Origin of the sequence: Sediminibacterium sp. (assembly GCF_051860225.1) — a bacterium.
Lineage (GTDB): Bacteria > Bacteroidota > Bacteroidia > Chitinophagales > Chitinophagaceae > Sediminibacterium.
The window spans coordinates 1,289,367-1,520,052 of sequence record NZ_JBHYEI010000001.1; the positions used below are offsets into that span (position 1 = coordinate 1,289,367).

203 protein-coding genes and 1 tRNA gene (2 of these 204 only partly in view) are annotated in these 230,686 nt (G+C 36.1%); 108 read left to right on the forward strand and 96 right to left on the reverse strand.

The features are described from left to right. The 5 genes from mrdA to purD all read right to left on the reverse strand — a co-directional run. Positions 1 to 1,678: the 5' portion of a penicillin-binding protein 2 gene (gene mrdA / locus ACTIEI_RS05545; protein WP_439505291.1), read on the reverse strand. 431 nt of this gene lie to the left of the window's left edge; only the first 1,678 of its 2,109 coding nucleotides appear in the window; its start codon is at positions 1,676 to 1,678; its stop codon lies off the left edge, out of view. A 61-nt stretch (positions 1,679 to 1,739) separates the two neighbouring features. Next, positions 1,740 to 2,270 carry a rod shape-determining protein MreD gene (locus tag ACTIEI_RS05550; protein WP_439505292.1) on the reverse strand — a complete coding sequence of 177 codons (531 nt, stop codon included), beginning with the start codon at positions 2,268 to 2,270 and terminating at the stop codon, positions 1,740 to 1,742. Continuing rightward, the gene (mreC, locus tag ACTIEI_RS05555) at positions 2,267 to 3,115 is read right to left on the reverse strand and encodes a rod shape-determining protein MreC (RefSeq protein ID WP_439505293.1); all 849 of its coding nucleotides are present in this window, start codon (positions 3,113 to 3,115) and stop codon (positions 2,267 to 2,269) included. Before mreC ends, ACTIEI_RS05550 begins: the two co-directional genes overlap by 4 nt. Before the next feature lie 15 nt (positions 3,116 to 3,130). Further along, positions 3,131 to 4,156, reverse strand: a complete 1,026-nt coding sequence (locus ACTIEI_RS05560) for a rod shape-determining protein (RefSeq protein ID WP_295187827.1) — start codon at positions 4,154 to 4,156, stop codon at positions 3,131 to 3,133. A 62-nt stretch (positions 4,157 to 4,218) separates the two neighbouring features. After that, positions 4,219 to 5,505, reverse strand: a complete 1,287-nt coding sequence (gene purD / locus ACTIEI_RS05565; RefSeq protein WP_439505294.1) for a phosphoribosylamine--glycine ligase — start codon at positions 5,503 to 5,505, stop codon at positions 4,219 to 4,221. 79 nt (positions 5,506 to 5,584) lie between these two features. Here purD and ACTIEI_RS05570 point away from each other — a divergent pair, with 79 nt between their 5' ends. The 6 genes from ACTIEI_RS05570 (at position 5,585) to ACTIEI_RS05595 (ending at position 13,985) form a co-directional block, all read left to right on the forward strand. Then, entirely contained in the window at positions 5,585 to 7,084 is a 1,500-nt protein-coding gene (locus ACTIEI_RS05570) for a peptide MFS transporter (protein WP_439505295.1), read from the forward strand. A gap of 16 nt (positions 7,085 to 7,100) precedes the next feature. Next, on the forward strand, positions 7,101 to 9,146 hold the full coding sequence (locus tag ACTIEI_RS05575; protein ID WP_439505296.1) for an OPT family oligopeptide transporter: 2,046 nt from the start codon (positions 7,101 to 7,103) through the stop codon (positions 9,144 to 9,146). Between the two features lie 55 nt (positions 9,147 to 9,201). Next, positions 9,202 to 10,965 (forward strand): DUF1800 domain-containing protein, encoded by a 1,764-nt coding sequence (locus tag ACTIEI_RS05580; protein WP_439505297.1) that lies wholly within the window; start codon positions 9,202 to 9,204, stop codon positions 10,963 to 10,965. A 1-nt stretch (position 10,966) separates the two neighbouring features. Next, a complete protein-coding gene (locus ACTIEI_RS05585) occupies positions 10,967 to 12,226 on the forward strand; it encodes a DUF1501 domain-containing protein (protein ID WP_439505298.1) in 1,260 nt (419 codons plus the stop codon). A 200-nt stretch (positions 12,227 to 12,426) separates the two neighbouring features. Then, a complete protein-coding gene (locus ACTIEI_RS05590) occupies positions 12,427 to 13,185 on the forward strand; it encodes a type IV toxin-antitoxin system AbiEi family antitoxin domain-containing protein (RefSeq protein WP_439505299.1) in 759 nt (252 codons plus the stop codon). Next, the gene (locus ACTIEI_RS05595; protein WP_439505300.1) at positions 13,182 to 13,985 is read left to right on the forward strand and encodes a nucleotidyl transferase AbiEii/AbiGii toxin family protein; all 804 of its coding nucleotides are present in this window, start codon (positions 13,182 to 13,184) and stop codon (positions 13,983 to 13,985) included. The genes ACTIEI_RS05590 and ACTIEI_RS05595 overlap by 4 nt, the downstream gene beginning before the upstream one ends. A 560-nt stretch (positions 13,986 to 14,545) precedes the next feature. On the opposite strand, the gene ACTIEI_RS05600 is transcribed toward ACTIEI_RS05595, so the two are convergent. After that, positions 14,546 to 15,103 carry a hypothetical protein gene (locus ACTIEI_RS05600; RefSeq protein WP_439505301.1) on the reverse strand — a complete coding sequence of 186 codons (558 nt, stop codon included), beginning with the start codon at positions 15,101 to 15,103 and terminating at the stop codon, positions 14,546 to 14,548. Between the two features lie 939 nt (positions 15,104 to 16,042). Between ACTIEI_RS05600 and ACTIEI_RS05605 the strand changes: the two genes are divergently transcribed. Beyond that, complete coding sequence (locus ACTIEI_RS05605; RefSeq protein WP_439505302.1) at positions 16,043 to 16,735, forward strand: hypothetical protein; 693 nt, start codon at positions 16,043 to 16,045, stop codon at positions 16,733 to 16,735. Between the two features lie 35 nt (positions 16,736 to 16,770). Here ACTIEI_RS05605 and ACTIEI_RS05610 read toward each other — a convergent pair whose 3' ends face one another. From ACTIEI_RS05610 to ACTIEI_RS05620, 3 genes are all read right to left on the reverse strand, one after another. Continuing rightward, entirely contained in the window at positions 16,771 to 18,318 is a 1,548-nt protein-coding gene (locus tag ACTIEI_RS05610; RefSeq protein WP_439505303.1) for a serine hydrolase domain-containing protein, read from the reverse strand. A gap of 9 nt (positions 18,319 to 18,327) precedes the next feature. Beyond that, positions 18,328 to 20,331, reverse strand: coding sequence for an alpha-ketoacid dehydrogenase subunit alpha/beta (locus tag ACTIEI_RS05615; RefSeq protein WP_439505304.1), 2,004 nt, complete (start codon positions 20,329 to 20,331; stop codon positions 18,328 to 18,330). A gap of 132 nt (positions 20,332 to 20,463) precedes the next feature. After that, positions 20,464 to 21,231 carry a Bax inhibitor-1/YccA family protein gene (locus tag ACTIEI_RS05620; RefSeq protein ID WP_439505305.1) on the reverse strand — a complete coding sequence of 256 codons (768 nt, stop codon included), beginning with the start codon at positions 21,229 to 21,231 and terminating at the stop codon, positions 20,464 to 20,466. Between the two features lie 184 nt (positions 21,232 to 21,415). Between ACTIEI_RS05620 and ACTIEI_RS05625 the strand changes: the two genes are divergently transcribed. The 7 genes from ACTIEI_RS05625 to ACTIEI_RS05655 all read left to right on the forward strand — a co-directional run bounded on the left by ACTIEI_RS05625 (position 21,416) and on the right by ACTIEI_RS05655 (position 25,978). Beyond that, complete coding sequence (locus tag ACTIEI_RS05625; protein ID WP_439505306.1) at positions 21,416 to 23,263, forward strand: 2-oxoacid:acceptor oxidoreductase subunit alpha; 1,848 nt, start codon at positions 21,416 to 21,418, stop codon at positions 23,261 to 23,263. Between the two features lie 33 nt (positions 23,264 to 23,296). Next, entirely contained in the window at positions 23,297 to 23,551 is a 255-nt protein-coding gene (locus tag ACTIEI_RS05630; protein WP_305269293.1) for a type II toxin-antitoxin system Phd/YefM family antitoxin, read from the forward strand. After that, positions 23,548 to 23,805 (forward strand): Txe/YoeB family addiction module toxin, encoded by a 258-nt coding sequence (locus ACTIEI_RS05635; RefSeq protein WP_439505307.1) that lies wholly within the window; start codon positions 23,548 to 23,550, stop codon positions 23,803 to 23,805. The genes ACTIEI_RS05630 and ACTIEI_RS05635 overlap by 4 nt, the downstream gene beginning before the upstream one ends. A gap of 18 nt (positions 23,806 to 23,823) precedes the next feature. Further along, positions 23,824 to 24,411 carry a hypothetical protein gene (locus tag ACTIEI_RS05640; protein WP_439505308.1) on the forward strand — a complete coding sequence of 196 codons (588 nt, stop codon included), beginning with the start codon at positions 23,824 to 23,826 and terminating at the stop codon, positions 24,409 to 24,411. A gap of 150 nt (positions 24,412 to 24,561) precedes the next feature. Beyond that, positions 24,562 to 24,861 carry a M23 family metallopeptidase gene (locus ACTIEI_RS05645; protein WP_439505309.1) on the forward strand — a complete coding sequence of 100 codons (300 nt, stop codon included), beginning with the start codon at positions 24,562 to 24,564 and terminating at the stop codon, positions 24,859 to 24,861. 17 nt (positions 24,862 to 24,878) lie between these two features. Further along, positions 24,879 to 25,433 (forward strand): hypothetical protein, encoded by a 555-nt coding sequence (locus ACTIEI_RS05650; RefSeq protein WP_439505310.1) that lies wholly within the window; start codon positions 24,879 to 24,881, stop codon positions 25,431 to 25,433. A 68-nt stretch (positions 25,434 to 25,501) separates the two neighbouring features. Continuing rightward, positions 25,502 to 25,978: a hypothetical protein gene (locus tag ACTIEI_RS05655; RefSeq protein WP_439505311.1), complete on the forward strand. Its 477-nt coding sequence runs from the start codon at positions 25,502 to 25,504 to the stop codon at positions 25,976 to 25,978. 35 nt (positions 25,979 to 26,013) lie between these two features. On the opposite strand, the gene nth is transcribed toward ACTIEI_RS05655, so the two are convergent. The 5 genes from nth to ACTIEI_RS05680 form a co-directional block, all read right to left on the reverse strand. Beyond that, positions 26,014 to 26,667 (reverse strand): endonuclease III, encoded by a 654-nt coding sequence (gene nth / locus ACTIEI_RS05660; RefSeq protein ID WP_439505312.1) that lies wholly within the window; start codon positions 26,665 to 26,667, stop codon positions 26,014 to 26,016. A gap of 35 nt (positions 26,668 to 26,702) precedes the next feature. Next, complete coding sequence (locus ACTIEI_RS05665; RefSeq protein WP_439505313.1) at positions 26,703 to 26,927, reverse strand: hypothetical protein; 225 nt, start codon at positions 26,925 to 26,927, stop codon at positions 26,703 to 26,705. Positions 26,928 to 27,029: 102 nt separating this feature from the next. Next, entirely contained in the window at positions 27,030 to 27,326 is a 297-nt protein-coding gene (locus ACTIEI_RS05670; RefSeq protein WP_439505314.1) for an FtsB family cell division protein, read from the reverse strand. Positions 27,327 to 27,398: 72 nt separating this feature from the next. Then, positions 27,399 to 28,688, reverse strand: coding sequence for a phosphopyruvate hydratase (gene eno / locus ACTIEI_RS05675; protein ID WP_439505315.1), 1,290 nt, complete (start codon positions 28,686 to 28,688; stop codon positions 27,399 to 27,401). Between the two features lie 43 nt (positions 28,689 to 28,731). After that, entirely contained in the window at positions 28,732 to 29,442 is a 711-nt protein-coding gene (locus tag ACTIEI_RS05680; RefSeq protein ID WP_439505316.1) for an ATP-binding cassette domain-containing protein, read from the reverse strand. Between the two features lie 165 nt (positions 29,443 to 29,607). On the opposite strand from ACTIEI_RS05680, the gene prfA reads away from it, so the two are divergent. Beyond that, the gene (prfA, locus tag ACTIEI_RS05685) at positions 29,608 to 30,669 is read left to right on the forward strand and encodes a peptide chain release factor 1 (protein ID WP_439505317.1); all 1,062 of its coding nucleotides are present in this window, start codon (positions 29,608 to 29,610) and stop codon (positions 30,667 to 30,669) included. Between the two features lie 19 nt (positions 30,670 to 30,688). Continuing rightward, complete coding sequence (locus ACTIEI_RS05690) at positions 30,689 to 31,360, forward strand: hypothetical protein (protein WP_439505318.1); 672 nt, start codon at positions 30,689 to 30,691, stop codon at positions 31,358 to 31,360. On the opposite strand, the gene galE is transcribed toward ACTIEI_RS05690, so the two are convergent. From galE to ACTIEI_RS05715, 5 genes are all read right to left on the reverse strand, one after another. Beyond that, positions 31,361 to 32,401, reverse strand: coding sequence for a UDP-glucose 4-epimerase GalE (galE, locus tag ACTIEI_RS05695; RefSeq protein WP_439505319.1), 1,041 nt, complete (start codon positions 32,399 to 32,401; stop codon positions 31,361 to 31,363). Positions 32,402 to 32,459: 58 nt separating this feature from the next. After that, on the reverse strand, positions 32,460 to 33,503 hold the full coding sequence (locus ACTIEI_RS05700) for an inorganic phosphate transporter (RefSeq protein ID WP_439505320.1): 1,044 nt from the start codon (positions 33,501 to 33,503) through the stop codon (positions 32,460 to 32,462). Between the two features lie 18 nt (positions 33,504 to 33,521). Then, on the reverse strand, positions 33,522 to 34,169 hold the full coding sequence (locus tag ACTIEI_RS05705; RefSeq protein ID WP_439505321.1) for a DUF47 domain-containing protein: 648 nt from the start codon (positions 34,167 to 34,169) through the stop codon (positions 33,522 to 33,524). A 97-nt stretch (positions 34,170 to 34,266) separates the two neighbouring features. Beyond that, complete coding sequence (locus ACTIEI_RS05710) at positions 34,267 to 35,313, reverse strand: sensor histidine kinase (RefSeq protein WP_439505322.1); 1,047 nt, start codon at positions 35,311 to 35,313, stop codon at positions 34,267 to 34,269. 35 nt (positions 35,314 to 35,348) lie between these two features. Then, the gene (locus ACTIEI_RS05715) at positions 35,349 to 36,062 is read right to left on the reverse strand and encodes a response regulator transcription factor (RefSeq protein WP_439505323.1); all 714 of its coding nucleotides are present in this window, start codon (positions 36,060 to 36,062) and stop codon (positions 35,349 to 35,351) included. Positions 36,063 to 36,113: 51 nt separating this feature from the next. Here ACTIEI_RS05715 and ACTIEI_RS05720 point away from each other — a divergent pair, with 51 nt between their 5' ends. After that, positions 36,114 to 38,303 carry a hypothetical protein gene (locus ACTIEI_RS05720; protein WP_439505324.1) on the forward strand — a complete coding sequence of 730 codons (2,190 nt, stop codon included), beginning with the start codon at positions 36,114 to 36,116 and terminating at the stop codon, positions 38,301 to 38,303. A gap of 5 nt (positions 38,304 to 38,308) precedes the next feature. Here ACTIEI_RS05720 and ACTIEI_RS05725 read toward each other — a convergent pair whose 3' ends face one another. Beyond that, positions 38,309 to 38,947: an MBL fold metallo-hydrolase gene (locus ACTIEI_RS05725; RefSeq protein ID WP_439505325.1), complete on the reverse strand. Its 639-nt coding sequence runs from the start codon at positions 38,945 to 38,947 to the stop codon at positions 38,309 to 38,311. A gap of 59 nt (positions 38,948 to 39,006) precedes the next feature. Between ACTIEI_RS05725 and ACTIEI_RS05730 the strand changes: the two genes are divergently transcribed. Then, the gene (locus ACTIEI_RS05730; protein WP_439505326.1) at positions 39,007 to 42,381 is read left to right on the forward strand and encodes a hypothetical protein; all 3,375 of its coding nucleotides are present in this window, start codon (positions 39,007 to 39,009) and stop codon (positions 42,379 to 42,381) included. A 5-nt stretch (positions 42,382 to 42,386) separates the two neighbouring features. Here the strand turns inward: ACTIEI_RS05730 and ACTIEI_RS05735 are convergent, their stop codons facing one another. Beyond that, positions 42,387 to 43,439: a quinone-dependent dihydroorotate dehydrogenase gene (locus tag ACTIEI_RS05735; protein ID WP_439505327.1), complete on the reverse strand. Its 1,053-nt coding sequence runs from the start codon at positions 43,437 to 43,439 to the stop codon at positions 42,387 to 42,389. 104 nt (positions 43,440 to 43,543) lie between these two features. Between ACTIEI_RS05735 and ACTIEI_RS05740 the strand changes: the two genes are divergently transcribed. Together ACTIEI_RS05740 and ACTIEI_RS05745 are read left to right on the forward strand one after the other, a co-directional pair. Next, positions 43,544 to 44,719 (forward strand): acetyl-CoA C-acyltransferase, encoded by a 1,176-nt coding sequence (locus ACTIEI_RS05740; RefSeq protein ID WP_439505328.1) that lies wholly within the window; start codon positions 43,544 to 43,546, stop codon positions 44,717 to 44,719. Between the two features lie 10 nt (positions 44,720 to 44,729). Continuing rightward, positions 44,730 to 45,584: a universal stress protein gene (locus ACTIEI_RS05745; protein ID WP_439505329.1), complete on the forward strand. Its 855-nt coding sequence runs from the start codon at positions 44,730 to 44,732 to the stop codon at positions 45,582 to 45,584. On the opposite strand, the gene ACTIEI_RS05750 is transcribed toward ACTIEI_RS05745, so the two are convergent. Further along, positions 45,581 to 47,263 (reverse strand): NAD+ synthase, encoded by a 1,683-nt coding sequence (locus tag ACTIEI_RS05750; protein WP_439505330.1) that lies wholly within the window; start codon positions 47,261 to 47,263, stop codon positions 45,581 to 45,583. The genes ACTIEI_RS05745 and ACTIEI_RS05750 overlap by 4 nt on opposite strands. A 57-nt stretch (positions 47,264 to 47,320) precedes the next feature. Between ACTIEI_RS05750 and ACTIEI_RS05755 the strand changes: the two genes are divergently transcribed. Next, positions 47,321 to 48,325, forward strand: a complete 1,005-nt coding sequence (locus ACTIEI_RS05755; protein WP_439505331.1) for a hypothetical protein — start codon at positions 47,321 to 47,323, stop codon at positions 48,323 to 48,325. Here ACTIEI_RS05755 and apaG read toward each other — a convergent pair. Further along, a complete protein-coding gene (gene apaG, locus ACTIEI_RS05760) occupies positions 48,322 to 48,708 on the reverse strand; it encodes a Co2+/Mg2+ efflux protein ApaG (RefSeq protein ID WP_439505332.1) in 387 nt (128 codons plus the stop codon). The two genes, ACTIEI_RS05755 and apaG, sit on opposite strands and share 4 nt — an antisense overlap. Before the next feature lie 133 nt (positions 48,709 to 48,841). On the opposite strand from apaG, the gene ACTIEI_RS05765 reads away from it, so the two are divergent. After that, positions 48,842 to 50,296, forward strand: a complete 1,455-nt coding sequence (locus ACTIEI_RS05765; RefSeq protein ID WP_439505333.1) for an NADP-dependent isocitrate dehydrogenase — start codon at positions 48,842 to 48,844, stop codon at positions 50,294 to 50,296. A gap of 51 nt (positions 50,297 to 50,347) precedes the next feature. Further along, the gene (locus ACTIEI_RS05770) at positions 50,348 to 52,009 is read left to right on the forward strand and encodes a pyruvate dehydrogenase complex dihydrolipoamide acetyltransferase (RefSeq protein ID WP_439505334.1); all 1,662 of its coding nucleotides are present in this window, start codon (positions 50,348 to 50,350) and stop codon (positions 52,007 to 52,009) included. A gap of 107 nt (positions 52,010 to 52,116) precedes the next feature. On the opposite strand, the gene ACTIEI_RS05775 is transcribed toward ACTIEI_RS05770, so the two are convergent. The 6 genes from ACTIEI_RS05775 to ACTIEI_RS05800 form a co-directional block, all read right to left on the reverse strand. Beyond that, a complete protein-coding gene (locus ACTIEI_RS05775) occupies positions 52,117 to 54,525 on the reverse strand; it encodes a zinc-dependent metalloprotease (protein WP_439505335.1) in 2,409 nt (802 codons plus the stop codon). A 94-nt stretch (positions 54,526 to 54,619) separates the two neighbouring features. Next, positions 54,620 to 55,159 carry a hypothetical protein gene (locus ACTIEI_RS05780; protein WP_439505336.1) on the reverse strand — a complete coding sequence of 180 codons (540 nt, stop codon included), beginning with the start codon at positions 55,157 to 55,159 and terminating at the stop codon, positions 54,620 to 54,622. Positions 55,160 to 55,241: 82 nt separating this feature from the next. Continuing rightward, entirely contained in the window at positions 55,242 to 55,586 is a 345-nt protein-coding gene (locus ACTIEI_RS05785) for a translation initiation factor (protein WP_439505337.1), read from the reverse strand. After that, positions 55,583 to 57,490, reverse strand: a complete 1,908-nt coding sequence (locus tag ACTIEI_RS05790) for a tetratricopeptide repeat-containing sensor histidine kinase (protein WP_439505338.1) — start codon at positions 57,488 to 57,490, stop codon at positions 55,583 to 55,585. Before ACTIEI_RS05790 ends, ACTIEI_RS05785 begins: the two co-directional genes overlap by 4 nt. Before the next feature lie 69 nt (positions 57,491 to 57,559). Beyond that, positions 57,560 to 58,423 (reverse strand): carboxylating nicotinate-nucleotide diphosphorylase, encoded by an 864-nt coding sequence (gene nadC / locus ACTIEI_RS05795; protein ID WP_439505339.1) that lies wholly within the window; start codon positions 58,421 to 58,423, stop codon positions 57,560 to 57,562. Positions 58,424 to 58,432: 9 nt separating this feature from the next. Beyond that, entirely contained in the window at positions 58,433 to 58,816 is a 384-nt protein-coding gene (locus ACTIEI_RS05800) for a DUF4783 domain-containing protein (protein WP_439505340.1), read from the reverse strand. 110 nt (positions 58,817 to 58,926) lie between these two features. Between ACTIEI_RS05800 and gpmI the strand changes: the two genes are divergently transcribed. The 4 genes from gpmI (at position 58,927) to yihA (ending at position 63,891) form a co-directional block, all read left to right on the forward strand. Continuing rightward, positions 58,927 to 60,450: a 2,3-bisphosphoglycerate-independent phosphoglycerate mutase gene (gene gpmI, locus ACTIEI_RS05805; protein ID WP_439505341.1), complete on the forward strand. Its 1,524-nt coding sequence runs from the start codon at positions 58,927 to 58,929 to the stop codon at positions 60,448 to 60,450. A gap of 10 nt (positions 60,451 to 60,460) precedes the next feature. Beyond that, positions 60,461 to 60,949 (forward strand): heme-binding domain-containing protein, encoded by a 489-nt coding sequence (locus ACTIEI_RS05810; RefSeq protein WP_439505342.1) that lies wholly within the window; start codon positions 60,461 to 60,463, stop codon positions 60,947 to 60,949. A 36-nt stretch (positions 60,950 to 60,985) separates the two neighbouring features. Then, positions 60,986 to 63,193: a TonB-dependent receptor plug domain-containing protein gene (locus tag ACTIEI_RS05815; RefSeq protein WP_439505343.1), complete on the forward strand. Its 2,208-nt coding sequence runs from the start codon at positions 60,986 to 60,988 to the stop codon at positions 63,191 to 63,193. A gap of 71 nt (positions 63,194 to 63,264) precedes the next feature. Then, complete coding sequence (gene yihA / locus ACTIEI_RS05820) at positions 63,265 to 63,891, forward strand: ribosome biogenesis GTP-binding protein YihA/YsxC (protein WP_439505344.1); 627 nt, start codon at positions 63,265 to 63,267, stop codon at positions 63,889 to 63,891. Here yihA and ACTIEI_RS05825 read toward each other — a convergent pair. From ACTIEI_RS05825 to ACTIEI_RS05840, 4 genes are all read right to left on the reverse strand, one after another. After that, entirely contained in the window at positions 63,880 to 65,154 is a 1,275-nt protein-coding gene (locus ACTIEI_RS05825; protein ID WP_439505345.1) for an anthranilate synthase component I family protein, read from the reverse strand. The two genes, yihA and ACTIEI_RS05825, sit on opposite strands and share 12 nt — an antisense overlap. A 14-nt stretch (positions 65,155 to 65,168) precedes the next feature. Further along, complete coding sequence (locus ACTIEI_RS05830; protein ID WP_439505346.1) at positions 65,169 to 65,615, reverse strand: hypothetical protein; 447 nt, start codon at positions 65,613 to 65,615, stop codon at positions 65,169 to 65,171. Positions 65,616 to 65,701: 86 nt separating this feature from the next. Next, a complete protein-coding gene (locus ACTIEI_RS05835; protein ID WP_439505347.1) occupies positions 65,702 to 66,964 on the reverse strand; it encodes an adenylosuccinate synthase in 1,263 nt (420 codons plus the stop codon). 58 nt (positions 66,965 to 67,022) lie between these two features. After that, complete coding sequence (locus ACTIEI_RS05840; protein WP_439505348.1) at positions 67,023 to 69,284, reverse strand: RelA/SpoT family protein; 2,262 nt, start codon at positions 69,282 to 69,284, stop codon at positions 67,023 to 67,025. Positions 69,285 to 69,369: 85 nt separating this feature from the next. On the opposite strand from ACTIEI_RS05840, the gene ACTIEI_RS05845 reads away from it, so the two are divergent. The 7 genes from ACTIEI_RS05845 (at position 69,370) to atpA (ending at position 76,349) form a co-directional block, all read left to right on the forward strand. Further along, a complete protein-coding gene (locus tag ACTIEI_RS05845; RefSeq protein ID WP_439505349.1) occupies positions 69,370 to 70,341 on the forward strand; it encodes a hypothetical protein in 972 nt (323 codons plus the stop codon). Between the two features lie 23 nt (positions 70,342 to 70,364). Next, positions 70,365 to 72,182, forward strand: coding sequence for an ABC transporter ATP-binding protein (locus ACTIEI_RS05850; protein WP_439505350.1), 1,818 nt, complete (start codon positions 70,365 to 70,367; stop codon positions 72,180 to 72,182). A gap of 46 nt (positions 72,183 to 72,228) precedes the next feature. After that, positions 72,229 to 73,314 carry a F0F1 ATP synthase subunit A gene (gene atpB, locus ACTIEI_RS05855; protein WP_439505351.1) on the forward strand — a complete coding sequence of 362 codons (1,086 nt, stop codon included), beginning with the start codon at positions 72,229 to 72,231 and terminating at the stop codon, positions 73,312 to 73,314. 26 nt (positions 73,315 to 73,340) lie between these two features. Continuing rightward, positions 73,341 to 73,589 carry an ATP synthase F0 subunit C gene (atpE, locus tag ACTIEI_RS05860; protein ID WP_295188602.1) on the forward strand — a complete coding sequence of 83 codons (249 nt, stop codon included), beginning with the start codon at positions 73,341 to 73,343 and terminating at the stop codon, positions 73,587 to 73,589. Positions 73,590 to 73,674: 85 nt separating this feature from the next. Further along, positions 73,675 to 74,169: a F0F1 ATP synthase subunit B gene (gene atpF / locus ACTIEI_RS05865; RefSeq protein ID WP_295236412.1), complete on the forward strand. Its 495-nt coding sequence runs from the start codon at positions 73,675 to 73,677 to the stop codon at positions 74,167 to 74,169. 3 nt (positions 74,170 to 74,172) lie between these two features. Further along, on the forward strand, positions 74,173 to 74,736 hold the full coding sequence (atpH, locus tag ACTIEI_RS05870) for an ATP synthase F1 subunit delta (RefSeq protein ID WP_439505352.1): 564 nt from the start codon (positions 74,173 to 74,175) through the stop codon (positions 74,734 to 74,736). Positions 74,737 to 74,771: 35 nt separating this feature from the next. Then, positions 74,772 to 76,349, forward strand: a complete 1,578-nt coding sequence (atpA, locus tag ACTIEI_RS05875; RefSeq protein ID WP_439505353.1) for a F0F1 ATP synthase subunit alpha — start codon at positions 74,772 to 74,774, stop codon at positions 76,347 to 76,349. Positions 76,350 to 76,400: 51 nt separating this feature from the next. Here atpA and ACTIEI_RS05880 read toward each other — a convergent pair whose 3' ends face one another. Further along, positions 76,401 to 77,126, reverse strand: a complete 726-nt coding sequence (locus ACTIEI_RS05880) for a YqjF family protein (RefSeq protein WP_439505354.1) — start codon at positions 77,124 to 77,126, stop codon at positions 76,401 to 76,403. 126 nt (positions 77,127 to 77,252) lie between these two features. On the opposite strand from ACTIEI_RS05880, the gene ACTIEI_RS05885 reads away from it, so the two are divergent. The 9 genes from ACTIEI_RS05885 (at position 77,253) to ACTIEI_RS05925 (ending at position 84,599) form a co-directional block, all read left to right on the forward strand. Beyond that, positions 77,253 to 79,493 carry a TonB-dependent receptor gene (locus ACTIEI_RS05885; protein WP_439505355.1) on the forward strand — a complete coding sequence of 747 codons (2,241 nt, stop codon included), beginning with the start codon at positions 77,253 to 77,255 and terminating at the stop codon, positions 79,491 to 79,493. 21 nt (positions 79,494 to 79,514) lie between these two features. Further along, positions 79,515 to 79,793 carry a 2TM domain-containing protein gene (locus ACTIEI_RS05890; RefSeq protein WP_439505356.1) on the forward strand — a complete coding sequence of 93 codons (279 nt, stop codon included), beginning with the start codon at positions 79,515 to 79,517 and terminating at the stop codon, positions 79,791 to 79,793. Positions 79,794 to 79,820: 27 nt separating this feature from the next. Next, complete coding sequence (locus tag ACTIEI_RS05895; RefSeq protein WP_439505357.1) at positions 79,821 to 80,450, forward strand: hypothetical protein; 630 nt, start codon at positions 79,821 to 79,823, stop codon at positions 80,448 to 80,450. Positions 80,451 to 80,515: 65 nt separating this feature from the next. Next, on the forward strand, positions 80,516 to 81,112 hold the full coding sequence (locus ACTIEI_RS05900) for a hypothetical protein (protein WP_439505358.1): 597 nt from the start codon (positions 80,516 to 80,518) through the stop codon (positions 81,110 to 81,112). Beyond that, a complete protein-coding gene (locus ACTIEI_RS05905) occupies positions 81,105 to 81,770 on the forward strand; it encodes a hypothetical protein (RefSeq protein WP_439505359.1) in 666 nt (221 codons plus the stop codon). The genes ACTIEI_RS05900 and ACTIEI_RS05905 overlap by 8 nt, the downstream gene beginning before the upstream one ends. Before the next feature lie 10 nt (positions 81,771 to 81,780). Then, complete coding sequence (locus ACTIEI_RS05910) at positions 81,781 to 82,065, forward strand: winged helix-turn-helix domain-containing protein (protein ID WP_439505360.1); 285 nt, start codon at positions 81,781 to 81,783, stop codon at positions 82,063 to 82,065. A gap of 33 nt (positions 82,066 to 82,098) precedes the next feature. Then, complete coding sequence (locus ACTIEI_RS05915; RefSeq protein ID WP_439505361.1) at positions 82,099 to 83,034, forward strand: ABC transporter ATP-binding protein; 936 nt, start codon at positions 82,099 to 82,101, stop codon at positions 83,032 to 83,034. Further along, positions 83,012 to 83,887 (forward strand): ABC transporter permease, encoded by an 876-nt coding sequence (locus ACTIEI_RS05920; protein WP_295184725.1) that lies wholly within the window; start codon positions 83,012 to 83,014, stop codon positions 83,885 to 83,887. Before ACTIEI_RS05915 ends, ACTIEI_RS05920 begins: the two co-directional genes overlap by 23 nt. A gap of 10 nt (positions 83,888 to 83,897) precedes the next feature. Next, the gene (locus ACTIEI_RS05925) at positions 83,898 to 84,599 is read left to right on the forward strand and encodes a LolA family protein (protein ID WP_439505362.1); all 702 of its coding nucleotides are present in this window, start codon (positions 83,898 to 83,900) and stop codon (positions 84,597 to 84,599) included. On the opposite strand, the gene ACTIEI_RS05930 is transcribed toward ACTIEI_RS05925, so the two are convergent. Both ACTIEI_RS05930 and pdxA read right to left on the reverse strand, forming a co-directional pair. Continuing rightward, a complete protein-coding gene (locus ACTIEI_RS05930; protein ID WP_439505363.1) occupies positions 84,600 to 85,469 on the reverse strand; it encodes an aldose 1-epimerase family protein in 870 nt (289 codons plus the stop codon). It abuts the gene before it with no gap. A gap of 4 nt (positions 85,470 to 85,473) precedes the next feature. Continuing rightward, positions 85,474 to 86,568 (reverse strand): 4-hydroxythreonine-4-phosphate dehydrogenase PdxA, encoded by a 1,095-nt coding sequence (pdxA, locus tag ACTIEI_RS05935; RefSeq protein WP_439505364.1) that lies wholly within the window; start codon positions 86,566 to 86,568, stop codon positions 85,474 to 85,476. A gap of 40 nt (positions 86,569 to 86,608) precedes the next feature. Here pdxA and rsmA point away from each other — a divergent pair, with 40 nt between their 5' ends. Beyond that, on the forward strand, positions 86,609 to 87,364 hold the full coding sequence (gene rsmA / locus ACTIEI_RS05940; RefSeq protein ID WP_439505365.1) for a 16S rRNA (adenine(1518)-N(6)/adenine(1519)-N(6))-dimethyltransferase RsmA: 756 nt from the start codon (positions 86,609 to 86,611) through the stop codon (positions 87,362 to 87,364). A 10-nt stretch (positions 87,365 to 87,374) separates the two neighbouring features. Further along, the gene (locus ACTIEI_RS05945) at positions 87,375 to 88,304 is read left to right on the forward strand and encodes an NAD(P)-dependent oxidoreductase (RefSeq protein WP_439505366.1); all 930 of its coding nucleotides are present in this window, start codon (positions 87,375 to 87,377) and stop codon (positions 88,302 to 88,304) included. Here ACTIEI_RS05945 and ACTIEI_RS05950 read toward each other — a convergent pair. From ACTIEI_RS05950 to ACTIEI_RS05965, 4 genes are read right to left on the reverse strand one after another with little or no spacing between them, the layout of a single operon-like run. Then, the gene (locus ACTIEI_RS05950) at positions 88,301 to 88,978 is read right to left on the reverse strand and encodes a hypothetical protein (RefSeq protein ID WP_439505367.1); all 678 of its coding nucleotides are present in this window, start codon (positions 88,976 to 88,978) and stop codon (positions 88,301 to 88,303) included. The genes ACTIEI_RS05945 and ACTIEI_RS05950 overlap by 4 nt on opposite strands. After that, positions 88,965 to 89,354, reverse strand: coding sequence for a GntR family transcriptional regulator (locus ACTIEI_RS05955; RefSeq protein ID WP_439505368.1), 390 nt, complete (start codon positions 89,352 to 89,354; stop codon positions 88,965 to 88,967). The genes ACTIEI_RS05950 and ACTIEI_RS05955 overlap by 14 nt, the downstream gene beginning before the upstream one ends. Positions 89,355 to 89,368: 14 nt before the next feature. Next, positions 89,369 to 90,196: a hypothetical protein gene (locus ACTIEI_RS05960; protein WP_439505369.1), complete on the reverse strand. Its 828-nt coding sequence runs from the start codon at positions 90,194 to 90,196 to the stop codon at positions 89,369 to 89,371. Between the two features lie 5 nt (positions 90,197 to 90,201). After that, positions 90,202 to 91,035, reverse strand: a complete 834-nt coding sequence (locus ACTIEI_RS05965) for an ABC transporter ATP-binding protein (protein ID WP_439505370.1) — start codon at positions 91,033 to 91,035, stop codon at positions 90,202 to 90,204. Between the two features lie 178 nt (positions 91,036 to 91,213). On the opposite strand from ACTIEI_RS05965, the gene greA reads away from it, so the two are divergent. Together greA and ACTIEI_RS05975 are read left to right on the forward strand one after the other, a co-directional pair. Continuing rightward, positions 91,214 to 91,690, forward strand: a complete 477-nt coding sequence (greA, locus tag ACTIEI_RS05970) for a transcription elongation factor GreA (protein ID WP_439505371.1) — start codon at positions 91,214 to 91,216, stop codon at positions 91,688 to 91,690. Between the two features lie 9 nt (positions 91,691 to 91,699). Next, on the forward strand, positions 91,700 to 92,095 hold the full coding sequence (locus tag ACTIEI_RS05975) for an HIT family protein (RefSeq protein WP_439505372.1): 396 nt from the start codon (positions 91,700 to 91,702) through the stop codon (positions 92,093 to 92,095). A gap of 1 nt (position 92,096) precedes the next feature. Here ACTIEI_RS05975 and ruvC read toward each other — a convergent pair whose 3' ends face one another. Further along, positions 92,097 to 92,657, reverse strand: a complete 561-nt coding sequence (ruvC, locus tag ACTIEI_RS05980) for a crossover junction endodeoxyribonuclease RuvC (RefSeq protein WP_439505373.1) — start codon at positions 92,655 to 92,657, stop codon at positions 92,097 to 92,099. Between the two features lie 64 nt (positions 92,658 to 92,721). Between ruvC and ACTIEI_RS05985 the strand changes: the two genes are divergently transcribed. Continuing rightward, positions 92,722 to 93,711 carry a hypothetical protein gene (locus ACTIEI_RS05985; protein WP_439505374.1) on the forward strand — a complete coding sequence of 330 codons (990 nt, stop codon included), beginning with the start codon at positions 92,722 to 92,724 and terminating at the stop codon, positions 93,709 to 93,711. 1 nt (position 93,712) lies between these two features. Further along, on the forward strand, positions 93,713 to 94,510 hold the full coding sequence (locus ACTIEI_RS05990) for a DUF3108 domain-containing protein (RefSeq protein WP_439505375.1): 798 nt from the start codon (positions 93,713 to 93,715) through the stop codon (positions 94,508 to 94,510). Position 94,511: 1 nt separating this feature from the next. Here ACTIEI_RS05990 and ACTIEI_RS05995 read toward each other — a convergent pair whose 3' ends face one another. Genes ACTIEI_RS05995 through ACTIEI_RS06005 form a run of 3 tightly spaced genes read right to left on the reverse strand, consistent with a single transcriptional unit; the run spans position 94,512 to position 97,499 of the window. Beyond that, positions 94,512 to 95,381, reverse strand: coding sequence for an MBL fold metallo-hydrolase (locus ACTIEI_RS05995; RefSeq protein ID WP_439505376.1), 870 nt, complete (start codon positions 95,379 to 95,381; stop codon positions 94,512 to 94,514). Positions 95,382 to 95,385: 4 nt separating this feature from the next. Further along, positions 95,386 to 96,696 (reverse strand): MFS transporter, encoded by a 1,311-nt coding sequence (locus tag ACTIEI_RS06000; RefSeq protein WP_439505377.1) that lies wholly within the window; start codon positions 96,694 to 96,696, stop codon positions 95,386 to 95,388. A 5-nt stretch (positions 96,697 to 96,701) separates the two neighbouring features. After that, positions 96,702 to 97,499, reverse strand: coding sequence for an undecaprenyl-diphosphate phosphatase (locus tag ACTIEI_RS06005; RefSeq protein WP_439505378.1), 798 nt, complete (start codon positions 97,497 to 97,499; stop codon positions 96,702 to 96,704). A gap of 140 nt (positions 97,500 to 97,639) precedes the next feature. On the opposite strand from ACTIEI_RS06005, the gene ACTIEI_RS06010 reads away from it, so the two are divergent. Continuing rightward, on the forward strand, positions 97,640 to 98,551 hold the full coding sequence (locus tag ACTIEI_RS06010) for a hypothetical protein (RefSeq protein WP_439505379.1): 912 nt from the start codon (positions 97,640 to 97,642) through the stop codon (positions 98,549 to 98,551). An 11-nt stretch (positions 98,552 to 98,562) separates the two neighbouring features. On the opposite strand, the gene ACTIEI_RS06015 is transcribed toward ACTIEI_RS06010, so the two are convergent. Both ACTIEI_RS06015 and ACTIEI_RS06020 read right to left on the reverse strand, forming a co-directional pair. After that, a complete protein-coding gene (locus ACTIEI_RS06015) occupies positions 98,563 to 98,808 on the reverse strand; it encodes a DUF3098 domain-containing protein (protein WP_439505380.1) in 246 nt (81 codons plus the stop codon). Positions 98,809 to 98,844: 36 nt separating this feature from the next. Continuing rightward, the gene (locus ACTIEI_RS06020) at positions 98,845 to 99,720 is read right to left on the reverse strand and encodes a cell division protein FtsX (RefSeq protein ID WP_439505381.1); all 876 of its coding nucleotides are present in this window, start codon (positions 99,718 to 99,720) and stop codon (positions 98,845 to 98,847) included. 178 nt (positions 99,721 to 99,898) lie between these two features. On the opposite strand from ACTIEI_RS06020, the gene leuS reads away from it, so the two are divergent. From leuS to ACTIEI_RS06060, 8 genes are all read left to right on the forward strand, one after another. Beyond that, entirely contained in the window at positions 99,899 to 102,685 is a 2,787-nt protein-coding gene (leuS, locus tag ACTIEI_RS06025; protein ID WP_439505382.1) for a leucine--tRNA ligase, read from the forward strand. Beyond that, positions 102,672 to 103,808 (forward strand): hypothetical protein, encoded by a 1,137-nt coding sequence (locus ACTIEI_RS06030; RefSeq protein ID WP_439505383.1) that lies wholly within the window; start codon positions 102,672 to 102,674, stop codon positions 103,806 to 103,808. Before leuS ends, ACTIEI_RS06030 begins: the two co-directional genes overlap by 14 nt. 57 nt (positions 103,809 to 103,865) lie before the next feature. Then, entirely contained in the window at positions 103,866 to 106,028 is a 2,163-nt protein-coding gene (locus ACTIEI_RS06035) for a DPP IV N-terminal domain-containing protein (RefSeq protein WP_439505384.1), read from the forward strand. Positions 106,029 to 106,123: 95 nt separating this feature from the next. Then, positions 106,124 to 109,234 carry a S41 family peptidase gene (locus ACTIEI_RS06040; protein WP_439505385.1) on the forward strand — a complete coding sequence of 1,037 codons (3,111 nt, stop codon included), beginning with the start codon at positions 106,124 to 106,126 and terminating at the stop codon, positions 109,232 to 109,234. A 13-nt stretch (positions 109,235 to 109,247) separates the two neighbouring features. Next, positions 109,248 to 110,486: a helix-turn-helix domain-containing protein gene (locus ACTIEI_RS06045; protein WP_439505386.1), complete on the forward strand. Its 1,239-nt coding sequence runs from the start codon at positions 109,248 to 109,250 to the stop codon at positions 110,484 to 110,486. A 126-nt stretch (positions 110,487 to 110,612) separates the two neighbouring features. Continuing rightward, a complete protein-coding gene (locus ACTIEI_RS06050) occupies positions 110,613 to 112,790 on the forward strand; it encodes an outer membrane beta-barrel protein (protein WP_439505387.1) in 2,178 nt (725 codons plus the stop codon). 23 nt (positions 112,791 to 112,813) lie between these two features. Continuing rightward, positions 112,814 to 113,155: a hypothetical protein gene (locus ACTIEI_RS06055; RefSeq protein ID WP_439505388.1), complete on the forward strand. Its 342-nt coding sequence runs from the start codon at positions 112,814 to 112,816 to the stop codon at positions 113,153 to 113,155. Between the two features lie 33 nt (positions 113,156 to 113,188). After that, the gene (locus tag ACTIEI_RS06060) at positions 113,189 to 113,896 is read left to right on the forward strand and encodes a peptidoglycan DD-metalloendopeptidase family protein (RefSeq protein WP_439505389.1); all 708 of its coding nucleotides are present in this window, start codon (positions 113,189 to 113,191) and stop codon (positions 113,894 to 113,896) included. On the opposite strand, the gene ACTIEI_RS06065 is transcribed toward ACTIEI_RS06060, so the two are convergent. Beyond that, entirely contained in the window at positions 113,889 to 114,563 is a 675-nt protein-coding gene (locus ACTIEI_RS06065; RefSeq protein WP_439505390.1) for an NAD-dependent epimerase/dehydratase family protein, read from the reverse strand. The genes ACTIEI_RS06060 and ACTIEI_RS06065 overlap by 8 nt on opposite strands. 52 nt (positions 114,564 to 114,615) lie before the next feature. Here ACTIEI_RS06065 and ruvB point away from each other — a divergent pair, with 52 nt between their 5' ends. After that, the gene (gene ruvB / locus ACTIEI_RS06070; RefSeq protein ID WP_439505391.1) at positions 114,616 to 115,647 is read left to right on the forward strand and encodes a Holliday junction branch migration DNA helicase RuvB; all 1,032 of its coding nucleotides are present in this window, start codon (positions 114,616 to 114,618) and stop codon (positions 115,645 to 115,647) included. A 12-nt stretch (positions 115,648 to 115,659) separates the two neighbouring features. Here the strand turns inward: ruvB and ACTIEI_RS06075 are convergent, their stop codons facing one another. After that, positions 115,660 to 116,358: a response regulator transcription factor gene (locus ACTIEI_RS06075; RefSeq protein WP_439505392.1), complete on the reverse strand. Its 699-nt coding sequence runs from the start codon at positions 116,356 to 116,358 to the stop codon at positions 115,660 to 115,662. Positions 116,359 to 116,435: 77 nt separating this feature from the next. After that, a complete protein-coding gene (locus ACTIEI_RS06080) occupies positions 116,436 to 117,368 on the reverse strand; it encodes a cytochrome c peroxidase (protein ID WP_439505393.1) in 933 nt (310 codons plus the stop codon). 50 nt (positions 117,369 to 117,418) lie between these two features. Here ACTIEI_RS06080 and ACTIEI_RS06085 point away from each other — a divergent pair, with 50 nt between their 5' ends. After that, entirely contained in the window at positions 117,419 to 118,993 is a 1,575-nt protein-coding gene (locus ACTIEI_RS06085; RefSeq protein ID WP_439505394.1) for a helicase HerA-like domain-containing protein, read from the forward strand. On the opposite strand, the gene ACTIEI_RS06090 is transcribed toward ACTIEI_RS06085, so the two are convergent. Both ACTIEI_RS06090 and ACTIEI_RS06095 read right to left on the reverse strand, forming a co-directional pair. Beyond that, positions 118,990 to 120,900 (reverse strand): RecQ family ATP-dependent DNA helicase, encoded by a 1,911-nt coding sequence (locus tag ACTIEI_RS06090; RefSeq protein ID WP_439505395.1) that lies wholly within the window; start codon positions 120,898 to 120,900, stop codon positions 118,990 to 118,992. The genes ACTIEI_RS06085 and ACTIEI_RS06090 overlap by 4 nt on opposite strands. 5 nt (positions 120,901 to 120,905) lie before the next feature. Next, positions 120,906 to 123,032, reverse strand: a complete 2,127-nt coding sequence (locus ACTIEI_RS06095; protein ID WP_439505396.1) for a heavy metal translocating P-type ATPase — start codon at positions 123,030 to 123,032, stop codon at positions 120,906 to 120,908. Positions 123,033 to 123,111: 79 nt separating this feature from the next. Between ACTIEI_RS06095 and tsaE the strand changes: the two genes are divergently transcribed. Both tsaE and ACTIEI_RS06105 read left to right on the forward strand, forming a co-directional pair. Continuing rightward, the gene (gene tsaE, locus ACTIEI_RS06100) at positions 123,112 to 123,534 is read left to right on the forward strand and encodes a tRNA (adenosine(37)-N6)-threonylcarbamoyltransferase complex ATPase subunit type 1 TsaE (protein ID WP_439505397.1); all 423 of its coding nucleotides are present in this window, start codon (positions 123,112 to 123,114) and stop codon (positions 123,532 to 123,534) included. Between the two features lie 60 nt (positions 123,535 to 123,594). Continuing rightward, positions 123,595 to 124,809, forward strand: coding sequence for an alanine dehydrogenase (locus tag ACTIEI_RS06105; protein ID WP_439505398.1), 1,215 nt, complete (start codon positions 123,595 to 123,597; stop codon positions 124,807 to 124,809). Here the strand turns inward: ACTIEI_RS06105 and ACTIEI_RS06110 are convergent, their stop codons facing one another. From ACTIEI_RS06110 to ACTIEI_RS06130, 5 genes are read right to left on the reverse strand one after another with little or no spacing between them, the layout of a single operon-like run. Beyond that, the gene (locus ACTIEI_RS06110) at positions 124,810 to 125,424 is read right to left on the reverse strand and encodes an ABC transporter ATP-binding protein (protein ID WP_439505399.1); all 615 of its coding nucleotides are present in this window, start codon (positions 125,422 to 125,424) and stop codon (positions 124,810 to 124,812) included. After that, on the reverse strand, positions 125,414 to 126,211 hold the full coding sequence (lpxA, locus tag ACTIEI_RS06115; RefSeq protein WP_439505400.1) for an acyl-ACP--UDP-N-acetylglucosamine O-acyltransferase: 798 nt from the start codon (positions 126,209 to 126,211) through the stop codon (positions 125,414 to 125,416). The genes ACTIEI_RS06110 and lpxA overlap by 11 nt, the downstream gene beginning before the upstream one ends. Positions 126,212 to 126,249: 38 nt before the next feature. Then, positions 126,250 to 127,662 carry a bifunctional UDP-3-O-[3-hydroxymyristoyl] N-acetylglucosamine deacetylase/3-hydroxyacyl-ACP dehydratase gene (locus tag ACTIEI_RS06120; RefSeq protein WP_439505401.1) on the reverse strand — a complete coding sequence of 471 codons (1,413 nt, stop codon included), beginning with the start codon at positions 127,660 to 127,662 and terminating at the stop codon, positions 126,250 to 126,252. A 54-nt stretch (positions 127,663 to 127,716) separates the two neighbouring features. Continuing rightward, entirely contained in the window at positions 127,717 to 128,769 is a 1,053-nt protein-coding gene (gene lpxD, locus ACTIEI_RS06125; RefSeq protein ID WP_439505402.1) for a UDP-3-O-(3-hydroxymyristoyl)glucosamine N-acyltransferase, read from the reverse strand. Between the two features lie 9 nt (positions 128,770 to 128,778). Beyond that, positions 128,779 to 129,993 (reverse strand): HD domain-containing protein, encoded by a 1,215-nt coding sequence (locus tag ACTIEI_RS06130; protein WP_439505403.1) that lies wholly within the window; start codon positions 129,991 to 129,993, stop codon positions 128,779 to 128,781. Between the two features lie 68 nt (positions 129,994 to 130,061). On the opposite strand from ACTIEI_RS06130, the gene ACTIEI_RS06135 reads away from it, so the two are divergent. The 6 genes from ACTIEI_RS06135 to ACTIEI_RS06160 all read left to right on the forward strand — a co-directional run bounded on the left by ACTIEI_RS06135 (position 130,062) and on the right by ACTIEI_RS06160 (position 137,024). Further along, positions 130,062 to 131,621 carry a response regulator gene (locus ACTIEI_RS06135; protein ID WP_439505404.1) on the forward strand — a complete coding sequence of 520 codons (1,560 nt, stop codon included), beginning with the start codon at positions 130,062 to 130,064 and terminating at the stop codon, positions 131,619 to 131,621. A 78-nt stretch (positions 131,622 to 131,699) separates the two neighbouring features. Continuing rightward, positions 131,700 to 131,975 (forward strand): hypothetical protein, encoded by a 276-nt coding sequence (locus tag ACTIEI_RS06140; RefSeq protein WP_439505405.1) that lies wholly within the window; start codon positions 131,700 to 131,702, stop codon positions 131,973 to 131,975. 50 nt (positions 131,976 to 132,025) lie between these two features. Then, complete coding sequence (locus tag ACTIEI_RS06145; protein WP_439505406.1) at positions 132,026 to 132,802, forward strand: MBL fold metallo-hydrolase; 777 nt, start codon at positions 132,026 to 132,028, stop codon at positions 132,800 to 132,802. A gap of 20 nt (positions 132,803 to 132,822) precedes the next feature. After that, on the forward strand, positions 132,823 to 133,713 hold the full coding sequence (locus ACTIEI_RS06150; RefSeq protein ID WP_439505407.1) for a ComEA family DNA-binding protein: 891 nt from the start codon (positions 132,823 to 132,825) through the stop codon (positions 133,711 to 133,713). 146 nt (positions 133,714 to 133,859) lie between these two features. Further along, positions 133,860 to 134,999 (forward strand): acyl-CoA dehydrogenase family protein, encoded by a 1,140-nt coding sequence (locus ACTIEI_RS06155; protein WP_439505408.1) that lies wholly within the window; start codon positions 133,860 to 133,862, stop codon positions 134,997 to 134,999. A gap of 129 nt (positions 135,000 to 135,128) precedes the next feature. Further along, positions 135,129 to 137,024 (forward strand): ATP-binding protein, encoded by a 1,896-nt coding sequence (locus ACTIEI_RS06160; RefSeq protein ID WP_439505409.1) that lies wholly within the window; start codon positions 135,129 to 135,131, stop codon positions 137,022 to 137,024. Between the two features lies 1 nt (position 137,025). Here ACTIEI_RS06160 and ACTIEI_RS06165 read toward each other — a convergent pair whose 3' ends face one another. The 4 genes from ACTIEI_RS06165 to ACTIEI_RS06180 are packed head-to-tail and all read right to left on the reverse strand — an operon-like array spanning position 137,026 to position 139,810. Continuing rightward, positions 137,026 to 137,187 (reverse strand): hypothetical protein, encoded by a 162-nt coding sequence (locus ACTIEI_RS06165; protein WP_439505410.1) that lies wholly within the window; start codon positions 137,185 to 137,187, stop codon positions 137,026 to 137,028. 15 nt (positions 137,188 to 137,202) lie between these two features. Beyond that, positions 137,203 to 138,444, reverse strand: coding sequence for an ATP-dependent Clp protease ATP-binding subunit ClpX (gene clpX, locus ACTIEI_RS06170; protein ID WP_439505411.1), 1,242 nt, complete (start codon positions 138,442 to 138,444; stop codon positions 137,203 to 137,205). A gap of 3 nt (positions 138,445 to 138,447) precedes the next feature. Continuing rightward, positions 138,448 to 139,089 (reverse strand): ClpP family protease, encoded by a 642-nt coding sequence (locus tag ACTIEI_RS06175; RefSeq protein ID WP_439505412.1) that lies wholly within the window; start codon positions 139,087 to 139,089, stop codon positions 138,448 to 138,450. A gap of 25 nt (positions 139,090 to 139,114) precedes the next feature. Further along, the gene (locus tag ACTIEI_RS06180) at positions 139,115 to 139,810 is read right to left on the reverse strand and encodes a ClpP family protease (protein ID WP_439505413.1); all 696 of its coding nucleotides are present in this window, start codon (positions 139,808 to 139,810) and stop codon (positions 139,115 to 139,117) included. Between the two features lie 96 nt (positions 139,811 to 139,906). On the opposite strand from ACTIEI_RS06180, the gene ACTIEI_RS06185 reads away from it, so the two are divergent. Continuing rightward, positions 139,907 to 141,562, forward strand: coding sequence for a patatin-like phospholipase family protein (locus ACTIEI_RS06185; protein ID WP_439505414.1), 1,656 nt, complete (start codon positions 139,907 to 139,909; stop codon positions 141,560 to 141,562). 51 nt (positions 141,563 to 141,613) lie between these two features. On the opposite strand, the gene tig is transcribed toward ACTIEI_RS06185, so the two are convergent. The 9 genes from tig to ACTIEI_RS06230 form a co-directional block, all read right to left on the reverse strand. Next, positions 141,614 to 142,978 (reverse strand): trigger factor, encoded by a 1,365-nt coding sequence (gene tig, locus ACTIEI_RS06190; RefSeq protein ID WP_439505415.1) that lies wholly within the window; start codon positions 142,976 to 142,978, stop codon positions 141,614 to 141,616. A gap of 77 nt (positions 142,979 to 143,055) precedes the next feature. After that, a tRNA-Leu gene (locus ACTIEI_RS06195) sits at positions 143,056 to 143,140 on the reverse strand. A gap of 29 nt (positions 143,141 to 143,169) precedes the next feature. Next, complete coding sequence (locus tag ACTIEI_RS06200; protein WP_439505416.1) at positions 143,170 to 143,913, reverse strand: sensor histidine kinase; 744 nt, start codon at positions 143,911 to 143,913, stop codon at positions 143,170 to 143,172. Between the two features lie 92 nt (positions 143,914 to 144,005). Next, the gene (locus ACTIEI_RS06205) at positions 144,006 to 145,247 is read right to left on the reverse strand and encodes a serine hydrolase domain-containing protein (protein ID WP_439505417.1); all 1,242 of its coding nucleotides are present in this window, start codon (positions 145,245 to 145,247) and stop codon (positions 144,006 to 144,008) included. 37 nt (positions 145,248 to 145,284) lie between these two features. Then, the gene (locus tag ACTIEI_RS06210; RefSeq protein ID WP_439505418.1) at positions 145,285 to 146,529 is read right to left on the reverse strand and encodes a DEAD/DEAH box helicase; all 1,245 of its coding nucleotides are present in this window, start codon (positions 146,527 to 146,529) and stop codon (positions 145,285 to 145,287) included. Between the two features lie 121 nt (positions 146,530 to 146,650). After that, positions 146,651 to 147,130, reverse strand: a complete 480-nt coding sequence (locus tag ACTIEI_RS06215) for a GAF domain-containing protein (RefSeq protein ID WP_439505419.1) — start codon at positions 147,128 to 147,130, stop codon at positions 146,651 to 146,653. Between the two features lie 23 nt (positions 147,131 to 147,153). After that, on the reverse strand, positions 147,154 to 148,653 hold the full coding sequence (locus ACTIEI_RS06220; RefSeq protein WP_439505420.1) for an oligosaccharide flippase family protein: 1,500 nt from the start codon (positions 148,651 to 148,653) through the stop codon (positions 147,154 to 147,156). Positions 148,654 to 148,689: 36 nt separating this feature from the next. Continuing rightward, positions 148,690 to 149,763: a cytochrome-c peroxidase gene (locus ACTIEI_RS06225; protein WP_439505421.1), complete on the reverse strand. Its 1,074-nt coding sequence runs from the start codon at positions 149,761 to 149,763 to the stop codon at positions 148,690 to 148,692. 2 nt (positions 149,764 to 149,765) lie between these two features. Further along, on the reverse strand, positions 149,766 to 150,473 hold the full coding sequence (locus tag ACTIEI_RS06230) for an MbnP family protein (RefSeq protein ID WP_439505422.1): 708 nt from the start codon (positions 150,471 to 150,473) through the stop codon (positions 149,766 to 149,768). 62 nt (positions 150,474 to 150,535) lie between these two features. On the opposite strand from ACTIEI_RS06230, the gene dtd reads away from it, so the two are divergent. Then, complete coding sequence (gene dtd, locus ACTIEI_RS06235; RefSeq protein ID WP_439505423.1) at positions 150,536 to 150,988, forward strand: D-aminoacyl-tRNA deacylase; 453 nt, start codon at positions 150,536 to 150,538, stop codon at positions 150,986 to 150,988. After that, positions 150,988 to 151,311 (forward strand): nucleotide pyrophosphohydrolase, encoded by a 324-nt coding sequence (locus ACTIEI_RS06240; protein ID WP_439505424.1) that lies wholly within the window; start codon positions 150,988 to 150,990, stop codon positions 151,309 to 151,311. Before dtd ends, ACTIEI_RS06240 begins: the two co-directional genes overlap by 1 nt. 11 nt (positions 151,312 to 151,322) lie before the next feature. On the opposite strand, the gene ACTIEI_RS06245 is transcribed toward ACTIEI_RS06240, so the two are convergent. Continuing rightward, a complete protein-coding gene (locus ACTIEI_RS06245) occupies positions 151,323 to 152,729 on the reverse strand; it encodes an aminopeptidase P family protein (protein ID WP_439505425.1) in 1,407 nt (468 codons plus the stop codon). 97 nt (positions 152,730 to 152,826) lie between these two features. Between ACTIEI_RS06245 and ACTIEI_RS06250 the strand changes: the two genes are divergently transcribed. Continuing rightward, positions 152,827 to 154,293, forward strand: a complete 1,467-nt coding sequence (locus tag ACTIEI_RS06250) for a glycine--tRNA ligase (RefSeq protein WP_439505426.1) — start codon at positions 152,827 to 152,829, stop codon at positions 154,291 to 154,293. Positions 154,294 to 154,316: 23 nt separating this feature from the next. On the opposite strand, the gene ACTIEI_RS06255 is transcribed toward ACTIEI_RS06250, so the two are convergent. Both ACTIEI_RS06255 and ACTIEI_RS06260 read right to left on the reverse strand, forming a co-directional pair. Further along, positions 154,317 to 155,063, reverse strand: a complete 747-nt coding sequence (locus tag ACTIEI_RS06255; RefSeq protein ID WP_439505427.1) for a ferredoxin--NADP reductase — start codon at positions 155,061 to 155,063, stop codon at positions 154,317 to 154,319. Between the two features lie 86 nt (positions 155,064 to 155,149). After that, a complete protein-coding gene (locus ACTIEI_RS06260) occupies positions 155,150 to 158,971 on the reverse strand; it encodes a S8 family serine peptidase (RefSeq protein WP_439505428.1) in 3,822 nt (1,273 codons plus the stop codon). An 83-nt stretch (positions 158,972 to 159,054) separates the two neighbouring features. Between ACTIEI_RS06260 and ACTIEI_RS06265 the strand changes: the two genes are divergently transcribed. After that, the gene (locus ACTIEI_RS06265) at positions 159,055 to 159,519 is read left to right on the forward strand and encodes a hypothetical protein (protein ID WP_439505429.1); all 465 of its coding nucleotides are present in this window, start codon (positions 159,055 to 159,057) and stop codon (positions 159,517 to 159,519) included. A gap of 41 nt (positions 159,520 to 159,560) precedes the next feature. Then, entirely contained in the window at positions 159,561 to 162,980 is a 3,420-nt protein-coding gene (mfd, locus tag ACTIEI_RS06270; protein ID WP_439505430.1) for a transcription-repair coupling factor, read from the forward strand. A 48-nt stretch (positions 162,981 to 163,028) separates the two neighbouring features. Here mfd and ACTIEI_RS06275 read toward each other — a convergent pair whose 3' ends face one another. Both ACTIEI_RS06275 and gyrB read right to left on the reverse strand, forming a co-directional pair. Beyond that, a complete protein-coding gene (locus ACTIEI_RS06275) occupies positions 163,029 to 163,235 on the reverse strand; it encodes a hypothetical protein (RefSeq protein WP_295184856.1) in 207 nt (68 codons plus the stop codon). A gap of 68 nt (positions 163,236 to 163,303) precedes the next feature. After that, entirely contained in the window at positions 163,304 to 165,283 is a 1,980-nt protein-coding gene (gyrB, locus tag ACTIEI_RS06280; protein ID WP_439505431.1) for a DNA topoisomerase (ATP-hydrolyzing) subunit B, read from the reverse strand. A 309-nt stretch (positions 165,284 to 165,592) separates the two neighbouring features. On the opposite strand from gyrB, the gene ACTIEI_RS06285 reads away from it, so the two are divergent. Then, positions 165,593 to 169,204 carry a chemotaxis protein CheB gene (locus ACTIEI_RS06285; protein WP_439505432.1) on the forward strand — a complete coding sequence of 1,204 codons (3,612 nt, stop codon included), beginning with the start codon at positions 165,593 to 165,595 and terminating at the stop codon, positions 169,202 to 169,204. A gap of 59 nt (positions 169,205 to 169,263) precedes the next feature. Then, on the forward strand, positions 169,264 to 170,187 hold the full coding sequence (locus ACTIEI_RS06290) for a helix-turn-helix domain-containing protein (RefSeq protein WP_439505433.1): 924 nt from the start codon (positions 169,264 to 169,266) through the stop codon (positions 170,185 to 170,187). Positions 170,188 to 170,195: 8 nt separating this feature from the next. On the opposite strand, the gene ACTIEI_RS06295 is transcribed toward ACTIEI_RS06290, so the two are convergent. Both ACTIEI_RS06295 and ACTIEI_RS06300 read right to left on the reverse strand, forming a co-directional pair. Next, positions 170,196 to 171,278, reverse strand: coding sequence for a hypothetical protein (locus ACTIEI_RS06295; RefSeq protein ID WP_439505434.1), 1,083 nt, complete (start codon positions 171,276 to 171,278; stop codon positions 170,196 to 170,198). Between the two features lie 17 nt (positions 171,279 to 171,295). Further along, a complete protein-coding gene (locus ACTIEI_RS06300) occupies positions 171,296 to 172,327 on the reverse strand; it encodes a 2-hydroxyacid dehydrogenase (protein WP_439505435.1) in 1,032 nt (343 codons plus the stop codon). Positions 172,328 to 172,400: 73 nt separating this feature from the next. On the opposite strand from ACTIEI_RS06300, the gene ileS reads away from it, so the two are divergent. Both ileS and ACTIEI_RS06310 read left to right on the forward strand, forming a co-directional pair. Further along, complete coding sequence (gene ileS, locus ACTIEI_RS06305) at positions 172,401 to 175,772, forward strand: isoleucine--tRNA ligase (RefSeq protein WP_439505436.1); 3,372 nt, start codon at positions 172,401 to 172,403, stop codon at positions 175,770 to 175,772. A 5-nt stretch (positions 175,773 to 175,777) separates the two neighbouring features. After that, positions 175,778 to 176,749, forward strand: coding sequence for a TraR/DksA family transcriptional regulator (locus ACTIEI_RS06310; protein ID WP_439505437.1), 972 nt, complete (start codon positions 175,778 to 175,780; stop codon positions 176,747 to 176,749). Positions 176,750 to 176,798: 49 nt separating this feature from the next. On the opposite strand, the gene ACTIEI_RS06315 is transcribed toward ACTIEI_RS06310, so the two are convergent. Further along, positions 176,799 to 178,676 carry an ABC transporter ATP-binding protein gene (locus ACTIEI_RS06315; RefSeq protein WP_439505438.1) on the reverse strand — a complete coding sequence of 626 codons (1,878 nt, stop codon included), beginning with the start codon at positions 178,674 to 178,676 and terminating at the stop codon, positions 176,799 to 176,801. Positions 178,677 to 178,689: 13 nt separating this feature from the next. On the opposite strand from ACTIEI_RS06315, the gene rbfA reads away from it, so the two are divergent. Continuing rightward, positions 178,690 to 179,049 (forward strand): 30S ribosome-binding factor RbfA, encoded by a 360-nt coding sequence (rbfA, locus tag ACTIEI_RS06320; RefSeq protein WP_439505439.1) that lies wholly within the window; start codon positions 178,690 to 178,692, stop codon positions 179,047 to 179,049. Continuing rightward, a complete protein-coding gene (locus ACTIEI_RS06325) occupies positions 179,046 to 180,251 on the forward strand; it encodes an FtsX-like permease family protein (protein WP_439505440.1) in 1,206 nt (401 codons plus the stop codon). Before rbfA ends, ACTIEI_RS06325 begins: the two co-directional genes overlap by 4 nt. Before the next feature lie 28 nt (positions 180,252 to 180,279). Here the strand turns inward: ACTIEI_RS06325 and ACTIEI_RS06330 are convergent, their stop codons facing one another. Further along, positions 180,280 to 181,122, reverse strand: coding sequence for a transketolase (locus ACTIEI_RS06330; RefSeq protein ID WP_439505441.1), 843 nt, complete (start codon positions 181,120 to 181,122; stop codon positions 180,280 to 180,282). A gap of 122 nt (positions 181,123 to 181,244) precedes the next feature. Here ACTIEI_RS06330 and frr point away from each other — a divergent pair, with 122 nt between their 5' ends. Further along, positions 181,245 to 181,808, forward strand: a complete 564-nt coding sequence (gene frr / locus ACTIEI_RS06335; protein WP_439505442.1) for a ribosome recycling factor — start codon at positions 181,245 to 181,247, stop codon at positions 181,806 to 181,808. Here frr and ACTIEI_RS06340 read toward each other — a convergent pair whose 3' ends face one another. Next, positions 181,809 to 182,675, reverse strand: coding sequence for a DMT family transporter (locus ACTIEI_RS06340; RefSeq protein ID WP_439505443.1), 867 nt, complete (start codon positions 182,673 to 182,675; stop codon positions 181,809 to 181,811). Positions 182,676 to 182,742: 67 nt separating this feature from the next. Here ACTIEI_RS06340 and ACTIEI_RS06345 point away from each other — a divergent pair, with 67 nt between their 5' ends. The 3 genes from ACTIEI_RS06345 to ACTIEI_RS06355 all read left to right on the forward strand — a co-directional run bounded on the left by ACTIEI_RS06345 (position 182,743) and on the right by ACTIEI_RS06355 (position 184,852). Continuing rightward, entirely contained in the window at positions 182,743 to 183,489 is a 747-nt protein-coding gene (locus ACTIEI_RS06345; RefSeq protein ID WP_439505444.1) for a PPK2 family polyphosphate kinase, read from the forward strand. A gap of 27 nt (positions 183,490 to 183,516) precedes the next feature. After that, positions 183,517 to 183,960, forward strand: coding sequence for a large-conductance mechanosensitive channel protein MscL (mscL, locus tag ACTIEI_RS06350; RefSeq protein ID WP_439505445.1), 444 nt, complete (start codon positions 183,517 to 183,519; stop codon positions 183,958 to 183,960). Between the two features lie 76 nt (positions 183,961 to 184,036). Beyond that, positions 184,037 to 184,852, forward strand: coding sequence for a segregation and condensation protein A (locus tag ACTIEI_RS06355; RefSeq protein ID WP_439505446.1), 816 nt, complete (start codon positions 184,037 to 184,039; stop codon positions 184,850 to 184,852). Positions 184,853 to 184,910: 58 nt separating this feature from the next. Here ACTIEI_RS06355 and dxs read toward each other — a convergent pair whose 3' ends face one another. Then, on the reverse strand, positions 184,911 to 186,845 hold the full coding sequence (gene dxs, locus ACTIEI_RS06360; RefSeq protein ID WP_439505447.1) for a 1-deoxy-D-xylulose-5-phosphate synthase: 1,935 nt from the start codon (positions 186,843 to 186,845) through the stop codon (positions 184,911 to 184,913). A gap of 156 nt (positions 186,846 to 187,001) precedes the next feature. Between dxs and ACTIEI_RS06365 the strand changes: the two genes are divergently transcribed. The 3 genes from ACTIEI_RS06365 to ACTIEI_RS06375 are packed head-to-tail and all read left to right on the forward strand — an operon-like array spanning position 187,002 to position 190,120. Then, positions 187,002 to 188,060 carry a sensor histidine kinase gene (locus ACTIEI_RS06365; protein WP_439505448.1) on the forward strand — a complete coding sequence of 353 codons (1,059 nt, stop codon included), beginning with the start codon at positions 187,002 to 187,004 and terminating at the stop codon, positions 188,058 to 188,060. 23 nt (positions 188,061 to 188,083) lie between these two features. Continuing rightward, a complete protein-coding gene (locus ACTIEI_RS06370; protein ID WP_439505449.1) occupies positions 188,084 to 188,815 on the forward strand; it encodes a LytR/AlgR family response regulator transcription factor in 732 nt (243 codons plus the stop codon). Between the two features lie 12 nt (positions 188,816 to 188,827). Further along, positions 188,828 to 190,120 (forward strand): M28 family metallopeptidase, encoded by a 1,293-nt coding sequence (locus ACTIEI_RS06375; RefSeq protein WP_439505450.1) that lies wholly within the window; start codon positions 188,828 to 188,830, stop codon positions 190,118 to 190,120. A gap of 10 nt (positions 190,121 to 190,130) precedes the next feature. Here the strand turns inward: ACTIEI_RS06375 and ACTIEI_RS06380 are convergent, their stop codons facing one another. The 3 genes from ACTIEI_RS06380 to ACTIEI_RS06390 form a co-directional block, all read right to left on the reverse strand. Then, on the reverse strand, positions 190,131 to 190,619 hold the full coding sequence (locus ACTIEI_RS06380; RefSeq protein ID WP_439505451.1) for a hypothetical protein: 489 nt from the start codon (positions 190,617 to 190,619) through the stop codon (positions 190,131 to 190,133). Positions 190,620 to 190,740: 121 nt separating this feature from the next. Then, entirely contained in the window at positions 190,741 to 193,239 is a 2,499-nt protein-coding gene (locus tag ACTIEI_RS06385) for a cation-translocating P-type ATPase (protein WP_439505452.1), read from the reverse strand. A gap of 153 nt (positions 193,240 to 193,392) precedes the next feature. Beyond that, positions 193,393 to 193,932 (reverse strand): helix-turn-helix domain-containing protein, encoded by a 540-nt coding sequence (locus ACTIEI_RS06390; RefSeq protein ID WP_439505453.1) that lies wholly within the window; start codon positions 193,930 to 193,932, stop codon positions 193,393 to 193,395. Positions 193,933 to 194,173: 241 nt separating this feature from the next. On the opposite strand from ACTIEI_RS06390, the gene ACTIEI_RS06395 reads away from it, so the two are divergent. Genes ACTIEI_RS06395 through ACTIEI_RS06415 form a run of 5 tightly spaced genes read left to right on the forward strand, consistent with a single transcriptional unit; the run spans position 194,174 to position 197,650 of the window. After that, positions 194,174 to 194,719, forward strand: a complete 546-nt coding sequence (locus tag ACTIEI_RS06395; RefSeq protein WP_439505454.1) for a hypothetical protein — start codon at positions 194,174 to 194,176, stop codon at positions 194,717 to 194,719. Further along, positions 194,716 to 195,570, forward strand: a complete 855-nt coding sequence (locus ACTIEI_RS06400; RefSeq protein WP_439505455.1) for an ABC transporter ATP-binding protein — start codon at positions 194,716 to 194,718, stop codon at positions 195,568 to 195,570. Before ACTIEI_RS06395 ends, ACTIEI_RS06400 begins: the two co-directional genes overlap by 4 nt. Beyond that, positions 195,570 to 196,400: an ABC transporter permease gene (locus ACTIEI_RS06405; protein WP_439505456.1), complete on the forward strand. Its 831-nt coding sequence runs from the start codon at positions 195,570 to 195,572 to the stop codon at positions 196,398 to 196,400. Before ACTIEI_RS06400 ends, ACTIEI_RS06405 begins: the two co-directional genes overlap by 1 nt. Then, complete coding sequence (locus ACTIEI_RS06410; RefSeq protein ID WP_439505457.1) at positions 196,400 to 197,059, forward strand: hypothetical protein; 660 nt, start codon at positions 196,400 to 196,402, stop codon at positions 197,057 to 197,059. Before ACTIEI_RS06405 ends, ACTIEI_RS06410 begins: the two co-directional genes overlap by 1 nt. 15 nt (positions 197,060 to 197,074) lie before the next feature. After that, on the forward strand, positions 197,075 to 197,650 hold the full coding sequence (locus tag ACTIEI_RS06415; RefSeq protein ID WP_439505458.1) for a methyltransferase domain-containing protein: 576 nt from the start codon (positions 197,075 to 197,077) through the stop codon (positions 197,648 to 197,650). Between the two features lie 4 nt (positions 197,651 to 197,654). Here ACTIEI_RS06415 and ACTIEI_RS06420 read toward each other — a convergent pair whose 3' ends face one another. Genes ACTIEI_RS06420 through ACTIEI_RS06455 form a run of 8 tightly spaced genes read right to left on the reverse strand, consistent with a single transcriptional unit; the run spans position 197,655 to position 205,165 of the window. Then, positions 197,655 to 198,704 (reverse strand): proline iminopeptidase-family hydrolase, encoded by a 1,050-nt coding sequence (locus tag ACTIEI_RS06420; RefSeq protein ID WP_439505459.1) that lies wholly within the window; start codon positions 198,702 to 198,704, stop codon positions 197,655 to 197,657. A 30-nt stretch (positions 198,705 to 198,734) separates the two neighbouring features. Beyond that, positions 198,735 to 199,559, reverse strand: coding sequence for an aminotransferase class IV (locus ACTIEI_RS06425; protein WP_439505460.1), 825 nt, complete (start codon positions 199,557 to 199,559; stop codon positions 198,735 to 198,737). Continuing rightward, positions 199,556 to 200,701 (reverse strand): DmpA family aminopeptidase, encoded by a 1,146-nt coding sequence (locus ACTIEI_RS06430; RefSeq protein WP_439505461.1) that lies wholly within the window; start codon positions 200,699 to 200,701, stop codon positions 199,556 to 199,558. The genes ACTIEI_RS06425 and ACTIEI_RS06430 overlap by 4 nt, the downstream gene beginning before the upstream one ends. After that, entirely contained in the window at positions 200,701 to 201,534 is an 834-nt protein-coding gene (locus ACTIEI_RS06435) for a universal stress protein (protein ID WP_439505462.1), read from the reverse strand. The genes ACTIEI_RS06430 and ACTIEI_RS06435 overlap by 1 nt, the downstream gene beginning before the upstream one ends. Positions 201,535 to 201,542: 8 nt before the next feature. After that, positions 201,543 to 202,487 carry a proline iminopeptidase-family hydrolase gene (locus ACTIEI_RS06440; RefSeq protein ID WP_439505463.1) on the reverse strand — a complete coding sequence of 315 codons (945 nt, stop codon included), beginning with the start codon at positions 202,485 to 202,487 and terminating at the stop codon, positions 201,543 to 201,545. 46 nt (positions 202,488 to 202,533) lie between these two features. Next, positions 202,534 to 203,790: an NRAMP family divalent metal transporter gene (locus tag ACTIEI_RS06445; RefSeq protein WP_439505464.1), complete on the reverse strand. Its 1,257-nt coding sequence runs from the start codon at positions 203,788 to 203,790 to the stop codon at positions 202,534 to 202,536. Continuing rightward, positions 203,787 to 204,395, reverse strand: coding sequence for an alpha-ketoglutarate-dependent dioxygenase AlkB family protein (locus ACTIEI_RS06450; RefSeq protein WP_439505465.1), 609 nt, complete (start codon positions 204,393 to 204,395; stop codon positions 203,787 to 203,789). Before ACTIEI_RS06450 ends, ACTIEI_RS06445 begins: the two co-directional genes overlap by 4 nt. A gap of 8 nt (positions 204,396 to 204,403) precedes the next feature. Continuing rightward, positions 204,404 to 205,165, reverse strand: a complete 762-nt coding sequence (locus tag ACTIEI_RS06455) for a geranylgeranylglyceryl/heptaprenylglyceryl phosphate synthase (RefSeq protein ID WP_439505466.1) — start codon at positions 205,163 to 205,165, stop codon at positions 204,404 to 204,406. Positions 205,166 to 205,512: 347 nt separating this feature from the next. On the opposite strand from ACTIEI_RS06455, the gene ACTIEI_RS06460 reads away from it, so the two are divergent. The 4 genes from ACTIEI_RS06460 to ACTIEI_RS06475 all read left to right on the forward strand — a co-directional run bounded on the left by ACTIEI_RS06460 (position 205,513) and on the right by ACTIEI_RS06475 (position 212,216). Next, on the forward strand, positions 205,513 to 208,887 hold the full coding sequence (locus ACTIEI_RS06460; RefSeq protein ID WP_439505467.1) for a vitamin B12-dependent ribonucleotide reductase: 3,375 nt from the start codon (positions 205,513 to 205,515) through the stop codon (positions 208,885 to 208,887). 113 nt (positions 208,888 to 209,000) lie between these two features. Next, a complete protein-coding gene (locus tag ACTIEI_RS06465) occupies positions 209,001 to 209,723 on the forward strand; it encodes an FG-GAP repeat domain-containing protein (RefSeq protein WP_439505468.1) in 723 nt (240 codons plus the stop codon). A gap of 86 nt (positions 209,724 to 209,809) precedes the next feature. Further along, positions 209,810 to 211,552 carry a GMC oxidoreductase gene (locus ACTIEI_RS06470; RefSeq protein WP_439505469.1) on the forward strand — a complete coding sequence of 581 codons (1,743 nt, stop codon included), beginning with the start codon at positions 209,810 to 209,812 and terminating at the stop codon, positions 211,550 to 211,552. Between the two features lies 1 nt (position 211,553). Continuing rightward, positions 211,554 to 212,216, forward strand: a complete 663-nt coding sequence (locus tag ACTIEI_RS06475; RefSeq protein ID WP_439505470.1) for a gluconate 2-dehydrogenase subunit 3 family protein — start codon at positions 211,554 to 211,556, stop codon at positions 212,214 to 212,216. A gap of 8 nt (positions 212,217 to 212,224) precedes the next feature. Here the strand turns inward: ACTIEI_RS06475 and ACTIEI_RS06480 are convergent, their stop codons facing one another. Then, positions 212,225 to 213,469, reverse strand: a complete 1,245-nt coding sequence (locus tag ACTIEI_RS06480) for a hypothetical protein (protein WP_439505471.1) — start codon at positions 213,467 to 213,469, stop codon at positions 212,225 to 212,227. A 94-nt stretch (positions 213,470 to 213,563) separates the two neighbouring features. Here ACTIEI_RS06480 and ACTIEI_RS06485 point away from each other — a divergent pair, with 94 nt between their 5' ends. Both ACTIEI_RS06485 and ACTIEI_RS06490 read left to right on the forward strand, forming a co-directional pair. Then, positions 213,564 to 214,718, forward strand: coding sequence for a WG repeat-containing protein (locus ACTIEI_RS06485; RefSeq protein ID WP_439505472.1), 1,155 nt, complete (start codon positions 213,564 to 213,566; stop codon positions 214,716 to 214,718). A gap of 7 nt (positions 214,719 to 214,725) precedes the next feature. Next, the gene (locus tag ACTIEI_RS06490) at positions 214,726 to 215,583 is read left to right on the forward strand and encodes a DUF4349 domain-containing protein (RefSeq protein WP_439505473.1); all 858 of its coding nucleotides are present in this window, start codon (positions 214,726 to 214,728) and stop codon (positions 215,581 to 215,583) included. Positions 215,584 to 215,586: 3 nt separating this feature from the next. Here the strand turns inward: ACTIEI_RS06490 and metG are convergent, their stop codons facing one another. Beyond that, a complete protein-coding gene (gene metG, locus ACTIEI_RS06495) occupies positions 215,587 to 217,761 on the reverse strand; it encodes a methionine--tRNA ligase (RefSeq protein ID WP_439505474.1) in 2,175 nt (724 codons plus the stop codon). A 122-nt stretch (positions 217,762 to 217,883) separates the two neighbouring features. On the opposite strand from metG, the gene ACTIEI_RS06500 reads away from it, so the two are divergent. The 5 genes from ACTIEI_RS06500 to ACTIEI_RS06520 are packed head-to-tail and all read left to right on the forward strand — an operon-like array spanning position 217,884 to position 221,311. After that, on the forward strand, positions 217,884 to 218,762 hold the full coding sequence (locus ACTIEI_RS06500; RefSeq protein WP_439505475.1) for an SPFH domain-containing protein: 879 nt from the start codon (positions 217,884 to 217,886) through the stop codon (positions 218,760 to 218,762). A gap of 14 nt (positions 218,763 to 218,776) precedes the next feature. Next, complete coding sequence (locus ACTIEI_RS06505; RefSeq protein WP_439505476.1) at positions 218,777 to 218,962, forward strand: Arc family DNA binding domain-containing protein; 186 nt, start codon at positions 218,777 to 218,779, stop codon at positions 218,960 to 218,962. After that, positions 218,963 to 219,979 (forward strand): S66 peptidase family protein, encoded by a 1,017-nt coding sequence (locus tag ACTIEI_RS06510; protein WP_439505477.1) that lies wholly within the window; start codon positions 218,963 to 218,965, stop codon positions 219,977 to 219,979. Positions 219,980 to 220,022: 43 nt separating this feature from the next. Beyond that, positions 220,023 to 220,394 carry a hypothetical protein gene (locus ACTIEI_RS06515; RefSeq protein ID WP_439505478.1) on the forward strand — a complete coding sequence of 124 codons (372 nt, stop codon included), beginning with the start codon at positions 220,023 to 220,025 and terminating at the stop codon, positions 220,392 to 220,394. A 2-nt stretch (positions 220,395 to 220,396) separates the two neighbouring features. After that, complete coding sequence (locus ACTIEI_RS06520) at positions 220,397 to 221,311, forward strand: S66 peptidase family protein (RefSeq protein WP_439505479.1); 915 nt, start codon at positions 220,397 to 220,399, stop codon at positions 221,309 to 221,311. 7 nt (positions 221,312 to 221,318) lie between these two features. On the opposite strand, the gene ACTIEI_RS06525 is transcribed toward ACTIEI_RS06520, so the two are convergent. Genes ACTIEI_RS06525 through ACTIEI_RS06535 form a run of 3 tightly spaced genes read right to left on the reverse strand, consistent with a single transcriptional unit; the run spans position 221,319 to position 224,931 of the window. Further along, entirely contained in the window at positions 221,319 to 222,125 is an 807-nt protein-coding gene (locus tag ACTIEI_RS06525) for an alpha/beta hydrolase (RefSeq protein WP_439505480.1), read from the reverse strand. A gap of 26 nt (positions 222,126 to 222,151) precedes the next feature. Further along, on the reverse strand, positions 222,152 to 222,940 hold the full coding sequence (locus ACTIEI_RS06530) for an alpha/beta hydrolase (RefSeq protein ID WP_439505481.1): 789 nt from the start codon (positions 222,938 to 222,940) through the stop codon (positions 222,152 to 222,154). Between the two features lie 5 nt (positions 222,941 to 222,945). Beyond that, entirely contained in the window at positions 222,946 to 224,931 is a 1,986-nt protein-coding gene (locus tag ACTIEI_RS06535) for a KUP/HAK/KT family potassium transporter (protein WP_439505482.1), read from the reverse strand. Between the two features lie 112 nt (positions 224,932 to 225,043). On the opposite strand from ACTIEI_RS06535, the gene ACTIEI_RS06540 reads away from it, so the two are divergent. The 5 genes in view from ACTIEI_RS06540 to ACTIEI_RS06560 are tightly spaced (at most 50 nt apart) and all read left to right on the forward strand, a layout consistent with a single transcriptional unit that may run on beyond the window. Then, positions 225,044 to 226,615, forward strand: a complete 1,572-nt coding sequence (locus tag ACTIEI_RS06540; RefSeq protein WP_439505483.1) for a hypothetical protein — start codon at positions 225,044 to 225,046, stop codon at positions 226,613 to 226,615. A gap of 11 nt (positions 226,616 to 226,626) precedes the next feature. After that, positions 226,627 to 227,610: a hypothetical protein gene (locus ACTIEI_RS06545; RefSeq protein WP_439505484.1), complete on the forward strand. Its 984-nt coding sequence runs from the start codon at positions 226,627 to 226,629 to the stop codon at positions 227,608 to 227,610. Positions 227,611 to 227,660: 50 nt separating this feature from the next. Further along, positions 227,661 to 228,320 carry a phosphoribosylformylglycinamidine synthase subunit PurQ gene (purQ, locus tag ACTIEI_RS06550; protein WP_439505485.1) on the forward strand — a complete coding sequence of 220 codons (660 nt, stop codon included), beginning with the start codon at positions 227,661 to 227,663 and terminating at the stop codon, positions 228,318 to 228,320. A 15-nt stretch (positions 228,321 to 228,335) separates the two neighbouring features. Beyond that, positions 228,336 to 228,788: a protein-disulfide reductase DsbD domain-containing protein gene (locus ACTIEI_RS06555; RefSeq protein ID WP_439505486.1), complete on the forward strand. Its 453-nt coding sequence runs from the start codon at positions 228,336 to 228,338 to the stop codon at positions 228,786 to 228,788. A gap of 1 nt (position 228,789) precedes the next feature. After that, a protein-coding gene (locus ACTIEI_RS06560; RefSeq protein WP_439505487.1) for a protein-disulfide reductase DsbD family protein crosses the window boundary here: on the forward strand, positions 228,790 to 230,686 show its 5' portion. Its footprint extends 62 nt past the window's final position; only the first 1,897 of its 1,959 coding nucleotides appear in the window; it begins with the start codon at positions 228,790 to 228,792; its stop codon lies beyond the right edge, outside the window.

Consider the following 230,686-nt stretch of genomic DNA (forward strand, 5'->3'; position numbering starts at 1 on the left):
CAAACGCAACAAATAATGAGTGGTTTTTTCCATGAGGATTTTGTGCAGTACCCGTTTTAGCACAATATTCAATACCTGGTATTTTTATATGTGAAGCAGTACCATAAACAGTTACATCATGCATTCCATCGTTTACCGCTTGATAATCTTTATCGGCAATATTGGTTACTACATGTTTTGATCTGTACTTGTTCATTAAGACTGTATCTTCTACCTGCTCGTTTTCTATACTGTCTACAAAATGCGGAGGGAAATAATATCCTCTATTGGCGATGATGCACATTAAATTCGCCATTTGTAATGGGGTGGCAGTCATTTTATCTTGACCAATACCTAATGTTAGTACACTACAACTGTTCCATCTTCTGGCACCTCCAAAAAACTTATTGTAAACACTTGTATCTGGGATATTGGCTTTGTCTTCGCTAGGTAGATCTACTTCTAATCTTCTTCCCAATCCAAATGCATTCATGTATTCCTTCCATTTTAAATATCCTTGATTTGGATTTCCCCACTTTTTATTATCTAATGCTTTTCTGAATACATCAGAAAAATAGGAGTTGCAAGAGTTGGCTAAAGCCAATCTTAAATTGGCTGCGTGACCAGCATTACTATGTTCGCATCTAACATATACTCCACCGCAGGCACCGTATCCACCACTACATCCTATTCCATAATCTGAAGTAACTAATCCTTGGTCTAAGGCAACCAATGCACCCAGTGGCTTGAAGGTAGAGCCAGGAGGGTATTGGCCTTTAATGGCTCTATTGTACATGGGTTTGGCAGTATCCATGACCATTCTCCCCCAGTTTTTTCTACGAGCATTCCCTGTTAACACGTTGGGGTTATAGGTTGGGCTAGATACCATGGTAATGATGCCCCCTGTTTTAGGGTTGATGGCAACTGCACTGCCAATTTTATTTTGCAATAATTGTTCTGCCAACTGTTGTACTTCTACATCAATACTCGTAAATAGGTTTCTGCCAGCAACAGGTATTGTGTCAAATATGCCATTTTCATAGGGGCCTTGAATACGGCTTTTATTGTCTCTAATAAAACGCTTGATACCACGCTGTCCCATTAAAACTGATTCATACGTTTTTTCTAAGCCACTCATCCCTGCATAGTCTCCCATTTCATAGCCTAAATGCTTATATTTTCTTAAGTAACTGGTATCTACTTCTGCAATATATCCTAGCAATTGCGCAGCGGTATTAAATGGGTAGGTTCTTACAGAACGCTCGCTTAATACAAATCCTGGAAACTTATACATGTTCTCAGTTAGCTTTGCATATAATTCTGCACTTAATAAAGGCTCAAAAACACTAGGACGAACACGGGTATTTTTGAAAATCAAATCGAGCATTCTTTTTTTATACTCGACAGTATCGATTCCTAATATGGCACAAAGCGATGCTGTATCAGTACCCTTTGATTCTGAAGGCGTAACTACTAGGTCAAAACTGATGGTGTTTTCGAGTAAGGCTCTTTTTTTGCGATCAAAAATAATACCCCGATCTGGGTAAATGATTTTACGGTAAATGGCATTATTTTCTGCTGCCAATTTGTACTGCGTAGAGAAAATTTGGAGATTGATTAACTGTGCGGTGATTACGATAAATACCAATCCTATAATGATTTGGATAATCCTACCACGGCTTTGATTAAATACAGACATATAAACGGAGAAGTCAATTGATTTGACCCTGTGAAATTAAGCATAAACTAGAACTAGTAGCCTAACTATTCGTTCTATATTTTGCTTTTCTATTGAACAACATTTCGGCCAAAAAAATTAGTAATAAACTAATTCCAGTAGTACCACCTACTTTGCCTAGAAAATAGCTAAAGTTGCCAAATTGAAGCCACTCTAATAAGACTAAATAAAAATGATGAATAAAAGTAAGCAAGCTGATATATAAACTAAACGGAGCCCACCCCATACTCTTGATACTAGGCTCTACGTAGCTTTGTTCGGTAGTCTCTTGTGGAATTAATAAACTCAATAAAAAAGGCCTGATATAGCCAATTAAAGTACAGGCAGCAGCATGTAATCCCATTGTTCCTGTAAAGAAATCCATCGTTATTCCAAATATAAAGGACAACAATAAAACATTCCAACGACCTATTTTAAAGGGCAACCAAAGAATATATAAGAAGTAGATATAAGGGATTATAAACTGGTGTAACGCAGGAATTTTATTCAATACAAATTCTTGTAAAAGAATAAAAAACACAAACCGGAATATATTGGTTAAAAAACTGCTCATTGCTGTTGATTTCGGTTTTCCAGTTCTATTTGTTCGTTGTAACGAGTATTGTAAATAACATCAACCGATTGAATTGTAAAGAAATTAGTTGCTGTTTTAATTTTCAATGTGTAATAATTAGTTGCAGGGTCTACTGTAATAGAAGCCACCCTGCCAATCATTAAATGTGAGGGAAAGTTGGCAGAATAAGCACTGGTAAGTACCGTATCGCCTTTAACTACCTTAGCGCTCTTAGAAATATTTCTTAGAATAAGCAAGGAAGGATCTGCGCCGTCCCATTCTATACTGCCTGTGGTATTATCCTTTTTAAGCATGGCAGAAACCTTACTGTTTCTATGTAATAAGCTCATTACTTTGCTGATATTGGCTGATACATCTACCACTACACCCACAATACCGCTGGGGCCAACAACTGCCATACCCTTTTTAACTCCTTGGTCGGCACCTCTTTCGAGCATTAAGTAATTATTTTGTAAAGTATAGGAGTTCCCAATCACTTTAGCTGGTAGATAAATGAATTTTCTTTTTCTTCCAGTAGTATCTACAAAGCTAGAATCGGTAAAGCTTATTACACTAGTGTCAGGGGAAACAAAATTGGCACTTAATGCATTTCTTAATCTGGTATTTTCTTCAGCTAGTTTTTGATTAGCTTCTTTTAAATTAAAGTATTGCTGAAGATTCGAATAACGACTATTAAAATAACCAGTCACTTCAAATGCAGTACCTGCAAAATAAGTTTCATGGGTTTTACTTGCTTTACTAAGCATTATAATACATAAAATTTGCAACAGCAAAAAGCTGAGGAAATTAAAGTATTGCCGTATGAACAGGAAAATATTTTTCAAAGCCGATTAGCTGTTCTATCTCATGATAAATGGAAAACGCTGATAGTTTTTTAATGCAAGCCCAGTGCCGCGAACCACACTTTTCAGCGGGTCGTCTGCAACATGAACAGGCAATTTAATTTTGGCACTTAAACGCTTGTCTAATCCGCGTAAAAGAGCTCCGCCACCAGTCAGGTATAATCCCCTACGGTAAATATCTGCAGCCAATTCTGGAGGTGTTGTTTCTAATGCTTTTAAAATAGCTTCTTCTATTTTGAAAATGCTTTTATCTAGTGCTTCAGCAATTTCTTGATAGCTTACCATGATTTGTTTTGGAATACCCGTAACCAAGTCACGACCATTTACAGGCATGTCTTCTGGAGGATTATCCAAGTCTTTCATTGCAGCACCTACATTAATTTTAATTTGTTCTGCAGTACGCTCTCCAATTAATAAACTATGGTATCTTCTTAATGCTTCCATAATGTCTGCAGTAAATTCATCACCTGCAATACGAATACTTTGATCACAAACAATACCAGCTAATGCAATAACAGTGATACCGGTAGTTCCACCACCAATATCAATAATCATATTTCCTACAGGCTCTTCAACATCAATACCAATACCTAGTGCAGCTGCCATAGGTTCGTGAATCATGTATACTTCTTTCGCACCTGCTTGTTCGGCACTATCTCTTACCGCACGTTTTTCTACTTCTGTAATAGAAGAAGGAATACAAATCACCATTCTCCAACTTGGAGGAAACAGTGGCTTCTTGGGGTAAATCATTTTCATTAACTCACGAATCATTAATTCGGCAGCGTTAAAGTCGGCAATAACTCCGTCTTTTAAAGGTCTGATCGTTCTGATACTTTCATGTGTTTTCTCGTGCATCATCAGCGCCTTCTTGCCTACAGCCAACACTTCTTTCATATTGTTGCGATTTAATGCAACAATTGAAGGTTCGTTTACGACAACATCATCGTTATGAATAATCAGGGTATTGGCAGTACCCAAATCCATGGCTATTTCCTGAGTAAAAAAATTAAATAATCCCATTGTATGGTTAAGTTCTTGTGTTGTTAAAGCAATTGTTGCAAAGGTGCTTGAAATTAGTGGAATTAACAAGGGAATTCAAACCCAATATCCTTTCTAAAATACATGCCCTCAAAGGAAATTTGCTGCAAGGACGTTTTGGAACGATCAACGGCTTCTGCAATATTTGTCCCGTATGAAGTTACTGCCAAAACCCTGCCACCATTTGTTAAAACCCCATTTTCTGAAGAAATGGTTCCCGCATGAAAAATCAGGGTATCCTTTGATACTGCATCTTTTGCAGGTAATTCAATGATTTTACCTTTTTCATAATTGCCAGGATATCCACCGCTCACTGCCATAATGGTAGCTGCACTGCGTTCATCAAAACTGATATTGGCATCTTCTAAGGTTCCATTATCCATAGCTGCAAACAAAGCAACCAAGTCTGTTTTCAACCGCGGCAAAACAACTTCGGTTTCGGGATCGCCTAAGCGGCAGTTATACTCAATCACATAAGGCTCTCCGCCCATATTCATTAAACCAAAAAAGATGAATCCATGGTATTCTAGACCTTCTTTTGCGAGACCTTCTACTGTTGGGCGTATAATTTTTTCTTCCGTTTTTTGCATGAAATCCGCATCCATAAAGGGAACTGGGCTAACACAACCCATGCCGCCCGTATTTAAGCCGGTATCGCCTTCGCCAATGCGTTTATAATCTTTGGCATGGCCAATAATATGATAAGCCGACCCATTGGTCAGGGCAAAAACACTTACTTCAATGCCTTGTAAAAAAGCTTCAATGACTACTTTTTCACTAGCAGCACCAAATTGTTTGCCTAGAATCATTTCATCAAAACAGGTTAAGGCTTCTTCTGTAGTGGTAGCAATCACCACCCCTTTACCAGCCGCTAGTCCATCGGCTTTTAATACAATGGGTAAAGTATGTTCCTGAATATATTTTCTACCCGCTTCAATAGAATCAGCGGTGAATTCAGCATAAGCAGCAGTAGGAATACCATGCCTTTGCATGAATTTTTTACTAAATGCTTTGCTACCCTCTAATTGGGCGGCTGCTTTAGAAGGACCTACTACAATTACATGATTTAAGGAAGGGTCTTCCTGAAAAAAATCATAAATTCCTTTTACCAAAGGTTCTTCAGGACCAACTACCAACATATCTATCTGGTAATTCATGCAAGCATCACTAATGGCATCAAAATCGGTCACTGAAATAGCCAGATTGGTCCCAAATTCAGCAGTACCAGCATTTCCAGGGGCAATAAATAACTGATCACAATGATGACTTTGCGTCATTTTCCAAGCTAATGCGTGTTCACGGCCACCGCTGCCTAATAGTAGAATATTCATGAAAGCTAAATTGGTTGCGAAAATAACCCATCAGTTTCACTTTTATCACTATTTTGGGGCATTAACGAAAATGTTTGCTATGACAGATAAAACAAAATCGATTGCACATCCAAAAGGACTGTATGTATTGTTTGCAACCGAAATGTGGGAGCGCTTCAACTATTATGGCATGAGAGCCATCTTGGTCTTGTTCATGACCAAGGCATTGATGTTCGACAAAGTATTTGCCTCTAATTTATATGGAAGTTATACAGGCTTAATTTATTTGACCCCATTGGTGGGTGGATATGTGGCCGACAGATATTGGGGCAATAAGCGGTCTATTTTAGCAGGGGGTATATTAATGGCCATCGGAGAATTCATTTTGTTTTTTTGTGGAATGTTGTATGAATCTAACCCCGATGCATCATCTTGGTTGTTCTTTTCTGGCTTGGGTTTCATGATTGCAGGGAATGGATTTTTCAAACCAAATATCTCTTCATTAGTAGGACAATTATATAGAAAAGGAGATACCCGAACCGATTCAGCTTATACCATATTTTATATGGGAATTAATGTGGGAGGGGCTTTGGGGCCATTTGTTTGTGGCTTGGTAGGCGATACCGGCAATCCTGCCGATTTTAAATGGGCATTTTTGGCCGGGGGGATTGGAATGCTCTTGGGAGTAGCCACCCTAAAATTATTGCACAACAAATATGTGTTAGACCCAGAAGGAAAAACGCTGGGACTTACACCAGATAATGCCCCCAAGCAATTTTTGAAACCACTCTTTATGGTGGGATCATTGCTAGCGTTTTCAATTTTGACCATCGGATTAATTTATGCAGACGTTAAAATATTTAGCTATTTATTTTATCTGTTGATTGCAAGTATTTTATTGATAGCATTCATTGTGTTCTCCGATAAAAGTTTGAGCAGTTTAGAGAAGAAAAAAGTGGCAGTAATTTTTACCGTTTCTTTCTTTGTCATTTTCTTTTGGAGTGCATTTGAACAAGCAGGTGCATCCCTCACATTTTTTGCAGAAGAGCAAACCAATAGAGACTTAGGGTTCTATGTAGTACCCGCCAGTTTCTTTCAATCATTAAATTCCACATTCGTTGTAATACTTGCACCCATTTTTGCTTTTCTGTGGTTAAAAATGGGCAAGCGCGAACCATCATCCCCTACCAAAATGGCCATGGGTTTATTCTTATTGGCATTGGGTTATTTATGGATTGCATTTGGCGTAAAAGACGTGCAACCAGGTGTTAAAGTAAGTATGATCTGGTTAACCGGAATGTACTTTATGCATACCAGTGGAGAATTGTGTTTATCGCCCATTGGCCTTTCATTGGTGAATAAATTAGCGCCAGTAAAATTTGCCTCCTTATTAATGGCTGTATGGTTTACTGCCAATGCATTCGCGAATAAATTAGCAGGCGTTTTAAGTGCCTTGTATCCTGATGGAAAAACGACTTATGTAATGGGCTTTGCTATTACCAATTTGAATGAGTACTTCATGATGTTTGTGGTAATGGCAGGAACAGCATCCATTATCTTATTTATATTAGCGAGCAAGTTGAAGAAAATGATGGATTAATCTTTAAATAACTTTTATGTCTCAACCAACTAAGCAATTCAAACCCTTTGTGGCTCCGGAATCTACCATGGCTGAACTAACCGTCAAGTCTATATTAGTCGGAAGTTTATTTGGGGTAATATTTGGCGCAGCCACGGTATACCTTGCATTAAAAGCAGGCTTAACGGTTTCTGCATCCATACCTATTGCGGTGATTGCTATTACCTTGGGACGTAAGTTTTTAAAGACGACTATTCTGGAGAATAATATCATACAAACCACAGGATCTGCGGGCGAAAGTATTGCAGCAGGGGTGGCATTTACCTTGCCAGGATTTTTATTTTTATCTTCTCCAGACAGCGCAGAATATTTCAATTATTTAACCATATTAATATTGGCAATTGTAGGAGGTTTGTTGGGCACATTATTAATGGTGCCATTGCGCAAAGCCTTAATTGTAAACGAACACGATAATCTGCCTTATCCAGAAGGAACTGCATGTGGAGATGTATTAAAAGCAGGAGAGAAGGGAGGAGATTTTGCAAAGACAGCATTCTGGGGATTAGGAGTTGCATTCGTTTATGCACTCTTGCAAAAAGTATTGCACGTAATTGCAGAAACACCTTATTATGCCACACAACAAATCAATAAATTTTTTCCATCCGCAAAAGTGAGTGGAGAAATCACCCCAGAATATTTAGGGGTAGGATATATTATTGGACCTAAAATTGGTGGCGTATTGGTAGCAGGAGGGGTGTTAAGTTGGTTGGTTTTTATTCCTTTATTTTCTTCCTTGGTACCACCCGATATGATTGCAGCACAATTAGTGAAACTAGGGTATTTGGCCGATGTAGCAGTGGCTGGCGGAAAAGGCGGTTGGGATCCCGTAGCACATACTTTTAAAGATTTTTCTTCTGCAGTGTATTATGCTTATATCAGACAAATTGGAGCAGGAACAGTTGCCGCAGGAGGTATTATTACATTAATTAAAACAGTACCAACGATTGTTAAGTCTGTTAAAGGATCAGTTGCATCTTTAAAAGCTGAGAGCGGAGAAAATGCAGGCACTGTGTTAAGAACAGAAAAAGACTTGAGTTTAAAAGTAGTTGGCTTAGGAACATTAGGCCTTATTCTTTTGATTACTTTATTGCCTCAAGTGCCCGGAGACAGTGTGTTGCAGAAATTATTAATTGGAATTTTAGTCATCCTATTTGGTGCTTTATTCGTAACCGTTTCTTCTAGAATTGTAGGCTTAATTGGATCATCCAATAACCCCATCAGTGGTATGACCATTGCAACCGTAATGGGAACCAGCTTGATTTTTTTAAGCATGGGATGGACAGGTCAAAGTTATGAGCCATTGGTATTGGTAGTGGGTGGAATGATCTGTATAGCCGCAGCCAATGCGGGTGCTACTTCACAAGATTTAAAAAGTGGATACATTGTAGGAGCCACACCACGCAATCAACAGATTGCATTATTTGTGGGAGCCATTGTATCTTCTTTGGTAATTGGATTAACCGTGAAGTTCTTAGACAAACCTAGTTCAGAAATGTTGAGCCAAGGAATCAATCATGCCATTGGCACAGAAAAATATCCAGCACCACAAGCCACTTTAATGGCCACGCTGATCAAAGGAATTCTTTCACAGAACCTTGATTGGCAATATGTTTTTGCAGGGGTGTTCTTAGCGATTACAATGGAGCTCTGCGGTATTAAGTCATTAAGTTTTGCGGTGGGAGCATACCTGCCGTTGGCTACCACTTTGCCTATCTTTTTAGGCGGTGCAATTAGAGGGATTGTAGAAAGCAAACAGAAAAAAGCCAATCAACAACTCAGTGCCGAAGAAGAGGAATTGGGCAAGGGCAATTTATTTGCAACCGGATTGGTAGCAGGTGGTGCAGTAGCAGGGGTAATCATTGCATTTGTGTCTGGCTCCGAATCTGGCGAGAAATTCTTGGCTGCAATTAGCCAAGAAGAAGGCTTGGTTCATTTGCTATCTGAAAATGGTTATTTCTTATTGGGTACTTTGTTTTTTGCATTGATGGCTGGCATCCTTTATAAAGTGGCCACCAAAAAATAACTTTTCACTGGTTAAACCTTTGGTTCGTTTAGCTATCTTACTGCAAATTCAGTACATGAAATTTGTAAAGGGCATTCTATTTTGCTTAGCCATCATAGCCACTTTCGGATTTAGCTCATTGGTAGATGATTCAATTCCGTATAAAAAATATGGATATACACAGGCGCAGGCTGCTGCACGATTGTTAGACCGATTCAGTTTTGGTGCCAAACCAGGACAGGTAGAAGCAGTGGTGAGTATGGGGTTAGAAAATTGGTTGGAGCAACAATTCACAGCCAATCTACCCAATGAAGCATTAAACAAAAGACTAGCTGCATTTAAATCTTTATCGTTGACGAATGATACGATTGTAAATACTTATTTAAATGCTGGTCAGGTTATTCGATTGGCAACTAGAAAAGGCATCATTAATCGAGATTCAATTAAGGGTGATCAAAAAGAATACAGGGAACAGGTTCGTGTAATTATGGAGCAAGAAGGGTACAAGCCCATACAAGAATTGCACCGCGAATTAGTGAATCAAAAAGTATTAAGTGCTGCTTATAGTAATAATCAATTGCAAGAAGTACTCACCGATTTTTGGTTCAATCATTTTAATGTTTCCGTTACCAAGAATCAATGCCAGCAATATGTGTATACTTATGAGCGAGATGCCATCCGTCCGAATGTAATGGGACGATTCAAGGATTTGTTATTGGCTACTGCACAGCATCCAGCCATGTTAGAATATTTAGATAATGCCAGCAGTGTAAGCATCAAAAATCAGCCAAGGGCAAATATGGCAGCGCCAAGAAATGCAAGAGGCTTGAATGAAAACTATGCACGAGAGGTGATGGAATTGCATACACTGGGCGTAGATGGTGGATACACGCAGGCTGATGTAACAACAGTTGCCAAAGCTTTAACGGGATGGACAGTGATGCCCTTGGCAAAAGATGCACCGGCAAGAAATCTATTGGAGCGATTGAATCCAACGCAGTTAGAAAGAAGAGGGTTCGTAATGAAAGGCGATTTCTTATTCAGAGCAGATCAGCATGATAATGAAGCTAAAACAATTTTAAATAAAAATTTTCCTGCCAACGGTGGATACCAAGAAGGGATTGATGTTTTGACCATGTTAGCAGAACATCCTTCAACCGCTAAATTTATTTGCACCAAGTTGGCTACCAGATTTGTGAGTGATACGCCTTCTGCATCATTGATTAAAAATATGGTTAAAACATTCCAATCAACCGATGGAGATATCAAAGCAGTTTTGCGCACCATGGTGTATGATCCCGCATTTTGGAAAAAATCGGTTTCGCATGAAAAAATAAAATCGCCATTTGAAATGGTGATCAGCGCTGTTAGAGCAACCAATGCACAAGTGATACAACCCTTTCAATTATTTAATTGGTGCACCAAAATGGGGCAACGATTCTATTATTACCAAGCCCCAACGGGTTTCCCTGATAGAGCTTCAAATTGGATAAACACAGGCGCACTCTTGAATCGAATGAATTTTGGGTTGGCATTTGCTTCACAAAAAATTCCAGGAGTCAGAATGGATTTAGCTGCATTAAATAATTATCATGAACCTGAAAGTGCGATTGATGCGTTGACGGTTTACAGCAATATTTTATTACCCCAACGTGATCATGCCGCCAATATTAAACGATTGATTCCCTTGGTGAATGACGAAGCAGTAGAAGAAAAAATTAGTAAAGCTGCAACAGTAGATAAAACTGCTGAACAAATGACATTAGATAAGGGAACAAAAAATATGTTGTCGCAAGTAGTAGGTATCATTATTGGCTCACCCGAATTTCAAAGAAAATAATATGAGTAGTAGAAGAGCATTTATGCGATCAGGTGCTATGGCACTATTTGCAACTGGCATTGCTGGTGGTATACCTGCATTTATCACTCGAGCGGCTGCTGCAGGAATGCCCCCTGCTCCCTACAAAAAAAATAAAGTATTGGTATGCATATTCCAAAGAGGAGCCATGGATGGATTGATGGCTGTTACGCCATTTACCGATATGGAATTAAAAAAGGCACGCCCCACTTTGTTTATGGACCCTACCAATGGTGCGGGTAAATTAGTTGATTTAGATGGGCAGTTTGGATTGCATCCGAGCTTTGCTTCCTTGCAACCATTCTTTGCAGACAAAAGATTAGCCATTGCACATGGAGTAGGCAGTCCGAATAATACCCGTAGTCATTTTGATGCACAGGATTATATGGAATCGGGTACCCCTTTTAGCAAGAGCACTTCCAGTGGTTGGTTAAACAGGGCTGTAGGTTTAATGGGGCATGATGCCAGTCCATTTAGGGCAGTGAGCATTACAGGTGCATTGCCTAGAAGTTTATATGGAAGCCAAGAAGCATTGGCCATTAGTAACTTAGCAGACTTTGCCCTTCAAACCAAGGGAAACCCAATGGCCGCTAATTTAACAGCAGGTTCATTTGAAGAATTGTATGAGCAAACCAGTAATCGTTTATTGAATAGAGCAGGCAAAGAAAGTTTTGAAGCATTAAAAATGTTGAATGTAAATGATATCAAAAATTATCAACCCGTAGCGGGCGTAGTATACCCCAACAGTCCACTCGGTAATTCATTAAAACAAATTGCCGTACTCATCAAAATGAACATAGGATTGGAAGTGGCATTTGCAGAGAGTGGGGGATGGGACACGCATTTTAATCAAGGCACCCTCAACGGTGTATTCGCTCGCAACGTGCGAGACTTTAGTGATAGCATTGCAGCGTTTTGGAATGATATGGGCGCTTATCAAGACGATGTAACGGTTATGACCATGACCGAATTTGGAAGAACCGTTGCTCAAAACGGAACAGGGGGCACCGATCATGGAAGAGCCAGTTGTTCCTTTATTTTAGGCAATGATGTGCAAGGTGGAAAAGTCTATCAGCAAATAGGTTCATTGGCTAAAGATCAATTAGAAGACCAACGCGACCTACCCGTTACAACCGATTTTAGATCGGTATTTAGCGGAGTAGCCAATAAACATTTAAACATCAACAACAACGATATATTATTTCCGAAATGGGAGGGGAAGGTGTTGGAGATAATTCGTTAAGATTTAATGATGTTTTGTATTCAATTAGTCAGTTTTTAACTGACAGATTACCTATGAAAAATCATTTTTTGTAATTTTAATAAATAATTATTTATCTTTCATATTCTATTTATCAGCTTTAACCTGATAATATTACTATGAAAAATAAATATATTTCAACGAAATCAAACAAGCTGCTATCCTATTTTCATGAACAGCATATGAATTGTTTTGACTATTCTTTGGTAAGCAAAGCCTTGCCTGATTCTAAAGCAAGTGCAGTTAGAGAATTACTCAGTGATATGACAAAGAGAGGTTTATTGATGCGATTGAAAGAAGGTGTTTATTACATCATACCCTATGAACAAAATGCAGAAACCTTTATGCCCGACTGGCATTTGGTTGCAGAACATTTGGTGAATGATGCCAAACATTATATAAGCTATTATTCTGCTTTGCAAATACATAACCTCATTACGCAGCCATCAATGAAAGAACAAATCGTTGTTTCAAAACAAATCCGGCCTTCAGAAATAAAAATTAAGGAAGTCCCTTTTCAATTTATCTATCATAACGAGAAACATTTTTTTGGTTCAAAGAAAATATGGATTGACAGCTTTAATAAAGTCATGTGTTCCGACTTAGAAAAAACTTTTATTGATTGCTTATTCAAACCTGATTATGCTGGTGGCATAGTTGAAGTGGCGAGAGCGATATACACTTCTAAAGACAAAATAAAATACGATACACTGCTTGATTATACTAAGAAATTCGATTCTCAAGCAGTAATAAAACGTTTGGGCTTTATTTTAGAAATATTAGAAGTCAATACCAAAATTGTTGAGGAACTACAACAAATGAAAACCGCTTCGTATGTGGTGCTTGACACCGAATTGCCAAAAACAGGAAAGCGAATTAGCCGTTGGAGTATTCAACAGAATTTGGAAACGGAAACCATTAAATCTGCCATTTACACATGATTAAACCCGGAGAAATACAGCATAAAGCTAATGCAGTTGGAGTTCGTGACCAACAGATTGAAAAGGATTATATCCTTTCATGGATTCTGTTTGGTATTTCTAAACATGTGCAACTTTCAAAGACAATTATTTTTAAAGGGGGAACAGTTTTAAAGAAAGTTTATTTTGAAGACTATCGATTTTCGGAGGACTTAGATTTCACATTGCTGAATGCAGAAATACCTAACGAGCAAATTTTCACATGGTTCAGAGAAGTATTTGAATTCATAAAAGAAGAGGCCAATATTCCGCTTGAAATAATTGACAATAATGAACATGTAGATGGGGGCATTAATTTTTACATCAGCTACATTGGTCCGCTTGGCGGACAAGGAAACAACAAAAAAGTAAAAGTTGATATTTCACGCAGAGAACAACTAGTTTTTGAACCTGTGATGAATGATGTATTTATTGGCTATTCTGATTTGGACGAACACCAACTTTTATGTTATCCATTAGAAGAAATATTGGTTGAAAAAATGCGTTCAGTAATGCAGCGAATGCAGGCAAGAGATTTCTACGACATCTGGTATTTACTGGAAGAGCATAAAATGGATGTAGCTTTTTATGTTAGTGAATTTGAAGCCAAATGCAAAAGCAAAGATTTAATATATACCGATTTTCCTAAAAAGTTGGATGAACGATTGCCACAATACAAAGGAAGATGGAAAAGCTCCATGAGCGAACAAATAAAAGACTTGCCCGACTTTGACCAAGTGGAAAGAGAAGTGGTGCGACACCTTAAAAAATTGAAGTTTTAGAAATTGTAAACTTCCAATTTTATTAAGCTTTGAACAGATTATTTTTGAAGTGGGGAGGGAAAGGTGTTGGAGATTGTACGATAGTAATCTATCCATTCGGGAGGAATAAATTGTATTATTCTTTTGTTGGTTCTACGTTTACAGGAACATCTCTAATTGCAAAATCAAAGCCTCGACGTAAAAACTTACGGTATGCTATTGAATATTCTTTTTGAAATTGTTCTCTTGTAAGTAGTTGGTAGTTTCCTTAATTTTCTTTTTTGAAAGAGGGTTTAAACTGAAAAAATTTTAAGTTAAATAAAAAAAAATTCAAGCGTCCCGTGTCTTGAAGATTTATTTGATAAAAATATCTCGTTTTCCATGAAGGGTTTACTCGTAATTCTTTATAATCAGGTACTTTTAAGTAAGTACGCCTCTTTCGCTGCTTATTAAGCTAAAATTTAATTTAATTGTATTTGTAGTTTTAGAAAAAGTTAATCGTATTAAATCTTTATTATTTACTAATTCAACGCTATCATATTTTAATACACACAAAAAAAATGTTGGTATATTAATATCTTCTATTTAATGGTTCTATTTTTTCTTACATATTTTACTTCTTCTCGGGTTGGTTTTTCATCAACATTCAAAGGCACATTGTCAAACACTTTTCTAAATCCTCGTCTTTTAAAAACGGAATATGCTCGTTCATACTTACTGGCAAATTCTGCTTCTGTGAGTAATGGCACAGGCAAACTATTTTGTAGTTTATACATAGTACTATCGCTACTGGTTATGTCTAACCAAAGTGTTGTATTTCTTTTTATTGAAAATTGGGCTGGTTGTATTGTGCTATCGAAACGGGGTTTGCTTATTTCAAGCATATTTTTTCCGTAAAAAAAATATGTAAATAAAGTACCTGAATCTTTAGAACTTAGCAGATAAAAAGACCTGTTTCTACGTTTCTTACCTGACATAAACGAATATATATTATAGCCAGGAACTTTAACATGTAGGTTGGCATGAGCTGCTTCACCAGTTCTATGTTTATGATAATATAAAATTAATTTGATGTTTTGAGATTTACAAACGTTAATAGTAAAAAAAGTCATTACAGTTAACAATAATTTGTTTTTCATGTGTAATCTTTTTTAGTTGATATTCCAATAAGCATTACAAAAAATAGGCTACAAATAATTTTTATGCTTCTAGGGTATAAACTTTTGGACGTTTAACAAATTGTTGTTTTTTATTAGATTGCGTAAAAAAGATTTTCATGAATTAGGCCTTTAACAACTCAATTTAAATTGAGTTAAAATAGATGAGACTCTTAATTGGATTGGTTTTAATCACCACTGTGTTTTCACGGTATTTTTTGTAGTTGTAATTTTCTATTTAAATAAAGACTAGTATTGGTTACAATTAGGCATGAAATTTTATCTCTTTATCTTGAAGTTGGGGCTTCTCGTTCCGTTTAACGCTAGCAGTCAAAAAGACTCAGTGCCATTGACTAATTTTTTAAATTATTTCGTCAAAGATTATCTACCTATTCAAAACGTCATAAAAATTAATAATAAAGTTAAGAGTAATACCTTCAGTAAGAAATTGATTTTTCAAATTACTTTAATGATAGTTTATTAGTAGACATAGAACTGCTTTATCATTATGATTCTTTACAAGCGAATAGTTATAAATATTTTGGTGTAAAATATCCTAAATACAGTTTTTTATACAATGAGGGTAAAATTTCAGAAATTCCAGATTCTATCTTAGAAGTACGAAATATGTATAATAATTTATATCTTGACTACTTTAAAAAAAAGGTTCAAATTTCAACAAGAATGGTGGAAATTTCAAAGCCGTATTTCTTTGATAATTTCAAAAAATGTGTTGTTATTACATACAAGCATCTAAATGATTTTAGAGGGGCTGAATTGCTTTTTTTTAAGGTGAGTGGTTTAAGATGGGAACTAAAAGCTAAAGTTGATCCTAATGTAAATATTGAATATTGATTATGAAATTAAATATAATCTTCTCCCCTTGATTTGATATACAGTATATACTACAATTTAATATTTATGCGAAATGTGATTGTCTTGGTCTTTCTTTTAAAAACCTCTGTGTGTATTGCCCAAAGAGATTCTGTTGAAATGTCTAATTTTTTGAACTTCTTTGTGAAAGAATACTTAGCAACTCAAGGAGTATCCAAAATAAATAATAGAGTACGGCCACAAACTTTTAGCAAGACCAATCTTTCTTACACGAATTGGTATTCAATTGTATTAAAAAATGATAAATCAATTTTTAATCAAGAGCATTTTAAGAAAGATTTTTTTACACGACTATATGCAAATGCTATTGAATTAAATTTTGAAAAATATATTTCCGATACTTTTTTGGTTGATATTGATTGCTTTTATGCATATGATTCATTGCATGTTCAATATTTGAACGCGATAAAAAAAATATTTCCAAATTATCAATTACTAATAAATCAAAATAGACTGAATGAAATTCCAGATTCAGTTTTAAAAATTTCCAAGGAGTATGAAAAGCTGAGTAATGATTTTTTTAACAAAAGACGTGAATTAGCTAAAAGTATGATTGAAATAACTACCCCATATTTTTTTGAGGATTATAATAAATGTGTAATTGTGAGTTATATCCACAATTATAGCCGACAAAATTCTAAACTATTTTATTTTAAAAAAGAGCAGGGTAAGTGGAAGTTACAAAAACTCTTATTCCCAGATTTTAACATCGACTATTAATCCGCTTCTTACATAATATTGAATCAAACTTTTTCTCACTTCACCACACTCAAACGATACTCCTGAATCAATGCAGGATTCTCTGGTGTTAGCGTGAAGAAGATTTTCAGTTTTCCTTTTTCTCCATTGATGATGAATGATCCACGCAGTTGATTCTCTGGTATCAGTTCTTCAATCGTCATAACCTTTCCAATGGTTTGAAAAGCAGCAGTGGCTTGCTTCACCAAGGAGTCTGTATAGTAGTCGTCAAAAAAGTTTTCTGCAAATATGTCCGATTGTTTCGCGTCAGTAAAATTCGGTAACAACTTTATTAATTCATTTTTACGTTGATTCAAAATAGTGGAGACTGGTAATTGCATGGGCTTTAAACCTGCGAGCTTGATTACACTATCCAATACTTTTAAATTAATAGATGTAGTGGGCGCATAAGTTACGTTAGCCAACAACACTACGCCAATGCCATATTCAGGCATGATGCGCCAATTGCTTCCGAAGCCAGGTAATCCGCCACTATGTCCAACAAATATTTTGTTATTACAGTCTCTAAAAATATTCAGTCCATATCCATAGGCTGAAACTGCAGGGCATGCTATACCGTTGCCATAATTGAAATAAGGATTCATAGAAGCATAGCGCCAAGGCTGGTGCATTTCGCGGACACTGCTTCTATTAATGATAATGTTTTCTGCGTCATTTCTTGCGGGCCATGCTTGTTGGTGCAATGCCATGTACTTACTGAACGATTCAACGGAGGTGATTAATCCCCCCATTGCCCCATAAATACCGTCGGGTAATAGTGCTTCTTCTTTAAAAGAATCATTTATATAACGATAGCCTTTGGCCAATTGGTCAGTAGGAACTTTGCGATAGTCCCAGGCTGCTTGCATGCCTAGTCTTTTAAAAAAATGTTGGTTGATGTATTCACTATAAGGAATGCCAGTTACTTTTTTAATGATTAAACCCAATGTGGCAAATCCTACATTGCTGTATTCGTATTCGGTACCATTTGCATTCGAAAAACTCAATTGCTTTTTAAACAAGGCAATTAATTCTTCTTCTGTATCGGCCAATTGTCTGTCTCCCCATGGGTTGTCTTCGGGTAATCCACTAGAATGCGTGAGCAATTCTCTAATGGTAATAGGGGCAGCATCTTTGGTGAGTGCCTGGTTTTTTAATTCAGGAATATAGTTGGAAACAGGATCGTCTAATTTTAATTTTCCTTCGTCTCTTAATTTAATGATGGCCATGGCTGTAACGCTTTTGCTCATTGAAGCAATGCGATACATAGTTCTTGTATTGGCTTTGGTTTGATTAGCGATGTTGCTATATCCTTCACTCCCAGTCACAATCAATTCTCCGTCTAAAACTACGCCAAATGAAAAGCTGGGAAAATGATTCGCTTTTGCATAATTGCTGTACATGGACTGAATCACAGGGGCAATGGCTTTCACTTTTGCTGCTCTGTCCTTGTCTGCAAAAAAGGGTGTTTGGTATTGCTCATTCGGATTTTGTTGAGCGGTTGCAATTGTTACAATACAACAAGTGAATACGAATGCAGTAATTTTTTTTACCATTGATTGCATAAGAGGGAATTAATAATTGAGCAATTGTTGTACCTGTTGATCTAAGCGACTTTTGGCCATATAATTTTTTTCCAATTCAATATTAAATGGAATGGGCGTGTCTAATGAAGCACATCGTAACACAGGCGCATCCAATAATTCAAAACAATTTTCACTAATCCATGCACTGATTTCTCCACCGATGCCACCCATTAAATTGTCTTCGTGTAGTATCAATACTTTCCCAGTTTGTTCAACAGCTGCTTGAATGGCAGCATAGTCTAATGGAGCCAATGTTCTTAAATCAATAATATGTAGAGAGATTTCAGGATGCGCTTCTTGGTATTCTAATGCCCAATGTACACCAGCTCCATAAGTAATGATGCTGATATCGTCTCCTTTTTTTACTGTAATGGCTTTTCCTATGGCAACTTCATAATAAGCTTGTGGTAATTTTCCACTAATGCTTCTGTAGAGTGCTTTGTGTTCAAAAAACAACACAGGGTTGGGGTCGTTAATAGCAGCAATCATTAATCCCTTTGCATCATGTGGGTTAGATGGATACACTACTTTCAAACCAGGCACATGGGTAAACCAGGCTTCATTGCTTTGTGAATGAAATGGTCCTGCACCTACACCACCACCTGTTGGCATGCGTACAACCACATCGGCGTTTTGTCCCCAGCGATAATGAATCTTAGCTAAGTTATTGACGATTTGATTAAAGCCCACTGTAACGAAATCAGCAAACTGCATTTCCATCACGGTTTTAAATCCTTCCAAGCTCATACCCAAACAAGCACCTACTATTGCACTTTCGCAGAGAGGGGTATTGCGCACTCTATGCTTGCCAAATTTTTCTACAAAGCCTTCGGTGATTTTAAATGCGCCTCCGTATTCTGCAATGTCTTGCCCCATCAATACTAATTGCTCATGTTTTTCCATGCTCATATGTAGGCCTTCGGAAATCGCATCAATTAAACGGGCTTCTCTGGAAGGATTTGCGGCTGCTGCTTGATTACTGTCTATTTCAATAACGCCTGCTATTTGTTTTTTAGGTGCAAATACATCTGCTATTTCTTCTGCAGTATCTACTACCATTTCATCGGCATTAAATGCATCTGCTAATTCTGTTTCAATGTATAGTTTGAACTCATTTCTAATATCTGCAATTCCCATTTCGGTAATCACTTGTTCGTTAATCAGAAACTGCTCGTATTTTTTTACAGGATCTTTATGTCCCCATTCTTCAAATAATTCTTTGGGTACATATTTAGTGCCACTGGCTTCTTCATGTCCACGCATCCTAAATGTCATGCACTCAATAAAATAGGGCTTTTGGTTTTTAATGCAATATTCTCTTACACCTTTGATGGTATTGAAAACCGTTAAAATATTATTGCCATCAATGCGAATGCCTTCCATGCCATACCCCTTGGCTTTGTCTACCAATTGCTCGCATTTGTATTGTTCGTTTACGGGGGTACTTAAACCGTATCCATTGTTTTCAATAATAAAAATGACGGGTAAGTTCCAAACTGCAGCTACATTCAAGGCTTCATGAAAATCTCCTTCACTGGTTCCGCCATCACCCGAAAATGCTACAGAAGCTTTTGCTTCTTTTCTTAATGCATAAGCCAATGCAACGCCATCTGCAATGGCTAGTTGTGGGCCTAAATGAGAAATCATTCCGCAAATATGATAAGGTTTCGATCCAAAGTGAAAGCTACGCTCCCTCCCTTTACTATACCCATCTTTATTGCCCTGCCATTGTCTAAATAATTTATTTAAAGGCATTTGTCTGGAAGTGAACACACCTAAATTTCTGTGCAGCGGCATAATCCATTCATCGTTGGCCATCGCTAAAGTAGTACCCACTGCAATGGCTTCCTGCCCAATCCCACTAAACCATTTACTGATTTTTCCCTGACGCAAGAGCACCAACATCTTTTCTTCAATCATGCGGGGCAACAACAAATTGCGATAGAGATGAATTAATTCTTCGTTAGAAAATGGTTCGCGATTAAAATCCATGGCTTTAATACATTATTAGGCTATAAAGTTAACCCAAAATGAGGAGCTTCCCGAATCAAAAAAGACCGGAATTATTAAACAAAGAAAGCCCCGAATTACTTCGAGGCTTTCACTATAATTATCTTGTAAAGATTAATCTCTACTGCTCAATTTGCTTAATAATTTAAGCATTTCAATGTATAACCAAACAATGGTTACCATTAAACCAAAAGCGCCATACCATTCCATGAATTTGGGCGCACCTCTTTCAGCACCTTGCTCAATCATATCAAAGTCCATGATTAAGTTTAACGCTGCAATAGCTACTACAAATAAGCTAATGCCGATGCTTAATAAACTGCTGTCGTACATAAAGCTTACGTTCACGCCAAACATGCGCAATACCATTGTGATTAAGTAGAAAATACCAATACCTAATGTAGCCGTGAATACAATTGATTTAAAACGCTGAGTAGCATTGATAATTCTGAAATTATACAATAAGAACATGGCCAAAGCCACACCAAAAGTTAAGCCCACCGCTTGCATAACCAAACCAGGATAAGACTCAGCAAAAGCTGCGTTCATAATGGCAGAAATAGCACCAATGAATAAACCTTCTAACAATGCATATAACGGCGCCAAAACAGGAGCCCAGTTGGGTTTAAAGCTAATGGCTAAAGCAGAAATCAATCCCCCAATAATACCTACCCACATAAGGGTCATCATGGTATCTTGCTTTAGTTGTTCGTATAAATTCCAGTTGTATGCTGCACCTGCAATAAGCATCAGCATCATAAAACCAAATTTGTTGATAGCGCCTCTAACTGTCATAGTGCCCATATTGGCAGCAGCCATTTCGTGGCTCTTATCAAACATTTTCTCCGTAAGGGTAGGGTTACCCGATTTAAAAATTGCCATATTGAATTTTTTTCTGTTTCAAATCTAATATAAACAAATTTCATTCCAAGGGTTCTTAAAGCCCTTTAACAAGTTTTTGTTCAAGTTTTGGCTTAAAAAACAGCAATAAATGCATAAAAAGATGCCGAAAGGGCAGTGTTTATGCCCCCCAAAATTGGTAACTTTGCCCTCTCAATTAGCATAGATGAACAATAACGAATCGGTTTTACAGAGCGTCGTAATCAAGTTTGCAGGAGATAGTGGAGATGGGATGCAATTAACAGGACAACAGTTTACCAATAATACTGCATTATTAGGGATAGATTTGGCTACTTTTCCAGACTTTCCAGCAGAAATCAGGGCTCCAATCGGAACCGTACCAGGAGTGAGTGGATTTCAGTTACATTTCTCCTCTAATAAAGTATTTACGCCAGGAGATATTGCAGATGTATTGGTGGCCATGAATGCAGCTGCATTAAAAGTGAATTTGAAAGCCATTAAAACGGGTGGTAAAATCATCGTGAATATTGATGGTTTTGATGCAAAGAATTTGCGACTAGCCAATTATCCAGAAGGCGTGAATCCTTTGGAAGATGGTAGTTTGGATTCATTTGAAGTCATCAAAATTGACGTAACTAAATTAACACGTGAAGCCCTAAAAGAATTTACCGATTTAGGCACTAAGGAAAGAGATCGTGCAAAGAATATGTTTGTATTGGGCTATATCTATTGGATGTACAATAGAAAACTAGACAATACCATCGATTTCTTGCAAGAGAAATTTGGAAAGAAGGAAAGCATTTTACAGAGTAATATTAAAGTGTTGCAAGCTGGATATAATTACGGCGACACTACTGAAACATTTACATCAAGATATACCGTTGAGAAAGCCAAAATGCCTGCTGGATTATATCGCAGCATTATGGGTAATCAGGCATTGTCAATGGGGTTGATTGCGGCTGGCGAAAAATCGGGGCTGCCTTTGTTTTTAGGAACATATCCTATTACACCAGCATCAGATATTTTACACGATTTAAGCAAGTACAAAAGTTTTGGCGTAAGAACATTTCAAGCAGAAGATGAGATTGCGGGGATTACGGCCGCTATTGGTGCAAGCTATGGTGGATCAATCGGCATCACTACTACATCAGGTCCTGGTATGGCATTGAAAACAGAAGCCATGGGATTGGCCGTGATGTTAGAAATTCCTTTGGTGATCATTAATATTCAGCGAGGTGGTCCATCCACTGGATTACCAACCAAAACAGAACAGAGCGATTTATTGCAAGCCTATTACGGCAGAAATGGGGAATGCCCGATGCCAGTGATTGCATCTGCTACGCCATCTGATTGTTTTGATGTGGCATTTGAATCGGTAAGAATTGCTATTCAACATATGACTCCGGTGATTTTGTTAAGTGATGGATATATTGCCAATGGTGCAGAGCCATGGAAATTTCCACAAACAGCAGACTTGCCAGAAATACCTGTAAGCTTCAAAAAGGGATTATCAGAGAATGAACCCAAATTCATGCCGTATAAGCGGGATGAAAAACTAGCCAGACCATGGGCAGTTCCTGGTACTGCAGGATTAGAACATCGCATAGGTGGATTAGAGAAACAAGACGTTACAGGTAATATTAGTTACGATTCGGATAACCACCAGCATATGGTTAAAACGCGTCAAGCCAAAGTAGATTTGATTGCAAAATATATTCCACTACAAACCATTGACAGTGGTCCTTCAAAAGGAAAAGTATTGGTATTGGGATGGGGCTCTACTTATGGTGCCATCAAAAGTGCCGTATTAGAATTGCAAGCAGCAGGTCATGCAGTAAGCCATGCACATATTCGTTACCTGCGTCCATTCCCGAGTAACTTGGGAAACATCATTGCCAATTTTGATCAAGTATTGATTCCAGAGATCAACAATGGCCAATTGATTAAAATTATTCGCGACCAATATTTGGTGGATGCAAAGGGCTACAATAAAATCATGGGAGTACCTATTACCAAAGGGGAATTGGTGGATGCGATTTCGAAAATGTTATAAAAATGCCTTAATTTAGTACTTAAATAAGTACTCATGAAGGTAGTTAACTATACCGAGTTCAGGAATAATTTAGCCGAAAGCCTTAATTCAGTTAATGATGATGGGGATATTGTGGTGGTTGCACGCAGTAAGGGGAAGAATGTGGTGGTAATGAGTTTAGAAGAGTACAACAGTATACAAGAAACTATTTACTTGAATAGTACACCTGCTAACAGAGCTAGATTAGAAACAGCATTAGCACGCATTGAAACAACAAAGCCTTTACAAAAAAAGCTCATTAACAAATGAGGAAGTTGTTATGGGATGAATCAGGATGGGAAGATTATTTATATTGGCAAGTAAATGATAAAAAAATTTTATTCCGCATTAACGACTTAATAAAAGATGCCCAACGAAATCCATTTACAGGTCTTGGCAAACCAGAGCCTTTAAAAGGAAATCTAGCTGGCTGCTGGAGCAGAAGAATTAATGAAGAACATCGATTGGTGTACATGGTTAAAGAAGACTGTATTTATATATTGCAGTGTAGGTTTCATTATTAAAATTTATCTAATCAAAATATGGTTTGGTTTCATTTAAAAAAGAATAGTTATTGGTTAGTTTTACTACTCTTGATTGTACATATTAATATAACCCCTTCAATTGCTTCGGACCACATATTTTTATACAAGGAAAGTAAGTATGATTTTGAAAATGATGATATAAATATCATTGATATCAATAGTTTCGATATTAATATATCAGGTACACTTCCTTTTTTGAAAAATACTTTACTATTAAATCAAAAAGAGTTTTTAAAAAAGTTCGGCAAGCCCCCAAAAAAGCTAGTTGAATACTCTGAGATGGATGATGCAAATATGGATTGTTATGTATATCAAGGGATGAAAGCTTGGTTTATGAATAAAAGCTTAGAATCATTAGAATTAACTTCATCTAGTTATCACCTTATTTTTTTTAATAAGAAGTCGATAAAGGTTGGTGACAACATTGAAACAATTGTTAGAACTTATCCGAAATCTTGGAAAAGTAAACGTGACAATCAAGTTTTTGTTGGGTTGAAAAACAATCAAATAACAATAGATATTAACTTAATTTTTGAATATGATTCAACTACTAGGAAAATTACCGAAATTCATTTTGGATATTAATTGAAATTTGTTCTTGGTGGTTACTCTAATTGGGATGTACCAAAATAATATAAACTAAGTTATATTGGTATTTTAAGTATGTACAGTGTGTTTAATTAAATTAATCTTTATTCTAGATTGTAAGTTAACCGAACAGTAATTCTTGCTAATTTGCCCCTCGATTATAAATTTTCTTGGGGAAATTACATTGAAATTAAAACGACAAAAAGCAATGGTGACGAATTAATTATTTTATATGCTCACTTAAATTCTTCATCTCTAAAAAAGGATGATGTTATTAAACAGGGTGATTTAATTGCTCTTAGTGGCAGAACTGGGAATGCATTCAATGTCAAATATCCGCATGTTCATCTTGAGGTTAGAGAAAATGGTATTATAAAAAACCCTGAAAATTATATTTCTACTAAATTTAATAGTGCAGGTGTAAGTAATGGTAACCCATGTCAATAATTTTAAATAATTAGTATATGAAAATAAAATTAATATTAAGTGCATTATTGTTTATAACTGTATCAATCGTTTTTATTGCAAAAAGTCAAAGAAATGAAATTATTGAAAATAGAACTAGTATTCTTAGTTTATTGAGAATTGAGCAGTTTGATTTAAAACCATTATCTAGTCAATATTCTAAAAATTCAATTTTATTAGATGAGAGAGATTTTATAACAAAATTCGGAAACCCAATAAGTATAATGAATGAGTTCGATGAAATGTTACAAAGTAATTTAAAGCATTTGAAATATAACGGGGCAGATGTTTGGTTTCTAAATAATGAATTATTTAGAATTATATTTACTAATAATAATTATTGTTTTGCAATGTCGAACGATAAAGTCATTAAAGTTGGCGATAGTATAGATTTAGTAGCAGAATTATTTCCTGTAGCTTGGAAAGATCAAGAAAATCCTCAAGGACAAGTCTTTTTAAATCTCTCCTATAATAATGTTGAGTTAGATATGAGTTTAAATTTTGAATATGATATTAATTCAAAAACGATTAAAAGTATATCGGTAAGTGAATAATATTATATCAAGAAATTTCAACTTTTTTTAATGAAAATGAGATTCCTAAATTAATTCCGAATTAATTTATGCGAAGTCTAAATATAGTTATTAGTCTATCAGTAATCATTGTAATTACAACTGTTGCTGTAGTGTACTCAAAGAATCATAATCAAACACTAAATACCACATCTCAAGAACCAGTATATATAACTCAAGCAAAAAAGAATATTATTGGCGTCTGGTATCAAGAGGACGCATCTACAAATATTTGGGAATTTAAAGAAAATGGAACGTTGATCTGCCGTTCAGATGAAGAACCAGCGGAAACGTTTACATATAAAATAGTAAATACCACACCAATCTGTGGTCAAGATGTTGATGTAGACGAAAAAAGAGAAACTATGTATTTAATAACCAAAGATGCTGATGGTATAGAGGAGTGTTCTGATTTAGCTTTTCATAAAAACACAAGTGCAAAAATGAATTTATGGACTATTGGAATGACTGCAGATGCAATAACGGTCTTTATTAAAAAATCAAAAACAAGAGTAGAAAAATTCTAGCTGTTATTCTCGGATGCTTAATTTTTTTTTGTGATTTACTTTATTTTTTTTGCTTGCTTGGTATAATATATGCAAGCCGTTTGCAAACCACATTCATCACATTTTGGATTACGCGCTAAGCAGGTGTACCTGCCATGTAGTATTAACCAATGATGCGCTCTGTGCACCAGTTCTTCTGGAATATATTTAATCAATTCTTTTTCTACTGCAAGAGGGGTAGTAGCTTTTGTGCTGACCAAGCCCAATCGATGACTGACTCTAAATACATGGGTATCCACTGCCATATTGGGTTGTTCATCAATCACACTAGTGATCACGTTTGCTGTTTTTCTGCCTACTCCTGGAAGTTTTACTAATGCTTCTACTGTCATAGGAACTTCACCCCCAAATTGTTCCAATAACATATTGGCCATGCCAATCAGATGCTTGGTTTTGTTGTTTGGGTAAGAAATGCTTCGGATAAGCGGAAACAAATCGTCAAAACTGGCTTTAGCCATTTTTTCTGGCGTAGGGTATACTTTAAAAATACCCGGTGTGGTCAAGTTAACACGCTTATCGGTACACTGCGCCGATAAAATCACTGCAACCAATAGTTGAAAAGGATTATCGTATAATAGCTCTGTTTCTGCAACAGGAGTTGTTTCTTGAAAATAGTCAATGACTTCCTGATAGCGTTGTTTCTTAGTCATGCGCAAATTTACGAACACGCTATAAGCTAAAATATTTATTCTGCTCTTTTCTTTGCGTAATCCATAATGGCTTTAATCGATTTTTTAGAAGGCGACTTTAGCTTCACCTTGTCTAACTGATTCTTAGACCGTTGCAATGTCTCTACTTTCTGTTTTAATTCTGCGTCTTCCTGTATAGCTTTTTCAATAGCCTTAGTAAGCGCTGGCGTACTATCCTTGTATAAATACATAATCAATTCCTCTTCTTTAAAGTTTTTCATAAGCAGATGGCTGCGAGTGAACAAGAGGATACGGTCCTTATTAAAACGGAACCTTTTGTAAAATATTGCAAGAAAAAATAAAATGATTTAATATTCTATTGTTTATTGCTTAGAGGAGTCTTCAACAATAAAAATATCTTCACCATCTTTCTTCATTAAATATCGCTCACGGGCGTATTTTTCTATTGCTGCAGGATTATTTTGTAAGTCATTTAACTCTTTTTTCGTCTTTTCTATTTCCTGCTCGTAGTATGCTTTCTTTACTTCTAATTTTTTCAGTTCATCCCTGCGTTCTTTTTGCTGAAAATAATCTCGCTGGTCGTAAAACAACATCCATACTATAAATAGAATAGCCGCTATCAAGTATTTATTGGTGAGGTATGGTATAGCTTTCTTCATAAAAAATGGCAGATAAAAGTAATAAGAAACCTTTATCTGCCAAGTAAGATTTGTGCACAGTGGTGCAAATGATTATTTACCGAATTTGATTTTTCCTTTAGGATAGATGGCTGTTTCTCCCAACATTTCTTCAATACGAATCAATTGATTGTATTTAGCCATACGGTCTGTTCTAGAAGCAGAACCTGTTTTAATTTGACCACAATTTAACGCCACCGCTAAGTCTGCAATGGTAGTGTCTTCTGTTTCTCCGCTTCTATGGCTCATGATGGTATTATACCCATTGTGTTGCGCCAATGTAACGGCATTGATGGTTTCAGTGATGGTTCCAATCTGGTTTACCTTAACCAATAAGCCATTCGCTATATGCTTGTCTACACCTTGTTGAATACGATCTACGTTGGTTACAAATAAATCGTCTCCTACTAATTGACATTTGCTTCCAACCGCTTGCGTTAAAGCTTTCCAGCCATTCCAATCGTCTTCTGCCATACCATCTTCTATAGATACAATAGGATATTGCTTCACCCATTTTTCCCAGAACTTCACCAACTCATCGCTGCTCATTACTTTACCACTGCTCTTATGGAATACATATTTTTTCTTCTTCGCATCCCATAGTTCACTATTAGCCGCATCCATTGCAATTACAATTTGTGAACCTGTTTTATATCCTGCAGCATGAATAGATTCCAATACAGTTTCAATAGCTTCTTCATTGCTTTGGATATTTGGAGCAAATCCACCTTCATCGCCCACATTGGTACTGTATCCTTTCTTTTTCAATACGGTTTTAAGCGTATGGAAAATTTCTACTCCCCAACGCAATCCTTCACTAAAAGTAGGAGCTCCAACAGGCATGATCATGAATTCCTGAAAGTCAATTTTATTATCCGCGTGTGCACCACCATTTACAATATTCATCATTGGAATAGGCAATGTTTTTGCATTGGTTCCTCCTATATAACGATATAATGGTAATGAGGCTTCGTCTGCTGCTGCTTTAGCTACAGCCATGCTTACTGCTAGTATTGCGTTGGCTCCTAACTTGGCTTTATTAGGGGTACCATCTAGCTCAATCATGATCTGGTCTATTGCTGCTTGTTCAGAAACATCCAATCCTACAATTGCATCTGCAATAGCAGTATTTACATTTTTTACCGCTTTTAATACGCCTTTCCCAACATATTTCTTCTTATCGTTATCACGTAATTCCACTGCTTCATGAATACCTGTGCTAGCTCCACTTGGAACTGCCGCTCTTCCTAATGCACCATCATCGGTTAATACATCTACTTCTACGGTAGGATTACCTCTACTGTCTAAAATCTGTCTTGCATGTACATCAATAATGTAACTCATGGTATTTGTTTTTAAATGGACTCAAATATAAGTATTATGTAGTTTATACACTAATAGCGCCTGTTAAGCTTCTGAAAATTGCTTCTAAGCGATTGCTTTGATTTAATTCGTGAATGGATTGGTTGGCTACTAAATTTCCTTTATGAATGATTAACACTCTGCTACAAATGGCTTCTACTTCTTGTAATATATGGCTTGAGAATAATACGGTTTTATGTTGGCCTAAGGCTTTTATTAATTGTCTTATTTCTATGATTTGATTAGGGTCTAAGCCTGTGGTTGGTTCGTCTAAAATTAATACATCGGGTTCATGCATTATTGCGGCTGCTAATCCTACCCTTTGCTTATAGCCCTTCGATAATTGGCCTATTTTTTTGGTTTGTTCTGGCCCTAATCCCACCTGTTCAATCACTGTTTTAATTTGTGCTTGTACATTTTTACATTGGTGCACTTCTGCAACAAATTGTAAGTATTCTTTTACATATAGATCATAATACTGTGGGTTGGCTTCTGCCAAATAACCAATTCTTCTTTTACCCGCTATTGGGTCTTTGCTCATATTAATTCCGTTCACTTCAATGCTGCCTGCATCTGGTTCAATTGACCCCGTTATCATTTTCATAGTAGTGCTCTTACCTGCTCCATTTGGGCCTAAAAAGCCAACAATTTCCCCTTTTTCTAAAGAAAAGGAAAGATTGTTGACCGCTATTTGTGTTCCGTATTTTTTAACCAATTGATTAACTACTATGGACATTGCTACTGTTTATAAGTACCAAACCTAGTTCTTTTTAGTTTTATTTTTTTAGACAAATCGTTAATATTCCAGTTAGAAATCAATGCCATTATAAGTTCTGTTACTTTCTACCTATTTTAACCCCTCTAAAACCGTACTTTTGCAGTCCGAAAATGAATTTATTATATGCTGAATAAGCTGGAAGCCATAAAAGCTAGATTTGATCAGGTGGGTATTGCGCTCACCAACCCTGAAATTATTAATAACCAAAAGGAATTTGGGGTGTACAGTAAAGAGTACCGCTCTTTAGAAAAGATTGTGAAACCGTATGAGGAATATATGCGGGTATTGGCCGATCATAAATATGCCAAAGAGGGCTTAAATAGTTCCGATGAAGATATGCGTGAGTTGGCTAAAATGGAACTCCCTGAATTAGAAGTTCGTAAAGATGAATTAGAAAAAGAACTCACTAAATTATTGATTCCTAAAGATCCTCAAGACGATAAAAATGCCATTTTAGAAATCAGAGCTGGAACTGGTGGTGACGAAGCCAGCTTATTTGCAGGCGATTTACTAGGGATGTATTTAAAATATTGCTCTAAGAAAGGATGGAAAACCGCTGTGGTTAGTGAAAGTGAAGGAACGGTTGGTGGTTACAAAGAAGTGGTGGTGGAAGTAAGTGGGGAAGATGTGTATGGTACACTAAAATTTGAAAGTGGTGTTCATCGCGTGCAAAGGGTTCCCAATACAGAAACCCAGGGTAGGGTGCATACTTCTGCAGCTACGGTTGCAGTAATGCCTGAAGCGGAAGAGGTAGATTTTGAGTTGAAAGAAAGTGATGTTAAAATGGAAACGGCCCGAAGTGGTGGTGCAGGTGGTCAAAACGTGAACAAGGTAGAAACCAAAGTTTTTTTAACCCATATTCCTACTGGCGTAGTGGTAGTTTGTCAAACGGAACGATCTCAGTTGGGTAACAGGGAAAAAGCGATGACGATGCTTAGAACTAAGTTATACGAAGAGCAGGTAAGAAAGCAGGAAGACGAAATCTCTAGACAAAGAAAAACTTTAGTTAGTACGGGTGATAGAAGTGCAAAAATCAGAACTTATAACTGGCCACAGGGTAGGGTTACCGATCATAGAATTGGATTAACTTCCTATAACTTAGATGCAGTCATCAATGGCGAAATAGACGAATTTATTGAAGCATTACAAATGGCGGAAAATGCCGAGAAGATGACAAATCAATAAACTTGCTTAACTTAATGGTATGAATAAAGTAATTTTTTCAACTTTTTTTGTCTTGATGTCTAGCCTAGTGACTGCCCAGGATACGGGTGGAAGAATTTTCCTAAAAGATGCTAATGGGGTAGATTTGAGATCTGCAGCTGCAACTATTGATAACACTGCATATCTCTTTCATCCTGATTATTTAAAAGCAAGATTATACACGAAAGAGGGCAAGCTATTAAGCGATGTAAAATATAAACTACTATTACAGGATAGTCGATTGTTTTATTTGGGTTCTGATGGCAGTGATATGGAAGTGATCAGTCCTATCATTCGTGTTGAATTTGATATGCCCAATGGAAGTGTGGTTGTTTTTGAAAAAGGATTTCAACCGATTGATAATTTAACAGATAAAAATTTTTATCAGGTGTTGGTTGAAGGTAAAGCGAAGCTACTGCTCGATACAAAATTTTTCACGGAAACAAAACAAGTATACGGTACTGGTGCTGTTACCAATACAGACAAATTGTTGAATTATTATGGTGTTTATGGTACTAAAATAGTAAAGTTATCTAAGGCTGAGGATGCACTAACCCTAATGGATGATAAGCACGACGCAATTAGTGAGTTTCTAAAAAAAGAAAAAACCAAGTTTAAAAAACAAGCTGATTTAATCAATCTATTTAACTATTACAATCAATTGGTTAAATAACTAATTATTCACTGCTTGATCGGCTTCCTGTTTCATTTTTAGTTCCCATTTCCAAGCGGTATCCATCATTTCTTTGATGCCATATTTAATTTCCCACCCAAGTTTCGTTACTGCTGCATCATTATTTGCATATATTGCTATTACATCGCCTGCCCTGCGTGGTCCTATTTCGTAATTCAACTTTACATTACTTACTTCTTCAAATGTATTAATGGCTTCTAATACACTCACACCATCGCCAGTTCCTAAATTGAATACATCACAATTGGTTTCATTCTTACCCTCTAATAAGTATTGAATGGCTAGTGTATGAGCATGTGCAATATCTGAAACATGAATATAGTCTCTAACACATGATCCATCTTTTGTAGGATAATCATTTCCATGAACCCACATTTTTGGTAATTTACCAATGGCAGTTTGAGTGATTGCAGGAACTAAATTTTGTGGCTTACCTACTGGTAGTTCACCAATTAAGCCAGACGGATGCGCTCCCACCGGATTAAAGTACCTTAATAAAATGGTATTTGTATTCACCACTTTTGCAAAATCTTTTATAACTACTTCACCCATTTGTTTGGTTGCACCATAAGGGGATTCTGCTGGTTTTATGGCAGATGATTCTGTTACTGGAATTACATCTGGGTTACCGTACACAGTGCAAGAGGAAGAGAATACAAAATTTGGTACCGAAAATTCTTGTACACATTTTAGTAAGTTGATTAAACCAAACATATTATTCTCATAATACCTTAATGGTTCTTCAACCGACTCGCCTACTGCTTTATATGCAGCAAAATGGATGATTCCGTCGATATCAGTATTTTCTTGAAATACTGCTTGTGTTTCGTCAAAATTTTTTAAATCAACTGTGTAGTTTTTTATTTTCTTTCCAGTGATTTTTTCTATTCCTGCAAGTGCAATGGTAGTAGACCTTGAAAAATTATCTATAGAAATAACATCGTAACCATTTTCTATTAAGTCTACAATGGTATGTGATCCAATATATCCGGTTCCGCCGGTCACTAAAATTTTTGCCATATCGCAGGTTATTCTTTAGTGCAATATACTGCAAAAGCGTGCTTCTTCTTCCTTAAATTTAAACTATTAGCTTGATGATTGCATAAAAGATGGCTGCAATAAAAGCTGAAATAGGAATCGTTAAAATCCATGCCCAGAGTAAATTAACTGTTACGCCCCATCTTACTGCGCTTAAACGCTTGGTAGCTCCAACACCAATAATAGCACCGGTTATAGTATGTGTAGTAGACACTGGAATCTTAAAATGTTCTGTCATAAATAAAGTAATTGCACCTGCAGTTTCTGCAGCTACACCTTCTAATGGAGTCACTTTAGTGATTTTAGTTCCCATTGTTTTTACAATTTTCCAACCACCGCTCATGGTGCCAATTCCAATACATAGAAAACTAGTAAATGGCACCCATGGATATGCATCAACAAAACTATTGAAGTCCATTATTACGCCGTGTGTGTTCTTCTCGTAGAAAATAATGGCAGCTCCAATTATTCCCATCACTTTTTGTGCATCGTTTCCTCCATGTCCAATACTAAAAGCTGCTGAAGAAACTAATTGTAATTTCTTGAACCAATTCTCTGCTTTGTATGGGTTCGATCGTTTGCATAAATGAACAATGATAATGGTAATAACAAATGCAATAAACATACCTATTAGTGGAGCAAAAAAGATGAACAGAAAGGTAGGAATAACTTTAGCATAGTTGATTACATCTCCTGCTTCGCCTGATAAGCCACCTGCATGTGCTATTGCAGCACCAATAAATCCTCCCATTAAAGTATGGGAAGAGCTAGATGGTATACCGAACCACCAAGTTATTAGGTTCCATGTAATGGCAGCCATAATGCCCGCCATTAGCACTTCTAGTGTAATAAAATCTGCATTAACCCATTTGGCTACCGTATTTCCAATTCCAAATTCTTTGAAAATATATTTTGAAATAAAAAAAGCAGCAAAATTAAAAAATGCTGCCCAGGTTACTGCCTGAAAAGGGGTAAGCACTTTTGTTGAAACGATTGTTGCAATTGAGTTTGCTGCATCATGGAATCCATTGATATAGTCAAAAATAAAAGCAAGCACTATGATGATTACCAGTAATGTAAACATAACTCCTGTTGATGCTGATTAAGCGTATTTAATAATAATTGACTCAATTACATTGGCCGCATCTTCACATTTATCAGTAGCAATTTCCATGACTTGATAAATTTCTCTTTTTTTGATTACTTCTTTGAAGTCATTCTCTTGCTGGAACAACATTTCGATACTCATATCAAAAACATCATCTGCTTGATTTTCTATGCTGTTAACTTTAACCATCGCTTCTGTCATTTCACGAAGGTTTTTCATATCCCTTAAGCCAAATACCGCTTTCTTGATTTCAATGGTTCCCTGTAAGATTAATTCAGCCATTTTTTGAATGCCTGTATCATTCGGATTTACACTATAGAAATTAATCTTTTTAGCTGAAGCAAATATATAATCAGCAATATCATCTAGTGCAGTTGCTAAGTAGTGAATATCTTCTCTATCAAATGGTGTGATGAAATTTCTACCTAATTCCGTAAAAATTTTATGGGTATTATCGTCATTTTTGTGTTCTAAGTCTTCAATTTGAGCTAGGATGGCTCTTCTTTTATCTTGGTCTGCTTCGCTAACCATTTCTTTTAGCTTGATGCCCATTTCGTGTGCTTTGTCTGCTACATCTTCAAAAAGTTCATAGAAGAGCTTGTTTTTTGGCATGAAAAAGCGACCGATGTTATTGATACCCATAATGGTAGATTTTCCGCAAAAATACCCTTTTGTACGGTGGTCCTTGTTTGATAACAAAAAGTTAATAATTAGATAATATTAAATAAATAAAATATATCTAATTCGTTGTAGATAAGGTAAAGCCTACAGAAGTTCCTATATCAATTTTAGAGCGAATATGTATAGTTTGACCATGTGCTTCAATGATATGTTTACAAATGGCCAAACCCAAGCCCGTTCCACCGATATCTCTGCTTCTTCCACGGTCTGTTCTGTAGAAACGTTCAAAAACCCTTGGTAGGTGTTCTTCTGCAATTCCAATTCCATCATCACTTAATTCAACTAAAACATGCTCTTCATCTGTTTTATATATACTAGCAATAATGTTTCCTCCCTCTTTGCCGTATTTGATCGAGTTGATAATCAAATTATTAATGACTTGTCTTATTTTCTCCTTGTCTGCAAATACCGCAATAGGAAATTCACAACCTTTTTTGATGCTTGTATTGATTTTTTTTGCATCAATTTTTATAGATAAGGTTTCATAAATTTCACGAATAAGGTCTTGTATAATAAATGATTCCTTATGTAAGGGCTGTTCTCCACTTTCTAATCTTGATATTGCATCTAAATCTTTTACTAGATTGACCATTCGATCAACATTTTTAGCCGTATTTTCTAAGAAACGAATACTGATTTCTCGATTATCAATGGCCCCTTCTCTTAAAGTGTCCACATATCCTTGAATGGCAAAAATGGGTGTTTTGAATTCGTGGGCTAAATTCTGTAGAAACTCTTTCCTAAACACTTCATTTTGTTTAAGGATTTCAATTTCTGCACTTCTTTGTTCTGCCCATTTCTCAACGTCTTCTCTTACTTCATCAATTCCCTTTTGTGGTAAAATATATTTGTAATAGGTCTCTTCTCTTTTTGTTGCCTTGGTTTGATAAATGAACTTATATATTAATTTAATCTTTCTATAAATGAAAGATTCTAATACAAAGCCAATCAGTAAATAACTTCCAATAAATGTGATTAATAAAGAAACAAGCGTAATAATCCAATCTGGTTTAATAAACCAAATACCTATAGATATAGGAATGGCTAATATTGCTGCAGTAAAGGCTGATAGTTGCTTGGGGGAAAGATTTTTTGTGTTCAGCATAGAAGCAATTTACATTTTGCAGCTGAAACAATTAGTTAAATTTCAAATTTATAACCAACCCCTTTTACGGTAGTTATACAATCTATTCCTAGTTTCTGTCTTACTTTTCTAACATGAACATCAATGGTTCTGTCTCCAACAATAACTTCATTACCCCATACTTGGGTAAGGATTTCATTTCTTAAGAAAACCCTGCCAGGTTTTGAAGCCAATAAATAGATTAATTCAAATTCTTTTTTTGCAAGTATCACTTCATTATTATCAATAGTAACAATAAACTTAACTGGGTCTATTGAAATATTTCCGATTTGCAATGTTTTTCCTGCTTCTTTATTCGTTACTCTTCTAAATAAAGCATTTACCCTGCTCACTAATACCTTGGGGCTGATGGGTTTACTGATGTAATCGTCTGCACCTGTTTCAAGTCCTTTGATTTGGGAGCTTTCGTCGCTCATTGCAGTTAAAAAGATAATTAACGTGTCTTGAAAACTAGGTTGTGTTCTTAATATTTGACATACTTCAACCCCATTCTTTCGAGGCATCATGATGTCTAGAATAATTAAATCGGGATAGTATGCTTTGGCCTTTTCAATAGCTTCATTTCCATCTTTTGCCGTATGAACTTCATAGCCTTCCTTCTCCAGATTATAACGGATGATTTCTAAAATATCCGGTTCGTCGTCTGCTATTAAAATCTGTTTAGGCTTCCCTTCCATGTTAACATTCTGTTTACACAAAGTTAATTTCATTCCTTCGCAAATAAGCTATTTTGTATTATTATCTAATTGTTAACTGACTGAATGCCTATTTTTGTTACCTATATGCTTAAAGTTATATATACATTCTTGTTTGTTTTTACTATTGCAACGCAATCCAATGCGCAACAAACTGACTCAATTCCCCCCATTCCAGCAATGCGTCAATTGCATCATGAATATATCTTTCGAAGTTTTGAGGCCATAAAATTGTATCCAGCAAAGCAATATCAATTAACTGCAAATGAATTAAACTTATCAGAAAAGTTAATTAACCAGTTGCGAAGCAAAATTGAATCAACTGTCGAAATTGATAATAATGCAAAATATACCTGGCTAAGAGGTGTAAATGATTTGCTCACTGCTTATTTTTTAAATTATCAGAATGGCAAAACGCCAGAAACTCGATTGCCTCTTTTGTTGCAAACCTTCCAGATTGCTATGAATGAACAATTGTCTGGGGGCTCAATTGCACCTTTAATGAACCGGCTTGATTTAGAATCTGCCATCATACTTACAGAGAATTTTACCTTAAGTAGTAATAGAGGAATGCAAGCAGCAAAAGATAGTATTGTTGTAAAACAATGTGACAGAAATCCTACTAAAATTTTACCCATATTATTCCGAAATCCTGCTACAGCGTCTGCTGATTCTTTAATTACACTTGCTGCATTTAGAGATCCAGAGGAATTATATAGTTATGCTGCTGCCCCTAATGCACTGGGTAAAAAAATTCAATCGGTAAATCATCCTTTTGTAAAATTAGTTGCGCGACTTTCATTAACGAGTACCGGTAGAATGTATTTCCCTTTTTTAGATCAATTGTATACCGGGAAATTAAAAATGGATTCCATAACAAAGTTTGTTGGAAATGACACTTCTGCAGGTTATTTCAGTTTATTGGTAAGAACAAGGATTGATTATGCTAAAAGGATTCAACAAGGCGATACTCCTATGGCTGCCACAATATTATACAATAAGTTAAAAGCTAAAAGTATAGAATTGTATATCAATGAAATCAATGCTTTGCACAATGAAAAGAGCGATTTTGTACGATTTAAAAGTATCAGCAAATTAAGTCCTCAAGAACTTTATTACTTAGCAGTAACAGGGGAAGAAGAAATGTACACTTCCAGTTTTGTAAACGGGGTCTATCCAAGAATCTTTGCTGCAATGAAAAATCCTCGATCAGATTCTTTGCTGTCAATGGTTAATAAGGATCAATATAAAAAATTCATTAAGATTGCTGCCGCTTATAATAAGTTAGATGATTTTCTTTCTAAAATGGACAAAAAAGATGCAGAACAATTGATGCGTGGATTTGTGAATGGGTTAGAACAAACTACCTCATTAGAAGATGCGGTAGATGTTGCTGACTCTTATTCAAGTGTATACAATCCACTACTTAAAAAACTCATGTTAAATCAGGTTAGACTTGAATTAGATAGATGCAATCAAATAAAGAATAAACGCGGGCAAGTAATCTATGATTTATTAGAAACCATTTTTTCTTCTTTGGAGCCAACTAGTAAAATTGATTTATCCGCTAAGTTGGGGATCATGCCCATTTATGAATTACCCAATAACTATCTAAAAGACAGTGAAACCGGTAGAGTTATAATGCAGCAATTTTTTTACGGTGATAAAGATGGTATGGTTGTTTTTAATGCGTTCTTGAATAAATTTAGAAATGCCAATTGGAGAATTACTAAGAAGTCTCAATGGGTAGAAGTAAGTTCGAGAATTGGTACACCTATCACCATTTATGCCAACTTGCCCCTTGATGAAACAGAAGATTTGGATGCCGCTGCTCAGGATAGCTTGATTGAATATTTACATAACCAAAAATTGCATCCCAGTGTGGTGATTCATCGCGGTCATAGTTATTATCTTAACCAGACGGTACAAAAAATGCCTTCTTCTGCAAAGTTGGTTTTATTAGGAAGCTGTGGAGGGTACCAGCGGTTAAATGAAGTGTTAGAAATAGCACCTGGTGCACATATCATTTCCTCTAAGCAAATTGGTACGGGTATTATTAACCAAGGGCTCATTAATGTAATCAGTGAAGAATTGCGTTTAGGTAAAAACCTAAAATGGCCTTCGCTTTGGAATAGTTTGGCTATTCGATTTAGTGGAACCGCTAAGGAGAAATTTGATGATTATGTTCCCCCTTACAAAAACTTAGGAGCAATTTTTATTACTGCATTCAATACCTACATGCAGCAAGAGAATTAGATTATCTATTGTAAAAAAGGATTATTCCTTTTTTCATATCCAATAGTTGTGCTAAGTCCATGACCCGGATAAACTTTAACATCATTGGGTAAGCAGAATAGATTCTCTCTGATACTTTTTAGTAATAACGCATGATTGCCACCTGGAAGGTCGGTTCTTCCAATGCTCTCCCTAAAAAGAACATCACCACCTATTAAAAATTGATCAAATTCACTATAAAAGCAAATACTTGCTGGAGAATGCCCTGGGGCAAAAATCACTTTCAAGGCATCATTTCCTAGTAAAATGGTATCTCCCGGATATAAATACTTGATTGGACCTTCATAATTAACAAAAGGAAGCCCCCATTTTTCACCTGACAATGGGGCCATTCTAAGCATGGGCTCTTCTTCTGGATGAATATGGAGTGGGGTTTTAAATGTATCGTAAACCCATTTATTGCCAAATACATGGTCTAAATGACAATGTGTATTTAACAATTGTACCGGTTTAAGTGTTTTTGTTTGAATAAATTGAAATAATTCATCCTGTTCTGAGGTATCATAACAGCCTGGATCAATTATGATTGCTTCATTGTGCTGATTATAAAGTACATAAGTATTTTCTTGAATTGGACTAAATGTAAAAACCTTAACCTTTATCATATATGTATTTTACCCGCTTTTAACGGTAAATGATTAATTTTAAATACCAAAGTTCGGATATGCAATTGAATAGTATCAGTAAAGTAATTTTTTTTCTTGGTTTATTAAGTTCTGTTGCAGTAAATGCGCAGGTTAACAGTGTAGAATTTGGTAAGAATAGAATTCAACACCAGAAGTTTAATTGGAAGTTTTACCAATCTTCCAATTTTAATACTTATGTAACCCAAGGGGGAGTAGAGTTGGGTAAATTCGTAAGCCAAGTAGCAGAAGAAGAACTAAAGTCAATCGAAAATTTTATTGAATATTCTTTACAGCGCAGAGCGAACATTGTGGTGTATAATAATTACAATGATTATAAAAGTAGCAATATTGGTTTAGGGTCCGATTGGCAGAATTCAGGGGGTGTTACTAAGTTGGTAAATAATAAAATCATCGTTTATTTTAATGGCAATCATGAAAAGTTAAAAAATCAAATTAGAGAGGGCATTGCAAAAGTACTAACCGATAATTTATTATTTGGAGACGATATAGGTGAATTTGCCAGTAACCAAGCTTTGTTAGATTTGCCTAAATGGATGGTGGATGGATATATTGCTTACGCAGGACAGTCTTGGAGTACTGAAAAAGATGATGAACTAAAGAGCGCCATATTAAGTGGTAGATACAATTCATTTTATCAATTTGCTTTTGAAAAGCCACTTCTGGCTGGGCATGCATTTTGGAATTATATTGGTGAAAAATACAGGAAAGAAAATATAACCTACCTCTTGTATTTGGCTAGGATGTATAAAAACATCAATAATGCTTGTTTAAGAATTTGTAAGAAAAAATTCAAAGATGTATTAACTGATTTCATGCAATTTCAACAAGACCGTTATATCAAAGATATTCGTCAACGAAGAAATCAATTAAAAGGTCAATTGACAGTAACAGAGGAAATTGGCAAGCGGGATTATTTTAGATTTCAGGCTAACCCTAATCCGCGTAGTAATACTTACTCCGTACTTGAATTTAAAAAAGGTATTTACTCGGTTAAATTGATGGAGAATTTTTATGACGAAAAGGTATTATTAAAAAGCGGAGTCTTAACCAATGTGAATGAAGTAAATCCGAATTATCCAATCATGGCTTGGGATGGAAAAGGATCAAGGCTTCTTGTGATTTACTGGGAAAAAGGAAAGATCAATATGTTTGTATACGACTTGATTGCTCGTTACAAAAGATTTAAACAAACTATTGATGGGTTTGATCAAATACTAGATGCTAGTTTTATGCTTGATGCCAATACATTGGTATTAAGTGCGGTAAAAAATGGACATACCGATATTTTCACCTACAAAATTGAAGAGCAAAAAGTAACTCAAATCACCAATGATATTTACGATGACTTAGACCCTACTTTGGTTTCATTTCCCAATAGAGTGGGTATCATCTTTTCTTCTAATCGCCCTGGTAATAATGCGCCCAACAAAGACACAGTATTGCCAAGCAGATATCCTTTCAATATTTACATGGTAGATGTATTAAATGATAGCAAGGAAAAGCAGATTGCCCAGTTAACCAATGTTAAAATGGGCAATGCTCGTTACCCAATGCAATACAATACTAATCACTTTACATTCGTATCAGATGAAAATGGTATTGGAAATAGGTGGGCAGGTTTCTTTTCAACACAAAGAAATGGATTAGATACCCTTTATTATATTGGAGAAGAAATTCTTCGCAATCCTGCTCCAAAGGAATTTGATTCAACTTTAATGGCTTGGCAAAAACAAGAGCCAGATAGTGTGAGTTATTATCAAGTTTATAAAGATTCCACTTATACATTCCCAATAACTAATTATCAAAGTTCTTTATTAGAGACCAGAATTGCGGGGAATAATGGACAGGTTAGTGAAGTAAGAAGAGAAGGCGATTTCAAGTTTGTTTATAAATTAAAAGTAGATGAACTAGCGTTAGCAAGAAGAAATATAACTGCACGTAATACCGAGTACGTTAAGAAAGTACTGGATGATAAAAAGATGACTGAGGGAAGGGCTATCCAGTATAACAATACTAAGCCTGCTAATGATACATCCAAAAAAGCAGCTGTTTTCCAAAACGAATTTGCGGATGAACTGCCTGATACAACTAGTAAGGCAAATGCTATATTACTTGCTGGTCTACCTCAAAGAAAAACTAGTTTAGCAAATTCAAAGTTGTATAATTATGGCTTAAAGTTTAGCTCGGATTATTTATTGGGTGGATTCACAAATAATGTACTCATTAATCGTTATCAGCCTTATGCTGGAGGGTCTGGTCCTATTCAATTAAACAACGGGAACGACTTTAACTTCACATTTAGGGTAGGGGTAAGCGATTTGATGGAAGACATGAAATTTGTTGCAGGAATGCGCTTTGGTACCAATTTAGCAGATAAAGATTTGATGTTCTCTTTTCAAAACATGCGCAAAAAAATTGATTGGGGAGTAACTTATTATAGAAGTAATGTGACCAACTTCTTCCGAACTCAATTCAATAATATGTTGTACACCAACTTGTATCAGTTTAATGCAAGTTATCCTATTAATGAAGTAAAAAGTATCAGGGCTACTATTGGTTTGCGTTCAGATAGAGGGGTATTGAAATCTTACGATAATTTTACTGGTCAGCCCAACCCCAATGCCTTGGCCTTTAAAGACACAGTGTCTAAATTTATTTTGTCTAGGTTAGAATATGTGCATGACAATACCATTAACCCTACGCAAAATATTTGGAATGGGTTACGCTATAAAGTATACTTAGATGTTAATTTACCAGCAAGTAGAAATCCCGCAAACAATGGTAAACCCACTATGAATTTTGGTTTTGATGGAAGATACTATCACAAAATTTATCGCAATTTTATTTGGGCTGGTAGGGTAGCTGCAGACTTTTCTTGGGGTAATCAAAAGTTAATCTATTACTTAGGCGGAGTAGATGGTTGGATTGGACCTAAATTCAATAATAGTAACCAACCTGCAGCTGATCAAAATTATGCGTTCCAATCTTTGGCAGTAAATATGCGTGGTTATAATCAAAATATTGCCAATGGTAATAATGCTTTTGTAATCAATAGTGAATTTAGGCTGCCTTTATTTGCAACCATTTTTGATAGACCAATTAATAACGCATTCCTCCGCAATTTCCAACTAGTACAATTTTTAGATTTAGGAACTGCATGGAATGGAAAATACAATGGCATCAAACGACCAGGCGAAGTGATTTCTAGCAATCAGAGCCCTGTAGTGGTTAAGATTGATGCAGGCGGTCTTGGACCTTTTGCGGGCGGCTATGGTTTTGGTGTTAGAAGTACTTTGTTGGGTTATTTTATGAAATTTGATGCAGGTTGGCCTATGAAGGGAGTCTTCAAAGGCGCACCAGTATATTATTTTGCCTTAGGATTTGATTTCTAATCCAATTATTTATTTTCTGACAAGTAAGTACAAATATTTTTTACGATTGCAGGTCCTTCATAAACAAAGCCTGTCCAAACTTGCACTAAAGAAGCACCTGCAATCATTTTTTCTTTGGCATCTTCCCCTGTAAAAATTCCACCACTTGCAATAATTGGAACTTTACCTTGGGTTTGACTTGAAATATATTGAACAATTTCTGTAGATCTTTTCTGAACTGGCTTTCCGCTCAATCCCCCCATACCAATTGACTCACTTAAGGCTGCAGATGTTGCTGATAAATTTGACCTGTCTAAAGTAGTATTGGTTGCTACCAATCCACTCAAGTTCATGGATAAGGATAATTCAACAATATCATCTAGCTGCTCTTTCGTAAGGTCTGGTGCAATTTTTAATAAGAGTGGTTTGGGATTTGATTTGCCTGCATTATGGTGTTGTAATTCACTGAAGATTTTCGTGAGTGCATCTTTTTCTTGTAAAGCCCTTAATCCTGGTGTATTAGGTGAACTCACATTTACCACAAAATAATCTACCTGATCATGCAATTCATTAAAGCAAATACAATAATCTTTCCAAGCATCCTCATTGGGTGTAATTTTATTCTTACCAATATTACCGCCTATTATTAAATCTCCCTTCGATTTTCCTCTGCTGTTCCAATTAATTAAGCGTTCTTTTACGGCAGCAACGCCATCATTATTGAATCCCATTCTATTAATTAACGCCTTGTCTGCTGGTAGTCTAAATAGTCTTGGTAAATCATTACCAGGCTGACCTTTTGGAGTAACTGTGCCTATTTCAACAAATCCAAAGCCTAAGCTTTCTAATTCATGTAAATAAGCTGCATTTTTATCGAACCCTGCTCCTAAACCTACCGGGTTTTTAAAATGCAAGCCCATTACTTCTTTTTGCAAATTAGTGGCCTTGTACTGAAATAGGTTTTTAAGTATGGTGTCACCCAAACCTATTGAACTGGCTATTCTTAAACAGTTCATAGAAAAATAATGCACTTTCTCTGGGGCTGCCTTAAATAGTATATTTCTTAATAGTGGATACAAAGTCAAAAATTTTTGCGAAAATACCTCTAAAGACTGATTTAAAATTTAGTTGCATAAACAACTTTTAATCATTTTTACTACATTTGAATGATTAAATCAAGTTTATGCAAGAAGCCTATATAGTAGCGGGATATAGAACCGCAGTTACTAAAAGTAAAAAAGGTGGATTCCGTTTTTTTAGACCCGATGATCTAGCTGTAGAAGTAATCAAAGGACTAATGGCATCCGTACCACAGCTAGACTCGAAATTAGTGGATGATGTAATTGTAGGGAATGCGGTGCCTGAAGCAGAACAAGGGTTACAGTTTGGTAGAATCATTGCAGCAAAAGCATTGGGTATTGAAGTGGCAGGTATCACCATTAATAGATATTGTGCAAGTGGATTGGAAAGTATAGCAACCGCAACCGCTAAAATTAGGTCGGGGATGGCTGAGTGTATTATAGCTGGTGGAACGGAAAGTATGAGTATGGTTCCAACGGCTGGATGGAAGACAGTGCCTTCTTATTCAATTGCCAAAGATGAACCAGACTATTATTTAAGTATGGGATTAACAGCAGAGGCGGTTGCAAAAGAGTTTAATATATCAAGAGAAGATCAGGATGCTTTTGCTTATGCTTCCCATATGAAAGCTAAAACAGCAATCGAAAACGGATATTTTAAATCGGGAATTCTACCTATTACTGTTGAGGAAACTTATCTTAATGAAAAAGGGAAAAAAGCGGTTAGATCATATGTGGTAGACACAGATGAAGGATTAAGAGCAGATACTACAGTTGAAGGCCTTTCTAAATTAAAAGCAGCTTTTGCAGTAGGGGGAAGTGTAACCGCTGGTAATTCCTCGCAAACTAGTGATGGTGCAGCTTTTGCATTAGTCATGAGCGAGAGTATGATGTTGTCATTGGGTTTAACCCCAATTGGAAGATTGGTGAATTGTGCGTCCGCAGGGGTTCATCCTAGAATCATGGGAATTGGTCCAGTTGCTGCTATACCAAAGGTTTTGAAGCAAGCAGGAATGAATATAGGCGATATTGATTTGTTTGAATTAAATGAAGCATTTGCCTCTCAGTCGCTTGCTGTAATTAGGGAGTTAGGGTTAGATAGAACAAAAGTGAATATCAATGGTGGTGCAATTGCATTAGGACATCCTTTAGGATGCACTGGTTGCAAATTAACCGTTCAGCTACTAAATGATATGAAGCGCTTGAATAAAAAATATGGTATGGTAACTGCCTGTGTGGGGGGTGGTCAAGGTATTGCGGGTATCATCGAAAATCTGTAAATTTAGGTCTATGAAAACCATCATTGTACCTACCGACTTTTCGTCTACTGCCAGTAATGCTGCTGATTATGCTGTTCATTTTGCTCAACAAGTAAAAGCGGAACGAATTATTTTATTGCATGCTTATGAAATACCCGTTGCAATAGATCCAATGATGCCTGGAATTCAAATTCCTGAAATAGACAGTTTTAGAGAATCTGCAGAAAATAGATTGCTTCAGTTTAGAGCTAATTTAATCTCAAAATATGTTGATACTGGAATTGTATTTGATGTACTTGCAGTTTATGGATCTATTCTTTCTGCATTAGAAGATTATGCAGAGAAAAATCCAATAGAATTAGTGGTAATGGGAATTACTGGTGGCGGTGCTTTAGCCGAAACCCTGATTGGTAGTAATACAGTGCATATTGCGGAACATAGTCATATTCCTTTGATTATTGTACCTGCCAAGTCTAGCTTTAAGCCAATCCAAAAATTACTATTTGCATGCGATTTTAATAATGCAGAGAAATATATGCCTGTTGATCAAATTGCCTCAATGCAAGCATTAACTGGTGCTGCTTTAATGGTTTTTAATGTTGAAGCAGAACCAGATGAATTTGAACAGACATTCCCTGGAACAGTTATGGGCGAGAGCTTTGCAGTGCATACTGTCTTACAAAAATTAAACCCTAGCTATCACTTTTCACACGAAGAAAATTTTGTGAACGGGATTAACCAATTTGTAGATGAACAACAAGTTGATTTAGTCATCACCGTGCCCAAAGAACATAATTTCTTTGCTCAATTATTTTCTTCTAGTCATACCAAAAAGTTAGCTTTTCATAGCCATGTTCCCATTTTGGTATTAAGTAAAAATAATTAGCTTAAATATTTACCAACAATTGGCATTCTTCTTCCAACGCCAAATGCTTTGGGTGAAATACGAATAATCGGGCAAAATTGATTGCGCTTATATTCGTTATTATTCACCATTTTGATGGTACGGTCTACTAAGGCAGTATCGAATCCTTGTGCTTTAATATTATCTGGGCTTTGTCTTTTCTCGATATATTGATACAATAATTTATCAAGTACCCCGTAGTCTGGTAAACTATCACTGTCTTTTTGATTAGGTCTTAGTTCTGCACTAGGGGGCTTGTTAATGATATTGTGCGGAATAATTTCTCTTGATCGGTTGATATATCTGGCTAATTCATACACTTGTAATTTATAACAATCACCTAGTACGCCAAGCCCCCCTGCCATATCACCATACAAGGTTCCATAACCAGTGGCTAATTCACTTTTATTAGATGTGTTTAGTAATACGTATCCAAACTTATTGGCAATAGCCATTAATATATTGCCTCTGCTTCTACTTTGAATATTTTCTTCGGCTAATGAAAAAGGTAGGTCATTAAATAGAGGGTTTAATGTTTCCAAAAAACTTTGGTATACCTGGTCAATTCTAACAATATCGTATGGATTATTCAAGTTATTGCTAAGTGCAATTGCATCATTAACAGAGTGATCAGTTGAGTAAGGAGATGGCATTAAAATGGCTCTTACCTTTTCTGCCCCTAGTGCCTCACAGGCAATGGCTAATGTTACAGCGGAATCAATCCCCCCAGAAGAACCTAGAATTGCTTTGGTGAAACCCATTTTCCCAAAATAATCTTTAATGCCAGATACCAATGCTTGGTATACTTGTTCAATATTTAATTGTGGATCAAGGGTTGCCGGATTTAATTCTTTTTCCGGTATTCTGCTAGCAGGTTCTAAAATGGGGCCATTAATGAATCCATCATCATTTAATTCAACCCAGTCTAATGCTTCTTCAAACATTGGGAAGGCTTTCATTAAATTGGCTTCTTTGTCAAAAACCAAGGATGCCCCATCAAATACGATTTCTGTTTGACTTCCTACTGCATTGCAGTAAAATAATGGAATTTTATATTTTAAAACATTTGATTTAATGACTGCCTTTCGGTCTTCGTCATGTGTGTAGTCAAATGGGGATGCGCTTAAATTGAGCATGATATCTGGATTGAATTTCATCAATTCATCCATAGGGCAGATTCGATAAAGCGGGTTGTCTCCTAAATTCCATATGTCTTCGCAAATAGTTACTGCCAGCTTTTTGCCTTTAAATTCAATGATATTCCACTCGTATGCAGGTTCAAAATAACGATATTCGTCAAACACATCATAAGTTGGTAATAATGTTTTGTGAACTACAGCTTTTATTTCTTTTTCATATAAAAAATAGGCAGCATTAAATAAGTCCTTGCCTTTTAAATGTTTGTTTTTTACCGGACTTCCAATTAATACGCCAATAGAATCGGCATGGGCTTTAATGGTATTGACTGCAACATTGCATTGTTCAATAAAATCTTCAAATTCAACAAAATCTCTGGCAGGATATCCGGATACAGTCATTTCACTAAAAAGGATTAAGTCTCCACCTGCTGCTTTAGCAGTTTCAATGGCTTCAATTATCTTTTTGGTGTTTAACTCAAAATTGCCAATATGATAGTTTTGTTGTGCTATGAATATTTTCATGGCACAAATTTCATCAATTTAACAACATGATTGCAATCCTTTCCGTTAATTCGTTCTATGAATACACGGATGCTTGCTTTATTTTTATCGATATTATTGTTTGCGTGCAATACCAATGATAAAGCTCCTGACGTTTCTGGAATAAAAATTCAGTTGCAAGAACAGCACTTCGAAGAGGATTTTTTTACAATGGATACCCTTCAGTTGGAAGCTTCTTTGGCTGCATTGGACAAAAAATATCCAGGATTTACTACGGTGTTTTTGTCAAATATTCTTGCACTTATGCCACAATCAGAATTGGAAGATTTAAAGAATTTCATTCGGGTATATCAACCATTTTATAAGCAGTATGCGGCTATTTTTAATGAGCAAAAAAAACAAGCCAAAGAAATCAAGACAGGTTTACAGTATGTTAAAAATTATTTTCCATCTTATGTTTTACCTACTAAACTAATTAGTTTTATTGGTCCTGTTAATAGCTTTGGTTGTATTCTCACTGAAGATGCAATTGCTGTTGGAGCGCAATTGTTTATGGGTAAAGACCACCCAATCTATACAAGTGCGGAGGGGTTGGCCATGTATCCTGCCTATATTTCTAGAAAATTTGAACCCGCTTATATACCAGTGAGCGCAATGAACAATATTATTTTGGACATGTATCCTGAACAGTTATCTGGTAAACCTTTGATTGCCCAAATGATTGAACTAGGAAAGCGGATTTATGTGTTAGACCATTTGCTCCCCCAGCTTTCTGACACATTAATTACAGGTTATTCTGATAAACAATTGGAAGCTTGTTTGGGTAATGAAAAAAATATCTGGAGTTTTTTTATCCAGAACGATCTTTTGTATAAAGCAGATCCTCAATTAGTGAGGGAATATATTTCTGAAGGTCCTTTTACTCAAGCATTTGGTAAAGAATCCCCTGGAAAGATTGGTCTTTTTATTGGGTGGCAAATCGTAAAGAAATGGATGAAGAAAAATAGTGATTTGTCTTTTGATTCACTTATGAAGAAAGACCCTGTTCAACTATTTGAGGAATCAAGATACAAGCCCGGTTAATTCATTTTTGCTGGGGCAATCAAGTCAAAAGAGGGGATGGGTACATTAAAATTTTGCTTAGTATATTGATTTTGCAAAGTATAATTACCCTGCATTCTACCCATTTCTGTTTTTAAATTACAACCGCTTACATACGTGTATTGTTCTCCTGGAGCTAGAATTGGTTGAACGCCTACTACTCCTTCTCCTTCTACTTCTCTATGTTCGGCATTGCTGTCAAAAATAAACCAATGCCTCCTTAAGAGTTGAACCGTAAACTTGTTGTGGTTTTCTATGGTGATTCGGTAAGCAAACATAAATTCTCCTTTCAACGGATTGCTGTAATCGGACTGGTAGAAGACTTCTACAGTGATTTCAATACCTGCTGAAATTTTAGAAACCATAGATATAAAGATTGGTCATTGTAAATGTAGGTAAATTAACATTCTATAAAGGTAATTTCATCAAATATTCGTGTGAATAATTGCTTAAAATGGTTGAATCGGCTGTACTTTTGCAGCACAAAAAAAGACGATTATGACTAAAATTGCCGTAGCTAAAGGAGATGGAATTGGTCCAGAAATCATGGACTCAGTTTTATCCATATTTGATGCCGCTAAAGTACCCTTAACGTATGAAGTAGTTGATATGGGTAAATGGGTATTCGACAAAGGATACAGTAATGGGATGACTCCTGAAGCACAGCAAACCATCGAGTCGTTAGGTATTCTTTTTAAAGGGCCTATGGAAACGCCTAAAGGGAAAGGAGTAAAGAGTGTAAACGTAACTGCACGTAAAACTTGGAACACTTATGCCAATAAAAGAACTTTTCAGTCATTGCATGGGGTAGATACGGTATTTAGCAAAGCAGGTATTCCTATTGATATCACTATAGTTAGAGAAAATATTGAAGATACTTATGGTGGTATTGAGCATATGCTTACCAACGATGTGGCTTTAAGTAGAAGATTTATCACTCGTCCTGGTAGTATGCAAGTGATTCGTTATGCGTTTGAAATGGCTAAAAAGAAGGGCTGCAAAAGAATTACTTGTGGTCACAAGGCTAATATTATGAAGCTAACGGATGGTTTATTTTTAGAAGTGTTTTATGAAATTGCAAAAGAATATCCTGAGTTAAAAGCAGATGATGTAATTGTAGATGATTTATGCATGAAGTTGGTTAGCAAGCCTGATCTTTTTGATGTGGTGGTATTAACCAATTTACAAGGTGATATAGTCAGTGATTTATGTGCTGGTTTAGTAGGTGGCTTAGGTTTTGCCCCTTCTGCAAATATTGGAGATCATATTTCTATTTTTGAAGCAGTTCATGGAACAGCTCCAGATATAGCTGGTAAAAACATCGCAAATCCTACTGCTTTATTATTAAGTGGTATTGGGATGTTGCGTCATTTAGGTTTAATGCAATCTGCATCTATGATTGAGAATGCATTATTATATACCCTAGAAAGCGGTAAGCATACAGGGGACTTTGGTGAAAAAGGAACGCCATCACTTAATACAACTGAGTTTGCTAATGCTATCATTGCCAATTTTGGTCAAAAACCCGCTCATAATCCTAAGCCAGACATGCAGGATGTTTCTGTAACTCCTACCATTTTTGCCTTAGAGAATAATCCAATGCTAGAAACAAATGATACTAATAATGAATTCATTGTTGGGGTTGATATGTTTATAGAGAGCAATGAACAGCCTACTATAGTAGCGGAAAAATGTTTAAAACATACATTAGATTTGTTTAAGTTAGTTACTATAAGTAACAGAGGTACGCAGGTTTGGCCTAAAGGTTCCGTATACACTAATCTAGTGAATCAATACCGTTGTAGGTTTGAAAGTGTGGGCGATATCCCCCTTACACAGATTGATATTATTGAGCTCTATAAAAGACTTACGGCTGATTTTAAGGTTTGTTCTACTGAGATATTGAACATGTGGGGAGATAAAAAAGCCTATAGTCTTGCACAGGGGCAATAATTGAGTTGATTTTTAACGTAATTTCACGGCTCATTTAAAGCATATAGAACAATGGCTGAAGTGATTTTGATGCCCCGATTGAGTGATACCATGACCGAAGGGGTAATTGCCGCCTGGCATAAAAGAGTGGGTGATACAGTTCAGAAGGGAGACTTACTGGCTGAAATTGAGACGGATAAAGCTACCATGGAACTTGAAAGTTACCAGGATGGCGTCCTTCTTCATATAGGAACTCCTGATGGGGGAAAATTGCAGGTGAACGATTTATTAGCCATTTTTGGTAAACCAGGGGAAGATATAACCGAATTAGTTAAAATACATGGTGGTGCTGGTGCCATTGCGCCAATTCCTACTGCTGAGTCTGTGGTTTCCCCAGTTGTGGAGCCTGCTGTGTCTTCGGCAGTTTCAATCCCTACGAATGTAGCCCCTACAACTGATTTTGCTTCTATGGAAGAAGTAGTATTAATGCCTCGATTAAGCGATACAATGACGGAAGGGGTGATTGCTTCATGGCAAAAAAATGTGGGAGATATTGTTAAAAAAGGAGAAGTACTAGCTGATATAGAAACCGATAAAGCTACCATGGAACTGGAAAGTTACAAGGATGGTATTTTATTGTATCAAGGGGCTAAAGCGGGTGAGAAAATATTGGTAAACGACTTATTATGTATTATTGGCAAGGATGGATTGGATGTTGCTACAATTGTTAATGGCTTAAAAGCCGGCGCTAGTGCAGTTTCTACACCAGTTGCTGAAACGACTCCTGCAGCTCCAACAACGCCCTTAGTTGCTGCTGCGCCTATTGTTGAACAAGCTGTTGTAAATAGTGGTAGAATTTTTGCATCTCCCTTAGCAAAAAGAATTGCTGCCGAAAAAGGCATTGATTTAAAATATGTAAAGGGTTCAGGGGATAATGGTAGAATTACCAAGATTGATATTGACCAATATACTCCTGCTGTAACTCAGGCTGCAACAGCGGCTCCTGCAGCCAAATCTGCAGCCCCAGTAGTAAGTAATTCAGTAGCAGGTCAAGTAAGCTTTACTGATGTTCCTGTTTCTCAAATGCGTAAAGTAATTGCGAAGCGTTTAAGCGAAAGTTTATTTACTGCGCCACATTTCTACTTAACCATGCAAATTGATATGGATGCGGCAATTGCAGCAAGAACCAAAATCAATGAAGTAGCTTCTGTTAAAGTAAGTTTCAACGACTTGGTAGTTAAAGCAACTGCAATGGCTTTGAAAAAGCATCCAAAAATTAATAGCAGTTGGATGGGCGATTTTATTCGGTACAACGACCATATTAATATTGGCGTAGCAGTTGCGGTAGATGAGGGTTTATTGGTACCTGTTGTTCGTTTTGCAGATGGAAAATCATTGAGCCAAATTGGTGCTGAAGTAAAAGACTTTGCACAAAGGGCAAAAGATAAAAAATTACAACCATCCGATTGGGAAGGAAGCACATTCACTATTTCTAACTTAGGTATGTTTGGTATTGATCAATTCACTGCTATCATTAATCCGCCTGATGCTTGTATTTTAGCAGTGGGTGGTATTTCACAAGAACCGGTAGTGAAGAATGGTCAAGTTGTTCCTGGAAATATTATGAAGCTAACGTTAAGCTGCGACCACCGTGTAGTGGATGGTGCAACTGGAGCTGCATTCTTACAAACTTTGAAACAATTGCTAGAAGAGCCGGTTAGAATGCTTGTATAATTTTGCGAAAATATATTCAGTGTGTCGCTATATTAATAGGAGACATTCGGAAAATAAAAAACCTCACGTTTAGTGAGGTTTTTTATTTTGGAAAAAGAGCCAATATATTAGTGATCCCAATCACATCCGATGGGTGCTCCAGGGGGAATCTCTTTATGTTCTGGTAAACTGATTTCTTTGGGGTTGTTTATCCGCTCTATGGAATATCCAAAATGCGCAATATCTGTTCCGACTTTTACCATACTCTCTGCATACTTTTTCAATAATGCTAAACGGTTATAACAGATGGATTGAACTGCATAATTCGCTTGCTCATTTTGACTTAATGCTAATAGCCAAGTTAATACCATTTGTTGGGTTTGTTTCTGCACTTCTCTTGCTAAACCCTTTTCTGGTGTGGCTTTCCAAGTAGCATTAATAATTGCATCTAGTACGTCATCCCAACCTGGGGTACCAGCCATTGCTTTCAATTGTACTAAACGATTCGCGCGCTCTGCATTAAATAAAAAGGATAATTCAAAATGAGAAAGTGCTTCCGCAGCTGCCAATGGATCAAAACTCATTCCTGTTCTTTTTGGAAAAACTTCTCCAACTCCATTGTACATTGGTGGTCTGGGAGGGATCATTTGTACAATTCTATTGGGCAATGTTAATACACTTGGAGAGAGTGTTTTAAGCATCGCATTCAAGGCTTTAAGTTGAGTTGCTGCAGGCAAAACAGTCGGTTGAACCTGTTTGTCTCCTCTAACATTGTAACTATAATACATGCCTCCAATTAATTTACTCACCGCTTCCGCTTGATAGCGATGATAATTGTACACAGGCACCAAAACATCTTCTAAAGTACTCATTGGCGTATTGGGGCGGATAGCCGCTTCAGAAAACTGGTCCAATGCTTTTTGCCTAACTGCTAATACATTGTTGAGTTCTGTAACTGGATTGCTATCGTTATCCCATAAATGGGCATCTGGATGAAATCCACTCACAGCTCTGGCATCTGCATCAGCAATGAATAATAAACCTTTCTGTTGATTTTCTTCTAATAGTTTATTCAGTGCAGCAGTTTCGTCAGTGCCATTGGGGAAATGACTATAACCATACATAATAGCACGTTTATCCCATTCTCCAATTTCATTCGTATAAACTTTACTAAAATCGATGGCTCCTTTTGCATTAATAAAAACAGCAGGGTGCGGATAATCCATTACCGATGCACGATTGTTTACACTAGATGCGTAGTTGTGCTGTAAGCCAAGTGTATGGCCTATTTCGTGAGCAGACAATTGTCTTAGTCTTTGCAAAGCTGCTTCTTTCATAGTTGTAGGAACGGGCTTTCCTGTTTCATAAGGAGAAAGTAATCCAGTAAAAATTAAATAGTCTTGTCTAACCCTTAATGACCCCAGCGTTACTTGACCTTTAATAATTTCTCCTGTGCGGGGATCGGTAACTGATGCTCCATAACTCCAACCCCTGGTAGATCGATGCACCCAATTAATCATATTGTAACGAATGTCCATTGGATCTGCAGAATCGGGCAATACTTTCACAATAAATGCATTTTTAAACCCGGCTGCTTCATAAGCCTGGTTCCACCATTTAGCCCCATCTAATAGGGCAGAACGAATAGGTTCAGGAGTGCCATTGTCTAGATAGTATACAATTGGCTTTACGGGTTCACTTATTGCAGCAGCAGGATCTTTTTTAAACAAGCGATGTTTGGCTATCACCATTTGTTGAATGGGCTCAGTAAAATCACTACTGTAATCATAATAGGTTTTCCCAAAATAACCACTTCTGATATCATATTTACGCGGCTTAAATTGATTGTCGGGTAACTGTACAAATGAGTGATGCATTCTTACTGTAATCGCTTCTGTTGAAGGACTAACCGCTCTCACCAATCTGCCTGCATCTGCCCCACCCACAAAACTAATCATTGCTTCAAACTCTGAATTCAACGGAAAGTTTCTAGTATTGTTGATGTAGATGGCAGACCTAGCTTCATTAAAAGTATAACTTCCTTGACGCATGCTTCTAATTTTATCTGCAACACCGTGCGCGTCTCTAATTAAAAATGAATTTAAATCTACTAGATAAGTTCCGTTTTCTTCTGCTTCAATATTAAATGATGCAATGGCTGATGATGCAAATGATTCTGCTACTGCTTTCTGTTCTTGTATATCATTTGCACTAGCTCTATAATCGTAGTTGGGTTGTATGAGTAATAATTTTTTACCTACTTTATGAAAATAGACAATGCGTGTGTTCCCTATTTGTCCTCTGTCTAGCCCAATATCATTGGATCCTAGGCCTGCAGGTAAGCTATTGACGTATAGAAATTCTGTGTTTAATTGGGTTACTAATAACCAAATTTTCCCGTTATTGGCATCGTACCAAAAGGGGAAAAAACCATCCATTTTTTTCATGGATTTTGTTCTTTCTGCAATGCTTCCTATATTCTGGGCATGAACAGCAATAGCAAAAAAACAAATAAAAAGAAAGCTCCATTTTTTCATAAGCATTATATTAAAATCGTTGGAATGAATACAAAATAAAAGACCCTGCTCTTATAAAATAAAAACAGGGCCATATTATTTAGACTGTTAAAACTTAATCGTTGTTTTCTGAACTAGGTGTTTCAGGAGTAAATAGCGTAGGAGCTTCTACTACAACTGTTTCGGCAACTGGCATTTCTGGAGCTACAGTCGCTTCAGGTGCTGCTACAGGAGCTACTTTCTTAACTGGTTTTTTAACTGGTGCTACTTTTTTTGCAGGAGCGGCTTTTTTAGGAGCTACTTTTTTTGCTGGGGCGGCTTTTTTCGCAGGTGCAGCTTTTTTAGCAGGAGCAGCTTTTTTAGGAGCTACTTTTTTTGCTGGAACGGCCTTTTTTACAGCTTTTTTGGGAGCGGCTTTTTTAGCAGGAGCAGCTTTTTTAGGAGCTACTTTTTTAGCTGCTTTTTTTGCTGGTGCTGCTTTTTTTGGAGCAGCTTTTTTAACTGCTTTTTTAGGGGCCGCTTTTTTGGCTGCTTTTTTAGGAGCAGCTTTTTTTGCTGGAGCAGCTTTTTTAACCGCTTTTTTAGGGGCTACTTTTTTGGCTGCTTTTTTAGGAGCTGCTTTTTTAGCGGCTTTCTTTTTACTTGCTTTTGCCATGATGGTATTAGTTTGAATGAAAAGTTTTAGAAAGACAGTAAGTTAGAATATTTTTTTCAATATAATTTAATTTCATTCTAGCCTATTTTTTTTTGCTTTTGATATAGCCGTTTTTTTGTAACCAAAGCAACACTTTGTCTCGCTGATCCCCTTGCACAATAGCCTCTCCATCTTTAGCACTACCGCCTGTTCCGCAGAAATTCTTTAATTGTTTGGCAAGCAATTCAAGATCATTTTCCGTACCCACAAATCCAGTGATTAAGGTCACTGTTTTTCCTCCTCTTTGCTTTTTGTCTAATTGTATTACCAAATTTTGCTTGGCAGGTTCTAAGGTTACTAATGCCTCGTCTTCTGATCTTTTAAATTGAAAATTGGGATCTGTGCTGTAAACAAAACCAGCCTGATCCGCTATATTTTTCTTATTCATGCGCTTGTTTTTGAAAGAATAAGCGAAAATACAGTACCCCTTCCAATTTCGCTGTTGACTTTTATACTCCAATTATTAATAGCAGCATATTCTGCACAAATTAATAGACCAAGTCCGGTTCCTTTTTCTTTTTGAGTTCCTAGCGTTGTAAAATGGGTTTTAAGTTGAAACAATCGATTTACTTGATCGGGGTTCATACCAATACCGTTGTCTTCAATACAAATGGCTATTTGGTCATTTTCCATTTTACTGAATAACTTAATTGTTCCTTTTTCATTGGTAAACTTTATCCCATTTAAAATTATATTTCTAATAATTACATCAAAATGTTGTGGGTCGGCTTTGAATTTTAAAGTTGATTCAATCTCATTAATGATGGTAATTTTCTTTTGTTCCGCAAGGCCAGTTAATAGAGCTATAGAAATGCCAGCCTGTTTTTGAAGGTTAATCTCTTTTAAATCTGGCTGCGCAACCCCATTCATTTGAGATCTTGACCAAATCAATAAATTATCTAAGACGTAGTTTAAATTTTGTAATTGTTTTGATAAATTATTTTTCAGTTCTTGATAGGTTTCATGATCTAATGTTTCTGGATCAAGCATGGGTAATACTGCATTTAAAGAAGCAATGGGAGATCGTAAATCATGAGAAATAATAGAGAATACCTTGTCTTTTAATAAGATTGTTTCTTCTAATTCTTTTTTCTGAGACCTTAACAAAAGGTTGGTTGCTGTTTTGTATTTGTTTTTTCTCCAAATAACGAACGTCATTAAAATAATCACAACCAATGTAATCAGTAATGAAAAATTTAATAAGGTCTTTTTTTGGTTTGAAGCTATTTGTTGTTCTTTTTCATGCTTCAGTTGATTGATTTCAGTTTCCTTTTTCTCTGCCTCAAATTCTGCTTGCATTTCGGCTAATTTGGAACGGCTTCTTTCTTGATACAAAGAATCATTTAATTGACTTACCCGTTTTTGAACTTTGTACGCCTCTTGGTAATTCCCAATTCCTTCATATGCATCAGCTAGTAAGCTATAAATTAATGCTGTTTCAGATTTAGCCCCCATAATAATTCCTAAGTCTCGGGCTTTTTCTAGATAAAGCATAGATTCGGCATATTTCTTTTCATTGTTTAACACTCGGCCAATCCGGTACAAAGCGGTTAGCTGCATTTGTATACTATTGGCTTTTTTAGCATTGTAAAATGAACGTTCAAAAAGCGATATTGCGCTATCTTTCATTTTTCTTATTTCTGCCAAGTCACCCGCATTTCTGTATGCAAATGCAATAAGATAGTAGTCTTTTAGTTTTTGATTGAAAGAGATTGCTTTTGCAGTGTAAATTTTTGCACTGTCTAATAAATTTCCTCTGATAAATGTAAACGAAAGGTTATTCAATGCTCTTCCAATACTTTTTTGGTCTTGTAACTGACTGTGCAAGGCTAGGTCTTTTAAAAAAAAGTCTATTGATTTTTGTATGTTTCCTTGTGAATTATATACAGATGCAAGACATCTATAAGAGGATGCTAATTGTGGTAAATTTTGAATAGAGTCATTCCATTTTAAAGCCTTTGTACTATACTCAAAGGCGGCTGAGAAATCACCTTTTCGGTATTTGATCCAAGCTAAATTATTAAGTGCTTTGCCTTTTTCTTTTGGAAGATTTATTTTTTCTGATTCAATCAATGCCCTATTTGCGAAGTCAGTAGCTAAATGGGTATTTTTATCTGCTAATTGTTCTCCAAGTGTATTTAAGAATTGAATGCGCTCAATCGCAGAACCTTTTTTTGCAATCAGGTTTTCAATACTGTCTTTTGCAAAAGATTGTGCGGATAAATTGGATATAGTGCAGAAAAAGATTTTAATCCATACAAGAATTAAAATCTTTTTATATTCATTTTTCATGAATAAGTTTATGTAAGCAAAATACTAAAAAAGTAAACCAGATTTGGTGTATTTTATGAATGTGGCGTTTTATTTCATGAACGAGGCTTTTAAGCTTAAATCGATACTTTGAGCTTGATGAATTAAGCCTCCCACACTAACAAAGTCAACACCTGTTTGAGCATATTCTTGAATATTAGATTGATTAATACCGCCGCTAGCTTCTGTCTCTATTTTACCATTAATTAATTCTAGCGCTTCAGCCACTAAATCCGGACTAAAGTTGTCTAACATTATCCTGTCCACTTTATCGATCGCATAATTACAAATCAACTTAACGTCAGCTATATTTCTAGTCTCCACTTCAATTTTCAGTGGATTTTTTAGTTGACTAGAATATTCAAAGGCTTTGTTTACGGCTTTTAAAATACCACCACAATAATCGATATGATTATCTTTTAGCATAATCATATCGTATAATCCAAAACGATGATTGATGCCTCCGCCAATTTTGACTGCTTCTTTTTCAAGTAATCTAAAATTAGGGGTCGTTTTTCTAGTATCTAAAAGTTTGGTATGATACCCTTTTAACAAGTATACATAACTAGCTGTTAAAGTGGCGATGCCACTCATTCTTTGCATACAATTTAAAACCAACCTTTCTCCTTTTAAAATTGTATGGACTGAAGCGGTAATTTCAAAAGCAATTTCACCAGGTTGTACAAGGTCTCCATCTTTTAAAAATGCGGTAAAAGAACTCTCCCGTTCAATTTGATTAAAAATCTTTTTTGCAACTTCCACTCCCGCAAGTATACCCCCTTCTTTTACTTTGAGTATTGCTTTACCTTTTTGAGAAGGAGGAATACAGCTTAATGTAGAATGATCTCCATTGCCAATATCTTCTATTAACGCATGATTAACTAGCTGCGATAAGGCCAAATCAAATGAATTCATAAATGCTTTTTAGCTAATTCTCATAGTGATAATATAAAGCGTCCCGTTCTTTTGTTTTAGCTGAACAGTAATGCTGTAACTTTTACCTGATGTAGTTAATTTGCCTAGTATATAAACTAAATTCCCCTTGCCGCCATCGGATACTTTTTCAAACCCCTTAATGTTATTTTCAGAATAGAATAATTTTAAGGCCATAGCTGCTTGATTCTTACTCATATTCTTTACTTCATCTTTGTCTAACAACTTAAGGTCTACATAGTCATCTAAATAGGTCGTAATCAAATCTGGGTTGGCAGTTCTCAACGCTCGTACCACCATATCCGTTTCAGATTGAGCATTGGCGTTGACAAAGCCAGCTAACATAAAACAAATGCTCATGATCCAGTGCTTCATAAAATCCATTTTAGCTTAAAAGTGCTATAATCATGCCAAAAATGGGCATTTTTACCGATTTGATAAATGTACATCCAAAAGCTGAATGAGAAATAAGTTAACTTTAACGCATGAGTAAAAAAGTAATATTAATCATCATGGATGGCTGGGGTTTAGGGCAAGTTAAATCTGCAGATGCCATCCAAAATGCCAATGTTCCCTTTGTGAGTAGCTTATACTCCACTTATCCGAATTCAACCTTAACAACCTGTGGAGAGCAAGTGGGCTTACCCGATGGTCAGATGGGTAACAGCGAAGTTGGTCATTTAAATTTAGGAGCTGGTAGAATAGTTTATCAAGAATTACAAAGAATTAATGTTGCCGTTAAAGATGGTTCTTTAGCAGCAAATCCTGTATTAATTAATGCGATCAATCAGGCAAAGCAAACAGGTAAAAATCTTCATTTACTTGGCTTAGTAAGTGATGGTGGAGTTCATTCGCATACCAATCATTTAAAATCGATTTGTTCAATCTGTCATGATCAAGGATTGCAAAATGTTTATGTACATGCATTTACTGATGGAAGAGATACAGACCCCAAAAGCGGATTAGGTTATATTAAAGAGGTAGAATCGCATCTTAAAAATACAGTTGGAACTATTGCAACAGTGAGTGGTCGATATTATGCAATGGATAGAGATAAGCGATGGGAGCGAGTGGCATTAGCCTATCACTGTTTGGTAAATGCAAAAGGTAATAAAGCCTTCAGTGCATCGGAAGCTATACTAGAAAGTTACAACCAAGGGATAACAGACGAATTTATTTTACCTACTGTAATAACTCATCCAGATGGAAAACCAATAGCGCAAATTGCTGAGGGGGATATTGTTATTGCTTTTAATTTCAGAACGGATCGTTGTAGAGAAATCACTGAAGTACTTACCCAGAAAGCTTTTCCTGAGCAAAATATGCACCCATTGAATTTGCATTACACTACCATGACTATGTATGACCAAACATTTAAAGGGGTGAATGTAATTTTTGAAAATGATAATTTAACCAATACAATTGGGGAAGTGCTATCAGCTCATGGAAAAAAACAAATTAGGATAGCAGAAACCGAAAAATATCCCCATGTGACTTTCTTCTTTAGTGGCGGACGGGAAGAGCCATTTATAGGCGAATCTCGAATCATGGCCCCATCTCCAAAAGTAGCTACTTATGATTTAGAACCTGAAATGAGTGCTGTAGAAATAACGGAAAAAATTTTGCCAGAAATTGCTGCTGAATCGGCCGACTTTATTTGTTTAAATTTTGCCAATGCAGATATGGTAGGTCATACGGGTGTTTTTGAAGCGGTTGTAAAAGCAGTTGAAACAGTTGATAAATGTGTTTCAAAGATTGTGACATTGGCTATAGAACATGGGTATACTGTTTTTTTAACTGCGGATCATGGAAATGCCGATTACATTATTAATGAGGACGGAACTCCTAATACAGCCCATACACTCAATCCAGTCCCATTATTTGTCATAGATAAATCATGGAGAGGAGCGCTTCAGTCAGGTAAATTAGCTGATATAGCACCTACTATTTTAACTTTTATGGGAATACCTATACCAACCCAAATGACCGGAAAAATATTAACTAACTAAAATATAACCAATGTTAAAAAAAGTGCTCGTAGGATTATTTGTTGTTTTACTTGTTCTGCAAGCTTTTAGGCCTGTAAAGAATAATGCAGCCAACAAAGAAAATGATATTAGTACATTGTATCCTGTACCAGAAAATGTTGAACAAATTTTGACAAAGGCTTGCAATGATTGTCATAGTAATAATACTGTCTATCCTTGGTATGCCGAAGTTCAGCCAATTGCTTGGTGGTTAGATGACCATGTAAAAGATGGGAAAAAACACCTGAATTTTAATGAATTTGCTTCATACAGATTGGCAAAGCAGTACCATAAGCTAGAAGAAGTTTTTGATGAAGTTAAAGGAGGTGAAATGCCATTAGAATCTTATACTGTTGTACATAGGGATGCAAAACTTACCGAAGAAGAAAAAAGTATTTTAATGGATTGGTCTGTTGCAGTAAGAGATAGTATGAAAGCACGTTTCCCTGCTGATAGTTTAATCCTAAAGAAGACTAAATAGCCTCAATAGGTTATTATTTTAAAGGTTGATGATTGCATGTGTAGAAAGAAATTGATTTTAAGCTTGGTATTGATGGCTAGTGCCTTGGGTATTAAAGCCCAACAAAGTGATACAGCGAAAGTTAGTACAAAGCTCTTGGACGATGTTGTTGTTTATTCTAGCCGTTTTGCAGAGAAATTTAAACGAGTGGCTCAAACAATTGATGTGTTAAAAACTCGGGAGCAGCTTAATTTTCAACTCAATACAGCGGATGCTCTAATTAATTCAGGGAAGTTATTTGTACAAAAGAGTCAGCAAGGTGGGGGGAGTCCTGTAATTAGAGGATTCGAAGCCAGTAGAATTTTAATGGTAGTAGATGGAGTTAGAATGAATAATGCCATTTACCGTGCCGGTCATTTGCAAAATATCATTACCATTGATAATATGGTTTTAGACCGTATGGAAATTTTATATGGCCCATCTTCTACGTTGTTTGGTAGCGATGCATTAGGAGGAGTGATTAGTTTAACAACCAAAGACCCTATTTTATCTAATAATAATAAAACCCAATTTTCTGGCTCAGCTACACTTCGTTATTCTAGTGCTATGCAAGAAAATAGAGGAAATTTTCAGTTAAATATTGGAGGAAAACAATGGGCTTCATTCACTTCTGTTAGTTATGGAAGTTTTGGCGATTTAATTCAGGGTAGTAAAAGGAGTACAGCATATCCCAATTTTGGAAAAAGAAATGTTTATGTTGAAAGGTTGGGAAATATGGATATAGTAGTACCTAATGCTAACCCTAATAAGCAAATAGGCTCTGGCTATAAGCAAATAGATATTACACAAAAAATTCTGTACCAAGCAAATGAAAAAGTACAGCATATATTGAATCTGCAGTTTTCTAATACCAATGATATTCCTCGTTATGATCGACTATCAGAAATGAGCGGCGCTGCTCCTGTTTTTGCAGAATGGTACTATGGGCCGCAAATTAGAAATATGGCTGCTTATCATTTAACCGCTAAAGAACAAGATGGTTTTTTTAAAGACATTAAGATAACTGCGAGTTTTCAGGATATTGAAGAGAGTAGAATTACCAGAAGATTCCAAAATAACAATAAAGATTTTAGGTGGGAAAGGGTACATATTTTTGGGTTGAACATAGACGCTAAACATTATTATGGCAAGCACGAACTGCATTTAGGTGCAGAATCGTATAGTAACTTTGTGAGGTCTACTGCCGAACGAGTAAATATTGTTTCTGGTAATAAAAGCCGCATTACCACTAGGTATTCAGATGGCCCTACTTCAATGGGGACGCATGCATTATTTGCTCAACATACTTTTAAAATTTCAGACCACTTAACCATTAATGATGGATTGAGATTTAATTTAGTTCAATTAAATGCCCAGTTTGTAGATACGGCATTAACTCGATTCCCATTTACAAAAGCGAGGCAGAGCAACCAAGCGCTAACGGGAAATATTGGGATAGTATATGCTTCCAAAAATAATTTAAGATCTGCCTTGGTATTTAGCACAGGTTTTAGGTCTCCGAATGTTGATGATTTGGCTAAAGTATTTGATTCAAGAACTGGATTGGTGGTAGTACCTAATACGAATATAAGACCAGAATACACTTATAATATAGAATTGAATCTTAATAAATACGGTTCCGTATTTAGTTATGGTGCTGGCGTTTTTTATACTTCGTTTAATAATGCCTTGGTGTTAGATCGCTACTCATTTAATGGCCAAGACAGTATAATGTATAATGGGGTAAAAAGTGGCGTCTATGCATTACAAAACAAAGCAATGGCCAGATTATACGGGTTAACGTTAAACGCTTCAATTCAATTTGCCAAAACACTAACAGCAGAAGGCGTGATTAATTTAACCAAAGGTCAGTTTAGGGATGCAATTAATGGAAGAACCCCATTAGATCATATACCTCCAACACATGGGAGGTTTATTATAAAACACCAAGGGGTTAATTGGAATGCTGACCTTTCAGTATTATTTAACGGTTGGAAAAGATTGGTTGATTATAATCCCAACGGTGAAGATAATCTTCAATATGCTACTCCAGATGGAATGCCTTCCTGGTATACTTTAAACTTTAGATCTTCTTTTAATTTGAAAAAGCAAGTTCAGTTGCAGGTTGCTGTTGAAAATATCTTGGACCGTAATTATCGATATTTTGCTAGTGGTATTTCTGCTGCCGGAAGAAATTTATCAATCACTTTGAGGGCAGCTTTTTAAATAGAAACTAAAATTTATTTCTTAGCCCCTGCCAAATCATTAAAGGTGGGGGCTTTTGTTTAAATTGCAGGATGGAAATCAAAAAAGCGGTTTACGTTATCTCAAATGCTGATTATAAAGCTTGTCCAGCCCCAGACAGACCTGAATTTGCTTTCATTGGCAGAAGTAATGTAGGAAAGTCTTCTTTGATTAATATGTTGTGCAAGAATAATAAGTTGGCTAAAACATCTTCTGCTCCAGGGAAAACACAATTGATTAATCATTTTGAAATTGAAAGCAATAATAAGTCTAATCAAGGGTTTAAGAAATGGTATTTAGTAGATTTACCTGGATATGGCTTTGCTAAAGTAGCCCAAAGTAGTAGAAGAAGATGGGAGCAAATGATTGAAAATTATTTGCGTAAACGAGAAAATCTGGTAAATGTATTTGTGCTCATTGACAGTAGACATAAGCCTCAAAAAATTGACTTAGAATTCATTAGTCAACTAGATAAATGGCAGATTCCATTTAGTTTGGTATTCACTAAAACTGATAAAGAAAAACCTGCAGTGGTGGCTAATAATATTCAAGTATTTTTTGACACACTTAGAAGTACTTGGCAATTTTTACCACAACATTTTGTAACCAGTGCCGAAAAGCATCAGGGTAGAGAAGAAATTTTAGCTTTTATTCAATTGAAAAATGAATCAGTTGCCTAAAACAGTCTCCATTGCTTTAGCTTTTAGTAAGCACTCTTCGTATTCTTGAACTGGATCACTGTAAATGGTAATACCACTCCCAACTAAATAACTTAAATATTTATGTTGGGGATTATACAATAGACTTCTGATGACAACATTAAAATCGAAGTCTTTTTGAGGATTGATATATCCTACAGCTCCTGAAAATACTCCTCTTTGTATGGGCTCATACTGATGAATTAATTCCATTACTTTTTTCTTAGGAGCTCCCGTCATACTGCCCATTGGAAATCCTGTTTCAACCAACGCCTCCATACCAACGTCTTCTAAGAGTTGACCACTAATAGTCGAAATCATTTGATGAACTTGTGGGAAGCTATATATGCCATACAATTCATCAACCTGAACAGAACCTGCCTTACATACCCTGCTAAAATCGTTTCTAACAAGGTCTACCACCATTACGTTTTCACTTCTGTCTTTGCTACTATAGAATAATTCTTTTTTGAGTTGAATATCCATTTCTATATTGGACAGCTCTCTTTTTACAGTTCCTTTGATAGGTTGCGAAATAATTTTATTCCCTTGCTTTTTTAACCAACGTTCTGGGCTTGCGCAAATGAGATGAGATTCATGTTCTTTATAATAACAAGCAAATGGAGTAGGGGATATACTAGTCAGCTGGATATATAATAAAATAGGGTCAATTATCACATCTGTTGCATGAAACTCTTGACATAAATTAATTTCATAACAATCACCTTTTTGTATATGCGACAGTAATTTTTCTACAGTTGATAAATATTGATTTTTGCTGATGCTTGGGGTTGTTTTGATGGGACTAAATTTTTCCTTTTCTGTTTTTAAAGAAGTGATTTCTCCCAATATGTATTCTGGTTGCAAAGAATAACTCTCAATTACCAAAGAATGATTGGTGAGTGTTAATAGATGGTCTGGTCTAAAAAAAAATGCATCACTAAAACCAATTTGATCCTTTTTGTGTTGGCTATTGAGTTGATTTGCGTGGTAATCATACCCAAAATGACCGAATAACCAATCTTGATCGGTTTTATAAAAAGCATCAATTAAACTTGCTGTATTAGGTCCGCTAATACTTGCTATTTCACCAGCGGCAGCAATACACTCAATAGAATGGTGTTCGGAATCGTATTCGTGATTATCTAAAAAAGAGCAAACACTAAATTGATTAATCCAATAAAGTATTTGCTCTTTTATTTTAGGTAAATTCTTTACAGAAAAAACCTGTTTATTTCTTTTCAAAATAGTATCAACTTTTAAAAGTCGTCGTCTTCATCGTCGTCAAAGCCACCGCTTTTGTCGTTAAAAAGGTCAAACTCTTTAAAGTCTTCATCTACTTTAAAGTCGTCTTCTTCATCTTCTTTTTTCTTACCACCAGTTGCTTTTTTGCCTTTGCTTTTAGGCAAATCAAATTCTTCAAAATCGGGATCCCAACTGTCGTCATCTTCAGTTGCTTCCCAATCATCTGCTGTTTCGTCATCATCATCTAGGTCATCATCATCATCATCTGTGCTTTTTTTAGCAGATGATTTTGTGCCTACTTTTTTAGCACTAGACTTCACAATGGGTTCATCATCTTCTAAATCATCGTCTTCATCGTCATCTTCTTTCTTCTTTGATTTAGGAGATGGTTTACTTGCGGCTACTTTGGCCGGTACTTTTGGGGTTGAGGATTTCTTATCCTTATCAGACTTCGCTGCCATATTTCTAATAAGATTTAAAGCGTAAAATTTGTACGCAAAATTATATTAACCAAATAAATTTTTCAAGAGCAAATCAAATGCCAAAACTATAAGCAAACAATTTGCTCTCTTCCTGGTCCATTTGATACATATTTAACAGGTGCACCTACATAATTGTTGATGAAATCGATATAAGTATTCATCTCTGATGGTAATGCAGCTGCTTCTTTTATAATTGAAGTGTCTGTATTCCAACCTTTAAATGATTGAAGTACTGGACTAATTTTAGCTCTAGAGATTTGATAAGGTACTTCTTCAGTTACTTTACCATTTACCTCATAAGCAGTACATACTTCCAATTCCTTAAAACTATCTAATACATCGGCTTTAGTCATGATGATTTTAGTGACTCCATTAATCATACATGTATACTTTAAAGCAACCAAGTCTATCCAGCCACAACGTCTTGGTCTACCAGTGGTTGCTCCAAATTCACTTCCAATTCTTCTTAATTCTTCACCTGTTGCGTCTTCTAATTCAGTAGGGAATGGTCCACCGCCAACTCTGGTGCAATAAGCTTTTGAAACGCCCATTACATCATTTATTTTTTTAGGTGAAACCCCTAAGCCAGTGCATACCCCTGCCGAAATAGTATTAGATGAAGTCACAAATGGGAAAGTACCAAAATCGATGTCTAACATACTACCTTGTGCACCTTCTGCTAATACTTTTTTCCCTTTTGTTAACTGGTCATTTATAAAATATTCGCAATTAATTACATTCAACGTTTTTAAGAACTCTAAGGCTTCAAAAAACTCTTCTTCCCAAGCAGAAATATCTTCAATGAAATGAAAATTATCCAATAGTTTCTGATGCTTTAAGCGAAGCTTAATATATTGACTGGTAAAATTTTTGTCTAATAAATCGCCTACTCTTAATGCGTTCCTACCAGTTTTATCCATATAAGCTGGTCCGATTCCTTTTAACGTAGAACCAATCTTGCTCTCTCCCTTAGATAATTCAGAAGCTTTGTCTAAAGCCCTATGGGTAGGTATAATAATATTGGTGCGCTCCGAAATAAACAGGTTCTTTCTCACATCAATTCCATGCGCTGCAACTGCATCACACTCTCTCTTAAGGGTTACAGGGTCTAATACCACACCACCACCAATAATATTTACTTTGTCTTGGTGAAAAATTCCAGAAGGAATTTGGTGTAATACCATTTTTTTTCCTTCTACGTACAAAGTGTGGCCCGCGTTGGGACCTCCCTGAAAACGGGCTACGATATCATAATTGGGTGCAAAGTAATCTACTATTTTACCCTTTCCTTCATCGCCCCATTGTAAGCCTAATATTACGTCAACCATAGTTTATTGTCTAAGCCGCAAAAATAAGGGATAAGAATAAGAGTTTGGGCTTAAATATTTATCCTTCTTTCTCGGCGTCAAATCGATCAACCGTCTGAATTCCGTTTAAAGATTTTAATCTATTCACCAATTCTTCCAACTCCTCCTTGTCGTGCACAAAAACCTTAATGGTACCTTCGAATAAGCCTTCTTTTGAGTCAATACTTAATCCTGAAATATTAATACGTAAGTCTCCGCTGATGACATTGGTAATTTTATTAATAACACCTACATCGTCTAAGCCCACAATCTTCAATCCTGTTAAGAAAGAAATTTCTTTGTTCTTTGCCCACTTTGTTTTAACCACTCTGTGACCATAGTTGGCAAGCAATTGTGTGGCATTCGGACAACTAGTTCTATGAATAATTAATCCTTTACCCGTGCTTACAAATCCAAATACATCATCCCCTGGGATTGGATTACAACATTTTGCCAATGTGTACATGATTTTATCACTGCTTTCCCCAAAAATGATTAACTCCGAATCTTTTTTAGAAATAGTTTTTGTGGGGTCTGCTATTAAATCATTAAATACAGGTTTAGGTTTAGGAATTTCAATTTTATCTCCTAAAATTTGAAAGTCTTTTAACTCTCTTAAATCTATTGCTTTAGTTGCAATTTTATAGTTTAAATCTAGTGCAGAGTTCAACTTGTAAAACTGCATTAATTCCTCAATATTATATTGACTATAAGCAGCTCCGATCGATTCAAGCCTTCTTTGTAAAACATATTTTCCGTCTTCAGCAATCTTACGTTTTTCTTCGCGTAGGCTGTCTTTTATTTTGTTTTTGGCTTTGGCAGTGACGACCATATTTAGCCAATCTTCAGAAGGCTTCTGTTTATTACTAGTGATGATTTCAATTTGATCACCACTCCTCAGTTTATGACCTATAGGAACTAATTTGTGGTGCACTTTTGCCCCAATACATTTGGTCCCAATAGCTGAGTGAATTGCAAAAGCAAAATCAAGTGCGGTGCTACCGGTAGGCAACATTTTTACTTCCCCCTTTGGGGTGTACACATAAATTTCTTCGGCTAAAAAAGAAGTTTTGAAATCTTGTAGAAAGTCTACCCCGTCGGTGTCAGGCGCACTTAATACCTCTCTAATTTGCCCAAACCATTTATCAAAACGATCTTCATCGTTTCCGTCTTTTCCTTCTTTATATTTAAAGTGAGCGGCTAATCCTTTTTCTGCAATTTCATTCATTCGTTTTGTACGAATTTGAACTTCAACCCATTTGCCTTGTGGACCCATTACTGTGGTATGTAAAGCTTCATAGCCATTACTCTTTGGGTTGCTTAACCAATCCCTTAATCTTTCTGGGGAGGGATTATACTCGTCGGTTATCATAGAGTACACTTTCCAGCACTGCTCTTTTTCTTTTTCGGGAGGAGCATTCAGAATTACTCGAATGGCAAACAAATCGTACACTTCTTCAAAAGCCACCGATTTTTTCTTGATTTTATTCCAAATAGAGTGAATGCTTTTGGGTCTACCATAAATTTCAAAATCAAATTCTGCAGCAACTAATTTTTCACGAATAGGTCTAATGAATTCGTTGATATAACGGGTTCTTTCTCGCTTGGTTTCCGATAATTTTTTAGCAATGTCTTTATATGCTTCCGGCTCCATGTATTTCATGGAAAGATCTTCTAGCTCCGTTTTAATGCTATACAAACCCATTCTATGTGCTAAAGGAGCATATACCCATACTGTTTCTGACGCAATTTTTAATTGCTTCTCTCTTTTCATATGGTCCAAGGTTCGCATATTGTGCAAACGGTCGGCCAATTTGATGAGAATTACCCTAGGGTCATCTGTTAAGGTTAAAAGGATTTTTTTAAAATTCTCTGCTTGTTGACTGGTATTGGTATCAATAACCCCTGAAATCTTGGTCAATCCATCCACAATTTTGGCAATCTCTGTACCAAATTCCATTTCCACATCTTCTAATGTAATATCGGTATCTTCAACAGTATCATGCAACAGTGCACAAATAGTGCTTCTAACACCCAACCCAATTTCTTCTACGCAAATCATAGCAACTGCTATGGGGTGAAGTATATAAGGTTCCCCACTTTTTCTGCGCATGGTTTTATGCGCATTGGCTGCCATTTCAAAAGCGGTTCTGAGTAATTCTTTATCGCCTTTTTTTAATTTAGGGCGCAAGGCTTTTAATAAAGCTCGATAATGGCGAATTATTTCTTTTTTCTCCTGTTCTTCGTTTAACGTGTACTTGGCTAAACTAGGCTCTATTGACTGAATTGGGGTTGAATCCATACGTTACAAAGATACGAAAAGGCTTCATTTGAATTTGTTTTATGCGGCTGCTAAAGAATGACGTACCTTAAATAAAAAATTTTTCTTGAAGCATCCCCATTTTAAAGTTTGTATAATTGCCTTTGTTCTTTTGCTGATAAGTCATCAACAATCAAAAGCCCAGCCTACTGTTCCCGATACGGTTAAAACGGGTATTTATGTCACTAGTATTCACGATATCGATTTTAAACAAAAAGAATACACTATTAATTTATGGCTTTGGATGCGATATAAGAATAGAGATTTTGAATTTGATAAATATTTAGAAGTACCAAACGCCAAATCAGTCACTAAACTCTATTCTACCATTGATTCTTCGAGTGGTGATTATTTTATGCAGATGAAATTACAGTGTATCATGAAAGACAATTGGAGCATTCAAAATTTTCCATTTGATCGGCAAAGACTATGGTTTTCTATTGAAAATTCGCAATTTGACGCCAGCGAATTGGTTTTTGCTAGAGATACATCAGGAAAAAATTATGATCCCCGATTCACTTTGCGGGGCTGGGTGATAGACAGTTTTGTAACCAGTACTTCCGTAAAAAAATATGAAACAGCTTTTGGGGATCCGTCTATTGATACAGCTTACACAGAATATGGATCTTATCGGGCAAGAATTAGTTTAAGCAGAGATGCAGGAGACTTATTTTGGAAAATGTTTTTGGGGATGTACATCTCTTTTTTGATTACTTATATCTGCTTTTATATTCATGCCGATAGTATCGACTCCCGTTTTGGATTAAGTGTAGGAGCGCTATTTGCTGTGATTGGTAATAAATATGTAGTGGAAGCTTCTTTGCCAGAGTCCACTACATTTACCCTAGTAGACTTATTGCATGGCATTACTTTGTTATTTATCATTGCAGGAGTAAGCTTATCTATTTACTCTTTAAAATTGCAGAAGCAAGGGAAATTAGCGCAAGCCAATCGATTTGATATGGTTACTGCACAAGTGTTTTTGGTGATTTATATTGCCTTAAATAGTTGGTTAATCTGGAAAGCTAATCAACAATAAATTCTATTTACATTTGCGCTGTAATGACCCCTACCGAAAAAAAGAAAATATTTGATTTCAGTTTATTAAAACGCATCTTCTTTTTTGTAAGGCCCTATAAGTCCTATTTCTATTTAAGTTTAGCGCTGGCCATTTTTATGGCGATTGCTGCACCTGTAAGGCCTTATTTAATTCAATTAACGGTGAATGGTGCAACTGGAAAAGTTACCCAAGTACCCGAATGGGTAAAATGGGTATTGTTTGGCAATGATTTATCTGATGTAAGTAGGTTTATTATATCAGTTACTATTTTCCAGATTAGCTTTTTATTCCTTGAAACAGCTATCCGTTTTCTATTTTCTTATATCACTGCATGGATGGGACAAAATGTGGTGAAAGATTTAAGGGTAACCGTATATAAAAAAGTATTGGGCTTGAATTTGAGACAGTTTGATCAAACCCCAATAGGAACGCTTACTACAAGAACCATCAATGATATTGAAAGCATTAATGAAATATTTTCGGACGGCTTAATCCCCATTATAGCCGATTTGCTTACCATCATTATTACCCTAGCCACCATGTTTTATATGGATTGGAAATTGACGCTTGTGAGTCTAACTCCATTCCCAATCATGATTATAGCCACTTACTATTTTAAAGAGAGTGTGAACAAAAGTTTTATGCAGGTTCGAAACGCGGTGGCTGCACTCAACGCATTTGTACAAGAACATATCACAGGAATGCAAGTAGTACAAGCATTTGCTGCTGAAGAAAAAGAAGCTGGTGCATTTAAAAAAATTAATGAGAAACATAGGGACGCCAATATCAATGCCATTTTTGCCTATTCTGTTTTTTTTCCTGTTGTTGAAGTGGTGTTAGCAGTGAGTATGGGGATATTGGTTTGGTGGATTGCAGACCGAACCTTGGATGCAGGGTTATTGGTGGCGTTTATTTTGTATCTCAACCAAATATTCAGACCCTTAAGAGTGATTGCCGACAAGTTTAATGTATTGCAAATGGGCATGATTGCTGCTGAAAGGGTATTGAAAGTTTTAGACAATACCGATGAATTACCCCCTGCTGCGCCCGATGCTTATGCTCCCCAACAAATTAATGGGGATATCAGTTTTAAAAATGTGAGTTTTTCTTATACAGGTAGCCAAAATGTGCTACACCAGATCAATTTTGAAGTAAAAGCAGGAGAAACCGTTGCATTGGTAGGCCATACCGGAAGTGGAAAAACCTCCATTATCAGCTTGCTGAATCGGTTGTATCAAATTCAAGAGGGAGAAATAGCTATTGATGGGGTGGATATTAACCGCTGGGATACGGATTGTCTGCGAAAAGGAATTGGGGTTGTATTGCAAGACGTTTTTTTATTTTCGGGCACGGTGATGGACAATATTACCCTGCGCAATCCAGAAATTACTCCTGCCCAAGTAGAAGAAGCGGCCAAGATGATTGGAGTACACGACTTTATCATGCAATTGCCAGGGGGCTACCAATACAATGTGATGGAAAGGGGAAGCACACTTAGCCTTGGCCAACGCCAGTTGATTTCATTTATCAGGGCTCTTTTATATAATCCAGCTATCTTGATTTTAGATGAAGCCACTTCATCGATTGATACAGAGAGCGAACAATTGATAGAAAAAGCCATTGATACCCTTATTTCGGGCCGAACTTCTATTGTAATTGCGCATCGCTTAAGTACTATTCGAAAAGCCAATCAAATTATTGTGTTAGACAAGGGCGAGTTAAAGGAAAAAGGGAGTCATGCCAGTTTATTGGCCGCGGGAGGATTTTATGCCCGATTACATGAAATGCAGTTTGAGAAAAAGAAAGCCGTTTTGCAGTAAATTTCCCCCATCTACCCTTATCTTTGCCGCAAATTTAGAGATGGGTATGGCCTCAAAAAGCATAAAAACATTACTGGTAGCTGTTTTCAGCATATTCTTATTGCTTTTTTCTGCGAAATCATTTGCAAGTGACGCACCTGGTGGTGGTGCCGAAAAGCATGAAGCAGGTTCATTTGATCCGGCTAAGCTCATCATGGAGCATATTATGGACGCTCATGAGTTCCACTTTGCTACCATTGGAGAAAAGCATATCAGCATTCCATTGCCTGTAATTCTGTATTCTCCTGAAAGAGGATTAACGATGTTCAATTATTCGAAGTTTAATCATGGACACGATGTGTACCAAGGCTATAAATCAGAAGAAGGACATATTATTGCAGTAAATGAAGCAGGTGAACACGATACAACGGTTACTGTGTACGATATGAGTTTAACTCGTAACGTAGTTCAAATGTTTATAGCGCTTACTTTGTTATGTGTATTGATGATTGGGGTCGCAAATAAATACAAGAAGAATGGTGCTAAAGTGGCTCCAAGCGGATTCCAAAATGCAGTAGAACCTGTGATCACTTTTGTGAGAGACGAAGTAGGTAAACCTAATTTAGGTCATGCTTACGAAAAGTTCATGCCTTATTTGCTAACGGTATTTTTCTTCATTTTGATCAATAACTTAATGGGATTAATCCCTGGTTCTGCCAACGTAACAGGTAATATTGCTTTTACGATTGTTTTAGGAGTCATTAGTTTCTTTGTTATTTTATTCAGTACCAACAGACATTTCTGGGCACATATTTTTAATCCTCCGGTACCTGGTTTTGTAAAGCCAATTTTAGTACCTGTAGAGTTTCTAGGGATTTTCACCAAGCCATTTGCATTGATTGTCCGTTTGTTTGCCAATATGGTTGCGGGCCACATTGTGATTACTTGTTTTGTGATGTTGATTTTTATTTTTGGAGCCATGAGCAAGGTTGCAGGATGGGGTTTTGCTCCTGTATCTATGGCATTTACTATTTTCATTTATTTTATAGAGATATTAGTTGCCTTTATTCAAGCGTTCATCTTCACTAATTTAACTGCCGTATTTATTGGTCAGTCTATGGAAGGTGCACACCATGATGAAGCGCATCATTAATTTTTTTTATCATTAAAACAAACAGTATGTCAGTTATTAACACTTTGTTGGATGTTAGCATGAGCCATTTAGGTGGTGCTATTGGTGCAGGATTAGCTGCAATTGGTGCCGGTATTGGTATCGGTCAAATTGGTAAAGGTGCTGTAGAAAGCATCGCTCGTCAGCCAGAAGCTTCTAACGACATCCGTGCAAACATGATCTTGACTGCCGCATTCGTTGAGGGTGTTGCCCTTTTCGCGGTAATCGCTGGTATCTTGGCTGTATTAAAAGCCTAGTTGCACAAACTTTTTACTGCATCGTGCGCACAGGGCAATCGATGCAGTAATCTTTAACTAATCATTGAAGTTTTAAACATATAATATGGAATTGTTATTACCCGGATTAGGATTGTTGGTATGGACTTTACTAGCATTCCTCATTGTATTCTTCTTGTTGAAGAGCTTTGCATGGAAGCCCATCTTATCTTCATTAAAAGAAAGAGAAACCGGTATTGCTGATGCCATTGCTTCTGCAGATAAAGTAAAAGCTGAAATGGCTGCATTGAAGAATGAGAATGAGGCAATGATGGCTAAAGCACGTGAGGAAAGAGCGGTGATGATTAAAGAAGCAAAGGAAACAGCAGATAAAATGGTTTCAGATGCAAAAGACAAAGCCAAGTCTGAGTACGATCGCATTGTTGCTGAAGCACAGTCTGCCATTATGCAACAAAAAAATGCCGCTTTAACTGATGTAAAAAATCAGGTTGGTGCATTGGTAATTGAAGTGGCAGAAAAAGTATTGAGCAGAGAATTGTCTAACAAAGGCGATCAAGAAAACTATATTAAACAATTAGCTGAAGGCGTTAAACTGAACTAATACATGTCGAACCCAAGATTAGCAGACCGTTATGCCAAAAGCCTAATTGATCTTTCAACTGAAAGAAATCAATTAGATGCTGTGCGTGCAGATATGCAATATATTCAGGCACTTTGCAAGGGCAGCCGCGATTTCGTGAATGTACTTCGTAGCCCAATCATTAAAGCAGACCAAAAAGAAAAAATGTTGGTTGCTGTGATAAGTGGTAAGGTTTCTGATTTAACTGCTGTATTTAGCAATTTATTGGTAAGAAAAGGAAGAGAAAGTGATTTGCCAGAAATCGCTAATGCTTTTATTAACCAATATAATGCGTTAAAGGGCATACATCAAGTTAAATTAACTTCTGCTGTACCTGTTTCTGAAGAGTTGAAAAACTCAATTAAGGAGCGTGTGCAAAAGGCCAATGATTTTATTACTGTAGAATTAGAAACAGTAGTAGATCAAAAATTAATTGGTGGGTTCGTGTTGGAATTTAATAATAAGCAAATAGATGCAAGTATTGCAAATGATTTGCGTGAAATTAAAAAACAGTTCCTTCAGAATCAATTTGTAGCCAATATTAGATAATCAATACATTAAGATCAACTTTTAAATCATACAAAATGGTAGATATTAAACCAGATGAAATATCAGCGATACTGAGACAGCAACTCAGCAATTTCAATGCTTCTGCCGAACTAGAAGAAGTAGGAACCGTATTGCAGGTGGGTGATGGTATTGCCCGTGTGTACGGCCTTAACGGTGTACGAAGCGGTGAACTGGTAGTATTCGAAAACGGTGTTAAAGCAATTGCCCTTAACCTTGAAGAAGATAATGTGGGTGTGGTATTAATGGGAGACAGTGGAAGTATCAAGGAAGGTGCTAAAGTAAAAAGAACAGGTCAGATTGCTTCTATCAAAGTAGGTGAGGGAGTAGTTGGTCGTGTAATCAATACTTTAGGGGAGCCTATTGATGGTAAAGGTCCTATCCAAGGTGAATTATATGAAATGCCATTGGAGCGTAAAGCACCAGGGGTAATCTATCGTGAGCCAGTAAAAGAACCATTACAAACTGGTATTAAAGCAATTGATGCAATGATTCCAGTAGGTCGTGGTCAACGTGAGTTGGTTATTGGTGACCGTCAAACTGGTAAAACCGCAATTTGCGTTGATACCATTATTAACCAAAAGGAATTCTTTGACGCAGGTAAGCCTGTATATTGTATATATGTTGCGATTGGTCAAAAAGCATCCACTGTTGCTGGGGTTATGAAAACCTTAGAAGACAATGGTGCAATGGCTTACACAACAATCGTTGCAGCATCTGCATCTGATCCGGCTCCATTACAATTCTATGCTCCATTTGCGGGTGCAGCAATTGGTGAATTCTTTAGAGATACCGGTAGACCAGCCTTAATTGTATTTGATGACTTATCAAAACAAGCGGTTGCATACCGTGAAGTTTCATTGTTATTAAGAAGACCTCCAGGACGTGAAGCATATCCAGGAGACGTATTCTATCTACATAGCCGTTTATTGGAAAGAGCTGCAAAAGTAATTGCCAACGATGATGTAGCTAAAAACATGAATGACCTTCCTGAGTCTATCAAGCATTTAGTTAAAGGTGGTGGTTCTTTAACCGCATTACCAATCATTGAAACGCAAGCAGGTGACGTATCTGCATATATTCCTACCAACGTAATTTCTATTACAGACGGTCAGATTTTCTTGGAAGGTAACTTGTTTAACGCTGGTATTCGTCCGGCTATTAACGTAGGTATTTCTGTAAGTCGTGTGGGTGGTAATGCGAAAATTAAGTCTATGAAAAAAGTGGCTGGTACACTTAAGTTAGACCAAGCCCTTTACCGTGAGCTTGAAGCATTCTCTAAATTTGGTGGAGACTTAGACGCTGCAACCAAATCAGTAATTGATAAGGGTGCAAGAAACGTTGAAATATTAAAGCAAGCACAATACACTCCATTTACTGTTGAAAAACAAGTGGCAATAATCTACTTGGGAACTCAAGGTTTATTGCGTGAAGTAGCAGTTAAAAAGGTAAAAGAATTTGAAGCACATTTCTTGATGGAGATGGAAAATAAATTACCTGATGTGCTAGCTGAATTCAAAAAAGGAAACCTTCCTGAAGATGGTCTTAAGAAAATGACTGATCTAGCCAAAAGCATAAGTGAGCAGTATAAATAAACTGTTCTGAATTCTACTAAAGAGGTTGTCTGAATAAGACAACCTCTTTTTTTATACTTTATAAAAGCTTGGTTTACGAATGGTAACAGCAGAACCTTTTGCCAACATTACGCTTTCAGGATTTCTAGTTAAATAGGGTACAAAAGCTGATCCATATAAACTAGCAATATCTGCATTAAGTTCATAATAGGTAACTGGAAAGATTTCCCAACTTGGATGCTCTACTCCATATTCTATTAGGGTGTTTTTATTGAGTTGATTGTATCCCCAATAATGTTCAAAAATAAATTCTTCTTGGGTATTAGGAGTAATGGGTTGTGGGCGGTTAAGAGCTTTAACTTTTAAACTATTCCATTGTTGCTTATTTTGCCACTCATAGTTTAGTTGTAAAAAATTATTTTCAATATGTGCTTGGTGCTGCATAGGCATCCTGCTGTAATGTTCATTGTATAATGCATTTGCCATCCATGCAATCATATGTTTTGGAACAATTTCACTAATAAATGCTACACCTCTTTTCCATTTTACCCCATCAAATCTTTTTACATAAAACCGTAGATTGACTTCTTCAAAATTGGTATGAAATGGCCATTTGATGCCAAATACTTTTGTTTCATTAAATAGAAATCCAACTACACTTGCTAAGGCTTTTCCATCAAATAAGTCTACTTCAGTCCCTTTTGGTAAGTAAGGAAACAGGATTTCAGGAGGAATTTCGTAATTCAACATTACTAGATACTCCCATTGGGCAGTCAGAAAAACAGCCTTATTGTTCATAAGTGATTCATTATCAATATTTAAACAGTTTACATGCCTTAAAAGTTTATTAATTGAATAAATATTTATAAAATAATTTGGTTTATAAAATAAACTAGTCTACGTTTGTCTTGTCAAAAACACACAATGAAAGCATTTTTAATTTTTATAGCGGGAATGATGTTGGCTTGCTTGTTAAAAGCTCAAGTTCTGGTAAAAGGAACGGTAAGAGATAATAAGGGTCGCATTTTAGCAGGCGCAAATATTTCTATCAAAGACAGCTATGATGGAACAATGTCTGATTCCACCGGGTCTTTCTCATTTAAAACAACTGAAAAAGGGAACGCGCTATTGGTGGCTAGTAATATTGGGTATAAATCAATGGAGCTCCCTATTGTATTAGGAACAGATTCGGTGGTAATCAGTTTTATTTTAAAAGAGGAAATAAACGAATTAAAGGCAGTCATTATCACAGCAGGTTCATACGAAGCAAGCGACAAGAAAAAGGGTACCGTTTTAAAAGCGTTGGATATTGCAACAACCGCTGGAGCAAATGCTGATATATCAGCAACCATACAAACTTTGCCAGGTGCACAAAAAGTAGGGGAGCAAGAAGGACTGTTTATAAGAGGTGGATCTGCTGAAGAAGCTAAAATAATCATCGATGGAACAGTAGTGAATAATTTCTTTTATAGCAGTGTACCTGGAATCGCTCAAAGGGGAAGATTTTCTCCTTTCTTATTCAGTGGCACCGTATTCAGTAGTGGAGGATATTCTGCTTTATATGGACAAGCTTTAAGTAGTGTATTAAGCTTAGAGAGTTTAGACATTCCAGAAAAATCGGAATTACAAGTAGGGCTTTCTCCTTTGTTTGCTACAGTTGGTTTGCAGCAAGTGGCTGAAAATAAAAAATCAAGTTATGGATTCAGTTATAACTGGACAAACCTAGCGGTGTATCAAAAATTAGTTCCACAAGCACCTGACTTTTTTAAAGTTCCTGATTTTCATACTGCAGATATTAACTATCGTTTTAAAACAAAAAAGAATGGCGTATTTAAACTCTATGCTTATTATAACTCAGGAACCCTGGGGGTAAGAAATCCATCTTTAGACAGTATTGGATTATGGAATGCGTTTAGCTTAAAGAATCAAAATTTATTCACCAATGTTAGCTTTAGACAGTTTTTAGGGAATGGTTGGAAAATGAATATTGCTGCCAGCATAAGTTATAATAAAGACGAGATTCTTACACAGGTTCAAAATCAACAATATCAAGCAGTTCCTAAAACCAATATTCCAGTAATTGATCAAACCGGATTTTCTTTAAATGCACACCAGTGGATGCTTCAAGCTAGGGTTGTAGTAGACAAGAGATTTGGTTCTATTAATACTTTACGTTTTGGTACAGAAGTATGGAATAATTCGGACAGTAGTCGTTTCCAAAATATCAATGGATTTTTCCCTTCAAAAGTGAATGATTTTTATACTGCAGGATTTGCTGAAGCGGATTTATATATAACGAATGAATTGGCTTTCCGTCCTGGTGTGAGAGTAGAGCATAGTAGCTTATTAAATAAAATGAATGTAGCCCCAAGAATGGCATTATCTTATAAACTTGGAAAGAATAGTCAGGTGTCTGCAGACTATGGTATTTTTTATCAAACTCCCGAAAGAAGATATTTAATTAATCAGTTTGGAGTTGATTTTTTAAGAGCAGATCACTATATACTAACCTATCAACATATTTCTAATAATTATACATTTCGTGCTCAAGCATTTTATAAAGACTATGTAAGTTTATTAAAAACCTCTAACAGTTTTCCTACAACAGTTAGCAATGCGGGATTAGGTTATGCACAAGGGATTGAGCTTTTCTGGAGAGATAGAAAAACATTCAAAAACTTTGATTACTGGATCAGTTATTCATACCTAGATACCAAAAGAGATTACAATAATTACACTGCTTTGGTGCAACCAACATTCGCTGCAACCCATAGTGGAAGTGTGGTTTTGAAAAAATTCTGGGTTAAAAATATGTTCGGTGTTAACTGGAGTTATAATTGGAGTACAGGTAGACCTTATTTTAATCCGAACAGATCTCAAAAAGACTTTTTAGTAGATAGAACCATCGGATACAGTTCCAATAATTTTAGCTTGAATTGGTTACCTAAAATTGGAAAAGCCAATGCAGTAGTTGTACTAGGTGTAAACAACGTATTTAACGAACGACAAATTTTTGGATACAATTACAGTGGTCGTTTAAGAGATACCAATGGAGACTTGATTCGCTCAGAAGTGAATCCTCCAGCAGACAGAAGTTTTTTCTTAGGTATTTTTCTTAGCTGGGGTGTAGATCGTTCTCAACAAAATATCAATAATAATCTTTAATAAATTTTAAAACTTAACAACATGAATAACACAAATATCAACGAACCAAAAGATGAAGTACTCTGGCAAATTGCCAAAGAAAGAGTTGGCTTTAAAAGGAGTGTATTAAGCTATGTTTTTGTAAATCTTTTCTTAATTGGGGTATGGTATTTTGGATCTAAAGAAAATCTAGATTATTTCTGGCCCATTTGGCCCATCCTTGGTTGGGGTTTAGGATTGGTTTTTCAATACCTTAAAGCATACCAAGGAAATCGCATCAATGATGTTGAAAATGAATACCAAAAATTAAAAAATAAATAAATCAACTCAACACCTAAATTTTATAACATGAAAAAACTATTATTGACTGTTGCACTTTTTGTAACCATTGGATTAAATGCACAAACCAAATTTGAGTCTGCTATGCAGAATGGATTGGCTAAAATGAAAGAAAGCAAAACTGCTGATGAAATGAATGCTACTGCATCCTTTTTTGAAAGAGTGGGCGATGCGGAAAAAACACAGTGGTTGCCTTATTATTATGCTGCTAGAAATTATACGATTGCTGCATTTATGAACCCATCTGCGGATAAAGACAAAGTAGCTGAAAAAGTGAATGCGTTGATTGCAAAAGCTGAAGCAATTGAAAAAGACAATGCAGAAATTTTTTGTTTAAAGCAGCAAGTTGCAGTGATGCAATTGGTAGTAGATCCAATGAGCAGATGGCAATCGTATGGTGCTATTGCTGCTGAAGCTATAGCAAAAGCAAAAGCGATTGATCCGAATAACCCTCGACCGTATTTATTAGAAGGCCAGTATTTAATGAATGTGCCGGAAGCGTTTGGTGGGGGAAAAGCAGTTGCCAAAAAACTATTTGAAAAGTCGGTTGAATTATTCGAAAATTTTAAGCCTTCATCTGCATTACATCCAAGTTGGGGTAAGGAGCAAGCAGCGCAATTATTGGCTGCTTGTCAGTAATTTGTGTATCTATTTTACCCCTGCTAAATTTGGCAGGGGTATCTTTATATTTTTAAACTGATTGTATGAGTCATCAAGAGCAACTGTCTGCCCAATCTAGTCTTGCTTTAATTGAAAGCATGATTAATAAAGCGCAAAATAGGTACTCTGAAAATGGTACCCTGTATCTTTTATGGGGGTGGATAATTTTCACTTGCTCATTAGGGCAGTATGCTTTGCTTAGCTATACTTCTTTGGGTGCGAACACTGGACTAATTTGGATGCTAACCCTTGTTGCTCTAGGGTATCAATTCTACTATTTAAAACAGAAAGAGAAAAAGGAAACTGTAAAAACTTATACCGATGAAATGATTGGTTATGTTTGGATGGTGTTTGGAATTAGTATGGGATTAGTTTCTTTTATTTCATTGAAGCTGGGAGGTTGGCAATTGATGTATGCGCTCATTTTGTTATTGTATGGCATGCCTACTTTTTTAACAGGGGCCATTATGCGTTTTACCCCACTAAAAATAGGTGGTATTGTTTGTTGGGGCTTGTCTGTTTTAGCAGTTTATATTTCTTCAAAAGAAATAATCTTGTTGCTATTACCAGCAGTGGTTAGCGCTTGGATTATTCCTGGTTATATATTACGTGCAAAGTTTAAAAATTCTTTCAATGGCTAATGAAACTAAATTTTCGGAACAAGAGAGTTTACAGCTAATCGCTGAAATGATCAAAAAAGCAAAAGGGAGCTACCACGATACGGGCATTGGTTCTTTGTTGTGGGGAGCTGTAGTTTCAATTGCTTCTTTCGTGAGTTATTTACAAAGAGAATATGACTTCACATTAGTGATTGATATTTGGTGGTTGGTATTTGCCGCTATTGTTCCTCAAGTATACATTTCAATTAAAGAGAAGAAAAATTTAAAAGCAAAGCAATACGACGAAGATGTAGTAAACGCTGTTTGGCTGGTTTTTGGCATCAGTATTTTTGCATTGAGTTTTTACCAGAATATAGTACCGGTTCAAACCGAAAAATATTTTTCACAAGAGGGTTTTACGATGATGAAGCATTACGCAGATGGACGTCCGGACGAAATAATTAGACCATTTACACCCTCCCTTTATTCTGTCTATATTTTGATTTATGCTTTTCCAACCATGGTTACGGGAATGGTGAAAAAGTTTAACCCCATGAAAATTGGTGCGCTAATTACTTATGGTTTTTTTATGCTCAGTCTATTTACTGAGAGTAAATATGATATGTTATTAGGATCTGCTTCGGCATTGGTTTGCTGGTTTATTCCTGGTATCATTTTAAGAAACAAATACCTAGCCTAGACTAGAGCCAATGTTTAAAGAACTTGATCCCATATTGCATTCGCAGCTTAGGTTGGCCGTAATGAGTTTACTCATTAGCGTTAAAGAAGCTGAATTCACCTTTATAAGGGAGAAAACAAATGCTACTGCTGGTAACTTAAGTGTACAGGTTCAAAAACTAAAAGATGCGGGCTATATAGAAGTGGTAAAACAATTCAAGGACAATTACCCTCAAACTACTTGTAAAGTTACCCCTGAAGGCATTAAAGCTTTTGAAGATTATGTGAAAGCGCTTCAAGAATACCTAAAAGTTTAAACATCTTAACTAGTTTTGTTGTTATACAATTCAATGCAACAAATAGTAAAAGTTTCCCAACTCACTAAGCAATTCAATAACCTCACCGCAGTTAATCAACTCTCTTTTTCGGTTGAATCGGGCGATGTATATGGATTTCTGGGTCAAAATGGCGCAGGAAAAAGTACTACAATAAGAATGTTATTGACGCTAATCACCCCTACCAGTGGTGAGATATCCATATTCGGATATGATCTAAATAAACACCGCAAAGAAATCTTGCAACAAATCGGTGCCGTAATTGAAAAGCCCGATGTTTACAAATACCTATCAGCTTACGAAAATTTGAAGTTGTTTGCTAAATTGAGTGGAGTAAAGCCAACCAATAAAATGTTGATGGAACAATTGGAAATGGTGGGTCTTGCTTCAAGGGCGCATGATACCGTGAAGACATTTTCTCAGGGTATGAAGCAACGTTTGGGAATCGGGATTGCATTAGTTCATAATCCGCAGTTAATCATTTTAGATGAACCCACCAACGGTCTTGATCCACAAGGGATAGCTGATATCAGGAATCTGATCTTGATTTTATCGAGGGAAATGAAAAAAACAGTGATTGTCTCTTCTCATTTGTTAAATGAAATTGAACAAATTGCTACTCGAATTTTAATTATTGATAAAGGCCAAAAATTAGTGGAGGGCAGTTCTGCAGAATTGTTTAATGATCAACAAACCATTTTACAAATAAGTGTAGCCAATAATGAATCAGCTATACAAACCATACAGTCCTCTAAATGGGCGAACAATTTATTGCCTGAACGAGATGGGCAAATCATGGTTGGATTAAACAAAGAAGATATACCCAACTTCAATAGAATGTTGGCAGCTTCAGGCGTTGATATTTATTCCTTGCAGGCAAGACATAGTCTGGAAGATTATTTTTTACAAGTAACAGCAGGAAAACAACATGTGGGAACATTTACAAATTGAGTTATACAAAGTATTTAAAAGGCCAAGAACCTATTTGTCTTTTGCTGCTATTACTGCACTAATTGGTGTAATCCAATTGGGATTATTGGTGGATGGTAAAGAATATGCCGATTTTGTAATGGCCGATTTTGCCAATTCATTTAGTGTAGATGGTAAAATATTAAATGGCTATTTTATTTGCTATGTTATTCTGCAACTTTTACTGGTACATGTGCCATTGTTGATTGCATTAATTGCAGCGGATATGATTTCGGGTGAAGCCAATATGGGTACTTTAAGAATCTTATTGACTAAACCACAGTCAAGAACTTCTATTGTAATGGCAAAGTTTATAGCTTCTGTTATTTATACTTTGCTGTTATTGATATGGATTGCTATCATGGGCTTGTTTTTAAGCATGTTGATTTTTGGTACGGATGATTTATTCTTGATGAAGAGTAGTTATGTAGTAATTGTAAAAGAGTCAGATGTTTTTTGGCGTTATGCTGGAGCATTCTGTTTTGCTGCACTGGCGATGGTTACCGTTGCAGCATTGGGATTTTTTTTATCTTTTTTTGCAGAAAACTCAATTGGTCCAATCGTTGCAACCATGAGTGTGATTATTGTTTGTACTATTCTGAGTACCATGAATATTCCTTTGTTTAATTTAATTAAGCCTTATTTGTTTACTACCCATATGATTACCTGGAAGGAGTTTTTTGACTTCAAGGTGAACGATGCCAACGAAGCAATTATTGGAAGTATTCAATATCCAGATAAAATCATCCGATCTGCAACGGTTTTAGCTGTTCACATTGTTTTGTTTGTGGGCAGTGCTGTTTGGTTATTTAGAAAAAAAGATATTCTCAGTTAATCACCCGTTTATGAAGATGAAATTGAATAAAAATTTTTTGGTCCTTTTTACTACTCTATTTCTTTCAACGGCTTTACATGCACAAGACATGAATGCCTTGGTAATGAAAGTAAAAGCCAAATTAGAGAAAGTAAAAGATTATACAGCTGATGGAAAAATGAAAACCGATGTGGCTTTCATTAAAGCGCCTATCGGCAGAGTTAAAGTGTTTTTCAAAAGCCCCGATAAATTCAAACTACAAAGGGATGGTGGAATTTCTGTATTGCCAAAGGGAGGAGTAAGTATTAATATTGGCAGCATGATTATGCAAACTGGATTTGTAGCAATAGATGCAGGAATGAGTACAGTAGGGAATACGCCTGTTAGAATAGTGAAGCTATTGCCTGAAGCAGATGCAGGTGAAATTATTTTATCAACTTTATATATTGATGAAACCAATTTGTTAATACGTAAATCGGTAACAACTACTCGTGAGAATGGTACTTACGAAATGGAATTGCAGTATGGTAAATATGCATCTTATGGATTGCCCGATAAAGTATTGTTTAGCTTTAATGCAAAAGACTACAAGCTCCCCAAAGGAATTACTTTAGAGTTTGATGATACAGATAAGGCAGTTAAAGACAAAATGAAAGGTAAAAAAGGACGCGTTGAAATTAACTATACTGCATACACTATCAACACTGGGTTAAGTGATGCAATTTTTAAATAGTTAGTATAATTCAATAGCCCAGGTTCTATCGGTGCTTTGTCCTGGGGTTAATAGGATCATACCCTCTTTTTCTCTAAGCTCACCTGTTGCATTCACAGAATCAGCTATACCACACCAAGGCTCAAGACAAACAAAGGGGGCGTCTTTTGCACTCCAAATGCCCATGAAAGGAAATTCGGTCCATGAAAAAGTAAATCCATGTTTAGATTGATCGTTGCATAAACGAATAGAAGAAGATTCCAATTGCTTAAATACTAAGGCGTCGCCATAAAATAATTCCTTGCTTAAATTAATCCTATTGTTGCTATGAAAAAAGGGTACCGGGTTTTCATCAATAAGACCTTCCGCAGTGATAGGCCATTTACCAGCGGATTCTGATTGGTTGAATTCAAGATAATAATCATTGAATTGATAGGCTTCTTCTAAAGGCACTTTAAATGCTGGATGAGCACCAACTGAAAAATGCAGTGGCTTTACATCAATATTGGTAATTTGATAATTGCAGCTGAGTTTGTTTTTAATTATTTCGTAAACAATATTTAATCTAAATAGAAAAGGATATTGTGTCAAAGTTTCTCCATCTGCGTCTAAAGTTAAGCAAACACGATTGCTGCTCGACTCTGTAAGTTTGAATGATTTATCTCTTGCAAAACCATGCCTACCCAGCTGATAACTTTCACCGTTATGGGTAAACTGGTTGTTTTTTAAAGTGCCTACAATGGGGAATAGTACAGGACTTTTCTTCCCCCAAAATGTAGCATCACCACTCCATAAATAATCTAGCTGTGTTTCTTTGCTAAATATTTCTTGAAGCTCTGCACCCTTTTCTGAAATGGCAATTTTTAGTTGATTATTCTCTATATAAATCATGGTATTATCCTTCGTTTTCTTCTATTCTTTCATCTACGGCATTGGCCAACATTCTAGCGCTAATTTTTCTTAGCGGATTTCTATTTCTGTCTGCATAACCCATCCTTCTGTTAAGGATATCGATGCATTCAAAAGTAGCAGCAATAAAGGAAGCATGGTCTGCCTTTCCTTTTCCCGCAATATCAAATGCAGTTCCGTGGTCAGGGCTGGTTCTTACAACAGGTAAGCCTGCAGTATAATTAACTCCTTCGCCAAAAGCCAGTGATTTAAAAGGAATTAATCCTTGGTCGTGATACATGGCTAACACTGCATCAAATTTTTCATGCATCCCTCTAGCAAAAAAGGCATCCGCTGGGTAGGGGCCAAATACCAACAATTTATTTTTTGCTTCTTGTATGGCAGGTTTAATGATTTCCATTTCCTCTTTTCCGATTAAGCCATCATCACCTGCATGCGGGTTGAGCGCAAGTACTGCAATTTTAGGTTTGTCTACGCCAAAGTCTTTTTTCAAAGACTGATGGATGATCTGCAATTTGCTAAGGATATTTTCTTTAGTGATATGTTTGGCTACCTCTTCAACCGTTACATGTTCTGTTACCAAACCCACCCGCATATTTTCGGCAACCATCAACATAACTACATCGTTCACCTCAAAGAATGCTTTGAAATAAGGGGTATGACCGCTGTAATGAAAACTTTCTGATTGAATATTCTTCTTATGAATAGGGGCGGTCACCAATCCATGAATATGCCCTTCTTTTAATGCCTTGGTAGCTTCTTCTAAAGACTTCAATGCATATTGACCACCTATTTCATTTAGCTCGCCAGGGGTAATCACTACTTCTTCTTCCCATACGTTAAAAATATTTACTTGCTTGGGGTTGATTCTGCTGAAATTATTGATATTGGTGCAATTGAAATTAGCATCGGGTATTCCTTTTCTATAGAAATTCATGCTTTTATTGCTTGCAAACACAATAGGAATGCAGAAATCGAGTATTCTTTGGTCTATAAAAGTCTTAATAATCAATTCAAGCCCTATACCATTTAAATCTCCGCAGGTAAAGCCAATTACGGGTTTTTGCATTTCATTACTCATGAGCCATTATTTAGGGTGCTAAAATACTACTTTTGCAGTCATGCAATATACGCTCAAAAAGTCGCTGGGTCAGCATTTCCTAACTAATGAAGCCATCTGCAAGCAAATTGTTACTGCTGTGCAAGTAGCCGATTTAACACAAGTACTAGAAGTAGGGCCAGGTGCTGGTGCTTTAACCAAGCATTTGTTAAAACTTCCCATCAAACAATTTAAAGCAGTAGAGCTGGATAGGGAAAAAGTAACTTACTTAAAAGTACAATATCCTGTTTTAGCAGAAGCGATTATTGAGGGTAGCATTTTAGATATTCCCGTACCATTCGAAAACCAGTTTACATTGGTGGGCAATTTCCCTTATAATATTTCTACGCAAATTGTATTTAGGGTACTTGAATGGAAAGAACAGATACCAGTAATGATTGGGATGTTTCAAAAAGAAGTAGCGGAAAGAATTGTATCGAAGCCCCATACCAAAGTGTATGGTATATTAAGTGTATTGGTTCAAGCATTTTACGAAGTAGAATATTTATTTGATGTGCCACCCGAAAGTTTTAATCCACCCCCTAAAGTGATGAGTGGAGTAATTCGATTAACACGAAAAGAAACGCCTGTTGCGGTAAGGTCAGAAAAAGCATTTTTTACTTTAGTAAAAGCAGCATTTGGGCAACGAAGAAAAATGTTGCGTAATCCAATGAAACCATTTTTTGATGCAGCTGTTTTGCAAGAAGAAATATTTACAAAAAGGGCTGAACAGCTGACGGTGGAAGAGTTTGCCGCCCTTACTTTTAAAATGGGATAAAGGAATTAATATGAAAGTAATTGTTACTGCAAAAGTTCATCCATATTTAGTTGATACCTTAAAAGCAAAACAGTTTATTGTTATTTATCAACCTGCAATTACTTACGAAGAGTTAAAATATTTAATTACAGATGCAGTTGGGTTGATTGTAACCACTCGATTAAAAATAGATCGCGAAATAATTGATGCAGCTCCCAACTTAAAATGGATTGGAAGGCTGGGTAGTGGGATGGAATTGATTGATGTTGCTTATGCAGAAAGCAAGGGGATTCAATGCGAAAGTAGCCCTGAGGGTAATCGCAATGCGGTAGCCGAACATACATTGGGTTTATTGCTGAATCTCATGAATAGGATCAGCAGCAGTTACGCTGAAATTAAACAGGGTTTATGGTTGCGTGATGAAAACCGTGCAGATGAACTGTCAGGTAGAACCGTTGGCATCATTGGCTATGGAAATACAGGGTCTGCTTTTGCTCGTTTGTTGCAACCCTTTAATGTAAGAGTCCTTGCAGTTGATAAATATAAAACTGGATTTAGCCAAGGATATGTAGAAGAATCAACTATTGAAGCGGTAGCGGCTGAAGCAGAAATCATCAGCCTTCATCTCCCCCTAACTGCTGAAACCAAACATTTTGCTGGGAATGATTTTTTTAATCGGCTGCAGCGTCAACCCTATTTTATATCTACCTGTAGAGGTAAAGTCACCAATACAACAGCCCTAATTACTGCATTAGAAACAAAGAAAATAAAGGCAGCAGGCTTAGATGTATTAGAAAATGAACAACTACGCAACTACAATGAACAAGAGCAAGCAGAGTTGCTTAGCTTGACAGCTATGCCCAATGTGGTAATTACTCCACATATAGCTGGCTATAGTCATGAAGCCTATTTAAAAATGGCTGAAGTGATTTTGGAAAAACTCCATCTATCTAGTATTTAAAACTGAACTTTATTCAAAGCCTTCAACGTTTTTCCAGTGACAGTTAGTGATGCGGATGAATCAACACTTATCAATCGCTCTTTAAAGTAAAGATTATTCATTTTTATTGTTGCATTATTTAGGGCGCTAATTTCTCCTCTTCCAATGGTATCTGTTGCTGAAACGGTCAATGTTGAATTGTCTTGCGCTTTTAATTTTATAGACTTGCTATTGAGTTCTATTGCATTGATGCTAGCGTATTTATTGGATTCAAGGTATATACTGTCGGTTTTATAATTATTTAGCGTAACAGTAGAATTACTAGTAATTAATGACTTCAAGTTTTTACAATAAATACTAATCGCAGGAATACCCCCATCAAATGAAGAATCAGCCTTGAGGTATAGTGTATCATTTTTTACGAAATAGTTAAAACCAATCGGGTTATAAAAATTAAATGCAATAGCACTTGTGTCTTTTCTTTCATAAATATTAATAAAGGGCTTATAGGTATAGTCGACGTTTTTTAAACTGTTGAGTTCTTTTATATGATGGAAAATGGGCAACATTTTCTTTTGAATAACTGATTGAATTGCCCCTTTTTTATATTCCATTTTCAATTTAATATTAACTGCAATAAAGCAAATACAAACAATCAAGAGGGTGATGGTCAATAGAATATTACTTTTTTTCATTGTTATTTTTTATGTTGTGCTGCAGATATTGTTGATACAGTTTTTCTAATTCATTGATATTGATTGCTAGAATTTTCATATTCTTAAACAAGTTGGGCAATTCCTGTTCCATAAACTCTTTTCTTAAATAGATTGTAACTCTTTCTATGCTGTTGGTTTTCACAAAAAAGCCCACCCCTCTTTTATTGGATATTATATCTAAATCCTGTAAGTATTCATAGGTTCTCATCACCGTATTAGGGTTCACTTCTAAATCAACCGCCAATTCTCTTACAGAAGGAATTCTTTCCTCTTCTTTGAATGTTCCAGCAAGAATCTTTTCGCAAATCAGATCGGCAATTTGTATGTATATGGCTTTATTTGAATGAAAATTCATTGGCTCTTTTTAGTTTAGATCTGCTTTTCTTTAATTTTCAAGTAGCTCATTGTCCAGCAACTGACGTATATAAATATTGGTAAAAAAAATGCGATTATTGTATGCCAGTTGCTAGGTAATATTACAATTCCAGTAGGCTGATGTTTATCACCAATTCTAAAAGAATCTGTGAAATATTTTCCGTGCGGCATAATAGGTTCTGGAATCATTAACCCCAGCATTTTATTGTTTAAAAACATCAGTGCAACAACCGTTAGAATAAATAGGATCACGGTTTTGACATAAGCATTATTGATAAAACTCAGCGATCCTAAATGCGCAATGGAAGTAGTGATAAAGTACATGACCAATATTTCTTTTATGAGCACGGTATCTGAATTAAATAAGTATGCTGCTTTATAATAATGCTTCTCTTGTTCAATAATCCATTTTGGTATCGATACAAATTCATTATAAATGGTACACATGAGCCAGTCTATGCTGGTAAAGCTTACCAAAAAGACGATAATGTATACGATTTGGGTTAAAATGAAACCGATCAATAGTTTTTCACCCGTAGTTGCTGGTAATAAAAGGAATTGAATGGTTTTTGGTTGCGATTTAAAAAAACTATAGAAACTAGCAGAAAATAAAGTCCCTCCTAAAAAGAGTCCGATGGTGAAAAGCATCTTTCTATCCCCTGTTGGAAACATATTATGGAAACTACCAACAATTAATAATCCGTAGATTAATAAGATAATGCCAAAGCCCGCTATAAACATGAGCAAATAGCTTTTACCATTTTCTTTTAAATTTTTTCTTAACAGAAGTAATGCCCTACTAAAACTAAACTGGTTATTCATAGCCATTAATTGAAAAGTTGTTTAAATCCATTTTTGTTGTTGATTCCTGCATTAAAGAACAGTTCAAGATCTAGTTTGGTAGCTTCATCTTCCATTGTTCTTTCTTTCACAATCAAATGACCCGCTAAACTACTTTCGTAGTATAGATATTGATCTGTAGTTGAAATACTTTGTGACAGTTTGAACACTAATTTTTGGGTGATGGATTCAGTATCGGTATTTACAATTATCTCGCCTTCGTCAACTAGAATAATTTTGTCAATCAAACTGTCTAAGTCTTTCACTTGATGTGTACTGATGATCATGCAGGTTTCTTCGTTAATAACACTTGCGATTAATTTTCGAAGCTTTCTTTTGGATGGTATATCCAATCCATTGGTTGGTTCATCTAAAATAATGAGTGATGCATTCGATGCCATACCTAATGCAATCCATACCTTCTTCTTTTGACCAAAACTCATATTGTTCAGGTTGGTCATTGGAATATCAAACTCCTTTAAATAATACAAGAATTGGTCGTTGTTGAATTTTGGATAAAAGGGCATATGTTCAGCGCCAAAATCAAGTACATGAATAGCGGGGGTATCAATTTCTTCCGGGATAAAAAATACCTCATGCAAAAAAGATGGGTCTCTTTTAGTAGGGTCGGCATTGAAAACGGATAGTTTTCCATGCTGTGGATATACTAATCCTGCCATGAGTTTTAATAAGGTTGATTTTCCAGCTCCATTTTTACCCAATAGCCCATAAACACTACCTGCGCTCAATTCTAGATTAATATTGGCGTAAAGTAGTTTTTGTTTGGAGTACCCAAAACTGACATTGTTAAATTGGATCATTTTTAGTGTATTAGTGTAATAGTACACAGTAAAAGTAAGGCTTTCTTTTTAATCACCAAATTTTTTATAAATCCCATTTTGAGCCATGGAATGATTAATTCCCTACCTTTGTATTTATGCAACGTCGCAGTCAAATGTGGCGTTGTATTTTTTTTTACCAATCTTAAAGCCGGGTACTATGAGTGAAACCAATATGTATGTTACGAAAGAGACTTTCGATAAGATGCGCGAGGAATTGCAGAAAATGAAATCTGTTGACCGTCCTGCTGCTTCTAAAGCAATTGCTGAGGCAAGAGAGAAAGGTGATTTAAAAGAGAATGCAGAATACGATGCTGCAAAAGAGGCACAGGGCATGCTAGAAGCAAAAATTAAACAATTGGAAGGGGCTATTGCCAATGCAAAAATTGTAGATACCAGTACAATTGATACCAGTAAAGTGACCATTTTGACGAAGGTAACTATTACCAATATGGCCACTAAGAAAGTGGTTACCTATCAAATCGTTGGTGAAAAAGAAGCCGACTTAAAGTTGGGTAAAATTTCTGCATCATCACCCATTGGAAAGGGCTTGTTGGGCAAAGTAAGAGGTGAAGTGGCTGAAGTGCAAGCGCCTAATGGCATCATTAAATTCAGGGTGGAAGAAATCACCGTTTAATCATTTTCCATGACTATTTTCTCGAAAATCATTGCTGGAGAAATACCTTGTTATAAGATTGCAGAGAACGAGCAGTTCTTTGCATTCTTAGACATTTTTCCTTTGGTAAAAGGTCATGTATTAGTAATACCAAAAGTTGAAGTTGATCATTTTTTTGATTTGCCTGAAGACTATTTAGCTCAAATGCTATTGTTTGCAAAACCCATTGCCAAGGCAATAGAAAAAGCCTTTCCTTGTAATCGTTGCGGTATAAGTGTGGTGGGATTAGAAGTGCCGCATGCACATATGCACTTGGTTCCCATTAACAGCGCCGATGACTTGAATTTTACTCGAGGTAAATTATCATTAAGCCAAGAAGAATTGCTATTGGTGCAACAAAGTATTTTAACTGAGTTTAACAAGTAAGTTACTTCCTAACCCTTCCCTCATTTTTTGCAATAAAGTCGCCCCAGCCTTTTAAAGCTTTGCCTTTAAGAGCCAATGGGCTATTGCTTTGATAAAAATGACAAAGTGCTACGGCAAGGGCATCGGTTGCATCAAAATAGACTGGCTTTTTTTCGATGTTCAAGGTTAATTGAAGCATTTTCCAAACCTGGTCTTTGTCTGCATTACCATTCCCTGTAATAGATTGTTTTACTTTTTTAGGGGCATATTCAGTTACAGGAATTTGCGATTGCATAGAAGCTGCAATGGCTACTCCTTGCGCTCTCCCGAGCTTGAGCATACTCTGCACATTTTTCCCAAAAAAAGGGGCTTCAATAGCGAAGCTATTGGGCTTGTATTGTGCAATTAATCCAGCAATGGTTCTATAAATGATTTCAAGTCTTGCATAAATATCTTTTTCCTTGGTAAGCTTTAATGTATCCATTGCAATCAACTCAGGTTTGCCTTTGCGAATGCCTAATAAAGCATATCCCAATAATTGAGTTCCTGGATCAATCCCTAAAATAACTGAGTCGTATTTCATTCTTAGGTGAAAATAGGCATTATTGATAAATCAGCTACAAGCTTACCTTTACAAAAAGAACCGATTGACAAAACGTACTAAACTGTTGCTGAATTATTTAATTGGACCAATTTTGTTCATCTGGTTATCTTGGTCTATTTACAACCAAATTCGGCAGCAGTCTGATATTAAACAGTCTTGGGAAATGATCACTGAAGCTTTCTTAGGGCCTCAGTTTTTAAAGATAATATTCGTTGTGCTGTTGATGTTACTTAATTGGGGAATTGAAGCCAAAAAATGGCAAATGCAATTAAAAGGGCTTCAGCCAATTTCATTTTTATTTGCATTCAAATCTGTATTAGCAGGTCAGTCTGTAGGATTCAACACGGTCAATCGTTTGGGAGAGCCTGTTGCTAGGGCTGCATTTTTGAGTGATGGAAACAGGATTCAAGGTGTTGCCTTATCCATTGTTGGCAATATGGCTCAAATCATTGCTACTATTTTGGTAAGTGCTTTTGCTTTGTTGTATTTGCGATTGGATATCTTAAATGAACAGCAAAATATTGGAGGGATTCCAATTGAGTGGATTGCGGCTTTTAATTATTTAGTATTTATTGGTATATCAGTATTTATATTGGCTTATTTTAAATTAAAAAGTCTTTTTGGATTAATTAGAAAAATTCCATTCGTGAACAAGTATCAATACTACTTTGAAAAATTGGAATCCTTTCAACAAAAAGATTTATGGCAGCTTTTGTGGCTATCTTTTATTCGGTATGGCATTTTTATTGTTCAATATTATTTATTGCTAACGGTTTTTAATGTTACTATTCAGTGGCTAGATGCTTTTGCATTAATTAGTGTATTGTTAATGCTGCTGAGTATTATCCCTACTATTGCATTTGCAGAGCTTGGGATTAGAGGTAAGCTCAGTTTGATTTTATTTGGGTTGGTTAGCAATAATATGGTTGGAATGGTGGTAGCTGCAGCAGGAATCTGGTTAATTAACTTAATCTTACCAGCAATTGCCGGTACATTGTTTATATTAGGGATACAAATTTTTAGAAATAAGTAACATGGTTTTTAAAAGAGTAATAATTGCTGTTTTATTAGTGATTTTAGTAAAGCCACTTTCTGCAGGAGATGACTTTTGCGGAATAAGAAACTATGCCTTTCAAAGTGGCGAGCAAATTTCATTTACTGTTTTTTACAACGTGATTGGATTGTATGTGAATGCAGGTAATGCAACATTTTCGGTTAATGCAGAAAAGATGAATAATCAACCGGTGTATCATTTAGTGGGTGCAGGCAATTCTAATAGTAGTTATGATTGGATTTTTAAAGTAAGGGACAAATACGAGAGTTATATTGATACGGCAAACTTACAACCACTCAAGTTTATTCGAAATGTAGATGAGGGCGGATATAAGATCAATGAAAATGTAACTTTCAATAGAACCGCCAATACTGCTACCAGCGAAAAGGGCACTGTTAAAGTGCCTAATTGTGTACAAGATGTTTTAAGTGCTATATATTATGCGCGGAATATTGACTTTGAAAAATACAAGCCTGAAGATCGAATACCTTTTACTATGTTTTTAGACAATGAAGTCTATAATTTATACATTAAGTATTTAGGTAGAGAAACCATCAAAACCCGTTTTGGTAAATTCAATGCAATTAAATTCAAACCACTATTGGTTAAAGGAACTTTATTTGAGGGCGGAGAAAAAATGACGGTATGGGTTAGTGATGACGCCAATCATGTGCCACTAAGAATTGAGAGCCCAATAGTAGTGGGCAGTGTAAAAGTAGACATGATGGGATACAAAAATCTGCGTTATCCCTTTAGCTCTATGATATCAAAAAGATAATTTACAAATCTGCTAAACGAATTGCTTGGTTCATTCGAATACCTTTTTCTGTTTGGTGAACGGTGCAACACTCAATAGATGGGTCGTGCTCAAAAAATAAAATATATCCTTCTTCCGCTGCTTCTTGTAAGAATGATTTTTTCTCTTTCAATGTGGTTAAAGGAAACATATCATAGCCCATTATATAGGGTAGCGGAATATGTGAAGCGGAAGGTAATAGATCAGCCATATAAACAATGGTCTTGCCTTTGTAATTGATTTGCGGGAGCATCATGCTTTTAGTATGCCCATTTACAAAACGAATGCTGATATTCTGTGTGAATGACACTTTTTCTAATAGTCCATCTTGCGTAAACTCATTGGTGGGAGCGTCAATCATTTTCAATTGACCACTGGCTTCGATGGGTAAAATATTTTCTTTTAAAAATGAAGCTTTCTCACGATCATTCGGATTCACCGCCCAATCCCAATGTATTGGGTTGCTCCAATAAGTAGCATTAGGAAAATAAGTCACTAATTGATTGTTCACTTTTTCTATACTGCCTCCACAATGATCAAAATGTAAGTGAGTGTGAAACACGTCTGTTATATCATTTCTAGTGAAACCTAGGCGTTCCAATTCAGAATCTAATTCAATGGTTTCACTCATGCCATAGTGTCTAAAAAATTTTTCATCTTGCTTAAAGCCCATGCCGGTATCAATCAATATGAGCTTATTATCGTCTTCAATCAACAAGCTTCTTAATGCCCAGTTGCATAAATTATTTTCATCCGCTGGATTCAATTTATTCCAAAGCGATTTTGGAACTACGCCATACATGGCACCCCCGTCTAATTTAAAATAACTATGATTGATGCTGTGCAATTTCATTGAACTACTTTTTGGATTGCAATTTATTTGCAGAAATTAAAATAAGTAAACCGATAATGAAAAATATTTCTAAAACCAATACTGAATTTCTTTGCGAACCAGATATTTCATTGATGTAGCCAAAACTTAACATACCAACTACAATGGATATTTTTTCTGTTACATCGTAGAAACTAAAATAAGAGGTGGTATCGGTTGTTTCAGGCATTAATTTGGCATAAGTACTTCTACTTAAAGCCTGAATTCCACCCATGATGAACCCTACTAAAACCGCTAAGCCATAAAATTCGTTGATGCCATCTCTTGGTAACAAATAGCCGATTACGCAAAGTACAATCCATAAAACGATGGTAATCATCAATGCGGTAAAATTGCTGGTTTTTTTAGAAAGCCAAGCGATTGTAAATGCACCAGGAATCGCAATCAATTGAATGATTAAAATGGCAATAATTAAATTAATGGTAGGAATATTTAATTCACTTTTTCCATAAAGGGTGGCTACCAACATGACTGTTTGAACCCCCATATTGTAAAAGAAAAAGGAGAATAAGAATCTTCTTAAAACGGGAAGCGACTTTAATTGCTGCCAAACTTTATTGAGTTCTTTGTATCCACCTGCTATTATTTGTCTGTTTGATTTAGTTCCTCCAGCTGGTACTGATTTAGGAAGTCTTTTCAGCGCAAACTGCGCAAATCCCCACCACCAAATTCCTACCAACAAAAAGGAAATTTGTGAAGCTTTTCCCACTGTAATGCCAAAGCTATCAGGAGATAAAACAAACACAAAGCAAATGACTTGTAAAACCATGCTGCCTATATAGCCCATGGCAAAACCTTTTGCACTTACTTTATCACGGTCTTCGGGGGCAGCAATTTCTGGTAAGAAAGAATTATAAAAAACCAAGCTGCTCCAAAATCCGATGCAAGCAATAATTAAACAGGCCAATCCAAATGCTAAGTTGGTCTTGTCGTAAAAATACATGGCAGAACAAGCGATGCTACCTAGCGTACAAAAGAAAAACAGAAACTGTTTCTTATTGCCTTTGTAATCTGCAATAGAAGACAGTATGGGTGATAATAATGCAACAATGATGAATGCAATTGCTAGTGCATAATTGTATAATGAAGTATTTACGAATTCTCTTCCAAACAATACTACCGTATCATTTAAAGTTTTATCGTTGCCGTCTCCAGTTACGGCTTCGTAGTATGCAGGAAAAATAGTAGAAGTAATGACTAAATTGTAAGCACTATTGCCCCAATCGTACATTGCCCAACCATTGATTACTTTTTTGGAGGCAGTTTGTGTGGACATGCGTTTTATTTCAAGTGTCCGGTCAAGATAAGAATAATTAATATCATTCCCACAATTACTCGGTACCAACCAAATAGTTTAAATCCGTATTTCTGTAAATAAGTAATGAAAAATTTAATGGCCAATAGCGCGACCAAAAAGGCTACGATATTTCCAAGGCCCAATAAAATCATATTCGAGCGAGTGAAAATCAATTCAGGCGTTTCCGTATAAGCTTTTAATAATTTGTAGCCCGTTGCTGCTGCCATTGTTGGAACTGCCAAGAAGAAAGAAAATTCAGCAGCTAGTTTTCTAGTTAATCCTTGTTGCATACCCCCAATAATACTGGCTGCACTTCGGCTTACGCCAGGGATCATGGCCACACATTGCCAAAAACCAATGATAAATGCTTTTTTATTGGTTATTTGTTCATCCACTGAAATAGCAGGGTTTTTGAAAAAAGAATCAATGAAGATTAATGCAACACCGCCCAATACCATAGTAATTGAAACCACCATGGGGCTTTCTAATAAAGCATCTATCGTGTCAGAAAACAAAGCACCCAAAATCAGCGCAGGTAGAACTGCGATAATCAATTTTAAATAAAATTGCCAACGATTGAGTGGGAAGAATTTACCCCTAAATAATATCACTACGGAACATATAGCACCTAACTGAATCGCTACTTCAAACAATTTAGTGAAATCATCTTTTGCGATGCCCATGAATGAACTGGCAATAATCATATGGCCAGTAGATGAAATCGGAAGGAATTCGGTAACCCCTTCAATAATGGCGATGATGACAGCTTCTAAATAAGTCATAAGGTTAAATAACTATGATTGGTGGGTTAAATATAGATTAAGCGTTGGATATAGCAAAACTATTGCCTATGGCTTATATTTATAATATAAATTGCGATAAGTGCTCTTCATGGGTAATAGTGCATCATTTATTTTAGTCTATGTTAGAGAAATTCCTTTTCATTCCATTAACCTTCTTATTTTATTTCTTAAAGGGGTCTCCTGAATTTCCTTTTCTTGTAAAAAAATACCAAACTGATACAATTACTTTTCAAGTATTGAATCAAGTGAGTGAACCAATAGATTTAGCAAGTGCGGTTTATCTAAATCGTAAAGTAGGTTCATATTCAAATAATCAAGGCAAAATTATATTACCCTTCATAACTAATGATTCTATAAAGATCTCCTGTTTTGGTTTCAAAGACACAACAATTGACCCTAAAAGTTTTAGTTTCACCAAGCGAGTTTTGCTAGAAGCAAAGCCAACAATTTTACCGGATGTTCATGTGAAAAATTATACCTTATTATCTCAATTTGAAAATGTTGGATTCTACAAAGATTTCAGTAAAAATTACTGTATTAATCAATATGGATCTCAAATAGCGGTACTAATAAATAACACTAATAAAAAAGGTATTTTAAATCAAATTCAAATTAAGCATCAAAAAACAACTTATGAAAGTTATTTGAGAATCCATATTTATGACAATGTGGCTTTGGGGAATTTACCGGGATCAGACATCATTGATACTGTAATTATTTGCAAAGTAGTTCCTAGGTCAAAGAAAACAATTATTGATTTAAGCGGTACCCGAATTAATGTCAGTAATATGATTTTTCATATTGGCATTGATTTTCTCGGCAAAAAAAATTTCATTGATGGGGGGTATTTAGATTATAACAAACAACCTGTTGAACCTTTTATATTGTTAACTGATAAATATATTGAGGAACATACTGCCATCAATTTTATGTCTAAAATGTGGAGCAAATATTTTGTGTTGAATGACCCGAAAGGGGTTAAAAAAATCACCAATGCAATTGTCTCCTGTACAATTCAATCTATAAAATAGTTGAGAACTTCTTAAGCAGCAGTCTTAGGCTTCTTAAAAATGGCGTAGACTTCAATTAACAAGCCCAATACAATTAAAATAGGTGCTACAGTAATTCTTGTGCTGCTGTAAACTTCATTATTAGAAAATACATTGGGGTCTTCGCTCTTACCTCCACTCATTAAGAACATTCCTAGTGCAATAACTAGTCCACCTACTAACATTAAGATGAAATTTTCTTTAGAAAACAAAGGAGTGGTTTTATTGGTCGTGCTCATATAAATGCTTTATGCTTATTTTAAAATAGTATCTGGTTAATATAAATCGTCCAATTTCATTTTCAAGTATTTCAACACACTTCTATGCGTGCTTAATACCGAAATACCCACACCTAATATAATCAATCCTCCAAATAGGAGTAAAGTATGGTTGGTATTTCTGATGCCTTTTAATGGTTCAAACTGTGTTTCTGCCCAGCCAATTAAAGAAAATAATAAAATAATCGCAATGCCTGAACTAATTAGTCCATTGACCACTGCGCGGATATTGAGGGGGCGTGCAATAAACGACTGCGTTGCTCCCACCATTTGCATGGTCTTAATCAAGAATCGATTGCTAAACATGGCCAAGCGGATGGTATTATCGATGCTAAAAATGACAATAACACAAAGGGTAATGGCCACTACTAAAAAGATTAATCCAATTTTAGAAGCCCTTTCATTTAAGCTGGTTACCAAGCTTTGTGGGTATTGTAAATCGGTAATTTGATTGCCATAATTGGCCATTAAATCTGCACTGATTACCGCTAGACTATCTTTATTTACGTATTCAGCTTTTGCATAAAAATCAATGCTCTCCGGCAATGGGTTTATGTCTAAAATTTTTGCCCAGTCTTCGTTGTTCTCTTTATTCCAAATTTCTTTAGCAGTAGTTTTGTCTACATATACTACATTTTTAGCGTAGGGTTTTGCTGCTATAAACTGCTGAATTTGGGTAATCGTGTCTTTATTCAGGGTTCTCATATAGGCGCTCAGCCTGATATCTTCTTTAAATGTATTTCCTACTGCGTTTAGATTTAGGAAAAACCAACCCATGATTCCCATAATAAATAGTACCAGTGCTACCCCCACCACGGTGTAGATATAATTGGGTTTCCCCCGCTTCAATGATGCTTTTCCTGCTTGAGCCATAATATTTATTCCTTTTTATGCTACTTCGATAAACGAGTGCGATACTGTTAGAACGCTACAAATGTAGTGTTTTGACGGCTAATGACTTACATTTGCACCCCTAAACCTGACCTGAAAATAAGCGAATATTTTTGGGCAGGCGTTAAAGAAACGCAAATAAATAAAAAGGGCAGGCAAGATGGACTATCAATTTAGAGCAATTGAACAAAAATGGCAGGAGTATTGGAAAAATAATGGGGCGTATACCGTTCCCAATATCAGCGATAAACCTAAGTACTATGTATTGGATATGTTTCCTTATCCAAGTGGCGCAGGTTTGCATGTAGGCCATCCTTTGGGTTATATTGCTTCTGATATTTTCAGCAGGTATAAAAGACTAAAAGGCTTTAATGTATTGCATCCCATGGGCTATGATGCTTTTGGTTTGCCCGCAGAACAATATGCCATTGAACATGGCGTGCATCCTGCTACCAGCACTGTTCAAAACATCAATAATTTTAGACAACAATTAGACAATATTGGTTTTTCTTACGATTGGAGTAGAGAAGTAAGAACTTGCGAACCAGCTTACCACAAATGGACCCAGTGGATTTTCTTGCAGTTATTCAATTCTTTTTTTAATCGGCATAACCAAAAAGCAACCCCTATTACTGAGTTGATTGCTTCTTTTGAAAAAGAAGGAAACAGCATTCATGAATGTCCTGCTAATGATCAACTTCATTTTACTGCAGCTGAATGGAAAGCTTTTTCTGAAAAAGAACAGCAAGATATTTTAATGCAATATCGGTTGGCTTTTTGTGGCTATGGCGAAGTAAACTGGTGTGAAGCCTTGGGCACAGTGTTGGCCAATGATGAAGTGGTGAATGGATTGAGTGAGCGTGGTGGTCATCCAGTGGTAAAGAAAAAACTGCGTCAGTGGTACTTGCGGATTACCGAATATGCAGATCGATTAATCAGTGGCTTAGATCAAATTGAATTCAGCGAAGCCATGCGCGAAATGCAAACCAACTGGATAGGAAAATCTTATGGCGCTGAAATTGATTTTGCGATTGCTGGTTCTGCAAACAACCAATCATTGCGTGTATATACTACTAGGCCAGATACCATTTTTGGAGTAGACTTTATGGTAGTGGCTCCTGAGCATGAGTTGATTGAGCAGATTACCACCACTGATCAAAAACAAGCAGTTGAAGAATATATTACCTATGTTAAAAGCCGCAGTGATAGAGAACGCCAGGCAGAGAAAAAAATCACTGGTTGCTTTACAGGTGCTTATGCATTGAATCCGTTTAATCAGCGTCCTATTCCTATCTGGATTTCCGAATATGTGTTGGCTGGATACGGTACTGGAGCAATCATGGCGGTGCCTTGTGGCGATGAAAGAGATTTCAAATTTGCCAAGCATTTTAATATTCCCATCACCAATATTATTGGAGAACATTTTAATGGGGAGGAAGCCAATTCAACCAAGGATGTGGCGCTGTCTAATAGCGAATTTTTAGACGGCATTATTTTAAAAGATGCTATTGCCATCGTCATTGATAAGCTGGTTGAAATGGGCATTGGCAAACGTAAAGTGAATTATAAAATGCGGGATGCTGCTTTTAGCAGACAACGTTATTGGGGTGAGCCTTTCCCGATTATTTGGAAAGACGGTATCGCGTATCCTTTAGATGAATCGAAACTGCCTTTGACTTTGCCTGAAGTGGATAATTATGGGCCTGGGCCGGAGGGAGAAGGGCCGCTGGCCAATATTCCTGAATGGATTCATCAATATGATTCAGTTATTCCAGGAGGTGCGCTAGAAACCAATACCATGCCGGGTTATGCAGGAAGTAGTTGGTATTTTTTACGCTATATGGATCCGCATAACAATGAATCTTTTTGTGATAAAAAAGTCAGTGATTATTGGAATCAGGTAGACTTATATATTGGTGGAACGGAACATGCAGTGGGGCATTTGCTTTATAGTAGGTTGTGGACCAAGGTATTGTTTGATTTAGGCCATATCAGCTTTGATGAGCCTTTCAGAAAATTATTGAATCAGGGAATGATTCAGGGTAGCTCTAGATTTGTATATCGGAACAAACAAAACCCGAATGAATTTATTTCTGCAGGATTAATTAAAGACTATGATACCAATCCAATTCATGTAGATGTGAATTTTGTTGATGGATACGAATTGGATATAACCGCTTTTAAACAATGGCGCAATGGTGAATATGCCAACGCAACTTTTGTATTAGAAAACGGCAAATACCTCTGTGGTGCTGAAGTAGAGAAAATGTCGAAGAGCAAATTCAATACTGTGAATCCAGATGTTTTGGTAGAAAAATATGGTGCCGATACTTTCCGTATGTACGAAATGTTCTTAGGGCCAGTAGATCAGAGCAAACCTTGGGATACCAAGGGTATTGAAGGAGTGCATCGTTTCTTGAAAAAATGTTGGCGTTTATTTTATGATGAATTAAAAGGGAAGGTTTGGAATGAAGACAGCCCTAATCCAGCAGAGCTGAAAGTATTACATAAAACCATTTTAAAAATTCAGGAAGATACAGAACGATTTAGTTTTAATACTGCGGTGAGTACGTTCATGATTTGTGTGAATGAATTGGCCGATCTAAAATGTTATAAGAAAGCTGTTTTAGAACAAGTACTGATTCTCTTAACACCTTACGCTCCTCATATTAGCGAAGAGCTTTGGCATCAGTTGGGAAATAATGGTTCTATCTTGGATGCAACATTTCCAGCATTTGATGCATCTTATGTGCAAGAATCATCTAAAGATTATCCAGTGAGCATTAACGGTAGGGTTAGAACCAATATCAATTTGCCTTTGGATATGGAAGCGGCCGAGGCACAAGAGCAAGTGCTGGCTAATGCCTTGGTTCAGAAATGGTTGGAAGATAAGCCAGTTAAAAAATTCATCTTTGTAAAAGGAAAAATGATTAATGTCGTTATATAAAATCATATTGGGCATTGCCCTTAGCGCAACAATAGGGGCAAATGCACAAGAACCTGCTATTACAGTTCCTAAAAAAACGATTCGGAATTTTATTAATCCCGACTCGTTACAATTGATGAACCTAAAAATTGTGCCGATTCCAATTTTTACTTCTACCCCTGAAACAGGTATTAGAGTGGGTGCAGCTTTGGAATATTTTTTTAATGCAAAAGATAAAGAATCAGAAGCTCGTGGATCTTATATACATGGTCAATTTACTTATAGTACACTTGGGCAAGTAGAAGTGAAAAGCACTTGGCAGGTATTTACTAAGGGAGAGAAATTTGTTTACAGGGGCTCTGGTGGATTTAGTACGTATAACGATCGTTTTTGGGGCGTGGGAAACAATACGGTGGATGAAAAAAACTTTTTGCCTCAAGACTACAGTAGAATTTTTTTAGAGTCTAAAACATACCGATTATTAAAGAATCAATGGTATGTGGGCATGAAGCTTGATTACAATGATGTGTACAATGTAGTTAATAAAAAGCCTTTAACGCCAGATCAACTAGATGTTCCTGGTATTAATGGAAGTAAAACATTGGGCATTGGTCCTGCTATTTTGTATGAGGGAAGAGACTTCCCTTTTAGTGCACATAAAGGGGCTTACGCAGAGTTTTATTTCACCAGAAATATTGCATTTAAAAATAATCCGTTCAATTATAATACCTGGTTTTTAGACTTACGAAAATATTTCCCTTTATCTCAAAACAGCACATTGGCTTTTCAATTGCATAGTATGCATGCCACTGGAAATGTTCCTGTAAGAGAATTGCCCAGAGTTGGAGGCTCTGTTTTAATGAGGGGATATTTTACGGGCAGATTTAGAGACCATTCTTTTACTGCTTTACAAGCAGAATACCGGTTTTTAATTTGGCGTTGGATTTATGGTGCTGCATTTGGATCGGCAGGCGTGATTGATGAGTCTATTGCTAGTTATTCAACTTCCAATCTGCTAAAAGCAGGTGGTTTAGGGCTTCGCTTTTTACTGAATAAAAAGAATAGAATGTTTGTTCGTTTTGACTATGCCCTCAATAGTACTGCTGGCGGTGCGTATTATATTCGCTTGAGCGAAGCATTTTAATTAGCCTATTAAGGCTTCTTGCATATTTTACTATATTCACGGTTCAAATGCTGAACCATGAACAAGTTTATTCTATCGTTTGGGATGCTATTGCTTGCATACCCTATTTTGGCTCAAAAAAAAGTAATCAGTAAAGCTGATTTAATGGCCAATAAATTGCCAGAAAATTTTCGCAATCCATTACCTCAGTTTATGAAATGGTTGGATGATGATCGAGTAATTTTAAACCAAAAAATTCATCCTGATTCTGCTGCTAAGAATTATGTAATGGAAGTGAAAACGGGTAAATTGACCGTGGCTACTCCAGATCAAATGAAGGGAGCAGCTCCTCCTACTAAAACCGTATCGGTAAAAAAAGCAGATTTGTTTTATAAAAATGGGGATACCGAAAAGCAAATCACTTTTGATGCGGCAGAAGAAAAGAATCCTACTTTCTCTCCTGACAGTTCATATATCGCATACACTAAATCGAATGATTTATATACGTACAATTTAATTACGAATAAAGAAACCAGACTAACGCATACTGGATCTAGCACTTCATTAAATGGTTTTGCTAGTTGGGTTTATTGGGAAGAGATTTTCGGTAGAGGTACTCGCTATCGCGCATTTTGGTGGAACCCTAATAGCAAACAATTAGCGTACATGCATTTTGATGAAAGCATGGTGCCTATGTTCCCTATTTACAGCAGTGAAGGGCAACACGGTTTTATTGAAGAAACTCGTTATCCTAAGCCAGGTGATAAAAATCCAGAAGTAAAAGTGGGATTTGTAAATGTAGATGGTGGTGCAACTACATGGGCCGATTTTAATGCCAAAGAAGACCAATATTTTGGATGGCCTGTTTGGAGAAACGATGGTAGTAGTTTATTGGTTCAATGGATTAATCGTGGCCAAGACCATTTGAAAATTTTTGATGTTAATCCTGGAACTGGTGCTAAAAAAATCATGTACGAAGAACAGCAAAAAACATGGGTTGATTTAGAAGACAAAGCAGGCCAGCGTTTTACTTTCTTAAAAAGCAAGCCGGCCTTTATTTTAGAAAGCGATAAAACAGGATGGAATCATTTGTATTTACATAATAATGATGGTAGTCTTATTAATCCAATAACTTCTGGTGAGTTCACCGTGTTAAGTACTGAGTTAATTGACGAGAAAAACGGAGTGGTTTATTTTACTGCTAGAGGTAAAGAAAATACCGCTCGTACAGATTTATACAGCATTAAGATGAATGGTGCTGAAATGAAGCGGTTGACTTTTGGAGATTATAATCATACACAAATAAGATTGTCTCCTAATGGGAAATATTTTGTTACTGGTTACAGTAATTCTACCACTCCAAACAAAATGACTTTGGTAGATGGCAAAGGTAAAATTGTGCGTGAATTAGGAGATGCAAAGGGTAGTGCTATGGATGAGTATGCTATTGCTAAAACCGAATTCATTCGTATAAAAAGCGCTGATGGTTTATTTGAATTGCCTGCTCAAGTAACTTGGCCTGCCAATATGGATCCAAATAAAAAATACCCCATGTTGGTAGATATTTATGGTGGTCCTAATGCAGGTAATACTTGGGATAGTTGGAGCTGGAATCCTACTCGTGAAATGTATGCACAAGAAGGATTGATTCATGTAAAGTTTGATCACCGTGCTAGCGGTCATTTTGGTAAAGCAGGGGTGAATTATATGCACCGCAACTTGGGTTTCTGGGAAATGCAAGACTATATGCATATGGCTAAGTGGTTTATTCAAAATGGTCAAGCAGACCCTACTAAAATTGCTATTACTGGTTTTAGTTATGGTGGATATATGAGTACTTATGCTTTAACCTATGGTTCATCTGTATTTACCCATGCAATGGCAGGTGGTTCTGTAATTGATTGGAAATTGTATGATAGTCATTACACAGAGAAATTCATGGATACTCCAGCAGAAAACCCAGACGGTTACAAAAGCGGTAGCGTATTAACTCATATTGATAAATTCAATGGGGTTTTGCAATTGGTGCATGGAACCATGGATGATAATGTGCATATGCAAAACAGCATTCAGTTAGCTAGTGCTTTACAAGACAAAGGAAAAGATTTTGAGTTTATGTTGTATCCAGGTGGAAGACATGGCTGGGGTGGTGCTAAAGGCAATCACTTTAATAATTTAAAAACCAAGTTTATCTATAAGCATTTATTAGGTAAGGAAGTCCCAAAAGGAATGTTGCGCTAAAAGCTGCTTAAGGATGATATTAAAAGCCACTCATTTATATGGGTGGCTTTTTTTGTTATATAAATACGCTTATTTTCAATATTCAATTTGCAAATATGCTTACTAGAAAATTATTGGTCTTATTTGGTTTAACCGTTCAAACCCTCTCCGCGCAAACCGTTTCACCTCGTTTTTTATCTCATCCTGTATTGTCACCGGATGCACAAACAGTGGTATTTAGTTTTGAAGGTGACCTTTGGAAAGCTTCAACGGTTGATTTGCAAGCTACTCGCTTAACTGCCATGCAAGGCTATGAAACAACGCCCCGTATTTCTCCAGACGGAAAATGGTTGGCCTTCACTGGCGAACAAATGGGTAATACCGATGTCTATATCATGCCCCTGAGTGGAGGTGAGGTAAAACAACTTACTTTTCATAGTGCAGCAGATATGGTATCCAATTTTAGTTGGGATAGTAAATCCATTTATTTTACTTCTAGTAGGTATGGACCTGCCTCTGCATATACAGTGGGTATTAATGGGGGAACGCCCAAGCGTTTATTTGCAGATCATTATTTTTTAATGGATCACTTAATTGCTGAACATCCTACCACTGGAGATATTTATTTTAATGATACTTGGGAAAGCAATAACCAGGTTGCAAGAAAAAGATATAAAGGGCCATTTAATCCAGATATTCAATCGTATAATCTAAAAACAAAAGCATATCAAAAACATACCAATTGGATAGGTAAAGATTTTGCAACCACCATTGATCAAAAGGGTTCAATCTATTTTATTTCCGATGAAGCAAATGGGGAGTATAACTTATACACGTTTAACAACGGTAAAAAAACTGCCTTAACTGAGTTCAATAGTTCAATTAAAACACCTTTAGTAAGTGCTAATGGTGCTTATGTAGTTTTTGAAAAAGATTATCAATTGTGGTGGTATAATGTAGCGAATAAAAAAGCGAGTCCGCTAAATATTCAATTGTATAGAAACCAAATTTTACCAGCACAAAAAGAATACGATGTCCGCGGAAAGATTGATGCAATGGATGTTTCACCAGATGGTAAAAAATTGGCTTTTATTTCAAGAGGAGAATTATTCGTAAGTGATGTTGAAGGAAAGTTTGTGAAGCAAATCAATAAAGGAAATACGGAAAGAGCTCGCGAAGTAAAATGGTTAGCAGACAATAGCACTTTATTATTTAATGAAACAGTAGACGGCTATTTGAATATTTTTTCTGTTTCCGCAGATGGTACAACAGCTCCTAAAAAAATCACGAACCTAACTAAGGATAATCGCTCTTTAGTATTAAATAAATCAAAAAGCAAAATGGTTTTTTTAAGCGGAAGAGATGAAGTGGTGTTGATGGATACCAAAACCTTTGAATCTAAATCGGTGGTTAAAGATGAAATCTGGGCAATGCAAAATTCTAATCCAGGATTTTCTCCTAACGAAGAATACTTGGTGTTTACTGTGGTTAAAAATTTCGAGCAAGACATAATGATTCATCATATTAAGGAAAACAAAACCTATAATTTAACTAACTCAGGTGTAACCGAAGCAGATCCAATTTGGTCTCCTGATGGGAAGTATATTTATTTTGTGAGCAATAGAACCAAGCCTTCTTATCCATTTGGCATGGCTAATCCAAGAGTTTATAGAATGGCTTTAGAAAAATTGGATGAGCCATTTAGGTCAGATAAATTCAATGATTTGTTTAAAGGTGAAAAGAAAGACACAACGAAACCTACATTGGTAATCAATATTGATTTTAATGGATTAATGGAAAGATTAGAACAAGTGGGGCCCAGTTTTGGATCTCAGTATTTGTTGAATGTAATTAAGAAGGGTGATAAAACAACTTTATTATATATCAGTGATCATGCAGAAGGTAAAATGTCTCTTTGGAAAACAGTATTAGATCCTTTTGAACCTAGTAAAACAGAGCGAATAAACGGCATAGACGCTAATAGTATTGAATACATTGAAGCGGGCGATAAAACCTTTTTATTAGGCAATGGCAATATCTATAAGTTTAATCTGGATGCCAATAAAGCAGACATGGTTATGATTACCCAAACATTTCAAAGAAGTTTGGCAGCAGAGTTTAAACAGATCTTTCAAGAAACTTGGGCTCAAGTAGAGCAGAATTTCTACGACGAAAAATTCCATGGAGTAGACTGGCGTGCAATGAAAAAGAAGTACGAAAATTATTTGCCAGCACTCAATACCAGAGCAGATTTGAGGGTTTTATTAAATGATTTATTGGGTGAATTAAATTCTTCTCACCAAGGATTTTCTTCCTTTGGAGATGAAGAAACAATTCGATTGGTTAACCGTACTATGGAAACAGGTATTCGTTTTGAAAACGAACAACCTTACACTGTTAAGGATGTAATAGCCAATACTGCAGCAGATAAAAAATCAGTTGATATTTTACCTGGGGATATTTTGATAAAAGTAAATAACGAAACAGTAGATATTACTAAAGACAGAAACAGCTACTTTAGTAAGCCGAGTTTTGATAGAGAATTACAATTAGTATTTAATCGAAACGGTAAACAAATAAGTGTAAACATTCATCCACAAAGAGTTATTGCACCTAATTTATACGATGAATGGATTAAGAACAATCAAGCAATTGTAGATGCAAAAACCAATAAAAAAGTTGCTTATCATACTATGAAAGATATGGGCTTGGGAGAGCTTGAAAAGTTTTTTATTGATATGACCCAAGACCTGTATCAGAAAGATGCGTTGATATTAGACCTTCGGTATAATACAGGTGGAAATGTGCACGATGAAGTATTGAAGTTCTTGAGTCAGAAAACCTATTTACGTTGGAAGTACCGCGAGGGTAAATTATCCCCTCAGTCTAATTTTGGTCCATCAGATAAGCCCATTGTATTATTGATTAACGAACAATCATTGAGCGATGCGGAAATGACTGCAGAAGGGTTTAAAACATTAAAACTGGGTAAAATTATTGGTATGCCAACCTATCGTTGGATTATTTTCACCAGTGGTGCAGGATTGGTAGATGGTTCATTTGTGCGTTTGCCTAGTTGGGGCTGTTATGGTTTAGATGGAAATGATTTAGAGCTAACAGGCGTGGCTCCTGATATCATGGTTCCATTAAATTTTAATGATAAAATCAATAAAAGGGATCCACAGTTAGACAAAGCCATTGAAGAAGTATTAAAGCAATTGAAATAATATAAATTGAGTAATGTATTTTGATTTTAACTGGCGAAGTAGTCTATTACTGATCTTCTTTTTTCATGGATTAGTGTATGCTTTCTTATTTTTTAGGAAAGCGTACCAAAAAGAACACCCATCCGATAATTGGTTGGGCTTCTTTTTAATCATGTGTATTCTTTATATCTGTCCTTGGATGCTAGGTTATGCAGGCTGGTATTGGGGAACTGAATGTTTAGAATGTAGGAATTTTATGTTCTATGTTCCTATGAATCATACATTGTTAATGGGGCCGGTCATTTTCATGTATATCCGAACACTACTAAATCCTGGATTTAAGTTTAGCAAATTAGATCGATGGCATTTTGTTCCCGGCATAGCTTATATTATTTGGACCATTGTTGTTGCTGTAACTGACTTATTGGTTTTAAAAAGATATTATTTAATGGATGGCCAAAATGACCCTGATTTTGATACTTGGTATCAAGCGATTGGTTTTTTTAGTCTGCTCATTTACCTTTTACTAAGTTTAAGGTATTACCTAATGTATCGTGCGTTTATTGTACAGGAATTGTCATTTGCAGATAATCTGCAGTTCAAATGGGTGAGAAATTTTTTAATTGCCTGTTTTCTATATTTCTTCTCTACCGTTTTACTAGATATCCTTAGATTAGCGGGGGTTGATATTGGCTATCAAGATACTTGGTGGTATTATTTATTATTTGCATTTATCTTTTACTATATCGCCATTTCTGGCTATGCTAACTCAATTGAGCAGAAAAGGAATTTTGAATTAGATTTTTTGCGTTACAAAATGCCTTCTCTTATTGGTGGGATTGTATCCGATAACATAGCTGTAAATGAAGAAGAAGCTTCTTTTGAAGTGCTGAAGAATATTGAAGCACAGGAGACCCCTGAATCCACAGACAGCTATATTTCGTCCATTTGGATAGATAAAGTTGAGCATGCTATTACAATAGAAAAAATGTACCGAAACCCAGAGCTTACTTTGACCGACCTGGCCAATCATTTGGGAACCAATCCTTCCTTGCTGTCTAAAATAATCAACCGAAGCTTTAGTAAAAATTTTAATGATTATGTAAATCAATACCGGGTATTAGAAGTAAAGGAAAACCTAGCTAACCCCGCAAATGCCCATTTAACGATTATGAGTTTAGCTTATGATGCGGGCTTTAATAGTAAAGCAACTTTTAATCGGGCGTTTAAAAAATTCACCGGGGATAGTCCAAAATCGTATCAAATTAAATAATTAGTATTTTATAAGTAATTCATTATCAATGTTTCATTATTTGAGACCAGCTCTTCCTGTCTCAAATAATGATTTGAGGCGGTAAACTTTGTTTGCTGGGGCATTTTGCACCCACAAACGAAAATCATGCAAAAATTTCTGACTTCTTTTCTACTGATTGTTAGCACTGTTGCTCAAGGTCAATCTCTATCATTAGCAGATACTTTGAAATCTACAACCACTACTGAAGTGACTGTGATAGCAAATAAGCAATTTGTCAAGACCATGATAGATAAAACGGTCTTGAATATTGCGGCTAAGCCTTCTTCAGCAGGACAAAACGCTTTGGAACTTTTAAAAATAGCTCCAGGAGTAGTGGTTGATCCTAATGAAAATATTCAAATGGGGGGTAAAAACGGGGTAACCGTTTTAATTGATAATCAGAATACCCAGTTGTCTGCCCAAGACCTTGCTCAATTACTCAAAAGCATTGAGTCGGACAATATCAAAGAAATTGAAATTATTACCAACCCGTCTGCAAAGTACGATGCAGCAGGTAATGCAGGTATTATCAATATTATTTTGAAAAAGAGCTTGACCAATGGATTCAATGGCTCAGTAACTGGAAACTTTACCCAGAGTACCCACAATCGATCTAGCGCATCTACCAATTTAAATTTTAGAAAAAACAAGTGGAATTGGTTTGGCAATTTCGTTATAAATAAGGGCTATCAAGAAACAATTGCCAATAATGATCGTGTTTTAACTGGCCAACAATTGATTCAACGGGGCATTGAAAAAGACGATTTTGGTGGTAACAATAGCAGGGCAGGTCTAGATTATGCGGTCAATAAAAAAACCACTATCGGTTTGCTTTGGGTTCAAAACAGTAGGTTCACGAATATGGACAATGGTAACCTAACTTCCATTTTGCCTTTCACTGGTGCTGATACTAATGTGTTCACACAAAGCGATGCTCCAAGTAATATTCGTCGCAATAATTACAACGCTAACTATCGTTGGGTGAACGGGGCTAAACAAAGTTTAAATATTGATGCTGATTATACACAGTTTTATTCTGCGTTGAATAATTTAGTTACTATTCAAACAGGTCCAGTGCTTAGCATGATAAAGACCCAAAATGCCATTAATAATGATGCATCAGTGCGTATCAATATTAGCAGTATTAGAGCTGATTATTCACAAAAAATATCTGACCGCCTGCAAATGGAAACTGGATTTAAGTCGGTCTATTCTTTGGCCAATAATCAATTTTTGGTGAACCAAGAAATGAATGCTCAATGGAAGGCTGATACGGGAAAGTCTAATCAGTTTGAATTTAACGAATACATACACGCTGCTTATTTTAGTGTGCAAGCCAAGCTAAATAAATGGTCTTTGCAAGCAGGTTTAAGAGCAGAACAAACCCACGTTAATGGCTTGTCAACTGCACTCAATAAAGTACAATCTGTTAAACCAGATACCAGTTATTTGAATTTGTTTCCCACTGTTTTTGTTCAATATCAATTTAATCAAAATAATCAATTCGGTTTTGCATTTACCAAACGCATTGATCGTCCAAATTATCAAGACCAGAATCCTTTTATTTACCAATTGGATGCATTTAATAGTGAACAAGGAAATCCTTATTTAATACCTCAAATTACTTATGGAGCAGAGTTGAGTTACACTTATAAATACGCCACTAATATTAAAATTCAATATGGCATTACCAATAATTATATTGAGCAATTAACATATCAAGTGGGTAAAAATACCATACAAACCCCGCAGAATGCCGGTACTAGAAAAATGCTCAATATCAGTATTAGCAGTCCTGTTCCTGTAAACAATTGGTGGAATATGTATGTTAGTTTTTCCCCTTTTTATCAGTCTTACCAAGTAACACTGAATGGTTTTGGCACCAGCGAAAATCGTTCGCAAAGTAGTTGGGGAATGAATGGTTACATGAGCCAGAACTTTAATTTAGGGAAGCAATGGAATGCAGATCTCAGTGGTTGGTATAATTTTCAAAATGCAACCACCATCTATCAATCAAAAGCACTTGGTAGTATAAATATTGGGGTAAGTAAAAAAATCTTGAAAGAAAAAGCAACCATAAAATTTGCAATTTCTGACTTGCTAAACACGCAACGTTGGGAACAAACTGCCATTACCAATGCATTAAATTTAAGAACCTATCGCAAATGGGAAAGCAGAAATATCGCCATAAGTTTTAGCTATCGATTTGGCAATAATAAAATAAAAACTGCTAGAGAAAGAGAAACTGGATCAAGTGCTGAAATGGATCGCATTAAACAATAAATCAATTACATAAAACAAACAAAATGAAACAATTAATTTTCATGTGTACTTTCTTTGCAGCAAACTATTTATCAGCTCAAACAGCAGAAAACAAATTGATTAATTTCTATCTTAAAAATGCAGCGATACTACCTAAGAAAGTAACATTGATATCTTATAGTCCAGGCGTATCAGGTAATGCTACCTATGGCTATTTTTTAGTACCCGGGTTTAAAAAATCAGTGTCGTATACTGTTGGAACTAAACTGTACTTGGCTAATTCAAAACAGATCGGGGTGGTGATGAGTGGCAAGAGAATTGATACAGATAAACCATTTTTAGTAGTAAGCGCCAGCGATGCTAATAAAACGATTAAGATTAACTAATCTTAATGAGGTAATTTTACCCAAATAAGTGGCATGGATTCAAATAGTTTTTATTTCTGGTTAAGCCAGCAGCAGCAGTTGGATATTCATCCTATAGTGGCGTTTAATCCCCAAAGGGACAAATTGTTGGCGATGGATTTTACCGAGCAAAACAAGGCCTTAACAACTGCTTTAATAGAAGATACATCAAAGTTTTCTGAGTATATCAATGAAACATTGGAAGCTGCCAATGCACTATATGGTATTGGTGGATATGATGAACATAGGACAGTATATGCAAGAAGTCGGGTATTTGATGGTGTTAAAGAAGAAGACGCAAGATGCATTCATTTAGGCATAGATATTTGGGGTAAAGCAGACACAGCAGTTCATGCACCATTAGATGGTTTCGTACATAGCTTCGCATTTAATGAAGCCTATGGCGATTATGGTGCTACCATCATTCTGGAGCATCAAATTGCTGGGGCACAGTTTTATAGTCTATACGGTCATTTAGCATTAAAGGATATCAATCATTTAACTAAAGGAAAGTTTATCAATGCGGGTGAAGTGTTTGCGCATTTTGGAGCACCTGCTGAAAACGGACACTGGCCCCCACATTTGCATTTTCAATTAATCATTGATATAGAAGGGCAAGCAGGGGATTATCCTGGAGTTTGCAGTTTAGCTAATCGAGCAAAATACTTAGCAAATTGTCCGGACCCAGATGCATTGATAAACCTAATTCAATGGGCTAAGTAGTTGGATTAAAATCAGGTTTTTCCCATTGCTTGATAATATTCGAAGGAATGGTATAAATGCCTGTTTTAGAGTTTGTGGCATGATATACCATACTTCTTGCAATGGCTTTTGCGTGAACGGGTATGTATTTTTTAAATTTCCCCCGCATGATTGGAATTGCTTTGAGTGCAATGAAAATTCCAATTTCTTCTAGCCATCTTGATTCTTTTCTTGGTCCCAAAATAAAGGAAGGTTGAAATATATAAATGGAGCTATAGTTTAATTGCTTTAATGCGTCTTCTAATTTCCCTTTTGTTCTGTTATAAAATATACTTGACCTAGCATTAGCACCTGTAGCGCTCACAACTAAGAATCGTTTACTGCCTGCCATTAATTGTAATTGTGCAATTCTTAAAGGGGCTTCAAAGTCTACCAAAGTAAATGCCTCTCTGGTTTTGACACTTTTTATGGTAGCTCCTAAGCAGCAATACACATCTTCTACGTCTACCCAGGTTTGAATTGTTTCAAAATTAACAATCTCCTCAACCAGTTTTGGATGAGATATACCGAGTGGTCTACGAACATAGACCGTAACCTGACTGTATTGTTCAGAAGCTAGTAACAATTCGAGTAGGTATGACCCTGTTAAACCACTTGCGCCTAATACCAATGCTTTTCTTTGTACCATCCTATAATTTTACCAAAGATAAGGACTGCTTTATTTGTACTTTTGAAGAGTTATGCCAAATAATAATCTAAACAACGATTTAAACGCATTAAACCCTGCTGAAAAGGAGTTTGAAAACACCATTCGGCCCCAGGAAATTGATGATTTCTCTGGCCAACCTCAATTAATTGAGAACCTAGTGATATTTATTAAAGCGGCTAAATTAAGGGGGGAAGCATTGGATCATATTTTATTTCATGGTCCTCCTGGATTAGGTAAAACAACATTAAGCCGTATTGTTGCGAACGAATTAGGGGTAAGCATCAAAGAAACTTCGGGCCCAGTGATAGAAAAACCAGGTGATTTGGCAGGTTTATTAACCAATTTACAGCCCAATGATGTACTGTTTATAGATGAAATCCACCGACTTAGTACGGTAGTAGAGGAGTACCTCTATTCGGCCATGGAAGACTTTAAAATTGACATCATGATTGATACTGGCCCCAATGCCAGAAGTATTCAAATCAATTTAAATCCATTTACGTTAGTTGGTGCAACTACAAGAAGTGGATTATTAACAGCTCCTTTGTTGTCTCGTTTCGGAATTAAATCTAGGCTAGAATATTACGGGGCCTCTGTTTTGCAAAAAATCATTGAAAGAAGTGCTAATATTTTAGGTACTAAAATTACGATTGATGCTGCAGCAGAAATTGCAGGTAGAAGTCGCGGAACACCTAGAATTGCCAATGGATTATTAAGAAGGGTGAGAGATTTTGCACAGGTATTAAATGATGGAAAAATTGATTTAGGCATTACACAACATGCTTTGAAAGCATTGAATGTAGATGCGCATGGTTTAGATGAAATGGATAATCGTATTTTATCGGCAATCATTAATAAATTCAAAGGTGGCCCTGTTGGTATTACTACTATTGCAACGGCAGTGGGAGAAGAACCAGGTACCATTGAAGAAGTTTATGAACCTTTCCTTATACAAGAGGGCTTTTTACAAAGAACCCCTAGAGGAAGGGAAGCTACCTTAAAAGCTTACAATCACCTAGGGGTTGTAATGAAAAGAGGAGAGGCTGGGGAGCTCTTTACCTAAAGGGATTTAAGCCTAAGGAGCAACCAGTCTGAATCCATTTCCATGAATATTGACAATTTCAATATTGGTATCTTCTTTTAAATACTTGCGCAACTTTGCAATGTACACATCCATGCTGCGACCATTGAAATAAGTATCACTACCCCATATTTTTTTCAATGCACGTTCACGAGGCAATAAATCATTTTTATGTTCGGCTAACATTTTCAATAATTCATTTTCTTTAGGAGAAAGTGTTTGCATGGTAGTGCCCATTTTCAACTCTCTCAATTTGGGATTAAAATGATAACCACCTAAATCAAATTCAATATTGTCGCTAATTTTATTTTCTTCCTCGTTTCTTTTTAGGATTGCTTTTATTTTAAGCAATAATACTTCGCTGTCAAATGGCTTGGTGATATAATCGTCTGCTCCTAATTTATAACCTTGAATGATATCATCTTTCATGGTTTTAGCACTCAAGAAAAACAAAGGAACATCTGGGTCAATATCCCTAATTTCTTCTGCCAATGTAAATCCATCCATATTGGGCATCATCACATCTAATAAACAGATATCAAATTTCTCGCGTTGAAAAGCAGCTAAACCTAATCTTCCATCTCTTTCCAGCGTTACTTCATATTCATTTAACTCTAAGTAGTTTTTAAGTACCATACCTAAGTTGGTATCGTCTTCACAAAGTAAAATTTGGTATTGTTTCTTGTCTTCCATTTGTAGAATTTTGAGTGAAATAACAATAATTTACTATTAATTCCCGAGCAATGGGGTGCAATCTTTTGTTAAATATCCTAATTGGCTTTTTTTAGGTATTGCTTATCGGTGAGTGCTTTTAAGAAATTGACTAAATCTATTTTCTCTTCAACAGTCAATTTAAGCGGCTCCTTTAATGTAGAATCAATATTAATAGGCTTTGGCACAAATTGGTAGGGGTTGTCGTAATAGTCAATTACTTCTTCTAGCGTCTTGAACATACCATTGTGCATATACGGTGCGGTAACAGCGATATTGCGTAATCCTGGTGTTTTAAATTTGCCAAGGTCTTCTTTGTTTTTTGTAATTGCATAACGCCCTTCGTCGGTAAAATTGACCCCATCGAACAGCCCAATATTTTTAAAATCATCGTTGGTAAAATCGGGGCCATTATGACAATCAAAACACTTTGTTTTTTCGCTTACAAATAGTTGCCTGCCTCTTTCTGCCGATGCAGATAGTTCATCCAAATCAAAAGCAGATTCGTCTGTTTCAAGTGTGTTTTGGTAGGCAGCTAAAGCAAGTCCAAGGTTTTTGGGGGATGGGAGCTGTTTGAAAACAGAGAGGAATAAAGATTTATAAGCTTTACTATTGTTCAAACGTTTTATTGCTTCATTGATTGGAAGGTTCATTTCGACCGGGTTTTCTATCGGCATCAACGCTTGTTCTTCTAAACTTGCCGCCCTGCCATCCCAGAAAAAAGGATCGTGACCACGCAGGTTCATTATACTGGGTGCATTTCTAGTTCCTGGGGTTGCGCCAACACCTAAACTGATGGCTACTGTATCTGCGAAACCAAAAGCAGGAATATGACAGCTGGCGCAGCTTATTGAGTGGTCCTTAGAAAGGATGGGATCGAAGAAAAGCTTCTTTCCCAACTCAGCTTTTGTTTTTATGGGGCTTGGTGTATTGAAGCCGCTGCTGAAAGCAATAGCCAGTCCTAATCCTCCAATAACCCACCATTTTTTCATGGCGCAAAGTTAGTTAATTAAGAATTAGGTATTTTGCAATAAATCAGTTTATGAGTCATTTATCAGCATTTGCAGAAGCAGTTCTAAAAGGATATCAATTTAAAGGAGAACAGGTAAAAATTGGCTGCGGTATGTTGAATGGTGAAGTGGTGAAAGAAGCCAATGTTTTTATTCCCCTTAAAACCATGAATCGACATGGATTGATTGCAGGTGCTACGGGTACGGGTAAAACCAAAACCCTTCAATTAATCAGCGAATGTTTAAGTGATAATAGTGTACCTGTTTTATTGATGGATATTAAAGGTGACTTAAGTGGAATTGCTGCAGAAGGAGTATCCAACGAAAAAATAATTGAAAGGTCTGCAAAATTGAGTATTCAATGGAAGCCCACTGCTTATCCAGTTGAACTAATGACTTTAACGGGAGGGAATGGTGTGAAGTTGCGTGCAACGGTTTCTGAATTTGGCCCCGTTTTATTGAGTAAAATATTAGGGCTGAACGATACCCAGGGCGGGTTAGTTTCTATGATTTTTAAGTATTGTGATGACAATGCAATGCCACTGCTCGATTTGAAAGATTTTATTAAAGTATTACAATACATTGGTTCAGAGGGGAAGGTGGAGATAGAAAAGTTATACGGAAAAATTTCTACTACTTCTACTGGAACCATCTTAAGAAAAGTAATCGAATTACAACAACAAGGTGCAGATGTTTTTTTTGGTGAGAAAAGTTTTGAAATAGATGATTTAATGCGCATCAGTGATGATGGGAGGGGGATGATTAATATTTTGCGTGTAACCGATATGCAAGACAAGCCTAAATTATTTTCTACATTTATGTTGCAATTGTTGGCCGAGTTATATGCTAGTTGCCCTGAAGAAGGAGATTTGGATAAGCCTAAGTTGATATTGTTTATTGACGAAGCGCATTTAATTTTTCAAGAAGCATCGGATGCCTTATTACAGCAATTAGAAACAGTGATTAAATTAATTAGATCAAAGGGGGTTGGTATATTTTTCTGTACACAAAATCCACAGGATATTCCTGCTTCTATATTAAGTCAATTAGGATTAAAAATACAACATGCTTTGCGCGCATTTACTGCGGCAGATAGAAAAACAATTAAACAAGCTGCGGAGAATTTTCCAGAGTCAGACTTTTATGATGTAGATGAATTATTGACCCAATTAGGTATTGGTGAAGCATTTGTAACTTTATTAAATGAGAAAGGAATTCCTACTCCGCTAATACATACTATGTTGAATCCTCCTCAAAGTAGAATGGATGTATTAACAGAAGCGGAAATCAATGCCATCAATGCTAAAAGTAAACTAGTGCCAAAGTACAATCAGGTGATTGATAGTGAAAGTGCGCACGAAATATTATCAGCAAAACTAGCAGAAGCACAAGCAAGAACTGCTGAACAAGAAGCAATTGCAAAGGAATCGCAGCTTTCAGAAAATGATGCACAACCAAGGAAACAGAAAGAAGAAAGTTTTTTTGACAATCCCATAGTAAAACAAGTAGGTAGAACAGCTGCGAGTATTATTACCAGAAGCTTATTGGGTGCTTTGGGTTTGGGTGGAAGATCAAGTACAAGGGCAAGTAATAAAAAAAGATATTAATCAGGGGATAGCCAGAATATCAGCTGCTCTTCATTGATACTGATTTTTTCTTCGGCTTGTAAAAAATTGAGTATTGCCCAGATTTTTTTAGCAGAGATCTTTGGTGTTGCCCTCAATAGTGCGTCTATCAAAACACCTTTTGTTGAACTGGTTTTCAAAATGGTTTCTACTTGATTTAAGTCGGCAGTAGACACTTCCCTTTTTTTATTGTTCAGGCAAACGTCACATACTCCACAAGGGAGTGTGCTATCATCTCCAAAATATTGACCTATAAAATTGCTCCTACATTGATTGATGGTGGTTGCATATTGAATGATTGATGAAATTCTTTGTTCGTGTAATTTTTTTCTCTCTAAATAATGGTCTTGGTTAATATGTAAAAATTTTGCTGGTGCTCTATTGAGTAAGAAATGAATTTGTGGTGTTTCTTTTTTGGGGAGGTATTCTATTATTCCATAAGCTTGCAATTGTTTTAGTTGCATAGTGATGGTAGCAATATCAGTTCTGCAAATTCTTGCAAGGCTTTGCTCATAGATTGATATTCGGTTGTAAAAAATACCTGCATAAGTTCTAAGCAATGCTTTGATGAGCGGCTCCAGAGAAGGATACATTATTTCAAACTGATCCAAAGATTCTGTGTCTGTACAAAAATTCACTTGCGTGGGTAAAAAAATCTGTTCGTTAAATTGAATATGACCTTCTTGTTCTAGAATACGAAGCACATTTACCACCAATAATGGATCTAGTTTAAAATGGGTAATAAATTGATTAAAATCAAAATCAAAATAGATTCCCTCTCCATTACCTACTGCTATTTGTAGAAAGTCTGCAATTGCCTGATATACTTCTTGAATAACAGAAATAGGGGGGAATTTCTTTTCACCATTTTGTGCTAATTCAGCTAAATCTTTTTGTTGCCATAATAAAATGGCAAAAGCCCTTTTTTCGTCCCTTCCTGCTCTTCCTGCTTCTTGATAATAGTTTTCTAAGCAATCTGGTATATCGTGATGAATAACCGTTCTTACATCAGGTTTATCAATGCCCATTCCAAAAGCATTGGTACAAACCATTACCCTTGTTTTATTTTGAATCCAGCTATACTGTTTTTGTTCTCTCAGTAGTTGATTTAGTCCTGCATGATAATAGTCGGCACTTATCCCTTGCAGTAGAAGCGCTTCAGCAATTCTTTTACATTGTTTTCTACTATTGCAATAAACAATACTACTACCAGCTACTTTTTCTAAGATGTTTAAAATTTTATTGATTTTACTTTCGGTTTCAAAACAACTATATGAAATGTTAGGCCTTACAAAAGATTGTTTAAAAACAGCAGCCTTGTTTAATCCTAATTGAGTTTGTATATCGGCCAATACCAATGGAGTGGCGGATGCGGTAACCGCAATCGTAGGAAGAGGTGGGAGTTTCTTTTTTGTTGCTAAAATTCTACAATAAGATGGTCTAAAGTCGTATCCCCATTGCGATATACAATGTGCTTCATCTATGACTAGTAATCCAAAAGGTATATGGGTTAAATACTGATTAAAAACGATGCTTTCTAATCTTTCCGGAGAACAATAGATAAACTGATAAGTATTCTCTGTTGCTTCAATCAACACCTGCTTTACTTCCTCTTTTTGCATTCCACTATGAATGGCAACTGCACTAATTCCTTTTTTATTTAATGCATCAACCTGGTCTTTCATAAGGGCAATCAAAGGGCTGATAACGAGTGTAACACCCGGTAAAACAATGCCCGGTATTTGGAAGCAAACAGATTTTCCACCACCTGTTGGTAACAATGCTAAACAATCTTTTCCTTGTATTACAGTTTGAATAATCTCTTCCTGTAAAGGCCTAAAAGCAGCATGCTTCCAATACTGTTGTAATATTTGTAGCGGTGAAGTCAAAAGGATTAATGCACTTTTTTAAAGTTCAATCTAACAGAGTTAATGGCTAACACTACATCGCTCAAGCCCATTACCAATGCACCAATAGTAGGGCTTAAAAAGCCGAATGCTGCAACTGGGATGGCAACCACATTGTATATAAGTGCCCAGAATAAATTTTGTTGAATGGTGAGGTAGGTATGTTTTCCTAGTCCTAATGCTAGTGTCAAGTTTTTTACACCATGATTCATTAATACCACTTCTGCACTTTGAACGGCAATATGTGCAGCATCACTCAATGAAACACCAACTGTTGCTTTTGCTAAAGCTGGTGCATCATTAATTCCATCGCCTACCATTGCAGTTGGGCTAATTAAATTTAGCGCTTCTATTTTTGCAAGTTTCTCTGCTGGACTTTGTTCTGCAAATACCTCGTCTATGCTTAATTGGCTGGCTACATAATCACATTTTACTTGTAAGTCTCCGCTCAATAAAATGGTTTTGATTCCTTTTTGTTGCAATGATTTTATCATTGTCGCAGCTTCTGGTCTTATTTCATCCTGTAAATCAATTGAAGCCAATAAAGTATTGTTTTTTACTAAGTAAATATTGTGATTCGTATTGTTGGTTAAATGCGCAATGTTTTTATACGAGGAAGCAGAATAGGTATTGCCTTCCTTGTCTGTTGCATTGATGCCTAATCCTTTTTCTTCAGTGATGTCACTGAAACGAATTTCATCTTTTGTTTTCCATGCTTGCGCAATAGCTTTGGCCAATGGATGCATAGAATATTTTTCAAGTGAATAAGCAATTCGCTTACAATCTGCTTCACCTAATGCTTTTCCTGCTTCTGTTAGTTCAAAGGCAGCTATAGCAAATTGACCGGTAGTAAGTGTGCCTGTTTTATCAAAAACTACTTGTTGAATATCTTTAAATAATTCAAGTGTTTTGGTGTTCTTAAATAATACGCCATTTCGAGCAGCTCTTCCTAATCCAACAGCTATTGCTGCAGGTGTTGCAAGTCCCATTGCACATGGACAAGCAATTACCAACACCGCAATACTTCTCATTAAACTCGGTGTAAAAGATTGTTCTCCAATGGTATAGTTTAAAGCGAAAGTTAATAAAGCAATTCCCACCACAACAGGCACAAATACTGCACTAATTTTATCTGCCAATAATTGAACTGGCGGCTTTTCTGTTTGAGCGTTCTTCACCATTTTAAGAATATTTCCTAATACGGAATCTTCTCCTACAGCAGTAACATAAGCTTTTACCGTTCCGTTCACGATGGTTGAACCGCCAATCAAAATGTCTTTTACCTTTTTATCTACCGGTATAGATTCTCCTGTTATGATAGATTCATCAACCGCTACTTCTCCTGATAAAATTTTACAATCCATTGGCACTGCTTCCCCAGTTCTGATCAATAATAAATCACCCGTTTTAAGGGAAGTGCTTTCTACTGGAAAAATATGTTCGTTTTGTTCGTTATCGTAAGCAATCATATTTGCCATCGTTTTTTGAGACTTGGCTAATTTGTTAAGTGCAATCTGTGTTTGTTCAACAGACTTATCTTCCATCCAATAACCTAAAAAGACTAGTGTAATAATTGTAGCGGTGGTTTCATAAAATAAGTATTGATCAGCTTGACCTGTTACTGTACCATATAGGCTATAAATAAAAGAGGAGAGCGCACCTAAAGCAATCAATACATTCATGTTGGGAACTCCTTTTAGTAGGCTCTTTAATCCACTTCTGCCAAAAAAATCCATCCCTAAAATAAATACAGGGATAGTCAAACCCAATTGTAGATAAGGATTCATTAACCAGTGTATATGTATACCTGGAATCATATGCAACATCAAGGGAACGGTAAACACCGCACAAAAAGCAAATCTTTGTAAATGGGATTTAAATAATTTTTTCCCTGATTTACCTAAGTCTTCCCATCCTTTTACTTGGTAGCCTAAATCGTGAATACCTTTTTGTATAGTGATTTTGTTGGTGCCTTCAGGAAGGTTAAAACTTACATCACCTCCAATAAAATTGACTTTCACTTCCTCCATTCCTTTTTCTTTCAGGAATTTATCGATGGATAGTGCACAGTTGGTGCAGCTCATGCCCGTTACTTTCCAATTTACTTTTTCCATATTCAAATTTACAAAAGCCTTGGTGGCTTCATTTGCGAGTTTGGAATAATATTCCCTTTTAGCCAACTATCTTTGTATCATGGATGCAATTTTCACCCTCGATCAAATAGATAGAGTAGCGGCAGCGTTTTTTAAAAAGTGCCAAAAACACAAGGTTTGGGCATTTCATGCGCCAATGGGTGCTGGCAAAACCACTTTTATCAACGCGCTGTGTAGTCAGTTAGGTGCAATTGATGCATTGAGTAGCCCCACATTTGCTATAGTAAATGAGTATTCTAGTACAAATGCGGGTATTTTGTACCATATGGATTGGTACCGCCTCAAAAATGAAGGGGAAGCCATAGATGCTGGTGTGGAGGATTTGCTAAATAGTGGTTCTTATTGTTTTGTTGAATGGCCTGAGAATGCCCCGGATTTATTAGGACCAGAAACTTTAAACTTATATTTAGAAGTATTAGATGCCCAAACTAGGCGTTTGTATATTCCAGAAGAGGCAATATAGCCATCTAGTATTCAGCTAAGCATTGGCTTAATTTGTTAACTTCAATCTTTAACCTTACACATGGCAACCAGCAAACCTAGTATTAGCCCTTCGCTTTTATATGAAGCAATGGAAGAAACCCTTGATATTAAAACACCTGGGGCAAAATTACATATTGGTATACCCAAAGAAATAGCTTTCCAAGAAAATAGAATTGCCCTTACTCCTGACGCAGTAGGGGTATTAGTGGCCAATGGGAATATAGTTACTATAGAGCACAATGCAGGAGAGCGCAGTCATTATTCTGATAGAGATTATTCAGAAGCGGGGGCACAAATTGTATATGATCGAGCTGCTGTATATCAATGCCCTATTTTGGTAAAGAGTGCACCACCAGTGGAAGAAGATATTCCATTGTTGCAATTGAATCAAATTATTATATCACCAATACACCATTCTGCATTAAAAAAAGAAATCATCGAAAAAATGATGGCAAAGCGTATTACTGCATTAAGCTTTGAAAATTTTAAAGATGATAGTGGCACTTATCCGATTGTACGAAGCATGAGTGAAATTGCTGGAAGTGCAGTTATGTTAATTGCTGGTCAATATTTAAGCAGTTTTAATGAAGGTAAAGGAGTTTTATTGGGGGGGATTAGTGGTATACCACCTACTAAAGTAGTCATTATTGGAGCGGGAATTGTTGGGGAATGCGCAACTAGAAATGCTTTGGCAATGGGGGCTTCAGTAAAAGTATTCGATAATAATATTTATCGCCTAAAGCAAATGCAAAATAACTTAGGACAACGTGTTTGGACTAGCGTGTTAGAGCCACGTATTTTGGCAAAACAATTAAAAACCTGTGAAGTTGCTGTAGGTGCTTTAAGCAATGAATATGGAAGAGCTCCTGTTGTTGTAACCGAAGAAATGGTCGCTGCAATGCGTCCTAATAGTATTATTATTGATGTTGCAATAGACAGGGGTGGGTGTTTTGAGACCAGTGAACTAACTAGCTATGAAGAACCCACTTTTTTGAAACATGGCGTAATTCATTACTGCGTCCCCAATATCCCTAGCGGATTTGCTAGAACTGCTTCGCAGGCTATTAGTAATGTGCTAATGCCATTGTTGTTGGAAGTAAGCGATGAAGGTGGGCTAGAAGAAATGATATGGCATAAGTTTAATGTTAGAGAAGGGGTATACTTGTTCAAAGGCTCTGTAACAGATATTTATATTAGCCAGAAATTTGATTTAAAATATACCGACTTGAATTTACTGATTGCCAGCAGACGCTAACTATTTATAGTCATTCACATGAATGCGGGCATTGCAGAAATGAATTTCTGCTTCTTCATTACTGCAGATGATTACAATTTTATTGCTGCAATGTGCTTGTATTAAATGCTGATAAAGCGAATAGCCCTCTTTATCTAGATTAGAACAAGGTTCATCTAGTAATAGTAATGGCGCATCTGAAAAAATTGCTTGAGCCAATTTTAGTCGCTGCTTCATTCCACTGCTATATTTACTGATTTGTTTGTTGGCCGCTTTTTTTAATCCAACTTGAAAAAGTATTTCATCAATTGTTTGATGCTTGGTAAGCGGTTTAAAGCTTGAATGGAATTGTAAAAACTCTACACCTGTCATTTCCTCAATTAATTCTAAATAGGGGGTGCAAATGGATAGATGCTGAAAATGTTTTTCGGCATCTACGGGAAATTGCATATTGCCTTCACTAAAATTCATATTGCCTGCAATACACTGCAAAAGAGTGCTTTTGCCTGATCCATTGTGACCAGTTATTGCGTAAGCTTTACCAATATCAAATTGATAATTTAATCTGCGGAATATCCATTCCCGATTGAATTTCTTTCCGCAGTTATTTAAATTAATGGAATAATTATTCATCATCGTTGGCGCCCTTCGTAAAACGCTTGATTATACCTCTGCCACTTTCTCTAATGAAAGTTACAATTTCATCTCTTTCATCAGTTGCTGGCAATTCTTCTTCTATGAATTCTAATGCTTGAGAAGTATTTAATCCTTTGTTGTAAATAGTTCTATAAACGTCTAGAATATGATTGATTTGTTCTAGAGGGAATCCTCTTCTTTTTAATCCAACACTGTTTACACCACCATAACTGAGTGGATTTCTTACAGCTTTTATATATGGTGGTACATCTTTGCTAACCAAACTACCACCCGCAATAAAAGTATGTTGTCCAATATTTACAAATTGATGAACAGCACTTACACCGCCTACAACAGCCCAATCTCCAACTGTTACATGACCTGCTACCTGTACACTATTGCTCATAATTACATGACTTCCAATAATACAATCATGCGCAATATGGCTATAGGCCATAATTAAACAATGGTTGCCTATAACTGTTTTACCCCTATCTTCTGTGCCTCGATTGATTGTTACAAATTCTCTGATGGTGGTATGATCACCTATTTCTACAGTTGTTTTTTCTCCAACAAATTTTAAATCTTGTGGAATTGCTCCTAATACAGCTCCGGGAAAAATGCGACAATTTTTCCCAATTCTAGTACCATCCATAATGGTAACATTACTTCCAATCCAAGTGCCTTCGCCCACTTGAACATCACCATGTATTACGGTAAAAGGATCAATTTTTACATTGGGGGCAATGCGTGCATTAGGGTCAATATAGGTATAGGGATGCGTCATATTTTTTGTTTCAATGGTAAGATACGATTTTCGTTGCTTTAGCTGTCTGCTCTTCTAACTACCTGTGCTACCAAGTCTGCTTCGGTGGCAACTTTACCCCCTACATAAACTGTACCTCTCATCTCACAAATACCCCTTCTTATTGGGCCTAAAAATTCTAATTTCAATACCATGGTATCACCAGGTCTTACCATTTGTTTGAATTTACAATTGTCTATTTTTAAAAAATACGTATCGTATTTGCCCTCTGGCATAGAATTAATGCATAGAATCCCACCTGTTTGGGCTAAGGCTTCAATTTGAAGTACGCCTGGCATTACTGGGTTTCCAGGAAAATGTCCAGGGAAAAACCATTCATTGAAACTGACATTTTTGATTCCTACAATATAGGTATCCGTTAATTCAATGATTTTATCTACTAATAAAAATGGGTGTCGATGGGGTAAAGTTTTTTCTATTTGTTCTAATGTATAAACGGGAGGAACAGTTGGATCGTAAGTAGGTACCCCTTTTACGTGCTTGTTCTTTTTAATATACTGTTTAATCTTCTTAGCAAACTCTACGTTAGAACTATGTCCAGGTCTATTGGCAATAATTCTTGCTTTGATAGGATAACCAATTAAAGCAAGATCGCCTATTACATCTAAGAGTTTGTGTCTGGCTGGCTCATTGGGAAATCTTAATTCTAAATTATTTAGGTAACCTTCACTTTTTACTGCTATTTCTTCTTTCTTAAAAATCTTAGCTAAGCGTGTCATTTCTGCGTCGGTAATGGGTTTGTCTACCACAACAATCGCATTATTTATATCGCCGCCTTTAATTAAATCGTTGTCTAGCAGCATTTCTAACTCATGTAAAAAGCAAAATGTTCTGCAGGGAGCAATCTCTGTTTTAAAATCTTTAATAGTTTTTAAACCTGCATGTTGGGTTCCAAGAACTGGGCTATTAAAATCAATTAAAGTGGTTATTTGATAGTCCATCGCTGGCAAAGCAACCATTTCAACCCTTTTACCTTCATCATAGTGGTAAATATTCTCATCTAAACTGTACCAAATTTTTGCAGCATCCTGTTCTAATATGCCTGTTTGTTCAATTAAAGCAATGAAAGGGGCAGAACTGCCATCCATGATGGGAATTTCGGGTCCGTTTACTTCAATTAATACATTATCTACTCCCATGCCCACTAATGCTGCTAAAATATGTTCAACTGTACTTACTTTGGCATCACCTACTTGTAAGGTAGTGCCCCTGCTAGTATCGGTCACTAAATCGCAATCAGCTTTAATAATCGGTTTATTCGGCAAATCTGTGCGCTGAAACTGCATGCCAAATCCGGGGTTTGCAGGCTTTAATATCATGTCTACTAACACGCCAGTATGCAAGCCAGTGCCGCTAATATGAATTGCTTGAGTTAAGGTATGTTGTTTCTCGGGATTGAAATTCATGTCCATAGTTCCGCGCTTTAAGTCTACGAAATTAAGTCATCCCGATGGTTTAACCTCATATTAGGATTTAACCCTTTCAGAAAGTAGTTCAGCCACCAATTTTTCTAAAGCTTGGATTCTTTTTTCTGTTTCAGGCAAATTACGTGTTGCAGCTTGAACCCTTAATGAGCTAGTATAATCAAAAGCAGGGTAGCCATTGACTGATTTGTTGGGTTCTTTAATCGTTTTAGTTATTCCACTTCTTCCCCCAATTTTAGTTCCATCTGCTATACTTAAATGGCCTGCAACCCCGGTTTGCCCTCCCATCATTACGTATTTACCTACTTTGGAACTACCGCTAATACCTGATTGTGCCGCAATAACCGTATTGTTTCCGATTTCAACATTATGGGCAATTTGAACAAGGTTATCAATTTTAGCTCCTTTTTTGATGATAGTAGAACCCATCGTAGCGCGATCAATAGTGGTATTGGCACCTATTTCTACAAAATCTTCCACTGCCACATTCCCCAATTGTGGAACTTTAGTAAAACTTCCATCCGCCTGGGGCGCAAACCCAAACCCATCACTGCCGATTACTACACCAGCATGAATAATTACATTATTTCCAATAACACAGTCTTTGTAAATTTTAACTCCAGGATAAATAATGGTGTTTTCGCCTACCACTACACGGTCTCCTAAATAGCTGCCAGGGTATATTTTACTTTTGTTCCCAATTTTAACCTCATCACCAATAAAAGTAAAAACACCGATATAAACCGAATCTCCCAAATGCGCTGTGGATGCGATATGACAAGGATTTTGTACTCCAATTAATTGATTGGAAGCCATTTCTTGGTACTTGGTCATTAAAATAGCAAATGCGCTATATGCATCTGGAACTCTGATGAGGGTTGTTTTTACTGGTGCTTTTAACTGTAAAGTTTGGTTCACAATCACTACTGAAGCTTCAGTAGTATACAAGTATTCTTCATATTTAGGATTCGCTAAAAAAGAGATTTGCGAAGGTTTTGCCTCTTCAATTTTTCCAAAAGAGACAACTGTTGCATTGGCATCTCCTTCAATAGTACCATTGATCATTAATCCAATCTGAGCCGCGCTAAACTGCATAAAAGTGGGTTAGGTTAACAGACAAATGTAAAATTTTTTTACCTGAGACGAAAGATTTTGCTGTATCATCGAATTGTCTACTTCAGTAATATCTTTTACTGTTCCGTCTTTGTATAAAATATTGATTTTTTCTTCTTTGCTTTGATAAGTTGTATTAGTTGCAATACCTGTAAAACAGAGAAAGCTTGCTTCTTCCTCGGTTACATCAAATTGCTTAATCACTTGTTGTTTTTTTGATTCAATAAATGCTGGTTCAAATGGAGTGGCTTGAATACTGGTTTTGTAAATTGCTCGATTCAGCATGCGCGTACAAAGCAAAGAGAGTACTTTGTCTGAATGTGTGCTCCATTTTTTTATTGCACTTATTACATCAAAATCATCCATTAAGCAAAATCTTTTGATGGTATCTGCATTCATTGGTCCATTGAATTCCCCAAGAAAGAAGTCTACTTGTGATCCCGTTGCTAAACTTATTCGGTTATCATCATAAATAGCCCTTACCCTTTGGATAATTTTCACTAACATTTTTTCTGCAGATAAAACAGTTTTATGTAAATAAACCTGCCAGTACATTTGCCTTCTGGCGACTAAAAATTTTTCAACACTATAAATTCCTTTTTCTTCAATCATTAACTGTCCATGATGAACGGTTAGCATTTTTAATATTCGATCGTATCCAATTACCCCCTCACTAACTCCCGAAAAAAAACTATCCCTGCTTAAATAGTCCATTCTATCAACATCTAATTGGCCGCTAATGAGTTGGTGGAGAAAAGGTTTATGGTATTGATTCGTGAAAATGTCAATAGCAAGACCAAGCTGGCCATTCAATTCATTGTTCATGAGTTGCATAATCTGAAGCGAAAGGTCTTCATGATGAACCCCTAAGACTAGCTCGTGTTCTAAGGCATGCGAAAAAGGGCCATGTCCTATATCATGTAATAAAATGGCCGCTTTTACAGCAATTTCTTCCTCTTTTGTGATTTCGATTTCTTTACTCCTTAGTTCATTTACTACATTGCACATCAGGTGGTAGGCGCCCAAAGAATGATGTAAGCGAGTGTGAACAGCCCCCGGGTAAACCAATTGTGCCATGGCCATTTGCTGAATCCTTCTTAAACGTTGATAAAATGGATGAGCAATAATTGAGAAGATTAGCGGATGGCTTATTGTGATGAATCCATATACTGGGTCGTTAATAATTTTTCTTTTCGGATTGGCCATGCTGTTGCTGAATTGTTAATAAAGGTAGTATTTAGAACTTCAAACAAAATTATAAATAGCTTAGCAATATGGCAATTGCACAAATTTTATGGGTAGACGACGAAATTGAAAGTCTACAATCACAAAAAATATTTTTAGAAAACAAAGGGTATAAAGTTCACACCCTCACCAATGGGTATGATGCTATTGAATATATTCAACAGCATATGGTAGATGTTGTGTTAATGGATGAAAGTATGCCAGGGATTACCGGCCTCGAAACCCTTACAAGGATGAAGCAGTTCAATCAGCGGATTCCAATTGTACTCATCACTAAAAATGAAACCGAGAACCTGATGGATGAGGCAATCGGAAGCCAAATTGCAGATTATTTAATTAAGCCAGTTAATCCCAACCAAGTTTTACTTAGCCTAAAAAAAATCATTGATAATAAAAGGTTAGTTGCTGAAAAAACAACTGTTTCTTATCAGCAGCAATTCAGTGAATTATTTATGGCACTTTCTGGAAATCCTGGTTACCAAGAATGGATGGATTTATATAAAAAACTGGTTTATTGGGAACTCGAAATGGAGAAAAGTGACAGTCCTGAAATGCAAGAGATTTTTTTTAATCAGAAAAAAGAAGCCAATGCTGCTTTTGGAAAATTCATTGCTAAAAACTATGAAAAATGGATGGCATCTGCAGCTGCTGATGCACCAATCATGAGTCATCAATTATTCCAATTTAAAGTATTGCCTCATTTAGAACCTGATATTCCTTTGTTTTTTATTTTGATTGATAATCTACGATATGATCAATGGAAAGCCATTGAGCCCATATTTGCTGAAAGTTTTCGGGTTACAGAAGAAGATAGTTTTTATTCAATTTTACCTACTGCAACCCAATATTGTCGAAATGCCATTTTTGCTGGTATGATGCCCGCAGAAATTGAAAAGAAGTTCCCTGAACTTTGGAAAAACGATGAAGACGAAGGGGGGAAAAACTTACATGAACAGGATTTTTTAGTTGCTCAACTAAAGCGATTAAAAAAGGAGCAAGTCAAGTTTAGTTACCATAAAATTTTAAATCATCAAGATGGGCAACAACTGGTGAATAATATCCATAATCTATTAGGAAACCAATTGAATGTTATCGTCTATAATTTTGTTGATATGCTCAGTCATGCAAGAACTGAGATGGAAGTATTAAAAGAATTAGCTAGTGATGAAGCTAGTTACAGAAGTTTGACCAAGAGTTGGTTTGAGCATAGCCCACTTCACCAGGCTTTAAAGAAAATTGCCGACAAAAAAATAAAAATCGTATTGGCAACAGATCATGGTAGTGTTCGAGTAAAAACACCCCATAAAGTAATTGGTGATAAACAAACTACTACCAATTTGCGGTATAAACATGGGAGAAATCTGAACTATGAAGAAAAAGAAGTGTTGGCTTTTAGGGATCCATTAAAAGCTGGACTGCCTGTTCCTACTATTAACTCATCTTTCATTTTTGCAAAAGAAGATGGTTTTTTATGTTATCCAAACAATTACAATCATTATGTGAACTATTATAAAAACAGTTTTCAACATGGTGGGATTAGTTTAGAAGAAATGATTGTTCCATTGATTAAAATGGAGTCAAAAGTCTGAATACTTCCTTAATTTCTGCCCATTTTGTGGATAAAACCCTTGCAAACAAAGGCGTACTAAGTTTAAATTTGTGTTGCTATGAAATACACACAATCTACATTAGACAAGCTTGAAAATATTTTAGGAGAATCAGAATATGTAGTGAGGTACGAAAGGGGTACTTTTCAAAGTGGTTGGTGCTTACTTGAAGCCAGAAGGGTAGTGGTATTAAACAAGTTTTTAAATATAGAGGGAAGAATCAATACCTTAATGGAAATTATACCCCAACTCAATATTCAATTTGATAAGTTAACCCTTGAGTCTCAAAAGCTTTATGAAGAAGTAGTAAAAAAATCAGTGACTACCGCAGAATAATTGCGGACAATACCCTTCAGACCAAAGCAATTTTACCTTAGTTTTATTTGGTGAAACAGTCCGCTTTAACCATTCAATTTTTAGGAACAGGAACAAGTACCGGCATTCCAATGATTGGATGTAGTTGTCCTGTATGTGTTTCTTTAAACACAAAAGACCAACGTCTTAGAACTAGTATTTTGGTAGAATCTGCTAGTACCCGCATCGTAATTGATACTACACCCGATTTTAGGTACCAAATGTTGCGGAGTAAGACTACTCGATTGAATGCTGTTTTGTTTACCCATTCGCATAAAGATCATATTGCTGGATTAGATGATATAAGAGCATTTAATTTCTTTTCAGGTGCGGCTATGGATATTTATGCAAATGCCTCAACAGAGGAAGCTATTCGGAGAGATTTTTATTATGCTTTCTCAGATACCCGTTATCCAGGTACACCTGAGCTGCAGATGCATAGTATTGGGGAAGAAAATTTTTTTGTAGGCGATATTGAAATTCAGCCAATTAAAGTAATGCACCATCGGATGCCAGTATTAGGATTTAGGATGGGAAATTTTACTTATATCACCGATGCTAACTATATTGAAGCAACAGAGCTTGATAAAATAAAAGGTTCAAGTGTATTGGTTTTGAATGCACTTAGAAAAGAGAAACATTTGTCTCATTTTACTTTGCAAGAAGCATTAGATATTGCAGCTATTGCAGAAGTACCCGAAGTTTATTTTACCCATATTAGTCACCAGCTTGGTTTACATGATACGATTAGTGCTGAATTGCCAGCACATGTAAAACTTGCTTACGATGGGTTGGTTGTTCGTTTGTAATTCCGCAATCATTTGCGGGCATGAAAAATTTTTTGAAAGCATATTTGCAATTCTCAAAAAAGGAAAGAATTGGATTATTGGTTGTATTGTTTTTGTTGAGCTTTTTTTGGTTATTGCCAAGATTAATGCCCTCTCAGATGCCTCAATTACATCATTCGGATACTGCATGGGCAGACCAACTTGAAGGTAATTCGTCTAGTATGCCTCAATTGAAGAATAACCAATACAACAAAATACCTTCAAGTAAATCTGTCTTCTTCCAATTCGATCCTAACACAGCTTCTGAGGATCAACTACAATTGTTGGGATTGTCAGATAAAAATGCACAGACAATAATTCGATATCGACAAAAAGGGGGAAGGTTTAAATTGCCTAAAGATCTGCTGAAAATTTGGGGAATCGATCCCTCTTTAGCAAAAGCCTTGATCCCGTATATACGCATTCAATCAACTATTTCAAATCAACAATTTCCTTTAACTGAAAGAAGTGGCAGCTATAATCCTCCCTATCCCCCCAAAAAAATAAATATCATCGATATCAATACTGCTTCAATCAATGAGTGGGAATCTTTACCCGGAATTGGGCCTGTATTAGCTGCTCGAATTATTAAATACCGCAACAAATTGGGTGGTTTTGCTGAATTAGATGAAATTAAAAAAACCTATGGAATTGGAGATTCTTTGTTCACCACTATTGAACCCTTTCTTAAAGTTCAATCTACTGGGAAGCCTTCCGTAAATACTGCCAGCGAGGCAAGACTAATCAAAGCTGGGGTTTCGCCAGAAATTGCGGCTGCAATTGTTCAATATAGAACACAATATGGCCTATTTCAACAAATAGAAGACCTCAAAAGAATTGTTTTTATTCAGTCGGCTCAATATCAAGTGCTTTTAGATTTAGTAAAACTGTGAATAATTATCTGTTTATTTTAAGATGAACTTACCAGTAAAATCCCCTAGATTTGCCTTACAAACTAACTAACGGTTGTTTGTTTTAGGGGGTCGGAAAGAACGTGCTTGCTCTGCTCCGACCCCCGTCTATTTAAATTATAAGATATATGCATTTTAAGGAGACAGAATTGACGCAACAAGTTTCAGCAACTGCAAAAGATTTTGCTGAGCAGTATATTAGACCGCATCTAATGGATTGGGATGAGGCACAATTTTTTCCAGAAGCGCTATTTAGAGAAATGGGGAAGTTGGGTTTAATGGGTGTATTGGTGCCAGCTGAATATGGCGGTGCTGGGTTGGGTTATTTTGAGTACAATGCAATTATTCAAGAAATTGCAAAAGTTTGTGGTAGCATCGGGTTAAGTGTTGCTGCACATAACTCACTATGCACCAATCATATTTTATCTTTTGGTACAGAAGAACAAAAGAAGCGTTGGTTACCAAAATTAGCTACAGCCGAGTGGATTGGGGCTTGGGGCTTAACGGAACCCAACACGGGTAGTGATGCAGGCAATATGAAAACAACAGCAGTGAAGCAGGGGGATCAGTGGGTGTTGAATGGAACTAAAAGTTGGATTACTCACGGAAAGTCTGGAGAAGTTGCTGTGGTGATTTGCAGAACTGGTGAAACTAGAACCAGTGGAAATTCGACCGCGTTTGTAGTTGAAAGAGGAACACCAGGATTTACGGCTGGGAAGAAGGAAAATAAATTGGGAATGCGAGCAAGTGAAACCGCTGAAATGATATTTGATAATTGCATTATCCCTGATAGTAATCGATTGGGTGAAGTGGGGGATGGATTTAGACAGGCAATGAAAATTTTAGATGGGGGTAGAATATCCATCGCGGCGCTTTCGGCTGGTATTGCAAAAGGAGCTTATGAAGCTGCTTTAAAATATTCACAGGAAAGATATCAGTTTGATCAACCGATTGCTTCATTTCAGGGTATTAGTTTTAAATTGGCAGATATGGCTACTGAAATCATGGCTGCCGATTTATTGATATGGCAAGCTTGTGATCTTAAAAATAGAGGGGAAAAAGTTACACAAGCAGGTGCAATGGCTAAATATTATGCAAGTGAAGTAGCCGTTAAATCGGCTACCGAAGCCATACAAATTTTTGGTGGATATGGGTATACAAAAGATTTTCCTGTAGAAAAGTACTATCGTGACGCAAAATTATGTACTATTGGGGAAGGAACTTCTGAGATTCAGAAAATGGTGATCGCTAGAGAAGTCCTTCGCTAATTGTTTTCGATTGCTTGCTCATAATAAGGGACTCCAATTGGGGTCCTTTTTTGTTAATTCAGTAATACAATTATTTGTATCTTGAAAAGGAATACTAACAAATTAAGATCCATATCTACATTTAATAATATGCGGGTACTGCTTTTATTATATTCATTCTTTTTGGTTTGTCCATTAATTGCACAAAAAAATTCAGGGTCTTCTTTTATAGTAGACTCATTAAATAAAGCCGCTTTTGATGCTAAGCGTTCTGATATTTCTAAAGCACTCAATCTGTTAATTATTGCTCAAAATACAGCCAAACAAATAGACTATAAAAAAGGTCAAGCAGTTGCTTACATGTATGAAGGGGGTATTTTTTTGCAGCAAGGTTTTGTAAAAAGAGCGCTAAGTGACTTTTATCTATCGCTCGATATTTTTAAAAGAACAAAAGACACATTTAATATAGCAAAAGTAAGTCAACAAATTGCTAGTTCAATGGTGTTAGAAACTAAGTATGACTCTGCTTCATCAATATACAATGATTGTCTAGCAGTATTTAACAAATACAATAAACAAGAAGAGGTTGTAAATATAAAAAATAGTTTAGGGCTGATTCAACTCTATAGAAATAAGCCTGATTCTGCAGTTATTTTGTTTAATCAAGCACTTAATACAAGCAAAGAAATAAATTATACCTACGGGGAAAAGAAAGCGCTTTATCATTTAGGAAAATTGGCATTTGATGGTAAGAATTTTGAGTTAGCGACTTCTTTTTTCTATGCATCTATGAGCATAGATCGTAAATTAAATGATCGATATGGTCTTGCATTAAATAACTTGGAGTTGGCAAATATCGCTTTTAAGCGTGGTCAGCTTGATTCTGCTTTTGCTATGTCAAAAGCATCTTATGTATTTGCTAAATCAATTGGTGCACACGAGTTGATGGATCATAGTGTTCGCCAAATTATTCAATATTATAAAAAAACGAATTCCTTAGTAAATGCAATGGCATGGCAGGATACAGCCATATTGATTAATCAGTTGCATCGAAAAAAAGAAAATGAATATGCTGCTAATTTCATTGATATCATTAAGAATCAACAAAGTCTAAGATTAGATCGAGAGAATGCTTTTTTACGAGCGCAGCGAGCATCTGATGAGCAGTTATTCATTTTAACAGTAGGGACATTCATTTTGATTATATTGGCTGTTTTGGTTGTAATGGTTTTTATCAATTACCAAAAACAAAAGCATTTTAGTAGAGAGCTGAGGGCGAAAAATATTTTGATTGAAGCTCAAATAGAAGAGATGGGAACACTGAATAAAGAAATCTCTTATCAAAATAGAATGCTTGAAGCTGATAATAAAACCAAGGATAAATTACTTTCTATCATTTCACATGATTTGCGAAATCCCTTAGTGAATACCAAAGGTATTTTGAATTTGGTCAATCAAGAAATGGTTCCAGAAGATCAGGCAAAACAACTACTACTACAATTAGAAACCCAATATATGGGTACAACTTCTTTGCTTGATAATCTACTCTTTTGGTTGAAAGGACAGATGTCTGGCAAGAACTTAGATAGATCCGTTATTGTTGTATATCAACTAGTGAAAGGATTGGAAGAAGAGCATAAGATGCTTTTTAGTAGGAAAAATATAATTTTCTCTAATAATCTGCATCCACAAATGTTTATTAATGCGGACAAAGAAATGATTAGGATTGTTTTAAGAAACTTGATTAGTAATGCTATTAAGTTTACTCCTGAAAATGGAACCATCGAGGTTCATGCTTCGCAAAACAATACTCATGCAATTATTTGTGTTGAAGACAGTGGTATAGGTATGACAAAGGAAACAATCGAAAAAATTAATGCGAAACAATATTATACCACTGCGGGAACTTCAATGGAAAAGGGAAGTGGTTTTGGCTTAATGCTGTGCAGTGATTTGATTAATCGCCATGATGGTACTTTAACCATTGAAAGTATACCAAACAAGGGTAGTAAATTTATCATTCAACTACCCTTGCAAATTACTTAAGCTATTCTTCGTTTTTATTTCCAGCAGCAAAAATTTGGTCAACCGCACCGCCTAACATCGGGAATTTATCTTTTACAAATCCTGCAATTGTAGCGATTGCTTGTTGAGCTTGTTGTTCTGATAATCCTGCTTCTTTAACTAGCTTTTCTATTAATTCGTTCATATTGTATATTTTAATTTAAGCAACTTTAAGTGCGCTTAGTTTACTCTTACTAAACATCTTTTCTGCATAATCTAATGTCACATTTAAAGAAGTCGTATTGGTGCCAGGTAGTTCAAACATGGCTTCAGTTAAAATGCTCTCGCAAATACTTCTTAATCCTCTTGCGCCCAATTTGTATTCCATTGCTTTAGAAACCATAAAGTCTAATACAGCCGGTTCAATGGTTAAGGAAATTCCTTCCATATCAAACAACCGGGTAAACTGCTTTATCAAAGAATTTTTTGGTTCTGTTAATATGCTTCTCAGTGTTTCTGCATCTAATGGATTCAAATGGGTGACAACAGGTAAACGACCAAGTAATTCTGGAATCAAACCAAAACTTTTTAGGTCTTGCGCATTAATGAATTCTAGTAAATTACTTCTTTGGTGTTCTTGTTCATCTTTATTAACGCTAAATCCAATGGCGTTGGTATTGATTCTTCTGGCAATTACTTTGTCTATGCCATCAAATGCACCACCGCAGATAAATAAAATATTTTTTGTGTCTACCTTGATCATTTTTTGCTCAGGATGTTTTCTACCACCTTGTGGTGGAACTAATACCTCTGTTCCTTCAAGCATTTTTAATAATCCTTGTTGAACACCTTCTCCACTAACATCTCTGGTAATAGAGGGATTATCTCCTTTTCTCGCAATTTTATCAATCTCATCAACGTATACAATGCCTCTTTCAGCGGCATTTACATCATAATTACAATTTTGTAATAAACGAGTTAGCATGCTTTCTACATCTTCGCCTACGTAACCTGCTTCGGTAAAGACGGTTGCATCTACAATCGCAAAGGGTACATTAAGCAATCGAGCAATTGATTTAGCCAATAAGGTTTTACCTGTTCCTGTTTCACCTACCATGATGATATTGCTCTTTTCTATTTCAACATCATCCACAATTTGTTTATTGTTAACCCTTTTATAATGGTTATACACAGCTACACAAAGAATCTTCTTGGCTTCGTCTTGCCCAATTACGTATTCGTCTAAGAACTGTTTGATTTCTTTAGGTTTCCTAATTTGAACATTACCTGCCCCTCCTGTTCCTGAAAGATTGTTTTTGGCACTTAATTCTTGAGCAATAATTTCTTCAGCATGCTCTACACAATTTTCACAGATATGACCTTCTTGGCCTGCTATCAATATCTTTACTTCATCACGGCTTCTTCCGCAGAAAGAGCAATGTAAATTATTTTGTTTTGCCATAAACTATATCTTATTAAGGATGCTGTCTGCTATGCCATAGGCAACTGCTTCGGATGCATCCATCCAATAATCGCGGTCAAAATCCGCTAAAATTTGTTCCACTGTTTTGCCGCAGTTTTCAGCTAAAATTTTTGCTCCTAACTGTTTGGTTTTTAAAATTTGATTTGCTTGAATTTCAATATCTGCACTAGTAGCTTGATAATAACCACCCAAGCTAGGTTGGTGAATCATTACTTCTCCATGCGGATAAATATAACGGTGCCCTTTTGCTCCAGCACTTAAGAGAATCGAGCCCATGCTAGCGGCTAATCCCATACAAATTGTACTTACCGGACTTTGTATCATTTTAATAGTATCATACATTACCATCCCGCTAGTAACAACACCACCTGGGCTATTGATATATAATTTAATTTCAGTACCAGGCTTATCAGCATCTAATAAAAGTAATTTAGTGACCACTTCTTTTGCAGATTTATCATCTACAACCCCCCATAAATACACTGCTCTTTTTTCAAAAAACAGTTTTTCCATTTTTTTGGTCATAAAACTACCCATTGCATCTTGCTTCTCTTCTTTGTTTTCTTCTGGTTCATCCTGATCATTATTTAGAAAAGGATTCACGATATATTTAGACTGTATCATTTTTAATCATTTGAATTTTAAACAATTATCCTTTCTTTTCTTTTCTAGGATTGGTTAACAAAACTTCGTCTACTAAACCATATTCTTTTGCTTCAGCAGCTGTCATCCAGAAATCACGATCACTATCTTTTGCAATTGTTTCGATTGATTTACCTGTGTGATTGGCTGTTATTGCATAAAGCTCTTGTTTCAATTTTTTAATTTCACGGGCAGTTATTTCAATATCAGTTGCTTGACCTCCAATACCACCGCTAGGTTGGTGCATCATGATTCTACTGTGTTTTAGTGCAGTTCTTTTACCTTGAACGCCAGCACATAGTAAAATTTGACCCATACTAGCAGCAATACCAGTACAAATAGTTGCCACATCAGGCCCGATAAACTGCATGGTATCATAGATTCCCAAACCAGCATAAACGCTGCCACCTGGGCTATTGATATACATTTGAATATCTCTTGAACGGTCGGTACTTTCCAGAAACAATAGTTGTGCAGTAACAATATTGGCTACATAGTCGTTAATGCCTTCTCCTAAAAAAATAATTCGATCCATCATTAAACGGCTAAAAACATCCATGCTAGCAACGTTTAGAGGCCTTTCCTCAATAATGTAAGGAGTAAGGTTGGTTACTTGCCCATAACTTTTGTAGTTGTGTAAAACTCCGCTGCTGATGCCACGGTGTTTAACTGCGTATTGCTCAAACTCTTTTCCAATATTCATAAACTGATTTTTCGCTTTGAAGTTAAGTGTTTTGTTAAATAGGTATAAAGACTGTTCAAATACTATGCAAAGCTTGATTTATGGCAATTTGACATAATGAACAGTAAAACCGTTAAAACACGGTTGCAAAGGTCGTTCATTTTAGATAAGTTCAAAGCTAGTATTGTTAATATTATGTCAGAGAACCCATTTCATATAGGACTTTGTATGGCAGGTGCAGTATCTGCGGGTGCTTATACTGCAGGTGTAGTAGATTATTTAATAAAATCATTAGACCGGTGGGAGCAAAGCCGCGGCCAACCAGGAGTTCCTACACATAGGGTACAAATTTCCATAATTGGAGGAGCTTCTGCTGGTGGTATGACGGGTTTACTTACTGCAGCAGTCATGCATCAATTAAAGGCAGATTTGTTGTATAAAAGTTGGGTTACCATGCAAGCCGATAATATGATGGAAAAATTGTTATCGTGTACCGACTTCAATAATGCGGTTCCGCCAACTTCATTATTCAATGGGGCTTTTGCAAATGAATTAGCAGATAGGGCATTTAGCAATAAAGGTTTGTCATGGAATGATCCTCCTCCTTTTTTTCATCCACAATTGAAAGTATTTACGACATTAACCAATGTAAGCGGGTTCCCTTATAATATCTCTTTCAATACCGATTTAAAAGCGCAACACCATGCAATGTCGGTTCACAATGATTATGCTTGCTTTCAAGCTGCTACGGCCCCCAACTGTATCAATGGGTGGATGCCTTTGAATATTAGAACAGGATTGAATGCTCAATTAGCCAAAGATGCTGCAATTGCAACAGGGGCATTTCCATTGGGATTACCAGCAAAGAAATTGACCAGACCCCTAGAAGCAATAGTCCAAAATAAATGGATTAATCATGAAGGACTTATGATTAATCATACAATGCCAACTTATGAATCCTTGCATGTAGATGGGGGACTAATGAATAATGAACCATTTGAAAAAGTGAGAGAATTGTTGAATGAATTGGTATTAACAGAAACCGAGCAATCTAATGCTTTTAACCGATTCGATCAATTTAGAAGTACTGTCTTGATGATAGATCCATTTCCTGAAAATACGCTCAATCAAAATGCATATCCCCTTTCTATTGGTCAATTGGCAGGGTCTATCTTGCATGCGATGATGCAGCAAATGAAAGCAAAGCCAGTACCCATTGCAGATGTATTAAGTAAAAACAAGGCAGGTCAATTTTTAATAGCACCAGTAAGATATTCTTTGGATTTGGAGAATACTCGAATAGAAGGGGCTAAAGCCATTGCATGTGGGGCAATTGGTGGTTTCGGGGGTTTTATTAGTAAAGATTTTAGGGTACACGATTATGCATTAGGACAATATAATTGTGAAATGTTTTTGCGCAATCATTTTACAATACCCATTCAACATTTAGATAATCATCCGATTTTTTCAAAAGGTTATGAAGGAGTCAACCGTTATTTATTTAAATCGAAACAAACAGAATCAGTACAAATCATTCCACAGTTTGAATCCGTACAAAAGCCATTGCCATGGCCAACATTGGAAACAAATCCATTAACTCAAATGCGACCAATTATTCAAAAAAGAGTTGCCATGTTATTAAATTCCATCCAATTAACTGGATGGAAAAAATTGTTACTTCAATTAAGTGGGGATATATTTTTAAATAGAATGATTGCGAATCAAGTACAAACTTATATTCAACGTCAATTAAAAAAACATGACTTATTATAATAAAAAAACCAGCCCGAAAGCTGGTTTAATAAATCATTCAACACTTATTTATCAATGATGATGATGCTCTAATTTCTTGGCAAAATCATCTGCGCTAATGGGTTCGTCATTTGCTTTTACTTGAGCACCTAATGCATCAAATAATTTTTCTGCATTGATTCTATGATAGCTGTCTTCAACAAATTTTTTATCCTGCATCATTCGATTAGCATAGTCATCAACCCACTGTTGATTATCTCCTAAAGCACCTAATTGATTGCCCATGTAACTAAACAATTGCATTTTTGCGAAGTTGCGAATATCTTCTGGTAAAACTTCAATCTTATTGTCTTGTGTTAGTTTGCTACTAATTAAAGTCCATTTCAATTGCTTTACAAATGCAGGGAATTCTGCCTCTGCTTCTTCTGCAGTTTTAGGTTTTTCGCCGCCATTTTGTAGCCAACGCTTCAAGAAACTTTCAGGAAAATCCATATTAATATGGTCAACCAAGTAATGATAAATTTGGTCATGTACTTGATTTTGGGCAGATTGAGCGTAGTATTTCTCGATTTCTGATTTGATCTCATTTCTAAGATCGGCTTCTGTTTTTATTTGATCGTTTCCAGGGTAAATTTGAATGAACAACTCTTCGTTCAATTCAGCTTTCTCTACCAAGCCAACTTTAGTAATTAATAAATTAAAATGCTTGTCTGCATCATCTTTGGTTAATCCAAGATCGGATAAAATGGTTTCGGCTTCTTTATCTTCAAAAGCAGTCTTGATTTGCAAGTTCACCACATCCTCTTTTTTCTTCCCCATTAAATTATTGCGAAATCCTTCAGCAAAGTATTTAACTAATAAAGAATTGTCTTTTGTAATGCCGTTTTCGATGATATTTCCTTTTTCATCTGTTTCGGTAAAAGTTACGTTCAATACATTGTCTTCGCTGCTAACTAATTCAGGTTCAGTCATTTTGCCGAAACGGGTTTGAAGTCTAGCCACTTCATCATTAATCATTTCATCTGTAACAGTTACAACATAACGAGTTCCAGTGAATTTAGATAAGTCTACTTCAAAGTTTGGCTTCAATCCAATTTCAAAAGAAAAAGCATAATCAATTGGATTATTCATATCTAAAACGCGCGCGTCGTTTTCTAATGGCAGTGGTTGAGCAAAAATGTCAATTTGCTCTTTTGCCATATACGCGTTCATTTCTTGTTCTACTTTGCGAAGTACTTCGTCAGAAAATACACCCTGACCATACATTTTTTTAACCAAACCAGTAGGAACCATTCCTTTTCTAAAACCTGGGATATTGGCTGTTTTAGCATACTTCTTAAGACTTGTTTCAAAGCCTTTAAGGTAATCATCCTTTGTAAGGGTAACGGTAAGCTTATCATTTAATAAGCCAATGTTTTCTCTGGTAATTGTAGCCATATAGGAGTTTTATAAACTTAAATTCGGGCTGCAAAGGTAGGGGATTCGCACAAAAAAACCACCTTTTAAAGGTGGTTTGGTGCGGATGATAGGGGTCGAACCTACATGCCTCGCGGCGCTAGATCCTAAGTCTAGTGCGTCTGCCAATTTCGCCACATCCGCATTTTGGACGGCAAAAATAGGGGATTTTTTTAAAAACGAACAGTAAATTTGGTTCCAATACCTGCTTCACTTGAACATTCGATTGCTCCGCCCTGCTCTTCTATTTGGTTTTTAATTAAATAAAGGCCAATTCCTTTACTGTCAAACCCACTGTGAAAGCTTTTTTGAAATTTAAATAGTAAATGGCCAAATTTATTTAGGTCTATGCCTAAACCATTGTCACTAATGGTAAGAAAGTAATTCCCATCTTCCTCGTAAGTTTCAATCAATATGATTGGGGCAGTATTGGGCTTAGTGTATTTAAGGCTATTGCTCAATAAATTGTAAACAATACTTTGTAAGTAAACCCTAGGATAAAGTATTTGTTTGATGTTGAGTGAAAGTGAAATTTTTGCTTCTTTTTGTTGAATAACATCTTGTAATTGTAAAACTGCACTATTGATTACTTCTTCAAAAAGGCAATCTGAGGCAGGGATATCTTTTTCTAAATGAATCTGTAAAATTTGAATTAACTCATTTAAGTTGTTGGTAAGATCTTTGCTGATTTTTTTTAAATAATCCATTGAAGCCTTCTTCAATTCAGGATCATCCGTACTCTCGTACATTTCGAGCATTTTTGAAATATTATGTGCAGGTCCTCTAACATCATGGGTGATGATACCTGCAAAATCTTTCAATTGACTTACTTTTTTTTCGAGCGCATATTGCGTTTTTAGCAATTTTTTATTTTGCTCTTCTAAGCTTTCCATTGAAGTTGCTATAGGATTAATCATGGCTTTTAAATGGGCTGGGGGCTGAACTTACCTAAAATTAGGTATTTCTTCAAATGATTTTTTGTTTTATTAAATATTCGTCATGTGGCGATTTATTTATACGTTTTTAATGCATTCAAGATTGCTCCTATTGTGTCGTTTATGCCTTTTTGGCTAATCCATCTTAACACCACAACTAAATCGTTCTCTTTATCTACGTAAATTATATTGTTGCCATTACCTAAATGAACAATCGCTGATTCAGGTGCAGCGGGTAAAAATTTTCGATTGGTGTTTAAGAAAAAATTCATGTAACCATAGTCGGTGTTAGCAGACCCTGGAGTACTAGATTGCTTAATCCAATTTTCAGTAATCAATTGTTGATTGTTCCACTTTCCGTTGCGTAAGTGAAGAAGTCCAAATCGGGCCATATCTTCGGCGTTAATAAACATACCTCCACCCCAATGCCCACCCCCGCTAACTGATTGTATGGGTTGTCCGTCTAACACTATCCATGCGTTTCTATAGCCAGTCCACCTCCAAGTATTAGAAGCTCCAATTGGATCCATGATATGTTGTTTAAGTATAACCGGTAAAGGTTTTCTAAATACACTGGTAATAGCTAAGGCCAAAGCATTTACTCTTACATCATTATACTCGTAAACAGTTCCAGGTGTATTTCTTTTTCTGTTTAGCCATTTTTGCATATCTGCATCAGGTCTGTCTGCCCAATCAGGTTTTCCCCATAAAGTTCCTTCCCAATCACTTGTTTGCCTTAACATGGATTCCCAAGTGATGGTTTTATTGTGGGGCGTATTGAATGGTTGTAGTAATTCTGGTTGTTTAAATTGTTCTGCAGGTTTGGAAATAGGATAGGTTTGAAATAGTTCAATAGGCGGAATATAAGGAGCAACTAAATCATTTACAGAATGAATTAGCTGCTGATCTACTGCTAATCCTACAACAGTAGACAAAAAGCTTTTAGCAACACTATGGGTCATATCGCATTTCAGTGGAGTACCCCATTCAGCAATTTTATAACCTTTGTAAACAATAATCCCCGTTTGATCACCTCTGTCTTCAAATGGCCCTATCCCATCTCCAAATGGCTCTTTGCCAAATGTTTTGTAATGATTTTCTTCCATACTGCGTGGATTGGCAGACTCCGACTGTTGCGCAGTTTCAATTGCTTTTTGAATGGCAGCATTGGAGATGCCAAAACTTTCTGGAATTCTTTTTTCCCAAGAATGTAATGAAGGATAATACAATGGAGGGGTTACTGCTTTCTTAGATTGGCTAAAGCAATGAATAGAAAGTATTAGTGCAATCAATAAAAAACGATAATGCTTAATCATGGATTCAAATTAAGCATTATCGTTTAGGAAAAGAAGTTTATCCGCGTGTTTGAGCAGATTTATGATAGCTAAACTTCCTTGTTCTATTTTGTTGTTGAGGTCTTCTATTTCGCTCAGGTAGTTTAAAACTACTTACCACAGGAGCTTCAGAATGATAAGCGTGGTTCGTTACAACAGGTAGTTGAATTTTGATTAGTTTCTGAATATCTTTTAAATAAGCCCTTTCTTCCGCATCGCAAAAAGAGACAGCCATTCCACTAGCACCTGCTCTACCTGTTCTTCCAATCCGGTGAACATAGGTTTCAGGAATATTCGGAAGTTCATAATTAAATACGTGCGAAAGTAAATCAATATCAATTCCCCTAGCTGCAATATCTGTTGCTACTAAGATTCTAGTAGTGCCTGCTTTAAAATTGGTTAATGCACGCTGCCTTGCATTCTGTGATTTATTTCCATGTATGGCTTCTGCAGTAATCCCTTGTTTGGTAAGGTCTTTTACTACTTTATCCGCACCATGTTTAGTTCTCGTGAATACTAATGCTGTTTGAATTTGTTGATCCTTTAATAACTCATTCAACAAATGTTTTTTATGCTCCTTCTCTACAAAATAAACTGCTTGTTCTATTTTCTCTACTGTAGAAGAAACGGGTGTTACTTCTACTTTTGCAGGATTGTGTAAAAGTGTAGTAGATAATTTTTCAATTTCAGGAGGCATCGTTGCAGAGAAAAATAGTGTCTGTTTTTTTGCGGGTAATTTGGCAACAATCTTTTTTACATCGTTGATAAATCCCATATCTAACATGCGATCCGCTTCGTCTAATACAAAAAATTGGATATCGTTTAAACGAACATAACCTTGTTGCATTAAATCTAATAATCGGCCTGGTGTTGCAACCAAAATATCTACTCCATTGCGTAAAGCATTTACTTGATGCACCTGCGAAACTCCACCAAAAATCACTTGGTGCTTCATTCTTAAGTTTTTGCCATATGCAGCAAAACTTTCATCAATCTGAATAGCTAATTCTCTAGTAGGCGTTAAGATAAGGGCTTTAATCCCTTTGCTATAATTTCCCCCAATTTGTGTTTTGCAAACCAACTGTAAAATAGGAATGGCAAATGCAGCTGTTTTACCTGTACCGGTTTGGGCGCAACCCAATAAATCTCTTCCAGCCAATGCCAATGGAATGGCTTGTTGCTGAATAGGGGTAGGATTTACGTACCCTTCTGTTTCGAGCGCATGCAAGATTGGCTCAATGAGTTCTAATTCTTTGAATAACACATTATGTGATTTAAGTGAACACCTGAAATATCAAGTGCTATATAGCCTAACTATTGATGGGATTACCTTGTCACTGAAGTAGATTCCAGTCTAACCGAGAGAGTATATGAATAATGCAAAGCTAATCAATTTTGGCTAAAAGCCCTACTATTTGTTCCAAATAAAGCTGATCTGTTTCATCAAATTGATCATATTCACTGCTGTCTACATCTAATACCCCCCACACTATTCCATCTTTTACAAGCGGCACTACTATTTCAGATTTAGACAAACTACTGCATGCAATATGACCTGGAAATTTTTCAACATCGGGTACAATTAATGTTTTTTCTTGCTCCCAACTTGTTCCGCAAACGCCCTTGCCTTTTTTTATTCGGGTGCATGCAACAGGACCTTGAAAAGGCCCTAAAACCAATTCATATCGTTCAACTAAATAAAAGCCTACCCAAAACCAACCAAACTGCTCTTTTAAGGCAGCAGCCATATTGGCTAAGTTGGCAATTAAATTATTCTCGCCATCTAATAGCCCTTTAATCTGAGGAATGAGTGCTTGATATTGTTCCTCTTTTGAACCTTGAATAATGTTTAAATCTTCTGCCATAATGCAAAGATAATCATGGGTAACTAATTGGCTTTCTTAAAAAGTTTAACCAATTCTTTTTGTTCGGCCCAAGATACCAGCCAGGTGAATAGCCCTATGAAAATAAATCCTATCAATATACCCAACCATAGATGAGGGAAAAAATAGAGAATTAACTTTTGAAGACCATAGAGGATTATAACTACAGCTAAATATGCTGTTAGTTTTTTAGTCGCATAAGGAACTCGATAATGTTGCTGTCCCAAATAGTAACTGACCAACATCATGAATAAATAGCATAAAAAAGTAGCTAATGCAGCACCTAAATAATGTAAGGTGGGAATCAATAAAATATTCAATCCAATGGTGATTAGTGCTCCTGCTACGGTGATCATTGCACCATAATTATTTTTGTCAGTCAGTTTATACCAAATACTTAAATTGTAATAAATCCCTAAGAAAATATTGCCCAATGCTAATAAGGGCACCACTTCTAAGCCCTGAACCCAGAGTGGTTTATTGATGGCAATAAAGAACCATCCAAAAACTTCTATAAATAAGCTAATAAACAAAAACATAAAGCAGCAGGCAATCACAAAGAACTTCATAACGCGTGCATACACTTTTTGTGCATTTTCTTCCCCTTTTTGTTTAAAGAAAAAAGGCTCTGCTGCCATTCTAAATGCTTGTATCAAAATGGTAATCAATACGGCTAATCTGAAAATATTTCCAAAAATACCCAATTCATGTTTGGCCTCATCTATCGGTAAATTAACTGCATGCTGGTAAATTAATCTACTCAACATATCATTTACCATACCGCCCATTCCCACAATAATTAACGGGTAACTATATTCCATTACTTTTTTAAATAGCGGAACGCTAAACTGAATACTGATTTTTCTAAACTCATTAAAAAGGAGCAGAAAAGTTAATAGGCTACCTGCTAAATTGCCTATTAAATAATAGCCAATTCCGATATTGTTTTCAGTAAAAATGGTTAGCCATGAATTTGGGTCTTGTTGCAATTTATAAGGAATCCAACCGATGAATAAAAGCACAGTAGTTAAATTGACTAATACGCTTGACAGTCGAACTGCTGCGTATTTTTTAGGTCTGTTTTCTTGTCTCAACTTTGCAAATGCCAATGTGCTAAGGGTGTCAAAAAATAAAATGCCTATCATCCAGTTAATAAACTCAGGATGTGCTTGCAAATTTGCCCATTCAATTAGATGCCCACTAAAATACCATAGTATGCCAGTAAATAAAAAAGTAGAACCCAATAATGCAATAGATAATGTGCTATACAACTTAATTGGATCTTCTTCTTTACTAAACCTAAAATACGCTGTCTCTAGTCCATAAGTGAACACTACATTCAAAAATGGAATAATGGCATAAATCTGTGTAAGATCTGCAGTGGTGGAAGGCTGTGCAAAGAAAAGTGGCAAAGATAGATTCATTAGGTACCCTAAGAATCTACTCGCAATAGTGGGTACTCCATACCACAAAGTTTGACCTGCCAATTTTTTTATCTCACTCAAAATAATAATCTAAGATTCAAAAATAAGGTATTGTAATCAGTTGTGTTGGTCTAATGGGGCAATGCTGTTAAGTAACACACCTGGTTCTGCAAATTGTGGGTTTCTCAAAAAAACGGAATCGGTTAATGTTTGTAAAAAGGCTTTCAATTGTCCTATTTCATAATTGCTCAAGGGCAGTTTATTTTTCAGTAATGTATCAGTAGTAGGTCCAACTTGCATTTTAGTACGATAGTGTTCAAAAACGCTCATTAAAGAAAAAAATCTACCATCATGACCATAAGGAAAACTCACTGTTACATTGCGTAAACTAGGTATCCTAAATTTTAAAGAATCAATTGGGTTATTGGTAATATTCATGCGCCCTAAGTCTTTTAAAAATGGATCCAATGGCATGCCTATATTGGTATAGCTATAATTAGTAAAAAGCGGTTCCGTGTGGCATTGCGCGCATTTAGTTTTAAAAATAGCATACCCTAATTTCTCTGGTAAATTGAAGCTGTCTTTGCCTCGCATTACTTGGTCGTATTTGCTATTACTACTCACTAACGTTAATAAAAACTGACTCAATGATTTACCCAATCGTTGGGTGTTGATAGTAATATCTCCAAATGCCGCTTTAAATAGTTTAGGATATTCTTTGCTTTTTTTGAGTTTAGCCAAAACATTATTAATGTCTTCTCCCATTTCATTATGTGCAGTAATTGGCGCCAAAGGTTGTAGATCAAGGTGATTAATCCCTCCGTCCCACATAAACTCTTTTTGCCAGGCTAGATTAAACAAGGAAGGGGCATTGCGGGTTGTTAAGGCATTGTCTATGCCATGACTTAATGGGTGATCATAGCTATTAAAAGCGCCAAATTGTTGATGGCAACTTCCACAAGAAATGGTATTGTTTTTACTCAGTTGAACTTCGTAAAACAGTTTTTTCCCTAGTGCAATTCCTGCTTCAGTTAGTGGATTTTGTGAAAAGTCATAAGAAGGTGCTGGCCATCCTTTCGGTATAGTGAAAACGACTTTTTTATTTAAGTGTAATTGGGCTTCTCTTTTTACAAAGCCAACACAAAAAAACATTATTGTAATAATCACTAATAGGAGGCTGTTTATTTTCATAATTAGTTGCTACGGATAGTGAACATCGTGGAATAATTGTCTGCCAGTTGCATCGCTAGTTTCCCAGCATTATGGCAGTTAGGCGATTCAGCAATTTGAATTAAATGTTTTCCATCGAACCATTTTTCCAAATGCGTTTCTATGAAAATGGCTTTTTTTTTCGCTTGATTGGGGGTGAGTTCTAAAACAATTGTTCTAACTGTGTTATACGGCGATTGAAATCCCCCTACTTCATAACTAAATCGTTTGCCAGCAGTAGCTGCATTTGAAGAAGTACCTTGCATTTTAGCCATAATATAGCCAGTACGCCATGTCCAGAACATGCCTTTTGCAGGGTCTAAAACACCCGTTTGAATACCAGTTGTATTTTTAATTGAATCTACTCCAATATTGAATACTATTTTTTGGGTACTTGCAGGGATAAGAAAAGGGAGCTGTAATGATGAAGCATCTTCTATATTGATTAAATAGTGCTCTTTAGATAATTCAATGGTATCATTCTGGCTATTTATTGCCTTCCATTTTGACGTGTAAAACATCAAACGATTAATCTGCAAAGCTTCTTTTGCACTATTATAATAAGTACTATCTTCTTTCCAGTATTGGTTATTAAAGTAGGTATTAAATTGAATGCTAGATTGGCTATAGCATATTGTACAAGCAAAAAAGCATTGAAGAAAGACGATGATTTTTTTCCGATTTTGTTGCATCAGCCGGTTTGTTTTTACGATTAGCTATCTTAGCTTTTCAAATTTCGTATAAAAATCATTGCATGAGAGTAGTAATTCAAAGAGTTTCAGAAGCTTCTGTAACTATTGATCATAAAGTGAACGGACAAATTAAATTCGGCCTATTGGTATTGGTAGGAATTGAAGATGCAGATAATACTGACGATATTGATTGGTTGTGTAATAAAATTGTGAACCTGCGCATTTTTAATGACGAAAACGGGGTAATGAATTGCTCCGTTAAAGACATTGATGGATCCATTTTGTTGGTTAGTCAATTTACTTTGCATGCCAGTACCAAAAAGGGGAATCGTCCGTCTTATATAAAAGCTTCAAAACCAGCTATCGCCATCCCCTTGTACGAAAGTTTTAAACAACGATTGGCTGATGAGTTGGGAAAGCCTATTGAAACAGGCATTTTTGGTGCAGATATGAAAGTAGCTTTGTTAAATGACGGTCCGGTAACCATTTTAATTGATTCAAAAAACAAAGAATAATGACCATTCAACAAGCACAAACACAAGTAGATCAATGGATACAAATCATTGGTGTTCGGTATTTTAACGAATTAACCAATCTTGGGATACTAATGGAAGAAGTAGGGGAGCTTAGCAGGATCATGGTTCGTAAATATGGAGAACAGTCTTTCAAGGGGCAAGAGAACCAAGAAGCGTTGGCCGATGAAATGGCAGATGTATTATGGGTGTTAATTTGTTTAGCTAACCAAACTGGGGTTAATCTTACGGAAGCTTTGCAAAAAAATATAGAGAAGAAAACCCTAAGAGACAAAGACAGACATAAGAATAACCCCAAGTTATAGTTGCGTTTTGTTTAATTAAAAATGGTTTTGACTTTGGCCAATTTTTCAATTTCCGCTACGGTTCTAGGCGCTCCAGCAGATAAGTTGCGATTGCCTTCTTTGGTAATTAAAATATCGTCTTCAATTCTTACCCCAATACTCCACCATTTAGGATCACATTTGCTACCCGGTGGAATATAAATTCCTGGCTCTACAGTTAAATACATGCCTGGTTCGAAAGGTTGATTTCCCCTAATACCTAAATCGTGTACATCTAAGCCTAAATGGTGTGAAGTGCCATGTGGGAAATATTTTCTTGCTTCTGTTTCGTTGGCTGCTATTCCCAATTCAATTAATCTTCTGTTGATTACTCTTCTAGCAGTAGCGTCGGATCCACTATAGGGCATACCTGGTTTACAAACAGCAATAGCAGAATCTTGGGCTGCTAAAACCAATTCATAAATAATTTTTTGCTCAGGAGAGAACTTTCCATTCACTGGAACAGTTCTAGTAACATCGGCTGTATATCCATGATATTCCGCGGCACAATCACTCAAGAGTAAATCTCCCTCTTTCATGAGTTTAAGATTGGTTACGTAATGCAATACACAAGCGTTTTCGGCTGCTCCATTAATGCTTGGATAGCCAGGGTATTCTGACCCATTTTTCTTGAATGAATATTCCATGATTGCTTGTGCTTGGTATTCAGTCATTCCTGGTTTTACTGCTTTGATGACTTCGTTATGGCCTTCTACGCTAATAGCAGCAGCTCTTTCTAAAATTTTAATTTCTTCTGGTTGCTTAATACCCCTTAAGGCTGTTAAAATTTGTGAAGTAGTTCTAGCTGCGATTGGTTTTTTATATTGCTTAATCAAACTATCTACCACACCAGCCATTCTGCTTAATTCGTCTCTTGTTCTAGGATAGGTTTGAAAAATATCTTCAGACCTAAATGCGGTTAATATTGAATCATAGTCGTTAAAATTAAATGTACCGAAAGTGAAATCCTTGTTTAGGAACACATTATTAAATTTGTAACGATTACTTACTCCTTCTACACCTAAAATTTTACCATTCCACATTTCTCGTTGTGGATCTCTATTTTGTACAAAAATGAATTCTGTGCCTGTTTTACCCATAATAGTGGTAGGTTCTTTAAACAGCAGTAATAGGGAGTTGGGCTCTTCTAAACCAGTGAAATAGTAGAAATTCTTATTTTGAGCATATTGATAATCTACATCATCATTTCTAAGTCTAACCTGACTCGCAAAGAAAATCCCTACTGATTTAGCGGGCATTTTTTCTTTAAAAGCAGCCCTTCTTCCAGCATGAAATTCGGGGCTTAAATAGTCGTTGGGGTATTCTGTGGTTTGAATATTGGTTTGCTGCGCTGTAGCCAACAGCGGGAGCAATAATAATGAAAGCCATAATTTTTTCATGCTAATCGGTTAAATTTTGAATATCTAAGCTAATTTTTTTTAATCAACAATCCCCATTTTACTGGATAAACGGGTAATCACCTATTTTTGCCGCCGTATGAGCACAGTAACAGATAATACCTTTCAAGCAATTATTTCGCATGCCAAAGAATATGGCTTCGTTTTTCAGAGTAGTGAAATTTACGATGGTTTAAGTGCCGTTTACGATTATGGCCCTTATGGAAGTGAATTAAAAAAGAATATAAAAGATTATTGGTGGAAAAGCATGACGCAAATGCACCAGAATATTGTGGGCATTGACGCGGCTATTTTTATGCATCCAACCACCTGGAAAGCAAGTGGTCACGTCGATAATTTTAGTGACCCGATGATTGATAACAAAGACAGTCAAAAAAGATATCGAGTTGACCATTTAATTGAAGCCAAAGCAGATCAATTATCAGAAGCAGGAAAAACAGAAGAATCCAATGCATTGATTGCAACCATGGAACAACTGCTAGCAGCGGAAGATTTTGTGGGATTAAAGCAACTGCTTACCGATCACCAAATTGTTTGTTCGGTCAGCGGCACAAGCAATTGGACTGATATTCGCCAGTTTAATTTAATGTTCTCTACTCAATTGGGTTCAGTTGCAGAGGACGCAGATACTATTTATTTAAGACCTGAAACAGCTCAGGGAATTTTTGTCAATTTTTTAAATGTGCAAAAAACAGCTAGGATGAAAATTCCTTTTGGAATTGCACAAACTGGAAAAGCTTTTCGAAATGAGATTGTTGCTCGTCAGTTTATTTTCCGAATGAGAGAATTTGAACAAATGGAAATGCAGTTCTTTGTAAGACCTGGGACTCAAATGGAATGGTATAATTATTGGAAAGAAGAAAGATTAAATTGGCATTTAAGTTTAGGACTGCCCAAAGAAAAATACCGCTACCATAACCACGTAAAATTAGCCCATTACGCTGATGCAGCTTTAGATATTGAATTTGAATTCCCATTTGGTTTTAAAGAGGTAGAGGGAATACACAGTAGAACAGATTTCGATTTAAAAAGTCATCAAGCATTTAGCAAAAAAAAGCAACAGTATTTTGATAATGATATTGATGAAGCAACTGGAAAGCCTTTTGGAAATTATGTCCCTTATGTAGTTGAAACTTCTATCGGTTTAGATAGAATGTTCTTGTTAGTATTAAGCCATGCTTACACAGAAGAAACCATTAACAAAGAAGATGGAACAACCGATAGCAGGGTGGTGTTAAAAATTCCAGCTAAAATTGCTCCTAATAAATTAGCCATTTTACCATTGGTTAAAAAAGACGGATTGCCAGAAATTGCCCGTGAATTGATGGACGATTGCAAGGGTGCATTTAAATGTTTTTATGAAGAAAAAGATGCAATAGGAAAACGTTATCGTAGACAAGATGCTATTGGCACTCCTTTTTGTGTAACTATTGATCATCAAACTAAGGAAGACCAAATGGTGACCATTCGTTACAGAGATAGTATGTTACAAGAAAGAATACCCATCGGTCAAGTAAAAGCACTTGTGCTTTCTCATGTAGGTTAAAAAATCAAATGGGGTATGTTGAATTAGCCATATAATTCTAGATGAATGGCTTGTTTATCATACCCTATTTCCATGATTTTTTGTTTTGCGTCGTCAACCATATTCTTCCAACCACATAAGTAAAAGTAAGCCGCTGGAATTTCCCCGGTCATTTCCTTTTGGGCTTCAATTAGTTTGTTATAGCAAGCGTGAACATAACCCGAATATTGTGCTGGACCAACCATTAGTTCTCTAGAGAAGCAGGGGTGGTGATAAAATCCAGACAACTCTTTTTCTAATTGTCTTAATTCAACTTCGTATAAACTGTCTTTAAACTCTCTGCAGCCGAAAATTAAGTGAATATTCTTATGGGCTATTTGCTTATTCTTAATATGATGTACCATTGACCTGAAAGGAGCAATTCCTGTGCCTGTACAGATTAAATATAGGTCTTTATCTAAAATGGGAGGCATCGTGAATTTTCCCTGAGGGCCCCTTACCAATAGCTCAGTTCCAATTTTGACTTCATTAAATAAGTGTGGTGTTCCTAATCCATCTTCCATTAATACTATGACCAATTCAAAAACATTAGTGCCATCTGGTGCAGATGCAATAGAATAAGATCGCCATCTTTTGTTGCGCTGTTCATGAATGGGCAAATCAAATGTTACAAATTGACCTGGTTCAAAATCAAACTGTGCTAGTTCAGGAATTTGAATCCAAAACCGACGCGTACTATGGGTAATATCTTCCGTTTTAATTACCACGCATTTTAACCAGGGTTGAAGCATAGCATTGTTTTACACAAAGTACCGAATTACCCATAAAAAACAATGCCCCTGTTAGAAACAGAGGCATTGCATTGAGTTTTATTGGATTACCGTTGTATTAAAATTTTCTGTAAGTAAGTCTTTTTATCGTGTTGAATTTTCAATAAGTAAAACTCGCTACTGAATTGCTTTAAGTTTAATTGTTTATTGTATTTACCTAAGAAGCCCGATTGTGTATTTAAGAAAACCCTTTGACCACCAGCATTTAAAATTTCAATTGATAAGTCGCTTCTCTTGGTGACTTCAAATGACAATTGGAAAATGCCGTTGTTAGGGTTAGGTGATACAGACAATTTAATTTCTTGTGGATCAACTGTAGTAATTGAAGTAACAGTATAATTAACGCCATTAGATGTTTTAGAACATCCTAATGCATCTGTTACAATCACCTTGTAATTTCCTGAACGATTTGGCTTGATAGAAGAAGTAATTGCTCCAGCAACTGCAGCGGTATCATTAAAAATCCATTGGAAAGTCCCTGTTTTTATACTAGATACTAATGAATCCCCTACTAATGAAAGTGTTAGTGATTGATTGGGTGTTGCAACAACGGTAGCTCTTTCACTTACGCAACCAGTTGAAACTTTAGTATCATAGAAGAAATACCAGAAAGCATTTTCATTTAACCCAGATGAAGGGGTAAGAGATACACTATTGCCAGTATATCTCATAATGCCTGCATTCCCAAAAGGATAAATGGTTCCGGAAATGCCATTGTTTCTGTACACATTCGCATCGTCACTACATTCTAGAATGATGAATTTATCTCCATTGCTAGGAATATTCCAGTTTACATTGTAAATAAATCCAGAGTCGTTTGGATTGTTTTCAGTTAAAGCACCTGTTAATGCACCTGAGGCAGTTGGTCTAGAATTAAACACATCGAATGTTTTATTCATCAATGGTCTATATGAGAAGCTACCTTCTGTAGTTGTGCTTGGGGTTAGGTTTTCACCTAATGTAATTTTAATTTTACCAGGATTGGCAGTATACATCCTAACTGTTTCTAGTTTAAAAGGAACCGTATGATTAAACTTCATGAAGTTTCCTGCAAACTCATTATATCCTCCTGAAGGGAAGGTTAACTTAGAGGCGGCTCCTGTACTTGTTCTAGCTTCTCTAGTAACATAATAAGTTCTGTTTGCTGGTATAATGCTCGTATTCACATTTATTCCAGTTGCAATAGGGTTTGTACTAGTAGCATCACTGTACCAAAAATAGTTTCCAGGAACAGCATTAGTTACCCTCAAAATGGCATTGTTATCGCAAATTGATGCTTGTGCTACAGGTGCCGCAGGTCTTGTAGCAATTAATGCAGTTGATTCAAAAATATTATTACTGATGTTCTGATCAGTGGATAATTTAGTTTCAGCAGTGATGGTATAATTAACCCCCGGCTGCGCATTAAATGGTGTTTGTAAAGTATATTCTACCTCTGATAAAGGAGCAACTGTGCCTGCATAAGTTGTATTAATAGTTGCCACAGTGGTTGATCCAGATTTAACAGTTACTGTTAACGGAATATTTGCTTGTGCTCTGGAGCCACTATTCGAAAGGGCAAGTGTAATATATTGCTTATCGTTTTCGCAACTACCTGAACTCGGTGAAATGATATTGTTTACAGACACATCGTTTGCAGGATTTTCTACCTTTAATAAATAGTCTTGTGTTTCTCCCCTTGGGTAGGTTCCAGTAGGGGTAACATCTGCAGTATTGCTAGTTTCTCTAGTAACTACTCTCATACGATGAATAGCACCTACTCTTACATTATCTGGTATGGTAATGGTACTGCTCACTGTGCTACTTTCGCCTGTTTGAACACTACTATTAAATACTTCTTCACCCTGATCATTAAAGTCTCCATCATTGTTATAGTCAATGAATATTTTTACAATCCTTGGGTTTACAGTTCCATCACAGGGAGTGGTTCTAATAAATACGGGAATAACTTCTCTTGCCTGAATATTGCCAATCAAATTGGTATTATCTGTAAATGTTTTACAGCCAGCACTATTTTTAAAACGAAGATTAGAAAAAGACAAACTATCTACTCTTGCACCACCTGTAGTAGCTGCTGAGTTAGCATAAGCAGTTCCTCCAGTACCACTAATGACTAATGAGTAGGCCTGTTGTCCATTTCTTGCTATAGTTCCTTTATGATTTACTGTGATGGTATAAGTTTCACCAGGAATAGTCGTTTCAACATCAACTCTTTCCACATTATCTACTGAATTGTCTGATTTGGTTGCAGCTTCTGAGGGAGCAGCTACATTCAAGGCCCATGGCAAGAAAGTTTGAGATCCTTTAGTGATTCTAATGTCTAAGTCGTTGATGAGTTTTTTAGTTCGGTCGTTTAAGTTAGTAGCAGCATCGTTATTTACAGTTGCTGGGGGATCTGTCCAAACAATCGTTGCAGAAAGTGGCATTTTACCTGTAGCAACTACTGTTTTAGTAAAACTAGATCCAGTATTTAAAACAGATTCATAAACCAAATGTTCACTGTTATTGGCATTGTTACTAGGGATTGCGCTGCTTAAAACAGCTGCTGCTTTTTGAACATTGAGCAAACCCCAACCAAAAGTATAGTCTGGCCCAGGGGTATTTCCTGCTTCATCGGCAGTATGTATCGCCAAAGCCTTTAAGGTTGCAGAACGCATAAAGCTGCCAGGCTTCAATTTGGTATAATATTCTTGCAATAAAAGCAATGATCCAGTTGCGTTTGGACCAGCCATTGAAGTACCACTTTTGGTATTGTAACTGGTGTTCCCATTGGTACTGGAACTCGTAACATTTACGCCATTGGCAACAAGGTCAGGTTTAATTCTTCCATCATCTGTTGGTCCCCATCCACTGAATGCACTCATTACCACATCGGCCGGTTTGTTGTAGCCTCCAGGAATTCCATTTACTGCACCAATGGTTAAATTGTTTTTGGCAATACCATATCCTAAAATAATATCGAATCCATCATTACTACTAATGCCCGCTGGTCTAGTACCTGCATCCGCCATGGTGCCTTGGGCATTTCTTCTGAAATAAGGTTGACCTACAGCAGGACCGTTGTTATTTCGGTCGTTACCTGCAACAGATACTTTTAAATAAAAAGGTGCATTGTAAGCAATAGAATCCACAATTAGTGCATTGCCACCATACCAGCCATATCTGAAATCTTCGTTTTCATTCGGCCGGCCGTTAAACTCCCACCTGTTTTGTGCTGTATTAAAATTCCATCCTGCAACAAAACCATATGAATGGTTTGAAAGAAGCATCCCAGTTGCTGCTTCGTTGGTCATTTCCGTAATATCATTATTATGGTCATAAGAAATCAGGTTAGGAATTCCAAAAGCCATGCCTTTTGCAATTGGGTTAATACCAGCTGCAATCATAGTTCCTGCAACGTGGGTAGCATGATCATTTCCACTACTACCGGTAGGATTATCTTTTTGTTGTATTCTATTGTTAAACTCAACGTGAGTTGGAAGCGGAATACCATCAAATTCCCAAACACCCATTTTATTTCTCATAGCTTCCGTACTACCAGATAAATTAAGGCCACTGGCACCTCCTGGCCATAATTGACTAGCCCTTGTGGTTGCTGCTGCGATGGTATTATTATAGGATTTTGTATAAATTGGAAATCCAAATGCATCTACACCAGTTAGCTTGGCCACTGCTCCGTCAAGGTTCATAGTCAGTTCCCAGTTTTTCTCTTTTGCTAATGACAGGGCTTTGATATAATTAAGTTCTTGCTCTAATTTTAATTTTTGAGAAGAAAGTTTAAGTACGCGCTCATTAGTAAAGGTTTGGGCACTGGTACTAAACGAAAAAATAGTCAACAATAAAGTAAATATCCCTAGGCGTTTAATCATAAGTCTTAATTTTTTCGGCTTTGTGCTTCCGATTTTATATTATTATGCTCTAAATTAGATACTTTCAGCTTTCAAATTGTAGTATGCGATTTTTTCTTTTTTTATTCGTTTCAGCTTTTTTGCTGTTTTTAGGTTGTAAGCCTCCACAGAAAAAACCAAATACCCCAATAACACAGGGGGTTAAAGGAGTAATTTCTAAGATAAGCGGTAATCAGATGCCTCGAATTGGTGCCCCACCTTCAGTTCCACAACCTTTTCTTACCACTGTCTTTTTTTACGAACCTACAGATATTAACAGAACACACCAATGGACTCCAGGGCCTTTGTTTACCAATATTTACACCAAGCTAATCATGACTACTAATACAGATAGCACGGGTGCATATATTGCTAAATTGCCTGAAGGTACTTATTCGGTTTTTGTACAAGTAAATCAACAGTTTTTCGCCAACTCATTTGATATTCGTAATAATATCAATTTAGTTACTGTAGAAAAAGGGAAAATGACCGAATTGAATATGGTTGTAAATAATACAGCAAGCAATTAGCCTTCCCTTATCTTTGCACTCCTTTTATAAGGAATGTGTATATGAATTTGCAGCATTTATTGGATCAATATTTACAATCACCTGTAGTAAATCAGCTGGTGAGTAGGCTAACTTATGCCGATCCTCAACAAACCTATCTTCAAAATTTACAGGGCAGTTGTGCCGAATTCATTGTTAGTGCAGTATTCATGCATCCGCAAGCGCAGGAGCTCAATCATTTGGTTGTTTTAAATGATGCAGAGGAAGCAGCGTATTTTCATAATACTATCGAGAATTTAACGAGTGCATTAGACCTTTTTTATTTCCCTTCTAGTTTTAAAAACAGGAAAAATTTTAAGCTGCTGAATAGTTCTCATGTGATGTTGCGTACGGAGGCCCTTACCAAATTGTCAAGGGGTGGAAATAAAAAAATCATTGTTACTTATCCTGAGGCCATTTTTGAAAAAGTCATTTTGCCTGAAACAATTAGTAGCAACATCATTACCATTAAAACAAATGATACCATTAATCCAGATAGTCTGATGGATTTGTTTGTGATGTATGGTTTTGAAAGAACTGACTTTGTTTATGAGCCTGGTCAGTTTGCATTGCGTGGTGGAATATTAGATATTTATTCTTTCGGAAATGAGAAACCATACCGGGTAGAATTATTTGGCAATGAAGTTGACAGTATTCGAATTTTTGATCCTGAAACCCAGTTAAGTGAACGAAAATTATTGCAGGTAAATATTATCCCGAACGTTGATACACTGCCAGAAGCATTTGGAGCCGGTTCAGTGCAAAAAATATCACTCCTTGAATTTATGCCAGAAAATACTATTGTCTGGCTAAGGGATTGGGACGTTATTGAAGAGAAAATTCGAGTACAAGAGGAAGATTTTGAAGGCTATTTATTATTACAAGATCAAGGTTATTTTACAAAGCAGCAAGAAGAGGAAGATCACCATATATTAAAGGAAGTACATTGGACAGACTTTATTAAAGCAAATGAAATCAAAACTCTTTTAGAAACAAAACCACTTATTGAGTTTGGTTATAAATCTCATTTTGCACAATTTGATATGGCTTTTTTAGTGAAGCCACAACCTTCATTTAATCGCCAATTTGATTTGCTGATTAAAGACTTAAAGGCATTAGAAGGTGCACAATACGGTATTTACATTTTTGCAGAACAAGTAAAGCAATTAGAAAGGCTCAGTACCATTTTTGCCGATTTAAACACCGAGATTCAATTTACTCCAATTGGAACTAGTATTCATGAAGGCTTTATAGATCATCAGTTGAAATTGGTTTGTTATACCGATCACCAAATATTTCAACGTTATCATAAATACAAGGTTAAGCAGGCATATAATAAAAACAAAGCACTTACTTTAAAAACGCTACGAGATTTACAACCAGGAGACTATGTTACCCATATTGATCATGGTGTAGGCACTTATAGTGGGTTGCAAAAATTAGAAGTGAATGGAAAAATTCAGGAAGCGGTAAGAATCATTTATAAAGACAGTGATATTCTATATGTTAATATTAATTCGCTCCATAAGATTTCTAAATACACTGGTAAGGAGGGAACTGTTCCTAAGGTAAATAAATTAGGTAGTGATGTATGGAATCGATTAAAAGAAAAAACAAAAGCCAAAGTAAAAGAGATTGCTTTTGATTTAATCAAACTCTATGCTCAAAGAAAGGCGCAGAAAGGGTTTGCGCATGCCCCGGATAATTATATGCAAACCGAATTAGAAGCATCATTTATTTATGAAGATACTCCCGATCAAAGTAAAGCTACAGCTGATGTAAAAAGGGATATGGAACAAGAAGCTCCAATGGATCGATTGGTATGTGGTGATGTGGGCTTTGGGAAAACAGAAATTGCTATTAGGGCTGCCTTTAAATCGGTAGTAGATGGAAAGCAAGCTGCGGTTTTAGTTCCAACTACTATTCTGGCTTTTCAACATTATAAAACATTCAAAGATCGATTAAAAGATTTTCCTGTTACAGTAGACTATATTAATAGATTTAAATCTGCAAAAGAGAAAAAGGAAACATTACAAAGGGTAAAGGAAGGTAAAGTAGATATTATTGTAGGAACTCATGGGTTGCTAGGAAAAGAAGTAACTTTTAAAGATTTGGGTATCATGATAATTGATGAAGAGCAAAAGTTTGGAGTAGGTCATAAAGAAAAATTAAAGACCTTAAAAACTAATGTAGATTGTCTTACATTAACAGCTACTCCCATTCCAAGAACCTTGCAGTTTAGTTTAATGGGAGCTCGAGATCTAAGTATTATTAACACCCCGCCCCCTAATAGGCAACCAATACAGACAGAAGTACAAGTATTTAATCAGGACTTTATCAGAGACACTATTTATTTTGAAACAGAAAGAGGGGGACAAGTATTTTTTATCCATAATAGGGTACACGGATTGGCAGAAATGAGTGCACTTATTCAAGGCCTATGTCCTGATTTAAGCATTGGTTTTGCCCATGGCCAATTAGAAGGCCATGAATTAGAAGAAAGAATTTTCGATTTTATTGAACGTAAATATGATGTCTTGGTTTGTACTAATATTGTGGAAAGTGGAGTGGATATACCCAATGTAAATACCATTATTGTTAATAATGCTCATCAGTTTGGTTTAAGTGATTTACATCAATTAAGAGGTAGGGTTGGAAGAAGCAATAAAAAAGCTTTTTGTTATTTACTTGCACCACCAATGAGTACATTGCCAGTGGATTCAAGAAAAAGATTACAAACCTTAGAACAATTTAGCGATTTAGGAAGTGGATTTCAGATAGCCATGAGAGATTTGGATATTAGGGGAGCTGGCAATATGTTAGGAGGCGAACAAAGCGGCTTCATGGCAGAAATTGGTTTTGAAATGTACCAGAAAATATTGGAGGAAGCCATTCGAGAGCTTAAAAGAACTTCGTTTAAAGATTTGTTTAAAGAAGAGATCAGTAAGCAAGATGATTTTGTTAGTGACTGTACCATAGATACTGATTTGGAAATTTTGATTCCAGATAATTATGTAGAAAGTATTACGGAAAGATTGTCTTTATATACTCGTTTAGATAGCTGCGATAGTGAAGCCGAATTACAATTATTTCATGCTGAAATGCTGGATCGATTTGGTCCTATGCCAGATTCAGTAGAAGATTTATTTACAACGGTGAGGTGCCGAAAATTAGCAGTTGACCTGGGCTTTGAAAAAATGACTTTAAAAGAAGATACGCTTCGTTGTTATTTTATTAATAAACCTGATTCTCCTTATTTTGAATCAAATTTATTTAAATCGGTATTGGCTTACTTGCAAACAGGCACTAATAAAGGAAGATTAAAACAAGCAGGTAAAATGTTTTTAATGGTAGTAGAGCCCATAAAGGGTATGGATGAGATGCATTCTTTTTTACAGAAAATGCATACTACCGTTTTAGCTAATAGAAATGACTTGATTTGAGCATAAAAAACCCCGAACTAGTCGGGGCTTTCAAAAAAATCGATTTGATTAAAATCCTTTCTTAGCAACACCATCTGCAATTGCTTGTAAAGCTTTTGCTTCACTTAAGATAGCTGCCATTTTGTTTCCTTTGCCATCATGGCCGCCGGCCATATAACCGCCTTTTGCTGTTCTAGTTACTACTGCATCTTGCATAGGAACATTTTTTTCCTTTGTTTTAAGGCAATATGCTTTAATCATTTTTGAAGTGTCCATTGTGTGTTGAATTTAATTTTTTAGTAATAGGGAAACGGTTAGTTTGTACAAGTTACTGTTTTTTTCTATTATACGTCTATTCTAGCGTATTTAGCATGACTTTCAATAAATTCTCTTCTTGGGGCCACATCATCACCCATAAGCATACTAAAGATTCGGTCAGCTTCTGCAGCACTCTCTATTGTAACACGCTTAAGGGTTCTACGAGAGGGGTCCATGGTGGTTTCCCACAGTTGCTCCGCATTCATTTCCCCCAATCCCTTATAACGTTGAATCGTTACACTGTCTTCTTTTCCTCCACCGAGTCTTTCAATCAATGCCTTACGTTGTTCTTCGCTGTAAGCGTATTCTTGTTCTTTACCTCTTTTTACTAAATATAAAGGCGGTTGAGCAATATAAACACAACCTTGTTCTACTAGTTCCTTCATATATCTGAAGATAAACGTAAGAATCAATGTGGCAATATGCGAACCATCTACGTCGGCATCGGTCATGATGATGAGCTTATGATAACGTAATTTGGCCGTATTTAAGGCTTTTGGATCTTCGGGTGTTCCGACGGTTACCCCCAAAGCAGTATACATATTTCTTATTTCTTCATTTTCGTAGATTTTATGCTCCATGGCTTTTTCTACGTTCAGAATTTTACCCCTTAATGGTAAAATAGCTTGATAGCTTCTATCTCTACCTTGCTTAGCAGTACCGCCTGCTGAATCTCCTTCGACCAAATATAATTCACATTTAACAGGATCTTTTTCGCTACAGTCAGCTAGTTTACCCGGAAGACCACCTCCAGTCAAAACTGTTTTGCGTTGAACCATGTCACGCGCTTTTTTTGCTGCAACACGGGCTTGAGCCGCTAGGATGATTTTGGAAATAACTTGTTTGCTCTCTTTAGGATTTTCTTCTAAATAGGCTTCTAAGGCGCGTGCAACAGTAGTTTGGACTACTCCACTTACTTCACTATTTCCTAATTTGGTTTTTGTTTGACCTTCAAACTGAGGCTCCGGAACTTTAACTGAGATAATAGCACTTAATCCTTCTCTAAAATCGTCGCCTTCAACTGTTACTTTGGCTCTTTCAAATAAACCTTCCTTGTCTCCGTAGCTTTTAAAGACTCTTGTAAGGGCCTGACGGAAACCAGTTACATGCGTACCACCTTCAATGGTGTTGATGTTGTTTACGTAAGAGAAAATATTTTCTTTAAAATCGTCATTGTATGTTAGTGCAACTTCCACCGCAACATTGGTGGCTTCATCATGACCTTCAACAAATAAAGGAGCATTCAATATGGGGTTTCTGTTGGCATTTTTATCCAACATTTGTACAAATTCGATAATACCTCCCTCACTATAGAAATGATTGGTGTAAGCGTTACCCGCATCATCCAATTCTCTTAAGTCCGTTAATGTAATATTGATTTTTCTGTTTAAGTAAGCTAATTCTCTTAACCTGCCCTCTAAAATTTCTTTCCGATATACTGTTTCTTGGAATATGGTATGATCTGGCCAAAAATGAACTTTGGTACCAGTGATATTGCTTGTGCCTGTTTCTCTAACCGCATATTGAGGTACGCCAATAGCGTATTCTTGTTCAAATATTTTTCCTTCCCTTTGTACGGTCACTAATAACTTGGTACTAAGTGCATTTACACAACTCACTCCAACTCCGTGTAATCCACCTGATACTTTGTAGGTGTTTTTATCAAATTTACCTCCTGCGTGTAATACAGTCATTACCACTTCGAGGGCACTCTTTTTTTCTTTGGTATGCATAGCAGTTGGGATCCCCCTACCATCATCCTGCACACTAATGGAATTGTCTTCATGAATGGTAACAAAAATATTTTTACACCATCCAGCTAATGCTTCGTCAATGGAGTTATCTACCACTTCGTAAACTAAGTGATGTAAGCCTTTTACACCCACATCTCCTATGTACATAGCGGGTCTTTTTCTAACCGCTTCTAATCCCTCAAGTACCTGTATGCTATCCGCTCCGTAGTTTTTATTTTCTGCAGCATGTTGATTATCTAGTTCTTCGCTCATAAAGTCTTGTCTGACTTGCGTTTTAGTTCAATTTCGCAAGCTTACAAATGTACTGATTTTAAAGAGGATTTTCATATTTGCAAGGGCCTAGTTTTCCCCATTTTAGCTACCTGTGCAGTTGTTTTTGTTGACTCTTTTGTCCTTTTTTTTGATCAAACCTAGGTTAAATAAATATTTGTAATTTTTATTTAAAAATTTAACAAAAAATTTTAAATTTGAAATAGTCCGGTGAAATTGGATGTTTAATAGAAAGTGTTTTTTGCTTGTGTGTTTTAGCTTAACTCCCGGATAAGACTTAAAGAATAGTTCATGCATGAAAATGAAACTAAAGAATTTTATATAGTTGGTATAGGGGCATCTGCAGGAGGGTTGGATGCAATCCAGAAATTGTTCGATCATATTCCTGCTAATACCGGAATTGCATTTATCATCATTCAGCACTTGTCACCAGACTTCAAGAGTTTGATGCCAGAATTATTGGCCAAACATACTTCAATGTCCATTTTTACAGCCGAAGATCAATTAGAAGTGTGCCCTAATTGTATCTATTTAATGCATCGAAATAAAAATCTGGTAATTAAAGGGAATAAACTTCATTTGTTAGAAAAAGCACCAAAGCACAGTCTAAATTTACCCATCGATATCTTTTTTCATACACTAGGTGAGGAATATAGGGAAAAGTCAATAGGTATTATTTTATCCGGAACCGGATCTGATGGTTCAAGGGGGATTAAAACCATCAAAGAGTCTGGGGGCATTATTTTAGTACAAGACCCCCTTACTGCACAATTTAATGGTATGCCCAATGCAGCTATCGCATCTGGATTGGCAGAATTTGTTGCAGAGCCCGAAGCAATGGCAGCTGTTTTGCAGCATATTCCTTTAAGAAATCTTGCTTCTGAATTGTCTAATAATCAGTCAAATGATGCTGTTTTTTCAAATATTCTAGACGAAGTAAAAATATATGCTGGTATTGATTTTAAGCAGTACAAAAAGAACACTTTAGTTAGAAGAATTGAAAAACGAATGAGTTTAAATAATATTAGTTTGCTTTCCGATTACTATTCACTTTTAAAAGGAAGTGCCTCCGAAATTGAACTATTAAAGCAAGATTTTTTAATTGGCGTTACTAGTTTTTTTAGAGATAAGGAAGCGTTTGACGAACTAAAAAAAGCAGTAATTCCAGCACTCTTTGCCAATAAACTACCCACAGATACCATAAGAGTTTGGGTAGTGGCTTGTTCAACAGGTGAAGAAGCCTATTCTATTGCAATGCTCTTGGATGAATATATTCAGGAAAATCAATTAAGAAATGATTTTAAAATTTTTGCCACAGATGTAGATAATTATGCGGTACAAGCTGCTAGTTCAGGTAAGTTTCATATTGGCGTAGCTTCTGAGATAGAAAAAAAATATTTGGATACCTATTTTATAAAGAATGTAGATAGCATCCAAATTATCAAACGGGTTAGGGATAAGATGGTTTTTTCAAGCCATAATATTTTAAAAGACACTCCATTCATAAGAATGGATTTAATTACTTGTAGAAATTTATTGATTTATCTTAATTCGGCATCCCAACAGAAAGTGTTGTCCAATTTCTTGTTTGCGCTTCACAGCGGTGGTTATTTATTTTTGGGCTCAAGTGAATCAATTAACGAGTTGGCTGAAGAATTTAAAGTTGTAGATCAACGATGGAAAATTTTTAAAAATATTACCAAGTCAAAACATATTCCAAACTATGAATACTCCATTACTGGAACCAAAGAATTGTTAGCTAAATCTCTTAAAGAAATATTCATTAAAACCTCTGAAAGTACTAAAGAAAATGACGATTTAACTTATGTAAGGTTTTTAACTAAAAAGTATAGTCCATCTTGTATTTTTTTTGATAAAGAGTTCAATATTTTATATATCAAGGGAGATGCTGGTAAGTATTTGAAGTTTCCCGAAGGTATGTTTCAGGGTAATTTATTGAAAATGTTAGATGATGGATTGGCTGTTTTACTGCAAACAACGCTAGGGGAGTTGCAAGAGTCAGATAAAGCGGTTTTGATAAAAAACAATTTTGTATTTAAAGACCCAACTCCACATTCTTTTAATTTGTATTTGCAAAAATTAAGTGCAGAAGATGGATTTAAGGATAATTATCTCATTCATTTTGAAGATAATATTATTGAAATTAATAGCGAGATTGAATTTTCAAAAGTTCCCATATCTCAGTTAACTGATTCAAAAATTAAAGACCTCGAGCGTACCTTAATTCAAACGAAAACTCAACTACAAAATGTAGTAGAGGAATTAGAGACAAGCAATGAAGAATTACAAGCTTCTAATGAAGAGTTAATGGCTTCTAATGAAGAATTACAAAGTACAAATGAAGAATTGCAATCGGTAAATGAAGAGTTATATACCGTGAATTTTGAATTGCAAGATAAGAACAGAGAGCTGAGTTTATTGTACAATGACATTAATAATTTGTTTGATAGTACAGATGTGGGTACATTGTTTTTGGATGCTGATTTGCGAATCAGAAAATTCACTCCTGCATTGCAAAAACATTTTGAATTAACCGAAAAAGATATCGGTAGGTCTATATCAAATTTCGCTGCAAATTTTAAAGAAGAAGTCCGGTTGAAAATGATAAAAGACGCGGCACTGGCTTTAAAAGACATGGTTGTTATTGAAGAGGAACTACAAGATGACTTCCAGCATTATTATATCAGAAAAGTAAGTCCATTTATAACGCTTGATAAAAAAATAGATGGCGTTGTAATAACTTTCATTGATGTTACAAGATTAAAAGAGTTATACAATTCACTCGAGGTAAAAGAAAAATTAATTGAAAAAGAAAGTTTATATAACAAATCTATTATTGAGAATAATTCCTTTTATGTAGTTAAGACTGATTTGGAAGGTAATTATACTTATTTTAATGAGTATTTTTCTTACATGTTTGGGGTGAGTTTACAAGACTTGATTGGCCATAGCTCTCTTTCGTTAATAGTTCCAGAAGACCATTCTTCCTGTATTCATACAGTAGAGCGGTGTTTGGTAGAACCCGATAAGACATTTTGGGTAACACTAAGAAAGCCAAGCCCAAATGGAGTTATTGCGAGTCAATGGGAATTTAAAGTATTAAAAGATGAGCAGGGCAATCCTTCCGAAATTTTATGTTTAGGCCATGAAATTACCCCATTGATTAAAAAGCAAGAAGAATTACAGGCATTACTCAATGTTAACTTACATCAAAAAAATAGGCTGATTCAGTTTACACATATTCTTTCTCATAATTTTAGATCGCATGTTGCTAATTTAAAAGGCGTAATGTCTTTGGCTGATGCGGCTTCTAATGAGGAAAAGTTAATGTTTTGTGATATGGTGAAATCAGTAGCCAATTCTTTAGACGAGACTTTAATTCATTTGAATGATATAATTGCTATCCAAACCAATGAAGAAATTCAGATTAAATCTATCCCCCTTTTATCTGCAGTTCAGTTGGCTGAAAAAAGTTTGGGAATAACAATTGCTGAAACGAATGCAGTTATTCATCATGATTTTGGTGATAATGATTTAATTCATGCAAACCCAGCTTATTTGGATAGCATCTTGCTAAATATTTTGACCAATTCTATGAAATATAAGAAGCAAGATATTGCCCCGGATATTCATATCCGACTCGAAAAATCAGGCGAATTTTCAAAGTTGATTATTAGCGACAATGGTCGAGGGCTTGATATGAAAAAGTATGGAAGTAGAGTATTTGGTTTATATAAAACGTTTCATGGTAATAAAGATGCTAAAGGGTTGGGTTTATTTATCACTAAAACTCAGATTGAATCGATGCATGGTAATATATACATGGAGAGTGAACCCAATGTTGGTACTACAATTACAGTAGAGTTGCCTATTCTTACCTGATTTGTTAAATTTTTGAATGATTTGCCAAATAGATGTTTATACATTAATTTTGCAGGTGCATGAATGGGGTAATGGACATATTGAAACAAGCTCAAAAGGGTAAAGTTGATGCCAATATGGATTTGCTGTACAAAAAAGAACAGCATATACCAGGATCAATTCAATATACAATTCGCAGATATTATGCACAACATCCTTGGGTGGCAGATGATAGTGGAATGATGGTTTATCATTATAATGAAAAGAAACCCAAGGAAAATTACTTGGAACTGCGTTTTTGTATTACAGGGAACAAATATTGTGCTGAACGCAGTTGTGCATTATGTACAGAATTGCCTACCATGAATTGTAGTGGGAAAAATCAAACCTTAGATGTTTTTACCTTTCATTTTACGTCTACTTTTTTAAAGCAGTTTGTTCATAATGTAAAGTTGGCCAATCGAAAAGACGAGGTTTTGGCATTTAAGCATCCTAATGCGTTCACCAAATTATTTCCACTTTGCATTAGAAATAGGAATGTATTGGATGCCTTATTGAATCATAGTTACTCTGGTTCAATGGAAAATATTTATGTAAACGCAAAAGTCCACGAACTGCTTTTATATAGTATGGATTGTTTAGTCCATGAAAAAGAGGATGGTTTTGCTTGTAAGTTTTTGGCCGATGATAGCGGGAAGGAGCGGATTTATCAAGCCAGAGATATTTTATTACAACATATTGGAGATCCCATAACCATAAAGGAATTAAGTAGAAAAGTGGCGATGAATGAATGCTACTTAAAGAAAGGATTTAAAGAAGTTTTTGGAACGACCATTTTCGATTTTTATCAACAGCAGAGAATGGAACACGCAAAGTACTTATTGTACGAAAAAAGCTTGAGCGTAACAGATGTTTCTGCCTTATTAGGATATTCTTCGATTTCTCACTTCTCTGCAGCTTTTAAGAAGCACACAGGTCTTAAGCCTTGTGAATTACTTAAATGATTCTACAATTATAATCCGTTCCAACCCTTGATAGTAATTGATTGCACAGTTGTTCCTGTTGCGGTGGATTCAAAAACTCGTTGATCCACTAAACCAATTCCTTTAGCATAAGAGTGTTCAGATTGTAAGTTTAATGGTATGTAGTTGGGGGAACCATCTAGCTTTAAATACAAATCTCTTCGTACAGTAATTATATCTGTGTATAAGGTACCCAACAAAGACATTTGCCGGCCTTTTGAAATGGTTGTAATTCGAAGTTTAGCCCAGCCATATTGTAAAGTGCCATTAATATCGGCTCCAACGTATAAGCTATCTGTTTCATAAAACTGTCCTGGATTTTTACTTTCATCTAAGTAAATAAACTCCATTCTTTTATTATTTACAATGCTATCATATACATATAGGTAGTCAAACTCAGGAGTGCCAAATTGATAATATTTACCTGTTCCATCTTTTCTAAGAAAAAGTTGATCATTGGTATTAGTTGTATAGAGGGTATAATCTTTTGGTACTCCTAAATAACTTTGGGTAAATAATCCACTTGAAACAGTAGACCTGAATTGAGGTATAGTGCCTCCAGTGGTAGTTGGAAATGGCGGGCTCAAATCATAATCAATATATCCATTAGGGGTGATAGGCAAGTAATCGTTGGTTGTAGATCCATTATTTACACTTCCAGTTGTGGTAATATTAAATGTGCATGTACTATTTCCAAAATTAACCTGATAGGTGAATGTGCCTGGTAAAATAGCCTGGCCATATCCTTTTAATTTGATGGTATTGTTACCTTGAACAAAAGCAAACGCTGAATCTCTGAACCATATTCCATTTACTGTATCAGTAAAAATTGCATACCGTCCTTGGCTAATAAAACTAGCAGTAACTAAAACATAATTGCTGTCAGTTAATGCTTGCAATTCTTTGTATTGTCCCTTTATGACGATTTGTTTGCAATTACCTGAACTGTCTAATAAACTACCGGTTGCAGTACCCCCAAAGCCAGACCCCTCAAAACTTAATTCTTTAGCACAACCAACCAATGTAATGACTGCTATCACAAACAAATACAAAGAAAACAGTTTACGTTTCATTCAAATAAAGATATATGTTATACCAATAATGCAGCCTGAGGGTTCAATTTAGCATTTTCAGATAAGAGCTGAACGTTATTTAACGTTGTTGTAGCAATTTGTTCCATGGCTTCCTGAGTGAAAAATGCCTGATGTGCAGTAATTAATACATTGGGAAAGCTCATTAATCGTTGAATTTCATCGTCTTGAATGATGTCTTCGGATAAATTCCTAAAGAATAATTTCTCTTCTTGTTCGTAAACATCAATTCCTAAAGCGCTGATTAATCCGGTTTTAAGCGCTTTTATTACATCATGTGTGTTCACTAAACCGCCTCTGCTTGTATTAAGCAACACAACCCCAGGTTTCATATAAGCAATTGTGTCTTTATTAATCAAGTGTTTTGTTTGCTCATTTAATGGGCAATGTAAAGAAATAATATCTGCCTTTAAAACTTCTATTAGTGGATGGTATATTACTCCGTCCGCTTCCAATTCTTTATTTGCAATTAAATCAAAGGCAATGACTTTGCAGCCAAACCCTAACATGATTTTACAAAAGGCTTTTCCAATATTCCCGGTCCCAATCACGCCAACTGTTTTACCGTAGAGATTAAAACCCAATAAGCCTTGCAAGGAAAAATTTTGTTCTCTAACTCTATTGTATGCTTTGTGTGTTTTTCTGTTGAGTGTTAACAACATGGCCACAGCATGTTCGGCAACAGCTTCGGGAGAATAGGCAGGCACCCTGCAAACCCGAATTCCTGCTGCTTTTGCTGCCTCTAAATCAACATTGTTGAATCCAGCACAACGAAGTGCAATAATTTTAGTATTTCCAGCTGCCAACTTTTGAATAACGCTGGCAGTTACTTTGTCATTTACAAAAACACAAACTACTTCTGCGCCTGCAGCTAATTCAGCTGTTTGCTCACTCAGTGGGATATCAATAAATAGTAATTCGTGTTGGTCTTTGTTAAATTGGGTAAAAAAAGCCTTGTCATAAGGCTGCGCACTAAAAAACACCATTTTCATACCCAAATATACCGCTTGATGTTGATTGGATTGGTCCAAGCTTTGGATTTTTATTCGTGGCAGTATCCGTACCTTTGCACGAATTTTTTTAACAAGCTATCCGCAGAATATCATGAGCGCAAAGTATGCAGAGTTTTCGGGGTTAAACTTACCAGCTATAGAGCAAGAAATTTTGGCCAAGTGGAAGGCCGAATCTGCTTTTGAAAAAAGTATTGATTTAAGAGAAGGCAAAAAGCCCTTTGTGTTTTTTGAAGGACCTCCAAGTGCTAATGGGATGCCTGGTATTCACCACGTTATTTCAAGAACATTGAAAGACATGGTATGCCGTTATAAAACCATGCAAGGGTTTCAAGTGAAAAGAAAGGGTGGATGGGATACCCATGGTTTGCCTGTGGAATTAGGAGTAGAAAAAGAATTGGGTATCACTAAAGAAGATATTGGTAAAAAAATTTCGATTGAAGACTATAACCAAAAATGTAGAGAAGCGGTTTTAAGATATAAAAAAGAGTGGGATGATATTACCACAAAAATGGGTTATTGGGTAGACTTAGAAAAGCCCTATGTTACTTTTGAAAACGACTATATTGAAACACTTTGGTGGATATTAAGTACTCTTTACAAAAAAGGATATCTTTACGAAAGTGTCAGCATTCAACCCTATTCGCCAGCTGCTGGAACAGGATTAAGTTCACATGAACTCAATCAGCCCGGTACTTATAAAGACGTAAAAGATACTTCTGCAGTTGCTATGTTTAAAGCAACACAAGCTTCTTTAGACAATTGCCAATGGTATGCAGGGGTTGATCAAAGCTTACTGATTAGCAAAGAAGTTTTCTTAATGGCTTGGACTACCACGCCATGGACCCTCCCTTCTAACTTAGGCTTAACAGTAGGCCCCAACATTGACTATGTATTAGTTAAAACATTTAATCCATACACCTATCTACCAGTAAATGTGATTTTAGCCAAAGCTTTACTGGGTAAGCATTTCAAGCCAGAAGGCGAGAATGCTTCCTTTGAAGAATTTAATGAAAAAACCAAGTTATTGCCTTGGACTATTTTGGCCAGTTTCAAAGGGGCTGAAATAGAGGGAATGGAGTACGAGCAATTATTGCCTTATGAATCCAATTCTTTAGCAGCTATTTTAGCAATTACTCCAGATGCAAAACCATTTCGAGTAATTAGCGGAGACTTTGTTACCACCGAAGATGGTACGGGTATTGTGCATACAGCGCCTGCATTTGGTGCGGACGACTATAAAGTGGGTAAGAAGTTTAATATTGGTATTCTTACTATGGTAGACCGAGAAGGAAAATTTGTTGATGGATTAGGTCCATTTAGCAATCGGTTTGTAAAAAATTATAAAGATGATTCTGCTTATGAAGATGTAAACGTAGATATCTGCGTTCATTTGAAGAAAGCCAATCGTGCATTTAAAGTAGAAAAATATGAACACAGTTATCCGCATTGTTGGAGAACCGATAAGCCCATTTTATACTATCCCTTAGATGCTTGGTTTATTAAAACTACTGCCGTTAAAGATAGAATGGTTGAACTCAATAAAACCATCAATTGGAAACCCAAATCTACCGGTGAAGGCAGATTTGGTAACTGGTTAGAAAATATGGTAGACTGGAATTTAAGTAGGAGCCGTTATTGGGGAACGCCTTTACCAGTTTGGAGAACAGAAGATGGGGCTGAAGAAGTTTGTATTGGTTCTATTGCTGAATTGAATGAGGGTATTCTCAGAGCCAATGAAGTATTGGGCGATGAGATTAATAAAAATTATTTGCATGGGGGCATTTTAGATTTACATAAACCTTTTGTAGACGACATTATTTTGGTGAGCCCTTCGGGTAAACCAATGACCCGAGTACCTGATTTGATTGACGTTTGGTTTGATAGTGGAGCCATGCCTTATGCGCAATGGCATTATCCATTTGAGAATAAAGATTTAATTGATAAAGGAGAAGCTTTTCCTGCTGATTTTATAGCAGAAGGGGTAGATCAAACCCGCGGTTGGTTTTATACCCTCCATGCATTGGGCGTAATGCTTTTTGATAGTGTAGCGTATAAAGCCGTGGTGAGTAATGGGTTGGTTTTAGACAAGAATGGTAATAAAATGAGTAAGCGCCTTGGCAATGTCGTGAATCCATTTGAAACCATTGAACAATATGGTGCAGATGCAACCAGATGGTATTTAATTACCAATGCTTCACCATGGGATAACCTGAAATTTGATATGGCAGGTATTCAAGAAGTACAGCGCAAATTTTTTGGTACTTTATATAACACCTACCAATTCTTTACGCTGTATGCAAATGTAGATGGCTTTGCTTATAAAGAGGCTCCAATCCCGCTAGAGCAAAGACCTGAAATTGATCGTTGGATTTTATCTTCTTTAAATACCTTGATAAAGCAAGTAACCAATTACATGAACGACTTTGAGCCAACATTGGCAGGTCGTGCAGTAGAGTCATTTGTAGATGCTCAACTAAGCAATTGGTATGTTCGCTTATGTAGAAGACGTTTTTGGAAAGGAGAATATGAAGCTGATAAAATTAGTGCATATCAAACTTTATATGAATGTTTAGAAACAGTAGTACGTTTAATTGCACCCATTTCTCCATTCTTTAGTGATGCGGTTTTTGCTAATTTGAATGCTGTTACTGGTCGCTTTGATGTTGCTTCGGTTCATCATGCCGATTATCCTATTTGTAATGAATCAATGATAGATCCATTATTAGAAGAACGGATGCAATTGGCGCAAGAATCCTGCTCATTGGTTTTATCATTGCGCAAGAAAATGAATATTAAAGTTCGTCAGCCATTGCAAAAGGTGATGATCCCTGTTTTGGATATTCAAATGAAAGAGCAGTTGGAGAAAATGGAAGCTTTAATTAAAGCTGAAGTGAATGTGAAAGAGATTGAATACATAACTGCAACGCAAGGCATCATAAGCAAAAAAATAAAAGCCAACTTTAAAACTTTGGGGGCCAAATTAGGTGCTTCAATGAAAGAAGCTGCTTCCGTTATTGCAGGCTTTTCTCAAGATCAGATTGCTGCTTTAGAAGGGGCTGGCAATATTGCACTTTCTTTAACTGCCGGCCAATTTATGATTGAATTGGTAGATGTAGAAATAACGGCAGAAGATATTCCAGGCTGGAGCGTAGCATCAAAAGGGAAATTGACTGTTGCGCTCGATATTACACTCTCTGATGAGTTAAAACAAGAGGGAGATGCAAGAGAATTTGTAAATCGGGTACAAAATATTAGAAAAGAGTCGGGATTTGAATTAACAGACCGTATATTCGTAGAGTTACCCGAAGGTACCCCCCTTAGGCCTTCTATTGTTAAATTTAACGACTATATTTGCCGCGAAATATTGGCAGATGCCATTGAATGGGTACCAGATCTTGTGTCTGGGACACCTATAGAAGTAAATGACATTGCATTAACCGTGGTTGTAAACAAAAAAGGATAAGACCTATGGCTACAAAAAAACCAGCCCCCAAAGCAACTCCCAAAAAAGCTGTAAAGGCGGCTCCAGCCAAAGCTGCAGCAAAACCTGCTGTGAAGGCACCAGCTAAGCCTGCTGCAAAAGCACCAGCAAAACCTGCTGCAAAGTCAGCTGCTAAAGCACCAGCAAAACCAGCTGCTAAAGCTCCTGCAAAGCCTGCTCCAAAGGCGCCTGCTGCAAAAGCTCCTGCAAAGCCAGTGGTAAAGGCACCAGCTAAGCCTGCTGCAAAAGCACCAGCAAAGCCAGTTACTCCAGCAAAGCCAGCAGCTAAACCAGCGGCCAAAGCCCCTGCAAAACCTGCCGAAAAGCCTGCAGTGAAAGCGCCGCCAGTTGCCGCAAAGCCTGTTGCACCAGCACCGGCCCCTGCAAAACCAGCCGCTCCCGCAAAGCCAGTGGTTAAAGCTCCACCTGCACCTCCTGTAAAACCAGTAAAAAAAGTGCCAGGTCCTATAAAAGACGTGAAAGTACCTAAAATCAATACCAAGTCGAGTGTTACCTATAGCCCAGGCTATACCCCATTAGAAAAAAGAGTAGAAGCCCCTAAACCACAGGGGCCATTGGTAAAATACAATGACACCGACTTAGCCGAATTTAGAGAGCTAATCAATAAAAAATTAGAAGCTGCTAAAAAGGAATTAGCTTATTTACAAGGCTTAATTACCCGTAAAGACGAAATGGGTGGTGACAACGACGATGCTCGTTACATGACCATGGAAGACGGAACAATGAGCATGGAAAAAGAACAGTTAAGTCAAATGGCTAGTCGTCAAATCACCTATATTGACCATTTAGAAAAAGCCATCATGCGTATTGAAAATAAAACTTATGGTATCTGTAGAGTTACTGGACGTTTAATTGATAAAGCAAGATTGCGTGCAGTACCTCATGCTACATTAAGTTTAGAAGCTAAATTAGGACTAGTAAAACCTAATCAAGATTAATCAGTTATCCCAAACCAACAAATACGGCCCCGAATTATTTCGGGGCTTTTTATTTTACTTCTTGCATGTCTACCAATTTTTTGTAGATACCACCTTGAGCCAGTAAATCATCATGGGTTCCTCTTTCTGCAATTTCTCCTTTTTGTAATACAATAATTTCATCAGCATGTCTAATGGTACTTAACCGATGTGCAATCACAATCGAGGTTCTGTTTTGCATCATATTATTAATGGCGTCTTGTACCAGTCTTTCACTTTCTGTATCTAATGAGGAAGTAGCTTCATCTAAAATAAGGATGGGTGGGTTTTTTAAAACGGCTCTTGCAATAGTAACTCTTTGTCTTTCCCCTCCACTTAGTTTGCCACCACGATCGCCAATATTAGTATTAAAACCTTCTTCTTTTTTGTGAATAAAATCCAATGCATTGGCCACTTTAGCAGCATGCTCAATAGCTTGGTCATTTACATTGTCAATCCCTAATGCTATATTCCCGGCAATAGTGTCATTAAATAATATAGGCTCTTGGGTAACGATTCCCATCATACTTCTAATGCTATGTAAAGTGTAGGCTTTAATATTTATACCATCAATTAAAATCTCACCACTGGTTACATCATGAAATCTTGGTACTAAGTCGGCCAAGCTACTTTTACCTGCTCCAGATGAACCTACCAAGGCAATCGTTTTACCTTTTTGAATGGTGAGGTTGATATTTTTTAAAATTGGCGTGTCGTTGTAAGAGAAGCCAACATTTTTAAACTCAATCGAATGCTCAAAATTGGTCAATGTTTTTGCATCAGGCAAATCAGTTACAGTAATAGGCGCTTGCAAGATTTCCTCAATACGCTGTATAGCTGCACTTCCTCTTTGCGCGTTGTAAAATGCAGTTGATAAAGATTTTGCAGGGTTGATGATTTGAGTAAAAATGACGATATAATTGATAAAGCCAGTTGCTTCTAACCCTGCTTCATTGTTCAACACCAATCTTCCACCAAACCATAAAATGCAACTTAATACCATTACTCCCATGAATTCAGACATGGGCGAAGCCAGGTCTTTTCTGAAATTCATTTTATTACGAATATGGTTCAAGTTATTATTGGTGCTAAAAAATCGGTTGCGTAATATTTTTTCAGCATTAAATGCTTTGATAACCCTTAATCCACCCAAGGTTTCATCTAGAATGCTCATTAGCGTCCCCAATTCTTCTGCTGATGCAGTAGATTGTTTTTTAAGCGAACGACTGATTCTCCCTATTAAAAAACCAGTTAATGGGAGTAATACTAGTAGAAAAACAGATAGAACTGGGCTGATGTAAACCAATACGCCAAGGATAATTAAGATATTTAATGGGTCTCTGATCAAGCCTTCTAATGTGCTCATTACACTCCATTCCACTTCATTTGCGTCATTGCTCATCCTACTGATAATGTCTCCTTTTTTTTGCTCGGTAAAAAAGCCGATTGGAAGCTGGAGAATCTTTGCATACAAATCAGACCTTAATTTAGTCATCACATAATTACGCATAGGAGCTAGTACCCTAAAAGATAAATAAGTAAATGCATTCTTAAAAAAAATGGATACAATAATGATTATACAAATTGCGCCTAATGCATATACCTCCCCTTTTTCTTGGATAAGTATACTTAAATAATATTTTAAGTGGGCTAAAATTGCATCGGCCCCATCGGTAGTAAAACTCAAGGTAGGTTTACTAGTAATTAATTTTTCTTTGGCAAATAACAACCCAAGAAACGGGGCCAACATTACCAATGAAATCAAAGAAAATACAATAGATAAAAGGTTGAAAACAACGTATAATACAATGTTTTTTTGTTGACTACGCAGGTAAAATAAGATTCGCTCAAAACGCTTCATACAGGAATAAATGGTGAAACAAGGCAAAGTAACTAATTTTACACCCATAAACCTTGATATTATGGAGGAAGGAAAAAGACAGCGGCAGGTAGCCGGCGCATTACAGGAGCAATTCAACGATATATTCAGAAGATTAAACCTTTCTATGATTGATGGTGGGATGGTTTCTATTGCTAGTGTTAAAGTAACACCAGACCTATTAGAGGCAAGGGTTTACCTGAGTTTATTTCAAGTAAAAGACCCAGTTGCTGTGATGAAAAAAATCGAATCTAAAGCTTGGGAAATTAAAAAAGAGTTGGCCGACAAAATGAAGCACCAACTAAGAAGAATACCTGTGATTCATTTTTACAACGACGATACTTTAGACTATGTTTTTAAAATGGAGGAAGTATTCAAGAAAATAAATGAAAAAGGCGAATGAATCTGCTCTTTGCCTGGCGCTATTTTCGCTCTAAAAAAACCACCAATGCAATCAATATTATTGCATGGATAGCCATCACTGCCATTGCAGTTGGTACGGCATCTTTAATTATTATTTTAAGTGTATTCAATGGATTTGAAGACTTAGTAAAAGGTTTGTACGGAGATTTTTATCCTGCTTATAAAGTGGTTCCTATTAAAGGAAAAACTTTTGATATAAGCACAGTGCAAGCCAAACAATTGAAAGAGTTAAAAGAAATCAAAGCCTTTAGTTATGTAGCAGAGGAAAAAGCACTTTTAACGGGAGCCTATCAAACGATTGTAACTATAAAAGGCGTTGAGAAGAACTACGGCCAAGTAAATCCTATACAGAAATATATTCGTAGGGGTAGCTTTGAATTGGGTAATGCCAGTATTCCTGGAATCGTTATGGGTGGGGGGATTGAGAACGCTGCTGGTATTAATACCGAAAAGGTATTAGAAGCAGCTACACTGTATTTCCCTAATCGAAATGGGAACTTACTAACTGGAGATGGTTTGAATTCTTTTTCTGTTATACCAACTGGAGCATTTATTGTACAGCAAGAGTTTGACAATAAATATGCCTTCACTAATCTAGCATTTGTACAGTATATGTTGGGGTTAAAAACCAATGAGTATAGCGCTATTGAAATTAATGCAAAAGAGAATAATAACAACCTGGTAAAGCAATTACAAACGATTTTAGGCAACCAGGTTCAGGTGCAAACTAGGTACCAACAAAATGCTTCTTTGTATTCGGTGATGCAATTAGAAAAATGGGTTATTTATGGAATACTTTCTTTGATATTAGTAGTAGCTGCATTTAATATGATTGGTGCATTGAGTATGTTGGTTTTAGAAAAGCAAAAGGATATTGCAGTACTCCGTGCATTGGGTGCAACTAGTAATAGAATTAGGACTATTTTCTTGTTAGAAGGGTTGTTGTTGGCAGCAATTGGAGCAGGAGTGGGGATTGTTTTGGGTGGTGGAATATGTTGGGCCCAAGAGCAGTTTCATTTAATTAAATTGGGAGGGTCTACGTTTATCATTGATTATTATCCAGTAAAAATATTGGCGCTCGATTTTATATTGGTTTTACTAACAGTTACCGCTATATCCTTTACTGCTGCTTGGGTTACTGCACAAAAAACAAGTGCGCAACCTTTTGAGCTGCGCACGTAAAAATTTAAAAACCTATATGGTTGATATTTTAATAATCTCCTAAAGTTTCTGGTAACTGAGCCAAAGCTTTAGCCAATTGCTCATCACTAGGTGCGATTCCGTGCCATTCGTGGCTGCCTTCCATAAAGTCTACCCCTTTACCCATTTCTGTTTTCATTAAAATACAAATAGGCTTGCCATTTCCAGTCATAGATTTAGCCTTATCTAGTACGGCTACTACATTATCCATATCGTTTCCATCCATGTCTAGCACAGTCCAATCAAATGATTCAAACTTGCTGCGCAAATTTCCTAAAGACAATACTTTGCTGGTAGGCCCGTCAATTTGCTGACCGTTTAAGTCTACGATACTGATTAGGTTATCTACCTTATTGTGAGAAGCAAACATCACAGCCTCCCAAATTTGTCCTTCTTGTAATTCTCCGTCACCATGTAAGGAAAAAACCAAATGAGGGTCTTGATTTAATTTCTTGGTAAGTGCAGCTCCTACAGCTACGCTCAACCCCTGCCCTAATGATCCACTGGCAATTCTTACTCCAGGTAAATGTTCGTGGGTAGTTGGATGCCCTTGTAAACGCGTATTAATTTTTCTAAAACTAGCTAATTCTTTTACTTCAAAATAGCCCGCACGAGCTAAAACAGAATAGAGTAAAGGGGAAATATGTCCATTCGACAAAAAGAATAAGTCTTCTTGTTTCCCATCCATGCTAAAATTCACATCATGCTTCATGATATGAAAATAAAGTGCCGTTACTACATCAGTACATCCCAAAGATCCACCAGGATGGCCACTTTGAACACCATGCACCATTCGCACGATATCTCTTCTTACTTGGGTTGCCGTGCTTTTTAAATCAGCTATACTTGCCATAACAAATTTGGTAATTTACGGCGAAGATAAAAGCATTTGGGGCATATTTGACCTATTTTGCTTTAAACTTGTTCAACAAGTATGGATTGATTTATTAAATTTGCCGGACTTAAATTTGAATTATGTCTGAAGAATTAGGAATGATCATTGATGATGCGACCGATACTATGAAAAAAGCTATCCACCATCTGGAGGTAGAACTAGTTAAAATTAGAGCGGGAAAAGCTAATCCCAATATGTTAGACGGAATCAATGTAGATTACTATGGAGCACCTACTCCAATTGCGCAGGTTGCTAATATTACTGTGTTAGATGCTAGAACCATCAGTATTCAGCCATGGGAAAAAAATATGTTGGCATTGATTGAACGTTCAATCATGGCTGCTAATATTGGTATTACTCCACAAAATGATGGCGTCCAAATCAGGCTATTTATGCCTCCATTAACTGAAGAAAGAAGAAGAGAGTTGGTAAAAAAAGCCAGTGGTGAGGGGGAACAAGCCAAAATCGCCATCCGTAATATTAGGAGAGATGCTATTGAAGATGTGAAAAAATTACAAAAAGAGGGTTTAAGCGAAGACGCCGCAAAAGATGCAGAAAAAGAAATTCAAGAATTAACAGATAAACATATTGCCTTGGTAGAAAAACATTTAGCTGCCAAAGAAAAGGAAATGATGACCGTTTAATTATCTTTTGTTAGCTAAATAAACGCCCACTAAGATAATTCCACAGCAGGAAACCTGAATAAGGTTTACCTGCTCTCCTCCCCAAATACCCCATCCAATTGCAACAAAGGGTATACCGTAGGTAACCATTGATGCGAATAATGCCCCCGCCCTTTTAACCAGCATATAGAACAATACAGATGCAACCGCTGTGCCAAATATGCCAAGTATGGCAGAAGCCCCAATAGAAAGTAGGTAGGCGTCTTCGGTTAATGGTAATGCAAAAAAACCTGTGAAGTATAGAATGATTATACAAGGTATTAATAGGAAAACAAAGGCCATGGAAGCAATTTCTAATGAGCCTATACCTTGCATATGCTTACCTACCATATTCACATTAATGCCATATAATAAAGTAGCCAATAAAACCAACAACGAATAGGAGAAATATTCTAAGCTGATGTTGGAGCCAGCTGCTACTAATAAAGACAATCCAATAAAACCTACAATGATTCCAATTAATTGTAATTTTTTTACTTGTAATTGAAAGAAAGAAATGCCTGTAAGAATTACAAAAAGCGGGGTAAGCGCATTCATAATTCCAGCAAGTGCACTGTCAATTTTGGTTTCAGCGATGCAAAATAAATAGGCAGGGAAAAAGCTACCTAATAGGCCTGATAAAACAACTACCCCTCTTTTTTCTTTAGGAATATTTTTTAAGGCTTTTAGTGCAAATGGCAACAGTACCAAGCCAGCACTAATAATACGGATAGAAGCGACTTGATAGGGTGTTAAGACATTCATTCCTCCCTTCATTAAGATGAAAGAACTGCCCCAAATAATGCAGAGTAAACTAAAAATGAGCCAATTCAATACTTGTTTTTGCACGGTCAAATTTTATCAAAGATGAAGTATTTACGCTTCTAAATCAATACATTTAAGTAAACACTGAATTATGCAAACAGTTCGCTTAAGCAAAATAAGTACGAGAGCTCCAAAAGCATTCAACAAAGAAAAAACAAAGACAAAAACTGCTTTGATTTTGAAAGAACTCACCGAATTACAAAATTTATTGTACGCAGAATCAAAGCACTCTTTACTGATTGTGATACAAGGAATGGATGCAAGTGGGAAAGATGGATTAATCAGGGATGTTTTTGGCGTAATGAATCCGCAAGGAGTACAAGTAGAATCATTTAAAGCACCTACATCTAAGGAGTTGTCCCATGATTTTTTATGGAGAATACATATGCATGCGCCTTCTAAAGGCATGATTCAAGTATTTAATCGCTCTCATTACGAAGATATATTAATTACAAGGGTACACAAATGGTGCGACGATACTTTGGCCATTAAAAGAATGAAAGCCATAAATGATTTTGAAGAAATGTTGGAAATACATAACAATACACATGTACTGAAATTTTACTTGCATATTAGTCCTGAAGAGCAAAATGAAAGATTGTTGGAAAGGTTAGAAGATAAAACCAAGCAATGGAAATATAATGAGCAAGACTTAGCAGAAGCCAAACTTTGGGAACAATATATGAATGCCTATGAAGATTGTTTTAATCGGTGTAATAAAGTGCCTTGGCATATCATACCTTCTGATCAAAACTGGTATAAAGAATATTTAGTTGCTAATACAATTCTTACTACATTAAAAAAAATGAAAATGCGTTTTCCAGGTTTGAAGAAATAACTATATTTCAGTAATAAAAATATTTTTATGGGAATGATTAAAGAATTCAAAGAGTTTGCCGTTAGGGGCAACTTAGTAGATACCGCTGTTGCATTTGTAATGGGGGTTTCATTTGGAAAAATTGTAACCTCTTTTGTAGATGGCATCATTATGCCATTAGTGGGTATGCTAACTGGCGGAGTAGATTTTAATGATAAAAAATGGGTGTTACAAAAATCAGTTGAAGCAGTGAAAGATGCTTCTGGCAATGTAGTAACACCTGCTATTACAGAAGTATCTGTCAAATACGGAGAGTTTATGACTAACTTAATTGACTTTATAATAGTGGCGTTTGCCGTTTTTATGGTTATAAAGGCTTTGAATAAATTAAAAAAAGCAGAAGTACCTGCAACACCTGCAACACCTCCAGGTCCAAGTGATACAGAAAAACTCCTTGCTGAAATAAGGGATTCTTTGAAAAAAGTAAATTAACGTATTTGGTGGATAACTATTCTTGAAACAGGGCTAAAATAGGCCCTGTTTTCTTTTCTTTGTAAAAATCTGAAACGTGAGTACTGTAAACTATCAAATTAAACTAGATCAGTTTGAAGGCCCTTTTGACCTTTTATTGTTCTTCATAGAAAGAGATGAGCTAGATATTTATAATATCCCTATTACTAAAATTATCAATGACTTTTTAGATTTTATTCATGGCTCAGAAAAGTTGAATATAGAATTAAGTTCAGAGTTCATCTTGTTTGTATCTACTTTAATGCGCATTAAAGCGAGATTATTATTGCCACGGAAAGAGATAGATGCATCTGGTAATGAAATTGATCCCCGCCAAGAATTGATTGATAAAATTTTAGAATATAAGAAATTTAAGGAAGCTGCTGTTCAAATGGCTGAAATGGAAGCTATGCGGATGTTAATGGTTAAAAGAGGGAATCTTCAAAAAGAAATTGCTTCTATTGGTGAGGAAGCTTCTGAAGGAACTGAAATACAGAATATTACTTTATTCAAGCTAATGAAAGCGTTTGAAAAAGTAATGCAACGGGTACACGATAGACAAAACAAACCTGTTCATACCGTAGTTCGCTACAATTATACCATGGAAGGTAGTAGAGATTATATGCTTGATTTTGTAGGAAGAGAAAAGACGGTTGCTTTTGAAAAGGTTTTTGAAATTTGTGAAGACCGGATTCATGCCATATTCTTATTCTTATCAATATTAGAATTGTCGCAGCAGAAATACATGAAATTATTAGTTGGTCAGGGTATGAATAATTTCATTGTTGAATGGAATGAAAACAGAGAAGCAGACATTGCTGATGAGGGTTTAACTGACGAAGAAAGAACAGAACAAGACGGAAGTTTTGAATAAAAAAAGGCTGTTGAAAAACAGCCTTTTTTTATGTGATATGCAACAATAATTTAAATGCTTATTGTAAAATATTACTTGTTGTTTGTACAGATGACAGCATTAAAACTCGTACCGCGTCTGCAATACCTTCTGCATCATAAGCACATTCTCTATGCAGTTCCTTTAGCGTACCATGTTCTACCAGTCTGTCGGGGATACCTAAAATTTTCACATCAGCTTTGTAGCCATTCGTGTTCATGAATTCTAATATTGCGGATCCAAATCCACCTAGAACTGTACCATCTTCCACAGTTACTATTTTAGAATAATTGCTAAAAACTTCGTGAAGTAATTCCTCATCAATTGGTTTAACAAAACGGATATCGTAATGAGCGGGGTCAATGCCTTCTGTTCTTAAATTACGTATGGCTGTTTGTGCAAAATTACCAGGATGTCCAAAACTTAGAATGGCCACTTCTTTTCCGTCTTTTAATTTACGTCCTTTCCCAATTGTAATGGCTTCAAATGGTGTTCTCCATTCTGGCATAACACCTTCCCCTCTTGGATAACGTATCACCATAGGGTACTGTGTTTCATCTAATTGTGCGGTGTACATTAAGTTGCGTAATTCTTTTTCATTCATGGGAGCTGCAACAATTAAATTAGGAATACAACGCATGAATGAAATATCATAACAACCGTGATGTGTTGGACCATCTTCACCCACTAATCCAGCACGATCCAAACAGAATACCACAGGCAGTTTTTGTAATGCAACATCATGTACGACTTGGTCGTAGGCACGTTGCATGAATGATGAGTAAATATTACAGAATACCCTTAATCCTTGCGTGGCCATACCTGCGCTTACTGTAACAGCATGTTGCTCGCAAATGCCTACATCAAATGCACGATTGGGCATTTTCTCCATCATGAATTTAAGTGAAGACCCGCTAGGCATTGCCGGTGTTACACCCATTATTTTGGGGTTGGTTTCTGCTAATTCAATCATGGTATGTCCAAAAACATCTTGATATTTAGGGGGCTGTGGAATATCTATTTTCTTTTTGAAAATTTCTCCAGTTGTTTTGTCGAACAAGCCGGGTGCATGCCACTTGGTTTGGTCTTTCTCTGCAAGTTCATATCCCTTCCCTTTGGTGGTAATAATATGCAATAATTTAGGACCAGGTATTTCTCTTAGGTCTTTTAAAGTGTCCACCAGCTTGGTAATATTGTGCCCATCAATTGGTCCAAAATAGCGCAGCTTTAATGCTTCAAATAAATTGCTGCTTTTGTTTACAACGCCTTTGATGCTGGCTTCCATTTTTGAAGCCATTTCTCTGCTGAAATTTTTCCCCACAGGTAGTTTGCCCATTAGGTTCCATATTTCATCTCTTACTTTATTGTAAGTGGGAGAAGTGCTGATATCAGTTAAATATTCTTTTAAAGCACCAACATTGGGGTCGATGCTCATACAGTTATCGTTCAAAATAATGAGCACATCACTGTCGGCAACACCTGCATGGTTCATGGCTTCAAAAGCCATACCCGCCGTCATAGATCCATCCCCAATAATGGCAACAGATTTTCTGTTTTCTCCTTTGTGCTTGGCGGCAATGGCCATTCCTAGTGCTGCTGAAATAGAGGTTGATGAGTGTCCAACACCAAAAGTATCATATTCACTTTCAGAACGTTTGGGGAAACCGCTTAATCCTTTGTACTTACGATTAGTAGGAAAATTATCTCTTCTGCCTGTTAATATTTTATGTCCATAAGCCTGATGACCTACATCCCAAACCAATTGATCATAAGGCGTATTGTAGATATAATGTAATGCTACGGACAGCTCTACAACGCCCAAACTAGCTGCAAAATGTCCGCCATGCACGCTTACTACATCTATGATATATTGTCTTAATTCGTCGCAAATCTGGTGTAACTGTGCTCTGCTGAGTTTTTTAAGGTCTTCAGGGCTATTGATATTTTTGAGTAAAGGGCCGGGAACAAACTCCATGTACAAAGTATTTTAAGTAGTAAAAATACAATAACATCCGATAAAAAGGAAGGTTCATCCTTCAACTACATTAATTTAAGCCAACCAGAAGCTGAATTTGCCTTTAATCCAATTTGTTCCTTTTCAGGCACTTAGCTATATTTAGCTTTGTAAGTCATGAGAACAAAAAGTAAAGCAATACTATACTGGTGGTGTCAATTAGGCGGTTGGCTGCTCTATGGCCTAACAATGGTGTTTTTTGCCTTTGTTTTTGATAGCAAAATCAACAGCATTTTCTATCCCAAATTATTAGTAATCATTATTTCTGGCTTATTCTTTACTCATGTATTAAGAGAGCTAATCAAGCTATTCAATCTATTGCCTCCTGAGTTATCAAAAAAATGGGTACAGTTTACTGGGGTTTTAGTGCTGATTTTAGTGCTTTTTAACCTCACTAATTCGGCAATTGCAGAATGGCTGCACTTATATAATCCTAAAACAAAAGTTTCTGTAGACAAACGATTTTTAGTGAATCTGGTATCCGATTCTCCTTTGATATTAGTTTGGGTGTCTATTTATTACCTGTGGCATTATATAGAATTGGGTACCAAAACTGAATTTCAAAAGATTAAACTAGAGAGTTTGGTTAAAGAAATGGAATTGAAAACAATAAAAAGTCATATCAATCCCCATTTTATTTTTAATGCATTGAATAGTATTCGAGCGCTAGTAGATGAAAATCCTGTAAGGGCTAGAACCGCAATCACAGAATTGAGTAATTTGTTGAGAAGCAGTATGCAAGCTGAAAAACAAGAAACAGTTCCATTTGAAAGAGAATTAAATATTGTAAAAGACTATTTAGCTTTAGAGCATATCCGTTTTGAAGATCGATTAAATGTGGAATATGATATTGATGAAGATACTTTAGATCAACCTATCCCTCCCATGATGTTGCAAACTTTAGTGGAGAATGCTATTAAACACGGTATCAGCAAATCAAAAGAAGGGGGCACAATAAAAATTATTTCTGATTTTAGACAATCTCATCACGAATTAATTGTTCAGAATTCGGGAACGATTGCCGAAATTCCCGACTCAGAAGGTTTTGGATTAAAAAGCACTAGAAGTAGACTAAAATTGCTATTTGGGAATAAAGCAAGCTTTACAATTGAAGCTACAATTGATAATTTAGTAGAAGCAAAAATTATTATGCCAGTACAAGGTGTGCCGGCTTAACCACAATAATACAATCAGCAATTATGGCAATTAAGGCAATTATTATTGATGATGAAAGGTTGGCAAGAAATGAATTAAAGAAGTTATTGCAAGACCATGGGGATATAGAAGTGATAGATGAAGCTGCCAATGTAGATGAAGGGATTGAGAAAATTGAAACCCTTAATCCCGAATTAATCTTTTTGGATATTCAAATGCCAGGTAAGACAGGCTTTGATTTATTAGCTGAAGTAGAAAAAGCGCCAAAAGTAATATTCACAACTGCTTATGATGAATATGCGATTAAAGCATTTGAAGTAAACGCATTAGATTATTTGTTAAAACCCATTGAGCCTAAGCGTCTTTCTGATGCCATCCAAAAATTACAAGCGGAATTATTCAAAGAAAAAATTGGGCTGAGTGGTAATAACAGAGGCCCACTTACAGAACATGATCAGGTATTTGTAAAAGATGGCGAACGTTGTTGGTTTGTTAAGTTGGGAGAAATCAGGTTATTTGAAAGTGTGGGCAATTATGCCAAGGTATTCTTTGGAACTAATAAGCCATTGATATTAAAATCGTTAAATGCGTTAGAAGAACGCTTAGATGATCGAATGTTTTTTAGGGCGAATAGAAAACATATTATCAACCTCAGATGGATTGAAAAAATTGAACCCTATTTTAATGGCGGGTTAATTCTTGATCTAAAAGGCGGAGAAAAAATTGAAGTAAGCCGCAGACAAACGGTGAAGTTTAAAGAAATGATGAGTTTATAAATTTATTGAAATATGAAAAAGATTTTTGTTGCCTTTTTTTTGTTGGGATTGATGGTAGCTGCTAAAGCGCAGGACTTACAAACCATTATTACAGATGCCGAAGTGCAAAGAGTACTGGGTACATTGGCTTCCGATGAAATGGAAGGCAGAAGAACTTTTACCAAGGGTATAGACAAAGCAGCCTCTTTTATTGCTGCTGAATTTAAATCTTATGGAATACAGCCTTTAAAAGGAACTAATAGTTATCTACAGTCCTTTGCTATGATTAGACCGAAGTTTATCAGTGCATCTGGCATGCTCAATGAATCCGCTTTAGAGACTAAACAAATTATGGCAGTGACTTGCAGTAAAGATTTGCAGGTTACTGAAAAATCTGGTTATGATGTGGCAGTAATTGGAAAGGGGGCAAATTTATTTGGTGAGGCCCGCAAATACAGTGGTTTGACAAAGAATACAATCGTATTAGTAGATACTTCCTTTACTAGCAGCTTTGGAAGGTTATCACAATTAAAAGGCAATATGTTTTATTCTGACAAATCGGTTGTATTTGTTTTGACAGCTGAAACGGCTATCAAAAGTATTACCATTGATGCGAAACACGAGATTCAAGAAATGCCTTTAGCCAATGTTGTTGGAATGATACCTGGGAAAAAATTACCAAACGAGTATGTGATTTTTTCTGGCCATTATGATCATTTAGGAATCAATACCAGAAATATGGTAAACAATGATTCAATCTATAATGGGGCCAATGATGATGCTGCAGGAACCACTGCTATGATGTTGTTGGCAAAATATTATGCAGCAGCAAAGAATAATGAAAGAACCTTGATTTTTGTTGCTTTTACTGCAGAAGAAGTGGGTGGATTTGGGTCTCAATATTTTTCAAAGCAGTTCAATCCTTTGGATGTAAAAGCCATGTTCAATATTGAAATGATTGGTAGTGAAAGCAAGTGGGGAAAAAACAGTGCTTTTATTACTGGATACGAAAAAACCGATATGGGAAAAATTTTACAAGGAAATTTAGTTGGCACCAATTTTACTTTTTATCCTGATCCTTATACTAGTCAGAATTTATTTTATCGATCAGATAATGCAACACTTGCTAGATTGGGTGTGCCAGCTCATACTATTTCAACCACTAAAATTGATGTAGATCCTTATTATCATAAAGCATCGGATGAATTAAGTACGATCGATATTCCGAACATGACTCAAATCATCCGATCAATTGCTTTAAGTGCTAGAGGAATCATCAATGGGAAAGAAACACCCACCAGAGTTGATGCCAGCAGCTTAAGATAAATTGGTTTTTCTAGAAAGTATATCTTACACTAAGTCCTCCATCCATATAAAAGTAGTTGCCTCCAAAAAAGTCAACGAATGGTTTAATGTCCATACTAATATTGATGGGGGCTTTATTTAATTTAAAGTCTAATCCAAGTATTCCATCAATACCTACAACAGTTGATGAAGTATAGATTCTACTGTCATTATAATAGTACCTGCCGCCGTCTTGGAAAAATCCTAAGTGACCTCCAAATCCATAAAATAATTTAGCACTGCCTGATCCACCTAATGGTGTATGTTTTTCATAAAGGCCTGTAACAATTACACTTTGTCTACCTAAACTAACAATTCCTTCTAAGGCAGTTGTTTGATTGGTAAAGTGCTTTAAAGTTAATCCACTGGTTAATCCGCCAAATCTTAATCCTAAACCGTTTTTGTACGATTGTGCATTAGTAGTAGAGTATATGCTGACAGCACATAAAATAATTGCAACAATTAAAATGTTCTTTTTCATAATTTTTTTTCTGGTAATGAATGCAAGGTTGGCTTTTTGTTGTAGACCAGCATTATACTATTCATCATATTAGTTACATCTTTCACATATCTTCTTGCAACTCAATTTTGATTAGTAAATTTTAATGCCTTTTAAATAACTTAACCAACTCATACCAAAGAACAGAAATACTTCCAATGGCTAAACAAATGCTTAACTGTTGAATACTAATGGCTGCGAAGTCAAAAAATATGGCGAAAGGTTTTATATATATTAAAGAAAATAAAAGCACAAGGGTTATCAAAATCATTCCCAGTACTAAATTGTTTCTATATCTTATGGTAGTGATGATAGAATAATAGAATGATCGGTTAATAAGCGTTAAAAATATATTAGCAAATACAAGGGTGCTAAAAACCATTGTTCTTGTGGAATTTAAATCTAATGAGGTAGTTACTGCATATTGATAAACATATAAAGTTCCTGCAGTAATGGCGAGGCCTTGTATTAAGCTCGTTGTTAGTTCTTTCCAACTAAAAAAAGTGCTGGTAAATGGCCTAGGTGATTCAATCATTGTATTTTTTTCTATTGGCTCATTTTCATAAATGATAGAGCAGGTAGGCCCCATGATTAGTTCAAGAAAAATTACATGTACAGGCGTAAAAATATTAGGATAAAGCCAACCAAGTACAAGCGGAATAAATACAGTTAAAACAATAGGAATATGGATAGAAATAATATACTGTATGGCTTTTTTTAAATTAGTATAAATTTTTCTACCCATGGCTACCGCGTCTACCATTTTGGCTAAATCGTCATCAATTAAAATTAACGAAGCAGCCTGTTTGGCAATTTCTGTCCCTTTTTTACCCATTGCAATTCCAATATGAGCAGATTTTAATGCCGGCCCATCATTCACTCCATCACCAGTCATGGCAACTATTTCTTTATTGCTTTTTAATGCATTAATTATTCTTAGTTTAGCTTCCGGAAACATTCGGGTAAAAATATGGGTTTCAGCTACTTTTATTTTTAGTTCAGCGTCAGTTAGCAGCATCAGCTCGTCTCCGCTTATTTGTTTTTCTGCACCTTTAAATCCAATTTTCTTTGCAATAGTAATAGTAGTGGCGGCATTGTCTCCTGTGATGATTTTTACTTTTATCCCTGCTTGATAAAACTGCGCCAAGACATCGTTCATATTTTCTTTTGGCGGATCATAAAATGCAATAACCCCCTTGAGTTCAAATATGAAATCTTGCTGTTTAGCAGGAAATTCATTGCCGAAAAATAGCGCTTCCCCTACTGCAAGTACTCTATATCCAGCAGAAGTATATTCATTGATAGCATTTTGAGTAGCTATTCTTATTTCACTATTTGCATTAGAGCAAGCTAGAATAGCTTCTGGGGCACCTTTGGCTGCGATAATTTTTTTCCCATCGACATTTTCGAAAATATGTGTCATCATTGGAGGTCTTCCTTCTAATGGATATTCATGAATCATTTTATATAAGGGACGTTCGTCTGATGGACTGCTTTCTTTGTACAATTGATGCAAGGCTAATTCCATTGGATCAAAAGGAATAGGCTCACTTGCCCACATGGCTATTTCAATTAATGACTGATTTTCTGCTTGGTGCTGATTTATTTGATTCGATAAAAAAGATTTTTGTGTGGTTGCATTATAAATGGCAGCAATGCTCATTTTGTTTTCGGTAAGGGTGCCCGTTTTGTCTGTGCATATAACTGTTGCACTGCCAAGTGTTTCAACAGTTTTCATTTGTTTTACTACAATTCCCATTTTCATTAGTCTCCATGCTCCTAATGCCATAAAAGTGGTAAATGCAACAGGAATTTCTTCAGGTAAAATACTCATCGCCAAAGTGAGCGCTTGTAGTAAGCTATTCAGTATATCATGATTAACTTTATAATTAATAAACCATACTATTAAGAAAACAATAGTTCCAATGATGGCCATATTTCGAACAAATCGATTGATTTGTTTTTCTAAAGGCGTTTTCTCTTCTACAATAGATTCTAAGCTTTTTCCAATTCTACCTAGCTTAGAGTCGTTGCCGATTGCAGTGATTTTCGCTATTGCTAAACCTGCCACTGCATAAGTGCCTCTATATACTTGATTGTCGTTACTGTTATGGTTTTTATTTACAGCAAATGTTTCTCCTGTTAGAATAGATTCATTTACCAAAAAGTCATTGGATTGAATAATTAAACCATCTGCAGAAACAGAATTGCCTTCTTCAATTAGCAGATAATCTCCAATTACTAATTCGTTTATATGAATAGAAACTATTTCATTATTGCGAACAACCTTACAAAATGGCTGAGTGAACGCTTCTAGTTTTTGGAGTGCTTGTCTACTTCTGGCATCTTGGTATAATGAAATTCCAGCCACTAGTAAGATGGCCCCAGCCAAAAAAAGGCCATCACCCACATATCCTGTTATAAAATAGATAGAAGCCGCAACTAATAATAAAATGACCATAGGTTCTTTGAAAATGCTTTTAAGTGCATCTATGAAACTATTGTCCTTTTTAAATGATAGTTGGTTGTTCCCAAATTTATTTCTTGCATTCAGTACTTCTTGGTCAGAAAGCCCTTGTATATCAAATGGAGCTGTTTGCATACCTATATATTATCTTAAAGATAATTCATAAAAAATGATTAATTCTTTGTTGTAATATTTTAGCAGTAAGACTTGTTTCTTAAAGAGGGCTTTTGCCTTTTATGAATTTAATATCTTTATTAATTGAAGTATTTAGCTTATTAGTTATATGTTTTACAGTTTTTCAAGTACTTCTCTCTTTTTATTGGCCATGGCTTTAAAAAATGAAGGGGTTAATCCAGTGATTTTTTTGAATTGATTTGAAAGATGTGCAACACTGCTATAATGGAGTTTCCAAGCTATTTCGGTTAAGTTTAACTCATTGTAAATGATTAATTCTTTAACTCTTTCAATCTTGTGTAAAATGATGAATTGCTCAATGGTACTACCTTGAATTTCTGAAAATAAGTTGGATAAATAAGTATAGTTGTATGATAGTTTATCACTAAGGAATGTGGAGAAATTTAATTCAGGTTCATCTTCACTATAGTGTATCATTTCAATAATCACACCCTTTATTTGACTGATGATAATTGATTTTTTGTCGTCAATTAGTTCAAGTCCATATTTGAATAATCTTATTCTAAAATCTTCTATTTTTTCCTGATCTATAGGATATGTCATTAATACTTCTCCTAAGTCTATTCTTTGGTAGGGGATGTCTGAGGTTTGTAAAATTTCTTTTACAATTAGTTTGCATCTTAAGCTAACCATGTATTTTATGTAAACTTTCATAATGAGGCACAAGGTTCTTGGGCCGTATTTAATTTGTTGTAAGAATGTAATTGCTAAGAAAATGGGTAGAATCCTGAGGTTCTTGTTAGAACAAGGTAAAGGATAGAATCCGGTGGATTTGGATAAGTGTAAGGTAGTCTATTAAAATAGTATTAGCTAATTGAAAATGTCGGCCTAATTTCATTTTTTTTGATTTGATTCAATTGTTAACTTTAGCAATATGTATTTTAGTGTATTGCCAAAACAACCTCATCCGTTGCTATCCTATTTAAGGGTAGGAAGGTTGTTGTATTATTCTTTAGCTATATTTATTCTTGAGTCATGGTTTTATTGGGTAAAGCTGAATGAAGCAGTCGCTAATTTTTCAGCTTGGATTATCTTCTTCTGGGCTTGGAGTTTTATGTTTTCCTTTATTCATATCTTCTTGGTTCTAGCCGATGGCTGGAGTCGATATCAAAATTATAAGCGGGCAAAAGACCAATTTTTTATGCATGGTTTTAATCGAAGGATTGTAGATACGTATATCGGATCAAAATGTCAGCGTATGGCTGCTTTAGAAGCTGCAAAAGAATTAGGAATAGGGGAAGAGGTAAAAGCTTATTATGCAGCCAAAGGAGTAAAATGGTATCATTATGTCCCTTATTTCATGATTAAAGATCCATGGTTTGGTTTTAAAAAACATTTTTGGTCTCGCACTTTTCTTGAAAGTAATTACAAGCCCAAATTTAATTATTCTGATTATCAACAACTAGTTTTACAAACATGATCATTTCAGGAACCAATCTCAGCAAGGTATACGGTAAAAGAAAAGTGCTTGACAATGTGAGTATCAGTTGTGCTGCAGGAGAAATCTGTGGTTTGCTGGGTGCTAATGGTGCTGGAAAAACAACTTTATTCAAAATATTATTTGGATTAGTAACGCCCAATTCTGGGCAAGTGGTATTGCCCAATCAATCGGTAAAGCCAATAGGGGGAATCATTGAAAAACCTGCGTTGTATGAATACTTGAGTGCACAGGATAATCTTCACTTATTTTCCAGTATACAAGGGCTTCGATTGACTAAGCAAGATATTGCAGCACACTTGATTAAAGTAGGATTGCCTACAGACAGAACGGATAGAGTGGCAAACTTTTCAATGGGGATGAAGCAAAGATTGGGTATTGCTATAGCGCTTTTGAATAATCCTGCTTGTTTGGTATTAGATGAGCCATTCACCGGATTAGATCCGTTGGGAGTGAGTTCCTTAAGAAGATTGATTGCGGATTTGGCAGAAAAAGAGCAGTTGGCCATTATTTTGTCTTCGCATATTATTGAAGAGTTAAGTAAGCTCTGCCATACCTTATATGTATTGAAAGAGGGGAAATTAGTCAACTCTGGTCCGGCACAACAATTAATAGCAGACAATACCTATGTTTATAATATTTGTGCAGACAATATTCGGCAAGCAGCCTGTTTAAAAAACTATGAAGTAGAATTTAAAGGGAATTGCGCAATGGTTACTATTGCTGCAGCTGAAGTACCTCATCTAATTCAGCTATTAGACAAAGAGCAAATTTATATTACATCTTGTACTCCTGAATTGAGTATGGAAAAACTATTTGAAACAAACGGTTAATGCAATACTTACTAAAGGCTGAAATATATAAATTATTCAAACAGGGGAAAACTTATTATGCTTTAGGCGCATTGTTTTCCATTGAGTTGTTGATCTTATTCAGCGCTTACTATCAAGGAACAACTATAATTGATTTGCTTTTAGAAAATTTAAAGCAAAAATTTTATTTTGAGGGTACACTATTAAATGGAAACCTATTGATTTATTTAATTCTTAATACCCTTTGGTTTCATTTGCCATTGATTTTGATGATTGTAGTTTCCGGTACTTTAACATCTGAATACAAAGACAGAACCTTACAGACCATTATGCTTCAGCCAGTAAGCAAGTGGAAATACATTTTAAGTAAGTACCTTGTTGCAATCGGATTTACTTTGCTGGTGGTAGGATTATTAGCCGCTAGTTCCTTTGGTCTGTCTTATGCATTATTTGGGAAAGGAGATTTAGTGGTATACCTAAACGGATTAAACTTTTTTGATGCACCTGACGCCATTCGAAGATTACAATGGTCGTTTTTATCTGGCGCTTTGTCGATGGTATTTTTTTCTGTAGCAAGTTTAACCATTGCCATTCTGTTTAAAGAGGCAACCAAAACTTGGATTGTATCTGCCTTTTTCTTAATTCTTTCGAATATTTTACTGAAAGTTGATTTTGGAGATAATTGGTTTAATCAATTGTTTTTTGCCAAATTAAATGATACTTGGCAATACTTTTTTTATTACACAATCAATTGGCAACAAATTATTTTTAATAGTTTATTGAGTGTTGGGTATTGTATTTTGTTTATGGGTGCTGGAATAATATGGTTTAATAAAAAAGATATTGGGTAATGAAAAAAACTGCAATTGTTTTATTGGTGCAATTTTTATGGTTAGGTTTATCAGCACAGGAGATAGATGCGGATTTATTGAAAGTTAAAAATAGGCTCGATTCTATCTTATCGTTTAGCACCCAATTAAAGTTGGAAGTCGATATTTCTTTTATCAATATGCCTGTTAAAAAAGCACAGATGTATTATGCTAAAGGTAAAAAAGTGAAATTTTCAACTGACGACTTTGTGATGTTACCCAAGCGAGGGTTAGATTTTTCATTGAACAGCTTGTTAGAATACCCATTTATTACGGTAGATAGAGGATTGGAGCAGCGAGGAACTAGAACGTATAAAGCAATTAATATCATACCTACAGATAAGAGAGCTGATTTTTCTATTGCGACCATTCTAATTGATACCAAACTAAAAAGAGTGGTAGAGTCTGAAATCAATACTAAGAAAGATGGCTCTTATCTATTGAATTTTCAATACAATGCCGATTCAAAAGTATTACCCGATAAAGTAACGGTGAATTTTGAGATTGAAAAAATTCGTATCCCAATTAATTTCATGGGTAAAGACACCCAATTAGATCGAAAGAAAATGAAAGCTGCAGGAACTAAGACTGGTGCTATTTATTTAACCATGAGTAATTATCATATTAAATCTATTTTATAATATTGATATTTGTGAATGGATTTCTTTAGTTCAGACCAGCAATTTGATCAACTTTACCCCGATTCAATTTCGGCTTTAGCTAGCAGGCATTGGACTCCAATAGTTATTGCAAAAGAGGCAGCTCATTTTTTAGCCGTTGGTTCAAATACGCGAATACTAGATATTGGGAGTGGGGTAGGTAAATTCTGTATTATCGGGGCTAAATTTCATCCCAATGCTGTATTCACAGGTATTGAGCAAAGAGATTCATTAACTCAAATTGCCCAATCGGTTGCCCATGAATTATCGCTCAATAATACGGAGTTCTTAACGGGAAATTTCACGGATATTGATTTCACTCGATACCATCATTTTTATTTTTATAATGCATTTTATGAGAATCTAATTGACAATGATTCCATCGACCAAACCATCAAACACAGTCCTGAACTATTTAATTTGTACAATCGAAAATTATACAAACAACTTAAAAAACTTCCAGTAGGCACTCGAATTGCCACTTTTCATAGCTCCGAACACGAAATGCCCAGTTCCTACCAAGTGGTAGGAACTGGAAGCAATGAAGATTTAAAGTTTTGGGTGAAGATTTAAACAATTAGGGAACAATATTTTTCTTTTCTCCTTTATTCACTCCTTTCATAAAATGAATCAATCCTTTAAAATAAGTTTCTTGGTCGTCGTACATACTCATATGTCCTCCGTTGGCACAGTATAAATAAGTGCCATTTTCAACGGCGCCTGCCATCCATTTCATATGAGCAGGATCCATGGTATCGTGTTCTGCACCTACAACTAAAGTGGGAACACTTATTTGGTTAAGCCGATTCTTTACAGACCAAGTTGTTAACTTCCCAGATATGCCAAATTCGCTAGGACCTTGCATAGTAACATATAGCCCTTGATTCATTTTTGCAAAAGAACGGTTTACTGGTTCGGGCCACTCACTCAACGGCATTCTTAAAATATGTTTGGTATAAAAATGATTATATAACAAGTCCATATATTTGGGATTGCCGAAATCTTTTTTTGCTTCTAGGCCTCTAATGGTATCTAAAATTTTTGGGTCCATTTGTTTTGCTAAAACTTCATCCGCATATTTACCATATTCTATGGCATCACTCATCATATTTGAAATAATAACACCTTTTAAGTTTTGCTGATACTTTAATGCATATTCCATTGCCAAGATTCCACCCCATGAATGTCCTAGTAAATAAAAATTTTCTTTGTTTAAGTCCAATTCCTTTCTAACCTGCTCTACCTCATCTACATATCTGGCTAAATCAAATAAGCTAGTGTCTTTCGGGTCTTGTGAATTGCCGCATCCCAATTGATCATAGTAAATAATTTCAATCCCTTCTGCTGGCATAAAATTTTCGAAACATTCAAAGTATTCATGGGTTGCACCCGGACCTCCATTCAACAATAATAATTTCATAGTAGGGTTATTCCCGATTCGCTTTGTCCAAACATTAAATGTTCCGCTTTTAGTTGTAATTGGAATCAGTTGAACTCCACCATTTTGGATTCCCTTAGTAGTTGGTTTAAAATAATCTTTGTTAGCGGTTGGCTCATTATTAGCGGTTTTGCATCCAAAAATTATGGTAAAGCAGCATAAGATGAATATATAATGGAACTTTTTCATGGCAAATCATTTTGATTAAGGTACTTAAATTTAAAATGAAATTTCTTTTGATTGAACTAATTGTTCATATAAATTACGTGTGATAGGACCAGGCTTCCCTTCCCCAATCAAATTACCGTTGATTGAATTTACGGGAAGTATATTTTTGGTAGAACTACTGATAAAGGCTTCCTTGGCTGAAAACAACATGTCTAGACTTATATTGGCTTCTTTTATGGTATATCCATTTAGTTCAAAAATTTTTTTCCGAGTAACCCCTTGTAAAATATTTTTTTTAGGGGTGAGCACTTCTTCTTGATTAGTCACTATAAAAAAGTTAGCCCTTGGACATTCGGTAATCCACTCATTAAAATGATACAATACATCATCTGCGCCAGCTGCTTTTATGGTTGGTTGTAAATAAATGGCTTTTAAATAATCGATGGTTTTTATATGAGGTAATTGGCGTTGGTGTTCGTATGTGATTAGTTTTAATCCCTTGTCAAATACCTGATTACTGTAATTAAAAAGGGATTGGCTGATAATTAAATTGGGATTCCCAATTGAATATCCATCAGGGGAATTTCCACCAGTTAGGGTAATGCGAATACCTGAATTGGGTAAGTTGTTTTTTTGCATTAATGCTTCAATTGTAGCAATAAGCGCGGACTTATCCAATAGAACGGGCAAGTGCATGGATTCAGCTGACAAATAAAATCGATTAATATGGTCTTCTAAAAAAATGGGTTTCCCGTTCACGGTAACCAAAAAATCAAAAATGCCATAGCCTCTTTGTATAGCTAAATCGGATGCATTTATTGAGAGACTATTCGCGAGCATCATTTCACCATTAACACTTATATACAAATCACTCATTTTTTCTCTTTTATAAATAATGGTAATAATTGTTGTATGGGGAGTGCAGCTACCTTGTTCCCTTTAAATCCTTTTGTATCAACTGCAGTAAAAAGTGAATTGATAATTGCTTCTTCTGTTGCTTCAATAGCAGCCATAAATAGTGGTGAGTTGGAATCATTTGGTAATATAAGGGTTGATATTGGTTCATTATTGGTTTGGTGTAATATCCTGTTTTGCTCAAATGTTGAAAACGCAATTACATAATCTCCACTACCATTGGAAGCAATACCACCTGTTCTTCCCAAACCTAACATGGCTCTTTTTGCTAATCTTAAAAGATTTCGATGATCTAAAGGAGCATCGGTTGCCACAATGATCATGCATGATCCATCAACATTATTCAACAACTCATTGCTGAAACTAAATTTTTGTAAATATTCTCCAACTGCAATCCCATCTATTGTTAATACGCCACCAAAATTTGATTGCACTAATACACCTATTGTATACCCACCTAAACTAGCGGGTAATTTTCTAGAGGCGCTTCCAATACCGCCTTTAAACCCAAAGCATACAGTACCTGTGCCAGCACCTACAGCACCTTCCATCACCCGGTCTGCAGAAGCGCTCTTAATTGCTTCCAATATATTTTGTTCAATAATATGTCTTCCTCTTATATCGTTTAAAAACCCATCATTTGTTTCTCCTACAACTGCATTTACCGAAGTGATTTTTTCATTTCCAGATTGGCTAAGTGTATAAGTAATTAAACCATTCATTGCTACAGGAACACTTAACGTATTAGTAAGTACAATCGGAGTTTCTATATTTCCTAACTCATTTATTTGAGTACTACCTACTAATTTTCCAAATCCATTTCCTGTATAAACAGCAGCAGGAACTTTTTGCTGAAAAATATTTCCTTGATGCGGAATAATTACGGTTACTCCTGTATTTACCGAATCCCCTTTTTTGATGGTGGTATGACCTACCTTAATTCCTTTTACATCAGTAATACTATTGAAAGGGCCGGGTTTTAACACGCCAATTTGTATGCCCCAATCCCGAGCTCGTTTAGTACTTTGTGCATGCACATTAAGCGCTAAAATGCCTGAAATAAATAATGTTGATACTAGTTTTATCAGAGGTATATAAGCCATTAATTTTTAGGATAAATCAAAGTAGGGATTTTAGTAGAAAAAGTAAGTTCCGCTGCTTTACTTGGTAAAAATAGTTGCTCAAAGAATCCTTTTTTCTGTCTGGTAAATAATATAATCAAATCTGGGTGCTGTTTCCCAATATATTTTGTTAGACGGTCTACTAATGAATATTCAATATTGGTTTCAAGAATATTTACTTTAATGCCGAGATATGCAGGTTTAGAAAAAAGCTTGATTTTATTAATAGTGTCTGGATGACTGGTGCCCATACGTGCATAATGTAAAGCCTCTGTTTGGCATTTAAGCTGTCCACTTAATTTAGACACTTTGTTGAGTTCCGGAATCAAATTTTCAAAGTCTGAAACGTAAGTAGTTTTTTTGATTGCTTTAGTTTTGTATTTAGAAGGAATTGCCAAAACTGGCACAGAAGAATGATTAACTAAATAAGAAGTATGGGTGCCCATTAGTTTTCTTAAGATACCTGCTCCATTGGTTGCAATACATATAAATTGGCATTTACTTTTAACCGCATATTCGATAATTGCTTTTTCAGTTCCCTGGGTAAAATCAATTACATATTTACAGCCTAATAAAACATTTTTATTTGTACCAATAGCAGACTTTACAAATTTTTCTAAATCTTTTGTTAGTCTGGCCTTCTCTTCTTTTGCATATGTTTTGTAAAAGGATAAATTCCAAGAAGCCGGTTGCATCATCTCAACAGCGGAGTAAAAAATTAATTCTGCTCCTTTAGTTTGTTTAGAAAAATTTGCTGCAAATTGGATGGCAGCTTTTGAGTTACTGGAAAAGTCTGTGGTTACTAAAATTTTCATGATGTAATTTATTTTTTTGATTGCTCAATTGAATCAATAAAATCTTTTATTAGTTGAATATTTTTTTCTTTGTTATCATGCATAGTGCCATGACCAGCCCCCTCAACAATGCCAAAGCGACTGTTTTTCACTAAACTACTAAAATAACGAACTGTTTCTGGTCTTGCTTCATCATATTCTCCAGTTATAAAAAGGGTAGGAACTTTGATTTTGCTTAAACTTTTAACTCGATTATATTTAATTAATGTACCAGTAGCTGTAAATTCAGTTGGTCCCCACATGTAATTATAGATGAAACCATTGCTAGCCGCCATAATGGTATCTAAATCACTTGTTTGTCTAGTATTTCTAACCCCAAAATTTTTTGCATAAACAGTGTTTGCGTTTATGTAAGCAGCGCTATTGAAATCTCCCGTTTTTTCTCCTATCGCAATTGCAAGTTGAATACTATCCGGTAACGTTTTAATTAATATATCTGCATCTTTCTTCCAAAGTTTGGTACTAAAATAAGGGCTATTGAATATAATTCCTTTTACCTCTTTTGGATATTGTAAATAATATTCCAATGCCAAAGCGGTTCCCCAGGAATGGCCATGTAAATAAAACGATTCAAGTTGTAGCTTGCTTACTATTGATTTAACTTGCTCAATAAAATATGGAATGGTCAATAGTCTAGTATCAGTATGGTAATCAGATCTTCCGCTACCCAATTGATCAAATAAAATAATTGGTCGATCATTTCCAATAGCTTCAAATTGATAGAAAGACCGACTAGTTCCACCTGGCCCTCCATGAATCATAAGGATCGGTATTCCCTTTCCTTTGCCAATAACCTTATACCACACTTGACCACCGTGAACATTTGTTTTTCCTTCTCCTTCCTTTAGTTGCCCAAATGAAATAATGGAAAGTTGAAAAAGGACTAATATGGATAAAAATATTTTTTTAGACATTGGTTTTAATTTGTCCATAAAGCTGTTCTTTTAAAGGTACACTAATTTAAAAAATATACATCAGCAAAAGACTAACCGCCGCTACCGACATTAAAATCAAGGCAGTGCCTCCTAAAATATTTGACCAAATACCATTGCAATAGTCTCCCATCACTTTTTTATTATTGGCAATATGCAGTATAATTCCAATTAATACTGGTGCGGTGAGGCCATATAGAATGGCTGCATAGATGAGTGCGTTAATAGGAGAAATGCCGATATAGTTGATTGTAAGGCCCAATAAAAGTGATACAATAATGATTGTATAAAATGCCTTTGCTTCATGAAATTTTTTATCTAATCCATTTTCCCATGCAAAAATCTCCGTAATCATATAAGATAAAGCACCACTTAAAACTGGGATTGCTAAAAATCCTGTACCAAGAATTCCCACCGCAAAAAGGATGTAAGCGGCATCGCCTGCTAATGGTTGTAATGCTTGAGCGGCCTCTTCTACTGTATCAATCTGGTGAATACCAGCATTGAATAGAACTGTTCCCGTAGTTAAAATAATAAAATACATGACAATGTTAGAGAACAACATGCCGGTGTCAATATCTTGTCTCATTTCAGCAATGATTTTTTTATTGACAACTAATTTCTTTTTTCTGTGCTTTAAGTCTTCAACCGACATGGTAGCTTGCCAGAAAAAAAGATAAGGCGAAATAGTTGTTCCTAAAATGGCAACCAATGTTGCTAAATATTCTTTTGTAAATTGAATTTCAGGGAAAAAAGTATTAGATAAAATTACGCTTAGGTCTTGTTTATAAAAGAATGGCACGATTATATAAACTAATAACACTAAGCATAAGTATTTTAAAACAGAAGCAATTTTTTCGTAGGGCAAATAAATAATTAATATTAACAAAACAACGGTGAAGCAAACACTAAAATAATTGGCATCAACGGAAGGGAATAATAGATTGCCAACTGCACCCATACCGGCAATATTAGCTCCAATATTTAAAACAATAGCAGGAAAGCTAAATAAGATCATCGTGTACAAAACAAATTTGGGATAATAGGTTTTTAGCGTACCTGATAGTCCTTGTTTAGTAACTAATCCAATTCTTCCGCACATTTCTTGTACAGCAGCCATTAAAGGAAAACTGATAAAAGCAGTCCACAAAGTACTAAGTCCAAATTGAGCTCCAGCTTGCGAATAAGTGGCTATTCCTGATGGATCATCATCACTTGATCCGGTTACTAAACCTGGGCCTAATTTTTTCCAAAATCCCTTTATTGAAAATGCTTTTTTTTTCATTGTTTAATTGTTCTAAAAGTGAGGTTCACTCTTAGTTCGCTTATTTTTTTACTCGCAGGAAGTTGGTGTAGCCAGTGGTCTTGTGTACTGCCTTTCATCACCAATAAACTTCCAGATTCTAAAATAATAGCTCTTTTTTCAGAAGAGACTTTATGCTTAAAAACAAACTTTCTTTCAGCCCCTAAACTGAGTGATGCAATAGCACCCTGTTTTTTTAATTCAGGCTCTGCATCGCTATGCCAGCCCATTCCTTCACTGCCATTATGATACAAGTTCAATAAACAAGCATTATACGTTTCTCCTGAAACAGCTTCTATTTTTTGTTTTATCGCAATAAGTTCTGAAGTAAAAGGTAGGGCTTTTTTGGTGGTATTTGAATAACGATATTCGAAAGGTAAGCTACCATACCAAGCAACTTTTCTTCTGGTGATGATGAGTTTGCCAAACATTTTTACCTGATCATTTTCCCATTCAATGTTATTCAATAAACTATCTAAATAATAATTACGCTCTTCAACTGAATAGATACCTCCAAAATATTGGACAAAGCCGTCGTAAGGCAATAAGTTTTTATGATCTTCCGAAAAAAGAGATGATTGAATCATGTGCTAATTTAGCCCATATTTACAATAGCAACAGAGTGTATAGCAGCGCTTATTTCTTTGATCAACGATACGTCTTTTTCTATTGCGTTTCCTACCACAATAATATCTGCACCTGCTTTACAATTTAGATAGGCTTTTTCTGGCTCGGTAATACCTCCACCTACAATTAAAGGTACTTCAATATGTTTGGCCACACTTTCAATCATTTGTTCGGTTATGGGGCGCTTAGCTCCGCTGCCTGCATCCATATAAATTAACTGCATACCCAACATTTCACCCGCCATTGCGGTGCACATAGCAATTTCACTCTTATCTGCAGGTATAGGAGAAGCATTGGAAATATAACTTACTGTAGTGGGGGCTCCTCCATCAATTACCATATAGCCTGTAGGCATAATTTCTAAGCCTGATTTTTTAACAAATGGAGCGGATATAACATGTTGGCCAATTAATAATTCAGGATTACGCCCTGAAATAAGTGAGAGATATAATAAAGCATCTGCATACCTGCTCACTTGAGACGGAGAACCGGGAAAAAGAATGACTGGGATATTGCAAGCAGCCTTAATTTGCTGAATACATTCGTCTAAATGGCTTGATATAACCAAACTGCCGCCAACAAAAAAGTAGTCGACATGCGCTTCTAACGATAGTTTTATTAGTTCCTGAATACTTTCGGTATTCACTTTATCTGGATCTATAAGTACGGCAAAGGATTTTTTGCCATTCTTTTTACGTTGAGTGAATTGTGTGTAGATCGCTTGCTTCATTCCAATTTAGATAGTCCTTTGCAAAAATGCGGAAAAGTTTTCGTTTAAAGCATTTATTGCCTCGGTTCTTGCTAGAAAACCAGTTTTGGACTTTTGTTTAACTTTTAGGTCTATTATAATCAACATTAATTAACCCTAAATATACCTAAAAATCTTATTGACACCTGTGTATAATCGGTCAAAACCAACGTGGATTTGAGCTCGCAAATTATCCACCTTCCTTATCCACAAGCTGTGCATATTTACGGCATTGGATTTTGAAAATGGAAAGATATTTTCGTCAACCGCCGTTACAAAATTCCGTTTGGCAGGGACCCATTAATTACATTTTAAACTTTAACTGCGATATGCCTAATCCACGCGCTCCCAAAGGCTTACAATTCAGCCGCCGCTTCACCAACGATGGTGTTAGCCCTTACGATATGTTCGAATATGATTACCGTGACAGTGTAATCAAAAACCCGAACGGAGAAAAAGTTTTTGAAATGAATAATGTAGAAGTTCCAAAACAATGGAGCCAAATTGCTACAGATATTCTTGCACAAAAATATTTTAGAAAAGCCGGAGTACCTCAGCCCGATGGATCATTGGGAAGAGAAACCAGTGTAAAGCAAGTGGCACACCGTATGGCACATTGCTGGAGAGTATGGGGTGAGCGCTATGGGTATTTTGCTTCTGAAAAAGATGCGCAGGTATTTTATGATGAATTGGCATATAGTATTTTAAACCAGGCTTGTGTTCCCAATTCACCTCAATGGTTTAATACAGGTTTACATGAGGTTTATGGTATAACAGGTAAGCCTCAAGGGCACTATTATGTTGATCCTAAAGATGGTAAGCTAAAGAAGTCTACCAATGCATACGAACGTCCTCAACCACATGCTTGCTTTATCTTAAGCGTAAGTGACGATTTAGTAAATGAAGGCGGTATCATGGATTTATGGACCCGTGAAGCCAGAATTTTCAAATATGGTTCTGGGGTTGGAACCAATTTCTCTCAAATTCGTGGTAGCGGCGAAAAATTAAGCGGTGGCGGTACATCAAGTGGATTGATGAGCTTCTTAAAAATCGGAGACCGTGCAGCTGGAGCTATAAAAAGTGGGGGCACTACAAGAAGGGCGGCTAAAATGGTCTGCTTAGACTTAGATCACCCAGAAATAATGGAATTCATTAACTGGAAAGTAGAAGAAGAAAAGAAAGTAGCTGCTTTAGTAGCTGCTGGATATGATAATGGATATGAGGGAGAAGCTTATGCTACAGTTTCAGGTCAGAACTCCAATAACTCAGTTAGAATACCCAATGAATTCTTTCATGCATTAGAGGAAGGAAGAGATTGGGAATTAAAAGCTAGAACAGATGGCAGGGTAATGAAGAAAATTCCTGCTAGAGAAGTTTGGGATAAAATTGCACATGCAGCTTGGCGCTGTGCAGATCCTGGCACTCAGTATGATACTACTATTAATGAATGGCATACCTGTCCAAAGGGCGGTCGCATCAATGCGTCTAACCCTTGTTCAGAATATATGTTCTTAGATAATACGGCTTGTAACTTAGCATCAATTAATCTACGTAAGTTCCACAACGACGACAATAATATTTTTGATGTTGAAGGATTTGAATACACTACCCGTTTATGGACCACTGTGTTAGAAATTTCTGTTTTAATGGCACAGTTTCCTTCTAAGGAAGTAGCACAATTGTCTTACGATTACAGAACATTAGGATTGGGCTTTGCCAACTTGGGTTCTATGTTAATGGTGAGCGGCATTGCTTACGATAGTGAAGAAGCTCGCGGTATTGCTGGTGCAATTTCAGCGATCATGACCGGTGTGGCTTACAAAACTTCTGCAGAAATGGCTTCTTTCTTAGGCACTTTTGACAAGTACGAAGAGAATAAAGAAGACATGTTGCGTGTAATGCGCAATCACCGCGCTGCGGCTTACGATGCTACTGATGCTTATGTTGGCCTAGAAATTAAGCCACAAGGAATCAAGGCTCAATTCTGCCCAGACTATATGTTGAAAGCAGCTACTCGTGCCTGGGATGATGCAGTACAATTGGGAGAAAAATACGGTTATAGGAATGCGCAAACTACTGTTATCGCTCCAACAGGAACAATTGGCTTGGTAATGGATTGTGATACCACAGGTGTTGAACCAGATTTCGCGTTAGTAAAATTTAAAAAATTAAGTGGTGGTGGATATTTCAAAATCATTAACCAATCTGTGCCTCAGGCATTAAAAAATCTAGGATATAACCCTGAACAAGCAAAAGCGATTGAGCAATATGCAGTAGGTTCTGCAAGTTTCGAAAATGCGCCTTATATTAATAATGCAAGCTTAGCGGCAAAAGGGTTTACGGGAGCTGAAATCGAAAAATTAAATGGGGCTGCTCGTTCAGCCTTTGAAATCGCGTTCATATTCAATCGCTTTACTTTAGGGGATGAGTGTATGCAGCGTCTTGGATTCACTCCTGCACAATATGAAGATTGGAATTTCAACTTATTGGAAGCGATTGGATTTACTGAAGAGCAAATTGATGCAGCTAACGATTTTGTTTGCGGAACCATGACGGTAGAGGGGGCCCCATTCTTAAAGGATGAGCACCTTACTGTATTTGATTGTGCTAATAAATGTGGTAAAAAAGGTGAAAGATATATACATGCATATGGCCATATCAGAATGATGGCGGCTTGTCAACCATTCTTGAGTGGAGCTATTTCTAAAACCATCAATCTGCCACACGAAGCAACCGTAGAAGAAATTGCTGATTGTTATTTGATGAGCTGGCAGTTGGGTCTTAAAGCAAATGCTTTATACCGCGATGGCTCTAAATTAAGCCAACCATTAAGCAACAAGAGCGAAAAGAAAAAGAAGACAGAGGAAGAAGCTGAAGAAGTTGTATCTACACAAGCGGTGTTAACAGAAGAATCAACCATTGTAGATTTAGGTAAATTGACCGTTGATGAATTATTAGAAGAAGTAACCAAACGCATGACTGCATCTACTGATACAGAATTAAAGCGTGCTTTATCTAGAATTGTAGAAAGAAAATCTTTGCCAGCCAAGCGTAGAGGGTTTACTCAGAAAGCGAAAATTGGCGGTCAAGTCATCTTCTTAAGAACAGGCGAATATAGTGATGGTACTTTAGGTGAAATCTTTATAGATCTAGCCAAAGAAGGATCTACTTTGCGTAGTTTGATGAACTGTTTTGCGATTTCTGTTTCAGTAGGCTTGCAATATGGGGTTCCATTGGAAGAGTTTGTAGATAAGTTTGTGTTCACTCGTTTTGAACCAGCTGGAATGGTAGACCATCCAAATATCAAAACCACTACTTCATTAGTAGACTTTGTTTTCCGTGCATTAGGATATGAATACCTTAATAGAACCGATTTAGTTCATGTGCTAGACAGACCATCTGTAGGTAATACAGGGGAAGAGGAGGGAGATGCAACTTTTTTGGGAAAGCCCGAACTCAGTAGTGTTAGAGTAACTGCACCATCTGCCAATACTACACCTGCAGAGGGCCTAGCTTCTCCAAAACTACAGCGTGCTGCTGCTACCACAGCTGCAGTAGGAAACAGTGGAATGGATGCAGTAAATGCTGCAGCTAAAAGTATGCAAAGCGATGCTCCTGCTTGTAGCACTTGCGGTCATTTAACCATTAGAAGCGGTACATGTTATAAGTGTTTAAACTGTGGCACCAGTATGGGTTGCAGTTAATTCGATAGCAGTTAATCCCTGCCCTAAAAAACATCTCCTCTGGATTTTCATCTAGGGGAGATTTTTTTTGATACTAGCTCAATCTTTTTTAAATTAAAGTAATATTTAAATCTATGTTTAAGCTTATAATTTTTATTATTTCACTTTTAATGGGTTCTTCAATTTTTGCTCAAACTTTATTTAATAAGTCAAAACCAATTGTTTACACAAAAGTGAAATTTGAACAGATTAAGGATACTGCAATTCCCAATAAAACAGTTCAAATAAACTTAAAAGGTAAAAAAGGATTTGCTATAGAAAAAGTAGTAATCATTGAACAAGAATCATCAAGAGAATCTTCTTATATACATTTTTATAAAGCCAATAAAATAATTCAAAAAATTTTAGTTCCCTTTTGGATAAGGCATTTAACACCCAACGCAGAAGTGGCGGATTTTAATAATGATGGTATTCCAGATATTAAATTTCGCATTTATACCGCTGGCAATGGAATGGCAGCTTTATTGAATTATAAAGTTTATTTAATGAGTCAACAAACTAATTACAGGGTGATGAGTTTTGTTGATTTTTCATCTGAAAAAGAGTATGATCTCAATGGAGATGGTCTTCCAGAAATTATAGGCTGTTCAAGTACAAATTACAATGGCCATAATTATTGGGTATTCAATTTGTATAATTGGGTAAATGGAACTTTGGTGTCTGTATCTAAAACATATGAATATCCCTTATGGACGGCAGTTGATTTTAAAACAAATAAAGTCATTGCTAAAGATATTCCAGCAAGTATTCGCAATGCAACCTTGCGATCTTTTCCAAACGAATATTTTATAAAATAAGATCAATTCATTTATCAAAAACTAGTGAACAGTACCATTAAAATTGCTACATTCATAGTTCTAACGACCAAGATTAAAAAAGCGATATGGGAGACTTTCAAATTAAAAAACAACCTAAGCAATACGATGTAGTAATTGTGGGTTCAGGAGCTGGTGGTGGTATGGCGGCGTATACTTTATCCAAAGCCGGTTTAAAAGTTTGTTTATTGGAAGCAGGAGAAGATTATGATCCTGCGGTGAATTCATCTCAATTAAAAAATCCATGGGAATCGCCTAGAAGAGGGGCAAGTACCAAGTTCAGGCCTTTTGGGGATTTTGATGGCTGTTATTGGGGATGGGAAATTGATGGGGAGCCTTATACCCAAGCCCCTGGTAGTCAAAAATTTGAGTGGTGGCGTGCCCGTATGATGGGTGGCCGTACCAATCACTGGGGTCGTATATCCCTTCGTTTTGGTCCCAAAGATTTTAAAAGAAAAAGCATTGATGGCTTAGGCGATGATTGGCCAATTGGTTATGAAGACGTGAAGCCCTACTATGATAAAGTAGACAAATTGATTGGTGTATTTGGTAGCAATGAAGGATTAGAAAATGATCCTGATGGAATTTTTCTTCCTCCACCCAAACCCCGTTTACACGAGCTGATGATTAAAAAGGCAGCAACAGGGGTGGGTGTTCCAGTGATCCCTTCTCGTTTGTCTATCTTAACGAAGAAAATTAATGAAGAAAGAGGTGCTTGTTTCTTTTGTGCGCAGTGTAACAGAAGTTGTAAAGTTTACGGAGACTTTTCATCAGGTTCTGTATTGGTAAAGCCAGCGGTGAAAACAGGGAATGTAGATGTGATTACACAGGCAATGGCGCGTGAAGTTATCACGAATTCAGAAGGTTTGGCAACCGGTATTTCTTATGTAAATAAAGTAGACAATTTAGAATACCAGGTAAATGGTCGCGTAGTGATTTTAGCCGCGAGTACTTGCGAAACCGCACGTTTATTATTGAACTCTAAATCTAAAAGACATCCGAATGGGTTGGCCAACGACAGTAATGTAGTGGGAAAATATTTACATGACTCTACTGGTGCGGCTTTGGGTGGCGTATTGCCAGAACTCTTTGGTAGAAAGCGTTACAACGAAGATGGCGTAGGCGGTATGCATATTTATACCCCTTGGTGGTTAGACAATAAAAAATTGGATTTCCCACGAGGATACCATATAGAATATTGGGGAGGCATGAGCCAACCAGCTTATGGATTTGGAATGGGCATGCAAGGTTTGAATGGTAAGTACCAAGTAAATGGTAAAACCAAAGAAGCGGGGGGATATGGATCTTCATTAAAAGAAGATGTCCGCTTTTTTTACGGAGCTGGCGTAGGTATGGCAGGAAGAGGAGAGTCTGTTCCAGACATCAACAACTACTGCGAAATTGACCCTACAGTAGTGGATAAATATGGTATACCTGTTTTAAGATTTAATACTCGTCATTCTGATTATGAGATTAAGCAAGCCAAGCATATGAAGGAGACATTCAAAGAAATCATGCACAATATGGGTGCTGTGATTACTTGGGGTGCAGACGATGATGCTTCAAATAATTATGGCTTGTCTAATCCAGGAAATATTATTCACGAAGCAGGTACGGTAAGAATGGGTAACGACAAAAAAACATCTGCCTTAAACAAGTTTAGTCAGGCTCACGATTGCAAAACATTGTTTTGTGTAGATGGATCACAGTTTGTTTCACAAGCGGATAAAAATATCACTTGGACCATCCTTGCTTTAAGCATGCGTGCAAGTGAATACATTATTGACGAAATGAAAAAACAAAACTTATAAGATGGACAGGAGAAAATCGATTAAGGCACTAATGATTGGTACCGTTGGTGCCGGTGTTTTGGTAGAAGCCTGCACCAGTGCCGATAAAAAAAATATTGCTGACTCAGCAGATGCATCATTAGATGATCGCATGCAAGAAGAGAAAGCTTACTTAGCCAAAATGGCCAAGGAAGATAAATTCTTCAATGAACATGAAATGGCTACCATTACTGTATTGGGCGATATTATTATGCCTAAAGACGAAGTAAGTGGAAGCGCCAGTGATGCTAAAGTTCCGGAGTTTATAGAGTTTATTGTAAAAGATATGCCTTCGCATCAAACCCCATTACGTGGCGGATTGCGTTGGTTAGATTTACATTGTTATAAGCTTTATGAAAAAGCATTTGTGAACTTGACTACAGCCCAACAAATAACGGTTGTAGATAGTATTGCTTATCCAGAAAAAGCAGCAAAGGAATTGGCACAAGGTGTTTCCTTTTTTAACTTAATGCGCGATTTAGTAACCACTGGTTTCTACACCACTGAAATTGGTATCAAAGATTTAGGCTATGTAGGCAATGCCCCCAATCAATGGAATGGTGTGCCAGATGAGGTATTAAAGCAATACAAATTAGCGTACACAGAAAAAGAATTGAAAGAGTGTTTGAGTTTTGATAAAGCGTAAAGATTTTCTTATTTATTTATTGAAAGATATTTTTCTATCCTTTTGTTATAAGGATCTAGTTTTTTTGCCTCACTAAAGCAAGCAGATGCAATTTCTTCTTGCTTTAGTTCGTAGTGGGCAATCCCTTTAGTAATAAGAATATCAGCCTTTGTTTCAGTATTGTCTGGATTCATTAAAAGGGCTAAACTACAATCATTTCCTGCTTGCACATAATTTTTCTTATTAAGGAAAATTAGCGCACGTTGATGATATGCTTCAGGAAATACTGGTCTTAGGTAAATTGCATCTTGAACAAAACTTAATGCAGTATCATAATTTTTTTGCGCCATCAAGACTTTTGAAAAATTTAATCTGAGTATACCTATATAGGGTTCTAACAAGAGGGCTTCTTCGCAATATTGGGATGCTAATTGGTATTTATTTTCCTGTAAGTAAACTAGTCCCTTTTCACTAATTGCTTCTGCATAGGCAGGTACTTTATTTAAGGCTTTGTTGATGAGTTCAAGTTTTTGAGTTGTATTATTCGTATTTCTTGCTGCCATTAGTGCTTCATATGCAATCTCTTTTTTATCAGCATCATTTTCTAATAGTAAGGACACCCAGATGCTATTGCCAGCAGCGCTATTCCATCCCCTTGAAACTGCAGCATATCTTTTTGATTTAATGGGATGGGTAGGTGGACCATCTGTCTCGTTTAAAAAACTAAATATTGATTCAGCTTCATTTTCTTTTGCTCCCAGCTTTTGTAAAATGAATCCAGCAAATTCGTCAGCTTCAATTTCTTTATCGGGTCTACTCCCAATTCCATCCAGTGAATGCCCATTAAAGTGATGACCAAGTTCATGTGCCAATACGCCTGTTACAAACCATTTATTATTGGTGCGCTTTTGAAAGTTTTCAAGAAACTGTCGGTCAAATTGAATGAATCTTTCCTGACCGGTTTCATTGTTGAAACAAACAGCAGCGCAGTTATTAAAGTTTTGTAATGCAACCAATCGGAATCGATTGCGCAGACCTACTACACTGGTTATACGTGCAACCAATTCATTCATCCATTTTTCGGCATTTTCATCTGATACTTCTGAAGCCGGTACAGGCTCATAATTGGCACTACTCCCAAAAAAATTACAAGCAAAGCTTAACTTATTGTGGGTGTCTTTTTTTACAATAGATTGTATGCGAGTCTTTTTCTGTGCTGTTATTGAAACTGCAGATAATAGTAGGCCAAAAAAAATTAGTGTTCTTGTTATCATACCATGAAATTCCCCTATTTTTTAAAATAACAAATACCGTCTCAACGGTATTTAATCTATAGTTGAGAAAATTACTTTCGGGTGAAGAATTAGCATGATGCCTAAAAAATTAACCTTAATATTTCTACCTGTTTTATTGATTGCCTATTTTTCTTGTAGTGAGCGGCAGAAGATTGAATCCAAAGTGTATAAGGTTGAATCAAACAAAATATTTGAAGCCAAAAGACTTTTGTTGCAAGATCGTTATCAATTTAAAATGCTTTATGAATTTTCTGAAGGATTAGCTTGTTTTGAAACAGATAGTTCAGTAGGTGCTATTGATAGCTCCGGTAAATTTATCCTTGAATTTAATTATGCAAGGGCTTTAAGTCCGTTTAGTAAAGGATTGGCGGTACTTACTCATAAGCATCCAGAAGAACGACGTTCATTTGTGAACTTATCTGGAAAGATTGTTTTTAATGCCTGGGAGAACGGACTTTTATACATTGATCCTTTTGATGAATTTGGATATTCATTTGTAACGGATAAAAAAGGTAATAGAGGTTTACTTGATACAAACTTTAAATTGGTTTTCCCTTTGAAATATGAGTTCATTTATTCTCTTCATTTCAATCGATTCTTACTTACAAAAGACTATAAATCTGGTATTGCTGATAGGAATGGGAAATGGTTGGTTGCCCCTCGTTTTGATGAAATTGAAGCATTCACAGTAGATAAAAAAATGTTTGCAAAAGAAAATGAACAATGGGGAATCTACGATTCAACTGGAAAAATTTTACATACCTATGATTGTGATGGCATTTTGTACACTGGAGGATTAATTATGTTGAATAAGTGGAAGCAATCAGGAGGAAGTGATATGGCGCTTGCTGATACTGCTGGTAATATAGTAGTTCCATATGGGCGATATGATGAGTGTAGTAGTTCTCACGACGGATTGACTCTAGTATATAAACGGTATGAAGATAATGGATCTGTATTGACTAAAAAGATACTTCGTTTTGGATACGTGGATTTAAAAGGAAATGAGCGGATTCCATTGCAATATGAAGACGGATATTCATTCCAAGAAGGATTAGCAAAAGTAAAGAAGAATGGTAAATGGGGGTATATTGATACAACTGGGAAAGTAGTGATACCAATAAAATATAACAAAGCTGGTTTGTTTTACAACGGATATACCACTGTGGAGTTGGATGGTAAACCAGCTGTAATTGACCAGAAAGGGGAAGTGTTCATTCAATATTAATCTAGTTATGAATAGTAGAATTATTTTTTCATTGATGTTATTTTTTTTAGTTGCCTGCAATCAGGGTTCTAATAATCAAGTAGATGAAAATGGAAGCGCTGGTAATGCTGGAGATATGGCCGTTTCTGATTCCGTAGAAAAGCAAATTGCAGCCTTGTCTGATGGAGATTTTGTAAACCGAAAGTTTGTTCGTACCTCAGCACTGACCTTCAAAGTAGACAATGTGCAAACAGCCACAACGGCAATACAAAAGATTGTTCGAGAAGCGGCTGGATTCATTGTTTATAGCAAAATGAATAGCCAAATTAACCAAAGAGCTGTAACGGAATTGAGTAGAGATTCTGCTTTAGAATCAGTACAATATACGGTGCAAAATCTCCTTACAATACGCGTACCAACTACCCAGTTTGATACTGTACTCTCCAAGATATTACCACTTGCTAACTTTCTTGATGATCAAACAATTGAATTAGATGATGTTTCATTTCAAGTGCTAAGCAACAATATGACTATTCGTAGAGCAGTGTCAGGTTCAAAAAAGAAACAAAAAGAATCCAACGTAAGCAATATCTATCAACAAGAAGAAGCTGATCGTGCCAAGGTAGATAATTTGTCTTTGAATGACCGAATGAAATACAGTGATATCAGATTGTCTTTCTCGCAAAGACCTTTGGTTAAGCAAACTGTCATACCCAATGAGAATCACGCTATGGAATATCATCCAGGATTTGGTAATCAATTGCGGGCAGCATTTATTGATGGATGGTTATTGGTGGAATGGCTGTTCCTAACCATCATTAAATCATGGTCAATGATATTGGTGGGTTTGACTATTTGGTTCCTTTATCGAAAATACAAACAATAGCTTTTAACTTACACCACTTCCAGGATTAATATTTTCCTCAGGATTTACAAAATGCAGTTTACCATTCGCATCCTCGGCCATTAAAATCATACCATTGCTCTCGATGCCGCGCATTTTACGTGGGGCTAAATTGCATACCACAGTCACTTGTTTACCTACAATATCTGCTGGTGCAAAATGCATGGCAATACCAGAAACAATGGTGCGGGTTTCAAAACCAAGGTTCACTTGTAGTTTCAACAACTTATCGGCTTTCTCTACTTTTTCTGCAGCCACAATGGTGCCCACTTTCAAATCGATTTTGGCGAAATCATCAAATACGATTCCGGGTTTAACAGGTGATTTGTCTGCGGTTTCACCAGTGATTGCAGTTGCTGTTTCAGCTATTGTAGCGCTCTGGGTATTACTGGTGTTGCTAGTTGTAGCAATGGTTTCTTTATTCACAGCAGCAGCTTTTAATTTTTCTATTTGTTTGGTGATTTCTTCGTCTTCAATTTTTCTGAATAATAATTCAGGCGCACGCAAACTGTATCCTACGCTTAATAATTTCATACTGCCCGCATTTTCCCAATTCAATATCTTGTCTACCACTTTTAATAAGTAGCAAATTTTCTTTGCAGTAAAGGGCAAGAATGGATTTGACAAAATTGCAAGGTTAGCCGTTAACTGTAAACAGATATGCAAACAGTTATTGATCAATTGTTGAGCTGCTGGATTTTCAGCTAATTGTTTGGCTAAAATCCATGGCTCTTTTTTCTGCATATATTGATTCCCTATTCTAGCCAAATTAATTACTTCAAATTGGGCATCCCTGAATTTATAGTCTTCTAATAATTGCTCAACTTTTTGTTTGCTTAGTTGGATGGCTTCAATGGTTGCATGATCTAACTCGTCTAATAAATCATTGTGCAATGGCGGCACTTTCCCATTGCATAGTTTGTGCATCAATACCAATGCACGATTGATGAAGTTACCGAATATGCTTACCAACTCACTGTTATTGGCATCTTGAAAACCCTTCCAAGTAAATTCGCTGTCTTTGCTTTCGGGTGCAATGGCAGTTAAGTAATACCTCAAGGTATCCGCCAGCTGTGATCCCCCGTTTTCTGGCTTGATGAAATCGTTGATATAGTCTTCCATTTCGAGTTTCCAGTTTCTACTGGTACTCATTTTGTCTCCTTCCAAATTCATGAATTCATTGGCAGGGACATTGGTAGGTAAAATATTACCATGCAATTGTAACATCACCGGAAAAATAATGCAATGGAAAACAATATTGTCTTTTCCGATAAAATGGATCAGCTTGGTATCTTGGTCTTCCCAATAAGGTCTCCAATCTTTTCCCGTATTTAATGCCCATTGCTTGGTGGCACTGATATATCCAATCGGCGCATCAAACCATACATACAAAACTTTGCCTTTGCCGCCTTCTACGTCACTAGGTAAAGCAACCCCCCAATCTAAGTCGCGGGTAACGGCTCTGGGCTGCAAGCCTCCATCAATCCAACTCTTGCATTGTCCTACTACGGTAGAACGCCAATCATTGCCATGATCTTCTATAATCCACTTGCGTAAAAAATCTTCGTGTCTGTCTAAAGGAAGGTACCAATGTTTGGTTAACTTTTTAATAGGTGTGTTGCCACTTAGCGTGCTCACTGGATTAATTAATTCATCGGGGCTTAAGCTCTTTCCACAGCTTTCACACTGATCTCCATATGCAGCTTGAAAACCACAGTTGGGGCAGGTTCCTTTTATATAACGGTCTGCTAAAAAACTTTGTGCTTGTTCATCATAATATTGTTCCGACTCTTTGGTAATTAAGTCTCCTTTATTATTTAATGCAGTAAAAAATTCACTGGCAGTTTCATGATGAATAGGTGAGCTGGTTCTATGATAGATATCAAAAGATATTCCTAGGTCATTAAAATTTTGCTCTATGATGGGATGGTATTTGTCTATAATGGCTTGTGCAGTCGTTCCTTCTTTGGTAGCCTGAATTGGAATGGCTGTTCCATGTTCGTCGCTTCCACAAACAAATACTACGTCTCTTTTTTGTGCCCTTAAATAACGAACATATATATCAGCAGGAAGGTATGCTCCGGCCAAATGGCCTATATGTTTTAATCCATTGGCGTAAGGTAGTGCCGCGGTAATCAAATATCTCTTTGGTTGCTTCATATTCGGTTGCTTCTTAATCTAAACTGCTTGTTGTAAGCGGCAAAGGTACTAAAAGCAGATTTATTTGGAAATTCCAAGAATTGCTATAATTTTGATATCATATTAATATTAAAATGAAAAATATGGAAAAGACCATTAAAGCAGCACAAGGGTTCATGGTTTTGTTGTTGGTGACTATTTTATTAGTAGTAGGTATTTATGCGCTCACGCAAATAAAAGGAGCTGAAGATGGCTTAAGATATGCCCTTATTTGGGGGGCAATTATTGATTTAATTGTAGTCTTCTTTTTATTGTTGGGCTTGGTGGTTGTGCAACCCAATACCAGTGTAGTGCTTACTTTTTTTGGTAAGTATGTAGGTACGGTTAAAGACAATGGACTATTTTTTGTAAACCCTTTGTACACCAAACAAAAAGTGTCGCTGCGTTTGCAAAGCTTAGAAAGTACCAAGTTAAAAGTGAACGATAAGTTAGGTAACCCTATTGAAATAGCTGCGGTGATACTTTGGCAAATAGAAGACACTTATAAAGTATGTTTTGATGTAGTAAACTTTTCTAGTTATATGACCAACCAAAGTGAAGCGGCTTTGCGTCATATGGCATCTACCTGCCCTTATGATAGTATTGATGATGAACACGCAGCAGTAACCTTGAGAGATGGTGGGGAAAAAGTTATTGCGATGTTAGAGTCTGAATTGAACGAACGAATGCTAAAAGCAGGTATTGTTATTAAAGAAGCCCGTATTAGCCACTTGGCATATGCGCCAGAAATTGCACAAGCCATGTTGCAACGTCAACAAGCGACTGCCATTGTTTCTGCTCGTAGCAAAATTGTAGAAGGAGCGGTAGGTATGGTTGAAATGGCTTTAGATATGTTGTCTAAAAAGCAAGTAGTAGAATTAGATGAAGAACGTAAAGCAGTAATGGTAAGTAATCTATTAGTTGTGCTTTGTGGTGATAGGGCAGTGTCTCCAGTAGTGAATACAGGAACATTGCATCAATAATAAAATGATTTGTTTTGAGTAAGAAATCTTTTGTTTTAAGAATAGATCAACAAACGTATGCCGCCCTGGAAAAATGGGCGGCAGACGAGTTTAGGAGTGTGAATGGTCAAATTGAAATGTTGATTGATCAGTCTTTGCGCAATGCAGGTAGAAAAAAAGAAGGCATAGCTATCAAACCTAAACCCAAGAAAAATACCTAAATGAAACGACAGTCCTTTTTGCAGATGGCAGGAATGGGATTGATGGCCCTGCCTGCATTAGCTTCAGCTGCTGGAAATAAAAGTAGAAAAATTAAAGTTCCTCCTAATTTAGAACCAGGCGATACGATTGGTATCACTTGCCCTGCTGGTTTTTCTTTATTAGAAACCATTCAACCTTCTATTGATTTAATTCAAAGCTGGGGCTATAAAGTCAAAGTAGGAGATACGATTGGAAAGATGGATCATACATTTGGCGGGACTGATGCAGAAAGAGCTGAAGACTTCCAACAAATGATGGATGACCCAAGCCTTAAAGCAATACTTTGTGCAACAGGTGGATATGGTGCCGTAAGAATGATAGACTTTTTAGACTTTAAAAAATTTAAGCATTCACCCAAATGGATCATTGGTTTTAGTGATATCACTGTATTACATAGCCATTTGCACCAAGTGGTGCATGTAGCTAGTTTGCATTCAAAAATGTGCGGCAGCTTTCCCAAAGATTGGGCCGCAGCGGATGAAGTTCAGCAAGCAACCATTTTATCCATTAAAGATGCATTAGAAGGAAGAAAAATCAACTATCCATCTATTTCGGTAGAGCATAATAGAACAGGAACAGCCAAAGGATTGTTGGTTGGCGGGAATTTGAAAATTCTAGAAAACCTAAATGGTTCCGCTTCCATGATCAACACCGATGGAAAAATTTTATTTGTAGAAGATGTGGGTGAGCCCTTGTACAATATTGATCGCATGTTTTGTAATTTATTGCGATCGGGAAAGCTGTCTAATCTAAAAGGATTGATTGTGGGAGGCTTTAGTAATATTAAAGTAGATAATCCTGCTGTTCCGTTTGGACGAGATATTTATACCATCGTCAAAGAAAAAGTAGCTGCATTTAATTATCCGGTTTGCTTTGATTTTCCGGTAGGGCATATCAAAAATAATTTTGCATTGAAATGCGGATTGCCTCATCAATTAATGGTAGAGAATAATCAGGTATTACTCACTGAAATTTAGTGATCATTGCAATAACGAAACAATACCATAAAATGTATTTATTATGAGAAAGCAACTAATATCAATTCATCACTTTTTTGTTGCTATTATTTTAATGGCCAAAGGGTTTGATAAAATTCAACATCATCACAGCTTTATAGGATGGACAATTCTAATATTGGGTATAATCAGTTTGATCTATTTTATTTTTATAAAACTTTCAAAAAAACCACACTCATTATTGGAGTTAATTATACATCTATTTGAAAGTATTGCTTTATTCTTGACAACCTATATTTATTTTCAAGAAGGTAAAACTTTGTTACCTTATGTCACGTTAATTGCAGGGATAGGGTTTCTTATTGCAACATTTATCCACTTAAAAGGACATAAAAAGTTACGAGCCGATAAGATTTCCAATCCGAAAAATTGTTAGCCATGATTAAGATTCCGCCATACCTAAAAAAAGGGGATACTATTGCCATCACTTGTCCTGCAGGCTATATGGAAGCCGAAAAAATAAAAACCTGTGTGGAAACGCTGCAACAATGGGGCTTTCAAGTGATGATTGGTAAAACGGTAGGAAGTAAGTCTACCAATTATTTTAGTGGTACAGACGAGGAACGCAAAGATGAATTGCAGGCTTTACTAGACGAGCCATCTATTAAAGCGATTCTTTGTGGAAGAGGTGGTTATGGCGTTACTAGAATCATTGATCAACTTGATTTTTCTTCTTTCAAAAAAAGTCCAAAATGGATCATCGGCTTTAGCGATATCACTGTTTTGCACGCGCATCTATTAACTAAGTGCAATACAGCTTCATTACATGCACCTATGGCGAATGCATTTAATGAGGGGGGAGTAACACTGCCTTATGTGCAGTCTTTACAAAAGGCTTTGAAAGGGACTAAAGCATCATACAGTTGTGCGCCGAACACTATGAATCAATTGGGCAAAGCAATCGGTGTATTGATGGGAGGCAACTTGGCATTGATTGCTCATTTGGTAGGTTCTAAAATGATGTATAAAACCAAGGGCGCTATTTTATTTTTAGAAGACGTGGGAGAGTATGCCTACAATATTGACCGAATGTTCATTCAACTAAAAAGGGCCGGAATTTTAAGTCAACTCAAAGGATTAATATTGGGCGGATTTACCGATCGAAAAGATACCACTCGTCCTTTCGGAAAAACAATTGAGGAAATACTGAAGGAACATATTGCTGAATTTGATTATCCAGTTTGCTTTGGATTCCCGGTTAGTCATGATACCGAAAATTATGCATTAAAAGTGGGAGCAACCGTTGAACTAAGTATTACTGCAAAAACCGTTAAACTGAAAGAAATCGGTTAATTAATCATTAGCGCAAGATTTCATCTAATTTATCTTGCATCAACTTGAAGCTATTTAAGTTCAAATGCGTGCCATCTTTAATGGTGATGAATTCGTCGCTTTTTTTTAAATGTGCAGTAAAACGTTGTGCATTGCTATAGGAGATCACCCCATCTTCGGTTCCATGAAAAATGGTGACAGGTGCAGTTACTTTTTGAATATACTCGTTGCTTGGAAATTTAAAGTGTAGTAATTTTTTTAATGGGTACATGAATAAATATTGACCCAATAAAGTTTCCATGCTATAATAAGGTGTTTCTAAAATCAGGTGTTTGCAATCTCTTACGGAAGCCAACTGGGTAGCAATACCAGTACCTATAGACTTTCCGTAAATAATTATTTGCGAGGGGTTATATCTAAGCTTGGCTAACATATATAATTGTAATGCCCCTTCATATAAATTAGCTTCAGTCAATTCACCAATTGATTTCCCAAATTTGGGGTAATCAATCATCCAAACTTCGTAATTATTAAGCGTGAAATTTTTAGCAAACTCCGCATAATGCCCAATATTTTTCCTGTTTCCATGAAAATACAAGACCACTCCTTTTCTAATTGAATCTGGCACTGTAAAATGAACTACATGAAATTTGGTTACTGCATCTAAGGGAATTACCGACTCCTGATAAGGCTGATTGAATTGATAGCTACTATCTTGATCAAATGCTTTGGGATGAAATAATAAATGATCCTGAAGTATAAATAAAACAGATCCAACTAATGCATAAGCTAAGAGGATTAGTTTAATGTAAAATGTAATTTTTATTTTATTCACGGGGCAAAGTTAAGCAGAATGCTCACTCAATATTTTAGAATATCTCTAATAAAATTATGGTATTCATTAAAGGAAGGTAAGTTGTTATGACCACCACCATGGATACTGATTAATGTGATTTTATGTGGATTAAGGGCCTGTAGTTTTTGGCTCTGTTTTATAGGTATTAGCCAATCTTTTGTTCCGTGGATGATATAAGTATGGCAGTTCACTTTCTTAATCCATTGATCGGTTTGTAATTTATATCGTAGTGTTAGTTTGTGTGGTATGAATGGAGTAAATCTTTCTGCCACTTTGATAAAACTATAATAGGGGGCATCTAAAATTAAATAACGCGGCGTATTGTCAGCAGCAATTTTAGTAGCAAATCCACTTCCTAAGCTTCTACCATAAACCAATATATGGTGTTCTGGATATTTTTGCTTGAGTGTTTCATATACAAATTGCATGTCGGCCAACATTTCACGCTCACTTCTTTTGCCCGTACTCTTGCCAAATCCTCTATAGTCTACCAAAACTACATCGTATTGATATCGATAGAAATCACATGCATATTTTGCCCAACCTTTGATGCTTCTAGAATTTCCATGAAAGTAAAGTATCAAGCCTTTTGGTTCTTCCACAAAAAAATGAAGCCCATTGATTCTTACTCCCTCAGTTACATCAAAAAATAATTCTTCAAATGGGGCATCGTATTTGTATTCAAAATCTTGTGCTAGTTTTTCAGGTTTGAAAATGAGCTTTTCTTGAATTAAATACCCTATTAATACAATAAGTAAATATCCAATAACAATGTATAGTATAATTGTACTCATTTTATTTACTCTTCTCCCTCAGGGAAAATCCTAGATAGTTTCATATTGGAAACAGGTGCTACAATCAAAGGGAATTTTTCAATGGTAACATTACTCGGGTCTAATCCAAAACCTCTTTCTTCACTCAAACTGATTTCTTTCAACCAGAAATATAATTTCATAATGACCCGCTCAAAGAAAGGAAGTTCATTGTCTTGGCTCAAGTATTTTTCTAAAACAATAAATTGGAAGTCGCCTACAATATTATTCTTTTCTAAACTTTCATAACGGCTAGTAATATTTACCTCTTTATTCTTAACCAATTCTTCTACCACTTTGCGGAACATCAAATTAATTCTATGCTCTACTCTGAAGCCTAACCTGAATTCAATTCGAATAATGTCGTTGGGAATAATATGTTCTACATTGTATTCACAAGTGTAAGGATCATCTAAAACATCAACGTGTACAAACCAGTATATATCGGCTCTTTTAGGTTTTTTATTCAGGATAGAATAAATGATTTTGTGCTCAATTTCATTATGGTTATTCGCACTGGTCATGTATACCAAGTGGGTGGCATATTTAGGTATGCTTTTATCGTTGCTCAGTTCTTGAATCATTGGAATATAATTCTCTAAGCGAACAAACTCCACATATCTATTCTTAATTTTTCTACTTCTATACCAAACATACATCACAGCAAATAATGCTCCTCCAACTAGAAGAGTAACATAGCCTCCGTGCACAAATTTTTCCATTAAAGCAATCAAAAAGGCAGATTCATAGATAAGGTATCCAAATAGAAATATATAGATCCAAACCGAAGCAGTTCTTTTTAAAACTAAAAAATTTGAAAATAAAATAGTAGTACTCAACATGGTAACTACAATGGCCAAACCATAGGCAGCTTCCATCTTAGAGGACTCTCTAAAGTAAAGAACCACGCCCAAGCAGCCAACAAATAGTAGCAAATTAATACCTGGTACAAATAACTGACCTCTTTCTTCCGAGGGATAGCGCACTTTCATTTTAGGCCACAAATTCAATCTTAGGGCTTCACTAATCAGCGTGAATGAGCCTGAAATCATTGCTTGACTTGCAATAATAGCAGCAGAAGTAGCGATAATTACCCCAAATAAAATAAACCATTGTGGCATTAAATCATAAAAAGCATTGATGCCGAATTGCGCTTTATTGGCCGCGTTTACTAACAATCCTTTATGGCTACTTAATAATAGTGCCCCTTGGCCAAAATAATTCAATAATAAACAGGCTTTTACATAAATCCAGGAAATACGAATATTCCCTCTGCCACAATGACCTAAGTCGGAATACAACGCTTCCGCACCAGTAGTACAAAGGAAAACAGCCCCTAATAACCAAAATCCATTCGGATAAGTAATTAATAATTTGATACCATAGTAAGGATTCAACGCTTTAAAGACCGATAAGTCGCTACCCAGGTTAGATATACCTAAAATTGCTAACATAGTAAACCAGATCATCATAATAGGTCCAAAAAGTTTACCAATACTGGCTGTACCAAACTGCTGCATAAAAAAGATAGCAGCTAAAATGGCAATTACAATTATTACAATACTATCTGTTGTAATTGCCCTCATTGCAGGCAACTCTTTCAATCCTTCAATGGCAGAAGTAACCGAAATGGGAGGCGTAATAATCCCATCTGCTAACAAAGCTGCTCCACCAATCATAGCTGGTATGACCAACCATTTTTTTCTTCGTCTTACCAAGGCATACAAAGCAAAAGTACCACCCTCTCCTTTGTTGTCGGCGTTCAAGATCATTAAAACATACTTAACAGTAGTCTGGAGTGTAATCGTCCAGATAATGCAAGACAATGCACCAATGATTAATTCTTCCGAAATGACTCTATTAGTAATGATGGCGTTGAAAACGTAAAGTGGAGATGTTCCAATATCACCGTAAATAATTCCAAGGGCAATTAAGAGACCGGCAGCGGAAACTTTGTTGATATTTTTACTCACAAAACAGGCTTTGAAGCATTTAAGCAATTAGATCTTTAACAAATGTATGGGTAAATTGTATAAACTAATTAAACTGTACAAAGCGTACATTTGAAATTATAAAGAATACTTTATGAAAAGGTCATTTCTGCTTAGTTTAATCTTGGTTTTAGGAAGTTTTTTGTCTGTTTCGGCCCAAAATATTGTTTATTCTGAGCCCGATAGAGACGATCCCAGAACCTTGAATTTTGAAGTGGTAGGCAAAATGAACGGTAAATTCCTCATCTACAAAAATGCCAGGGACGACCATTTCTTTTCTATTTATGATACAGATATGAAGTTGAGTGCTAAAGTGAAAATGGATTATTTGCCTGAAAGAGCCAAAATTTTGGGGACTGATTTTGTATCCTACCCCGATTTTGCCTATTTCATTTATCAATACCAATTGAAAAATGTATACTATGTGATGGCCGCTAAAATTGGGTCAGATGGTAAAATAATGGCTGATCCAATCTTATTGGATACAACCGCAGGTTTGGGGTATGCTGCTAATAATAGGATCTATACTGTCTTAAATAGTGAAGACAAACAAAGAATCGCTGCATTCAAAGTAAGTACCCGTAATGAAAAAGAACATGTGATTACTTCATGTGTTTTTGACAAGCAGTTAACACAATTAGAGAAAGTTAGGGTTCCCATAGAAATGCCAGATAGAAATGATTATTTGGGCGAGTTTGGTCTAGACAATGAAGGAACATTGGTGTTTTTAAGGGAATCAAGTGTAGCCCAGAATGAGAGCATTAATAAAGTAAGCTTGGTGGTAAAGCCTTTAGGTAGTATTAATCCCACAATCAGTGAAGTGAAAGTTAAAAGTCTATTTTTAGATGATACTCGAATTAAAATAGACAACCTCAATAAAAAAATCTTAATCACTTCTTTTTTTAGTAAGCAAAAGCGGGGCAATATTGATGGTTTGTATTATACCCTTTGGGATAAACAAACAGGTCTAGAATTGTTAAATGCAACGACTGTTTTTTCTGAAGAATTTAGGGCAGATGTAAGAGGAGAGGGTTCTGCAAAAACAGCATTCAACGATTTTTATTTGAAGAATTTGATTTTACGCAGAGATGGCGGTTTCATGATGATTGCAGAGTCTGCATACATGAATTCTAGAGGAAATACATTTAATCGTTGGGATATGATGAATCGTTCTCCCTTTTTTAATCCATATGTTGGTTCGGGATTGGGCTTTGGGATGGGAGGATTTTATCCATATGGCTCGGGCTTAAATGCCTATCCTTGGGGCAGTCCGTGGGGTTTAAATTCAATGGGCCCAAATAATGTAACCCGTTATTTTTCCGATAATATTGCCATCATTTCCTTTGAACCAGATGGGAAGATGGAATGGAGTAACGTAATTAGAAAAACCCAATATGATGACAATACAGATAATTATATTGGATATGGGCTAGTAAATTCTGGAGATCAAATTCGGTTTTTATTTAACATTCAGGATAAAAGAAGCAATATATTAACTGATCAGTCACTTTCTCCAAAAGGTCAAATTGATCGTAATCCAACTATTAAAAACTTAGAAAGAGGGTATGATTTTATGCCAAGACATGCTAAGCAAACAGGATCTCGTCAAGCTATCATACCTTGCATGTTTAGGGGGTATACCTGTTTTGCCAAAATTGATTATTAATTTGCAGTACTGTGGTATTTTTATTTAGAGATCGATCATTAGTTAATATAGTCTTTCTAGTGCTACTCAGCTTGGCAGTTCATGCTCATGGATTTAGTATTGCTCTGCCAATGATTGCCAATGAGCAGGAAGGTTTTTTTTCTTATTTAATGAATCACTACTTAAAAGATAAGCTTGGTCTAGCTGGTTTCTTTGTTTATCAAATCATTGTTTTAGCTCAGGCAATCAGGCTTAATTTTTTACTAACAGAGCAAAAAATGTTTCCCAATTCGGGTTACACAGTGGCGATGAGCTATATTCTACTCACCGGTATTTTACCTCAATGGGCAATTATAAGCCCAGCTTTGATAGCCAATTTTGCCTTGATTTGGATTTATATCAAATTGACGAGACTGTACAATCATTCGTCTCCTAAAACCATGCTGTTTAATATTGGCTTACTTGTTTCTGTAACTATTTTATCTTATCATCCAACTGCTATAATGGTATTGGTGGTCTTGTTTACTTTGGGCATAATGCGCCCTTTTAAGTTACAAGAATGGTTTACCCTTTTGATGGGAATGATTTTGCCATTTTACTTTTTAGCAGCATGGCTTTATTTGTCTAATCAATTAGACAAATTGAATTATTTTTTACCCAAGTTCGAGATTGGCTTGCCTATTCAAACATTATCCAATATCGAAATGACGGGTTTAATAGGACTGGCATTTTCCTTTTTGATTGGCCTTTTCTATTGGCAAAAGTTTAATAGTCGATTGGTCATTCAAATACGAAAAAATTGGGCAGCGTTGTTTGTGATGAGTTTAATTGTCACTGCTGCCCCATTTATTTTTTTAAATGCGGGTTTATCAGCCGCCATTATATGCTTGGTTCCTTTCTCATCATTTGTTTCTGCTTCTTTCTCCTATCCCAAAAGATTACTATTACCGAATCTGCTATTTTTTATCATAACTGGAATAATTGTGTATAATAATTGGCATTTGGTCAAATTTTAGGCATTCTTTCTGTTTCTGGATTGTACCTTTGTAGCTTAAACAATTAGCACATGAAGTTAGGAGTGGTCGTTTTCCCGGGGTCTAACTGCGACAGGGATATGCAAGACGCTTTGCAGCAAGATTTAAATAAAGAAGTTATCATGCTTTGGCATAAAGACAAAGACTTGTCTGCTTTTTCCACTGAAGACTGTATTGTGTTACCTGGAGGATTCTCTTATGGAGATTATTTGCGTTGCGGAGCTATTGCACGCTTTAGTCCAATGATGCAATCGGTAATCGATTTTGCCAATAGAGGTGGAAAAGTATTGGGTGTTTGCAATGGCTTTCAAATTTTATGTGAAAGTGGATTATTGCCAGGTGTGTTATTGCAGAATGCCAATCAGCAATTCATTTGTAAAAATGTATATATCACTAACCCTGCTACAGGCGCATTGAAAATACCTATTGCACACGGCGAAGGCCGTTTTTATGCCGATGAAGCTACATTGAATGATTTGGAGCAGAATGATCAAATTTTATTCCGTTACTCTGATGAGAACGGAAATATCGTATCAAGTGCAAACCCAAATGGTGCAGTGAGAAATATTGCAGGAATTAGAAATAAACAAAATAATGTATTTGGAATGATGCCACATCCTGAGCGTGCAACATCAGCAGCTTTGCATAATCTCGATGGCTTAAAAGTATTTGAACTATTATCTATTCAGTAAGGCAATAATGAAACTATGAAAAAACTATTATTTATATTTTTTGCAAGCTGTTTTATGCAGCTGGCTAATGCTCAAATCAAGGATCCAGTTGCTTGGACTTTTGAGGCAAAGAAAAAAGCTGCAGATACCTACGAATTAATAATTACTGCTAATGTGCCAAAGCCTTGGCATATGTACTCACAAAATATGCCTTCTGGCGGTCCTGTTCCTACAAAAGTTGTTTTTAATGCCAATCCCTTGGTAAAGAAAATTGGGGCAACAAAGGAAACGGGTAAGCTCGAAAAAATCAATGATAAGATTTTTGGAATGGAAGTGCAATTTTTTAGTGGCAAAGTAGTGTACACCCAGCAGGTTAAAGTAAAAGCGGGAATCAAAACAAATGTGGCTGGATATGTGAACTACATGGTTTGCGACGACGAACAATGTTTGCCTCCTACCAAAAAACAATTTGATATTAAGCTATTGTAATATGAAAAAAATATGGACGCTGCTAGTAATTCTATTACTAGCTAATGTAATAATTGCACAGGAAAATACACCTGTGCAATTTGTTTTTTCTGCCTTACGAACCAATGATAGTTTGGTCCAATTTACCATTAGTGCGAAGATTGAAAAAGGGTTTCAACTGTTTGGTGCAAAAAAGCAAAATGCAGAAGATGCATTTGTATCTGCATTACAACTTGATGAAACCAATTCAGCTCGATTGCTAGATACCATTGTAGAGCAAGGAAAGCAAGTTCAAATTGCTGCAGCTGATGATGCAACTGTTATTTACAAGGTATTTGAAGACAGTGTTCAATTAGCTTATTTAATAAGATTAGCCGCTCAAGACAGCCTAGTCTTAAAAGGACAATTCAATTGGCTATGTAAACAAGCGGATCAATTTCCATCTGGTAGTGTGCCTTTTTCAATAGAAATCACCCCCGCTAACAAGTCAGCAATTGCAGAAAAGTCTGATGTTGCTAATCAAACCCTATGGCAGATTTTTCTCTTGACATTTTTAACAGGATTGTTAGCAGTGATAACCCCATGTGTTTTTCCGCTTATTCCAGTTACCGTGAGTTTCTTTCTAAAAAGAAGTAAAACAAGGGTAGAAGGGATTAGAAATGCGCTATGGTATTCCTTGTCTATTATTGGCATTTACACAGTTCCAACTATTTTACTGGTCTTGATTTTTGGAGATGATATTCTGTATCAAATTTCAACCAGCGCCATTTCAAATTTATTATTCTTTGCAATCTTTCTTGTATTTGCCATTTCATTCTTTGGTGCATTCGAGTTACAGTTACCCAATAGCTGGGCCAATAAGGCAGACCAAAAAGCAGGTAAGGGTGGATTAGGAGGCATCTTTTTTATGGCCCTCACACTGGTAATCGTATCCTTCTCTTGTACTGGACCCATTGTTGGAACTTTATTGGGTCAAACAAGTACCGGCGGAGTAAGTACAGCACCCATTGTAGGTATGTTAGGTTTTGGGGTAGGATTGGCACTGCCTTTTTCGTTGTTTGCGTTTTTCCCTTCAATGCTTCAATCATTACCCAAGAGCGGCGGGTGGTTAAATTCAGTAAAAGTAAGTTTTGGATTTATTGAATTGGCATTAGCATTGAAGTTCTTGTCGAATGTAGATTTGATATATCATTGGAGACTGCTGGATAGAGATGTTTTCTTGGTTTTATGGATTGTCATTTTTGTATTATTAGGAATCTATTTATTGGGTAAACTGAAGTTTTCTCATGATAGTGATTTGCCTTATGTATCGGTTCCTAGATTATTTTTTGCCATTGCTTCTTTTTCATTTGCCTTATATATTTTACCAGGATTATGGGGAGCACCCCTCAGGCATTTAAGTGGATTTATTCCTCCCGACGGAACACAAGAATTTAATTTAGATGCATTAAAATATCAGATAGGAAATACGCCTACACAGTCTCCATCTACTAACAGTCTTGCACAGCCTCCAAAAAGATTAGCAGACAAGTTGCACGTCCCTTATGGCTTAGTGGCTTATTTCACCTTAGAAGAAGGTATGGCTGCAGCCAAGGCTTTGAATAAGCCCATCATGTTAGATTTTACTGGACATAGTTGCGCCAATTGTCGTAAAATGGAAAAAGAGGTTTGGAAGGATCCTGAAGTGCTTAAAAGGATGAAAGAGAATTTTGTATTAGTGAGTTTATATGTAGACGAGTCTACAGACTTACCAGTAAAAGAACAGTACACTAAAAAAGATGGAGATAGAGTAATTACAGAGGGAGATAAAAACTTGGATTATGAAATTACCCAGTTTGGATTTAATGCACAACCCCTGTATATGTTTTTAGATTTAAATGGAAAACCATTAAGTAGTATTAAATACGGATATGACCCAG

Bases quoted from the DNA above. Each gene is read 5' to 3' on its own strand.
- ACTIEI_RS06160 (WP_439505409.1), top strand. From the start codon at position 135,129: ATGCGGGTACTGCTTTTATTATATTCATTCTTTTTGGTTTGTCCATTA.
- purQ (WP_439505485.1), top strand. From the start codon at position 227,661: ATGAAGTTAGGAGTGGTCGTTTTCCCGGGGTCTAACTGCGACAGGGAT.
- ACTIEI_RS06435 (WP_439505462.1), bottom strand. From the start codon at position 201,534: ATGAAAATTTTAGTAACCACAGACTTTTCCAGTAACTCAAAAGCTGCC.
- pdxA (WP_439505364.1), bottom strand. From the start codon at position 86,568: ATGAGTAATGAAATGCAAAAACCCGTAATTGGCTTTACCTGCGGAGAT.
- ACTIEI_RS05550 (WP_439505292.1), bottom strand. From the start codon at position 2,270: ATGAGCAGTTTTTTAACCAATATATTCCGGTTTGTGTTTTTTATTCTT.
- ACTIEI_RS06425 (WP_439505460.1), bottom strand. From the start codon at position 199,559: ATGAGTGATTTGTATATAAGTGTTAATGGTGAAATGATGCTCGCGAAT.
- ACTIEI_RS05680 (WP_439505316.1), bottom strand. From the start codon at position 29,442: ATGTCCATAGTAGTTAATCAATTGGTTAAAAAATACGGAACACAAATA.
- ACTIEI_RS05785 (WP_439505337.1), bottom strand. From the start codon at position 55,586: ATGAATAAGAAAAATATAGCGGATCAGGCTGGTTTTGTTTACAGCACA.
- ACTIEI_RS06365 (WP_439505448.1), top strand. From the start codon at position 187,002: ATGAGAACAAAAAGTAAAGCAATACTATACTGGTGGTGTCAATTAGGC.
- ACTIEI_RS05595 (WP_439505300.1), top strand. From the start codon at position 13,182: ATGATTAAACCCGGAGAAATACAGCATAAAGCTAATGCAGTTGGAGTT.
- ACTIEI_RS05620 (WP_439505305.1), bottom strand. From the start codon at position 21,231: ATGGCAATTTTTAAATCGGGTAACCCTACCCTTACGGAGAAAATGTTT.
- ACTIEI_RS06240 (WP_439505424.1), top strand. From the start codon at position 150,988: ATGACCATTCAACAAGCACAAACACAAGTAGATCAATGGATACAAATC.
- ACTIEI_RS06050 (WP_439505387.1), top strand. From the start codon at position 110,613: ATGCAAAAATTTCTGACTTCTTTTCTACTGATTGTTAGCACTGTTGCT.
- ACTIEI_RS05670 (WP_439505314.1), bottom strand. From the start codon at position 27,326: ATGAAGAAAGCTATACCATACCTCACCAATAAATACTTGATAGCGGCT.
- ACTIEI_RS05960 (WP_439505369.1), bottom strand. From the start codon at position 90,196: ATGAATAACCAGTTTAGTTTTAGTAGGGCATTACTTCTGTTAAGAAAA.
- ACTIEI_RS06260 (WP_439505428.1), bottom strand. From the start codon at position 158,971: ATGATTAAACGCCTAGGGATATTTACTTTATTGTTGACTATTTTTTCG.
- ACTIEI_RS06530 (WP_439505481.1), bottom strand. From the start codon at position 222,940: ATGAGTACAATTATACTATACATTGTTATTGGATATTTACTTATTGTA.
- ACTIEI_RS06415 (WP_439505458.1), top strand. From the start codon at position 197,075: ATGGATTTCTTTAGTTCAGACCAGCAATTTGATCAACTTTACCCCGAT.
- ACTIEI_RS06285 (WP_439505432.1), top strand. From the start codon at position 165,593: ATGCATGAAAATGAAACTAAAGAATTTTATATAGTTGGTATAGGGGCA.
- ACTIEI_RS06045 (WP_439505386.1), top strand. From the start codon at position 109,248: ATGTATTTTGATTTTAACTGGCGAAGTAGTCTATTACTGATCTTCTTT.
- ACTIEI_RS06440 (WP_439505463.1), bottom strand. From the start codon at position 202,487: ATGTCTAAAAAAATATTTTTATCCATATTAGTCCTTTTTCAACTTTCC.
- ACTIEI_RS05945 (WP_439505366.1), top strand. From the start codon at position 87,375: ATGAAAGTAATTGTTACTGCAAAAGTTCATCCATATTTAGTTGATACC.
- ACTIEI_RS06000 (WP_439505377.1), bottom strand. From the start codon at position 96,696: ATGTCCACACAAACTGCCTCCAAAAAAGTAATCAATGGTTGGGCAATG.
- ACTIEI_RS05955 (WP_439505368.1), bottom strand. From the start codon at position 89,354: ATGAATTTTCATTCAAATAAAGCCATATACATACAAATTGCCGATCTG.
- ACTIEI_RS05690 (WP_439505318.1), top strand. From the start codon at position 30,689: ATGAATAAAGTAATTTTTTCAACTTTTTTTGTCTTGATGTCTAGCCTA.
- ACTIEI_RS06265 (WP_439505429.1), top strand. From the start codon at position 159,055: ATGCGATTTTTTCTTTTTTTATTCGTTTCAGCTTTTTTGCTGTTTTTA.
- ACTIEI_RS05625 (WP_439505306.1), top strand. From the start codon at position 21,416: ATGAACAATAACGAATCGGTTTTACAGAGCGTCGTAATCAAGTTTGCA.
- ACTIEI_RS06520 (WP_439505479.1), top strand. From the start codon at position 220,397: ATGATTAAGATTCCGCCATACCTAAAAAAAGGGGATACTATTGCCATC.
- eno (WP_439505315.1), bottom strand. From the start codon at position 28,688: ATGAGTTACATTATTGATGTACATGCAAGACAGATTTTAGACAGTAGA.
- ACTIEI_RS05815 (WP_439505343.1), top strand. From the start codon at position 60,986: ATGTGTAGAAAGAAATTGATTTTAAGCTTGGTATTGATGGCTAGTGCC.
- atpH (WP_439505352.1), top strand. From the start codon at position 74,173: ATGTCGAACCCAAGATTAGCAGACCGTTATGCCAAAAGCCTAATTGAT.
- ACTIEI_RS06555 (WP_439505486.1), top strand. From the start codon at position 228,336: ATGAAAAAACTATTATTTATATTTTTTGCAAGCTGTTTTATGCAGCTG.
- atpA (WP_439505353.1), top strand. From the start codon at position 74,772: ATGGTAGATATTAAACCAGATGAAATATCAGCGATACTGAGACAGCAA.
- ACTIEI_RS06325 (WP_439505440.1), top strand. From the start codon at position 179,046: ATGAATCTGCTCTTTGCCTGGCGCTATTTTCGCTCTAAAAAAACCACC.
- ACTIEI_RS05755 (WP_439505331.1), top strand. From the start codon at position 47,321: ATGAATACACGGATGCTTGCTTTATTTTTATCGATATTATTGTTTGCG.
- ACTIEI_RS06015 (WP_439505380.1), bottom strand. From the start codon at position 98,808: ATGAGCACGACCAATAAAACCACTCCTTTGTTTTCTAAAGAAAATTTC.
- ACTIEI_RS06430 (WP_439505461.1), bottom strand. From the start codon at position 200,701: ATGGCTTATATACCTCTGATAAAACTAGTATCAACATTATTTATTTCA.
- ACTIEI_RS06380 (WP_439505451.1), bottom strand. From the start codon at position 190,619: ATGAAAAAGAACATTTTAATTGTTGCAATTATTTTATGTGCTGTCAGC.
- ACTIEI_RS06150 (WP_439505407.1), top strand. From the start codon at position 132,823: ATGAAAAATTTTTTGAAAGCATATTTGCAATTCTCAAAAAAGGAAAGA.
- ACTIEI_RS05975 (WP_439505372.1), top strand. From the start codon at position 91,700: ATGACTATTTTCTCGAAAATCATTGCTGGAGAAATACCTTGTTATAAG.
- ACTIEI_RS06040 (WP_439505385.1), top strand. From the start codon at position 106,124: ATGCTTACTAGAAAATTATTGGTCTTATTTGGTTTAACCGTTCAAACC.
- ACTIEI_RS06080 (WP_439505393.1), bottom strand. From the start codon at position 117,368: ATGAAAAAATGGTGGGTTATTGGAGGATTAGGACTGGCTATTGCTTTC.
- ACTIEI_RS06105 (WP_439505398.1), top strand. From the start codon at position 123,595: ATGGCAACCAGCAAACCTAGTATTAGCCCTTCGCTTTTATATGAAGCA.
- ACTIEI_RS05580 (WP_439505297.1), top strand. From the start codon at position 9,202: ATGAAATTTGTAAAGGGCATTCTATTTTGCTTAGCCATCATAGCCACT.
- ACTIEI_RS06185 (WP_439505414.1), top strand. From the start codon at position 139,907: ATGAACAGTAAAACCGTTAAAACACGGTTGCAAAGGTCGTTCATTTTA.
- ACTIEI_RS06095 (WP_439505396.1), bottom strand. From the start codon at position 123,032: ATGGAAAAAGTAAATTGGAAAGTAACGGGCATGAGCTGCACCAACTGT.
- ACTIEI_RS06540 (WP_439505483.1), top strand. From the start codon at position 225,044: ATGAAAAGGTCATTTCTGCTTAGTTTAATCTTGGTTTTAGGAAGTTTT.
- ACTIEI_RS05740 (WP_439505328.1), top strand. From the start codon at position 43,544: ATGCAAGAAGCCTATATAGTAGCGGGATATAGAACCGCAGTTACTAAA.
- ACTIEI_RS06200 (WP_439505416.1), bottom strand. From the start codon at position 143,913: ATGATTAATCCTATAGCAACTTCAATGGAAAGCTTAGAAGAGCAAAAT.
- lpxD (WP_439505402.1), bottom strand. From the start codon at position 128,769: ATGCAGTTTAGCGCGGCTCAGATTGGATTAATGATCAATGGTACTATT.
- ACTIEI_RS05920 (WP_295184725.1), top strand. From the start codon at position 83,012: ATGTGGGAACATTTACAAATTGAGTTATACAAAGTATTTAAAAGGCCA.
- yihA (WP_439505344.1), top strand. From the start codon at position 63,265: ATGGAAATCAAAAAAGCGGTTTACGTTATCTCAAATGCTGATTATAAA.
- ACTIEI_RS05750 (WP_439505330.1), bottom strand. From the start codon at position 47,263: ATGAAAATATTCATAGCACAACAAAACTATCATATTGGCAATTTTGAG.
- ACTIEI_RS06215 (WP_439505419.1), bottom strand. From the start codon at position 147,130: ATGGCAGAAGATTTAAACATTATTCAAGGTTCAAAAGAGGAACAATAT.
- ACTIEI_RS06290 (WP_439505433.1), top strand. From the start codon at position 169,264: ATGAATGGGGTAATGGACATATTGAAACAAGCTCAAAAGGGTAAAGTT.
- leuS (WP_439505382.1), top strand. From the start codon at position 99,899: ATGGACTATCAATTTAGAGCAATTGAACAAAAATGGCAGGAGTATTGG.
- ACTIEI_RS06175 (WP_439505412.1), bottom strand. From the start codon at position 139,089: ATGATACAGTCTAAATATATCGTGAATCCTTTTCTAAATAATGATCAG.
- ACTIEI_RS06460 (WP_439505467.1), top strand. From the start codon at position 205,513: ATGCCTAATCCACGCGCTCCCAAAGGCTTACAATTCAGCCGCCGCTTC.
- ACTIEI_RS05850 (WP_439505350.1), top strand. From the start codon at position 70,365: ATGACCCCTACCGAAAAAAAGAAAATATTTGATTTCAGTTTATTAAAA.
- ACTIEI_RS06410 (WP_439505457.1), top strand. From the start codon at position 196,400: ATGAAAAAAACTGCAATTGTTTTATTGGTGCAATTTTTATGGTTAGGT.
- ACTIEI_RS05575 (WP_439505296.1), top strand. From the start codon at position 7,101: ATGTCTCAACCAACTAAGCAATTCAAACCCTTTGTGGCTCCGGAATCT.
- gyrB (WP_439505431.1), bottom strand. From the start codon at position 165,283: ATGAGCGAAGAACTAGATAATCAACATGCTGCAGAAAATAAAAACTAC.
- ACTIEI_RS06065 (WP_439505390.1), bottom strand. From the start codon at position 114,563: ATGGTACAAAGAAAAGCATTGGTATTAGGCGCAAGTGGTTTAACAGGG.
- ACTIEI_RS06230 (WP_439505422.1), bottom strand. From the start codon at position 150,473: ATGCAACAAAATCGGAAAAAAATCATCGTCTTTCTTCAATGCTTTTTT.
- gpmI (WP_439505341.1), top strand. From the start codon at position 58,927: ATGAGTAAAAAAGTAATATTAATCATCATGGATGGCTGGGGTTTAGGG.
- ACTIEI_RS06275 (WP_295184856.1), bottom strand. From the start codon at position 163,235: ATGGACACTTCAAAAATGATTAAAGCATATTGCCTTAAAACAAAGGAA.
- ACTIEI_RS06205 (WP_439505417.1), bottom strand. From the start codon at position 145,247: ATGATTAAGCATTATCGTTTTTTATTGATTGCACTAATACTTTCTATT.
- ACTIEI_RS05995 (WP_439505376.1), bottom strand. From the start codon at position 95,381: ATGAAATTGCACAGCATCAATCATAGTTATTTTAAATTAGACGGGGGT.
- ACTIEI_RS05650 (WP_439505310.1), top strand. From the start codon at position 24,879: ATGAAAATAAAATTAATATTAAGTGCATTATTGTTTATAACTGTATCA.
- ACTIEI_RS05810 (WP_439505342.1), top strand. From the start codon at position 60,461: ATGTTAAAAAAAGTGCTCGTAGGATTATTTGTTGTTTTACTTGTTCTG.
- ACTIEI_RS05730 (WP_439505326.1), top strand. From the start codon at position 39,007: ATGCAATTGAATAGTATCAGTAAAGTAATTTTTTTTCTTGGTTTATTA.
- ACTIEI_RS05800 (WP_439505340.1), bottom strand. From the start codon at position 58,816: ATGAAGCACTGGATCATGAGCATTTGTTTTATGTTAGCTGGCTTTGTC.
- atpF (WP_295236412.1), top strand. From the start codon at position 73,675: ATGGAATTGTTATTACCCGGATTAGGATTGTTGGTATGGACTTTACTA.
- ACTIEI_RS06155 (WP_439505408.1), top strand. From the start codon at position 133,860: ATGCATTTTAAGGAGACAGAATTGACGCAACAAGTTTCAGCAACTGCA.
- tsaE (WP_439505397.1), top strand. From the start codon at position 123,112: ATGGATGCAATTTTCACCCTCGATCAAATAGATAGAGTAGCGGCAGCG.
- ACTIEI_RS06255 (WP_439505427.1), bottom strand. From the start codon at position 155,063: ATGCTTCAACCCTGGTTAAAATGCGTGGTAATTAAAACGGAAGATATT.
- atpB (WP_439505351.1), top strand. From the start codon at position 72,229: ATGGCCTCAAAAAGCATAAAAACATTACTGGTAGCTGTTTTCAGCATA.
- ACTIEI_RS06130 (WP_439505403.1), bottom strand. From the start codon at position 129,993: ATGGCCAATCCGAAAAGAAAAATTATTAACGACCCAGTATATGGATTC.
- ACTIEI_RS06470 (WP_439505469.1), top strand. From the start codon at position 209,810: ATGGGAGACTTTCAAATTAAAAAACAACCTAAGCAATACGATGTAGTA.
- ACTIEI_RS05590 (WP_439505299.1), top strand. From the start codon at position 12,427: ATGAATTGTTTTGACTATTCTTTGGTAAGCAAAGCCTTGCCTGATTCT.
- ACTIEI_RS05910 (WP_439505360.1), top strand. From the start codon at position 81,781: ATGTTTAAAGAACTTGATCCCATATTGCATTCGCAGCTTAGGTTGGCC.
- ACTIEI_RS06510 (WP_439505477.1), top strand. From the start codon at position 218,963: ATGAAACGACAGTCCTTTTTGCAGATGGCAGGAATGGGATTGATGGCC.
- lpxA (WP_439505400.1), bottom strand. From the start codon at position 126,211: ATGACGCATCCCTATACCTATATTGACCCTAATGCACGCATTGCCCCC.
- ACTIEI_RS05610 (WP_439505303.1), bottom strand. From the start codon at position 18,318: ATGCAATCAATGGTAAAAAAAATTACTGCATTCGTATTCACTTGTTGT.
- ACTIEI_RS06060 (WP_439505389.1), top strand. From the start codon at position 113,189: ATGGATTCAAATAGTTTTTATTTCTGGTTAAGCCAGCAGCAGCAGTTG.
- ACTIEI_RS05745 (WP_439505329.1), top strand. From the start codon at position 44,730: ATGAAAACCATCATTGTACCTACCGACTTTTCGTCTACTGCCAGTAAT.
- ACTIEI_RS06465 (WP_439505468.1), top strand. From the start codon at position 209,001: ATGTTTAAGCTTATAATTTTTATTATTTCACTTTTAATGGGTTCTTCA.
- ACTIEI_RS05640 (WP_439505308.1), top strand. From the start codon at position 23,824: ATGGTTTGGTTTCATTTAAAAAAGAATAGTTATTGGTTAGTTTTACTA.
- ACTIEI_RS05835 (WP_439505347.1), bottom strand. From the start codon at position 66,964: ATGGTTGACGTAATATTAGGCTTACAATGGGGCGATGAAGGAAAGGGT.
- clpX (WP_439505411.1), bottom strand. From the start codon at position 138,444: ATGGCAAAACAAAATAATTTACATTGCTCTTTCTGCGGAAGAAGCCGT.
- ACTIEI_RS06110 (WP_439505399.1), bottom strand. From the start codon at position 125,424: ATGATGAATAATTATTCCATTAATTTAAATAACTGCGGAAAGAAATTC.
- ACTIEI_RS06330 (WP_439505441.1), bottom strand. From the start codon at position 181,122: ATGGCAAGTATAGCTGATTTAAAAAGCACGGCAACCCAAGTAAGAAGA.
- ACTIEI_RS05790 (WP_439505338.1), bottom strand. From the start codon at position 57,490: ATGAAAAATGAATATAAAAAGATTTTAATTCTTGTATGGATTAAAATC.
- ACTIEI_RS05880 (WP_439505354.1), bottom strand. From the start codon at position 77,126: ATGAACAATAAGGCTGTTTTTCTGACTGCCCAATGGGAGTATCTAGTA.
- ACTIEI_RS05895 (WP_439505357.1), top strand. From the start codon at position 79,821: ATGAAAAAACTATTATTGACTGTTGCACTTTTTGTAACCATTGGATTA.
- ACTIEI_RS05570 (WP_439505295.1), top strand. From the start codon at position 5,585: ATGACAGATAAAACAAAATCGATTGCACATCCAAAAGGACTGTATGTA.
- atpE (WP_295188602.1), top strand. From the start codon at position 73,341: ATGTCAGTTATTAACACTTTGTTGGATGTTAGCATGAGCCATTTAGGT.
- frr (WP_439505442.1), top strand. From the start codon at position 181,245: ATGTCTGAAGAATTAGGAATGATCATTGATGATGCGACCGATACTATG.
- ACTIEI_RS06135 (WP_439505404.1), top strand. From the start codon at position 130,062: ATGGCAATTGCACAAATTTTATGGGTAGACGACGAAATTGAAAGTCTA.
- ACTIEI_RS06390 (WP_439505453.1), bottom strand. From the start codon at position 193,932: ATGGTTAGCTTAAGATGCAAACTAATTGTAAAAGAAATTTTACAAACC.
- purD (WP_439505294.1), bottom strand. From the start codon at position 5,505: ATGAATATTCTACTATTAGGCAGCGGTGGCCGTGAACACGCATTAGCT.
- ACTIEI_RS05600 (WP_439505301.1), bottom strand. From the start codon at position 15,103: ATGAAAAACAAATTATTGTTAACTGTAATGACTTTTTTTACTATTAAC.
- ACTIEI_RS05780 (WP_439505336.1), bottom strand. From the start codon at position 55,159: ATGGCAAAAGCAAGTAAAAAGAAAGCCGCTAAAAAAGCAGCTCCTAAA.
- ACTIEI_RS06055 (WP_439505388.1), top strand. From the start codon at position 112,814: ATGAAACAATTAATTTTCATGTGTACTTTCTTTGCAGCAAACTATTTA.
- ACTIEI_RS05770 (WP_439505334.1), top strand. From the start codon at position 50,348: ATGGCTGAAGTGATTTTGATGCCCCGATTGAGTGATACCATGACCGAA.
- dxs (WP_439505447.1), bottom strand. From the start codon at position 186,845: ATGGAGTTTGTTCCCGGCCCTTTACTCAAAAATATCAATAGCCCTGAA.
- ACTIEI_RS06030 (WP_439505383.1), top strand. From the start codon at position 102,672: ATGTCGTTATATAAAATCATATTGGGCATTGCCCTTAGCGCAACAATA.
- ACTIEI_RS05765 (WP_439505333.1), top strand. From the start codon at position 48,842: ATGACTAAAATTGCCGTAGCTAAAGGAGATGGAATTGGTCCAGAAATC.
- ACTIEI_RS05775 (WP_439505335.1), bottom strand. From the start codon at position 54,525: ATGAAAAAATGGAGCTTTCTTTTTATTTGTTTTTTTGCTATTGCTGTT.
- ACTIEI_RS06180 (WP_439505413.1), bottom strand. From the start codon at position 139,810: ATGAATATTGGAAAAGAGTTTGAGCAATACGCAGTTAAACACCGTGGC.
- ACTIEI_RS05925 (WP_439505362.1), top strand. From the start codon at position 83,898: ATGAAGATGAAATTGAATAAAAATTTTTTGGTCCTTTTTACTACTCTA.
- ACTIEI_RS05890 (WP_439505356.1), top strand. From the start codon at position 79,515: ATGAATAACACAAATATCAACGAACCAAAAGATGAAGTACTCTGGCAA.
- ACTIEI_RS05715 (WP_439505323.1), bottom strand. From the start codon at position 36,062: ATGAAATTAACTTTGTGTAAACAGAATGTTAACATGGAAGGGAAGCCT.
- ACTIEI_RS06035 (WP_439505384.1), top strand. From the start codon at position 103,866: ATGAACAAGTTTATTCTATCGTTTGGGATGCTATTGCTTGCATACCCT.
- galE (WP_439505319.1), bottom strand. From the start codon at position 32,401: ATGGCAAAAATTTTAGTGACCGGCGGAACCGGATATATTGGATCACAT.
- ACTIEI_RS06315 (WP_439505438.1), bottom strand. From the start codon at position 178,676: ATGGGTGTAAAATTAGTTACTTTGCCTTGTTTCACCATTTATTCCTGT.
- ACTIEI_RS05560 (WP_295187827.1), bottom strand. From the start codon at position 4,156: ATGGGATTATTTAATTTTTTTACTCAGGAAATAGCCATGGATTTGGGT.
- ACTIEI_RS06395 (WP_439505454.1), top strand. From the start codon at position 194,174: ATGTATTTTAGTGTATTGCCAAAACAACCTCATCCGTTGCTATCCTAT.
- ACTIEI_RS05710 (WP_439505322.1), bottom strand. From the start codon at position 35,313: ATGCTGAACACAAAAAATCTTTCCCCCAAGCAACTATCAGCCTTTACT.
- ACTIEI_RS05665 (WP_439505313.1), bottom strand. From the start codon at position 26,927: ATGAAAAACTTTAAAGAAGAGGAATTGATTATGTATTTATACAAGGAT.
- metG (WP_439505474.1), bottom strand. From the start codon at position 217,761: ATGAAGCAACCAAAGAGATATTTGATTACCGCGGCACTACCTTACGCC.
- ACTIEI_RS05965 (WP_439505370.1), bottom strand. From the start codon at position 91,035: ATGATCCAATTTAACAATGTCAGTTTTGGGTACTCCAAACAAAAACTA.
- ACTIEI_RS05585 (WP_439505298.1), top strand. From the start codon at position 10,967: ATGAGTAGTAGAAGAGCATTTATGCGATCAGGTGCTATGGCACTATTT.
- ACTIEI_RS05915 (WP_439505361.1), top strand. From the start codon at position 82,099: ATGCAACAAATAGTAAAAGTTTCCCAACTCACTAAGCAATTCAATAAC.
- nth (WP_439505312.1), bottom strand. From the start codon at position 26,667: ATGACTAAGAAACAACGCTATCAGGAAGTCATTGACTATTTTCAAGAA.
- tig (WP_439505415.1), bottom strand. From the start codon at position 142,978: ATGGCTACAATTACCAGAGAAAACATTGGCTTATTAAATGATAAGCTT.
- greA (WP_439505371.1), top strand. From the start codon at position 91,214: ATGAGTGAAACCAATATGTATGTTACGAAAGAGACTTTCGATAAGATG.
- ACTIEI_RS06405 (WP_439505456.1), top strand. From the start codon at position 195,570: ATGCAATACTTACTAAAGGCTGAAATATATAAATTATTCAAACAGGGG.
- ACTIEI_RS05840 (WP_439505348.1), bottom strand. From the start codon at position 69,284: ATGGATTCAACCCCAATTCAGTCAATAGAGCCTAGTTTAGCCAAGTAC.
- ACTIEI_RS05905 (WP_439505359.1), top strand. From the start codon at position 81,105: ATGGCTAATGAAACTAAATTTTCGGAACAAGAGAGTTTACAGCTAATC.
- dtd (WP_439505423.1), top strand. From the start codon at position 150,536: ATGAGAGTAGTAATTCAAAGAGTTTCAGAAGCTTCTGTAACTATTGAT.
- ACTIEI_RS06005 (WP_439505378.1), bottom strand. From the start codon at position 97,499: ATGACTTATTTAGAAGCTGTCATCATCGCCATTATTGAAGGGGTTACC.
- ruvC (WP_439505373.1), bottom strand. From the start codon at position 92,657: ATGAAATACGACTCAGTTATTTTAGGGATTGATCCAGGAACTCAATTA.
- ACTIEI_RS06515 (WP_439505478.1), top strand. From the start codon at position 220,023: ATGAGAAAGCAACTAATATCAATTCATCACTTTTTTGTTGCTATTATT.
- ACTIEI_RS06480 (WP_439505471.1), bottom strand. From the start codon at position 213,469: ATGATAACAAGAACACTAATTTTTTTTGGCCTACTATTATCTGCAGTT.
- mscL (WP_439505445.1), top strand. From the start codon at position 183,517: ATGGGAATGATTAAAGAATTCAAAGAGTTTGCCGTTAGGGGCAACTTA.
- ACTIEI_RS06295 (WP_439505434.1), bottom strand. From the start codon at position 171,278: ATGAAACGTAAACTGTTTTCTTTGTATTTGTTTGTGATAGCAGTCATT.
- ACTIEI_RS05615 (WP_439505304.1), bottom strand. From the start codon at position 20,331: ATGGATTTTAATCGCGAACCATTTTCTAACGAAGAATTAATTCATCTC.
- ACTIEI_RS06140 (WP_439505405.1), top strand. From the start codon at position 131,700: ATGAAATACACACAATCTACATTAGACAAGCTTGAAAATATTTTAGGA.
- ACTIEI_RS06475 (WP_439505470.1), top strand. From the start codon at position 211,554: ATGGACAGGAGAAAATCGATTAAGGCACTAATGATTGGTACCGTTGGT.
- ACTIEI_RS06120 (WP_439505401.1), bottom strand. From the start codon at position 127,662: ATGGACATGAATTTCAATCCCGAGAAACAACATACCTTAACTCAAGCA.
- ACTIEI_RS05605 (WP_439505302.1), top strand. From the start codon at position 16,043: ATGCGAAATGTGATTGTCTTGGTCTTTCTTTTAAAAACCTCTGTGTGT.
- ACTIEI_RS06445 (WP_439505464.1), bottom strand. From the start codon at position 203,790: ATGAAAAAAAAAGCATTTTCAATAAAGGGATTTTGGAAAAAATTAGGC.
- ACTIEI_RS05720 (WP_439505324.1), top strand. From the start codon at position 36,114: ATGCCTATTTTTGTTACCTATATGCTTAAAGTTATATATACATTCTTG.
- ACTIEI_RS05830 (WP_439505346.1), bottom strand. From the start codon at position 65,615: ATGGCAGCGAAGTCTGATAAGGATAAGAAATCCTCAACCCCAAAAGTA.
- ACTIEI_RS06250 (WP_439505426.1), top strand. From the start codon at position 152,827: ATGAGCACAGTAACAGATAATACCTTTCAAGCAATTATTTCGCATGCC.
- ACTIEI_RS05655 (WP_439505311.1), top strand. From the start codon at position 25,502: ATGCGAAGTCTAAATATAGTTATTAGTCTATCAGTAATCATTGTAATT.
- ACTIEI_RS06375 (WP_439505450.1), top strand. From the start codon at position 188,828: ATGAAAAAGATTTTTGTTGCCTTTTTTTTGTTGGGATTGATGGTAGCT.
- rsmA (WP_439505365.1), top strand. From the start codon at position 86,609: ATGCAATATACGCTCAAAAAGTCGCTGGGTCAGCATTTCCTAACTAAT.
- ACTIEI_RS05900 (WP_439505358.1), top strand. From the start codon at position 80,516: ATGAGTCATCAAGAGCAACTGTCTGCCCAATCTAGTCTTGCTTTAATT.
- ACTIEI_RS06165 (WP_439505410.1), bottom strand. From the start codon at position 137,187: ATGAACGAATTAATAGAAAAGCTAGTTAAAGAAGCAGGATTATCAGAA.
- ACTIEI_RS06485 (WP_439505472.1), top strand. From the start codon at position 213,564: ATGATGCCTAAAAAATTAACCTTAATATTTCTACCTGTTTTATTGATT.
- ACTIEI_RS06385 (WP_439505452.1), bottom strand. From the start codon at position 193,239: ATGCAAACAGCTCCATTTGATATACAAGGGCTTTCTGACCAAGAAGTA.
- ACTIEI_RS06455 (WP_439505466.1), bottom strand. From the start codon at position 205,165: ATGAAGCAAGCGATCTACACACAATTCACTCAACGTAAAAAGAATGGC.
- ACTIEI_RS06075 (WP_439505392.1), bottom strand. From the start codon at position 116,358: ATGGAAGACAAGAAACAATACCAAATTTTACTTTGTGAAGACGATACC.
- mfd (WP_439505430.1), top strand. From the start codon at position 159,561: ATGAATTTGCAGCATTTATTGGATCAATATTTACAATCACCTGTAGTA.
- ACTIEI_RS06225 (WP_439505421.1), bottom strand. From the start codon at position 149,763: ATGAAAATAAACAGCCTCCTATTAGTGATTATTACAATAATGTTTTTT.
- ruvB (WP_439505391.1), top strand. From the start codon at position 114,616: ATGCCAAATAATAATCTAAACAACGATTTAAACGCATTAAACCCTGCT.
- ACTIEI_RS05635 (WP_439505307.1), top strand. From the start codon at position 23,548: ATGAGGAAGTTGTTATGGGATGAATCAGGATGGGAAGATTATTTATAT.
- ACTIEI_RS06450 (WP_439505465.1), bottom strand. From the start codon at position 204,395: ATGATTCAATCATCTCTTTTTTCGGAAGATCATAAAAACTTATTGCCT.
- ACTIEI_RS06490 (WP_439505473.1), top strand. From the start codon at position 214,726: ATGAATAGTAGAATTATTTTTTCATTGATGTTATTTTTTTTAGTTGCC.
- ACTIEI_RS05725 (WP_439505325.1), bottom strand. From the start codon at position 38,947: ATGATAAAGGTTAAGGTTTTTACATTTAGTCCAATTCAAGAAAATACT.
- ACTIEI_RS06370 (WP_439505449.1), top strand. From the start codon at position 188,084: ATGGCAATTAAGGCAATTATTATTGATGATGAAAGGTTGGCAAGAAAT.
- ACTIEI_RS05990 (WP_439505375.1), top strand. From the start codon at position 93,713: ATGGTTTTTAAAAGAGTAATAATTGCTGTTTTATTAGTGATTTTAGTA.
- ACTIEI_RS06500 (WP_439505475.1), top strand. From the start codon at position 217,884: ATGGAAAAGACCATTAAAGCAGCACAAGGGTTCATGGTTTTGTTGTTG.
- ACTIEI_RS06010 (WP_439505379.1), top strand. From the start codon at position 97,640: ATGTTAGAGAAATTCCTTTTCATTCCATTAACCTTCTTATTTTATTTC.
- ACTIEI_RS06085 (WP_439505394.1), top strand. From the start codon at position 117,419: ATGAGTCATTTATCAGCATTTGCAGAAGCAGTTCTAAAAGGATATCAA.
- ACTIEI_RS06345 (WP_439505444.1), top strand. From the start codon at position 182,743: ATGCAAACAGTTCGCTTAAGCAAAATAAGTACGAGAGCTCCAAAAGCA.
- nadC (WP_439505339.1), bottom strand. From the start codon at position 58,423: ATGAATTCATTTGATTTGGCCTTATCGCAGCTAGTTAATCATGCGTTA.
- apaG (WP_439505332.1), bottom strand. From the start codon at position 48,708: ATGGTTTCTAAAATTTCAGCAGGTATTGAAATCACTGTAGAAGTCTTC.
- ACTIEI_RS05705 (WP_439505321.1), bottom strand. From the start codon at position 34,169: ATGGGTATCAATAACATCGGTCGCTTTTTCATGCCAAAAAACAAGCTC.
- ACTIEI_RS06245 (WP_439505425.1), bottom strand. From the start codon at position 152,729: ATGAAAAAATTATGGCTTTCATTATTATTGCTCCCGCTGTTGGCTACA.
- ACTIEI_RS05885 (WP_439505355.1), top strand. From the start codon at position 77,253: ATGAAAGCATTTTTAATTTTTATAGCGGGAATGATGTTGGCTTGCTTG.
- ACTIEI_RS06420 (WP_439505459.1), bottom strand. From the start codon at position 198,704: ATGAAAAAGTTCCATTATATATTCATCTTATGCTGCTTTACCATAATT.
- ACTIEI_RS06020 (WP_439505381.1), bottom strand. From the start codon at position 99,720: ATGGCTCAAGCAGGAAAAGCATCATTGAAGCGGGGGAAACCCAATTAT.
- ACTIEI_RS06310 (WP_439505437.1), top strand. From the start codon at position 175,778: ATGGCTACAAAAAAACCAGCCCCCAAAGCAACTCCCAAAAAAGCTGTA.
- ACTIEI_RS05930 (WP_439505363.1), bottom strand. From the start codon at position 85,469: ATGATTTATATAGAGAATAATCAACTAAAAATTGCCATTTCAGAAAAG.
- ileS (WP_439505436.1), top strand. From the start codon at position 172,401: ATGAGCGCAAAGTATGCAGAGTTTTCGGGGTTAAACTTACCAGCTATA.
- ACTIEI_RS05950 (WP_439505367.1), bottom strand. From the start codon at position 88,978: ATGAAAAAAAGTAATATTCTATTGACCATCACCCTCTTGATTGTTTGT.
- rbfA (WP_439505439.1), top strand. From the start codon at position 178,690: ATGGAGGAAGGAAAAAGACAGCGGCAGGTAGCCGGCGCATTACAGGAG.
- prfA (WP_439505317.1), top strand. From the start codon at position 29,608: ATGCTGAATAAGCTGGAAGCCATAAAAGCTAGATTTGATCAGGTGGGT.
- ACTIEI_RS06400 (WP_439505455.1), top strand. From the start codon at position 194,716: ATGATCATTTCAGGAACCAATCTCAGCAAGGTATACGGTAAAAGAAAA.
- ACTIEI_RS05630 (WP_305269293.1), top strand. From the start codon at position 23,297: ATGAAGGTAGTTAACTATACCGAGTTCAGGAATAATTTAGCCGAAAGC.
- ACTIEI_RS05700 (WP_439505320.1), bottom strand. From the start codon at position 33,503: ATGTTTACATTACTGGTAATCATCATAGTGCTTGCTTTTATTTTTGAC.